Source organism: Pediococcus acidilactici, from assembly GCF_016127815.1.
In the GTDB taxonomy this organism is placed as follows: domain Bacteria; phylum Bacillota; class Bacilli; order Lactobacillales; family Lactobacillaceae; genus Pediococcus; species Pediococcus acidilactici.
Window position 1 is genome coordinate 1435843 of the sequence record NZ_CP066046.1, and the last position, 230686, is coordinate 1666528.

205 protein-coding genes, 1 tRNA gene, 3 rRNA genes, 2 pseudogenes and 1 other annotated feature (1 of these 212 cut by a window edge) are annotated in these 230686 nt (G+C 42.9%); of the genes and pseudogenes, 51 read left to right on the forward strand and 160 right to left on the reverse strand.

The features are described 5' to 3' along the window. On the forward strand, nucleotides 1-162 hold the end of the coding sequence (locus tag I6H64_RS07140; protein ID WP_036685203.1) for a nucleoside hydrolase. The gene continues 795 nt to the left of window position 1, outside the view; 162 of the gene's 957 nt are visible here — the last part of the coding sequence; its start codon lies off the left edge, out of view; the stop codon is at nucleotides 160-162. Nucleotides 163-253: 91 nt separating this feature from the next. Then, nucleotides 254-2230: a cation:proton antiporter gene (locus tag I6H64_RS07145; protein ID WP_008841187.1), complete on the forward strand. Its 1977-nt coding sequence runs from the start codon at nucleotides 254-256 to the stop codon at nucleotides 2228-2230. Between the two features lie 119 nt (nucleotides 2231-2349). On the opposite strand, the gene I6H64_RS07150 is transcribed toward I6H64_RS07145, so the two are convergent. Continuing rightward, nucleotides 2350-3282 (reverse strand): alpha/beta hydrolase, encoded by a 933-nt coding sequence (locus I6H64_RS07150; protein ID WP_008841188.1) that lies wholly within the window; start codon nucleotides 3280-3282, stop codon nucleotides 2350-2352. A gap of 173 nt (nucleotides 3283-3455) precedes the next feature. Here I6H64_RS07150 and I6H64_RS07155 point away from each other — a divergent pair, with 173 nt between their 5' ends. The 3 genes from I6H64_RS07155 to I6H64_RS07165 all read left to right on the forward strand — a co-directional run bounded on the left by I6H64_RS07155 (nucleotide 3456) and on the right by I6H64_RS07165 (nucleotide 5713). Then, the gene (locus I6H64_RS07155) at nucleotides 3456-3875 is read left to right on the forward strand and encodes a helix-turn-helix domain-containing protein (RefSeq protein WP_002830039.1); all 420 of its coding nucleotides are present in this window, start codon (nucleotides 3456-3458) and stop codon (nucleotides 3873-3875) included. A gap of 3 nt (nucleotides 3876-3878) precedes the next feature. Then, entirely contained in the window at nucleotides 3879-4730 is an 852-nt protein-coding gene (locus I6H64_RS07160; protein ID WP_008841189.1) for a hypothetical protein, read from the forward strand. 338 nt (nucleotides 4731-5068) lie between these two features. Next, the gene (locus tag I6H64_RS07165; RefSeq protein ID WP_008841190.1) at nucleotides 5069-5713 is read left to right on the forward strand and encodes a DedA family protein; all 645 of its coding nucleotides are present in this window, start codon (nucleotides 5069-5071) and stop codon (nucleotides 5711-5713) included. Nucleotides 5714-5747: 34 nt separating this feature from the next. Here the strand turns inward: I6H64_RS07165 and I6H64_RS07170 are convergent, their stop codons facing one another. Genes I6H64_RS07170 through I6H64_RS07180 form a run of 3 tightly spaced genes read right to left on the reverse strand, consistent with a single transcriptional unit; the run spans nucleotide 5748 to nucleotide 7117 of the window. Next, nucleotides 5748-5978: a hypothetical protein gene (locus I6H64_RS07170; protein ID WP_002831060.1), complete on the reverse strand. Its 231-nt coding sequence runs from the start codon at nucleotides 5976-5978 to the stop codon at nucleotides 5748-5750. Beyond that, the gene (locus I6H64_RS07175) at nucleotides 5965-6639 is read right to left on the reverse strand and encodes a L,D-transpeptidase (RefSeq protein ID WP_005919621.1); all 675 of its coding nucleotides are present in this window, start codon (nucleotides 6637-6639) and stop codon (nucleotides 5965-5967) included. Before I6H64_RS07175 ends, I6H64_RS07170 begins: the two co-directional genes overlap by 14 nt. Before the next feature lie 13 nt (nucleotides 6640-6652). Continuing rightward, nucleotides 6653-7117: a hypothetical protein gene (locus I6H64_RS07180; RefSeq protein WP_002831057.1), complete on the reverse strand. Its 465-nt coding sequence runs from the start codon at nucleotides 7115-7117 to the stop codon at nucleotides 6653-6655. Between the two features lie 125 nt (nucleotides 7118-7242). Here I6H64_RS07180 and I6H64_RS07185 point away from each other — a divergent pair, with 125 nt between their 5' ends. Further along, complete coding sequence (locus tag I6H64_RS07185) at nucleotides 7243-8106, forward strand: NAD(P)-dependent oxidoreductase (protein ID WP_008841192.1); 864 nt, start codon at nucleotides 7243-7245, stop codon at nucleotides 8104-8106. 72 nt (nucleotides 8107-8178) lie between these two features. On the opposite strand, the gene I6H64_RS07190 is transcribed toward I6H64_RS07185, so the two are convergent. Then, nucleotides 8179-9069: a LysR family transcriptional regulator gene (locus I6H64_RS07190; RefSeq protein WP_008841193.1), complete on the reverse strand. Its 891-nt coding sequence runs from the start codon at nucleotides 9067-9069 to the stop codon at nucleotides 8179-8181. A gap of 117 nt (nucleotides 9070-9186) precedes the next feature. Here I6H64_RS07190 and I6H64_RS07195 point away from each other — a divergent pair, with 117 nt between their 5' ends. Next, nucleotides 9187-9924, forward strand: a complete 738-nt coding sequence (locus I6H64_RS07195) for a DUF554 domain-containing protein (RefSeq protein ID WP_008841194.1) — start codon at nucleotides 9187-9189, stop codon at nucleotides 9922-9924. Nucleotides 9925-10089: 165 nt separating this feature from the next. Here the strand turns inward: I6H64_RS07195 and scrK are convergent, their stop codons facing one another. Next, complete coding sequence (scrK, locus tag I6H64_RS07200; protein WP_008841195.1) at nucleotides 10090-10962, reverse strand: fructokinase ScrK; 873 nt, start codon at nucleotides 10960-10962, stop codon at nucleotides 10090-10092. Between the two features lie 223 nt (nucleotides 10963-11185). Here scrK and I6H64_RS07205 point away from each other — a divergent pair, with 223 nt between their 5' ends. From I6H64_RS07205 to I6H64_RS07215, 3 genes are all read left to right on the forward strand, one after another. Then, complete coding sequence (locus I6H64_RS07205; protein WP_002830051.1) at nucleotides 11186-11647, forward strand: universal stress protein; 462 nt, start codon at nucleotides 11186-11188, stop codon at nucleotides 11645-11647. A 64-nt stretch (nucleotides 11648-11711) separates the two neighbouring features. Next, nucleotides 11712-12626, forward strand: coding sequence for an RluA family pseudouridine synthase (locus I6H64_RS07210; RefSeq protein ID WP_036685206.1), 915 nt, complete (start codon nucleotides 11712-11714; stop codon nucleotides 12624-12626). 25 nt (nucleotides 12627-12651) lie between these two features. Beyond that, nucleotides 12652-13245, forward strand: coding sequence for an NUDIX hydrolase N-terminal domain-containing protein (locus tag I6H64_RS07215; protein WP_036685208.1), 594 nt, complete (start codon nucleotides 12652-12654; stop codon nucleotides 13243-13245). 121 nt (nucleotides 13246-13366) lie between these two features. Here the strand turns inward: I6H64_RS07215 and I6H64_RS07220 are convergent, their stop codons facing one another. Then, nucleotides 13367-15730 carry a phosphoketolase family protein gene (locus tag I6H64_RS07220; RefSeq protein WP_002830055.1) on the reverse strand — a complete coding sequence of 788 codons (2364 nt, stop codon included), beginning with the start codon at nucleotides 15728-15730 and terminating at the stop codon, nucleotides 13367-13369. A gap of 237 nt (nucleotides 15731-15967) precedes the next feature. Continuing rightward, nucleotides 15968-16690: a GntR family transcriptional regulator gene (locus tag I6H64_RS07225; RefSeq protein ID WP_002830056.1), complete on the reverse strand. Its 723-nt coding sequence runs from the start codon at nucleotides 16688-16690 to the stop codon at nucleotides 15968-15970. A gap of 108 nt (nucleotides 16691-16798) precedes the next feature. Between I6H64_RS07225 and ybaK the strand changes: the two genes are divergently transcribed. After that, on the forward strand, nucleotides 16799-17302 hold the full coding sequence (gene ybaK, locus I6H64_RS07230) for a Cys-tRNA(Pro) deacylase (RefSeq protein ID WP_005919644.1): 504 nt from the start codon (nucleotides 16799-16801) through the stop codon (nucleotides 17300-17302). A gap of 53 nt (nucleotides 17303-17355) precedes the next feature. Here the strand turns inward: ybaK and I6H64_RS07235 are convergent, their stop codons facing one another. The 4 genes from I6H64_RS07235 to I6H64_RS07250 form a co-directional block, all read right to left on the reverse strand. Then, complete coding sequence (locus I6H64_RS07235) at nucleotides 17356-18531, reverse strand: MalY/PatB family protein (protein WP_036685211.1); 1176 nt, start codon at nucleotides 18529-18531, stop codon at nucleotides 17356-17358. 40 nt (nucleotides 18532-18571) lie between these two features. Beyond that, a complete protein-coding gene (gene malX, locus I6H64_RS07240) occupies nucleotides 18572-20614 on the reverse strand; it encodes a maltose/glucose-specific PTS transporter subunit IIBC (protein WP_056985045.1) in 2043 nt (680 codons plus the stop codon). Nucleotides 20615-20703: 89 nt separating this feature from the next. Beyond that, nucleotides 20704-21453, reverse strand: coding sequence for a MurR/RpiR family transcriptional regulator (locus I6H64_RS07245; protein WP_036685215.1), 750 nt, complete (start codon nucleotides 21451-21453; stop codon nucleotides 20704-20706). A 298-nt stretch (nucleotides 21454-21751) separates the two neighbouring features. Next, nucleotides 21752-22282, reverse strand: coding sequence for a DUF1836 domain-containing protein (locus I6H64_RS07250; protein ID WP_002830062.1), 531 nt, complete (start codon nucleotides 22280-22282; stop codon nucleotides 21752-21754). A gap of 158 nt (nucleotides 22283-22440) precedes the next feature. Between I6H64_RS07250 and I6H64_RS07255 the strand changes: the two genes are divergently transcribed. Next, nucleotides 22441-22767 carry a hypothetical protein gene (locus I6H64_RS07255; protein ID WP_024862611.1) on the forward strand — a complete coding sequence of 109 codons (327 nt, stop codon included), beginning with the start codon at nucleotides 22441-22443 and terminating at the stop codon, nucleotides 22765-22767. A gap of 177 nt (nucleotides 22768-22944) precedes the next feature. Here the strand turns inward: I6H64_RS07255 and I6H64_RS07260 are convergent, their stop codons facing one another. After that, nucleotides 22945-23883: an aldo/keto reductase gene (locus I6H64_RS07260; RefSeq protein ID WP_036685216.1), complete on the reverse strand. Its 939-nt coding sequence runs from the start codon at nucleotides 23881-23883 to the stop codon at nucleotides 22945-22947. A gap of 221 nt (nucleotides 23884-24104) precedes the next feature. On the opposite strand from I6H64_RS07260, the gene I6H64_RS07265 reads away from it, so the two are divergent. Continuing rightward, nucleotides 24105-25490: a hemolysin family protein gene (locus I6H64_RS07265; protein ID WP_005919661.1), complete on the forward strand. Its 1386-nt coding sequence runs from the start codon at nucleotides 24105-24107 to the stop codon at nucleotides 25488-25490. 60 nt (nucleotides 25491-25550) lie between these two features. Here the strand turns inward: I6H64_RS07265 and I6H64_RS07270 are convergent, their stop codons facing one another. The 3 genes from I6H64_RS07270 to I6H64_RS07280 all read right to left on the reverse strand — a co-directional run bounded on the left by I6H64_RS07270 (nucleotide 25551) and on the right by I6H64_RS07280 (nucleotide 29383). Next, entirely contained in the window at nucleotides 25551-27161 is a 1611-nt protein-coding gene (locus tag I6H64_RS07270) for an ABC transporter permease (RefSeq protein ID WP_056985042.1), read from the reverse strand. Beyond that, complete coding sequence (locus I6H64_RS07275; protein ID WP_008841209.1) at nucleotides 27151-28086, reverse strand: ABC transporter ATP-binding protein; 936 nt, start codon at nucleotides 28084-28086, stop codon at nucleotides 27151-27153. The genes I6H64_RS07270 and I6H64_RS07275 overlap by 11 nt, the downstream gene beginning before the upstream one ends. A 445-nt stretch (nucleotides 28087-28531) precedes the next feature. Continuing rightward, nucleotides 28532-29383: a Cof-type HAD-IIB family hydrolase gene (locus tag I6H64_RS07280; protein ID WP_052017558.1), complete on the reverse strand. Its 852-nt coding sequence runs from the start codon at nucleotides 29381-29383 to the stop codon at nucleotides 28532-28534. Between the two features lie 163 nt (nucleotides 29384-29546). Between I6H64_RS07280 and nrdI the strand changes: the two genes are divergently transcribed. The 4 genes from nrdI to I6H64_RS07300 all read left to right on the forward strand — a co-directional run bounded on the left by nrdI (nucleotide 29547) and on the right by I6H64_RS07300 (nucleotide 32429). After that, nucleotides 29547-30020, forward strand: coding sequence for a class Ib ribonucleoside-diphosphate reductase assembly flavoprotein NrdI (nrdI, locus tag I6H64_RS07285; protein WP_002830072.1), 474 nt, complete (start codon nucleotides 29547-29549; stop codon nucleotides 30018-30020). A gap of 14 nt (nucleotides 30021-30034) precedes the next feature. Then, nucleotides 30035-30826 carry a tyrosine-protein phosphatase gene (locus I6H64_RS07290; protein WP_002830073.1) on the forward strand — a complete coding sequence of 264 codons (792 nt, stop codon included), beginning with the start codon at nucleotides 30035-30037 and terminating at the stop codon, nucleotides 30824-30826. 282 nt (nucleotides 30827-31108) lie between these two features. Beyond that, nucleotides 31109-31888: a tyrosine-protein phosphatase gene (locus I6H64_RS07295; RefSeq protein ID WP_008841211.1), complete on the forward strand. Its 780-nt coding sequence runs from the start codon at nucleotides 31109-31111 to the stop codon at nucleotides 31886-31888. Nucleotides 31889-31967: 79 nt separating this feature from the next. Next, nucleotides 31968-32429: an ASCH domain-containing protein gene (locus I6H64_RS07300; protein WP_008841212.1), complete on the forward strand. Its 462-nt coding sequence runs from the start codon at nucleotides 31968-31970 to the stop codon at nucleotides 32427-32429. 72 nt (nucleotides 32430-32501) lie between these two features. Here I6H64_RS07300 and I6H64_RS07305 read toward each other — a convergent pair whose 3' ends face one another. Together I6H64_RS07305 and I6H64_RS07310 are read right to left on the reverse strand one after the other, a co-directional pair. Then, a complete protein-coding gene (locus I6H64_RS07305; RefSeq protein ID WP_002830078.1) occupies nucleotides 32502-33404 on the reverse strand; it encodes a YihY/virulence factor BrkB family protein in 903 nt (300 codons plus the stop codon). A 12-nt stretch (nucleotides 33405-33416) separates the two neighbouring features. Continuing rightward, complete coding sequence (locus I6H64_RS07310) at nucleotides 33417-34853, reverse strand: MFS transporter (protein ID WP_008841213.1); 1437 nt, start codon at nucleotides 34851-34853, stop codon at nucleotides 33417-33419. Nucleotides 34854-35009: 156 nt separating this feature from the next. Between I6H64_RS07310 and I6H64_RS07315 the strand changes: the two genes are divergently transcribed. After that, a complete protein-coding gene (locus I6H64_RS07315; protein WP_005919685.1) occupies nucleotides 35010-35468 on the forward strand; it encodes a Fur family transcriptional regulator in 459 nt (152 codons plus the stop codon). 152 nt (nucleotides 35469-35620) lie between these two features. Here the strand turns inward: I6H64_RS07315 and pta are convergent, their stop codons facing one another. The 3 genes from pta to I6H64_RS07330 all read right to left on the reverse strand — a co-directional run bounded on the left by pta (nucleotide 35621) and on the right by I6H64_RS07330 (nucleotide 38902). Continuing rightward, nucleotides 35621-36592 carry a phosphate acetyltransferase gene (pta, locus tag I6H64_RS07320; RefSeq protein WP_005919688.1) on the reverse strand — a complete coding sequence of 324 codons (972 nt, stop codon included), beginning with the start codon at nucleotides 36590-36592 and terminating at the stop codon, nucleotides 35621-35623. Nucleotides 36593-36595: 3 nt separating this feature from the next. Next, nucleotides 36596-37795 (reverse strand): acetate/propionate family kinase, encoded by a 1200-nt coding sequence (locus tag I6H64_RS07325; protein WP_002831028.1) that lies wholly within the window; start codon nucleotides 37793-37795, stop codon nucleotides 36596-36598. A gap of 393 nt (nucleotides 37796-38188) precedes the next feature. Next, entirely contained in the window at nucleotides 38189-38902 is a 714-nt protein-coding gene (locus I6H64_RS07330; protein WP_002830086.1) for a glucosamine-6-phosphate deaminase, read from the reverse strand. Between the two features lie 218 nt (nucleotides 38903-39120). Between I6H64_RS07330 and I6H64_RS07335 the strand changes: the two genes are divergently transcribed. Further along, complete coding sequence (locus I6H64_RS07335) at nucleotides 39121-39351, forward strand: hypothetical protein (protein WP_005919692.1); 231 nt, start codon at nucleotides 39121-39123, stop codon at nucleotides 39349-39351. A 508-nt stretch (nucleotides 39352-39859) separates the two neighbouring features. On the opposite strand, the gene gloA2 is transcribed toward I6H64_RS07335, so the two are convergent. Then, nucleotides 39860-40240, reverse strand: coding sequence for an SMU1112c/YaeR family gloxylase I-like metalloprotein (gloA2, locus tag I6H64_RS07340; protein ID WP_008841216.1), 381 nt, complete (start codon nucleotides 40238-40240; stop codon nucleotides 39860-39862). A 152-nt stretch (nucleotides 40241-40392) separates the two neighbouring features. Here gloA2 and I6H64_RS07345 point away from each other — a divergent pair, with 152 nt between their 5' ends. Together I6H64_RS07345 and I6H64_RS07350 are read left to right on the forward strand one after the other, a co-directional pair. Continuing rightward, the gene (locus I6H64_RS07345) at nucleotides 40393-41829 is read left to right on the forward strand and encodes an MFS transporter (RefSeq protein WP_056985040.1); all 1437 of its coding nucleotides are present in this window, start codon (nucleotides 40393-40395) and stop codon (nucleotides 41827-41829) included. Between the two features lie 93 nt (nucleotides 41830-41922). Beyond that, the gene (locus I6H64_RS07350) at nucleotides 41923-42330 is read left to right on the forward strand and encodes an iron-sulfur cluster biosynthesis family protein (RefSeq protein ID WP_005919696.1); all 408 of its coding nucleotides are present in this window, start codon (nucleotides 41923-41925) and stop codon (nucleotides 42328-42330) included. A gap of 108 nt (nucleotides 42331-42438) precedes the next feature. On the opposite strand, the gene I6H64_RS07355 is transcribed toward I6H64_RS07350, so the two are convergent. From I6H64_RS07355 to I6H64_RS07395, 9 genes are all read right to left on the reverse strand, one after another. After that, nucleotides 42439-43821, reverse strand: coding sequence for a flavocytochrome c (locus I6H64_RS07355; RefSeq protein ID WP_008841220.1), 1383 nt, complete (start codon nucleotides 43819-43821; stop codon nucleotides 42439-42441). Between the two features lie 13 nt (nucleotides 43822-43834). Further along, nucleotides 43835-44746: a dihydroorotate dehydrogenase gene (locus tag I6H64_RS07360; RefSeq protein ID WP_008841221.1), complete on the reverse strand. Its 912-nt coding sequence runs from the start codon at nucleotides 44744-44746 to the stop codon at nucleotides 43835-43837. Nucleotides 44747-44757: 11 nt separating this feature from the next. Continuing rightward, nucleotides 44758-47931 carry a carbamoyl-phosphate synthase large subunit gene (gene carB / locus I6H64_RS07365; protein WP_008841222.1) on the reverse strand — a complete coding sequence of 1058 codons (3174 nt, stop codon included), beginning with the start codon at nucleotides 47929-47931 and terminating at the stop codon, nucleotides 44758-44760. 2 nt (nucleotides 47932-47933) lie between these two features. Then, a complete protein-coding gene (locus I6H64_RS07370) occupies nucleotides 47934-49019 on the reverse strand; it encodes a carbamoyl phosphate synthase small subunit (RefSeq protein ID WP_002830099.1) in 1086 nt (361 codons plus the stop codon). Then, complete coding sequence (locus I6H64_RS07375; protein ID WP_008841223.1) at nucleotides 49016-50308, reverse strand: dihydroorotase; 1293 nt, start codon at nucleotides 50306-50308, stop codon at nucleotides 49016-49018. The genes I6H64_RS07370 and I6H64_RS07375 overlap by 4 nt, the downstream gene beginning before the upstream one ends. Before the next feature lie 4 nt (nucleotides 50309-50312). Next, on the reverse strand, nucleotides 50313-51233 hold the full coding sequence (locus tag I6H64_RS07380; RefSeq protein WP_002830102.1) for an aspartate carbamoyltransferase catalytic subunit: 921 nt from the start codon (nucleotides 51231-51233) through the stop codon (nucleotides 50313-50315). Nucleotides 51234-51355: 122 nt separating this feature from the next. Further along, nucleotides 51356-52009, reverse strand: coding sequence for an orotate phosphoribosyltransferase (gene pyrE / locus I6H64_RS07385; protein WP_008841224.1), 654 nt, complete (start codon nucleotides 52007-52009; stop codon nucleotides 51356-51358). 425 nt (nucleotides 52010-52434) lie between these two features. Continuing rightward, on the reverse strand, nucleotides 52435-53259 hold the full coding sequence (locus I6H64_RS07390) for a Cof-type HAD-IIB family hydrolase (protein WP_008841225.1): 825 nt from the start codon (nucleotides 53257-53259) through the stop codon (nucleotides 52435-52437). A 21-nt stretch (nucleotides 53260-53280) separates the two neighbouring features. Continuing rightward, entirely contained in the window at nucleotides 53281-53610 is a 330-nt protein-coding gene (locus tag I6H64_RS07395) for a hypothetical protein (protein WP_036685217.1), read from the reverse strand. 134 nt (nucleotides 53611-53744) lie between these two features. Between I6H64_RS07395 and I6H64_RS07400 the strand changes: the two genes are divergently transcribed. Further along, nucleotides 53745-54635, forward strand: coding sequence for an AEC family transporter (locus I6H64_RS07400; RefSeq protein WP_051462093.1), 891 nt, complete (start codon nucleotides 53745-53747; stop codon nucleotides 54633-54635). 380 nt (nucleotides 54636-55015) lie between these two features. On the opposite strand, the gene I6H64_RS07405 is transcribed toward I6H64_RS07400, so the two are convergent. After that, complete coding sequence (locus tag I6H64_RS07405; RefSeq protein ID WP_056985038.1) at nucleotides 55016-56041, reverse strand: YeiH family protein; 1026 nt, start codon at nucleotides 56039-56041, stop codon at nucleotides 55016-55018. A 160-nt stretch (nucleotides 56042-56201) separates the two neighbouring features. On the opposite strand from I6H64_RS07405, the gene I6H64_RS07410 reads away from it, so the two are divergent. The 3 genes from I6H64_RS07410 (at nucleotide 56202) to I6H64_RS07420 (ending at nucleotide 58013) form a co-directional block, all read left to right on the forward strand. Next, nucleotides 56202-57056 (forward strand): LysR family transcriptional regulator, encoded by an 855-nt coding sequence (locus tag I6H64_RS07410; protein ID WP_056985036.1) that lies wholly within the window; start codon nucleotides 56202-56204, stop codon nucleotides 57054-57056. Nucleotides 57057-57194: 138 nt separating this feature from the next. Beyond that, the gene (locus I6H64_RS07415; RefSeq protein WP_002830110.1) at nucleotides 57195-57380 is read left to right on the forward strand and encodes an LBP_cg2779 family protein; all 186 of its coding nucleotides are present in this window, start codon (nucleotides 57195-57197) and stop codon (nucleotides 57378-57380) included. 111 nt (nucleotides 57381-57491) lie between these two features. Further along, the gene (locus I6H64_RS07420; protein ID WP_008841233.1) at nucleotides 57492-58013 is read left to right on the forward strand and encodes a GNAT family N-acetyltransferase; all 522 of its coding nucleotides are present in this window, start codon (nucleotides 57492-57494) and stop codon (nucleotides 58011-58013) included. 78 nt (nucleotides 58014-58091) lie between these two features. Here the strand turns inward: I6H64_RS07420 and I6H64_RS07425 are convergent, their stop codons facing one another. The 5 genes from I6H64_RS07425 to I6H64_RS07445 all read right to left on the reverse strand — a co-directional run bounded on the left by I6H64_RS07425 (nucleotide 58092) and on the right by I6H64_RS07445 (nucleotide 65282). Then, nucleotides 58092-58850, reverse strand: coding sequence for a ribonuclease H family protein (locus I6H64_RS07425; protein WP_008841234.1), 759 nt, complete (start codon nucleotides 58848-58850; stop codon nucleotides 58092-58094). Nucleotides 58851-59166: 316 nt separating this feature from the next. Beyond that, nucleotides 59167-60474, reverse strand: coding sequence for an NCS2 family permease (locus I6H64_RS07430; protein WP_002830113.1), 1308 nt, complete (start codon nucleotides 60472-60474; stop codon nucleotides 59167-59169). A 283-nt stretch (nucleotides 60475-60757) separates the two neighbouring features. Beyond that, nucleotides 60758-61765 (reverse strand): aspartate--ammonia ligase, encoded by a 1008-nt coding sequence (gene asnA, locus I6H64_RS07435; protein WP_002830114.1) that lies wholly within the window; start codon nucleotides 61763-61765, stop codon nucleotides 60758-60760. A 580-nt stretch (nucleotides 61766-62345) separates the two neighbouring features. Further along, entirely contained in the window at nucleotides 62346-64259 is a 1914-nt protein-coding gene (locus tag I6H64_RS07440) for a M13 family metallopeptidase (protein ID WP_036685220.1), read from the reverse strand. A gap of 51 nt (nucleotides 64260-64310) precedes the next feature. Beyond that, nucleotides 64311-65282, reverse strand: coding sequence for an asparaginase (locus tag I6H64_RS07445; protein ID WP_008841237.1), 972 nt, complete (start codon nucleotides 65280-65282; stop codon nucleotides 64311-64313). A gap of 108 nt (nucleotides 65283-65390) precedes the next feature. Here I6H64_RS07445 and I6H64_RS07450 point away from each other — a divergent pair, with 108 nt between their 5' ends. Continuing rightward, nucleotides 65391-66149, forward strand: a complete 759-nt coding sequence (locus tag I6H64_RS07450) for a potassium channel family protein (RefSeq protein WP_002830117.1) — start codon at nucleotides 65391-65393, stop codon at nucleotides 66147-66149. Nucleotides 66150-66203: 54 nt separating this feature from the next. On the opposite strand, the gene I6H64_RS07455 is transcribed toward I6H64_RS07450, so the two are convergent. Next, entirely contained in the window at nucleotides 66204-66857 is a 654-nt protein-coding gene (locus I6H64_RS07455; RefSeq protein WP_002830992.1) for an MIP/aquaporin family protein, read from the reverse strand. Between the two features lie 171 nt (nucleotides 66858-67028). Between I6H64_RS07455 and I6H64_RS07460 the strand changes: the two genes are divergently transcribed. Both I6H64_RS07460 and I6H64_RS07465 read left to right on the forward strand, forming a co-directional pair. After that, complete coding sequence (locus tag I6H64_RS07460) at nucleotides 67029-67451, forward strand: hypothetical protein (protein WP_002830120.1); 423 nt, start codon at nucleotides 67029-67031, stop codon at nucleotides 67449-67451. Nucleotides 67452-67682: 231 nt separating this feature from the next. After that, nucleotides 67683-68021: a hypothetical protein gene (locus I6H64_RS07465; RefSeq protein ID WP_002830991.1), complete on the forward strand. Its 339-nt coding sequence runs from the start codon at nucleotides 67683-67685 to the stop codon at nucleotides 68019-68021. 979 nt (nucleotides 68022-69000) lie between these two features. Here I6H64_RS07465 and I6H64_RS07470 read toward each other — a convergent pair. Both I6H64_RS07470 and I6H64_RS07475 read right to left on the reverse strand, forming a co-directional pair. After that, on the reverse strand, nucleotides 69001-70095 hold the full coding sequence (locus I6H64_RS07470; protein ID WP_008841238.1) for a zinc ribbon domain-containing protein: 1095 nt from the start codon (nucleotides 70093-70095) through the stop codon (nucleotides 69001-69003). A gap of 194 nt (nucleotides 70096-70289) precedes the next feature. After that, nucleotides 70290-71267 carry a ribose-phosphate diphosphokinase gene (locus I6H64_RS07475; protein ID WP_002830125.1) on the reverse strand — a complete coding sequence of 326 codons (978 nt, stop codon included), beginning with the start codon at nucleotides 71265-71267 and terminating at the stop codon, nucleotides 70290-70292. A 294-nt stretch (nucleotides 71268-71561) separates the two neighbouring features. Here I6H64_RS07475 and glpK point away from each other — a divergent pair, with 294 nt between their 5' ends. Further along, a complete protein-coding gene (gene glpK / locus I6H64_RS07480; RefSeq protein WP_008841239.1) occupies nucleotides 71562-73064 on the forward strand; it encodes a glycerol kinase GlpK in 1503 nt (500 codons plus the stop codon). Between the two features lie 65 nt (nucleotides 73065-73129). Here the strand turns inward: glpK and I6H64_RS07485 are convergent, their stop codons facing one another. The 3 genes from I6H64_RS07485 to I6H64_RS07495 are packed head-to-tail and all read right to left on the reverse strand — an operon-like array spanning nucleotide 73130 to nucleotide 76363. Continuing rightward, on the reverse strand, nucleotides 73130-73819 hold the full coding sequence (locus tag I6H64_RS07485; RefSeq protein WP_008841240.1) for an ECF transporter S component: 690 nt from the start codon (nucleotides 73817-73819) through the stop codon (nucleotides 73130-73132). Further along, on the reverse strand, nucleotides 73812-75458 hold the full coding sequence (locus I6H64_RS07490; protein WP_008841241.1) for an ABC transporter ATP-binding protein: 1647 nt from the start codon (nucleotides 75456-75458) through the stop codon (nucleotides 73812-73814). The genes I6H64_RS07485 and I6H64_RS07490 overlap by 8 nt, the downstream gene beginning before the upstream one ends. Further along, complete coding sequence (locus I6H64_RS07495; protein ID WP_008841242.1) at nucleotides 75440-76363, reverse strand: energy-coupling factor transporter transmembrane component T; 924 nt, start codon at nucleotides 76361-76363, stop codon at nucleotides 75440-75442. The genes I6H64_RS07490 and I6H64_RS07495 overlap by 19 nt, the downstream gene beginning before the upstream one ends. Before the next feature lie 268 nt (nucleotides 76364-76631). On the opposite strand from I6H64_RS07495, the gene I6H64_RS07500 reads away from it, so the two are divergent. Next, on the forward strand, nucleotides 76632-77738 hold the full coding sequence (locus I6H64_RS07500; RefSeq protein ID WP_008841243.1) for a helix-turn-helix domain-containing protein: 1107 nt from the start codon (nucleotides 76632-76634) through the stop codon (nucleotides 77736-77738). 102 nt (nucleotides 77739-77840) lie between these two features. Here I6H64_RS07500 and fabV read toward each other — a convergent pair whose 3' ends face one another. The 32 genes from fabV to I6H64_RS07660 form a co-directional block, all read right to left on the reverse strand. Then, nucleotides 77841-79034, reverse strand: coding sequence for an enoyl-ACP reductase FabV (gene fabV / locus I6H64_RS07505; RefSeq protein WP_008841244.1), 1194 nt, complete (start codon nucleotides 79032-79034; stop codon nucleotides 77841-77843). A gap of 185 nt (nucleotides 79035-79219) precedes the next feature. Further along, on the reverse strand, nucleotides 79220-80008 hold the full coding sequence (locus tag I6H64_RS07510) for a tyrosine-protein phosphatase (protein ID WP_008841245.1): 789 nt from the start codon (nucleotides 80006-80008) through the stop codon (nucleotides 79220-79222). 26 nt (nucleotides 80009-80034) lie between these two features. Continuing rightward, nucleotides 80035-81060 carry an oxidoreductase gene (locus I6H64_RS07515; RefSeq protein ID WP_008841246.1) on the reverse strand — a complete coding sequence of 342 codons (1026 nt, stop codon included), beginning with the start codon at nucleotides 81058-81060 and terminating at the stop codon, nucleotides 80035-80037. Between the two features lie 13 nt (nucleotides 81061-81073). Beyond that, nucleotides 81074-81418 (reverse strand): BMC domain-containing protein, encoded by a 345-nt coding sequence (locus tag I6H64_RS07520; RefSeq protein WP_002830138.1) that lies wholly within the window; start codon nucleotides 81416-81418, stop codon nucleotides 81074-81076. Between the two features lie 15 nt (nucleotides 81419-81433). Beyond that, nucleotides 81434-82621 (reverse strand): acetate/propionate family kinase, encoded by a 1188-nt coding sequence (locus tag I6H64_RS07525; protein WP_056985034.1) that lies wholly within the window; start codon nucleotides 82619-82621, stop codon nucleotides 81434-81436. 23 nt (nucleotides 82622-82644) lie between these two features. Then, nucleotides 82645-83766, reverse strand: a complete 1122-nt coding sequence (locus I6H64_RS07530; RefSeq protein WP_008841251.1) for a 1-propanol dehydrogenase PduQ — start codon at nucleotides 83764-83766, stop codon at nucleotides 82645-82647. A gap of 3 nt (nucleotides 83767-83769) precedes the next feature. After that, nucleotides 83770-85203 (reverse strand): aldehyde dehydrogenase family protein, encoded by a 1434-nt coding sequence (locus I6H64_RS07535; RefSeq protein ID WP_056985032.1) that lies wholly within the window; start codon nucleotides 85201-85203, stop codon nucleotides 83770-83772. Nucleotide 85204: 1 nt separating this feature from the next. Continuing rightward, complete coding sequence (locus I6H64_RS07540; protein ID WP_024862645.1) at nucleotides 85205-85684, reverse strand: GlcG/HbpS family heme-binding protein; 480 nt, start codon at nucleotides 85682-85684, stop codon at nucleotides 85205-85207. A 154-nt stretch (nucleotides 85685-85838) separates the two neighbouring features. After that, nucleotides 85839-86417, reverse strand: coding sequence for a cob(I)yrinic acid a,c-diamide adenosyltransferase (locus I6H64_RS07545; protein WP_008841254.1), 579 nt, complete (start codon nucleotides 86415-86417; stop codon nucleotides 85839-85841). Nucleotides 86418-86431: 14 nt separating this feature from the next. Then, a complete protein-coding gene (locus I6H64_RS07550; protein ID WP_171030839.1) occupies nucleotides 86432-86698 on the reverse strand; it encodes a EutN/CcmL family microcompartment protein in 267 nt (88 codons plus the stop codon). Next, nucleotides 86683-87189 (reverse strand): PduM family microcompartment protein, encoded by a 507-nt coding sequence (gene pduM, locus I6H64_RS07555; RefSeq protein WP_002830148.1) that lies wholly within the window; start codon nucleotides 87187-87189, stop codon nucleotides 86683-86685. The genes I6H64_RS07550 and pduM overlap by 16 nt, the downstream gene beginning before the upstream one ends. Nucleotides 87190-87211: 22 nt before the next feature. Further along, the gene (gene pduL / locus I6H64_RS07560; RefSeq protein WP_002830149.1) at nucleotides 87212-87838 is read right to left on the reverse strand and encodes a phosphate propanoyltransferase; all 627 of its coding nucleotides are present in this window, start codon (nucleotides 87836-87838) and stop codon (nucleotides 87212-87214) included. A 31-nt stretch (nucleotides 87839-87869) separates the two neighbouring features. Continuing rightward, nucleotides 87870-88145: a BMC domain-containing protein gene (locus I6H64_RS07565; RefSeq protein ID WP_002830150.1), complete on the reverse strand. Its 276-nt coding sequence runs from the start codon at nucleotides 88143-88145 to the stop codon at nucleotides 87870-87872. 27 nt (nucleotides 88146-88172) lie between these two features. Further along, nucleotides 88173-88646, reverse strand: a complete 474-nt coding sequence (locus I6H64_RS07570) for a BMC domain-containing protein (protein ID WP_008841256.1) — start codon at nucleotides 88644-88646, stop codon at nucleotides 88173-88175. After that, nucleotides 88647-89003, reverse strand: a complete 357-nt coding sequence (locus I6H64_RS07575; RefSeq protein WP_036685223.1) for a glycerol dehydratase reactivase beta/small subunit family protein — start codon at nucleotides 89001-89003, stop codon at nucleotides 88647-88649. Then, complete coding sequence (locus I6H64_RS07580) at nucleotides 89004-90839, reverse strand: diol dehydratase reactivase subunit alpha (RefSeq protein WP_056985030.1); 1836 nt, start codon at nucleotides 90837-90839, stop codon at nucleotides 89004-89006. An 11-nt stretch (nucleotides 90840-90850) separates the two neighbouring features. Next, nucleotides 90851-91381 carry a diol dehydratase small subunit gene (locus I6H64_RS07585; protein WP_008841260.1) on the reverse strand — a complete coding sequence of 177 codons (531 nt, stop codon included), beginning with the start codon at nucleotides 91379-91381 and terminating at the stop codon, nucleotides 90851-90853. Between the two features lie 11 nt (nucleotides 91382-91392). Next, complete coding sequence (locus I6H64_RS07590; protein ID WP_008841261.1) at nucleotides 91393-92121, reverse strand: propanediol/glycerol family dehydratase medium subunit; 729 nt, start codon at nucleotides 92119-92121, stop codon at nucleotides 91393-91395. 18 nt (nucleotides 92122-92139) lie between these two features. Next, the gene (locus I6H64_RS07595) at nucleotides 92140-93816 is read right to left on the reverse strand and encodes a propanediol/glycerol family dehydratase large subunit (RefSeq protein ID WP_024862652.1); all 1677 of its coding nucleotides are present in this window, start codon (nucleotides 93814-93816) and stop codon (nucleotides 92140-92142) included. A gap of 21 nt (nucleotides 93817-93837) precedes the next feature. Then, complete coding sequence (pduB, locus tag I6H64_RS07600; protein WP_024862653.1) at nucleotides 93838-94560, reverse strand: propanediol utilization microcompartment protein PduB; 723 nt, start codon at nucleotides 94558-94560, stop codon at nucleotides 93838-93840. Nucleotides 94561-94616: 56 nt separating this feature from the next. After that, nucleotides 94617-94895: a BMC domain-containing protein gene (locus I6H64_RS07605; protein WP_002830161.1), complete on the reverse strand. Its 279-nt coding sequence runs from the start codon at nucleotides 94893-94895 to the stop codon at nucleotides 94617-94619. 318 nt (nucleotides 94896-95213) lie between these two features. After that, on the reverse strand, nucleotides 95214-95696 hold the full coding sequence (locus I6H64_RS07610) for a EutP/PduV family microcompartment system protein (protein ID WP_002830162.1): 483 nt from the start codon (nucleotides 95694-95696) through the stop codon (nucleotides 95214-95216). Further along, the gene (locus I6H64_RS07615; protein ID WP_008841266.1) at nucleotides 95683-96141 is read right to left on the reverse strand and encodes a DUF4430 domain-containing protein; all 459 of its coding nucleotides are present in this window, start codon (nucleotides 96139-96141) and stop codon (nucleotides 95683-95685) included. The genes I6H64_RS07610 and I6H64_RS07615 overlap by 14 nt, the downstream gene beginning before the upstream one ends. Before the next feature lie 16 nt (nucleotides 96142-96157). Next, entirely contained in the window at nucleotides 96158-97249 is a 1092-nt protein-coding gene (locus I6H64_RS07620) for a prenyltransferase/squalene oxidase repeat-containing protein (protein ID WP_008841267.1), read from the reverse strand. 671 nt (nucleotides 97250-97920) lie between these two features. After that, nucleotides 97921-98607 (reverse strand): ABC transporter ATP-binding protein, encoded by a 687-nt coding sequence (locus I6H64_RS07625; protein WP_008841268.1) that lies wholly within the window; start codon nucleotides 98605-98607, stop codon nucleotides 97921-97923. Nucleotides 98608-98610: 3 nt separating this feature from the next. Further along, the gene (locus I6H64_RS07630; protein ID WP_008841269.1) at nucleotides 98611-99666 is read right to left on the reverse strand and encodes an ABC transporter permease; all 1056 of its coding nucleotides are present in this window, start codon (nucleotides 99664-99666) and stop codon (nucleotides 98611-98613) included. Nucleotides 99667-99671: 5 nt separating this feature from the next. Then, nucleotides 99672-100316 (reverse strand): TetR/AcrR family transcriptional regulator, encoded by a 645-nt coding sequence (locus I6H64_RS07635; RefSeq protein WP_005919761.1) that lies wholly within the window; start codon nucleotides 100314-100316, stop codon nucleotides 99672-99674. 626 nt (nucleotides 100317-100942) lie between these two features. Beyond that, a complete protein-coding gene (glmU, locus tag I6H64_RS07640) occupies nucleotides 100943-102349 on the reverse strand; it encodes a bifunctional UDP-N-acetylglucosamine diphosphorylase/glucosamine-1-phosphate N-acetyltransferase GlmU (protein WP_008841270.1) in 1407 nt (468 codons plus the stop codon). Nucleotides 102350-102357: 8 nt separating this feature from the next. After that, nucleotides 102358-103194, reverse strand: coding sequence for a pur operon repressor (gene purR / locus I6H64_RS07645; RefSeq protein ID WP_002830171.1), 837 nt, complete (start codon nucleotides 103192-103194; stop codon nucleotides 102358-102360). Between the two features lie 332 nt (nucleotides 103195-103526). After that, on the reverse strand, nucleotides 103527-104315 hold the full coding sequence (locus I6H64_RS07650) for a metal ABC transporter permease (protein ID WP_008841273.1): 789 nt from the start codon (nucleotides 104313-104315) through the stop codon (nucleotides 103527-103529). Next, entirely contained in the window at nucleotides 104308-104988 is a 681-nt protein-coding gene (locus I6H64_RS07655) for a metal ABC transporter ATP-binding protein (protein ID WP_002830173.1), read from the reverse strand. The genes I6H64_RS07650 and I6H64_RS07655 overlap by 8 nt, the downstream gene beginning before the upstream one ends. Beyond that, on the reverse strand, nucleotides 104988-105881 hold the full coding sequence (locus I6H64_RS07660) for a metal ABC transporter solute-binding protein, Zn/Mn family (protein WP_008841274.1): 894 nt from the start codon (nucleotides 105879-105881) through the stop codon (nucleotides 104988-104990). Before I6H64_RS07660 ends, I6H64_RS07655 begins: the two co-directional genes overlap by 1 nt. A 141-nt stretch (nucleotides 105882-106022) precedes the next feature. Between I6H64_RS07660 and I6H64_RS07665 the strand changes: the two genes are divergently transcribed. Next, nucleotides 106023-106610, forward strand: coding sequence for a uracil-DNA glycosylase family protein (locus I6H64_RS07665; protein WP_008841275.1), 588 nt, complete (start codon nucleotides 106023-106025; stop codon nucleotides 106608-106610). A 141-nt stretch (nucleotides 106611-106751) separates the two neighbouring features. On the opposite strand, the gene I6H64_RS07670 is transcribed toward I6H64_RS07665, so the two are convergent. From I6H64_RS07670 to I6H64_RS07710, 9 genes are all read right to left on the reverse strand, one after another. Next, nucleotides 106752-108293, reverse strand: a complete 1542-nt coding sequence (locus I6H64_RS07670; RefSeq protein WP_008841276.1) for a YfcC family protein — start codon at nucleotides 108291-108293, stop codon at nucleotides 106752-106754. A 119-nt stretch (nucleotides 108294-108412) separates the two neighbouring features. Further along, the gene (locus I6H64_RS07675; protein ID WP_008841277.1) at nucleotides 108413-109123 is read right to left on the reverse strand and encodes a Crp/Fnr family transcriptional regulator; all 711 of its coding nucleotides are present in this window, start codon (nucleotides 109121-109123) and stop codon (nucleotides 108413-108415) included. A 68-nt stretch (nucleotides 109124-109191) separates the two neighbouring features. Next, on the reverse strand, nucleotides 109192-110619 hold the full coding sequence (gene arcD / locus I6H64_RS07680) for an arginine-ornithine antiporter (RefSeq protein ID WP_002830179.1): 1428 nt from the start codon (nucleotides 110617-110619) through the stop codon (nucleotides 109192-109194). Between the two features lie 806 nt (nucleotides 110620-111425). Further along, nucleotides 111426-112202: a (S)-acetoin forming diacetyl reductase gene (locus I6H64_RS07685; protein ID WP_008841281.1), complete on the reverse strand. Its 777-nt coding sequence runs from the start codon at nucleotides 112200-112202 to the stop codon at nucleotides 111426-111428. A 33-nt stretch (nucleotides 112203-112235) separates the two neighbouring features. Then, a complete protein-coding gene (locus tag I6H64_RS07690) occupies nucleotides 112236-113579 on the reverse strand; it encodes an FAD-dependent oxidoreductase (RefSeq protein WP_056985028.1) in 1344 nt (447 codons plus the stop codon). A gap of 250 nt (nucleotides 113580-113829) precedes the next feature. After that, nucleotides 113830-114585 (reverse strand): MurR/RpiR family transcriptional regulator, encoded by a 756-nt coding sequence (locus tag I6H64_RS07695; RefSeq protein ID WP_005919782.1) that lies wholly within the window; start codon nucleotides 114583-114585, stop codon nucleotides 113830-113832. 60 nt (nucleotides 114586-114645) lie between these two features. Then, nucleotides 114646-116100: a 6-phospho-beta-glucosidase gene (locus I6H64_RS07700; RefSeq protein ID WP_008842087.1), complete on the reverse strand. Its 1455-nt coding sequence runs from the start codon at nucleotides 116098-116100 to the stop codon at nucleotides 114646-114648. A gap of 12 nt (nucleotides 116101-116112) precedes the next feature. Then, nucleotides 116113-116436 (reverse strand): PTS lactose/cellobiose transporter subunit IIA, encoded by a 324-nt coding sequence (locus I6H64_RS07705; protein ID WP_002830184.1) that lies wholly within the window; start codon nucleotides 116434-116436, stop codon nucleotides 116113-116115. 73 nt (nucleotides 116437-116509) lie between these two features. Beyond that, entirely contained in the window at nucleotides 116510-116821 is a 312-nt protein-coding gene (locus I6H64_RS07710; protein ID WP_002830186.1) for a PTS sugar transporter subunit IIB, read from the reverse strand. A gap of 155 nt (nucleotides 116822-116976) precedes the next feature. On the opposite strand from I6H64_RS07710, the gene I6H64_RS10230 reads away from it, so the two are divergent. The 5 genes from I6H64_RS10230 (at nucleotide 116977) to I6H64_RS07735 (ending at nucleotide 121663) form a co-directional block, all read left to right on the forward strand. Then, on the forward strand, nucleotides 116977-117672 hold the full coding sequence (locus tag I6H64_RS10230; protein ID WP_036685705.1) for a GntR family transcriptional regulator: 696 nt from the start codon (nucleotides 116977-116979) through the stop codon (nucleotides 117670-117672). Between the two features lie 317 nt (nucleotides 117673-117989). Continuing rightward, nucleotides 117990-118985 carry a tryptophan ABC transporter substrate-binding protein gene (gene trpX / locus I6H64_RS07720; protein WP_036685708.1) on the forward strand — a complete coding sequence of 332 codons (996 nt, stop codon included), beginning with the start codon at nucleotides 117990-117992 and terminating at the stop codon, nucleotides 118983-118985. Beyond that, a complete protein-coding gene (locus tag I6H64_RS07725; RefSeq protein WP_005919792.1) occupies nucleotides 118982-119902 on the forward strand; it encodes an ABC transporter permease in 921 nt (306 codons plus the stop codon). The genes trpX and I6H64_RS07725 overlap by 4 nt, the downstream gene beginning before the upstream one ends. Next, nucleotides 119895-120653, forward strand: coding sequence for an ABC transporter ATP-binding protein (locus tag I6H64_RS07730; RefSeq protein ID WP_024862667.1), 759 nt, complete (start codon nucleotides 119895-119897; stop codon nucleotides 120651-120653). The genes I6H64_RS07725 and I6H64_RS07730 overlap by 8 nt, the downstream gene beginning before the upstream one ends. 134 nt (nucleotides 120654-120787) lie before the next feature. Continuing rightward, a complete protein-coding gene (locus I6H64_RS07735) occupies nucleotides 120788-121663 on the forward strand; it encodes an alpha/beta hydrolase (RefSeq protein ID WP_036685711.1) in 876 nt (291 codons plus the stop codon). A 107-nt stretch (nucleotides 121664-121770) separates the two neighbouring features. Here I6H64_RS07735 and I6H64_RS07740 read toward each other — a convergent pair whose 3' ends face one another. From I6H64_RS07740 to I6H64_RS07795, 12 genes are all read right to left on the reverse strand, one after another. After that, the gene (locus I6H64_RS07740) at nucleotides 121771-123207 is read right to left on the reverse strand and encodes a DHA2 family efflux MFS transporter permease subunit (protein WP_056985026.1); all 1437 of its coding nucleotides are present in this window, start codon (nucleotides 123205-123207) and stop codon (nucleotides 121771-121773) included. Between the two features lie 255 nt (nucleotides 123208-123462). Continuing rightward, nucleotides 123463-123915: a universal stress protein gene (locus tag I6H64_RS07745; protein ID WP_002830968.1), complete on the reverse strand. Its 453-nt coding sequence runs from the start codon at nucleotides 123913-123915 to the stop codon at nucleotides 123463-123465. Nucleotides 123916-123929: 14 nt separating this feature from the next. Beyond that, nucleotides 123930-124409 (reverse strand): universal stress protein, encoded by a 480-nt coding sequence (locus I6H64_RS07750; protein ID WP_005919802.1) that lies wholly within the window; start codon nucleotides 124407-124409, stop codon nucleotides 123930-123932. Between the two features lie 138 nt (nucleotides 124410-124547). After that, a complete protein-coding gene (locus I6H64_RS07755) occupies nucleotides 124548-125060 on the reverse strand; it encodes a TetR/AcrR family transcriptional regulator (protein ID WP_002830194.1) in 513 nt (170 codons plus the stop codon). A 9-nt stretch (nucleotides 125061-125069) separates the two neighbouring features. Continuing rightward, nucleotides 125070-125921, reverse strand: a complete 852-nt coding sequence (ispE, locus tag I6H64_RS07760; RefSeq protein ID WP_002830195.1) for a 4-(cytidine 5'-diphospho)-2-C-methyl-D-erythritol kinase — start codon at nucleotides 125919-125921, stop codon at nucleotides 125070-125072. A 347-nt stretch (nucleotides 125922-126268) separates the two neighbouring features. Next, the gene (locus I6H64_RS07765) at nucleotides 126269-126574 is read right to left on the reverse strand and encodes a Veg family protein (RefSeq protein ID WP_002830196.1); all 306 of its coding nucleotides are present in this window, start codon (nucleotides 126572-126574) and stop codon (nucleotides 126269-126271) included. Nucleotides 126575-126700: 126 nt separating this feature from the next. Then, nucleotides 126701-127594 (reverse strand): 16S rRNA (adenine(1518)-N(6)/adenine(1519)-N(6))-dimethyltransferase RsmA, encoded by an 894-nt coding sequence (rsmA, locus tag I6H64_RS07770; protein WP_002830198.1) that lies wholly within the window; start codon nucleotides 127592-127594, stop codon nucleotides 126701-126703. Further along, nucleotides 127578-128147: a ribonuclease M5 gene (gene rnmV, locus I6H64_RS07775; RefSeq protein WP_008842097.1), complete on the reverse strand. Its 570-nt coding sequence runs from the start codon at nucleotides 128145-128147 to the stop codon at nucleotides 127578-127580. The genes rsmA and rnmV overlap by 17 nt, the downstream gene beginning before the upstream one ends. Continuing rightward, nucleotides 128134-128916, reverse strand: a complete 783-nt coding sequence (locus I6H64_RS07780; RefSeq protein WP_008842098.1) for a TatD family hydrolase — start codon at nucleotides 128914-128916, stop codon at nucleotides 128134-128136. The genes rnmV and I6H64_RS07780 overlap by 14 nt, the downstream gene beginning before the upstream one ends. A gap of 279 nt (nucleotides 128917-129195) precedes the next feature. Then, nucleotides 129196-131220, reverse strand: a complete 2025-nt coding sequence (metG, locus tag I6H64_RS07785; protein ID WP_036672267.1) for a methionine--tRNA ligase — start codon at nucleotides 131218-131220, stop codon at nucleotides 129196-129198. A gap of 79 nt (nucleotides 131221-131299) precedes the next feature. After that, nucleotides 131300-132148, reverse strand: coding sequence for a DUF72 domain-containing protein (locus I6H64_RS07790; RefSeq protein WP_005919819.1), 849 nt, complete (start codon nucleotides 132146-132148; stop codon nucleotides 131300-131302). A 78-nt stretch (nucleotides 132149-132226) separates the two neighbouring features. After that, nucleotides 132227-132892, reverse strand: a complete 666-nt coding sequence (locus I6H64_RS07795) for a hypothetical protein (protein ID WP_005919823.1) — start codon at nucleotides 132890-132892, stop codon at nucleotides 132227-132229. 144 nt (nucleotides 132893-133036) lie between these two features. Between I6H64_RS07795 and I6H64_RS07800 the strand changes: the two genes are divergently transcribed. Beyond that, nucleotides 133037-133228, forward strand: a complete 192-nt coding sequence (locus tag I6H64_RS07800) for a PspC domain-containing protein (RefSeq protein ID WP_002830204.1) — start codon at nucleotides 133037-133039, stop codon at nucleotides 133226-133228. A 163-nt stretch (nucleotides 133229-133391) separates the two neighbouring features. Here the strand turns inward: I6H64_RS07800 and I6H64_RS07805 are convergent, their stop codons facing one another. The 4 genes from I6H64_RS07805 to trpS all read right to left on the reverse strand — a co-directional run bounded on the left by I6H64_RS07805 (nucleotide 133392) and on the right by trpS (nucleotide 138071). Beyond that, complete coding sequence (locus I6H64_RS07805) at nucleotides 133392-134348, reverse strand: hypothetical protein (protein ID WP_056985024.1); 957 nt, start codon at nucleotides 134346-134348, stop codon at nucleotides 133392-133394. Then, nucleotides 134341-135567: a hydroxymethylglutaryl-CoA reductase, degradative gene (locus I6H64_RS07810; protein WP_008842101.1), complete on the reverse strand. Its 1227-nt coding sequence runs from the start codon at nucleotides 135565-135567 to the stop codon at nucleotides 134341-134343. Before I6H64_RS07810 ends, I6H64_RS07805 begins: the two co-directional genes overlap by 8 nt. Beyond that, nucleotides 135564-136502, reverse strand: a complete 939-nt coding sequence (locus tag I6H64_RS07815; protein WP_002830210.1) for a Ppx/GppA family phosphatase — start codon at nucleotides 136500-136502, stop codon at nucleotides 135564-135566. Before I6H64_RS07815 ends, I6H64_RS07810 begins: the two co-directional genes overlap by 4 nt. Nucleotides 136503-137048: 546 nt before the next feature. Then, complete coding sequence (trpS, locus tag I6H64_RS07820) at nucleotides 137049-138071, reverse strand: tryptophan--tRNA ligase (RefSeq protein ID WP_008842103.1); 1023 nt, start codon at nucleotides 138069-138071, stop codon at nucleotides 137049-137051. A gap of 347 nt (nucleotides 138072-138418) precedes the next feature. Between trpS and helD the strand changes: the two are divergent. Then, nucleotides 138419-140706, forward strand: a pseudogene (helD, locus tag I6H64_RS10270) (RNA polymerase recycling motor HelD). A 181-nt stretch (nucleotides 140707-140887) separates the two neighbouring features. Here helD and I6H64_RS07830 read toward each other — a convergent pair. From I6H64_RS07830 to I6H64_RS07875, 10 genes are all read right to left on the reverse strand, one after another. Next, nucleotides 140888-142048, reverse strand: a complete 1161-nt coding sequence (locus tag I6H64_RS07830; RefSeq protein WP_005919839.1) for a cation:proton antiporter — start codon at nucleotides 142046-142048, stop codon at nucleotides 140888-140890. Between the two features lie 29 nt (nucleotides 142049-142077). Continuing rightward, nucleotides 142078-143415, reverse strand: coding sequence for a dihydrolipoyl dehydrogenase family protein (locus tag I6H64_RS07835; protein ID WP_008842106.1), 1338 nt, complete (start codon nucleotides 143413-143415; stop codon nucleotides 142078-142080). A 23-nt stretch (nucleotides 143416-143438) separates the two neighbouring features. Then, nucleotides 143439-144404, reverse strand: a complete 966-nt coding sequence (locus I6H64_RS07840; protein ID WP_036685715.1) for an ABC transporter ATP-binding protein — start codon at nucleotides 144402-144404, stop codon at nucleotides 143439-143441. Further along, nucleotides 144401-145933, reverse strand: a complete 1533-nt coding sequence (locus I6H64_RS07845) for an ABC transporter permease/substrate-binding protein (RefSeq protein ID WP_008842108.1) — start codon at nucleotides 145931-145933, stop codon at nucleotides 144401-144403. The genes I6H64_RS07840 and I6H64_RS07845 overlap by 4 nt, the downstream gene beginning before the upstream one ends. Nucleotides 145934-146024: 91 nt before the next feature. Beyond that, nucleotides 146025-147260, reverse strand: a complete 1236-nt coding sequence (codA, locus tag I6H64_RS07850; protein ID WP_008842109.1) for a cytosine deaminase — start codon at nucleotides 147258-147260, stop codon at nucleotides 146025-146027. Then, nucleotides 147250-148614 carry a cytosine permease gene (locus tag I6H64_RS07855; protein ID WP_008842110.1) on the reverse strand — a complete coding sequence of 455 codons (1365 nt, stop codon included), beginning with the start codon at nucleotides 148612-148614 and terminating at the stop codon, nucleotides 147250-147252. The genes codA and I6H64_RS07855 overlap by 11 nt, the downstream gene beginning before the upstream one ends. 166 nt (nucleotides 148615-148780) lie before the next feature. Then, a tRNA-Thr gene (locus I6H64_RS07860) sits at nucleotides 148781-148854 on the reverse strand. Between the two features lie 331 nt (nucleotides 148855-149185). Next, nucleotides 149186-149302: ribosomal RNA gene (gene rrf / locus I6H64_RS07865) — 5S ribosomal RNA — on the reverse strand. Between the two features lie 95 nt (nucleotides 149303-149397). Beyond that, nucleotides 149398-152320 (reverse strand): 23S ribosomal RNA (locus I6H64_RS07870). Between the two features lie 221 nt (nucleotides 152321-152541). After that, nucleotides 152542-154118: ribosomal RNA gene (locus I6H64_RS07875) — 16S ribosomal RNA — on the reverse strand. The 16S, 23S and 5S rRNA genes sit together here with 1 tRNA gene alongside, the layout of an rRNA operon. A 466-nt stretch (nucleotides 154119-154584) precedes the next feature. Here I6H64_RS07875 and I6H64_RS07880 point away from each other — a divergent pair. Continuing rightward, nucleotides 154585-155919: a DHA2 family efflux MFS transporter permease subunit gene (locus I6H64_RS07880; RefSeq protein ID WP_036685940.1), complete on the forward strand. Its 1335-nt coding sequence runs from the start codon at nucleotides 154585-154587 to the stop codon at nucleotides 155917-155919. Nucleotides 155920-155988: 69 nt separating this feature from the next. Here I6H64_RS07880 and tyrS read toward each other — a convergent pair whose 3' ends face one another. The 3 genes from tyrS to I6H64_RS07895 form a co-directional block, all read right to left on the reverse strand. Beyond that, on the reverse strand, nucleotides 155989-157242 hold the full coding sequence (gene tyrS / locus I6H64_RS07885; protein ID WP_005919459.1) for a tyrosine--tRNA ligase: 1254 nt from the start codon (nucleotides 157240-157242) through the stop codon (nucleotides 155989-155991). Nucleotides 157243-157305: 63 nt separating this feature from the next. Beyond that, nucleotides 157306-157509, reverse strand: a binding site (T-box leader). 41 nt (nucleotides 157510-157550) lie between these two features. Then, nucleotides 157551-158951, reverse strand: a complete 1401-nt coding sequence (pepV, locus tag I6H64_RS07890; protein ID WP_008842426.1) for a dipeptidase PepV — start codon at nucleotides 158949-158951, stop codon at nucleotides 157551-157553. Between the two features lie 167 nt (nucleotides 158952-159118). Beyond that, complete coding sequence (locus I6H64_RS07895; RefSeq protein WP_008842427.1) at nucleotides 159119-159715, reverse strand: NAD(P)H-dependent oxidoreductase; 597 nt, start codon at nucleotides 159713-159715, stop codon at nucleotides 159119-159121. Nucleotides 159716-159813: 98 nt separating this feature from the next. Here I6H64_RS07895 and I6H64_RS07900 point away from each other — a divergent pair, with 98 nt between their 5' ends. Further along, complete coding sequence (locus I6H64_RS07900) at nucleotides 159814-160266, forward strand: MarR family winged helix-turn-helix transcriptional regulator (RefSeq protein ID WP_005919451.1); 453 nt, start codon at nucleotides 159814-159816, stop codon at nucleotides 160264-160266. Between the two features lie 218 nt (nucleotides 160267-160484). Here I6H64_RS07900 and I6H64_RS07905 read toward each other — a convergent pair whose 3' ends face one another. The 4 genes from I6H64_RS07905 to I6H64_RS07920 all read right to left on the reverse strand — a co-directional run bounded on the left by I6H64_RS07905 (nucleotide 160485) and on the right by I6H64_RS07920 (nucleotide 164866). Further along, nucleotides 160485-161123 carry an SDR family oxidoreductase gene (locus I6H64_RS07905; protein WP_005919448.1) on the reverse strand — a complete coding sequence of 213 codons (639 nt, stop codon included), beginning with the start codon at nucleotides 161121-161123 and terminating at the stop codon, nucleotides 160485-160487. A 109-nt stretch (nucleotides 161124-161232) separates the two neighbouring features. After that, the gene (locus I6H64_RS07910) at nucleotides 161233-161700 is read right to left on the reverse strand and encodes a hypothetical protein (protein WP_056985169.1); all 468 of its coding nucleotides are present in this window, start codon (nucleotides 161698-161700) and stop codon (nucleotides 161233-161235) included. Nucleotides 161701-161929: 229 nt separating this feature from the next. Continuing rightward, nucleotides 161930-163237, reverse strand: coding sequence for a PTS cellobiose transporter subunit IIC (gene celB / locus I6H64_RS07915; protein WP_002830555.1), 1308 nt, complete (start codon nucleotides 163235-163237; stop codon nucleotides 161930-161932). 513 nt (nucleotides 163238-163750) lie between these two features. Continuing rightward, nucleotides 163751-164866, reverse strand: a complete 1116-nt coding sequence (locus I6H64_RS07920) for a DUF871 domain-containing protein (protein ID WP_005919440.1) — start codon at nucleotides 164864-164866, stop codon at nucleotides 163751-163753. Between the two features lie 154 nt (nucleotides 164867-165020). On the opposite strand from I6H64_RS07920, the gene I6H64_RS07925 reads away from it, so the two are divergent. Both I6H64_RS07925 and thiD read left to right on the forward strand, forming a co-directional pair. Further along, entirely contained in the window at nucleotides 165021-166073 is a 1053-nt protein-coding gene (locus I6H64_RS07925) for an Mbeg1-like protein (protein WP_008841652.1), read from the forward strand. Between the two features lie 139 nt (nucleotides 166074-166212). Next, on the forward strand, nucleotides 166213-167022 hold the full coding sequence (gene thiD, locus I6H64_RS07930) for a bifunctional hydroxymethylpyrimidine kinase/phosphomethylpyrimidine kinase (RefSeq protein WP_008841653.1): 810 nt from the start codon (nucleotides 166213-166215) through the stop codon (nucleotides 167020-167022). Nucleotides 167023-167114: 92 nt separating this feature from the next. Here thiD and I6H64_RS07935 read toward each other — a convergent pair whose 3' ends face one another. Then, nucleotides 167115-167936: an LptM family lipoprotein gene (locus I6H64_RS07935; RefSeq protein WP_008841654.1), complete on the reverse strand. Its 822-nt coding sequence runs from the start codon at nucleotides 167934-167936 to the stop codon at nucleotides 167115-167117. Nucleotides 167937-168100: 164 nt separating this feature from the next. On the opposite strand from I6H64_RS07935, the gene I6H64_RS07940 reads away from it, so the two are divergent. Beyond that, nucleotides 168101-168706: a nitroreductase family protein gene (locus I6H64_RS07940; RefSeq protein ID WP_002830941.1), complete on the forward strand. Its 606-nt coding sequence runs from the start codon at nucleotides 168101-168103 to the stop codon at nucleotides 168704-168706. Nucleotides 168707-168896: 190 nt separating this feature from the next. On the opposite strand, the gene I6H64_RS07945 is transcribed toward I6H64_RS07940, so the two are convergent. From I6H64_RS07945 to I6H64_RS07965, 5 genes are all read right to left on the reverse strand, one after another. After that, the gene (locus I6H64_RS07945; RefSeq protein WP_056985167.1) at nucleotides 168897-170393 is read right to left on the reverse strand and encodes a glycosyltransferase; all 1497 of its coding nucleotides are present in this window, start codon (nucleotides 170391-170393) and stop codon (nucleotides 168897-168899) included. Further along, nucleotides 170393-171991, reverse strand: coding sequence for a glycosyltransferase family 4 protein (locus I6H64_RS07950; RefSeq protein ID WP_008841659.1), 1599 nt, complete (start codon nucleotides 171989-171991; stop codon nucleotides 170393-170395). Before I6H64_RS07950 ends, I6H64_RS07945 begins: the two co-directional genes overlap by 1 nt. Nucleotides 171992-172462: 471 nt before the next feature. Beyond that, nucleotides 172463-173437 carry a DMT family transporter gene (locus I6H64_RS07955; RefSeq protein WP_036685420.1) on the reverse strand — a complete coding sequence of 325 codons (975 nt, stop codon included), beginning with the start codon at nucleotides 173435-173437 and terminating at the stop codon, nucleotides 172463-172465. A gap of 164 nt (nucleotides 173438-173601) precedes the next feature. After that, entirely contained in the window at nucleotides 173602-173871 is a 270-nt protein-coding gene (gene rpsN, locus I6H64_RS07960; RefSeq protein ID WP_002830934.1) for a 30S ribosomal protein S14, read from the reverse strand. 166 nt (nucleotides 173872-174037) lie between these two features. Next, on the reverse strand, nucleotides 174038-175195 hold the full coding sequence (locus I6H64_RS07965; RefSeq protein WP_008841661.1) for a glycerate kinase: 1158 nt from the start codon (nucleotides 175193-175195) through the stop codon (nucleotides 174038-174040). A gap of 506 nt (nucleotides 175196-175701) precedes the next feature. On the opposite strand from I6H64_RS07965, the gene I6H64_RS07970 reads away from it, so the two are divergent. Continuing rightward, nucleotides 175702-176622 carry an L-lactate dehydrogenase gene (locus I6H64_RS07970; protein ID WP_005919421.1) on the forward strand — a complete coding sequence of 307 codons (921 nt, stop codon included), beginning with the start codon at nucleotides 175702-175704 and terminating at the stop codon, nucleotides 176620-176622. Between the two features lie 194 nt (nucleotides 176623-176816). On the opposite strand, the gene I6H64_RS07975 is transcribed toward I6H64_RS07970, so the two are convergent. Further along, the gene (locus tag I6H64_RS07975; RefSeq protein WP_002830575.1) at nucleotides 176817-177122 is read right to left on the reverse strand and encodes a hypothetical protein; all 306 of its coding nucleotides are present in this window, start codon (nucleotides 177120-177122) and stop codon (nucleotides 176817-176819) included. A 174-nt stretch (nucleotides 177123-177296) separates the two neighbouring features. Here I6H64_RS07975 and I6H64_RS07980 point away from each other — a divergent pair, with 174 nt between their 5' ends. Continuing rightward, nucleotides 177297-178961: a glycosyltransferase family 8 protein gene (locus I6H64_RS07980; protein ID WP_008841664.1), complete on the forward strand. Its 1665-nt coding sequence runs from the start codon at nucleotides 177297-177299 to the stop codon at nucleotides 178959-178961. A 318-nt stretch (nucleotides 178962-179279) separates the two neighbouring features. Here I6H64_RS07980 and I6H64_RS07985 read toward each other — a convergent pair whose 3' ends face one another. After that, nucleotides 179280-179444 (reverse strand): hypothetical protein, encoded by a 165-nt coding sequence (locus I6H64_RS07985; protein WP_002830928.1) that lies wholly within the window; start codon nucleotides 179442-179444, stop codon nucleotides 179280-179282. A gap of 191 nt (nucleotides 179445-179635) precedes the next feature. Between I6H64_RS07985 and I6H64_RS07990 the strand changes: the two genes are divergently transcribed. Continuing rightward, nucleotides 179636-180490: a patatin-like phospholipase family protein gene (locus tag I6H64_RS07990; protein WP_002830577.1), complete on the forward strand. Its 855-nt coding sequence runs from the start codon at nucleotides 179636-179638 to the stop codon at nucleotides 180488-180490. Nucleotides 180491-180539: 49 nt separating this feature from the next. On the opposite strand, the gene I6H64_RS07995 is transcribed toward I6H64_RS07990, so the two are convergent. Beyond that, nucleotides 180540-181430, reverse strand: coding sequence for an ArsR/SmtB family transcription factor (locus I6H64_RS07995; RefSeq protein ID WP_002830578.1), 891 nt, complete (start codon nucleotides 181428-181430; stop codon nucleotides 180540-180542). Between the two features lie 259 nt (nucleotides 181431-181689). Here I6H64_RS07995 and I6H64_RS08000 point away from each other — a divergent pair, with 259 nt between their 5' ends. Both I6H64_RS08000 and I6H64_RS08005 read left to right on the forward strand, forming a co-directional pair. Beyond that, nucleotides 181690-182670 carry a glycoside hydrolase family 43 protein gene (locus I6H64_RS08000; RefSeq protein ID WP_008841665.1) on the forward strand — a complete coding sequence of 327 codons (981 nt, stop codon included), beginning with the start codon at nucleotides 181690-181692 and terminating at the stop codon, nucleotides 182668-182670. 11 nt (nucleotides 182671-182681) lie between these two features. Beyond that, on the forward strand, nucleotides 182682-183932 hold the full coding sequence (locus I6H64_RS08005) for an oligosaccharide MFS transporter (RefSeq protein ID WP_024862690.1): 1251 nt from the start codon (nucleotides 182682-182684) through the stop codon (nucleotides 183930-183932). Between the two features lie 303 nt (nucleotides 183933-184235). Here the strand turns inward: I6H64_RS08005 and I6H64_RS08010 are convergent, their stop codons facing one another. The 18 genes and pseudogenes from I6H64_RS08010 to I6H64_RS08095 form a co-directional block, all read right to left on the reverse strand. Next, nucleotides 184236-185534, reverse strand: a complete 1299-nt coding sequence (locus I6H64_RS08010) for a pyrimidine-nucleoside phosphorylase (RefSeq protein ID WP_056985164.1) — start codon at nucleotides 185532-185534, stop codon at nucleotides 184236-184238. A 22-nt stretch (nucleotides 185535-185556) separates the two neighbouring features. Continuing rightward, entirely contained in the window at nucleotides 185557-186507 is a 951-nt protein-coding gene (locus I6H64_RS08015; RefSeq protein WP_036685423.1) for a sugar-binding transcriptional regulator, read from the reverse strand. A gap of 12 nt (nucleotides 186508-186519) precedes the next feature. Then, on the reverse strand, nucleotides 186520-187785 hold the full coding sequence (locus tag I6H64_RS08020; protein ID WP_002830917.1) for an NCS2 family permease: 1266 nt from the start codon (nucleotides 187783-187785) through the stop codon (nucleotides 186520-186522). 34 nt (nucleotides 187786-187819) lie between these two features. Further along, nucleotides 187820-189094, reverse strand: a complete 1275-nt coding sequence (locus I6H64_RS08025) for a NupC/NupG family nucleoside CNT transporter (protein WP_008841670.1) — start codon at nucleotides 189092-189094, stop codon at nucleotides 187820-187822. A gap of 13 nt (nucleotides 189095-189107) precedes the next feature. Further along, nucleotides 189108-189812 carry a purine-nucleoside phosphorylase gene (deoD, locus tag I6H64_RS08030; RefSeq protein ID WP_056985162.1) on the reverse strand — a complete coding sequence of 235 codons (705 nt, stop codon included), beginning with the start codon at nucleotides 189810-189812 and terminating at the stop codon, nucleotides 189108-189110. A 12-nt stretch (nucleotides 189813-189824) separates the two neighbouring features. Further along, a complete protein-coding gene (locus I6H64_RS08035) occupies nucleotides 189825-191015 on the reverse strand; it encodes a phosphopentomutase (protein ID WP_008841673.1) in 1191 nt (396 codons plus the stop codon). Nucleotides 191016-191053: 38 nt separating this feature from the next. Then, nucleotides 191054-191458: pseudogene (gene deoC, locus I6H64_RS08040) on the reverse strand (deoxyribose-phosphate aldolase); the annotation flags it as partial. Between the two features lie 366 nt (nucleotides 191459-191824). Further along, nucleotides 191825-192412 carry a peptidylprolyl isomerase gene (locus tag I6H64_RS08045; protein ID WP_002830590.1) on the reverse strand — a complete coding sequence of 196 codons (588 nt, stop codon included), beginning with the start codon at nucleotides 192410-192412 and terminating at the stop codon, nucleotides 191825-191827. 114 nt (nucleotides 192413-192526) lie between these two features. Next, nucleotides 192527-193141: an HAD family hydrolase gene (locus I6H64_RS08050; protein WP_008841676.1), complete on the reverse strand. Its 615-nt coding sequence runs from the start codon at nucleotides 193139-193141 to the stop codon at nucleotides 192527-192529. Nucleotides 193142-193198: 57 nt separating this feature from the next. Further along, nucleotides 193199-194170 (reverse strand): SIS domain-containing protein, encoded by a 972-nt coding sequence (locus tag I6H64_RS08055; RefSeq protein WP_008841677.1) that lies wholly within the window; start codon nucleotides 194168-194170, stop codon nucleotides 193199-193201. Between the two features lie 59 nt (nucleotides 194171-194229). Continuing rightward, nucleotides 194230-195063, reverse strand: coding sequence for a PTS system mannose/fructose/sorbose family transporter subunit IID (locus I6H64_RS08060; protein WP_056985160.1), 834 nt, complete (start codon nucleotides 195061-195063; stop codon nucleotides 194230-194232). 11 nt (nucleotides 195064-195074) lie between these two features. After that, on the reverse strand, nucleotides 195075-195857 hold the full coding sequence (locus I6H64_RS08065; RefSeq protein WP_002830594.1) for a PTS mannose/fructose/sorbose/N-acetylgalactosamine transporter subunit IIC: 783 nt from the start codon (nucleotides 195855-195857) through the stop codon (nucleotides 195075-195077). A 12-nt stretch (nucleotides 195858-195869) separates the two neighbouring features. Beyond that, the gene (locus I6H64_RS08070) at nucleotides 195870-196340 is read right to left on the reverse strand and encodes a PTS sugar transporter subunit IIB (protein WP_002830908.1); all 471 of its coding nucleotides are present in this window, start codon (nucleotides 196338-196340) and stop codon (nucleotides 195870-195872) included. 2 nt (nucleotides 196341-196342) lie between these two features. After that, the gene (locus I6H64_RS08075) at nucleotides 196343-196744 is read right to left on the reverse strand and encodes a PTS sugar transporter subunit IIA (protein WP_008841679.1); all 402 of its coding nucleotides are present in this window, start codon (nucleotides 196742-196744) and stop codon (nucleotides 196343-196345) included. Between the two features lie 95 nt (nucleotides 196745-196839). Further along, complete coding sequence (locus I6H64_RS08080) at nucleotides 196840-199578, reverse strand: sigma 54-interacting transcriptional regulator (RefSeq protein ID WP_008841680.1); 2739 nt, start codon at nucleotides 199576-199578, stop codon at nucleotides 196840-196842. Nucleotides 199579-199895: 317 nt separating this feature from the next. After that, the gene (locus I6H64_RS08085) at nucleotides 199896-200738 is read right to left on the reverse strand and encodes an aldo/keto reductase (RefSeq protein ID WP_008841681.1); all 843 of its coding nucleotides are present in this window, start codon (nucleotides 200736-200738) and stop codon (nucleotides 199896-199898) included. A gap of 77 nt (nucleotides 200739-200815) precedes the next feature. Beyond that, on the reverse strand, nucleotides 200816-203191 hold the full coding sequence (locus tag I6H64_RS08090; protein ID WP_008841682.1) for a hypothetical protein: 2376 nt from the start codon (nucleotides 203189-203191) through the stop codon (nucleotides 200816-200818). A gap of 113 nt (nucleotides 203192-203304) precedes the next feature. Further along, a complete protein-coding gene (locus tag I6H64_RS08095; RefSeq protein ID WP_036685430.1) occupies nucleotides 203305-204165 on the reverse strand; it encodes an AraC family transcriptional regulator in 861 nt (286 codons plus the stop codon). Between the two features lie 237 nt (nucleotides 204166-204402). Between I6H64_RS08095 and I6H64_RS08100 the strand changes: the two genes are divergently transcribed. Further along, complete coding sequence (locus tag I6H64_RS08100; RefSeq protein ID WP_008841684.1) at nucleotides 204403-205782, forward strand: MFS transporter; 1380 nt, start codon at nucleotides 204403-204405, stop codon at nucleotides 205780-205782. A 127-nt stretch (nucleotides 205783-205909) separates the two neighbouring features. Here I6H64_RS08100 and I6H64_RS08105 read toward each other — a convergent pair whose 3' ends face one another. The 5 genes from I6H64_RS08105 to ptcA form a co-directional block, all read right to left on the reverse strand. After that, nucleotides 205910-206713, reverse strand: a complete 804-nt coding sequence (locus tag I6H64_RS08105) for a MurR/RpiR family transcriptional regulator (protein WP_008841685.1) — start codon at nucleotides 206711-206713, stop codon at nucleotides 205910-205912. Between the two features lie 13 nt (nucleotides 206714-206726). Continuing rightward, nucleotides 206727-207818 (reverse strand): agmatine deiminase, encoded by a 1092-nt coding sequence (gene aguA / locus I6H64_RS08110; RefSeq protein WP_008841686.1) that lies wholly within the window; start codon nucleotides 207816-207818, stop codon nucleotides 206727-206729. A 193-nt stretch (nucleotides 207819-208011) separates the two neighbouring features. Continuing rightward, entirely contained in the window at nucleotides 208012-209106 is a 1095-nt protein-coding gene (gene aguA, locus I6H64_RS08115; RefSeq protein WP_004166520.1) for an agmatine deiminase, read from the reverse strand. Beyond that, nucleotides 209103-210494 carry an APC family permease gene (locus I6H64_RS08120; protein WP_008841687.1) on the reverse strand — a complete coding sequence of 464 codons (1392 nt, stop codon included), beginning with the start codon at nucleotides 210492-210494 and terminating at the stop codon, nucleotides 209103-209105. Before I6H64_RS08120 ends, aguA (I6H64_RS08115) begins: the two co-directional genes overlap by 4 nt. Before the next feature lie 44 nt (nucleotides 210495-210538). Continuing rightward, a complete protein-coding gene (ptcA, locus tag I6H64_RS08125) occupies nucleotides 210539-211570 on the reverse strand; it encodes a putrescine carbamoyltransferase (protein ID WP_008841688.1) in 1032 nt (343 codons plus the stop codon). A gap of 226 nt (nucleotides 211571-211796) precedes the next feature. Here ptcA and I6H64_RS08130 point away from each other — a divergent pair, with 226 nt between their 5' ends. Next, the gene (locus tag I6H64_RS08130) at nucleotides 211797-212963 is read left to right on the forward strand and encodes an AraC family transcriptional regulator (protein WP_036685433.1); all 1167 of its coding nucleotides are present in this window, start codon (nucleotides 211797-211799) and stop codon (nucleotides 212961-212963) included. A 43-nt stretch (nucleotides 212964-213006) separates the two neighbouring features. On the opposite strand, the gene xylB is transcribed toward I6H64_RS08130, so the two are convergent. The 4 genes from xylB to I6H64_RS08150 all read right to left on the reverse strand — a co-directional run bounded on the left by xylB (nucleotide 213007) and on the right by I6H64_RS08150 (nucleotide 218675). Further along, on the reverse strand, nucleotides 213007-214503 hold the full coding sequence (gene xylB, locus I6H64_RS08135) for a xylulokinase (RefSeq protein ID WP_036685435.1): 1497 nt from the start codon (nucleotides 214501-214503) through the stop codon (nucleotides 213007-213009). A gap of 247 nt (nucleotides 214504-214750) precedes the next feature. Beyond that, nucleotides 214751-216094 carry a xylose isomerase gene (gene xylA / locus I6H64_RS08140; protein ID WP_008841691.1) on the reverse strand — a complete coding sequence of 448 codons (1344 nt, stop codon included), beginning with the start codon at nucleotides 216092-216094 and terminating at the stop codon, nucleotides 214751-214753. 5 nt (nucleotides 216095-216099) lie between these two features. After that, a complete protein-coding gene (locus I6H64_RS08145) occupies nucleotides 216100-217257 on the reverse strand; it encodes an ROK family transcriptional regulator (protein ID WP_008841692.1) in 1158 nt (385 codons plus the stop codon). Nucleotides 217258-217295: 38 nt separating this feature from the next. After that, nucleotides 217296-218675, reverse strand: coding sequence for an MFS transporter (locus I6H64_RS08150; protein ID WP_036685438.1), 1380 nt, complete (start codon nucleotides 218673-218675; stop codon nucleotides 217296-217298). Between the two features lie 237 nt (nucleotides 218676-218912). On the opposite strand from I6H64_RS08150, the gene yicI reads away from it, so the two are divergent. Next, nucleotides 218913-221192: an alpha-xylosidase gene (yicI, locus tag I6H64_RS08155; RefSeq protein WP_008841694.1), complete on the forward strand. Its 2280-nt coding sequence runs from the start codon at nucleotides 218913-218915 to the stop codon at nucleotides 221190-221192. Between the two features lie 75 nt (nucleotides 221193-221267). On the opposite strand, the gene I6H64_RS08160 is transcribed toward yicI, so the two are convergent. The 7 genes from I6H64_RS08160 to I6H64_RS08190 all read right to left on the reverse strand — a co-directional run bounded on the left by I6H64_RS08160 (nucleotide 221268) and on the right by I6H64_RS08190 (nucleotide 230354). Further along, nucleotides 221268-221912, reverse strand: coding sequence for an NAD(P)H-binding protein (locus I6H64_RS08160; RefSeq protein ID WP_008841695.1), 645 nt, complete (start codon nucleotides 221910-221912; stop codon nucleotides 221268-221270). 144 nt (nucleotides 221913-222056) lie between these two features. Continuing rightward, on the reverse strand, nucleotides 222057-223808 hold the full coding sequence (gene spxB, locus I6H64_RS08165) for a pyruvate oxidase (protein ID WP_008841696.1): 1752 nt from the start codon (nucleotides 223806-223808) through the stop codon (nucleotides 222057-222059). Nucleotides 223809-224037: 229 nt separating this feature from the next. Continuing rightward, nucleotides 224038-224388, reverse strand: a complete 351-nt coding sequence (locus I6H64_RS08170) for a type II toxin-antitoxin system PemK/MazF family toxin (protein WP_008841697.1) — start codon at nucleotides 224386-224388, stop codon at nucleotides 224038-224040. Further along, nucleotides 224369-224536 (reverse strand): hypothetical protein, encoded by a 168-nt coding sequence (locus tag I6H64_RS10165; RefSeq protein WP_008841698.1) that lies wholly within the window; start codon nucleotides 224534-224536, stop codon nucleotides 224369-224371. The genes I6H64_RS08170 and I6H64_RS10165 overlap by 20 nt, the downstream gene beginning before the upstream one ends. 338 nt (nucleotides 224537-224874) lie before the next feature. Beyond that, nucleotides 224875-226401, reverse strand: coding sequence for an MFS transporter (locus tag I6H64_RS08180; RefSeq protein WP_008841699.1), 1527 nt, complete (start codon nucleotides 226399-226401; stop codon nucleotides 224875-224877). 26 nt (nucleotides 226402-226427) lie between these two features. Next, the gene (locus I6H64_RS08185) at nucleotides 226428-228311 is read right to left on the reverse strand and encodes a sialate O-acetylesterase (RefSeq protein WP_052017563.1); all 1884 of its coding nucleotides are present in this window, start codon (nucleotides 228309-228311) and stop codon (nucleotides 226428-226430) included. A 15-nt stretch (nucleotides 228312-228326) separates the two neighbouring features. Next, nucleotides 228327-230354 carry an alpha-glucuronidase gene (locus tag I6H64_RS08190; protein ID WP_008841701.1) on the reverse strand — a complete coding sequence of 676 codons (2028 nt, stop codon included), beginning with the start codon at nucleotides 230352-230354 and terminating at the stop codon, nucleotides 228327-228329. Between the last annotated feature and the right edge of the window lie 332 nt (nucleotides 230355-230686).

Below are 230686 nucleotides of genomic sequence, written 5' to 3' on the forward strand. Positions count from 1 at the left end.
AACATGTTTGTAGATACTACTGACGCCATGTGGGGCCGTACCATTGGTGATCCTGCTCGTTTAACCGATCCAGAACCCAACATCAACGTAGCAATTAACGTAGACGCCGACCGTTATCTACAACGTTTCATGGAATATTTAACTAACTTATTCAGTAAATAACTAAATTACTATTAATAAAAACGCGAAAATCGATTTTTCCGCGTTTTTTTGTTACGCTAATTAACATAAAACAAAGAAAGGAGGACCCGTATTGAACGTTTTATTTTTCATTTTAACTTTAATGTTGGCAGTTATTGTTGCTAACATTTTGGATTCTCGAATTAAGTTCCTACCTCGAGCAATTGTGCAAATCTTAGTGGGTTTGCTGCTATCATTTGTCCCAAACTTTAATCACTTTGTTCTGGAACCCGAAATATTCATGCTGGCAATCATTGCACCGCTGATGTTTCATGACGGTGCCAATACCGATATTAACAAATTAAAGCTAACCCTCGGAAACACGTTCTCGTTAGCCGTCGGTTTAGCCTTAACCACCATCTTAGGTGTGGGTTACCTAAGTTACTTAATGCTTCCCCACATCCCGCTCGCACTAGCATTTGCTTTGGCAGCAATCATCACCCCAACTGATGCGGTTGCCGTTTCATCCGTAACCGACAACTTAGAAATCCCCCCGGACGCAATGCTTAACCTAAAAAATGAATCTCTTTTTAACGACGCTAGCGGAATCGTGGCCTTTGACTTAGCACTCACCGCTTTTCAAACTGGGCACTTTTCACCTTTAATAAGCATTTTCGACTACTTATACGTATTCTTAGGCGGATTGATAATTGGTTGGATAATTGGCTGGGCATTTCTGCGACTTCAATTTTTACTGATTGAATCTAATATTGACGACGCTAACATTGTCGTCCCCATTAACTTGATCAAGCCCTTCGCCATCTATTTAGCTGCCGAACTTTGTGGTACTTCAGGAATTTTAGCCGCGGTTGCCGCCGGGTTAGTCCAAAGTACGCAAACCCCATTTTTACGCTTAACTTCCACTAAGATTCAAATCGTTTCTAAGACCACTACCGAAAATCTAAACGAACTATTAAATGGTTTTGTTTTTATCCTTTTAGGAGTTTCGCTACCTACCGTAATTTACGACATTGTTAATAACAGTCGTCAGGTGGCCTCGTTAACGGATTTAGTATTGATCGGTATCGTGCTGTACGTCACCATGATCGTGATTCGTTACGTTTGGGTGAGCTTGCGACTTGCTAGCATCCGGATTCGTCCCCAAGAACGACTTCTCAACCGTTTCTTAATCGCCATTAATGGCATTCACGGGACGATTACCCTAGCAATGGCCTTCTCAATCCCTTTGGTCTTCAAAAAGGCCGCTTTTCCGTTTCGTAACGACCTAATTTTTATCGCCGCTACGGTAATTGTCCTCAGTCTATGCGTGCCTAGCATTATTTTGCCGCTCGTCTTACCTAAAAAAACAGTTTCGTATAGCGCCGACGACATTAGCAAATACCGGCAGCAAATGATTAATTACGCTATTCAACAGGTTAAGGACGCTAACGAAGATCCGATTGAAACCCAAGCGGTCATTGCAACCTTGCAAAGCCAAGAATCGATGTTCCAGCGTCCAAAGAGACGAACCATTTTTAAACTGTTGCAAAAGTGCTTCAGCTTAGAAGAACAACTGCTACAAGAAATGGTGGACCAGGGCGAAATTAGCTCCAAGTTGCAAACTTTGTACGAACGAATGACCTTTTTCCAAAGCTACCAGCTGCGTCAATCGCTGTTCTACCAAATTTTATACCGAATTAAGTATTCCTTAATTCGTTTGAAACACCGGCTCCGACATAAGGCGGTCCACGTTAATAATCAAGCCATTAAACGCAAAATCAAAATTGCGCGGGATGACATTGCGAACGTGGAAGCTAAAATCATCCCCCGGATCCTAGAAGAATTGCACAACCAAATTACCAAAGAAAATCAAGCTGAAGTTCATTGGATTGAAAGCTATTACCGCGAACGTCACCGCCGTTTGCAGAATAATAAACAGGCTAACCGGATTCAAGACGAACTCTTCATTAGCGCGTTTCAAAATGAATACAATTTTATTCAAAACCAATTAAGTAAGCAAAATATTTCTCGTGAGCTAGCTAACCTGCTATATGAACAGGTAGCTAACGACGAATGGATTTACATGCAAAACGATTACATTTACGCGTAAAAAAAGTCTTAAAAGGATTGTCGTTTAAAACGATTCTTTTAAGACTTTTTTTCTTTTTACAAATTTATTCACACTTTGTCTGGGTGCGCAGTTTTCAACATCCCTTGTTGAAAAATCTGCTAAACGTTCTTTTCTAAAAATTTCTTAACTCGGTCGCGGTATTGCTGATAGTCCGTTTGCATAGCCTTCGCGTGCCCCGCGTCCTTCACCACGTACTTTTCTTTAGGCCCCTTCGTGGCAGCGTACAGCTGGTCAATCATTTTGGTAGGAACAAAGTCATCTTTTCCACCGTGAATGAACATCATCGGTTGATGATTTTTTGCCAACTGCTTCATGGCACTAGCTTCGCCATAACTGTAGCCCGCCCGAATCTTCGAAATTAAACTAACCGTCGGTACCAGTGGCCACTTCGGGAGGTGGTACATTGATTTGGCTTGGTAAGTAATTTCATCTTCCACGCTCGTATAACCACAATCCTCGATGTACGCCTTCACCTGGTGCGGAACGTCAGGCTCCCCACTGATCATCATCGTGGTTGCACCGCCCATGCTAACCCCGTACATCACCAGCTTTTGATGTTCGCCCTTCTCACGCAATAGTTTGTTCATCCATTTGATATAGTCACGCCGGTCTAACCAACCGTATCCAATTAGCTTCCCCTCGCTATTACCGTGAGCCCGGTCATCCGGAGCCAGTACGTTATAGCCTAAATCATGAAACATGGCTGCCGGGGCGCCTTCACCGTCTTTATTTTGTAGAAAACCATGCGCTAAAATGACCGTTTTATTTGTGGGATGGGCCGCTGGAATGTAATAAGCTTCCAGCTTCAAGTTACCGGACGCCGATTTCATCGTCCACTTTTCCTTTTTTACCCGTTGATACCATAATTTTTGGGTCCGCAACGGATCGTTTTTAGTGATTTTTCCGTCGTTCTTAATAAAACTTTTGGTACCGCGAACTTCCGCAACGTGGAAAAAATAAATCCCCGCGCCTAAGTCCACCACGAGCAAAACCGCTAGTACCACCAAAAGCCATTTCCAAAATTTTTTCATCGTATTCCTCCTAAACCAACTTTTTAGTATAGCGTTTTTTTACTGCCCTTGGCGGAAAATTACGCTAATCCCGAATTTGGCCCCAATTTGCTTGTGACATTTACTTTAATTTGTCGCATACCCTCGAACTGTATTAAAATAGGTCTAGAATATTATTCACAGGAGGACGGTCTATGTTTCCAGAACGTTTGCGCGCTTTACGCCACGGTAAGCACATCACTTTGGAGGTGCTTGCTCAAGAATTAAATGAATTATTTCCGGATGAAAATCCAAACACCGCTAATCAAATTGGGAATTGGGAACGGGGAATCCGCACCCCATCCTATCTGGAAGTGAAAAAATTAGCCGAATATTTCGACGTAAGCATGGACTATCTGTGTGGTCGCTCCGCGCTTAACGCCTATGATTTAAGCAAACTATTCCTATCTGGCCGTCAATTAAGCTTTGATCATAAAACGTTGAGTAGTGACGACCGCTACGAAGTTTTTCAATTAATCAACGGCTATTTCCACGGTAAGAAACGACGCCCAATTAACTCTTCCACGGAACAAGAAGAGCTTGATTTAAATTGGCAGAAAAGGAACGATGACTAAGTAATGAACCCGAAAAAATTGAAAAAGCTTCGGCGACAATTAAAAAAGGCGCAAACAACGCAATCGTCTGATCGTTACCTTCGCCAATTAACCAATTATCGCAATTTATTTAAAGATTATGGTTCAATTGTTTTTTTGATTAACCAAGTATTGGAAAGCGAGCGTTTAATTCGACAAAATCTATTGCCCCAGCAATTGCCGCTTTTAGAATTGCCCGACGACGTTCAAGAACAAATTTTTAACCGCCTCAAAGAACGCTTTCCGTTAGGTGATCCGCGGGGAGATCGGCTTTGGGAAAAATTAACTCGCGAACTACCCAAGTTAGATAAACTTTTGCGTTCGTACCGGGATTTCTTGGAAGAACGATACGGCATGTGGGCTTACATTTCCGCACCGTTAATTAACGATCTAACCGCCTATTTAGCCGGACGTCCCACCCTAGAAATCATGGCTGGCAACGGCTATATTAGTCACGGATTGCGGATGAAAGACCAGCCCGTAATTGCTACAGACTCGCTTGCTTGGCAATCCGAAAATGAAACTGGTCGACATTTGGTGACCGAAGTGGAGCCTTTGGATGCCCTCGCTGCCATCGAAAAGTATGGCCCGCAAGTTGATTACGTAATTATGGCTTGGGCTCCCGATGGGCTGGACATTGATGTCCAAGTTTTGAAAAAACTGCGCAGTTTGCCTAACCAGCCCCTATTAATCTGCATTGGCGAACAAAACGGCGCCACCAACAGTAACGAGTTTTGGCAAATTGCTCAATTGGTTGAACCAGAAGCCGCTGCTAAATTAAACCAACATTTTCAGCCGTTTGATTTAATTCATGACCAAGTATACCTAATCAAATAAACTAAAAAAGCGGACAAAAAAAGACCATGACGTAACCGAAATTACGTCATGGTCTTTTATAAACCGGTCATCAGCAAAATTGCTGAATTGGTCGTTGAGTGGCTCACACACCCAAATTGACCCGCACCTACAAAATCCGGTAGTTAATGTGTGCCGGTGAAATGGTCACTAGTCGCCGCAGCGAAACAGCCGAAGCTGCCTGACCCATCTCGACTCATCGCATGTAACTAATGTATCACAAAAATGGTTGCACAACAACCAGCTTGGACCTAAAAATTGCAATCTCGCCCAAAAAACTCTATCATGAGACTACCATAAAAACGATAAGGAGGTGTACGATGCTAAATTTAATTTGGGGATTTCTAGTTCATCCGTTATCCTACCTAACCCCCTTAACAACCCAATTAAATCAGTGGGTTTACTTGATCTTGTTTATCTGGATATTCTTGGAAACTGCCTTTATTTTCTTCTCTTTTTTGCCAGGGCAATCCGTTTTATTCTTAACTGGAACGATTGCTTCTACGGCCCCAGCACATTTAAATATTTTTCTACTGCTGCTAACTTTCATCGCTGCCGCAACTACCGGAGCCATGGTTAAGTATTGGTACGGTGTGAATTTGGAATCGAAAAATAAAATCGCTCAAAAAATCAGCGATTCTCCGCAGTTAGATCAAACCCAAAAGCTGTTTGATAAGAACACTAAAAAATCGCTGGTCTTTTCCCGGTTCATCCCCTTCGTGGGATTGTTCGTTCCCATTATTGCGGGAACGACCCAGATGGATTGGCGCCGTTTCAATAAGCTCAACTTTGCTGGCGTGTTACTGTGGGTATTGACTTGCTGCTTTGCCGGCTACTTCTTCGGCCGCACCGCTTTTGTTCGCCAATACTTCACCTTAATTTTCCTAATGCTAATTTTCGTTCCGTTCATGATCGAATTAGTTTGGCGCAAAATAAAAGGACGGGTTCAAACCGATGCCACCTAACAATTACTCAGGTGGTTCCGGGAACCCGTCTTTTTTATTTGCGTAATTTAATTTCTAAAGCACGTAAGCCAAAAATAATTACTAGGTAAAGTACCATCACGCCAAGGATGGTACCAAAGCCAATGAAGGTAGTGTGCAAAACTAAACGACCAATGATTTTCACCACTAACAGCAGTCCTAACAAAAGTCCTAGGCCCCACCCTACTTCTACAATAAAATGTCGGGGCCGGTGTAGCCATTCTTGAATCATCTTAATGTATTTCAACTTTCATACCCTCCGGAACGTTCTTATAAATCCATTTTGCATCTGGAACCGATAACCTTACACAGCCATGTGATTGGGCTTCCTTACCCAGTTGTTGCGCTTCTTTAGGGATAAATTTACCGTTCTTATCTGTAGGAACGGTGTGGAAAAGGTAAATCCCGTGATCCTTAAACGATACCCAGTACTTAGCCCCTTCCTTAGAAGCCGCGTTATAGAAGAAGTCGCCCCGTTCTTTTTGGATGTGGAAAGTTCCGGTTGGTGTCGGACTATCCTTGGATCCGGTGGATGCATACATGGTGTATAAGACCTTTTTTCCGTCCATCACGTAAACCCGTTGCTTGGCAATGGAAACCTTCAAGTAAGCCTGGGGATGCTTATCTAAATCAGGGTATTCATTTTTTTGCGAGGACTTTTTCCAATTTACGGGGTTCATTTTCGTCTTGGTAGAAGCTTTCGCCGTTTCTGCCGTGGGGGCTTCATCCCCAGCTAGTCCGGTATCCTTGGCCGAACTTTTGGGTAAAGCCTTTTGCTTAGCTGATTTTTGTAGTTCAACTTTAGCATCGTGACGAACTTGTTTTTGGTATGCTCGTGCACTAGTAAAAACCGCCCCCACAAATAAGACGATTGCCAAACCAATAATCAATTCAAATCTTCTTTTCATAATCTCCCTCCTGCTATTCGGTAGTCGATTTTGCAGCTGGTTGATCTAAGCGTTCAAACTGTTCTTTAACCCAGTCCCGAAAATTTAAACGTAAGTCCGGGTTGTCATTTAGCAGATCATCCGCCGTTCCAATTTGATCAATTCGTAAATGTGAAGAATTAATCTTCTCAGCTTCGATGACTGCATATACGTTCAAATCGTATTCTTGGTCAGCCTCGGTTAATTTTTCGACGGCTGCGGGGTATAATAGCGGTAGGTTAATTACGTTTGATTGTAACTTAATCACCACGTCTTTGTTAACGTTGATGACCGCTTCGGCAATTCCGTGCTGGTTAACCGCCGTTTTTAAGTAGTTAAACGCCTCATCTGCGCCGGTCCCGTCAGCTTTTTTAAGCGTTGCTTTTCCGATTTTAAACGTTTGACTGGCAAAGTCGCCCGCTTTTAAGGTTTGAATCACGTCGTTGGCTAGAATTTTCATTTTATCCCTCACTAGTTAAGTTTCTAAATAAAAGTTTAACATTCATAACTCTTTTTTTACATACATACATTGTTTTCCCATTGCGCTGATTTAATGCGCTTGATTTAAGACAGGAGGAAGTTCACATGAAAATTGGATTTATCGGTACTGGAGTAATGGGTACGGGAATTATTAATAATTTGTTAAAGCACCATCATCAGGTATTTGTCTACAACCGGACTAAGGCCCACGCCCAAGAAGTAATTGACCACGGGGCGATTTGGGTTGACTCGCCCGCTCAGTTGACCACCCAAGCACCCATCATCATTACCATGGTTGGTTTCCCGCAAGACGTTAAGGAAATTTACTTTGGGGAAAACGGTATTTTTACAACGTTGAAAGCTGACCAGTTAGTTGTTGATATGACCACCAGTTCACCAACCCTCGCTGAAGAAATTGGTCACCGGGCTGAAGAAATCGGGGCGTTGGCACTCGATGCTCCCGTTTCTGGTGGTGACATTGGTGCTAAAAACGCTACCTTAACCGTCATGGCTGGCGGGCACCAGGAGGCGTTTAAAAAAATGGAACCCCTCTTCCCCGAAATTTCACAAGCGGCGAATTACTTTGGGGACTTTGGTACCGGACAACACGCTAAGATGGCTAACCAAATCATGATTGCCGGCACGATGACCGGCTTAACTGAAATGCTGGTTTACGCGAAGGCCGCTAATTTAGATTTACAAAAAGTCTTAGATACCGTTTCCCACGGAAGCGCCAATAACTGGAGCCTGGATAATTACGTACCGCGGATTCTGAAAGATGATTACACGCCGGGATTCTTTGCTAAACACTTTTTAAAGGACCTCAACATCACCTTAACTGAAGCTAAGCGAATGCACATTGATTTGCCAGCCACTCGCTTAGCCACCCAGCTTTACGACAATTTAGTTAATGCTCAAGGTCTTGGCGACGACGGTACCCAAGCTTTAATCAAACTATGGTGGAAATAACCCGGAGCTTCTTAAATTAAACAACCCTCACAACTAGGTGGACACCTTGCTGTGAGGGTTATTTTTTACCTGCTATTCTTTTGCTTGCTCAATTTCCCGTTTTGCAAAGTCCCAAAACAGATTAACCACTGGTGCAGTCCGGTCCCTTCTTTTTAAGAAGACTAGGCGACTACAGATTTCAGGAACCAGTGGTACGGCCTTGACGTTATCAAATCCCGTCAAATCAAACGACTTGTTCATCACTACCGAAACGCCCATCCCTTGGTTTAACATTTCTAAAATCAAATCAATTCGCTGTCCTTCATAAACAATCCGCGGAGTAACTAACGAACGTTTCAAAACTTCGTTTAAGGGGTTCGCAACGGTAATTGTGTTCCGGAGTAAAAGGAGTTGTTGGTCCTTGATCATCTCAATGCTTAGTTGTTTAGCTTGCGCCAATGGACTATTCTTCGGCACCAACACCACGTAATGGTCCGTTTCGTTAACGATTGTGTCATAACGCGGATCGTGATCCTCGTAAATTCGAGTAAAAATCACGTCAACGTCCTGCCGTTTTAAATCCTCATTTAGGTCCGGCACCTCGGCTTCACTGAACTTCAGCTTTACGTTCGGATACTGGCTAGTAAATTTAGTAATGATGTTAAAAGCTTGGTACTGAGCAATGGAAGCAATTCCGTGAATAACTAGCGTCTGGGCGTGGTTGGCGTTTGCGATTGCCACCGTGGTTTGTAATTCTTTTTCCTGCCGCAATAATTGTTGAACCGCGGGCAAAATCTTTTGTCCTGCCGCGGTTAACTGTACTTGCCGGTGAGCGCGCGAAAAAAGCTTAACGTCCCATTCCTTTTCTAAAGCCATAATGTGTTTTGACACGGTCGATTGCGACAAAAATAACCTTTCCGCAGTCTCGCTGTAACTTTGGGTTTCTGCCAAGTCAACCAACGTCGTTAATTTTTTTGTATCCATTGCTTTCTCCCGACCTATTCCTATTTGGAATATTTTAGCACATAAAAAGGAATTGCGCTTTTCCGAGTCAATGACTAAACTAATCTTTTGTGAGTAAAAAAAGAGGGAGGATTTAATTTGCCAATTGGAATCATAGTTAACGTTTCAGCAATTTTCTTTGGGGGAATCATTGGGGCCTTAAGTGGCGGCGCGATGTCCGAACGGTTCAAAGAAGGTCTAAACATGGCCTTTGGGATTTGTTCCATGACCATGGGAATTTACGCAATTGCCCCCATGAAAAACTTAGCCGCGGTAATTTTCGCGGTAATCATCGGAACTGGATTGGGTCTCCTATTCCGACTCGGCGTGTTAATTAACCGGGGTGCAGAAAATATGCAACGTCTCATTTCACGCTTGCTCCCCTCCAATAAAACGGGTAACGGTAGTTTGGACAAGATCACTTACGACGCTAATTTAGTTACAGTAATCGTCCTTTTCTGTGCGAGCGGAACCGGTATTTACGGTTCTTTGATTGAAGGAATGAGTGGTGATCCGTCGATTTTAATTTCCAAAGCAATTTTGGATTTCTTTACGGCATTGATTTTTGCGGCCAATTTAGGATACGTGGTTTCCTTAATTGCGGTCCCGCTTTTAATCATTCTAACCGCCCTATTCCTCGCTGCTCACGTGATTTTCCCCCTCACCACCCCAGATATGATTCTGGACTTTAAAGCTGGAGGCGGAGTTTTAATGTTAGCGAGCGGTTTCCGAATTATCCAAGTCAAGATGTTCCCAACTGCCGACATGATCCCGATTATGATCGTTATCATGCCAATTTCTTGGTTATGGACCAACGTGATTTTACCGCTGCTATAGGAATTTTTTGAACGATATCCCACACTCAGTACTAAAAAATAATAGTCGCCTAGCTACTGCACAATCAAGCGGTAGCTAAGCGACTATTTTTATTTCAAGTCGTTACGATGCGTTGTTTAAGTCGTAAAACCAATTTGATCAGTCTGTCCCTAGCAAAAAAGCTTATTAAACTTCTAATAATTTTTCAGCTAACGCAAAGTTACCCAGGGTGGCTGAACCATTATTGGCAACTTCCGGCATCACGAGGTACTTATCAAGATCCGGAACTTGTACGTAGCCGTTCAAGAGTTCTTTAAATGATTTGCGAACCTTCTCCAAGAAATCCGGGTTGGTTACCCCGCCACCAAAAACGATCTTTCCCGGACGTAGCGTAAGGGTCGTTTGAATAGCAGCTTGTGCCGTATAGTAAGCCATAATGTCCCAGACGGGATCTGAATGCGGAACTTCTGCGCCCTTAACGCCTAAGCGAGCCTCAAACGTTGGCCCAGCAACCAATCCTTCTAAACAGTCCCCATGGTACGGGCAAACACCCTTAAAATCTAGATCGTCAGGGTGCCGCTTTACTAAAACGTGGCCCATTTCAGGATGACCGATTCCCCCGATCAAGTGGCCGTTCACGATTGCTCCCGCACCCACACCGGTACCAATTGTATAATACGTTAACGAATTGATTTTTTCGTTAGCGAGAGTGGCCATTACGTATTCCCCGTACGCCGAACCATTGACGTCGGTAGTCCAAAAAATCGGAATATCAAATTCCTTTTTAATGTACCCTACAAAATCCGTATCCGCCCAACCTGGCTTTGGCGTAGTGGTTACATAGCCATACTTTGGCGAACTGTGCCGAATTTCAATTGGTCCAAACGACGCAATGCTTAACGCCGCAATGTCAAATTTTTTAAAGTAACCGACCGTTCGTTGTAAGGTTTCCTCCGGAGTAGTCGTTGGAAATTGCGTTTGATCCTGTACTTGATAATTTTCGTTTCCCACGGCACACACAAATTTGGTACCGCCGGCTTCAATACTACCCAATAACATTATGTATCGCTCCTAATTTAAATTAACATGGGGAACCATTCCCCGTTGCCCGTTTACCATACCAATATACCACTGTTTCGGGCGTTATAATAAACCGATTTCATTTTTTATTTTTTAGCCTCTGATAAAGCGAAAATATCCAGAATTTAAAGGTAAAAAGGCTTACAATTCATTTTGAAAATGATATTATTAGTATAAGAAATGATGATTGGATGGTGGGAACATGCTACAACAATACAAAAATATCTTGGCACCTGTTGACGGTTCAAAAATGACAGAGGTTGTCGTGGACCGGGCAATTGAAGTTGCTAAACGGAATAACACTCATCTAGATATCCTAAATGTCTTAGAAGTTAACCAATTTAGTGACACCTATGGTGGAGCGGTTAGTGGAGATGTAATCTACAAGCTTTCTGAAGACGTCCAACATCGCTTAGAAGAACTAAAGAAAAGAGCTGAAGATGCTGGGGTTACCGACGTTAGCATTCATATCCGCTTTGGTAATCCTAAGCCGGTAATTGCTCGTGAATTTCCAAAGGATCACAAAAACGAATTGATTATGATTGGTTCTACTGGTTTAAACGCGCTAGAACGCTTAATGGTTGGTTCAGTTGCTACTTACGTAAGTCGGAACGCGGTTTGTGACGTGTTAGTAGTTAAACCTGAAAAGAAGGCCAAAAAATAATTAAGTATGTAAAAAAGCGGTCCATAATTTTATGGATCGTTTTTTTATGGCAAAAGGAGTGCTTATGACCTGGACGTACCATATTAAACTAGACCAATCTTACCCTCCCCAAACTTTACGAGAACTACTGCAAAAAACTTGGTGGCTTTCTCGGAAGGTCGTCCATTTTTTACGCACGGAACGCCGAGTTTTGGTAAACCAGCGGTACCAACCGGTTAGCACCGTTGTCCGTAGCGGAGACTTGATTTCGTTAACCTTCAAAGAAAGCGACTTTGCTACCCCGCTTCCGCCATTTGACCCGGATTCTTCCCAAAGTCCTGACGTTTTGTTTGAAAATGACGACCTTCTTGTGGTTAATAAACCCGCGGGGATTAAAACGCACGCTAACCAACCACACGAGTTGGGAAGCATGATTAACTTCTTGCAGGCGTACTTTGCCAAGAAAGATGCCAACGCATATAACGTTCATCGTTTAGATCAATGGACCAGTGGTGCCCTTTTGGTAGCCAAAAATCCGGTTGTTGTCCCAGTGCTTAGTCGGCAAATCAGTCAAAAATTAATTCAACGGACGTACTTGTGCATGGTAGAAGGTCACTTGAAAAGCCGTAGCGGAACCATCACGCTTCCCATTGGACTTGACCCTCACGACCAGCGTAAACGACAAATCAACGGTCCGGAAGCGCAACCGGCCACTACTCACTACCAAGTGGTTCGTGAATTTGCTGAACGGAGCCTACTACTCGTTCAGTTAGCAACCGGCCGTACCCACCAAATTCGGGTTCACCTTGCAGCCTTAGGGCATCCTATCGTGGGAGACCCTTTGTATAATTCACTTGCTGACGGAGCTCCCATGCGGCTGCACTCTTGGCAAGTCAAATTTCCCTTGCCCTTTAGCCAAAGCTGGCAAACGGTAACTGCACCGGTACCCGATTACTTTGGAATTTCGTTGGCTGAGCCAGCTTTTGATGTTGGAGATTAATTTGTAAGTAAAGGTGGCATCTATTTTGGAAGAACTTTTTTTCATTCATCGAATATTAGCAATTAGCGAAGCTGGATTAGCTTATGCAAGCGATCGCTTTGATATCGAACGTTATCAAGATCTCCGTCAGCTTGCGATGCAACGTTTGAGTGAGCTTGGAAATGTGCAAGTAACCACCGTGGCAGAACTCTTTAAGGACGAGGCGGGATATCCAACTCCCAAAGTGGACGTGCGAGCCTTTATTCGCCAAAAAAATCAGGTATTGCTCGTGGAAAACTCCCACGGTGAATGGGCTCTCCCCGGCGGTTTTGCAGAAATTGGCTGGACCCTAAAAGAAAACGTCATTAAAGAAGTGCACGAAGAAACTGGGCTGACCGTAAACACGGCTACCCTTCGCGCTGTCTATGACACCTCCCTAAGAAAAGACGTCCCGCAAACTTTTCAGTATTATAAATTTATTTTCGCTTGTACAGTGGAAAGTGGTGAATTCGTTAAGAACAGTGAAACGGTTGCGATGCAATGGTTTGATAAAGACCAGCTTCCACCGCTTTCCATGAAGCGAACCACTCCTGAACAAATTGCACAATTATTTGACTCTGTAGATTTACACGTGGATTAACTTCTCTAAGCTCTTGTTTGCAATAGTTACTTCCATTATTACTACAACGCAAAAAAGCTGAAAGCAGCCGCCCGTAAGGGCCTTTGCTTTCAGCTTTTATTGTTTAATCTTTAAGCTTTAATTATTTAACGTCTTTCCATACCCAGTCTTTAACTTCTGGAAGGTCGTCACCATGGTCACGAATGTATTCGTGATGGCGAGCAAGGATATTGTCCATTTCTTGGGCAAAGTCTGCACCCTTTTCGTTAAATTCTGGAATTGAGTTGATTACGTCTTGAGCCAAGTGGAAGCGGTCAAGTTCGTTAAGCACTCGCATATCAAATGGAGTAGTAATGTCCCCTTCTTCACGGTAACCATGAACGTGTAAGTTATGGTTGTGACGGTCAAAGAAGATTGAACGAATCAAGTCTTCGAAACCATGGAAGGCGAAGATTACTGGTTTGTCCTTAGTGAAGTAGCGGTCGAATTCTTCGTCGCTCAAGCCGTTAGGGTTAACCTTTGGACTTTGTAACTTCAATAGGTCAATAACGTTGATAAAGCGAATCTTCAATTCTGGGAAACGGTCGTGCAAGATGTTAATTGCAGCCAAGCTTTCCATGTTTGGTTCAGTACCAGCAGCAGCGATAACTACGTCTGGTTCTTCACCATTCGTGGTGCTTGCCCAGTCGATGATTCCCAAACCGTTGTTAGCAAGCATTTCTGCTTCAGCCATTGAGTAGAATTGTGGACGTGGTTGCTTAGATGCAATGATCAAGTTAACTTTACCACGATCATTCATTACTAATGGGCTGATTGCTAACAATGAGTTTGCGTCAGCTGGCAAGTATTCGCGAATGAATTCTGGTTTCTTTTCAGCTAAGTGAGTTAAGATACCTGGGTCTTGGTGAGTGTAACCATTATGATCTTGTTGGAAACTTGTTGAAGTTGAAACAATGTTCAATGATGGGTAATCACGACGCCAGTCTAATTCAGAAGCCTTCCGTAACCACTTGAAGTGTTGGGTAAGCATTGAGTCAACTACCCGAAGGAATGCTTCATAACTAGTGAAGATTCCGTGACGACCAGTTAAGGTGTATGCTTCAAGCCAGCCTTCTGCAGAGTGTTCGGAAAGTTGTGCATCAAGAATGCGACCTTCTGGAGCAACTGCTTCATCCCAGTCCTTCTTGACTGAATCCATCCATTGACGGTTAGTTACTTCAAATAGGCCATAGAGACGGTTTGACATCGTTTCGTCAGGACCAAACATTCTGAAGTTCTTTGGATTCTTAGTAACCACGTCACGCAAGTAGTCGGACCATACCAACATATCTTGCTTCATGTTGAGACCACGCTTGCTTGTGTCAACCGCGTATTGACGGAAGTCAGGCAAGTTCAAGTCAGTTGGGTGAACCCCGCCATTAGTGATTGGGTTAGCAGCCATCCGCTTGTCACCCTTTGGCACGAAGTCAAGGATGTCTTGGTCGATGTGACCATCTTCGTCAAACAATTCTTCTGGTTTGTATGACTTCATCCAGTCAACTAGTGCATCAACGTGTTCCATGTTGTTTTGGTCAACAGGAATTGGAATTTGGTGAGCACGGAAAGTACCTTCGATAACCTTACCGTCCCAAGTCTTTGGACCAGTCCAGCCCTTTGGTGAACGGAAGACGATTACTGGCCAGTATGGCAATGATTCGTCATGGTTTTCACGAGCATTCTTTTGAATTTCTTGGATCTTTTCGATTGCCTTGTCCATTACTTCAGCCATCTTAGGATCCATTGCTTCGGAATCGTCGCCTTCAACGAAGTATGGGTCCCAATGTTGACTGTGGAAGAATTCAGCTAATTCTTCGTCCGTCATCCGGGAAGTAAGGGTTGGGTTACTCAACTTGTAACCGTTGATGTCCAAGATTGGCAATACCGCACCGTCAGTAATTGGGTTGATGAAACGGTTGTGGTTCCATGATGTTGCCAAAGGACCAGTTTCAGCTTCCCCATCACCAATTACTACTGCAGCAATTTGGTCTGGGTTATCTAAAATAGCACCCACACCGTGAGAAAGTGAGTAACCAAGTTCGCCACCTTCGTGGATTGAACCTGGTGTTACAGGAGCGGCATGAGAAGCAACCCCACCTGGCCAAGAGAATTGTTTGAAGAGTTTCTTCATTCCTTCTTCGTCTTGGGTAATTGCTGGGTAAGCTTCGGTGTAAGAACCGTCAAGGTATGAAGTAGAAACCATTACTTGTCCACCATGACCTGGTCCTTCAATATAGAACATGTTAACGCCGTACTTGTTAATAACCCGGTTCAAGTGAGCGTAAATGTAGTTTTGACCAGGAATCGTTCCCCAGTGTCCGATTGGGTGAACCTTAACGTCGGAGGCCTTAACGTCACGCTTCAATAATGGGTTGTCTTTTAAATACAATTGACCAACTGAGAGGTAGTTAGCTGCGCGCCAAAACTTTTCAAGTTTGTCAAAGTAAGCTTTAGATGAATAGTCTGTCATCGTAATCTTCCTTTCGTGAGCGAAAAACTGATTAATTAATTTACGAGATAAGTATAACCGCTTTCTCGAAAAAGGTCAATCATTTTATAAATTGATACGGTCCAATTTTTTAAAAATAAAAATAGCCGCGTACAAACAGCGCCGTTACAACGATTGTGGAGGTTCTAAAAACCTCCTTTGTGCTGCATACTCGGTTAAAAATGGTAATTTACCGTTATTTATTTTTAAAAATTAAACCTAATCTACTGATACAAACGTGCTGTAATTCATATGCCGGTAATGAATTCGCATATTTGAAATTTCAAAGGGGGTTCCGTCATCCATGAAAAAAATTCCGGACATAATGCCGACCGGTTCGTTAGCAGTTAATCCTAGTAATTCTTGGTCCTCTTGGTTAGAAGGAGCTACTTGAATCGACATATATGAACGGGTTACTTGTTGTCCCTTCGCGTCTTCCAAGTAATTAAAAATTGATTTTTCCACAATGGCCTTGGATAATTCTGGCGCGATTTTAATGGGGATGTAGCCCGTTTCAATCATGATCGGCTCCTCATCTAATAAGCGCAGGCGCCGAATTTTATAGACAAAATCCCCGTCATTTAAGAACAGGTCGGTCTTCATGCTTTTGGTGGCTGGAATCACGGAAAAATCTAGCACCTTAATCCCCTGCTTTTTTCCGTTGGATTTCAAACTGTCGGTAATTCCGATGTTGGAACCTTCGTAATTAAACGATGACTGGCTCTTTAAGTACAGCGGGTTGATAAAGGTTCCCGATCCCCGTTTTTTAAACACAATCCCCTCTTGCGCCATCGAGCTAAGCGCCCGTTTTACGGAACTGCGGCTAACGTTATATTCTGCCGTTAGAGAGCGTTCGTCCGGCAAACGCATTGACGGAAATTCATTATTAAAGATACGTTTTTTCAAATCATGGATGATTTTTCGGTAAATCAGATCTTTCATTAAATTATCTCCTGTAGATTAGTTGCTATATCATTATAGCAAACTTACCACTTTCATTTTGTGAGGGATTCGCTCAATGTGCTAAAATACATTGCTGGGTGATAGATTATGTCGAAGAAAAAGAAAAAAGGAAAACTTTCCAAAACCTTAGTAGAACAAATTTTAGATAAGCATAAAATTGAGTACCAACAATTCGTTTTTCCAACGTACCAAGATGGGGACGTTAAGCAACTCAACGTCGACCACATCGGAATCGACGACCACGTCATTTATAAAACCCTCGCTTTAACCGGCAGCCAAACCGGTCCGCTGGTTGGGGTAATTCCCGTGGACGAACACCTTAGCTATAAAAAATTAGCGAAGCTATCCGGAAATAAAAAAGTCGGGATGATTCCGCTAAAGAACTTGGTAGCAACGACTGGGTACGAACACGGCGCCAACACCCCGATTGGCATTTACGAAACCAAGGGATTCCCAATTTACATTTCAGAAATCGCTAAGGAACAAGGAACTATTATCGTTTCTTCGGGTAAAATTGGCCGTTCCGTTCAGTTAAAAGCTACGGACCTCGCTGACTTGGTTCATGGTACCTTTGGTGATATTACTGAATAAAATAATCCCCCGAACCGTTGGCAAATTGCCGGTTGGTCCGGGGGATTATTTTTTTATTGGAGGGCCGCAGTAATGCTTTGTTGCAAGCGTTCCAAGCCATCTTGAACCTTCGTCTTCGGGCATCCGACGTTAAGCCGTAAAAACTGCTTACCATTTCCGCCATAAATGCCACCACCCATAATGGCAACCTTTCCTACTTCTACACAATACTTTTGAATAGTTTCCATGGAAAGCGGCAGGTCGGTTACGTCTAACCACAACAGATACGTTGCTTCCGATTCTACCAGCTTAACTTGGGGCAAGTGCTGTTTTAAATACGTACGAACCAGTTCCACGTTAGCTTCCACGTACTCATTTAACTCGTCCACCCACGCTGATCCATTTTTGTACGCAGCCATCGTAGCTTCCATTCCTAAAATACTACATGAAGACAGGCCGTCCTTATTCTTTAAGGCGTAGTTAAACTGGGTTCTTAATTCTGGATCTGGGATTAACAAATATGAAAAAATCAATCCTGGAAAGTTAAAAGTTTTAGTTCCCGAAGTAAGTAACGCGGCGTTTTGCTCCACATACTTTAGAATATTTTGGTGACGCACATTTTTTCGCACGACGTCCATGTGAATTTCATCCGCGATGATAAAAACGTGGTACTTTTCGCATAGTTGAACCATTTTTTGTAATTCTGTCGTGGTCCAGACGCGACCAGTGGGATTATGTGGCGAACAGAGCAACATAATTTGATTATTAGGATCGGCTAGCTTTTCTTCCAAATCCGCAAAATCAATCGTGTACTGCCCATTTTGATACCGCAACGGATTCTCAACTAATTTTCGTTGGTTAGCACGAATAGTCTTAAAAAAGGCATCGTAGGCAGGAGTTTGCATTACCACTCCCTCACCTGGTTTTGACTTTATTTGTAATAGTTGGGAAATTGAATAGATTACCGACGGGCTGTACACAATCCACTCGCCGTTCACCCGCAATCCAAAGCGCTTTTGAAACCAATGCTGCGTGGCTTGCTTAAAATCAGCGTGGTTCCACCGGGTGTAACCATAAATTGGGTGTTGAATCCTCTTTTGAATCGCCTCATTTACGCTAGGTGGCACCGCAAAGTCGGTATCTGAAATGGTAAACGGCAATAAGTCTGCCTTGCCAAATCGGTCCTGCACATAATCCCATTGCGTGCAATAAGTACCTTTTCGATTAATCACTTCATCAAAATTTATCAAAATTTCACGACCTTCTCTTTTCAATCTCTGCTTTTACAACTTAGGCACTTTCAACCTCAATGATTGGCGTGTTTTTCTCTACCATTCCCTTAGCAATCATCCCGACGTTAGTGTACTCAGCAAAATTAGTAACCACCACTGGCGTAACCGTAGCTAGCCCCGCATCCGCTACCATTTGCCAGTCTGCCGTAGCTAATAGATCACCGGCCTTAACCTGTTCGTCAACGGCAACCTTGGTCTCAAACGGCTTTCCGTCTAGTTTGACGGTATCAATTCCCAAATGAATTAAAATTTCCATTCCGTTAGTTGCTTTAATTCCAATTGCGTGTTTAGTAGGAAAGACCGTCGTGACCACCCCGTCTACTGGGGCAACCACTTGGCCGTCAGTAGGCTGGATTGCCGCACCCTGCCCAATCATGCCGGTTGAAAAAACCGCATCCGGAACTTCCGTTAATGGCACCGCTTTGCCAGCTAATGGCGCTCCAATTTGGAACTTTTTAGCTTCGGGTTCGCCACCTTCTAAAAGGGCGTCTAATCCGTTACGTACGGTAGTAACCTTAGTTCCAATGATTACTTGGACACTTGTATCATCTAAATGAACTACTCCTAAAGCTCCTAATTTTTGAAGTTCCTCGTCATTGATGATTGAGCCGTCCTTAACAATCAATCTCAAACGGGTGATGCAGTTATCCAAGGTGACAATATTGCTTTTTCCACCAAGCGCTTTGAGAATTCCCGGAATGTCGTATCCACCAGCGTTACCACTCGTCCGAATTTCAGCATCCGTATATTCTGGTTCCGTAGCAACTTCCCGACCCGGCGTTTTTAAATCGCGCCAGAGGATAAATTTCTTGAAAGTGAAATAGTATGCCAAAAACCAAAAGATCCCCACAATTGGAATTAAGTACCACTTAGTTTGGGTGCCTTGCATAACCCCAAAAATCAAGAAGTCGAGGACTCCACCGTCAGTATTACCAATGTTAACCCCTAACAAGCTAACCACTAAGGCTCCAAATCCAGTCATAAAGACGTGGAAAAGCCAGAGGAACGGACTGATGAAGAGGAACAAAAATTCAATTGGTTCCGTAATTCCAGTAATAAAGGTCGCAATGAACCCGGAAATTAATAGCCCCTTAATTTTGGCCCGATTTTCAGGTTTGGCAGTATGGTACATCGCTAAGGCTGCGCCAGGGAGCCCAAACATAAAGGTCGGCATCTTTCCTTGAGATAAAAATTGGGTCGCACTATGCGAAATTGGCAAATGATTTTGTAATTCCGAGTAGAAAATGTTGAGGGCCCCCGAAACTTGGTGACCATCGATCAACATGGTGCCACCTGCTTGGGTAAACCGGATGGTGGCAACGAGAATGTGATGTAGTCCAAATGGTAACAGCAATCGTTCACCCGAGAAGAACAACATTGGTCCAAATGGTCCGGCACCGTGAATCAAGGCCCCTACTCCGTTAATTAAAAAGGCGAATACCGGCCAGATAATTGGCAAAATGATCCCCACGACGGCCATCACTAACGACGTAATGATCGGTACGAAACGCGCACCGCCAAAGAAAGCGAAACTATCCGGCAATTGAATCGTGCAATATTTTTTATTCAAGTTATACACAATTATTCCGGTTATAATTCCGCCCAGCACGCCCATTTCGATGGTTTGAACACCTAAAACTAGCGATTGCCCCGCCTTTTGCATTGCGTCTGCGTCGGCAAGTTGGTTAGTTAAACCTAAATAAAAATTAATTGCTAAATTCATTACCATGTAACCAACGAACCCGGAAAATGCAGCAACTCCCTTTTCCTTTTTGGCAAGTCCCAGAGGAATCGCCATCGCAAACATTACCGCTAAGTTATTAAAAGCAAAACCGCCGATGGCCGACATGTATTTAAAAACCACTTGGAGAATGCTATTTCCTAAAAATGGAAATGCATCAATAGTGGTTGGACTAGAAAAAGAACTTCCAAGCCCTAATAACAACCCCATAAATGCCATTAAAGCAACTGGTAGCATAAATGTTTTTCCTAGTTCTTGAAAAAATCCTCCTAAAGCGATTCTTTTCTTTCCCTTTGACATAAAGGTAACCTCCTATGTAATCGTTTTATTGATCTAAGGTTACCATCGAAAGGACAGTTAGACGGTAAAACTAGAAAAAAAGACCGAAACTATAACGTTTCGGTCTTTTTTGGTGTAATTTTACACAATTTTAAGTAACGCTGAAACAGGGCTTGCAAAATCACAAACATCGGAGTTTTATCAGTAACTTCGATTCCTGCAATATAAGTGACCTCTGTCAAGCAATAAATGGCAACGTCCGCGATTGCCGCTAACGAATTATTCGACAGATTAGTTAAGCTAACCACCTGATGTCCCCGCTCCTTGGCTTTTTTTGCTAAATTAACAATCGCAGGTGTTTCACCTGAAATTGAAATGAAGAAGAAGACGTCCCCCGCTCCATTGTTAATTCGGCTCAACACCTCTTTTTCATAACCTAAGAGCTGAAATTTGCTGTCTAAAACTTGAAAACATTCTACCCCTAATTCAGCAATTAAATGGGTTTGATCTTGCGCATAAAAGTTAACTAACCGTGCTTTTTGAAGTAATTTAGCTAATTTTATTTCCCGCTTTTCATCAACTAATCCGAAATTTTCCTCAATTAAGGCCAGTTGTTGATTGCTGGTTTGCTTTTCGAGGAGTTCGTGGCGCAGTTCCACTTTTAATTCGGTAAATCCGCCATAACCTAACTTACGGCAAAATCTGGTAATGGTATTGGGCACGGTAAAAAAGTGTTCCGCCAAGGTAACGATTTTCATGTTAACTACCTCAGCTTGGTGTACCAAAATATACTCGACAATATTTTCTTCAGTTTCCGTGAGCTTATATTCGAGATTTTGCGCGCGAATGGCAAACTTCATTTCTTTAAACTTCCTTTGGGTAGACATTATTTATGGCAAAAAAAATTAATAGCCTATTATTTTCAAAACTAATTTTACATGCTTTGGCTACTTTAACAAGGTTCCACACAAACATCCGCCCTAAAAAAGAAAAGTTATCCAGCTAATTGACGGGTTTTAACCGTTTCTATGCTGCACAGTCGAAACGCGTTATGGACCCCAGCTCTCTGCGACTAACCAAATTAGGAACCAATCGCCTAACCCGCGATCAGTCCCTAATTCTGTTAGTCCTCAAGAGCTACCCGGGCTCCAGAACGCTCTATTTTATTTTCGTTGGTTCGTGCGACTTTGAATTCTTTACTATTTTTACTAGTTGGTTGGTTTCCAACTGGTCCACCACCATATCTGATGCTGCTTCCAGTAGTTGGTCCGTTAGGTTTTCTGCATGGCGATCTGGTCTTGATTTACCAATCAAACTAATTTTCTTATTTAGTAAATCAATAAATCGGTCGTACGCCTGCTTTGGATACTCACTTGCAGTTACCCGGTCAATTCCCGAACGAATCTCTTGAATCGAAAAGGATTGCTTTAGCAACGTCAACAAGAGGATGTCCGCGATTTGCATTACCTGATACTTCTTCTTCGCTGGTGCGACAATCACTTTATTTTTCACGTAGTTGTTGATCATTGCCGGCGTCACTGCTTCCAGGCCTAAAGGTCCCGTGTATTCCGTCATCAACGCCACTACTTGGTCCATATACAAATCAAAATTTGGCAAATCATCCCAGTGTGGTAATTCCACCCGGCTGACTAGTTCCAACCACCGTTGATATTCTTTATAATTACTCATTGCTAAAACCTCCTTATTTGTATTTGTTTTCTTTTCTTTTATTGTAACATCATTACCTAGTTTTATAAACTAGATTACCTCGTGTAATAAACAATAATTATCAAAAGTCATCTTTTATAGTAATCTATTCATATTATTCACAGGTGGAGGAAAGTAAAATGTTTGATCCAACTAAAAAAAGAAAAGTTGCTGAAGAAGTTAAGGAACAGTTCCCAAGCGAAGTAATTAAAGGCTTGTGGGATACGTTGAAACAAATGAAAAAGGACCAAATTGTGGTTACTCCCGTAATTGCGTTTGCCTTTAGTGATGATTTTACCGATGACGAAATTTACGTTATGGGCCTGCAAAATTCAGGTGCTGTTGCTAAGGAATACACTATCAAATACAGCGGTTCGAAGGACTTTCTTGGCAAGGGAACCATCGTGGTCGTCCAAGACAAACCTAAAAACATTACCATGAAGATTAGTGACGTCAATAAGCAATAGTTGCTAAAAAAGAGTGTGGGACCAAAGTCGAGTAGTTTGTGAGCACTAACTAAAAAGCGATCATTATGCCTAAATTGGGCATGATGGTCGCTTTTGGGTTAAGCAGAACAAACTGACTTTTGACTTCATTTAAAAGACAAAATCCTAAAATGATTTTTTAGCTGCTTTTTTCATCGCCTACGGTAAATCGTTGCCCGCAGCGTAATAAATGTCGTACCATTCTTGTCCGGTAAGCTCCACGTCGCCACCCGCTGCCGATTCTTTAATCCGTTGCGGATTCATGGTCCCTAATAATACTTGGAATTGAGCAGGATGACGTAAAATCCATGCCGTGGCAATGGCATTCTTGGTTACCCCATAAATATCCGCAATTTCTTGCATTTTCTTATTCAATTCGGGGAACTTCGGATTATCAATGAAGACTCCTTCAAAGAACCCATATTGGTAAGGTGACCACGCTTGAATCGTCATGTCATGAATCCGGGAATATTCAAGAATCTGACCATCGTGGTTGACACTCCGGTCGTCAGTCATGTTGGTGTGCATGCCAAAGTCAATCATCCCCGTATGCATAATGCCAAATTGGAGCTGGTTAATGATTAGCTTTTGTTGCAAATATTTTTGTAATAGTTCTACTTGCATCGGGTTAAAGTTGGACACCCCGAAATGCCGTACTTTGCCCGCCGTTTGTAATTCATCAAAAGCTTCCGCGATTTCTGCAGGTTCCATTAACGGATCTGGTCGGTGAAGTAAAAATGAATCTAAGTAATCCACTCCCAAGCGCTGTAGTTCACCATCTACCGCGGCAATCAAATGTTGCTTGCTAAAGTTGTAGCGGTTGCCGTACGGAATGTCCCCATCATTTTCGCTGACAATGCCACCCTTGGATTGGATGTACAGTTCATCGCGACTAGCCTTAGCTAGCTTAAGACCAGCCTTAAATTTTGCACTTGATGCTCCATGCCCGTATAAATCTGCCGAGTCAATATAGTTAATCCCCGCATCTACAGCCGCATCAATTACTTCCGCGGCCTTTTCGTCGGAGAGCGCATCCATCCGCATGATTCCTAACGCTACGTTGGAAGCGTGCATGCCGCCCACGTTAATTTGCTTCATTTCCATACCTCCAGATAAATCTAAAGTTTCTTAAACAACATCATCATACCACCAATAAAAGCGATTACAATTATCACATTTTTCAAATCGTTTTAATTTTTATTAATGATTCCTTGAAATATCCCGTTAGTTTCGGTAAAGTACGGTTCTTGGCATACTAATTTGAATTTTAACGTTGTATAATATAACAATAACGAGAAAAAAGAAATGGGGAATTATTTTTGGATAGCGGTCAGATAGTCTCTAACCTGATTGTGATACTTATCACTTTTATATTAGCTTACTTCTTCGTTGCCGCCGAATTTGCCCTTGTGCAAACCCGGCCTAGTGCCTTAGAAGAAGCCGAAAAAGAAGCAACTAGCGCACGCAAGCAAAAGAAATATCGATTGGCAATGCGGATGGTTAGTCGCCTAAACGAATATCTTTCAACTACTCAGGTTGGTACCTCAATCTGTGGGATCATCCTCGGTTGGATTGGTGAGTCAACGGTTGAATATTTCGTGGTCGAACTATTTGGGGCTACACACATGATTAACAGTGCCTCGCTGCACATTGTGGGGGCAGTAATCGGGGTTCTACTACTAACTTACTTAGAAGTGGTAATCACCGAAATCGTTCCCAAGAACATCAGTATCGACATTCCGTTGAAGGTTTTGATGTGGGTGGTAACTCCGCTTCACTATTTCCACACTGCTTTTTATCCATTCGTGTGGTTACTGAACGCTTCGGCAAACGGAATTGTCCGGTTAATGGGAATGCAGCCTGCCGACGAGAACTCAGAAATCTTCTCCCAAGCAGAAATTTTAAACCTTTCTAAAAACGCGGTTAGCGGCGGAGAATTAGACAAAAACGACTACGTTTATATGCAACGAGCCTTTGATTTTAATGATAAGGTCGCCAAAGACATCATGATCGACCGAACTCAATTAGTAGTTTTAGATGTCGACAGCACGGTAGACGATGCGTTACGCCAATACTTACAAAGTCGCTTTAGCCGTTTCCCAGTAGTTGCTAATAACGATAAGGATAAAATCCTCGGTTACATCTACAACTACGACATTATTCGGCAAAGCCAAGTGGACGGTAATATTAAGGTCAGCAAGTTATTACGTAACATCATTACCGTGCCTGAAACGCTGGCGTTGCAAGATGTCCTAGAACAAATGATTAAAAAACAAGTTCCGATTTCCGTAGTGGTTGACGAATACGGCGGAACAAGTGGAATCATCACCGATAAGGATATCTACGAAGAAGTTTTCGGCAACATCAATGACGAAATTGACGACGTTTCTGGAGACTACATTCATAAAGAAGCTGACGGTTACTTCAAGGTTAGTGGAAAAATGACGGTGTACGATTTTGAACGGTACTTTGGCATTGACGTACCCGACTTTGAAGAAGAAGACGTGGTTACCCTTGGTGGTTACGTCATCGATCACAACCCGGAAATCAAGGTGCATGAACACGTTCGAATTCAAAACTATGATTTCGAAGTGCTTGATAACGAAAACGCCCATATCGACTGGTTCTTGGTCCACAAACTAAAACCTGAAGAGCTCGCCGATGTGCCGCCGGTCGTTCCGGAAGTAGATCACTTTACCGATTAAGCTAGGTACACAAAAAGCAGGGGTTATCTCCCTGCTTTTTATTTTGGCTAAAAATCGCTTTTAAGCGAGGTCGCGCCGGTTAAATCCCCAATAACCAATGATCATTAAAAGTAACCCGAGCGCTATCAAAACAAACACATAACTGTAATTAACCTTGTCTAAAGGAACCATCTTGGTCCATCCTAATCCGGTAAGTTGCTTAGTCCAGGCTGGTAGTTTAAGTAGACCGCCAAGATAACTAGTAAAGAATGCGTACCCCAGATACAACCAGGTAATTCCGTTTAACTTCGGCGCAATTCCGTTAAAACAGACTGCCAGGCCAACGGTCAAAATAATTGTGGGAGCAAAGGCAATGAAAGTTTTTACGTATGCTGCAAAGCTAATGTCACCCTGGGTCAGCACCCAATTTCCCGCAACGTCAACTCCCAACAGTCCTACCGCAAAACCTAGAACACCAATTCCCACTCCGTTGGCCACGTACCCAGTCAACAAGCGGTTGCGCGAAACCGCCTTAGCATACACGTTTTCAAGATAACCGCGTTGTTGGTCACCATGGAGTTTATTAACGCTCATCACTGCTGGAATCGTTCCTAAAACAGCCATAATCATGCCAATAATTGAAATGAAATTAAGTAAAATTTGGTGACTAGCACTGTGGATTGCCGATTTTTGCATAACGAGTTGCATGGTCGGGTTAGATTTTAAAATATCTCCCACCGTATCAAAAATTGAACCGAGCATTCCGCCTAGGATAAATAGTGAAAATAACCAAATCCAATTACTATGACGTTGTAATTTTTCGATTAACGTAATGGGTCCTTGTAAGGTACGTGCTGCGCGGGCCCGTCCCGCAGATCCCTGAAACATGCCCGCGCCCACGTCTCGGCTTTGGTTAACCGCCCAGACTGCTAAACCAATCAGCATCCCTAAGCTGAACGTTAGAAAAACGGGCGTCCAGTTATTGTCATGAAAAGCTTCAATTTTTTCAATCCATCCTAAGGGAACCCACCAAGTCTGGGCAGGATTTTTAAGGTCAGTAAACATCCGGGCAACGTACATCACCCCCAAAATCATGTAACTAGCAATCGTCGCCGAACGAGCGTTATCAAAAACTTGAGCCATTAATAAACCAACCATGCCAAACAGTAATCCTCCGGCTGCTAAACTCAAGCCAATTAACCACGCCCCATTCGCGTCAACCCCCGCCATAGAACTAAATTGGATTGCCAAACTATATAGCACTCCCGTGACCGCATTGATTGTGAATAGTTCCGTGAGCGCCGCCATAATTATCGACCAGTTACCAACGTCGTGAGCGACCACCAATTCCGTAAGACCTTGATCCTCCTCGCCACGAGTAGCACGAATTGCAAAATAAATGTTCATCGCAATCATCGCAATTGCCATAAATACCAACATCTCGGTTGCAAACAGGTCTCCGCTAGTTTTTAACGGGGTATCAAACGTCCCGAAAAAGGCTTGCATTGCCGGTGTGTTGAGGGTCGCTTTGATGGACGCAATTGCTTGGCGAGTTCCGTACAGCGTTTCAAACTTGAACGCCACGCTAGCCATCAGCCCTGCTAATACTAAGACCCAAACGCCAATGTTTAAACGATCACGACGTAAATTTAACGCAGTCAACAGTCCGTAACCCTTCATTTTATTTTTCATGATCAATCACCTTACGTTGGTTTGCGTCCTGTTTGTAGTATCTGAGAAATAGATCTTCTAAAGTTGGCGGAGTGCTTTGGATCGCTAAAATATTTTTCTCCGTCAAAATTTTCATCACTTCGCTAATCGCGTCCGTATCGACAGAAAAACTAATTTTTTTCGGGTTCCGTTGATCAACCTCAAATGCGTGCACCCCAGGTATATTTTTAACCGTTTCAGCATCGTCTTTAGTAGTCACGGTAATTTGTGTGCGGGTTAAGTGCCGCATTTCATCTAACGTTCCCTGCTCAATAATGATTCCTTCACGAATAATGGCAATTCGATCACACATCCGCTCCACTTCAGATAATATGTGGCTAGACAATAGAATTGCCCTTCCTTCGTTCTTAAGTTTTAACACTTCCTCCTGAAAAACCTCTTCCATCAGGGGATCTAGCCCCGAAGTGGGTTCATCAAAAATGTAACACTCCGCATTTTGGGAAAAAGCCGCAATTAGCGCCACTTTTTGCCGATTTCCTTTTGAATAAGTTCGCGCCTTTTTCTTCGGGTCCAAATCAAAACGTTCAATTAATTCATCAGTCCGCTTAGAATGCTTTTCTCCGTTCATTTTTAGGAATAAATCAATAATTTCGCCACCAGTCAGATTAGGCCACAAATATACATCACCTGGTACGTAAGCAAGTCTGCGATGGATTGCCACCCGATTTTGCCAAACATCTTGATCAAACATAGTGGCTTTTCCTGCACTTGCTTTAATAATCCCCAGTATCACCCGAATTGTCGTCGTTTTTCCCGCACCATTGGGCCCAATAAATCCAAAAACTTCACCACGGTTTACTTGAAAAGTAACGTTTCGCAATGCCTGAACTTTACCAAAGTTCTTTTGGATTTGTTGCACGTCTAATACCTTTTTTGGATTCATCATCAGCGCCTCCCTGCTAGGACCTCTTTAATTCCAACATAGAATACGCTCTGCGGGTATATAAGTCAACGTAAATATATGGGGATTTTTCCTTTGAAAATCCCTTATTTTTGGGGTTCTTTGTTGCATAGTCAAAACGTGCTATCAGGACCAGCTTCTTCCGGTTAACCAAATCTAAAGACCAATCGCCCAACCCGCGATTAGTCCTTGTATTTTATTAATCCTTGAGGGTTCTTTGCTGCATAGTCAAAACGTGCTATCAGGACCAGCTTCTTCCGGTTAACCAAATAGAAAAGACCAATCGCCTAAAACCGCGATTAGTCTTTAGATTCCGTTAATCCTCGAGGGTTCTCTGCTGCCTAGTCAAAACGAGTTCCAGCCCTAACTTCTTCCGGTTAACTAAATATAAGGACTAATCACCTAACCCGTGATTAGTCCTTATATTTTATTAATCCTCAGAAGTTGCCCAGGGGCTTCCACTCTCTAAATTAAAATACCTCTCCAAAAATTTTCCGATCCCATTTTCCAAATTACTTTCCGTCACCGCATCCGCTTCCTTTTTTAGCAGTTCCGGGCTATTTCCCATTGCCACCCCGGTCCCTACCGCGCGGATCATTTCCAAATCATTCATATCGTTACCGAATGCCAACGTTCTTTCCACCGGGATTTGGTACTTATCCATAATCGCGCGAACCGCCGTAGCCTTCGAAATTCTTCTTGGAATCAATTCCAGATTGTTTGGCGACGATGATGATACCGCTAGCAATTTGGTTGCCATCAAACGTTCCTTCGCCTCTTGCAAACGTGCGGAAGGCTCATCATCAATTGTGATCCCATTAATAATTTGGCTGCTCAATTGCTGGAGATGGTCCAAATCTTGAATCTTTTCAAATCCCCGATTTCCCATTTTATCCGCCATCACGCGAACCCGTGCTAAGCGACTTAGGCGCCACGGCTTTTTGTTAGTATAGTAGGTCATCTCGGTGGTGAAAAAGTTCGTCGAAAGTCCTAAGTCCATCGTAATTTGATAAATTTCCTTCAACGCGTTCCATCCTAGATGCTCCTGATGAATATGGTTTCCTTTTTGGTATACCGATCCGTTTGACGCAATGATTTCAACCTCATCGTTGATTTTTTTCTGAATTAACTTCGCTAGCGACAGCATACGCCCCGTGGCAATGTAAAAAATTACACCTTCTCGTTGGAGTCGTTCAATTGCCTGTTTGGTTGCTGGTAAAACATTTTGGTGATTATCAATTAACGTTCCGTCAATGTCCATGAATACTAAATGTGGTTTCACTACCTTCACCCCTTACATTACTGCCTATTATTGTACTACATTCTGATAGCGTTTCCATCTTTATCGGCAGTTTAAGTGAGTTTGTTATTAACCCGTGGTATCATTTTATTTAAGAGGAGCGTAAAATTAACTGTAACAGCAAATATAGTAAGGAGTTCTAACCATGAAAAATGAAATTCACCTTTTGTACATCTCGATTGCGGGTAATACGCAATCTTTCGTCGACGATTTAAGTGACTACGCCGAAAAAATGCACCAACAAGACCCGAAAAATCCTTTAATTTTCGCCAAGGAAATCACGGACGAAACGGAATTTGCTGATGAAGAGATTCCTTATTTTGCCTTCGTTCCCACCTACTTGGACGGCGGTAACGGCATTGACAACGGTGTTAAGGAACTAATGACTAACGTGTTGGGTGAATACATTGCCTACCACCACAACCGCGAATTATGCCTCGGCGTGGTGGGGAGTGGCAACCGCAACTTTAACGAACAGTATTGTCTAACTGCGCGCCGCTACGCTCGGGATTATGGTTTTGAAATGATCGACGATTATGAACTCCGCGGAACCACCAAAGACTGTGAACGTATTTACGCTAACATGGCAGAACGTGTCGAAGAAGAAATTAACGTATAAAGAGAGGAATTAAGATGGAACGTGCAAGACTCTTACCAATCGCAACTGGATTAAACTTCCGCGAACTTGGCGGCTATAAAACCCTTGATGGCAAAACGATTAAGTGGAATAAAATCGTTCGTTCGGGACGTCTATCCGGTTTATCCCAAACGGACCTAGATTTTTTAGCTAACTATCCCATCAAATACGACGTGGACTTCCGCTCCCCGGAAGAAAAAAGTCAGGCACCTGACCAAGTCCCTGCTGGTGCAAAATACACTTTTGATCCGGTATTCCCGGTCGACGAAACCCAAAGTACTAAGCAAACTAGTGATCTACAGCGTAAAATGAATTACGATCCCACCAGCGGACTAGTTGAAATGCGCCGAGTTTATCGCGACGTGATCAACCAATCCCACGCACAAAAGGCGTACCGGAAATTTTTTGATGTTTTACTAGCTAATAGCGACGAAGACTCCGCTTTACTTTTCCATTGTACGGCAGGAAAAGACCGGACCGGCATGGGCGCCATTTTCTTCCTTTCCGCTCTGAATGTTGACGAAGATACGATCCGGGCCGATTATTTACTTACTAATCGAGCAATTAAGCCTCGAATTGACAACCTAGTAATGGACTTGAAGTTACAAAATAAAAATTCGGCCTTCATTCAAAGTGCCAAGGCGCTCCAATCTGTGAACATCTCGTACTATAATTCCGCAATGGAAGCTATTAAGAAACTTTCTGGTTCCACCCAGAATTACCTTAAAGAATACCTTCATTTAACGGATCACGACTTAGCAGACCTTAGAAAAATTTATTTAGAGTAATTAACAAATCTTAATAAACTTTGATATTTTTAAAAGACTAAGTTAACAAAAAATTCACATTTACCATTTATGATATAGAATGTGGATGAGGAGGTAGGGATTACCATTTCTCATCCGAAAATTTATTCTGATTACTCCTCCAAAAAGTACAGAATGTAGTTTTCAATAACCTACTCCCCAAAGGGCGCCCTAAACGGCGTCCTTTTTTGTTGATCCGGTAAATGTTTTCCCTTAGCTGCGTTATAATAGGCTTAAAACCACAGTTAGGAGTGCCCTCGAATTATGAAGCCTGAACGAATTTTAGACCTTCCCCACGCCGTGAACCTGCGGGAGCTCGGCGGTTACCAAAACATTAATAATCAAACTATCAAATGGCGAAAACTTTTGCGCTCTGGGGAGTTATCCCGCCTCAACGAGCACGATGGCGCTGTTTTAGCAGATTACGGGTTAAAGTATGATATTGATTTACGCTCGCCGTCCGAAGTGACCTGGAGCCCAGACCGCGTTCCTACAGATATCATCGTCCGTTCATACCCGGTTTATCCGATTCATGATGGTGAAACCTCGGATATCCCAGTTAACCAGCATTTACAATACCAATCCCACGTAGAAGCCATGTACGATCCCTACTTGGTGATGGTACTTAACGAACACGCACGTCTAGCGTTCCGCCAAATGTTTATTGATTTATTAGCTAACGACCAAGAAAATGAATCGCTCCTATTTCACTGTGCAGCCGGCAAGGACCGTACTGGGGTGGCCGGAATGCTAATTATGGCCGCACTCCAAGTGCCATATAGTACCATCCGGGAAGATTATTTATTGACTAACTTAGTCTATAGCCGGCGCGACCCTGACGAATTGCGCAAACAAATTGCCAACCGGCACGCTAACCAACTAATCCAAAGGATGAACAGCGTCTTTTCCGTTGCCGCCTCTAGTTTGGACCGGGCTCATCAGTTAATTATTGACCGATTTGGCAATTGGGACCACTATTTTAAGGAAGCCTTAGAGTTGAGTGAAACCGACTTACAGGATCTTCGACGGCTTTATCTCGAGTAAACTAATTCAGTTGCGGAAACGTTTCCAAGATGGTAGGATATGGGCAACAACGATAAGATAACGGGAAGGACCTGATACAATGGCAACACCAGTTGAAGCAATTTGGCAAGCATTTACCGAACAAAGCGGCGTTAAGGGGGATCGTTTTCAAACACGATGGTTTGGTCCCCAAGACCAGCCCGCAGAGATCGACCGCCTAAATAATTTGATTCTCAAAGGGCAAAAACGCGCAACCACTAAACCGTTAGCTTATTATTCCGCTGAACAGGAAGCCATTCCTCAAGCAGGAGACTATTTCGTACTGCTAGACGGTCAGATGAAACCCGTCGCGGTAATTCAGACCGTGGTTTCGGAACTGATTCCCTTCTTACGGGTTTCTGCTGAACACGCTTATAACGAAGGCGAAGGAGATCGCAGCCTCGAAGACTGGCGCGAGCGTAGTTTGCACAAATTTGAAAGATTAATGGCTAATTACGATAATCAATTTTCAACCGACGATCCGGTTGTAACCGAATTGTTCGAAGTGGTTTATCGTCGTTAAAGCATAATTAAAAACAGTGTGGCAAGGGACAACTTTTACTCAAGTTGTTAACCTACTTTTCCACACTGTTTTTTATTTATGAATGTTAATTTTATATTTTCCAACCACTTTACGCAGACTTCCGGCGGTTTCGATGATTTTACCTTCGCGCAATTCTTGCCAGGTAGCATTTAGCACCCCGCCAAACATGATGATCATTGCCGAAAAATTAAGCCAGAACATGATGGCAATAAAGGTACCCAAAGTCTTGTAACTTGTAACGGATCGCGCGAAAATCCTTAAATAAAAGGAAAAGACTTGGGACAACACCATCGTGCCAATCGTTGCAAACACCGTCCCGGGGATTACGTACTTGAACCGGATTTTAGCGTTAGGCACTAGGTAATAAAGCAATGATAGCCCCACGAACAGGCCCACAATGGTAACTGGCCACTTTAATTGACCGACCAACGCAAATAAATGGGTTGGTAAATTTAGAATAGGGGTTAGATAACTGACCAACGTTTGCCCAAAACTAAACAAGAAAACCAGCACCGCCATAATCGCAATAATCACCACCGTAAGGAAAAAGGAAACTACCCGGTTAATGATTGGATTTTGGTATTTGGCGACTCCATAAGCGCGGTTAACGGTTCGTTGAAACGCCGCGACCGCTTGACTAGCTGAAAAGACCGTCATTACCAAACTAAATGAAAACAGTTCGCCATTTCCAGAACCTAAAAAGTCCTTAACGATTGGCTCGGTAATGTTATAAATGGTCTCAGGCACGGCGGTTTCTATGTACTCTAAAACGGTATTTACCCGGATTTGAAACAGTGGTAATAAAGTTCCTAACAGCATTACTAAAGGGAAAAATGAAAGCAGTAAATAATACGCTAACACGATCGAATTATTTACCACTTCCGCTTCATTGAATCGCTTCAGTAACGCTTTTAAGAAGGTTTCGCTTTTTCTTAAAAACACCTTAAAAGTCATTATTTTCTCCAACTACTTCACAATATGTTTACTTAAGTTATAATTCCGGCCCGCAATCATCGTGACCAGCCAACTCAAGATAGTAATGATAAAAAAGACTAAAAATGCTGCCCGGTATCCCGCTAACGAAGATAACTGCCCCGGGAGGCCTGAAAATGACCAACTTTCGGTCACGTTTTGTAAAACCACGGATAGCACCGTCAAAATCAAACTGGTTGCCATCAGTTTAAACTGTCCGGCAAAAATATCCGCCATGTTAATTAACCTCCGGGACCGCGGCCGTTGGTTAAGTTGCTTACCAACTTGAATCAATAAACCGTGTCCTGCCTCAATCAACATGGTTAAAATCACAAACAATAGCAGGTTGAGATACGTTGAAAAAATTGTCAAACATCCCCAACCTAACATCATGATGCCCGTGGCCATTCGAATCCGTTTTATTGTAGAAACGTTTTTCAACAATGGAATGGTCCCGTGATGAACTAGCAACCGCACCATGATTCCTGGAATCAACGATACCCCAATGGCCCACGTTGCGTAGTGCAGGCCTTGTCGTAAGTATAGCACTCCAATTACCAATAAACTTGCAAAGGAAGCTGCTCCAATCCCCTGTAAAAGAACTGCTCGCAGATAACGTACGTCTAGTAGCCCTCTAAAATCAATTAACGGGTTCTTAACTTGCCACTCTCGCCGCACGTAAAGCGCTAAACAAATCAACGCGCTAAGCAAAAAGAACCAGCGCCACCAGCTTGCCAAAGCTAGACCGGTTTTCGTAAGTAAAACCATCCCGCCAATCAGTAATAAAAAGCCCCCAGAAAGGCCGAAATTAACCCACTCTATGCTATACTTTTGTGCTTCTAGATCAATTTCAATTTCGTTTGCCATGCCGTAGACAATTAAGCTGCCTAAGATTACTAATAAATTAGCCCATTGCCAAGCGTGTAAAATTAAAAAGCTCGTCCCCGTTAACAGCAACGCCGTTATCGTCGCCACTCCGGTAATAATATCTTCGAGTTGATTAAAATCACTAAAACGACTATCCTCAGGGAGGAGGGCGCTAATCAAGGTGGCAAACATCGGTAGTATCATTCCGCAACCGACCGCCTGAATAATTCTGCCCACTAACATGAGGGGCAACGTGTAAGCCAGCCCAATGATGACCGTTCCAATAATAAAAACCTTTAGTGAATCTCTAAATAACGTGGTCACCGTTCGCTTCTGCAACCATACCGGCCCTAACGGATACATTAATGCTAAGATTGCTAAAGGCAAGATGTTCACTAGTTGCACGGTGGTACCGCCGTTATTAAAATTGCGTAAAATTTCCGCAATTGGCAAAGCAGTACTAAACTCCCCCACTAACATGATTAGCATCCCTAAAATCAGGACGGTAACGTGGTGATAGTCCGCACTGCTCAGCTGACTACGTAAACGTTGCAGTTCTTTCATAAGTGCACCTCTTTAAGCCAACTTAACTTTAATTTTATTAATTTAAAAACCTAAAGTAAAGCTTCCAAGCAAACTTTATTCAATCCTGTTTGAAACTAAGTAAAAAACGTGCTTCAATTAATTTAGTGACTCGATTATGACATAGGAGAAAATACGATGGCCAAAAATACAATCGATGAAGCAATTGAACATTTGAGAAAAAAGCATATTCGCATCACTCCTCAGCGTCGACTTGTTTTGGAATACCTAATCCAAAAAAGAAACCATCCGACTGTGGAAACCATTTTTCACGCATTAAATTCAAAAACCCCTAACTTAAGCTTAGCAACCATCTACAATACCCTGAAGTTGCTTGTTGACCAGGGATTAGTGATTGAATTGACCAGTGGAGAAGATGGTATTCATTATGATTATTATGGGCACCCCCATTTCCACGTAATATGTACTAATTGTGGAAAAATTATTGACGTCGATTATCCTGATTACGCCGCTGATTTGGCTAAGATCGACCGGGTCGCCGCTACTAAGACCGGGTTTGATATTATCGCTAATCACGTCGAAGTCGAGGGGCTGTGTCCCGATTGTAAAAAGCAAGGGACTACGGGTACCAAATAGCTTAACGCTTTCCGCAAATTAAGATTGCATAACTAAAAAAGTGCTTTTCAAGAATTTTTAAACTCATTCTTGAAAAGCACTTTTAATTTGTTTTAAGAAAACCAAGCTATAGGAAAAATCCAATTAGCCAACTCTGGTTTTACATATTTACTTTATGCTTGGGCCAAAGTTACGATAGAGACTTTATAAACGTCTTCTTCGCTAGCACCCCGGGAAAGGTCCGAGATTGGTGCATTCAAACCTTGGAGTACTGGTCCTAAGGCTTCAAAGCCACCTAACCGTTGGGCAATTTTGTAGCCAATGTTTCCTGATTGAAGTTCAGGGAAAATAAAGACGTTGGCGTGACCTGCTACATCGGATTCTGGTGCCTTCGTGGTTCCTACTTCCGGAACGAAAGCTGCGTCAAATTGGAGCTCCCCGTCAATTGGGGTTCTAGGATCGCGTTCCTTAGCCAACTTGGTTGCTTCCACAACCTTATCAACCATTTCACCAGCGGCCGAACCCTTTGTGGAAAAGCTTAGTAAAGCAACCTTAGGGTCAATTCCAATTGAACGTGCGGTTTCCGCACTTTGAATGGCAATTTCTGCCAATGTGTCCGCATCCGGATCGATGTTAATCGCAGAGTCCCCAAAGACGTAGCGTTCATCACCACGTTGCATGAGGAAGGCTCCACTGATCCGCCGCATGCCCGGTTTAGTTTTGATAATTTGCAACGCTGGTCGTACCGTATCACTAGTTGCGTGAGCTGCCCCAGAAACCATTGCGTCTGCCTTACCAAGGTAAACCAACATGGTACCAAAGTAATTAACGTCTTCTAGCATTTTAACCGCTTGTTCCGGCGTATTTTTACCCTTCCGACGTTCAACTAGTTTATCTACCATTACTTGCTTTTCATCAGCAGGATATTCGGCAGGATCAATAATTTGCAGGTTAGCTAAGTCAAGATTATCTTTTTGGGCTAAAGCTTGGATGTTTTCTTTTGAGCCTAATACGATTACTTTAGCCAATTCTTCATTAGCTAAACGAACTGCCGCACCAAGCACCCGTTGGTCTTCACCTTCGGGCAAAACTAGCGTCCGTTTTTGTTCTTTAACTTTATTTTTAAATGTTTCAAATAATTTCACAACTTAATCCTCCATCTTCTTAAAGCGTTCCACTTCACGTGCAATCGCTAATTCTTCATTGGTCGGGATTACCATGATTTTAATTGCTGAATCTGCTTGGTTGATAAAACGTTCGCCGCGTTGTTGATTAAGCTCATCATCTAGTTTGGCGTTAAAAATACCTAACCGGTTCACGACTTTTTGCCGAATTGGCACACTGTTTTCACCAATTCCGGCAGTAAAGACAATCCCATCAAGGCCGCCCATTTCCGTTGCGTATGACCCAATGTACTTAACAATGTCGTTAACCAAAATGTCAACCGCCACTTCAGCACGGTGATTACCATCATCCGCAGCATCTAAAATGTCGCGTAAATCAGGCGATAATTGTGACAAACCTAATAATCCTGACTTCTCGTTGAGGATTTCTAGCATCTTTCGTGGATCCTTAATGTTAAGTTTTTCCATTAAATAAACTACCAAAGAAACGTCGATATCTCCCGAACGGGTAGCCATCGTGATTCCAGCTAACGGAGTGAAACCCATCGATGTATCAAAAGACTTTCCATCCTTAATCGCCGTAATTGAACTTCCCGCACCTAAGTGCAACGTGATTAATTTCAAGTCTTCCAATGGCTTTTGCATTAATTTGGCTGCTTGTCCCGCAACGTACCGGTGGCTCGTTCCATGTGCCCCATATTTGCGAGCCCCGTATTTTTCATAGTATTCGTAAGGAATACTATATAGATAATTTTTCTCGGGTAACGTACCGTGGAAAGACGTGTCAAAAACTGCCACACTGGTAATGTCTGGCAAAATTTTCTTGAATGCGCGAATTCCCGTAGCATTAGCTGGATTATGCAATGGCGCATATTCCTTTAGGTCCTCGATATCTTTTAAAACTTGATCATTAATTAACGCGGAATCTTGGAAAATTTCTCCTCCCGCAACCACTCGATGACCCACTCCGGTAATTTCGTGGTAATCCTTAATAATGTCTAGCTTTAGAAGTTGTTGTAACAATAAGTCAACGGCTTCTTCATGATTCTTAATTGGTTGTTCAATTTTAGTTTTGTGTCCATCGGCCGTCTTGATTGTAAAATTAGAACCCGGAATACCGATTCGATCTACCGCTCCAGATGAAATCACCTTTTCTTCAGGCATTTCGAAAAGCTTAAACTTCAATGTTGAACTACCAGCATTGATTGCAATTATTTTTTCCACTTTGTGATTGCTCCCTTACAATAAGACTTATTTTATCAGAATCAGCCCGTATTTTCCCATTAAAGTTATTGTTTAGATAACTAATAACTATTAAATCGGCGTGCTACCCCACTTTACGGCAAATTCTTTATATTAAAAATAACAAAATTAGTGACGTTTGGGGACTATTTATCCCAATACCTATAAAAACATCTTATTCCAAATAGGAAACGTTTTCAATCCTTTGAGGCTTTTTTGTTCGAAAACAGCGGGAAATAAAAAGGAGATTAAGGAAAAAGCTCCTTAATCTCCTGATTAGAGTTAACATTTTACATTTCTTCGGCAAACTCGTCTAAAAAAGTACCCTTTTTAGTTTTTACATTCACAAAGTTTTCGGTAACTTCCGTTCGTTTTTTAGTACTTACCACTCAATTTGCTTGCAGCTGCTTCATCAACGATTACGGTAACATTATCATGGTTTTGCAGTAAGCTTGCTGGTAAATCAGTGGTTACTGGTCCTTCAATCATTCCCTTAATTGCATCAGCCTTGTCTTCACCGTATGCTTCCATCAAAATGTGCTTGCTTTGCATAATTGAAGCCAATCCCATTGAAATCGCAAAACGCGGAACGTCTTCTTCATGTTCAAAGAAACGAGCGTTAGCATCAATAGTTGATTGAGTTAATGCTACCTTATGAGTAGTGCTATCTGCAGGAGTTCCTGGTTCGTTGAAACCAATGTGTCCGTTACGTCCAATTCCTAAGATTTGTAAATCAATTGGGTTTTCCGCAATAATCTCATCATAATGTTTTGCTTCTGCTTCAATATCTTTTGCGCGACCATTTGGTAAATATGAATGCTTGAATGGCTTTGCATCAAATAAGTTCTTGTGCATGAAGTAGTTGTAGCTTTGATCGCTATCGGCAGGAAGTCCCACGTATTCGTCCAAGTTAATTGAAATTGAGTCTGAGAAATCTAAATCACTTTTAATAATTTCTTGATAAGTGGTAATTGGAGTACTTCCGGTAGCTAAACCGAACGTTTTTGCTCCGTTCTTCTTTGCGTCAGCAAAAACTTTGTAACCTTCTTTTCCGCCTTCAACATCATTTTTTACGATAATTACCTTCATAGTCAGCGCTCCTTTTTTCTTTTTGGTATAGTCCAATTATAAAATGGTCTAAACCAAAATGCAATAGATAAGCCAATAAAACACAAAAAAATACCAAATTTGGTTTTAATTGTCCAACTTTAAGCTACGCCAGCCCGTCTAATTTGGGATTATGGCGTAATTGTTGAAAACGTATACATTTTCAATTATAGTTAGGGTAATCGTAGGAGGTGGATACCATGAGTGAAACAATTTTCTTTAATCCCGGTGATTCAATCGGTAATTTTCACGACTATAACGAAGCGGTGCGTAAGGGACACCTCTATAAGCAAAAACAGCGGCTAGATGATGAACTAGTAGTCGTTAATAATAAGGATAAAAATGAGGAATACGCCATTTTTTACGTAAGGGATCGCCAACCTAATCAAGATAAAAATAATGCGTCGTATGATGTGCGGAGAAAAATTTAGAGTGTGGAAGCCCTCGGGCAGAGTTTGAGGATTAATTAGATTTTAGCCTTAATTGCGGAGTTAGCGATTAAGGCTAAAATTTTATTAACCGCAGAACTTTGAGGGCTGGAACACGTTTTGACTTTATCGCAGTAAAACTCTAGAACGGCAGAATATCGGTCTTAATCACTTTAGCGATTAAGGCCGATATTTGGTTAGCCGGAAGAAACTGGGGCTGGGTGCACGTTTTGACTTTATTGCGTAATTCTCCACATCCTTAATCACCAAGCAAAAAAAACGAGACTGGGAAAAAATAACTTTTCAAGGATGAAAAGGTCCTTAAAAAGTTATTTTGGTGTTTTGACTTCAACAAAGCCCAAACGTGTACCAAAAGTCAGTTGGTTTCGCTTAATCAAAAATTGCCCATCATGCCCAATTCAGGCATGATGGGCAATTTTCAGTTAATGCTCGCAAACTACCCGACTTTTGTCCCACTCTCATTTTTATTCCACTAACACTGTGGAGAAGTTTATTCGTGTAACTCAATTGGCAAACCGTCCGGATCAAAGAAAAAGGTCATTTTACGCTGATTGAGCTCATCTTCTCGGATCGGTTCCACCCGAATCCCCTTTGCCTTTAACTCGGCAACGTCGGCAGCAATATCCTCCGTTTTAAAGCATAGGTGGCGTAATCCTGCTGCTTCAGGATACGTCAGGCGTTTAGGCGCCGTTGGTTTAATGAATAATTCGACCATTAAATCCCCAAAACGCAGATCTAACTTAACGTCTTGCTTATCGCTTCGTTTGGTTTCTTGCACTACTTGCATTCCCAACTGCTCCACGTAAAAATTCCGCGCAGCTTCGTAATCAGTACAAATAATCGCAATATGGTCAATTTTTTTTGGTGACATTAATTTACCTGCTTTCCATGTTTTTCCTATATTTTATCGGGAAAATCGTTTTTTTAACAGCCTAGATAGTTTATGGCTCGAAAAGATTGACATTTCGCATGATAACGGGAAAATATGTAGTTGTACAAATTATTTACAGGAGGAAGAATTGAATGAAGCAGTCACAAGCGCCTTCAAAAACAAATAAAACGCTGATCTTAATTGCGTTGGGTATTTTTACCTTTATGTCCACCCTTGATGGCTCGATTGTCAACATTGCCATGCCAATCATGTCAAAGGAGATGAACATCAGTTTAAGTCGCATTGAATGGGTTGTTTCCATTTACTTAATCGTCATCAGCGCCCTCTTAATGTTTTTTGGTCGTTTGGGAGACGTAATTGGTAAATCAAAGGTATTTCGGATTGGGACGGCCATATTTATCTTAGGGTCCCTCCTTGCCGGAATCAATCTAGGTCTGGCATTTTTACTATTTGCGCGTGCCGTTCAGGCTATCGGAGCCGCGATGACCATGTCTAACAGCTTTGGGATTACCACGAGTACCTTTCCCATTGAACAACGTGGACGTGCAATGGGGGTCATCGGAACCTTCGTTGCTTTGGGCGCCGTTGCCGGACCCGCTATTGGGGGACTTATCTTAAATTATTTAACTTGGAATTACATTTTCTGGATTAACGTTCCCATTGGAATTATAGCCGTTTTAATTGGCGTAAAGAGTTTGCCTCACGACCAGCCCCTCGCAGCCAACGCCCCAATTGACTGGACTGGAGCAATTGAATTTGCAATATGCATTATCACCTTTTTCTTCGCAATTCTTCGCGGACAAGAACGGGGTTATCTAAATCCGTTAATTCTTGGAGCCTTATTAATTGCCATAATTTCATTTATTTTGTTTATTCATACCGAAAATCACCGGCGCCATCCGTTGTTGGACTTATCGATTTTTCAATACGCTGACTTCACGTTAGGGCTCATTGCCGCACTCCTCGTGTTCATCAATGGTTTCTTCTACAACGTTTTAATGCCCTATTATCTAGTTAACGCCCGCGGTTTGTCTTCGGGAGTGGCCGGGACCCTCTTGTCGATCATTCCGTTGACCATGGTGATTTTCGGACCGGTAGGAGGCTTTTTATCTGACAAATTTGGTGGCGCTAAAATCACCGTAATCGGTGTAACTCTGCTGTTGATTTCTCAATTTTTAATTATGGGATTCAACTTACAAACGCCGTACTGGTTCTTCATTTTTGCATCCATCGTTACTGGAATGGGAACCGGATTATTTCAATCACCTAACAACGCTTCCGTAATGTCGGCGGTGCCGCATAACCGCTTGGGAATTGCTGGTAGCGTCAACGCCCTAGCGCGGAACCTTGGAATGATTTTAGGGGTAACGATATCCACATCCGCATTGTTCTTGTTAATGAGTGCCAAGGCCCACACTAGTTTAACCACCTATCCACACGGAAATGACCAACTGTTCATTTTCGGAATGCATTTTTCATTCGCGATTTCTGCGGGATTACTCGCAATTGCCGACATTATTGTAATTCGGCGGTGGTTGATTACCCGGCGAAAAACTTTAGAAGCATAATCACAAGCATAATTTTTAACTTCCGCTCCTTCTTGCGCTAGGATTAGCTCGTAGGTAAGAGACATGCAGTCAATTTTATTGGGAGGCCACACTATGGAAATCAACATTACTCAATCAGCACAAGAATATTTAAATACTAAAAACATTGGTCAACGCCACGTCTTCTTGGCGTTAGACGACGGCTCAAGTAAATTCTCTAAGTTAGGCGGTTCGTGTTCAATTGGCAACAAGTTCCAACTAGTGGTTGCGGACAACGAAGACGCTGACTATGCTGAACCAGTTGAAAACAATGCCGGGTTGCAACTTACTACCGGACATGACGAGCCCACTTATTTAGGCGAAGGCCTTACCCTTGATTACAAGATGGGGCTGCTTTCACTTCGCGACAATAGTGGAATTATTGACAACGCCGTTACGGTAACGAACTTTGTTCCCCAAGACGACGGAGACGGTAAGCAACTTAAGAAAGATATGCAAGAATTAGGCAACCGAATTTGCTAATTAAACATAGTTAAGAAAAAGCAAACGGGACAAAAGTCAGATAGTTTGCAAGTACTAACCAAAAATCGACTGTCATACCAAATTTAGGTATAACAGTCGATTTTTTAATTAAGCTTGGTAATTTTCAATCTGACGAGCGGCCGCTAGTCCAAAGACTACCGTTTCCGCAATCGAGTTACCCCCGAGCCGGTTATTGCCATGTAAGCCGCCCACGGTTTCTCCAGCCGCATAAAGCCCTGCGATGGGCTGTTGTTGGTCATCTAAAACTTGGGTTTCTACGTTAACTTTTACGCCGCCCATTGTATAGTGCACAGCTGGAGCTACCGGAATTGCTGCAAAAGGTCCGGTTGCAAAGTCATCTACCAAGCCGGTGGTGCGGCCAAATTCTGCATCATGCTGTTGGTGAACCACCGTTTGCCAAGTTGCCATCGTAGTATCCAATGCAGCTTTGGGAATTTTCAATTGATTGGCTAATTCTGCAAAGGTTGCGCCATGGGTGACCAAACCAATTTGGTCGTAAAATTGGACGGCAACCACCCGGTTAATCAACGATTGATTAAAAATTAGAAAAGCGTTGGCCGGACTTTGCGCGTTAATTGCCGCCGTGACTTCTTTGCGGGTGGCCAGTTCATTAACGAACCTGCTTCCTTGATGATTAACGAGAATCGCGCCCTCGCCACGAACCGTTTCGCCAATTAAAAAGGTTCTTGCTGAATCTTGATAGACGGTGGGATGCACTTGAACTTCCGCCATATCGATTAATTGGGCCCCTAATTGTTGTGCTAACCGCAGGCCATCACCGGTCGCTCCCGGTTGGTTCGTAGTGCGGTAATGCAGCAAATCAGGTCGGTAATGACCAATTAAATCTTGGCTAGCCGAAAAGCCTCCGGTTGCCAAAATTACCGTCGCACTCCGTAACGTTTGTCGGTCACCAGCTTGGTTTTCAGCAATTAACTGAAAATCTCCAGATTCCATTCGCATAATATTCACTACCTTAGTTTGACAAAGGATCGGAACTTGTTTTTGGGCCAAATCATCTACTAAGTGATGAATCAAGTATCCCCCAATTGCCGGAGTGCTACTTGGTCGGTGGGCTCGTTTAACTGACATCCCACCAGTTAAGGTCAAATCGTCTAAAACAATCCCATGTTCTTTCAGCCAGTCCACTGCTTCAGCTGCGTGACTAGTAAAGTAGCGTAACATGTCCACGTCATTTTTCCGCCCGCCGCCCCGGTAGGTATCTTCAAAAAAGGATTCGTAAGTATCCTTAATCCCCGCGTGCTCCTGAACAACCGTCTTAGCAGCGTTCATCCCTGAAGAAGCCCGAATAGAATTCCCTCCAGGCTTAGCCATTTTTTCTAAAACAATTACCCGTTTTCCCGCTTCGGCCAACGCGAGCGCACTTACTAAACCAGCGCTGCCAGCACCTACAATCACGGTATCAAATTGCTTTTCAGCGGCTATCGATTGAATTGATTGGGATTGTGTCATTACTCCGCCTCCGTTAATTTTTCACCTTAAAATCTGCAACCCGTTCAAACCCGTATCGATCCATTGCGGCAGGCAATTCCGTGATGACGTCGTGACACGCCTGCGGATTGCCGTAGCTTGCGGATCCAATTTGAATTGCTTGGGCTCCTGCTACCATCAATTCTAACGCATCTGCGGGAGTAAAAACGCCCCCCACGCCAATAATTGGTAAATCGGTTACTTGGCGTGCTTGGTGAACCATTCGCACGGCTAGGGGATGAATCGCCTTGCCAGAAAGCCCCCCAGTACCGTTTGATAAGTGCGGTTTGCGGGTGTGTAGATCAATCTCCATTCCCATCAACGTATTAATCATGACCAGTCCATCCGCTCCGCCCGCTTCGGCAGCAAGTACGAGGGGTTCGATGGCGGTCACCGCAGGAGTTAGTTTAACTAACACCGGACAGTCCACCTGGGCCTTAATTGCTTGGGTTAGTTCTCGCACCATTTGCGGTTCCGTTCCAAAGGCGATTCCGCCTTCCTTTACGTTCGGGCAGGAGACGTTTACTTCAATTAATTTAACGTTTGGTGCACTAGCCATGCGGTGTGCGACCGTTACGTACTCTTCAAAAGTACTTCCCGCGACGCTCCCCACAATCGGTAGTGTTGGAAAATTATTGGCTAACCAGGGAAGTTCTTCACTTAATACGTGGTCGATTCCCGGATTCTTTAACCCAACCGCGTTCAGCCAGCCCGCGCTGGTTTCCGCCGTTGTGGGCCATGGATTGCCCGCTCGGGGGGTTTGGGTGGTCGATTTAATCACTAAGGCCCCCAATTCGTTTAAATCCATTTTCTCCGCCAGGGACTGACCATACGCGGCAGTACCACTCGCATTCATAACTGGATTTTTTAACGTTACTCCCGCAATTTCCGTTTCTAAGCGTTGCATAATCTTCCTCCTTATAGGTGAACCGTAGTAAAGGCTTGGGCTTCTAACACTTGTAAAATGGCATCCACCGTATCTAAGGCGGTAAACAATGGCACTCCGTAGGTTAGCGCAGTTTGCCGGATTTTAATTCCGTCGTTGGCGCTATCCGGATCGTCAGCAATGGTGTTAATCACCGTTCTAATTTCATGTTGTTTGATTTCGTTTAAAATTTGGGTCGATTCCGTCAGTTTTTCCACCGTTTCCACAGGTAAACCGTTTTGTTTCAAGACTGCCGCAGTCCCTTCAGTAGCCACTAGTTGATAACCCAGATCCCAGAAGCGTTTAGCTAAACCAACCACTTCTTCCTTATCCGTGTTGCGGACCGTTAACAAAACTTTGCCGTGGTCTGGTAAATGAAGTTTTGCGCCCTCCAACGCTTTATACAGTGCCTTAGCTAAAGTACGGTCGCTTCCCATCACTTCGCCAGTGGATTTCATTTCTGGTCCTAACAAACTATCCACATCGTTTAGTTTGGTGAAGGAGAAGACCGGCGCCTTCACGTGAATTAACTTACCCGGTCGGTGAAGGCCCGGAGTTAGCCCTTGTTCCCGAATACTTTGACCAAGGATGGCCTTCGTTGCAATCCGAGCCAGTGGTAAATCCGTGACCTTGCTAATCAATGGAATCGTCCGACTAGCGCGTGGGTTAACTTCAATCACGTAAACCTGTTCGTCGTGGACGATAAATTGAACGTTCATTAGCCCAACGCACCGTAGACAACGGGCCAATTTAGTCGCGATTTCCACAATTTGGTTCTGTACGGTTGTTGAAAGGGTTTGAGCCGGATAAACCGCCATTGAATCTCCCGAATGCACACCCGAACGTTCAATATGTTCCATAATGCCCGGGATCACTACGTCATGTCCGTCGCTGACCACGTCAACTTCACATTCCGTCCCCACTAGGTACTGGTCGATCAAAACCGGATGCTGGTGGGAAACCTGAACCGCGGTGTGCATGTAGTTTTCCAATTCAGCCTGGTTGTGGACAATTTCCATCGCCCGGCCCCCTAAAACGTAACTTGGACGAACGACCACCGGATAGCCGATTTGATTAGCCGCCGTAATTGCCGCTGGAACCGTGGTAGCGGTTCGTCCTTCGGGTTGCCGGAACTGGTTTTCCGTGATTAACTGATTAAACTCGTCCCGATCTTCGGCACGGTTTACGTCTTCCACCGCGGTGCCTAAAACGGGAACTCCGTGGTCCGCTAAGGCTTCGGCTAAATTAATCGCGGTTTGGCCGCCAAATTGGACGATTACGCCCTTAGGTTGCTCTAACTCGATTACGTTAAGCACCTCTTCGACAGTTAACGGCTCAAAATATAGTTTGTCAGACATTGAAAAGTCGGTCGAAACGGTTTCCGGGTTGTTATTTACCACGATGGCTTCGTAACCCATTTGACGAATTGCCTGAATCGAGTGGACCGTGGCGTAGTCAAATTCAACCCCTTGCCCAATCCGAATCGGACCCGACCCCAACACTAGGATGGAGGGCTTTTCTGAAACCTGACTTTCGTTTTCAAATTCGTAGGTGCTGTAATAATACGGCGTACTGGAAGCAAACTCCCCTGCGCAAGTGTCAATCATCTTGTACACTGGCTGAATTCCAGTTTGTTGCCGAAATTCGCGCACCCGGTCCGCAGTAGTTTGCCAAAGCCGGGCAATCGTAGTATCCGCAAAACCGTAATGTTTAGCATCGGTTAGCCATTCGGTTGCAAAGGGATGGTCCTGCAGCGCCGTTTCAATTTCATAAATATGTAGTAATTTATCCAAAAAATAAACGCTAATCTTAGTTAATTGCGCTAATTTAGTCAACGATTCGCCGCGGCGCAACGCTTCGTAAAGGTAGAATAGTCGGTCGTCTCGGGCTACTTTGATTCCAGCAAGTAACTCTGTGTCACTTAAGTTAGCTAAGCGTTCATCATGGAGCTCCGCCACGTCAATGTCGAGGGAGCGCACCGCCTTTTGGGTGGCTTCTTCAACAGTGCGACCAACCGCCATTACTTCTCCAGTTGCCTTCATTTGGGTACCCAAACGGCGATCGGCGTTGGCAAATTTATCGAACGGCCACCGGGGAATTTTGCAAACCACGTAATCTAGCGCTGGTTCAAATTCCGCGTAAGTCGAGCCGGTCACCGGATTTAAAATTTCGTCAAGTTGTAATCCAACGGCGATTTTCGCCGCCACCTTGGCAATTGGATAGCCGGTTGCCTTAGAAGCTAGCGCGCTTGATCGACTTACCCGCGGATTGACTTCAATCACGTAGTACCGATTCTGGACTGGGTCAAGGGCAAACTGAACGTTGCAACCTCCTTCAATTTTTAGCGCCCGAATAATTCGCAGCGCCGCGTCCCGCAACTCCTGAACTTCCCGGTCGCTTAAGGTTTGAACCGGTGCGTAAACAATTGAATCTCCGGTATGGATTCCAACCGGGTCAAAGTTTTCCATGTTGCAGACCACAATCGCGTTATCGGCGTGGTCCCGCATTACTTCAAACTCAATTTCCTTCATTCCGGCAATGCTTTGTTCGATCAACACTTGGGTCACTGGCGAAAAGGTGAGTCCGTTGGCGGCAATTTTCCGAAGTTCCGTTTCGTCATTAGCGATTCCGCCGCCGGTACCGCCCATTGTAAACGCAGGCCGGACAATTACGGGGAAGCCACTTTGTTTAGCGAAGTCGACCGCCTCGGCAACCGTGGTCGCAATTGCGGAGTCAGGAACTGGTTCACCAAGTTCCTTCATTAACGATCGGAACCGTTCCCGGTCTTCTGCTTGGTCGATTGCATCCAATTTAGTTCCTAATAGTTCAATATTTAGTTCCTTTAAAATTCCTGATTCGGCTAATTCCATCGCCATGTTAAGCCCTTGCTGACCTCCAAGAGTTGGCAAAATGGCATCCGGACGCTCTTTGCGAATGATTTGGGATACGAATTGCCGGGTGAGTGGTTCAATATAGACCTTATCCGCCACGTCCGTATCGGTCATGATGGTCGCTGGATTTGAGTTGACCAACACCGTTTGGTAGCCGAGTTCTTTTAACGACAGGCACGCTTGGGTACCGGAGTAATCAAATTCGGCCGCCTGACCAATAATGATCGGTCCTGATCCAATCACCAAAATTTTATTTAAATCCGTTCGCTTAGGCATGATTAGCGCACCTCCATTATTTTTTTCCGTTGGTCAATTAACCGCATAAATTGGTCGAAAAGACCGACCGCATCGTGTGGCCCAGGTGCCGCGTCTGGGTGAAATTGTACTGAAAAAGCCGGGTACTTTTCATGACGTAAACCCTCCACCGATTCATCGTTAATTTCTTCGTGGGTAATCGTCAAATCGGTCGCGGCAACCGAAGCGCGGTCCACCGCGTAGCCGTGGTTTTGCGAAGTTAAGTCGATTCGCCCAGTAGCTAAATTGCGCACCGGATGGTTAAATCCCCGATGACCAAACTTTAATTTCATCGTCCGGGCGCCGTTCGCCCGGGCAAAGAGCTGGTGTCCCATACAGATGCCAAACACGGGCACTTGTTTTTCCACCGTGCGAATCATTTGTAACACGCCGTCTGGAACTGCTTCGGGGTCCCCCGGTCCGTTGCTTAAAAGCACCCCGTCCGGATTATTTGCTAAGACCGTTTGGGCGTCCGCATCGTAGGGCAGCACCATTACATTGCAATTCCGCCGCGCAAGTTCCCTTAAGATGGAATACTTGAGGCCAAAGTCCACCACGACCACCTTCCGACCCGTTGCTGGATTAGGGTACGGCCGGGGCGTCGCGCTTTGTTCGATTGGGTGCGCGTTCGATTTGAATTGCTGAATTTGTTCCACCAAGCCATCGCGGACTTCGTTGACTAACGCCGCCTTCATCGCCCCGTGCTCGCGAATGTGCCGGGTTACCGCCCGGGTATCAATTCCGCTGATTCCGGGGAGTTCCTGTTGAATTAAAAACTCCTCAAAAGTCATTTTCATTTGCCAGTGACTAGCCCGTCGCGCAACTTCGTGAACCACCACTCCCGCGCAACTAGAACGGATTGATTCCCAATCGTCGCGGTTAATTCCGTAATTGCCAATCAACGGGTACGTAAACATTAAAATTTCTCCGTTATAGGATTGGTCGGTTAAGGACTCTTGGTATCCGCTCATTCCGGTATTAAAAACCAGTTCGCCGATGCGTTCCTGATTGGCGCCGATTGCCGTGCCCGGATAAACCGTGCCGTCTTCTAAAACTAAATAACGCTTCATTTTAAAATGCCCCTTCGTTCAAACTTGATTTGTCCCGCAACCATGGTGAGCTGGGGTTGACCATAAACTCGTTGGCCAATCAATGGACTGTTGTGCCCCTTCGATGCCATCGCCGCAGCGTCAATTTCATATTCGTGATCCACGTCCACAATCGTTAAATCCGCCACCGCGCCTACCGTTAAATTGCCTGCCTTCCTTAACTGAAAGGCTTGGGCGGGATTGGTACTCATCCAGTTGACCAATTGGCCGACCGAACAAATTCCTGGTTTAACTAGCTTGGTGTAAAGCAAGGCAAAGGCGGTTTCCAATCCGGTAATTCCAAAGGCCGCCGTTTTCATCGAACCCGCCTTATCCGCGTCCGTATGGGGGGCGTGGTCGGTAGCCACCATGCTAATCGTGCCGTCCAGCAATCCCGCAAGTAACGCTTGGCGGTCCGCTAACCGGCGCAACGGGGGGTTCATCTTTAACATGGGGTTGTCCTTAGTGATCATCTGTTCATCCAAGAAGAGGTGGTGCGGGGCGACTTCGGCAGTCACCCACACTCCGTCACGTTGGGCTCGCCGAATCAGCTCCACGCTCCGTGCCGTAGAAACGTGGCAAACGTGGTAGTGTACGCCCGTTTTTCGCGCGATTTCTAAATCCCGGGCTAATTGTGCCGTTTCTGCCAGCTCATCAATGCCGGGTAAACCTAGCTCTTGGGCACACGCCCCGGCATTCATCACCCCGTGCTGCATAAGCGATTCGTCTTCCACGTGGGCCGCAAGCGGCAAATCAATTTTTTGTAAAGCTTGCATGGCCCGGTACATCGTTTGTGCGCTTTGGACCCCGTTGCCATCGTTACTGAAGGCCACCGCCCCCGCTTCTTTAAGAGCTGCAAAGTCTACCAATTGATCGCTGGTCCGGTTCTTAGTTACCGCTGCGTATTGCCCAATGTGCACGCGGCCGACTTGTTGATTATGCGCAATCATTTTAGCTAACCGGGTCGGGTCATCGGGAACCGGATTTACGTTGGGCATCGTCAGCACGGTGGTGTATCCGCCCCGTAACGCCGCTTGGCTACCGGTAGTTACGTCTTCTTTTTCGGTTAATCCGGGGTCCCGGAAATGAACGTGCACGTCCACCAATCCCGGAAGTACCAGTTGATTTTGGGCATCAATGACCCGTTCAGCAACCGTCGTCTCCGCAAGTTGGGGAGCAATTGCGCTAATTTGTTGATCTTCCACTAGGACGTCCGCCTTTTGTAGATGGCCGTTAGAGACTACCCGGCCGTTTTTAATCAAGGTTCGCATTTATTTACGCCCCCATCACCAAGTTTTTCGCGTTTAGCACGTCGGTCAAAATTGCCATCCGCATATACATCCCGTTGGTCATTTGTTTAAAGATCCGTGAACGTTGACATTCCACCAGTTTGCTTTCAATTTCAATTCCGCGGTTAACCGGAGCGGGGTGCATGATAATCGCGTGTGGTTGCATCCGTTCTGCCCGTTGCTTAGTCAAACCGTAGTTGGTCAAGTAATCCTGAACTTCCATCCGTAAATTATCGCGATCCTGGATCCGTTCTTTTTGAATTCGCAGCAACATCATGACGTCGACTTGGTCAACCAGTTCGTCAATCGGCCGATAAGTACCGTAGTCAGCTAGGTCTTCAGCCATCCATTCTTCAGGACCCGCAAAGTAGACTTGTGCGCCCAGCTTATTTAGTAGCATTGCGTTAGAACGCGCGACCCGGGAATGGGCGATATCGCCGGTAATGGCCACCTTCAAGCCCGCAAAACGACCGAATTCTTCGTAAATCGTCATCATGTCTAGTAACGATTGAGATGGGTGTTGTCCGCTACCGTCGCCCGCGTTGACGATGCTAATGTCTAAATTCTCGTCCAAAATTGGTTCGTAGTAATCGTTTTGGGGATGCCGAATTACCGCCACGTCCGTTCGAATCGCATCAATGGTTTTCACCGTATCTAACAGTGTTTCACCTTTGGAAACCGAACTAGTTTGTACCTCAAATTCCAACATTTTCATACCTAAGCGTTGTTCAGCCATTTCAAAGCTGGTGTGGGTCCGGGTGCTATTTTCGAAGAAGAGGTTCATCGCGTAAACCGGGCGCTTTAATTGTACCTTCTTACCCTTCTTGAATTCTTCTGCTAATTTAATTTTGTGTAATACGTCCGCTTCGTTAAAGTTTTCTACCGTAGTCAAGTCATGCATATTCATTATTTTTTCCTCCTTAAGTTATCAAAAAAGGCTACCTGCCAATTGAATTTGCTTGGAAGGTAGCCTAAAAAAGCCGATTCAATTGGTTCCTCTCGGGAAACCGATTTAATTGAAACTAAATCTTATTTAATTGTTGTAGTTGCGCCCCATTGCCAGGGATCCTGATGCCAGGTGCGGGCCGAATCTAGCTGGGCAGGAGTTAGTTGTTGTTGCGTAGCTAAATGATCAATTAATTGGTGATAATCGATCAGACTATGTAACTGGGTTTCCTCAGCCGCAAAGTTTTGGCGTGCGTCCGGAAGCTGGTAACTAAAGATACTCGCGACCCCCAGCAGTTGAGCGGGAGTTTGGCGAACCGCCTTACCAGCCTTAAGCACGCTGCCGCCGGTTGAAATCAAATCGTCAATCAACACCACCTGGTCAGCGGCTTGTAAAGCCCCCTCAATCTGCTTACCCGCTCCGTGATCCTTGGGTTTAGAACGGACGTAGACCAATGGTAATTCGAGTTTCGCGGCAACCCACGCTGCGTGCGGTATCCCAGCCGTTGCCACCCCGCCGATCACCGTTGCCGTCGGATAAAATTGGCGAATTAGTTCGCTGAGCCCTGTGGCAATTTGTTTACGTAACGCGGGTTTGCTAATTGTCATTCGCAAGTCGGTATAGATTGGCGACTTGATTCCACTGGCGTACGTAAACGGTGCGTCAGGCTTTACCTGAATTGCTTGCAATTCCAGTAACTGCTGAATAATTGCTGCTTGAGTTTGTGTTTCCGTCATGTTTGAACCCCTTTATTTGGATTTCGAAATCGCTATTTTGGGTACAAAAAAACCACCAGTAAGTAAAATGGCCGGCGCTAACCGCGTCCATTCCACCTACCGATGGCGACTCCGTTAGCTTGTTGACCTCTCGGGATCAACTTAAAGCGACTCGATTAATTTTTACCAATGATACACCCCTGAAATTAAATGTCAAGCCACGATATGGTAAAAAATAGGGTTTGGAACAAAAGTCGAGTAGTTTGTGAGCATTAACTAAAAAACGACCATCGTGTTTGTATTTAGCATAATAGTCGTTTTGGGATTAAACGAAACAGACTGAATTTTGGCGCAGGTGTGGCTCTATTAAAGTCAATATACCAAAATAATTTCAGTTCCTTCTCAGCTTCCATTTCCCTTGTATTTTAAAGGATCCGCGTAGTTACCTACTTAATCTCCCCGGCCAACAACCGCTCAATCATGTCTAAAACGCCGCTGTGGTTGTTGTCCAATTTTGTGATTAGCTTCGTTGCTTTTTTAGCTTCTGGTTCCGCGTTTTTCATTGCATAACCTAGTCGCGCGTGCTGTAACATTGCTTCGTCATTTTGTGTGTCGCCGAAGGCCATGGTCTCGTCCATGGAAATCTGCCACAAGTTCTGCAATTGGGTCAGTCCATAAGCCTTAGTCACGTGTGGCATGGTGACGTCCATGCCACCCAGTCCACTCATCACGCAACCAAGGTCATCCCCCAGCGCGTTTTGTAACTGCTCAGCTTGGGGGCGCACATCCGTTAGCCCACTCCAATGAATGTCAATCTTGTAAATCGGCTCGTTTACCGCCGTTAGTTTTGCTACCGGCGTAAGGTGTTGATAAAAATATGCACTGTCTTTCCAATCGGCGTCACTAGGCACCATGTTGGTGAACGCTTGTTGACGGGTCGACAAAATTAGTTTTGCTTCGGCAAACCCCGGAGTGCTCATTAAATAATCCAACGCATCTCGCAGTAAGGCCGGTTTAAGGGGATTTTCATCCAAAACTTTCCCTTGCTCAACGGTCAGGGCGCCGTCTTCAGCAACAAAAGTCAAGTCGCCTTCAATTCCTGCAAAAACTTCTTGGCAGTGAGCCAGTTGATTTCCACTAGCAACCACAAATTTAATTTGTCGGCGACTAAGTTCGTCTAGTTGGGCCTGAAAACGTGAACGGTCAAACTCCCGTTGGTCATTTAAAAAAGTTCCGTCAATGTCACTTGCAATTAATCGAATCTCCGTCATAACATCCTCCTTGTTGAGTTACTAACGTCCGCCAGCGATTTTACTTAGCTGTTTATCCAAGTAGTCCCAGAGACTATCCGCATCTTGTGTAAAATCCTCAGTAAAGCTAGTTCCGCGAGGTGCAACTTTACCAGTGGGCGCGTTAATCACGTCATAGACTACCAACTCGTCATTTTCTAATTTACAAGTAAAGTAGTGCCCGTCCAAAATGTCGTCTAATAAGTGTTGAGCATTATCCTGGATTGCTTGTTCAATTAATTGTTCTTCAACAACCGCTTGACCCTGTTCTTTTAATTGTTCTTTTTTAACCCTTACTTCGGTCAAATCGTGTGGTACTTGAATAATTGCCATGCGCTTTTCCCCCATTTAATTACTAATTAAATTCAATTTTACCATGGATATTGCGCTAAAATAGACTAGAAAACAAATTAGGGGTGAGCGAAATTTTATTACAAAGTATTCAAGGGGTACTGGTAATCATTATTATGGTTGCCGTGGGGTACTATTTAGCCTCTCGACACTGGTTTAACGAGGATTCTAAAAAGTTGCTTGCTAAGCTTGTTACCCAAGTGGCCCTGCCGCCTTACATGATCACTTCAATTACCAAAGATTTTACTAAAGCTGAACTTTTCAAGTTACTGCCCAACCTTTGGTACCCGGTTTTATCAATGTTCATTTTAATGGGGCTTGCTTGGTTAATTGTGCGCTTAATTCACGTTGACCCGCGCCATCAAGGCTTGTTTACTTCCATGTTTTTTAACTCCAACACCGTTTTTGTCGGGTTGCCCATTAACCTAGCAATCTTCGGAGAACGCAGCTTGCCGTACGTGTTGGTTTATTACATGGCTAATACGACCATTTTTTGGACGTTAGGGGTTTACTTCATCCAACGTGACCAACAACGCCAAACCAAAATCAGTCTAAAAAGCACTTTGCAAAAGATCTTCTCAGCCCCGCTTTTAGGATTTATGATTGGAATCGTCCTGATCATCCTAAACATTCATCTACCTAGTTTCTTATCGTCTAGCTTCACTTACTTAGGGGGACTGACCATCCCATTGTCCATGCTGTTTATTGGGGTTTCCGTTTACGATGCAGGTTTGCGCAATATGCGTTTTCAAAAAGACAATTTGGGAGTTTTACTTGGCCGGTTTGTTTTTGCGCCAAGCTTAATGGCTCTGTTAGTAATGCCAAGCTCCATGCCCCTAATCATGAAGCAGGTCTTCATTTTACAATCATGCATGCCGGTAATGACGAATGCGCCGGTAGTCGCCAAGCTATACGATGCGGATGCCGATTTTGCTTCAATTATGGTGACGGAATCCACGTTATTATCACTAATAATGGTGCCGGTGATGATGGGGATAATGGTGTAGAGTGCTCTTGGCCCCGGTCAGCTTTTGAGGATTAATGGAATAAGGGATTTAATCGTGGCTTTGGCGATTGAGTCCCTTATTTGATTAACCGGAAAAAGTTGGGGCCAAAAGCACGTTTCGGCTCAGCCGCAAAAAAACATTCCTAACAAAGATTGAGACTTAGAAGAAAATAAAAAATGTTTTTCAAGAATGGAAAATTCTCGAAAAACATTTTTTGCGTGGACCTTAATAAAACCAAATGTGTGCCAAAAGCCATTTTCCCGCTTAACCAAAAATGACTATTATACCCAATCCAAGCATAAGTCGATTTTCAGTTAATGCTCACAAACTTCCTGGCTTTTGTCCGACGCTCATTTTTTAATAACTGATGTCTTTAAATTCTAGAAGAACCACTTGCTTGCCATAATTACGAAAATTAATAACAATACCGAGCCGATCGTCGCTGCCGCAAACGGTCCCTTACCGCGTTTTAAGATTACCCGGAAGTTTACTGACATACCTAAAGCAGCCATTGCCATGCCCAAGAAAATGTAAGCCAGTTTAACTAATCCTGCCAAAACGCCTGCACCTAATGGTAAGAAAGTTCCGACAACACTAGCAAGGATAAAGCCGCCCATAAACCAAGGAATTGGGAGCTTGCCCTTCACTTGATTAGCAACGTTAACTTCATTCCGCCGCCGGTGCCAGAAACCGATAATCAAGGCTACCGGAGCCAACAAAAGCACCCGGGAAAGCTTGGTAATGATGGCCGTATCCAAACTAACCGGACCACCCGCACCACCGGTTGCCACCGCGTGGGCAATTTCATGGAGTGACCCGCCAGCAACGACTCCAAATTGGGTCGGCGTTAAATGCAACCATGATTTCAAACCAATTTCGATAAACGTAAAGACCGTTCCTAAAATCGCCACCACGGCAATTGCCATAACTTCGTCTTCCCGCTTTTGTTCCTCTTGGTCAGCCGGCACCTGGATTTGTGGGGAAATCCCCATTACTGCGGCTGCCCCGCAAATCCCAGTACCACTTGCCACGAGCATTGCTAAATTAGATTCCACGTTAAATTTTCGTGCTAAGTTGTAAACCACTAAAATTGTCAGACCAACTATTAAAACCGCCAACAAAATCGTCTTTACTCCCGCATGCGCCAAATCAATTAAGTTCAACTTAAATCCCAAAAGGATGATTCCTAAACGTAAAAATTTGTTAGAAATAAATCCGGTACCCTTTTTGGATTTTTCCACGACCCGTGGACTAAACTGTACTAACATTCCTAAAACTAATGAAATTACTAAGGCGCCAATTAAACTAAAATATGGTAATTGGGCCAACAAGCTACCGGCTAACGCGCAGAGTAACGTTACTCCAATAGCTGTCCAAAAGCTTTTTTCTTTCACCAACTTTGCCATAATAATTCTCCTTTTCTCTTTGTTTATTTTGTAAACCCCTAGCGAATACTTTTGGGGTTACTCGTTTTCTAGCACATTAATTATCCTATCAAAGTTAGTGAATAAAATATAATTATAATATATAATCAGTCTATAGATATTACTTATAGGGAGAATTACGATGATTGATAACCGCTACGCCACGTTTGCTTTATTGTCGAAAAATAAATCCTACACGAAAACCGTTAAGGAATTATTTATTACCCAGCCTGCAGTTTCCCAACAGGTTAAGAGTTTAGAAAACGAACTCCAGCTAAAATTGGTGGAATACCGGCACCCGCATTTGAGCGTCACCCCTGCCGGACAAGTTCTAGCGCGATTCATCGAAACTACCCAACATCAAGAAAACCAACTGGTACAACGGCTGCAACATCCTGCCAAAGCAACCACGCTTCGAGTGGGAGTAACTCATTCAGTAAGTATTTTTATGGCTCCGCAACTGTTGCGAAAGTGGCACGATCGCTACACCCATATTCAGTGCACGGTTGCTAATACCCGTACCATTTTGTCTCAGATCGATACCGGAAAGCTAAATATCGGAATTTTGGAAGGTAACTTTGACAAGTCCTTATACAGCAGTCAAACCATTACTACCGAAGACTTTGTGGCGGTTACCCGTGCTTCCTCGCCACTCGCCCAACGTTCTTCGCTTACGCTAACCGATTTATTGGACGAACCGCTATTGCTTCGGGAAAACGGTTCAGGAACCCGGAAAGTTTTCGAAGATTGGGCGAGTGCATTTAACGTCAAAAAAGACGACTTCGCTCAAGTAATTGAATTTGGAAGTTCCGGTGGGATCGTTAACTTGCTTCAAAGCTTGGGCGTGAGCTTTATGTACCGTTCCTTAGTTAATCCTCAACTTGCAGATCAATCCCTAGTGACGCTGCCCATTAAAGGACTTGATATTAGTCGGCCGATTGCCATGGTATACGCCAAAAATAGTTTCTTCGAAAACGAATACCGGCAACTCCTCTAAGCATTTATGGCGAAGAGCGTTATAATAAAGTTAGTCTTGATAAAAATCATCAGCTATTGATTTAGTTTGCTAGGTTTAACCCGGCAATTATGATAGGATTTATCATACATAGATGGAAACTTTATGGAGGGATTCTTTATGAATGGCGTAACAGAATTTGCGGAAAAAATTATCAATTTCCAAAAGAAAAATAACCTTACGGATGCTGACGTTGCCTTTGGAACACATCTATCCGTAGAAAAGATTCACCGAATCAAGGAAAACTCGTACACGCCGACCGACGATGACTTAAAGCGCATCACCGATTTTATGAAAACCAAGTAAGCTCGGCGGCCCGTTTCATAATTCAAAAAAGAACCCGCGTAACTTCTAGCAATTATTTACTAATCGCTAAAAACTACCGGGTTCTTTCGTACTATTTTGCAGGAGGGTACCATGAAAAAATTTGAATTTTATCACCCAATTTTGACTAACCAATACAGTCTGGATTGGCTTACCAAAACTAAGGTAAAGGACATTTTTGCCCTCCGAAGCCATCCCCAAATTGCACAGCAAGAGCACCGCTCGGCCGATCAGGAACTCACCGACACGGTTGCCTACGTTAACCAAGTAATGCGGCAAGTAATGAATAACCGCGCCTTGGTTTGGGGAATCACCCGCCGCGCCGACCAACAATTTATTGGCATCGCGGGATTAACTGAGTTTGTCGACCATCCTCAACAAGCCACCATCCAATTCACCCTGCCCGATGAAGCGTTGCAGGTTGCCGCAATGACAGAGGTTTTAAAACGGCTAATTATTTTTGCATTTCAAGAATTAGAACTATCGCAAATTAACGGGGCGATTGATCAGGAAAACGTCTCGCAAATTCAAGTGTTGAAAGAAGCTGGTTTTTCCCTTGTTAAAACGACCGGAACCATCCAGCACTACCAGTTATCTAGCACTGATAAATTCTAAACACCCTAATTACCAAAGTGCCCCGTCGCCGTTAGATTAACGTCTAACAACGACGGGACATTTTTAAATTAATTGCAATTATTTTGGAAGCTTATCATCTATGGGGACCATTCCCTTTTCTTCCATATAATCCATCATTTTATTTAATTTATGGTCAACAAAAATATTTCCTTGATTAGTGGCGTGACCTTTTGTCCATAAAAATTGTAAATCAGTGAATTGGGGTAGCAGCTTAGCAATCTGTTGCCACAGTTCCTGGTTAGCTACCGGGTCGCCGGTGGATTTTTTCCAGCCGCGGCGTTGCCATCCCGCAAGCCATTTCTTAGTGATGGCGTTTAAAATATACTTAGAATCAGAAATCACCGTGATTGGTGCGTCCTTACCGACTTTAGCCAACGCCGTTTCCAACCCGCGCCAAAGGGCCGTTAACTCCATTCGGTTATTAGTGGCACCAAACTCACCACCCGATTGAGAATATTCTTGGTCATCTTTTTTCAACAAGTACGCCCACGCTGCTAAATCCGCTTGCCGCACGTGACCACCTTTTACGGTACCTGTATTGCGGGATCCGCCGTCCGTATATAAAAGGATCCGATCGGTTGGAACCTGAGGATCTTTTTGGGGGATTTGCGGCTGCTTTTGCGGGGTAGCTTTCTTAGCTGATTTAGCCTCCGTAACTTCCTTACCAGCTTGCCACTGTTCAGCTTCTTCTAACGTTCCAAAGCTTTTATAGCTTGCCCCAGAAAATCCCTTAACCTGCGCTTCAGTTTCGGCCCAAGTCCGGTAAATTCCGGGCTGTTTACCAATTTTTACTACGTAATACTTCTGTTTTGCCATTTGCCACCTCAAAAATTAATTTTCAATAAAACCGAGTGCTCAGCACTATTGACGAATCTCCAATACCGGATTCTAATCTACCAAAATTTTTTCAATAATCCGTTATTAATTATGACTTTTTAACTTATGTTAGTCAAAAACGTTTTGCCATTTGATTAAAAAGGAGAGTGGGGCAAAAGTCGCTAAACAAAAAACGATCCATGAGGTGAAGCTTCCTCATGAATCGTTTTTATTTTTGTTTTTTGACTTTAGTAGCACCAAAACGTGTGCCAAAAGTCAGTTTGTTCCACTTTCCAAAACTGATTAATTCATTTTTTTAAACGTTAAGAATTGCGATGAACCCAATAAAAACGAAGAACAATCCGTACATCAACGGATGCACTTCTTTACCGCGCTTAGCAGCAATCATGGCAATTGGGTAACTGATAATCCCTAAGGCCATCCCATCTGAAATACTGTACGTCAACGGCATTCCAATAATAATTAAAAATGCAGGAATGGCAATTTCTAGACGATCCCAGTTAATTTCACGTGTCTGCTGTGCCATTAAAACTCCAACAATAATGAGCGCCGGCGCCGTTACTTGGGAAGTGACCACCGTTAGCAACGGGGAGAAGAAGATTCCCAAGATGAACATAATTCCGGTAATTACCACCGTGAAACCTGACCGGCCGCCTACCGCGATCCCCGCTGAGGATTCCACAAACGCACCCACGGGCGAAGTTCCTAATAACGAACCCGTTAGCATGGCGGTCGAATCCGACATCAAAGCCTTACCGACCCGAGGCATTTTATTGTCCTTCATGAATCCTGCCTGAGTAGCCAGTCCTACTAAAGTTCCCGCCGTGTCAAAGAAAGTTACCAATAAGAAGGTAAGGACTACCACCCAGAGTTGGAGGGTGTTAATGTCACCAACGTGTGAAACCGCGGTTAGAAAAGTTGGCTTTAAACTTGGTGCGGCAGCTAGCAGGTGGGTCGGCGCGTGAATTACTCCAGTTACCATGCCGAATAGCGTGGTCAGAACCATCCCGAAGAAAATTGCCCCTGGGACCCGGCGAACCATTAGGATAATGGTAATCACCAAGCCAAACACGGTGATCCAGGTGGTTGGCGTGGTGAAGGACCCTAAGCCAACCATGGTGTCTGGATTAGCAACCACCAGACCACCTTGGCTCAAACCTAGAAAGGCAACGAACATCCCGATCCCCGCTGAAATGGCATGTTTTAAATCAGCTGGAATGGCGTTGATAATTAATTCCCGTAATTTAAAAATTGTAATTAACAAGAAAATCAGTGAAGCCACGAATACTCCAGCCAAAGCGGTTTGCCAAGGCACCTTCATCCCAATAACTACTGAGTAAGCAAAAAAGGCGTTGATTCCTAGAGCCGGTGCGGAGGCAATCGGATAGTTTGCCAAAATTCCCATTAAGAAACATCCAATTGCACTAGCCAAGGCCGTGGCGGTAAAAATAGCTCCCTTATCCATCCCCGAAGCGCCTAAAACGTTTGGATTAACAAACATAATGTAGACCATCGAGATGTAAGTAGTGATTCCCGCAATAATCTCGGTTTTAAAATTCGTCTTCAATTGTTCAAATTGAAAATACTTAGCGATATTCTTCAAAACTCTTTCTCCTTTTAGTTCGATTTAAACAAAAAAGCACGTTGATATAGTCTACTCTAATCCTTAAAATAAGTAAAGTACGATATAGCATAAAATTAGTTGCAGATAAAGTTCGTGTTTTGCCAAAAATGTGCCAATTGCTAATCACCTTACTAATCCCCTCAGCAAATAATTCCTACACAAAAAGCACTCTTCCAAGTTTTAAGTCTTGGAAAAGTGCCCTTGTTTTGCAGCCTATAATCTCTGTTTCGCTACTTTAATAAAGCTACGCCCTTCGCCGCATTTATAAAAGTTGAATTCCCGCATTTTTGCATTGTTCAACCATTGCTTGCGGCCAAATGCTGGCTTGTACTTCGCCAACGTGCGCCTTCCCCAACAGCAACAAACATAGTCGCGATTGACCGATTCCGCCGCCAATTGTGTACGGTAGTTCTTCGTTCAACAACGCCTTATGAAAAGGCAATTGACTACGGTCTTCGGCGTTAGCCATTTTTAATTGTCTGCGGAGCGCGTCTTCGTCAACCCTAATTCCCATACTAGAAAGTTCCAAAACACACTGCAAAGGAGCGTACCAAAACAAAATATCACCGTTTAAGTTCCAATCGTCGTAATCGGGAGCCCGCCCATCATGTCTTTTTCCAGACTTAAGGGGTCCGCCGATTTTCATCAAAAAAACGCATCCTAACTCCTGCGTAATCGCCTTTTCCCGTTCTTCAGGACTTTTTTCAGGCCAACGATCTTCCAACTCCTGCGTCGTGACAAAATGGATTTTATCGGGCAAATGATAAACAGCCTGGGGATATTTATACCAAACTTCATGCTCCATATGCTTAATCACTTTAAAAATTTTACGGACGTGCTCCTTTAAAACTGCCGTAGTCCGTTCTTCTTTGGCAATAATTTTTTCCCAATCCCATTGGTCAACGTAGATGGAATGCAAATTATCTAAATCTTCGTCTTTACGAATGGCGTTCATATTGGTATAAATGCCCTCATGTAAGTCAAAATCGTTGCGCGATAAAGTCATTCTTTTCCATTTGGCTAGTGAATGAACAATTTCAATTTTATGGTTTGGCAAGTCTTGCATTGTAAAAGAAACCGGACTCTCCGTTCCGTTAAGATCATCATTAAGCCCCGTGGAGTGGTCGACAAACATTGGTGCCGAAACTCTTGATAAGTTCATCTCCTTACCAAATTCGTCTTGAAAGGTTTCGCGGATAAATCTAATCGCCCTTTGAGTTTCGCGTACGGACAATTTTGGTTCATATTTTTCTGGAATTATTAAATGCATCTTCCTCACTCCTTTTGAGATTAATTACAAAATAAAAAGCCTTCCGCCCCTAGAATACTAGGGACGAAAGACTTTCGCGGTACCACCCAAGTTACCCATTCATCAGAACGGATCACCTCAAAACACGTACTAACATACGCTCCGGTGGTAACGGACCGGCAACGTCCAAGCTTAATCTGTGCGCGCTACATTTCAGCCTGGAGCTTACAGGAGTGTTATTCAACTAAATTGCCACTAATCAAGTTTCCACTATTTCTTGACTCACTGTTAGCGCAAAATAATTTACTCGTCTCCCACGCTTTTTTATTTTGTGGCACAATGATAACACAATTAGAAATCTAATCAAACATTTAGTTTTAAAATAGCTAAATTTTACTTAGTCGCAGTTTTTTGCTGGCCTTCCTAAGCTAACCCAACCATTCGCCAATAATATTGCTATCGTTAGTCCCACTAATGCAGTATTCAAGCCTATTTTCCCAAGCCGCTAGCCTAAAAAGCCGCTTAGCGAAGTTAACACTTCACCAAACGGCTTTTTAATCAACTAAATTATTCAGTAGTTTTCCTGCACTAAGTCCTGAAATTACCAGATTTGCACCCGTTTTTCTGGGGCCATGTACATTCCATCACCGGGTTCTACGTCAAAGGTGTCGTAGAATTCTTGGAAATTTTGCACTTGAACGTTTGCCCGCAGTTTGGATGGGGCGTGAACGTCAATGGCTAACAGTAATTGTTCTCGTTCTGGAGTTGCCTTAGTCCGCCAAATCCGCGCCCAATTTGTAAAGAATTCCTTCAAGTTAGGGTCGTCGGTTGCTTTTGTCGCCTCCAATGCTGCACTAAGCCCGCCATCATCAGCAACGTTTTCCGTTACCACCAACTTACCGTTAACTTTGCCGCCCGCAAATGGCAGTCCATCAAATTCTTGAACCATGGCTTCGGATAGTTTGTGGAAGTGATCTAAGTCAGCTTGCGTCCACCAGTTGTCCATGTTGCCATATTCGTCAAAGAGGGCCCCGTTAGGATCAAAGGCATGCGATATTTCGTGAGCCATTACCGCACCAATTCCACCGTAATTTTGGCTAGCAGTTTGTTTCAAGCTATAGAACGGTGCTTGCAAAATCGCTGCTGGGAAACAGATTAAGTTGCCTTCCGGAGAGTAATAAGCATTCACCGTATCCGCACTCATGTGCCATTCACTGCGGTCAACCTTTTTACCGTACTTTGCTAACTGGTCTTCAAGGAAAATCCGCGAGAAGTTTTGTACGTTTTCAACTAAACTGCCACCCTGAGCTGCAGTTTTCGTTTTTAATTTCTTATAAACCGGTTTCAGTTCATCTGGATAACCCACCAAGATCTTCAAAGAACGTAACTTAGTAATCGCCTTTTGTTTGGTGGCTTCCCCTAGCCAGTCGTTGTTTGCCAAGCGCTTTTCGTAAACGTTAATCATGGCAACTACCATTTCGTGAACGTCTTTTTTAGCTGCTTCCCCGAAGTAACGGTGACCATAGTATTCGCCTACCACTTGACTAAACGTCCGGCGTGCTAGATAAAAGGCACTCTTTTCTTGCGGCATGGAAACTTTCTGTCCGGACAACGCCCGTCCGTACATTCCGCCAATTTGTCGGAACTCTTCGCTAAGGTAACCCGTCAACGAACGGACCATGTTAACGTACGCCCAGCTCTTAAAGTCGGCAAAAGTCTCGTCATTAGCCACTTGGTTGAGGTTTTCATAGAAACGAGGTTCGGTAACAATAATTTGTTCTGGTTGCGTACCTAACAATTCTTGAACTAATTTTTTAACGTCAATACTTTGAACTTGGTCCGCAAACTGCGTAAATTCCATTGGATTATAGAGTTTCGCAACGTCACTAAGTTCTTCCGAGTTTTTACGGTATGGTGCTAAGCTAGCGTCAAACCGTTTGGCTTGTTCAACAATCTCATGCGCCTCTTCAGGTGACTTACCGATCTTTACCAAGAGTTGGTTCATCATTTCGGTAAAGATTTTCATTAGTTGTGGTCCATTGGGGTTATCGGCGTCGTAATAAGTTTTATCTGGCAAAATCAAGCTAACGCCCCCAGCCCACAAAACGTTACGTTTGTCGGCACCGTCACCCTTTAAATCGGGTTCAATTCCGATATCCACTGGTAAATCAACCCCGTTATAGAATAATTCCTTTAGGTTAGCGTTGACGTCATCCCAATTTTGCAGTTTTTCAATTTGTGCAAGGTATGGCAATAACGGAGCCACTCCATCCGCATCCCGTTGTTGAAAGTCCGCCGCCATTTCATAAAACTTAATAAATTCGGCCAACTCGGGAGTATCTGGTTCAACTTCGTGATTCCGCATTGCGGCAAAATCCTTCATTAACTGTTTATCAACTCCGTCAACGAGGTCCATAAAACCTCCGGTCGAGGAATGGTCGTCTGGAATTTTAGCCGTTTTTAGCCATTCTCCGTTGACTGCATCATAAAAATCTTCTTTAACTGAACTTGTCATTTTCTTTCCTCCCATTCTGTTTTTCCACAGTTCTATTATACACGGGCTTCATTAAGAAACGGCGTCATGCATGTAGCGGGCAATTTCTTTGCCGTCCATGTGATTGCTTAACCCCACTTGGAGTTTGATCCGCGCCTTTTGTCCGTTAAGTCCCTGGCAGAAGATCACTCCCATCCGTTCTAAGTCAATGCCGCCGCCAACGTAATCGTAAATTGGTTCAGCAAGCCCGTTGTAGCATCGGGAAACCATTACTACTGGAATTCCCTTTTTAATCAATTTTTGAATGGGTTCTACCACTTCAACTGGCAAATTTCCCGCACCAAGTCCTTCAATAACGATCCCCTTAGTTTCTGGGCGATCTAGCGTCTCAAAAATGGCTCCTGGAATTCCTGCGTAAGCCTTAACTAAGTAAACACCAGAAACTAGCTCGTCAATATCACAAACTTGTTGGCTAATTAAGGCTTGGAAGAAACGAATATCCCGTTTGTATACAATTCCTAACGGCCCAAACGTTGGCGTTCGGAAAGTATCTACGTTAGTTGTGTGGGTTTTAGTAACAAACCGGGCGGTGTGAATTTCATCATTCATGACTACTAACACGCCCTTGCCCGTAGCTTCGTCGGAAGCCGCCGTTAAAATCGCACTTTGGAAATTATAAACACCATCAGAACCAAGCTCGTTAGAAGAACGCATTGCGCCCGTTAAAACAATTGGAATCACGCTTGGAATCGTAAGATCAAGGAAATAAGCCGTTTCTTCGAGCGTATCGGTACCGTGGGTAATCACGATTCCATCACATTCATCGTTGTCGATTGCCTTTTTGACCCGTTTTTTAATTACCAACATATCTTCTGGGGTAATGTGTTCTGAAGGCTTATTTAATACGACTTCGTTTGCCAAATCAATATTTTCGTTAATAAATTGGGTATCCAATAACGGATTTTCTTCGTTAGTCTTTACCTTATCATTACTAGCCGACATCGAAATTGTTCCGCCAGTGTGTAATGCCAATATTTTTTTCATCTGCTTTACCTCTTCTAGGATTAATTAGTCCTATCATATCATTTCTAAACTATTTACACCGGTCAGAAATGCGTTAAAATAATTCTATTAATTTAGGAGATTTTACTCATGACGAAAACAAAAATCAATTGGCAGCTAAGCTACGACATTGGAATTGCGGGCATCGCCCTCTTTTCATTCCTAATCGTCGTGGGCTCGTTTTTGGATCCCCATGCCATCCGTTTAAGCGCTCCACCATTAGCCCATTTATTAAATGTTTTACTGCTCCTTTATACGATCGATTTTTTCTATCGCCTAGCCAGCAGTAGGCACTGGCAAAGATTTCTCTTTGATAACACTTTTGATTTATTATCGTTAATTCCGCTGCATCCGGCCTTCGCCATTTTTCGAATCGGCCGGGTTTGGCGACTAATTCGGCACCACCATTTACTCTGGCGATTTGGTTTGGATGGTAAACTTTCCAAAACTGTGCACCGCTTTGTTTACTCATCAGGATTTTTGAACCTTTTTACCGCTAGTATGTTCATCTTAGTATTGAGCTCCTTGATGTATTCTATAGTGGAGAAGGTCCCGTACCCATCCGCGCTTTGGTGGGCAATTACCACGGCAACGACGGTTGGATATGGCGATATTTCTCCCGCCACCAACGTCGGCAAGTTTATCGCCGCCTTCTTAATGATCGCCGGGGTCGGTTTTATCGGTTTGTTAACCAGTACGATTACGGGATTTTTCACGAGTCAAACTACCGACGCTAACAAAGATGATTTTAGTCGGCTATTTGAAAAAATCGACCAGTTGGATCATAAAGTCGACCACTTGCAGCGCGAACTTAATTTAGAACGTAAAAAAAATCGGCATAAAAAATAGGCTGAGGAAATTGGGCATTATCCCAATCCTCAGCCTATTTTATTACTCAGCTAATTATTCAGCTTCACTACCTAGAGCCTTAGCTACAACGGCAGCAACTGCACCACCAACTAGTGGAGCAACCACGTAAACCCAGAAGTGGGATAACGCACTGCCACCCACTAAAATAGCAGGTCCAAAACTCCGTGCGGGGTTCAATGAACCACCAGTTAAGTTTAAGGTTGCGATGATCATCAATGCCAAAGTTAGGCCAATAATCAATCCAGCAAAGCTGGCATTGCCGTATTGCTTGCTAGTAACGAACAGAATTACTAATACAAACAAGAACGTAACCAACGCTTCGGTAACTAATGCAGGGAACGCCGAAATCTTAGTGAAATCAGTTTGACCCAAGTTAGCTGTGGAAGCACCCATTGCGGAAAGGAAGTACTTCACCATTCCGGAAGCCAAAACCGCTCCGATAAATTGGGAAATCACGTAATAAACGGCATCTGCACCGCTAATCCGTTTGTTAATCCACATTCCAAGAGTAACTGCGGGGTTAAAGTGTCCCCCTGAAATTGCTCCTACTGAATAAGCCATAATGGTTACGGCTAACCCAAAGGCTAATCCAATTCCAACTACGTTTGCATGAGCAATCGTTACTGCTGCCGTTCCTACAAAGACCAATACAAAAGTACCAATAAGTTCTGAAATATACTTACGCATATAAATGGTCTCCTTTCTATATAGTAAATAATAAAAAATAATGCAAATAGCATTGTATACCAATTTAGAAGCATTCTCAAATTAAGAGATTTATAAAGTAGGGGTTTGTTAGAACGGTTGGTTAATATTTATGCTAAAATATTACTAGAAATATAATCAGGAGGAGTTTACATGGCAAATTTTGACGTAAATATTATCGACCAACCCACCGCGAAGGCAATGCTTGTAGAATTTAAGAGCCAACGGCAGGATAACGTCCCCGTTTTAAAGCACCCTGGGCACTATATTCTTCCTGATTACAAGCTAACTCGGCAACGAAAAGCCTTCAAGATTCGCAAACATACTTACCTGACTAAAAAGTTTCGTTCTTACGTCGCTTTAGATTCCGCAAATGGACACACCCTTTGGATGCGCAACTTTGGTAGTTTATCGGAAGCAGTTTTCTGGCTTGAAACCGGAATGAAAATTGGGGATACGGATACCGATGCTCGCTTTTCATACAAGAAATGGAAAGCTGCTCACGAAGAAGATATTGAAAAGCTAAAGGATGAATTACGAGCTAAAAGTAAGGCTAAGGAAGCCAAAAAAGGGTAATTACTTAACGATGTTTTAAGCAATTTTTAAACGGTATTGCACTTTTATTTGGTAATTTATATACTATCGGGGCGAGAATTTTTTCGAGCCCCTATTTTTATCAATTAATAATCTTACAAAGATAAAACAATTTTTACCGCAGAATTTAACGACTTACAAAAACAACCTTTTTGTCACCTTTTCAATTGAAAACTGATCTATTGCCTAAACTAATTTAAGGAGAGCAGATTGATGTCTACCGAAAATAAATTTTTAAGTTCACTTTCATATTTCAGCATCTTTTTTCTACCAATTATTTTTCCAATTATCGTGATGGTACTTACCAGTAATGTCCAGTATGCACCTGCTCATCGGCACGCAATTACGGCGTTTTGGCTTCACCTCATTCCCGTCATTTTGTTGCCGTTAGGTTTTGGGTTGGGAATTCTCGCTACTGCGCACAGCTTTACGGGAAATCATTTTCCAACCACCTCTTTGGTACTGTTCTTAATTGTGGGATTAATGGGAATTGTGGCTTTGGCCCTCTTCATTTACAACATCTATAAGGGTGTGAAGATTTGGGTGGAATAGTTTAGAGCGCTCCAGAACCCGGGTAAATCTTGAGGCTTAACAGAATTAAGGTATTAATCGTGAATTGCGATTAATACCTTAATTTAGTTAACCGGAGAGATTTGGGTTCTGGAATGCATTTCGCCTATACTACATTAACGTGTTGAAATTAAATATAACTATCAAAACTCGCTAATCGCCTCCACGACACTTAGTAAGTTCGAATTTAGCATTGAAATTTACTACCAAAAAATATTTTTTGGTAGTTTCGAGTCTTTATATTGCAACCGCTTACAAGTTGTGATAGTATTCTAATTGAGGAAAGGAAATAGTTCCTCTTCAATCAAAAACTTCTCAGATGGCCTTGGTTCTCAGATTGCCAGAACCGACGAAAAGGCAAGAATATTAGCTCTATTCGCTAATCAATTGCATCATGAGCGTACCGTGAAAAAGTTTTGACGTTTAGAGACGTCGTAATGATTAAGTGTTTACGCACGATGGATTGATGAATGGAGTGGCAATCATCTTTTTAAAGAGTAATGTTCAACGTCATCTCCAAGCATTGAATCAAGTAGGTGTGTCCAATGACATAAATACTTCGCTTAGGTAATTATCCTAGGCACTGTTCCAAATAAAAACCCAATAGTTCACTGGAGGTCTATCGTTTCGAAGAATATCTTAATGAAACTCCAAGACCGTCTATTTCACCGTTAGCCTGAACGAGTGTATCCTTCGTCAAACCCTTTGTTTGATTAGACATGCAGCAGCAGACGTAATAACAAAACCTCAGGTAGGTTAGAAGCACGACGGCTGAACAATTGAATATGTAATTGAAGTTGAAGGTGTAAAGATCGATAAATTTTCCAATAAAGAGATCACGATTGATTGGGAACGCCTTTCCTCTTAGTGGGATTCTAGTGTGAGAAGTCTAGAATCCTTTTTTGTTGCACAAAAAAGCATATTACCATCGACCTAGACTAGGTAGCGGTGATAATATGCTTTATTTTCGAGTACGCGTTCTTGAATGCATTAATAATAAGATAATACTGCAAGCTACAATTAAATAGCCGCCCCATCCCCAACGAACTCCGTTGAACATGTTACCTAGGCCAACTAATTGGGCTTCATTTTGGTAAATCAAAAAGAACATCATTCCGTACCACAGCAAGTTTAGGTAACTCGCCCATTTGGTCAGCCAATGGAATTGCAAAAGCGCTCCAAATAAGAGCAATGCGGGAATCACCCATAAAAAGTGAGCAAGCTGATCGTCTCCTAACGTCTTCAAAATACTCATAAGGGAAGTTTTAACGTTATACCCAGCAGTGGGTGCCGAAGCAAACGGTGCCCAGTAAGCAGCCATTCCGGTAATAATGGCAATTCCCATAATGAACTTATTTTTCAACGTCCAGCGTTGCTTCCCTTTACGTACGTCAGTGCCAGTAGTTGGTTTAGGATCATTTACCCCTGATGAAGCCCCTTCTTTCATAGATTTCGGCTCCGCAGTCGCTTCCGCTTCCGCTGCCGCTGCTTCCGTTGAATCGGAATTTTGTTCGGTAGTTGGAGTGGTGAAATCCTTTTTACCACGTTTCTTTAGTAACGCCGTTTGCAATTTTTGCCAAACCTGACGACCTGCTTCGCCCCCCTTTTGAAGGGCTGCTTTCACAGCCTGGTCTGCACTACGGTCACCAGCGCCCACTCGTTGAGCGTAGAAAAATGCGGCAGCAACCGCCACCACCAGTAAAACTACCCCAACCATTTTACTTAGCCAGTAAAAAATTGCTCCAATTACTAACAAAACTAGCAGAGCCGTTAACCAATTGCCTCCGATCCATTGCAACGTAGTTAACGCACCCTCCTTGAGGTCCGTAGAAGCACTGCTTTTTCTGCGAGTGCGACTAATCGTTGGTTCTTCTTCCGGTTTGGTATCCGCGCTTTCTTTCAAATCTTCTAATGGTGTTTCTTGCCGATTTTTATGCAATTCTGCACGAGAAAGCCGGGAGCTTTCACTTGATGCTGTTTCGATTTTAGCCCCGCAATTAGGGCAAAAATGTGCCTTTTCAGGTAATTCTTCGCCACAGTTCAAACAAAATTTCATAATTCACTTCTCCAATTAAAATTATTAATTCTATTGTAAATGATTTAGGGTCCAAAAATCGGCTTGTTTACCAAGTTTTAAAAATTGAATGAGTTTTATCTTTCAAAGTAGCCGGTACATAAAAAAAGAGGCTAAGAAATTCATTCTTGCCTCTGCATTCATTTATTCTTTTGCTATCGGTACGCCAACCCGTATTAGTGTTCTGTACTAAAACGATTGTTAAATAATGGACTAACCGGTTTGTCTTCGTGAATTAAACGAATTGCTTCCCCGATCAAAGGTCCTACCGAAATGCTTGTGATCTTATCAATTTTCTTTTCTTCTGGAAGTTGAATAGAATCCGTCACAATCAATTCCTTGATTGGCGAGTTTTGAATTCTTTCGATCGCTGGACCCGATAAAACTGGGTGTGTACAGCTAGCATATACTTCAGTTGCGCCCGCATCGATCAAAGCTTGTGCTCCCAAAGTAATCGTTCCGGCCGTATCAATCATATCGTCAATCATGATACAACGTTTGCCCTTAACTTCACCAATAATGTTCATTACTTCCGCAACGTTTGCGCGTGGACGACGTTTGTCAATAATTGCGATTGGTGCTTTCAAAAATTCTGCCAACTTACGTGCGCGCGTAACTCCACCGTGGTCAGGAGAAACTACTACCGCATTTTCATTCAAGCCCCGTTCAATGAAATGATCAGCTAACAATGGTGCACCCATCAAGTGATCGAGCGGAATATCAAAGAAACCTTGGATTTGTGCTGCGTGCAAGTCAAGTGCGATAATCCGGGTTGCACCCGCACGTTCAATCATGTTTGCTACTAACTTAGCAGTAATCGGTTCCCGCGAACGGGCCTTACGATCTTGCCGAGCATATCCATAATATGGAATTACGATGTTGATTGTCTTGGCACTAGCACGTTTCAAAGCATCAATCATGATCAACATTTCCATCAAATTATCATTAACCGGCGCAGAGGTGGATTGAATAATGTAAACTTCATCCCCACGAATACTTTCTTCAATATTAATACGAATCTCACCATCACGGAAACGATCAACCGATGTTTTCCCGAGTTCTACACCAACTGCCTTGGCGATTTTTTCCGCTAAGGGCTTGTTCGAATTCAAAGCGAAAATTTTAAGCTTTGGATCGGAATAATGTTCAGACATGTTTGCCTCCAAAAGATTATAAGATATTGAGTTTATTCAATTTTTCCATATAATATCATAATTCATTTACGACTATAAAAGCAAGTTACTTCCGGGGAGTTTCTAAGTTTTCTTCCTTAAAAAAACGTTTTTTTCTTTGTTGCAGGGTGTTTTTTGCAATTATCTTAAAAAGTTTCCTGAAAGGTCCGTGAAACAAATTATTTGTTTCACCGAATCGTGTTATACTTAAATCTACAATCGCCGTTGTCTTTCAAAAAGTTCGTTTATTGCGTTGTTACAGGGGGATGCAGAAACTTGAAACAAAAATACATCTTATCAATTGACGCTGGTACTTCGGTAGTTAAGACCGTGATTTTTAACCATGCTAGCTCTGAGGTGGTTAGCTTTTCTAGAGAGTTGTCCCAAGAAAGTCCCCATCAGGGCTGGTACGAACAATCTCCCGAAGATATTTGGGAAAAAGTTTATTCATCGATGGCTAACGCATTGATTGTTTCGGGAATTAGCCCTAAGCAAATCGCTGGAATTGGGATTACTAATCAACGAGAAACCACCATCATCTGGAATAAAAGGACTGGCAAACCCATCTACAATGCCATTATGTGGCGCTCACGCCAGACCAACGAAACCACCGACTCTTGGAACCTTTCCAACTATAAAGACCTAGTCAAAAACAGTACGGGACTAGTATTAGACTCGTACTTTTCTGCTTCTAAAATTCGGTGGATTTTAGACCACGTTCCCCATGCCCAGCAGCAGGCCGAAAACGGCGAACTGCTCTTTGGCACGGTCGAGACCTGGTTACTTTGGAAGTTAACCAATGGTCATGCTCACGTCACCGATTACACAAACACCAGTCGAACGATGTTTTTTAACATTCGTACTCTAGACTGGGACGAAGAGTTATTGAAAGCACTGAACATTCCCATTCAACTGATGCCAGAAGTACGTTCTAACTCGGAAATCTTTGGCTACACGATTGGATCCGCGTTTTTTAACTGTTCCGTACCTATCGCCGGGATGATTGGTGATCAACAGAGCTCTTTGGTAGGCCAGCTGGCTTTCCACCGCGGAGCAATTAGCGCTACATACGGCACTGGCGCCTTCATTACCGTAAACACCGGTGAAAACATGGTTCATTCCGAAAATAATTTACTTACCACGGTTTCCTTTGGACTTGATAAAAAAATTTATTACGGATTAGAAGGCAATATTTTTGTTGCCGGAACTGCGGTTACCTGGTTACAAGATAGTCTGGAAATGATTAAAGATCCTTTGCATTCGGCAGCAGTTGCTAGTCAATCTACCAACAATAACCTATACGTAGTAACCTCGTTTAACGGGATGGGGGCACCCTACTGGGACGAAAAGGTACAGGGCGCGGTTTTCGGGATGACCGATAAAACCACCAAAGCAGATTTTGTGCGTGCCACCCTGCAGTCAATTGCCTACCGTTCTAAAGACGTTATTTTGGCTATGCAAGAGGACATGCAGGCAGAACTTCAGACCGTCTACACCGACGGTAGCATGGCTAAAAATGATTTCTTAATGCAGTTTGAAGCAGATATCTTAGGGGTGGACGTAAATCGTTCAGAAACTACCGACATCAAAGCCTTAGGAGTGGCCTTCTTAGCTGGACTAGCCGTTGGTTTTTGGGAAGATCTCACTGAAATTAAAAAACTTCGACATCCCATCACTAAATTTCAACCCGTTTATACCGCTAAAAAACGTGAACGTCTTTATCGAGGGTGGCAAAGGGCCGTTTTAGCGTCCCAAATTTTTTCCAAAGAAAATGAATAATCATTAAAACACGCCTTGCTTCTGTACCGAACGCATTGGCGTGTTTATTTTTGGGCAAATCATTCTTAATCTAGCAGTCCATACTTGATTTTGAAACGAGTAATGGTCTTTTTCCATGAGTTGTAAAAAATCAGTAAGAAAAAAACGTTTGATAAAGCGTGTAGTAAATCAAAGTATCCGGTTCCTAGAAAAGTTAGTAGCATCGCCTTGAAATTCAGCGGGTTGATGTAAGCTACCAAATACCACAAATCCATGATCCACCCGAAAACAAACCCCCAGGCAAAACCGAAAAGCACCATTGCATATTTGTGATTAACTAACGGGGTGTTTTTCAACAATCCGGCCGTCATCCCCATCATCCCCCACGCAAACATTTGCCATGGGGTCCACGGCCCTTGTCCAAGAAACATATTCGACGTTAACGCCACTGTCGAGCCAATAATAAATCCCGATTCTGGACCTAGCACTGCTCCTGCAGTGATAATCACAAAACTAGTCGGTTGTACGTTGGGAATGATTGCAAATGGTACCCGACTAACTGCAGCGATTGCAATTAGTACCGCTAAAAAGACCACCTCACGAGCTTTTAGAGCACTGCTTTCGAATTTCCAATAAAAGGGAATTACGCTCGCGATTAAACAAATAAAACTAAATAAAAGAAAGTGCTGGCCTTGTAGTGCAGTTACGAAGGTTAAAAAAACCAAGAAAATTACAATGGCAATTAAGAAAGTAATTCCCGTCATTTGCTTATTCATGGCTAAGCTCCCTCCATACTAAAGCAGTTGGCAATTGGTCCCGCACCATCCGATTAATGGGGGTGGTGTAAAAGAAATTTTTAGCGAAAAAGGAGTACGGGTCTGCTGTAGAAGTAATTTTACCGTCAAACAACATGGCACAGCGGGTAGCATAGGTAGCACTAAAACTCATATCGTGACTAGTAGTGATGATTGTCATTCCTGCTTTTTGTAGCTTTTGCAATAGCTTTCCTAAACTCCTTTTACGTAATGGGTCTAGTCCCTTAGTAGGTTCATCTAAAAGTAAAATTTGGGGTTGAGCAATTAAAATAATTCCTAAGGCGATCAACTGTTGCTCACCACCACTGGTATCGTGTGGATTTTTATTTTTCAAGGAGTTAATTTTTAAACGCGTTAGCATTGACTCAGCAATTTCTTGGGGTTCCGCTAATCCTAATTGTTGGGCTCGGTTAACCAATTCCTCAAGCACCGTATCATAGCTAAAGTGATCGGCAGGATTTTGCGATAAATACCCCACCATTCGGTACAACTGACCGCTTTCCCATTTAGCAAGTTTACGATTGAACACGGTAATTTTACCTCGTCGCGCTTTTTCCATTCCCATTAGACATTTTAGTAAGGTTGACTTTCCAGTACCATTTCGCCCCACAATTGATAACCATTCACCGCGTTGTACAGTTAGCCCTAAGTCATTTAAGATCAGTGGACTATTCCGCCCGTATTTAAAATCGACATGCTCAATCTTTAAAGCTGGGTCACCACTCAGTGAAGGGATGATCCGCTTTCGTTGCTGAAATTTAATCCCATGACGATCGATAAAACGCTTACCAGCGACCACCGTTAGTGGTACGGTATCCTTAGAAGACGTGGCGATTAAATTTTCTGCCAAAAAAAGACGAGGAACTTCAGGGATGAACTCAGCCATTTTCTGATCTTGAACGGCATGTTGCACCCCTTCTTCCACGTTACCAGTAAAAGTTAGTTTACCTTCCTCCATAATGCATAATCGATTAGCCAAGGGCAATAATTCGTCGAGTTGGTGTTCACTGATCATAATGGTTACCCCTAGTTCATCATGAACCCGTTGTAAAAGACTGATGAATTCCTTAGTTGCGATAGGGTCTAACTGCGCGGTGGGTTCATCTAAAAGTAATAATTCAGGCTGCAAAATTAATACCGCCGCCAAATTAACCAACTGCTTTTGTCCACCGGAAAGTTCGTTTACTGATGCGTATAAAATATCTTGAAAGCCAAAAAAGCTAACCATTTCAGCAATTTTACGCTGGATGTTTTCACTATCTTCCCCAACATTTTCAAGGGAAAAGGCGAGCTCTTGGATTACCGTATCCATCACAATTTGATCATCCGGATTTTGAAAAACCATCCCTATTCTCCGGGCACTTTCAATTGGCGATAGTGTTCTCAGGGACTGGTGTTTAAACTTTACTGCTCCCCGACGTTCGCCAACTGGCCATAACTCCTTTTTTAATTGTTTTAGTAAGGTAGTTTTTCCACTTCCTGAATCACCAATGATCAGCATAAAGTCACCTTGATTGACGTTTAAATTAATATTTTCCAAATTATCCCTCTTAGCGAGAGCGTATTTAAAAAATAAATCTTTTACTTGTAAAATTTCCACCAAAGTTCCTCCTTCAACTCTACAACCATTGGTAATCCACAAATCAAAGCCACCGTGCCAATGAGGAGCCCTTCTTCTTGCCAAGTCCCCCAATTCATTTGCAAACTAGGATAAATCTGAATTACACCTATTCGACGAATCGCTTCCCCAATTAAAACTATTCCGCCGCTAGCTAAGATTCCCGCGTATGTTATATCACGGCGGGTCATCCGATAACGCTGGTAATTGGACCTTTTGGTGCTGCCAAAACCGCGGGCAGTCATTGAATCCGCAGTTTGAAAGGCGTTATAACAAGCGTCCACCAGCAATACTTGCATTAGTTGCATTAAAGCCTTAGTTCGTTGCCGTACGCTACCTTGATCAATATTAATTCCTCGCATCTTTTGAATTTGGCTAATATTTTTGAAGCGCTTTAGAAATAAAGGTATAAATCGCATTACGATCATCGTTAGCAACGACAGGCGGGGCAAAATTTTACCAAACAAAAACATAAATTTATTGTTAGTCATCAGCTTGTTATACGAAGCAAACAGTAAAATTACGTTAGTTAAAGACAAAGCCATTAAAATTCCGTACAATAACGCTTCTTTAGTAATCGTCAATCCGTGAAAAGACGTCAGTAAGTGTGCGCCGTTATGGTTGGTCAGCGGATTAATAATGATAATAAAAAGTGCCATTATTCCCGTCGCCTTAAGCGTTTTAAGTGCCGACATCATATCAGAAACTTGAATTAACAATCCCAAAACCGCGATAAATTCAATCATTAAAATGATGGGGGAATTAAATAAAACGGTAATCATGATTAAAAGTAAATAGTACGCAAAGATAATGCTTGGATTTAGGCGTTCAAACTCAAGTGTCGAATTCCGTTGATTAGTGTTCGACTTTAACGGTTGCTCTTTCATCTGTAACCACTTTCTTTAAAAGGTTACTTTAACGGTACCATTCCTAAAACTTTGAAAGTGATACTTTTTCCACAAAAAGTGGTAATAATTTGTCCTTTCCTATCAACGTGTACTATTTTGTCGTGGTGACAATATTTTACAATCATCGCTAAAAATATTGTTATTTTAGCAATAAATTGACATTATATTGCATTGTGAATAGTATTTTTTTGCTCCATAATTAACGAAAGAAATCGTTTTCACATATTTTTTCATTAGGAGGTTGATCATGTTAAGTGCATTAAATCAAACGCATGACGATCGTTATACGCCGGACTCTTACACTAAACTTGCCAATTCGTTAAACGCTTTTTACGAAATCACCCAAATCGACGTGCTTTTCTATAGCTTTACTGGCGTGTTAGTTTACCGTGGCGACATTATCACCGATAATAAAGTTGTTCAAAAAACACTCGATCCTGAACACTTTGGTAAGTCGATCATCTTCCCAATCATTCTCAATAACCAGGTTTGGGGATTCACCATGTGCAGCTCTGCAAAGTCTTCTAACCATCGGATCCAAGTATCTAAGGAATATCTTTCTAATTTATTTAACAGCCATTTTGCTAATCGGCAAGATTTGACTGCCCAAGTTTTAGAACCGCTGACCGATGAACAGTTGACCAAAATAAATTATTTAAGTACGCTACTGCAGCTAAAAAGCTCTGCTAACAACGTTTTACCAATTGCTACTGCCGAAGATCCACAAGTTCGAACTAGTACTGAAAAGTTTGAAGCCATTCGGAGTATTAAAGAAGCTACTAACTACATTTGTGAAAATTTAACTAGTCAATTAACCCTTAGTACGGTAGCCGAACACGTATTTTTGTCACCATCGTATTTAAGTCGCATTTTTAAGAAATACATGGATATTAATTTTATTAATTACATCAATCAGCAAAAAATTGCTCACGCCCAACGGGAACTAATTTTAAGTCGGAAACCGATTAATTTAATTTCTAACATTGCGGGGTTCTCACAAACCAGCTATTTTACTAAGATTTTCAAAAAAATAACTGGAACAACGCCGTCTAAATATCGGAAAGAAAATGCAGCCATCAGCAGGATATACACGATTCATCACACTTTGGACTGGCCAGAGAATGCCTCCGTTTTTGACGTTTCTAAAACGTTCTTTACGAAGCAAAACCTAGATTACTATTATGAGTCTGCCAATGGTTATCTATACGTTAATAGCATTGGTGACCTAACTGACGCAAATGAAAAAAGCGGTTGGATTTTTACCGTTGATGGACGGCAACCAACTAATTCAGCTGACTTAATTTCCACAAAGGGCGTTTCCGTAGTCCAGTGGATGTACGTGGACTTCCGGTAAACTTAGTAGCTACGAAAAAACTGTTCAAATGAATTTCTAGCTTATGCTAGTTTTCATTTGAACAGTTTTTTGATTTCTTCGTTATCCCCAGTAAGCCATTTATTATGGTTTTAGATTTAATAAGTCAGAGAATTCAAACTCATCATTCTCTAAACCATCAACCGCAAATCCCGCCGTATTAAGAAATTCTTTTCTAAATTGAGCATAACCCGTCATCGGACTTTTAAAATTATCTGCATTAATTTGTTGGTATAGGGCTGCCGTTTTTGCCTGCGTCGAAGGCCGTAATTCATAATGGTCTGCGCGTAGTCGTCCTTTTGGATCGTAAATTGGATGCTTCCCGTAGATCATTTCCCGGTAAACCCGATCTTTATGCATAATTGGTGTTTCATGCGTAGCCTCATCGGTCATCACTTTGTACAAAGCAATCATGTACTTTGGCATGATTGGAATGACTACGCTTGCCTTAGTAGTCACTACGGTTGATACGCAAACTAGCGCTCGACCTTGGAGTGGCTTCAATTCCTGATTAATCCGCTCGGCGGATCTTTCAGCTTGCGTTTTTGCCACCCCTAAGGTTCCTTCATGATAAAACGGATACGTCATTTGTGGACCAATGTAAGAATACAGCACCGTTTTAAAGTTATCTGCTAATACATGGGCTTCCTTTAATGCTTGGATCCACCATTCCCAGTCTTCACCGCCCATTACTTTAGCAGTTCCTTGAATTTCTTCCGGAGTCGCCGGTGCAATCGTTTCGGTGAATAACCGTTCGTGTTCTAAATCAATATTTTCGCCAGTCACGCTTTGGTCGATTGGTTTTAAAACCGACCGCCATGCTTTCTCGGATCGGGAGTCGTTGCGCTTCGGCGCTGCTAAACTATATACAAGCAGATCAATTTTTCCGCCAAATTCATTTTTAATGTACTCAATCACCCGTTGTTTCATGGTGTCACTGTACGCATCGCCGATAAAGTTTTGCGCAATCAACTCAGCTTGCTCAGCAAATTGTTTGAAAAAGATACTATTATACCACCCCGCAGAACCTAATTGTTCAGGACTTTTTGGCCCCCGTTCATAAGCTACGTTAATGGTATCTGCACCGCTGCCAAACGCCGTGGTAATTCGGGTAGCTAGGCCATAACTTGATGAACCGCCCAAAATTAACACCTTTTTAGGTCCCGCATATTTTCCCTTAGACTTTACGTAATTAATTTGATTTAAAACTGCTTGCCGGCAACCATAAGGATTAACCGATTTGATAACGTTTCCAACGATTTTTGGCTTCACTTTCATTTTGATTTCCTTCTTTAGTTTTTTCCACTGCCTTAGCTACTTAAATTATAGAAAACTTTTTCTAAAATAAAACTATTAACTCTGAATTCACTTCATAAGAATGCTAAAAATGAGGTTAGAATTGCTATTTTCTAACCTCTTTAGCATGGCTTGTTTTGTAATTTATCTACCTATCAAAAACTTATTTAGTCGAGATAAATTTTTCGTAGGTTTTGCTTTTGTGCCTTAGTCAATTGGATTTCATTTTTTAAATACTGGGGAATACCACCATACTGATAATTAAGCATCCCTACCAGTTGGTCATAATATTCGTCCCTCACAGAAGCTAAATCTTCAACAGATTGTACAAAGTTTCTTCCTAGGTGCATCTTTTTTGCTTCGTTGCGCCGCCACTCAATGCGTGCTTTAGAAGCTGGGTTCGTTAACAAGTAATCTTCTCGAATCACTTTATCATCGACCCCCAAAGCAGCTAATAACAGCATTGTACACATCCCTGTTCGGTCCTTTCCAGCCGAGCAGTGAAAAAGAATTCCACCGTCCCTACCGTACTTTTCCAATAATTCAAAGAAGTGATGATAGGCCTGTTGGGCGTGTGGATCCGTAATCAGTTTACGGTAAGATCGCATCATCTTCTGAAAGCCACCTTGGTCGCTACGTGCATAAAGCTGATAAATCCGTTTCAAAGACGCACCGCTTTCAGTTTGATCATCTTGAAAGATTGGTAAGTTAATATATTTAATATGGGAGTTTAATCTATCCGGAAAACTTTGTACTTCTGACTTTGAACGTAAATCAATCACTAAATTGATCCCGTAATCTACCAGTTTTTGAAGATCTTGGTCTGTCAAATCCGATAAGTATCCTGACCGAACTAGCTTACACCACTTTACTTGGCGCGCGTTAGCTGCCGGATAACCTCCTAAGTCACGAAAGTTAAATCCACCGGATAAATTCAAAATTCTTTTACTGCACATTGAGTTCTCCTCGTGGATTATTATTTTTAAAGCACTTGATAAACTGACTGGGCAACCCCGATTTCACTAGCAGTTAGGGCCAAACCATTGGCTGTGGATTTTCCCGAGTTTATCTTAGTCAACCAATTAGGATCCTTAATTAAGGGTCGACCGATTCCAATTAGCGAGCTGAGTTCTTGGGCTTGTTTTAGCTTATTAGCGTCATTAATTTGCCCAGCTACCATTATTGGTAGATCTACCGCCGCATTGAAGAGTTTCACAATTGGCACTTGGGTATCAAAAGTCCGGGGAGTTACCATAAAATCACGTAAGGAGAGACTTAAGTAGTCGATCCCTAACTGCTCTAAAAGTTGCGCTAATTGTAAGGTTTCCCCTAATTTTAAGCCACCGTCTTCGTACTCTTCAGGTGAAAGTCGGTATCCCAAAACAAATGTTTGATTACCAAATTGGCTAACCGTTGCTTGCAATCGTTGGATTAATAACTTCACGAACCGGAATCGATTCGCTAAAGAACCGCCAAACTGGTCTTGACGATGATTAGCATTAGATGAAAGAAATTGTTGCGGTAAAAAGCCGTTTGCTCCATGAATTTCCACACCATCAAATCCCGCAGCCATTGCTCGTTTTAATGCGTTTGCGTATTGGTCAATAATTTTATAAATAGCATCACGAGTTAATTCTTGCGGAACTAGCTGGGACCAGGGAGCTGCAATCGCGCTGGGAGCAAATGCTTTTTTCCCAAAGATTGCCTGGGGGCTAGCTAAGCGTCCTGCATGCACTAGCTGAATAATCGCTTTAGCATGATTTCGCTGGATTACTTTTGCTAACTTGCTTAATCCCTCAACATCTTCATCTCGGCTAATACTAATTGATCCTAAAGCAGTGTTCCCCTCTGTGGAAATAAAAGCCGAGCCGACCACATCCATTCCTACCGCTTGGGAACGTTGCCGATGGAATTCAAGGTCATTTAAACTAACCGTACCATCAAATAGCGCCATTCGCATATCTAACGGCGGCAAAACAAAACGATTTTTTAAATTCAGCTTATCCATCTTCGCACCAGCCTTACGTACGCGTAATCGTCGGAATATCGAAACCTAGAAGTTCGTGCAGCGTTTTAATCACTTTTCGCAAGGCCGACTCTACTTCCGAGACTTCCCCTACGACCACTACCGAGCCACTAAACCGGTCGATAAAGCCAAGCGTTACGTTACTTGACTTAGTCGCTACGTCACCGGCAATAATTGAAGCTTCACTAGGGGTGATTGTTAAAATTCCTAAAGCATTTTTAGGAGTTTGAATTCCAAGCTTTTCGTAAATATCTTCCGTTGGGTTAGCCACAATGTGTGCCAAAGTTACTTGCTTTCCCGGAACGTATTCTTGAATCATTCTCGCTTTATCTTCAATCATCGTTATCATCCCCATTTAATTAAATTCAGCAACTCGCATAACGTCCCGAGCAATGATGATTTCCTCATCAGTTGGAATTACCGCAACTTTTACTTTACTATCTGCTGCTTCAATCGATAATTCACCATTTTGATTTTTATGGTCATCAATTTTGACACCGAGGTAACCTAATTTTTCACAAATTGCTTTACGCATGGTAATCGAGTGTTCACCAATACCTGCAGTAAAGACTAACGTATCTAACCCGTTCAAATCTGCAGCATACGCGCCAATGTAATGTTGAATTTGGTGAACAAAAACCTTAATCGCCAATTGAGCACGCCGGTTACCTTCGTTAGCTGCCTTTTCGACATCACGAACATCACTAGAAACCCCAGATAAGCCTAATAATCCAGAGCGCTTATTTAACATTTCGCGCACTTCTTCTGAGTCCAAATGGAACTCTTCTTCAATGAAAGGTAAAATTTCTGGATCGACATCCCCAGAACGGCTGCCCATCACTAAACCAGCTAATGGTGTAAATCCCATCGAAGTGTTAATTGATTTACCATCCTTAATCGCACACAAACTGCTGCCATTTCCAAGATGGCAAGTAATCATCTTACTAGTCCGTTCTTCACCAAATAATTCCGTGGCTCGTTCAGACACGTATTCATGAGAAGGACCATGAAAACCGTAACGACGAATCCCATACTTCTCATAGTATTCGTACGGTAAAGCATACATATATGCTTCTTCAGGCATCGTATGGTGGAAAGAGGTGTCAAACACCGCCACTTCTTGGGCTGCTGGTAATAATTTTTCAAAATCTTTAATTCCAATTAAGTTAACCGGATTATGCAATGGAGACAGGACACTTAATTCTGCAATTCGTTTTTTTACATCTTCATTAACCAAAACTGGACGATCGTAATACCGGCCACCGTGAGACACTCGATGCCCAACTCCTACGATTTCTGACTTATCTTCAATGACCCCGCTGGTTAAAAGCATGTTAATAACCGCTTTAATCGCTTCATCATGGTTCTTCATCGGCACTCTATTTTGGGTAGCCTTCCCATGAACAGTGTAATCAAACGTACTATTTGCAATCCCAATTCGATCAACCTGACCGCTGGCCAATACTTCTTCTTCTGGCATTTGATAAAGTTTGAATTTTAATGATGAACTTCCTGAGTTAATTGACAATATCTTTTTGGACATCCTAATTACCTTCCTGAAAATCTTTATTTGATGATTTTTTTATAAATCTCTGCTAAATCTTCATCAGTTGGTACGACTGGATTCCCTGGGAAAGTACCGTCCAACTTAGCGCTAGCAACGATTTGGTCCGTTGCTTCCAACGCTGCTTTAGTATCTATTCCAAAAGCAGTCAACGTTGCTGGGCAATTCATCTTTCTTGCCATTTGCTTGATTTGGGATTGTAATTTACGCACGGCAACCCGATCACCCATTCCAGAGCTTGCTAATCCAGCCTTACGAGCAACCACTGCATATTTGTGTAATGCTAATTGACTGTGAATTGCGTTATATTCCACTACGTATGGCAACAACATTGCGTTGGCTAAGCCATGTGGAATATGGAAATTTGCTCCTAACTGATGTGCAATCGAGTGGCAAATTCCCAACCCTGCGTTGTTAAAGGCCGCTCCTGCTGCACAAGATGCCTCATGAACAATTTTACGGGCCGCTTCATTGTCACCGTGTTGGTAACATTCAACTAAATTATTGATAATTACCGAGGCACTCTTTTCTGCCAAGGCATCGGTAATAGTATTGGCATCCTGAGCCACCACCGCTTCTAAAGCATGGGTTAAAACATCCAGCCCCGAAAAAGCGGTTACACTATTAGGAGCGGTCATTACTAATTGCGGATCTAAAAGTGCAACGTCTGGGATTAGGTAATCCTCCATAATTGGGAATTTTTGATGATTTTCCGGATCTGAAATTACCGCTGTATTGGTTACTTCTGAACCAGTCCCGCTGGTAGTTGGAATGGCAATAAATTCTTTAATACATTTTCCCGAAAGTTTTTCACCAAAGAAGCGAATTGCCTTTCCTGTATCAATCGCTGAACCGCCTCCAATTCCAATCATTACCGTGGGTACATTTTTTAAATATTCGTTAACCCCTTGCATAATGTTCTTCAATGGCGGGTCCGGCTTAACATCTGAAAAAATAGTTACCTGATTACTCGAATTTATGTTTCCCTTAATTTCATCTAAGGTTGGCGTCCCCGGCAAAAAAGCGTCGCATACCATTAAAATATGTTCTTGGTTTAGCTTTCCCAATTGCTTTAAGCTATCGGTACCAGAATAAATTTGAGTTGGAATTGCAATTCTTTCCATAAATTATGCCTCCCATGAACGTAACGAAAATGCTTCTGGCGAATTTAGCCGACGACGGCGAGTGAAGGTCTTAGCTGTTGCGGTTCCTTCTCCAGTTGGGGTTGCAATCGTTAATGCTGACGCACCTGCATGAGCACCGTTAGCTCCTACCCCGGTTCCCACATACGTTGCACCGTTAACTACGAAAATGGAAGTGTTCATTCGGTGTGCCGCACGGTTAATATTTGGTAAGTTTTCAGAATGAATTGAAGCCGTGTGATGCAATCCTTGTTCAACTTCTACCGCAGTCGCTAAAACTTGATCAAACGTTGGGCAAGAAACTACTGGTACAATTGGCATCAACATTTCGGTAGTGACCAATGGATGGTCCTTTTGGGCTTCCATAATAATTAATTTTGGTGTGCCCGTGTATGCAATTCCTGCCTTATCTAAAATGTAGGTTGCATCTTTACCGACGAATTGGCGGTCAGGTGCACCATTTTTGCCAATGGTCATTTCTGCTAACTTATCGATATCACTAGCGTTAGTTACCAAAAATGCTCCTTCTTCTTGCATCTTTTTAATAAGTTCATCCTTCACGCTAGATTCAACCACTACTTCTTTTTCTGCGGTACAAAGGATGTTGTTATCAAAAGATGCGGAATCCACAATGTTGTGTGCAGCTAACGCAACGTTAGCAGTGGCATCAACAATTGCAGGAGGGTTACCTGCACCAGCACCCACGGCTTTTTTGCCACTGACTAATGCTTGGTGAACCACTGCTGGACCGCCCGTGATGGACAGCATTGCAATGTCAGGATGTTGCATCATTTCTTGAACAGATTCAATTGACGGTTCTTCAATTGATACAACTAAATTCTTCATCCCGGTAGCTTCATAAACTAACTCGTTTAACTTTTCAATTGTCCAACGGGTAATTTTTTTAGCACCTGGATGGGCGCCGAAGTACAACGTATTTCCACCAGCTAACATCATAATGGCGTTAGCAATTACCGTTTCAGAAGGGTTAGTACTTGGGCCAACTGCCCCAATCACTCCAAACGGAGCGTATTCGTACATCACTAAACCACCGTCGCCAGTTTCAGCTTCAGGTTGCAAAATTTCAGTTCCAGGAGTGTTATATAAAGCATTGTTTAGCTTAGCAATTTTAGCTTCAACCGTTCCCATTCCTGTTTCATCTTTAATGTCCTTAGCCATTTTTTCGATGTATGGACGGAATCCTTCACGAATTGCTGTTAAAACCTTTTCCCGAAAGGCTAAAGGTTTATCAATATAAACATCTTCAGCTGCCTTAGCTGCCGCGATTGCTTCATCCACGGTCTTAAAAATCCCGTTTTGGCCCGCATCACTAGTTGACGCAGTTTGGCTAGTGCCACTTTTCTTTAGTTCTTCACTTAAAATGCGTCGAATATCTTCTTCAAGATTTTGAATTTCCATTTCACTTACTCTCCTTCATAAATTCTTCCACAGCAGCCTCACAAATTGCTTGGTCTTCTTCAACCAATCCGCCGCTAATCCCAATCGCTCCGACAATTTTTCCGCCGATTTCTAACGGAATTCCGCCCGGGAAGGACACTAATTTTCCATTCAACATGGTTTCCATTTGGTAAAGCGGTGCGCCAGGTTGAATATCTTTACTAATATCTTTAGTAGGTTCTTTCATTGCGATTGCTGACCAAGCCTTCTTAGGAGCTAATTCTGAGCTAACTAGATTAGCATTCGGCATGTGGTAAAGCATTTGAACAACCGTTGCTGCGTCCATGATGCACATGGTAACTCCCACATTTAATTCGTTAGCTTTAGCTACGGCCGCGTCAAACACCCTTTGCATTTTTTGGCGATCAAATAGGTTTCCTAATTGATCCCCCTGTTTGGTAATTATTTCTTTAACAATGTTATTAATTTGCTCTTCATTCATACCATTCGTCCTCAACAAATCATTTAAGAAGTTGGAAAATTTTCCCTTCTTTTTTAAATTGACAACCACCAGCCATCACGAAATCAACTAAATTTCGTCACCAACAATGTTGCTGATTTATCACGAAATTTAGTTAATCCCTAGGCCGTTCCCCTTAATTTTCAGTAAAATACGCACGGTATCTTTTAATTACTTCCTCCGTCACCTTGGCTAGATAATCTTCGTAATCTTCGGATCGGGCTAAAATATAAAAGAAATCAGATAATCGATTAACGTATTTTTCAAGTACTGGTCGTACGGTGGTTTCACTAGCAAATTGAACAAAGCGACGCTCTGCTCTCCGACAAACTGTCCGACACACGTGTAACTGAGCACCGGCCAAGCTTGAACCAGGCAATATAAAAGACTTTACGGGTGGCAACTTGACTGTGTATTCATCAATAACCTTTTCCAAATCGAGTACGTCTTGTTCTTCAATGGTCACGCTATTTTTTAAAAATTTTTGGGTATCTAAAGTAGCAATCTCTCCTTGTAAAAAGAACATCTTGTACTCAACTTTTTTCAAGATTTCTTGATTTTTTTTGCTTAAACAAAGTTTATCCGCCACGCTAATGTTGGCGTTTAGTTCGTCAAACGTTCCGTAAGTTTCCACTCGTAGAGAGTCCTTATGCACTCGTTTGCCGTCGTAAAGGCTCGTTGATCCCTTATCTCCACCTTTGGTATAGATTGGCATCTTGCTACATCTCCTTACTTGTCGAAACTGTCAATAATACCGACAATTGCGCAATCGCTCACGTCACGAAAATTTTTATCCGCATGGTTAGCAATCCGAGCACCCGCTCCCCGCACAAGCAGTACGTATTCTCCGATACCAGCACCGACTGAATCTACGGCAACTTCTTCCGGGCGAACGGGTTGGCCTTGCGAATCAATCGCTCTTACAATCATTAATTTACGACCAACTAATGACTTATCTTTTTGGGTAGACACCACGCTGCCTACAACTTTTGCCATATACAATTTTCATCAGTCCTTACTTGTATTTTTAAATCCTTTTGGCTGCTTATTTCTTCAGCACCCGCGGTAATATTTTGAACATTCGTTACCACTACCACCGCTTTATCCGGAATGCCTGCTAACATTTCTCGTGTGATTATAGTTGGATAAAAGGCATAAACTGGATGTTCACCGTTAACGACAAACATAATTGGCCAGTCCCTAATCATCACTAACGGGATAAAATTAAGTGCGTGATAGCTCACGTTTAACTGAAAATTCACGTCGTAATCGAGTCCTTGTAAAATCCAGGTTACCCAACGATTACTTTGGTCGAGGTGAAACAGATCCGCAATCAGCTCAATTGAAACTTGCTTTAAAACCAGATTGGCGTTATCAACAAATATTCCCGTTGAGGGAACGTCATTACTTTTGGAGTAGGTAATTTCGGCGGATTGTGCATTTCTCTGTTTTAATTTTTCAATTACTTGAGCAACAATCGGATCCATTCAATTCACCCTCCAATTTCGTTTATTTTTTGATGATTCTACCGAACGTATTCGCATTTACGTTAGCAGCGTTAGCTTCATCAGTATCGATGTGCATTTCTAATAAGAAGTCTTTCCGTGGTCTGCAAATCACGTCATCAAAGATGGTTCTGCGTTCGTCGGAATTGATTTCTACACTGACCGTATCACCTAACTTAACACCAAAACGAGCAGCATCTTCCAGGCTCATATGAATATGCCGTTTAGCAACGATGACACCTTGGACTTCTACTTCTCCATCTTTAGTAACTAACTTAACGGAAGGAGCCCCTTCTAAATGACCAGATAATCTAATAGGAGCGTCGATTCCCAATTCAAAAGTTTCTGAACGGGCAATTTCTACTTGAGAATGTGCCCGGTTAGGACCTAAGATCCGCACGTGTTTAATAGTTCCTTGAGGACCAACAATGTCTGCAAATTGATTTGAAGCAAATTCTTCATGTTGGTATAACGGCTTGTACACTGTCATTTCTTGGCCAGGAAATAGAGTTGCAAAGTCTTCATCAGTCAAATGAATGTGATGATTTGAAACTCCAATACGAATCCGGTTTGGGTCAGTTTCTTCCTTTATAATCTTGCGAATTAACTGTCGTAACTGTTCTTCATCCATAATTCTCGTCCACCCTTATTAAAGCTATTTTTTATTTTGTTGAAGGTAAAATGCGTTCAACTTCAGCATGCGGGCGAGGAATTACGTATGAACTAACTACTTCACCAATGTTTTCAGCCGCAGCAACTCCTGCATCAACTGATGCTTTAACAGCGCCAACGTCTCCACGGACCATGATTGTAACTAAACCGCTACCAATTTTTTCTTGACCGATCATTTGTACGTTAGCTGCCTTAACCATGGCATCTGCAGCTTCGATAGATGCAACTAAACCTTTTGTTTCGATTAATCCTAATGCGTTATTCATAATATGTTCCTCCTGAAATTTCAAAAATTATTTTTTAGATTGTTTTTTACGTTTCTTAGTACTTGAATTAGCTTCTTTTTTACTATTTAATTCTTTTTTAGTCTTTGAGGTTGCCTTAGATTTCTCGGACTTGGCTGGTTTTTGAGGTTCCAGTTTTTCCGTTGGCCGTGTCGGTTCAACGTTCAGCGGCTCTGAATTAGCTTCGTTAGCCTTCCGTACCGTTGGTTCAAGTAATAAATCAGTTCGGTTAAGCTTTTCAATTCCTTCCGCAGGGTTAGCTAATACCGTTGAGCTAACGTAGTTTTCGCCCATCATTTCTTTTGCCATAGCGATTGCCACGCTCACTGCCGCAACGTCACCAACAATCGCAGCTGTGACCCAACCACTACCTCGCGTATTGGAAATATTTTTTAATTCCACGTCGGCAGTTTTTAACATTTTATCGGCCGATACGATTGCGTTGGTAAGGCCTTTAACTTCTAAATAACCTAATGTTTTCAATCAGTTCACCACCTTATTTAATCTTTTAAACGGTACGCCCTTTACTAAGCGCGCCGCGTTGGCTCCTAAAATCCGTAAATTTACGGAATTGTCTTTTTCCACCTTAAATAGTGGCTCTGATTTAGGTAAATTTTTATAGTGTACAATTACTGATTTATCGTCAAAGGCAATTCCCACTGATAATCGCGAAAATAACGCCCCTTGGTACGCACGTTCAACCAGGTTGTCGAACGCCATGGTCTTGAAAGAAAATGGAATCTCCTCTTCTTCAATTCCGTATAAAAGCTGCGTTAATTCAGTGGTATCTTCGTTATCCTCACGCATGGCAATTACAATCGAAGGTTTTTCCATACTCATTTACATCACCGACCTTAACTGGTTTGCGTACGATAAAATCAAGCCGGTTGCCACCGCGTTTCGGGGGCCCTCGATCGACCGGATATTCCCGCGTCCAGCCACCAAATTGTAGTGTGACAAAGCGTCGGTAACTAATTGTGGGATTTCAAAATCAAGTGCTGATCCACCCACAATCACTACAAATGGAATATCCCGAATATTGCCAGTTGGACTAACATGTCGCAACGCGCGTTGTGCATTAGTTACAAAAACCTTTCTTTTAGCGCTTTGCCGAACATGCTTAATTTTTTCGATGCTGAGATTCCCTGGCACCGGTATATATCCGTTAGGCTTAATAACCACCACTCGAGCAAAAATATCTGCTGGAAGGGGCTCGTCAAAAAACTGCACCGTGCCATCTTCATGCCGAATTTGGAATAAGTTTTCTACTTTTGCGAGGGGGTATTTTTTAATATCCTCTGCTAAATAGGTGTCATTAATACCTAATTCCGAGTTGATCATCATCGTGGTCATGTCACCAGCACCAGCTAAATGAATTGCGGTAATCTGGTTATTTTGATCAATAATTGACGCATCGGTAGAACCTGCTCCCAAATCAAGGATAGCAATTGGTTTGGTTGTTCCTGGAGTAGTTAAGGCCCCTAAAATGGCGGCTTCCGCTTCGGCACCACCAATTTCGACTGGAACGTGCAAATCATTTTGAATCAAATCCGCAATTCTTTGCATTTGTAGTCGATCAGATTTAACCATCGCGGCAATTCCAACAGCTTGTTCCGTTGAAAATTCACCAGCTAAGCCACCTTGAACCTTAATTGGTACTGATGTATCAACAGCTAGCAAGTCTTGAATGGCAATTTCTTTATTCTGCTTTCCGGTCAAATCGGCCATTGTCTGCCGAACTTTTTCTAACATTCCGCCAACGTTGGTTCCAGCTTCACCCGTGATGTTCGTAATTCGATCAAAGCTAGTAATTTTATCCATGATGGCATCTGCTCCGGCAGAAACGCCTACGGATTCGCTACCGTGATCACCCTGAATGTTAATTCGACCTGCTGGAATTACCCGCGCCTTAACATCACCTGCCGGAGTCTTAATAACTACGGCGGAACGATTGCCAATCAGCGCTCGTGAAACGGGAACGATGTTTTTAGTTTCATCTGAATCTAAACCAAACAACGTCGCAATTCCGTACGGATTAGATAGTTGAGAAATCACCTTACCCTTATCCGCAACTTCAACAGCTGCTAACATTCCTAAAGGTACCTTTTCAATTAAAGCCACTTCATCCACAATCGGAATTTTATGGTCGAGCCGATTATCAATTAAAACACCGTCATCATTCTGCAAAATTGCGGCCGTAATTTGGTAACCAGCCTTGCTATATAAATTGATTAACCGAGCTGCATCAGCAAAATCAACTTCTTTAGGAACTACCACGATATACTTTTTTTGCCGATCCTTTTCTTGCAAAAGTTGTAAAAGATTGACCGTATATCCAGAACCAATCCCCACCCCTCCAGGAGTGTTGGGATTATGCCCAATCATGGTTGATTCGGTGATAATAGTTTCCGAAATAGTTTCCATTGCTACATCACCAATTACGGGAGTAGCTTCGTTAATCCTGATTAAATCAATATCTTCAAGTGTTAGTTGCGTCTTAGCTAAAACCTGCGCAACTGATTTTTTAATTCCAATTAAATTTTGCTTAGTTCCCTTAATTCCAGTTGTCGCTGAAATTCCAGAGTCAATAAATTTAACGTCTCCACGGTCAGATACTTCAGCAAGTGCAACTTCGGTTGAAGAATTTCCTATATCAACTCCAATTACACGTTTCATAAAAATGCTCCTTAATTGTCACCTTTTAATTTTTTACGGGTTTCATAAAATTCAGCTGCTTCTTCAAACCAGTCCGCACAAATTTTAGCGTTGTACTGGTCGCGTAACTCTTTAGCAATATCAAGCAGCTCTTGTTTAGTGGAGCGATACGGCCGTAAAGCGTTGTACATTTCCAATAGTCGTTCATCGGGAATTGCGGTTAGCTCAGCAGCTCTTTGAAAATTTTTCTGAATCGCATCGCGTCCAGAATCTACAGCGACTTGCCCTTGCAAACGCAACGTTTCTGCCGTAATTCGTAAGTCTTTAGGCTTAACTGCGCCGTTTAAAACGTTATCAATATTGAGATCATCTAAATTACTTCCCGAAGGTGAATGAACTAGTTCCGGATGTTTTGAATAAAGCGGGTAGTCCTTCGTCGTCAACGGTGTTTCATGAGTCGCCGTTTGCGAAGGAATGGGCGTTGCTGTTTTAGATTCATCTTTAGGAGCTTGATCGCCCATCTGGCTCATAATCTTGGCCACTAAATCATCGATTTCACTCATTACTTTCCCTCCTAATCAAAATTTACTTCAATTTCTTCAGCCGGACGTCCAGGTTCAACTTGCTTCGTTTCTTTAATGTGCATCAGGGCTGAGATCGCTTGATAAGCTACCCGAGCCATTTGATCATTTACGGTTGGGACTGGATTGGGCGACATCCCCTTTGCATATTCGGCTGCATTTTTACCAATCGCCCGATAAGTATCCAAATCCAGCACTGGAGCTTGGGGGAATAACTCTAAATTAGAGAGCGGTTCCTGATCCTTTTGATGGATAATTGCCGTCCCCTTCGACTGAATCGCTACCGCAATTCCTGAACCTGACAATTTATCGGCTTCGGCACCACAGAACGAAACATCTGAAGTTCGGTAAATTTTTACCACCCGAGCTTTTAAGCCTTCTTCTTCAATACCCGCAATTACTTGACGTAAAATATCCTTATGCGGTAATCCCGTCATGTTTTTTTCCAAAACTTCCGCAAAAGCAGGTGCTACCCCGATGACTACTTCATCTTTAGAAAAACCGGGCTTTGCTTTACCCACGTGTTTAAACCAATCCAGCTTTTTTTCGGTAACTGGTCGTGAAATTGTGGACCGATCCTCACTTTCAGCCTTTGGTTGCGAATTGGGAGTGGAAGAAGTTGACTCATCTTTAAAAGAAATTGGCGTATCCATATTTTGGTTTTCAGCCAAAACTTCTCGTATGATTTTTCTTAGTATGTTTTCATCAATTGTTTGAGACATTTACGCTTCCTCCTTTGATTAAAACTTCATATTTCCAGGATCAATGGCAAACGGAACGTTCTTAATGCGTTCCCATTCTTCCTTATCTTCGTCCAACCGGTATCCGGTACCCGGACCTTGATAATCATTTGCGTCGTTGACTGCTGAAATAATGTTCCAGTCTTTATCAAAGATTGAAGACGTTTGTAAGAAGTCACCACAGACTTTTTGCTTTTGAAGATTTAATACCGCTTCAGCGACATCCTTAAATCCGCGGGTATAAAGCGCTTTAATAATGTCCACTGCGGTTACTCCTCTGTCTAAAAGTTCTTGAGCCGCCTTCATATCTTCAACCATGTTACGTTCTGGCATATCTTTAGAGGTGTTTGCGTAAGTTGCTGCTTCAACTTCTTCATCAGTAATCTTCGGTAATCCTAATTCATCAAATACCGCTTGTAATGCCCGAGCCGCCTTATTCCGACCCTTAATGACCTCTTCTTCTGATACCGGATGAATTCCGCCATTAATCATCAAGTCACGTTCCATGATGTAATAGTCGTCATAATCCATGGCATCGGTATTCGAACCTGCAAAGGTGTTGTCGTAATTAGGTGTTGAAGAATATCCGGAAGAAACGTAATCCGTTCCCGCGATAAACTGACCTAATAACCGTTCTGTACGTCGCATATCTGAATGGGAGAATGCTTGGTCATTTCCGGAAGCGCATTCCAAATCAAGCATCATGCATAACAAGTTTTCGCCCATCACTGAACGAATTCCTGAAGGTACTGCACCAGGAATTCCAATACAGCTAACGCCACCATTTTGTAGTCCTTGTACCCCAGAAGCTTTGGTGATGAAAATGCACCGAGCCTCTAGGTAAAGCATTGATTTGCCTTCGGTATAACCCATCATGGCTTCAGATCCCGAACCAGATGTGAAACGCATCTTCAAACCGCGGGATGCGTAACAAGATGCCAAAAATCCTTTTGACCAAGGAGTATCGTCACCGTCAGTGAAAACTCGGTCAGTACCATATACTGAAATAGTTTCTGCATAACCAGTGAATCCTCGCATCCCTAAGTTGAGTTCGGTTGCTTCTTCAACTGAACATTGCGTTAAAACTCCCGGACGTCCAGTTTGTGCACCAACCATCAGTGAGATAGCGTTAAGTGGTGCATAGCGTGCTACCGCCGTGGTTGTCTCTTGTTCCGGGAAGCCACGTAAAGCTGCATCTGCCGCATCTGCCGCGATTAATACCGGGTTATCCCGAATATTAGTAACGTGACTTTGGGTGGCAGGAGTCCGCCGCGGACGCATTTTCTGGGTTGCCATAATCATTTCGCCAAAGTTTAATTTACTAATAACTTCTTCAGCCTTTGCCGGTGTCATTGCGGTAGTAATCGCAATGATATCTTTGCGGGATACGTTAGGGTCAACCAACATATGGGCAATTTGAGTAGAATCCATTGCCATTACTTTTTCGGCATTTTCTAATTTAATCCCATACTTTGCAATGTATAGGTCGATTAAATCAAAATCTGCCCGCTTTTTTCCGTCTAATTCCGTAACCACGCCGTTTTCGATCTTAATACTTGGCTTTGGATCGTTAGGACCCATCATCGCCACTAGTCCTTCATCGGGCCATTCTTTAATAAAACCGTCCTCATGGATCGGACGTTTTTCAAGTTCTTCGAATCGTTTTTGCCGTTTCAAAATACTACTCCTTTCCATTTGCTACTTAATATAGGATGGAAAATCATTCTTTGGTTCAGTGCCGGCTAGTTGTCCAAGAAGCTTTAATCCGACTGCCCGTCCAGCCATCACAGCCTGACGTACCGCACCCGAATCACCGCTAATATGGACGATTCCTTCGTTAGAAAAACTAGTCCCGTGACCAGGAGAAGCAAAACTTAGGACATCAACCCCCGCAGTTTTAATTGCGGTATCAGCCATTACCACACCGATTCCAGACGGAGCACCACAAATTAAACCATAGGCTTTACCTAGGGGAGCTCCGAAGGCGGTATGCACCGCACCGGAAGCACTCGCTGTAAACTGTAGTTCTAGATGTCCAGCTGGGGTGTTGTATACATCACCAAATGTCCGTGACAAATTATCCAACGCAACGTTAATTGCTTGGCGAACGTCTGAAGGATCGCTACCACCAATTAAAATCAAAACGCCGTGTCCTGCACCGCCCTTTGTATCGCGTGGCAATTCAATGTCCAAAACCTCTGTATTGGTCGCCTTTACCGCTTCGTCCATCGCCATAATCTGCGGACCAGCTCCTGTTCGAGAACTTAAAATCCCGATAACTGAATATTCTCTAGTACTCACGTGTAGTTCGTCTAATAACATCGCGTCTACACTAGGGATACACATTCCGATCGTGTCGCCAATCTCACTAGAACCAACGTATTCGGGAACCGTACTAGTTGAATTAAAAAAATTATTCATATTCATCCCTCCAGATGAAAACTGCTTAAAAATGAATTGTTTATTTCAACAACCAATTACTCTTTCTTAGGCAAAATGTTTTCAACATCTGCATGTGGACGAGGGATGACGTAGCTTGAAAGGACTTCGCCAATTTCTTCAGCTGCCGTTACTCCAGCATCTACCGAAGCCTTAACCGCGCCAACATCTCCGCGAACCATTACCGTTACCAAACCGTGACCAATTTTTTCTTGGCCAATCAAATCAACATTAGCTGCCTTAACCATTGCATCCGCTGCTTCAATTGATGCAACTAAACCTTTTGTTTCGATTAAACCTAATGCTTCATGTTCCATGAGATAATTCCTCCGATTTTTTATTTTCCAATCGCTACGGCACGACCGGATCCAAGTTCAGTATAATTGAAACCGTTTGCATTTTTTAAAGGCATTAATTTAGGAATCTGGTTGATTAAGACTGTTCAAAGTAAAATATTTTCCATAATGACAAAATTAAACCATTGCATTTTAGATTTTTAGAATAAAAGTGATTATTAAATTCGAAGATCACAATAATTTATTAATTTTTTGAACAAATAACTGCGTTGTTGCCAATAATTCATAAAAAAGAGGAATTAGAATAGTTTAACTATCCCAATTCCTCTTAACATAAAACTAATCTGGTTTGTTGGCTTCCATTTCTTGTTCGCGTGTTTTGCGCAAAAAGTCAACCAAATCGTTAACGTTTTGGTTAGCCACCGCAGACAACGTAAACACCCGTTTTGCTCCAGCACTTTTAAGCCGCTGCTTCACTAAGTTGATCTGCGCGTCGTCTTCTGCCAAATCAATTTTAGTAACCACGCCCACTAACGGTCGGGCAAACATGGTTCCAAACGCTTCTGGGAAAACAATCCGACTGTCTACCGCACTTTGCATAAGAACGATTACCCCCGCGTCCATCGCGGTGGTTGCCAAGTTAGTATACATGCGGCGGTGTTCAATGTACTCACCAGGAGTATCAATAATGTTGTTATAAAACTCAATTGACTGCGTTTTATTGTAATGCATTTCTAAATGATTGATTCGCTGTAACAGGGTGGTTTTCCCACAACCAATCGGTCCAATAAACATTGGACGTCTCACTTTATTTGTATCCATCAACAAATCTCCAATACAAATGGTCTCCGGCCTTTAACGTTTTTAAATTGGCTGCTTTAGCAATATCTTTGCCATTGTTAACGTAATATTTCCAACCCGTCCCCGAGTGGACGTCATTTTCAGTGTATTTACCAATCCGATTGACGTATACGGTTGCCCCGTTCTGATAGCCCACTTGTTTGCCGGCAACTTTTTTGAGGGCGCTAAACGCCGTCATCCCTTTTTGATACTTAATTTGCTTATCAAAGAGAATTTGCTGGTTCTTTTTAGGCCGTTTTAAATCCGTTTCAACCGTGACTTGCACCTTATCTGGGTCAACTTTAGCATTGCTAAAACCTAAATCATCATTACTGGAACTTTTAGAATGTAAAATTCCACCAAAGCCAATTGCCACACCGATAATTAGGAATACCGCCACTAAAAGCGAAAACCATTTTCGTTTCATTAGCCTTCCTCAGTCCTTACTTAAATTGATAAACCCCATTGTTAGCATATTTTCCGTTGTGGTATGCACTAAGCGCAACGAGGGCTTGTCCCACACCCATAGTTTGGTCGTATGCATCCTTAATAGAACCGTCTTCTTTAACAAATGACAAGGTGTTCTTCAACGTGGAGTTTTCTTGTTTGTCATTCAACTTAACTTGGTTAATTTTCTTGAAAGACTTCTTGTTCATTGATAATGCTGTAATAACTTCAGCATTGGAGTTAGCGTTGGACTTGCCATCCATACCAAAACCACCGTCTTTATTAACGTTAACTTTCAAGTAATGACGACCCTTAGTAATTGCTTTTTTAACGGTCTTGTTTTTGCTCTTACTCATTTCTAGAGCGTTTAAAGTCATGGCGGTAGTGTCCGCGTCTACGCTAGCAGCATCATCGTTATATGCCCAACCACCATCATTTTTATAGTTCTTACTCTTATGGTTAGTGACCTTAATTTGCTTTTTAGCCAGCTTGTTGCTTAATTTCTTTACCGTAAATTTAGCTTTCTTAGGAGCCTTGAATTTCTTATTTGACTTCAGTGCTACTAAAACTTGAGCTTGTTCATTAGTAGTTGTCTTTTTATTCAATACTTTCTTATTTTGGTAAAGCATTTTTACTAAGTTTAGCTTTTCACCATTAGTTTTATATGCTTTGGGATTGAAGCCCACAGCTTGAAGTCCAATAATGGCATTTGCTAATTGCTTAGGCGTACTCTTTTTTGAAACAATCAAGTTTTTCTTAACCAATTGTTTGTCATGACCAGTAAACTTATATCCTTGACGTTTCAATCCAACTAACAGATCTTGGTAACCATCACTAGCTCCTACTCCTGGGTAAGCCTTCTTATCAAACAATTTAGCCTTGGTAGTTTTACCAGAATCCATATCTTTAGCAAGATCTTGGTTCTTCTTTAAAAGGTCATTTTTGGCATATGTAAAGACTTTTTCGGTCTGATCCTTTTGCTCCGTCTTGCTTGCCGTAGTAAAACTTGCCGCGCTAGCGGATACCGTACCACCTAATAACAATGTAACTGCAGCAACCGCTGCGCTATACTTTATACTTTTTAACATTCTATCCCCTCCGAATAATTAAAGAAATCGTTTCCACTTTTTCAATATACCATTTCATTAAAGTTAAAAAATGCTTGGCATGGGAACCCGCAAAAAATTGTTATGCCTTATCAAAATAGTTCTTAAAATTATTACAATCTTGCGCAAAATAGTGCATTTTTTACCGCTTAAAATTCCCATCCACACAAAAAATCCCTCAAGCAACCTGCGTGCTTGAGGGATCAATTTAGTAATGATTAGTCACGTTGATTTTCTTTTTCAGCTTCTAAAGCTGCTTCGTAAACCGGAAGTTTTTTTGAAGTAATCTTCCTTAATCACCAAAAAATAGTTTTATCTATATAAGTTAATTGAATATGGATTTTGGTAAAGATTAATAAACATGAAAAAACCATTCTAATTAAAAAATAAAGCGTCTTTCAGTATAGAAACGAAATAATCAGTATCAAGCAAATAAATACAAGAATATGCTGTATTTATTCCTTACCGCTTCTATATTTACTAGGCGATCTTACAATAGAGTTTAAGAGCACCTTCTTCACTTCTAGAAGATGAAAGCATGTACAACTAAATACCCCCAATATATGCTGCTAGGTTAGGGAATCTTATATCTATTTCATAGGTGTTAGTTGCTTAACGTGATTTTACTTTTATGCGGACGTCGTACATTATTATCAATCATATTCTAAAGCATTTCCACGTGACAATTTTCCATCCTGCATAGTGTAAACTTGGTCGACTTTATCTAATAAACGCATGTCGTGAGTAATCATGATTACACCCCGATTATATTCGTGAGCAATTCGTGCAAGTAGATCAACAACTTGATGGGCACGTTCTGTATCAAGGCTAGCTGTGGGTTCATCAGCTAATATGATGCTTGGGTTATTGTATAAAGCACGTGCAATTGCTGCTCTCTGTCGCTCCCCACCGGATAAATCTTTTGGATAAGATTTTAATACCTTTTTTAGGTCTAACAAATCTAATAATTCTTCTCGATTCATTTTTTTTGAATTTGACTTGTCCAAACGATCTATTAAATCTAACTGTTCTCGAATATTCAAAAATGGAATCAGGTTCGACGCTTGCAAAATAAAGCCAAACTCCTTAAAACGTAAGGTTGTTTTTTCTTTTTCATTCATCTGTGTTGTATCTTTATTTTTTATGATTATTTGTCCACTAGTTGGCGTTTGCAAGTTTCCCAGTGTGGTTAAGAAAGTTGTTTTTCCTGATCCTGAGGGCCCGATGATAGCAGCAAACTCTCCTTCCTGTAATTCAAAATTAGTAGGAAATAGAGCTTGTGTTAGCGTATGTCCGCTCCCATATTTCTTAGTGACATTCTTCATTTTTACTAAATTCATAATTTAATCTCCAATCGCTTCTATAGGATCAATTTTCAAAATTTTAGGCAACGAGAATAGTCCCCCTAAGAGAGCCATTATAATAATTGCTAAACTTAGAAGAGAATAGGCTTGCCAGCTAGGATAGAAGAAAAGTGTTGATGGTAAAACAAATTTTACTGCCCATACACCAACAAGCGCTAGTAAGACGCCCATACCTGATAAGACGAATATTTGACAAAATAGAGACCAGATAATTGTTTTGGCTTGAATACCTTGTGCACGCATAATGCCATAAAGTCCCAATTTCTGAATCACGATAATGTAAATGAAAATACCGACCACTAAACAAGTAATTACTACTAAAGCAATAATCATCCCCATAAACACATTTACTTCTGGTGTGTAGCCAGGAATATTACTTATCATATCTTGTGCAGTTACTGTCACTAATCCTTTCCCAGAAATATTAACATTATTTTTTTGAACAATGGCTGAGATGGTTTTTGTGGTTGTTTCAGTATGTTGTAGTTTCCAATAGGTGGATAAATCAGTATAGATGACGGGTATGGTAAAAAATTTACTATTATTGGTTAGACCAACAACTTTATATTCACCTGTACTTCCATTTAACTGTATATGATCACCTATTCCGATATTATAATTTTTCATTGATTGATCAATAACCACTTCATTTTTAGTTCTAGGATAGTGACCCTTAATTAATTTAGGAGCAATAAAGCTGTTCCAATTTTGAGCAAAAATTGAAGCATTCACTGTCGTGTTATCATTTTTTTTATTTGTTACAGCGAACATATATCCTAGGGGAACCGCGTCATCGGACAGTTTATCTTTATATTTATTCTCAGTGATAAAAGAGGCTGTTAAATTCTTATTTGAATATTTTGAAAGTGTTACTCGTGTTGAATCCCAGTTATCCACTGCGGTTCGATTATCTCGTACCAAACCAATTGCTAGACTTGTCATAAAGTAGACCATAAAAGATATAAGAAAAATTGTAACTAGGACCAGACTGTAGCGAAGTTTGTTGTGTAAAATTTCTTTTATTGCAAGATACATAGCTGTTATTCCTTTCTATTTTTAACCCCATTGTAAATTAAGGTAACGATCTCTTCTAAGCGTTGATTTTGTTGTTGTTTAGTCATTTCTTTATTAAAAATCGTACATTGAACAAACAGCATAAGAATCTGACTAGCAATTGCCAAAAACAAACTCGATAACGTGATTTGTTCATTAATCTTCAAAAAATGGGGCTTTTCTTTTAACCACATAATTTTGTTGTTGGAATCAATATACGAAAAAAATTTTTGTTGTAACTCTTCGTTTACCATTATTTCGGACAAAAAAATTAAGACAATGTCTTTATTTTCTATGAGGAATTGATAACGATTAAAAACAATGTAACGGATAATCTCTTTTACTTCTGTGTTTTTTTCAAGATCTCCAAAAAAATCGGAAGTAAAAACTGGTAGTATATGATCCAAGACAGGAGTAATTAAGTTCATCGTTAAATCATGTTTATTAGTAAAGAACTTAAAAATTAGAGCTTTTGATAAACCAGCTTCTTTTGCTATTTGACTGGTCGAAGTGTTGGATATCCCCTGTTTTGAATAAAGTTTAATAGTGGCTTCCAGAATTTTTCGCTTATTCTCAGGCATTTCTGCTAAGTTTAACCACTGTTCATAATTAGACACAATCGACTCTGACATTTTATACCTACTTTCTGAAATGTTTTCCGTGACCAATCGGTCACAAAAGCATGGTCATAATATCATTTAAAAATAAATTAGTCAAAACTTTAATGAAATTTATGCTGATAAACACCTAAAATCTATCTACAAATTAATAACAACTTACTTCTAATGGGATAAGAAGCTCCGATTTTATCTAATTGTCTTCTTAATTACATTATTCAAATTGCGAAAGGAACAATTTAGAAATAATTTTTTATTTACATTCTCAATAAATAGATACCCCTTTAAAAATTTATTATTGCAAAGAAAAAGGCATCATCAGAACATGTCCCCAAAAGGAAACATCTGCTGATAATGCCCTATAGATACGTTTTTCCACACAAAGGTTTGAAAAGTTCTATAATCAAATAGAATTTAAAAGCCCTAAGCCTAAAGTAATTAAAGCTGTGCAAAACTCCATTAGCCCTTGAAATAATACATATATTAACAAAATTAGGCAATCGATTTCCAATATTGGAAATTGATTGCCTAATATAAATAAACAAACTTTTTAAACCTGCTTTTATTTAATTATTTCAGAAAATAATTGTAGTTCTAAGAAAAGTAACCTCAGCGTGCTTGAGGGATCAAATTAGTAATGATTAATCACGTTGATTTTCTTTTTCAGCTTCTAAGGCTGCTTCGTAAACCGGAAGTTTTTTGAAGTAACCTTCCTTGTTAACTTGCCGGCCCCGGGCAATTCCCATTTCGTATTGGTTAACGTCGCCAGTAATGGTTGAACCAGCAGCTACGTAGCTGTGGTCCGCTAATTTAACTGGGGCCACAATGTTGGCGTTGCTACCAATGAACGAGTAGTCACCCACCGTAGTGTGATGCTTGTTGATGCCATCGTAATTAACGAATACCACGCCACAACCAATGTTGATATCCGTACCTACATCTGCATCCCCAACGTAGCTTAAGTGACCCATCTTAGTCCGGGCCCCCAATTTAGCATTCTTAACTTCACAGTAATTACCGACGTGGACAAATTCGCCAATTTCAGCTTTCGGGCGCAAATGGCTATTTGGTCCAATATTGCTATCGTGGTGCATGATGGCCTGTTCAATTTGCGAAGAGGTAACCGTAACCCGGTCTTCAATAGTCGAATCCACAATCTTAGAATGCGCGCCAATCACGCAGTCCGAACCAATCTTGGTTTGACCTTGTAATTGAACTCCTGGTTCAATTACGGTGTCAGCGCCAATTTCAATCCCGTAATCAATGTATGTATTTTCTGGGTCCACAATGGTTACTCCATTACGCATGTGCACTTCGTTGATGCGTTGTTGCATTACCTTGGTTGCCTTAGAAAGGGCCACCCGGTCGTTAACTCCCATTGATTCGCTAAAGTCATCCATTTCGTAAGCTGCGACAATTTCGCCAGCCGCCTTCATAATTCCAATTACGTCAGGAAGGTAGTATTCTCCTTGAGCATTGTCATTTTTAACTTGGTGCAAAGCCTTGAACAATTTCTGATTGTCAAAACAGTAAACTCCGGTATTAATTTCCGTGATTTCTGCTTCTTCACGAGTGGCATCCTTTTGTTCAACAATCTTATCCACCACCCCAAGGTCGTTACGCACAATCCGGCCGTAGGAGAACGGATTATCGGTCCGCGCAGTGAGAATTGTAGCCGCAGCGCCCTTTTGACGATGATATTCAAATAAGTTTTCAAAAGTTTTAGCGGTAAACAACGGAGTGTCGCCACTAACAATCATCGTAATCCCGTCTTTGTCGCCTAAAATGTCTTCGGCTTGTAAAACGGCGTGCCCCGTACCAAGTTGTTCCTTTTGAACCACGTATTCCGTCCGGTCCCCAAGCAATTCCCGAACCTTTTCTGCACCGTGACCAATTACGGTAACCACGTGGTCCATATCCGTTTTTTCAACTTGGGTTAAAACATGATCCACCATCGCTTTACCGCAAACGGGATGTAATACCTTATATAATTTTGACTTCATCCGGGTTCCTTGACCCGCTGCTAAAATAATCGTACTTTTCACCATTGCTACAATTACTCCTTAGTGTCTTCTTTAAAATTTCTTTCAAAATAGTTTCCGGCCTTGATTTGAACTTGTCCGGCTTGGGAAGTGTCCACGTTCAACAACGAAGTGAAGTCCTCAATTGCCCGTTGTCCTTTGTAAGTTCCTTCAGCTAGTACCGAAATTCCAATCAATTCTGCTTCAAATTCTTTCAGCAGATCGACCATTGCATGAACGGTGCCGCCACCCTTCATGAAGTCATCCACAATCAAAACCTTCATTCCGCGCTGTAAACTGCGTTTAGAAAGCTCCATTTTTTGGATACGTTCCGAAGAGCGGGATACGTAATTGACCGAAATTGTCGAACCTTCCGTAATCACCGATTCGTGCCGCACAATGATGAACGGAACGTTTAAATAGTTGGCTACTGCTTGGGCTAGCGGGATTCCTTTAGTTTCCACGGTCATTACCGCATCGACGTCGGAAAATACGTACTCACTAGCTAGCATCCGTCCAATTGCACGCAAGGTGTCTGGGTGCCCCAATAAATCGGACATATACAGATACCCACCAGGCAGCTTACGATCCGGATCCGAAAGTTGTTCCGTGAGATCCTGAATAACCTTTTGGGCTTCTGCTTTCCCAATTCCCGGTAAATATTTAATTCCACCAGCCGCTCCATTAGTAATTTCAATGGTTCCTAACTGTCTTTTTGCTAAAGTTGATTTCATAATTGATAAATCTTCACTAATCGAAGATTTAGCGGATGAATATCGCTTAACGAAAAATCCAGAAGTTATTAGTGTGCGGGGATGATTAATAAGGTAGTTAGTCATATCAATCAGCCGTTCACTACGCTTCAGTTTCATTGCTTTCACTCCACTTCGTTTGTCTATTAGATATTTGTTCTCATTAACCAATATCATACCACAGTTCAAGGATAATGTTCGGGTTTAGGCGAAAACCTTAATATAATTTATTGCAAAAATTCATAAATGTAAAAAGAACCGGAAAACAGTCCTTTTCAATCGTTAAGTTGCTATGTATTGGGTGGAAACTGCCATTTACTGCTTGCGTAGCCCCATCACACTTAGGCACCCCAATTCCTCCATCCAATTAAATAAGGGAATCAATCGCTAAACTTGCGACCAATCCCCTTAGCTGGTTAATTTTTAAATTTCGTCCCCAATTTTGAGGTATTCTAATCTTTTCTCCCCAGCAACATCGCTGAAAAGTACACTATGCATTCAATTAAGGCGATGAAGAAACTTACCGGCCAACTCGTTACGTAGCCCAAGTACAGTCCTAACCAAACGCCTACCAAGGCAGCGCCTACCGCAAACAGCATCATACCACTCACCGTTTTAGCCACAATCTTTGCGGCGGCTGCCGGTAACGTTAGCAACACGAAAATTAACAGTGAACCCACAATTTGGGCTGCCGTACTAACGCTCAACGCTAACACTACTAAAAAGATAATTGAAATAAAATTCGTGTGAATCCCCTTTACCGAAGCACCCACGTGATCAAACGAATCAAACTTAAGCGGTCGGTACATCAACAAGATGAAGGCTAAGGCCACGATGGTGAGCAGCAATACTTGGCGAACTTCTGACCGGCCAATCCCAATTACGCTCCCAAACAAAATGTTAGTAGCGTAACTAACGTTTTTGTTAGAAATTGAAAGAAATAAGATTCCAAGCCCCAAAAACAAACTTGAAACTGCCGAAATTGCCGATTCTCGTCGTGAAGCTTGCACACTCATTTTACCAATCAAAATTGAGCTGACAATGGTAAACAGCAACATCCCCGTTAAGGCTTGCCATCCCATAAAAATTCCGAACGCCGCCCCAGAAAAGCCAATTTCTGAAAGCATGTGGGACAAGAACGACATGTTGCGTCCCACTACGTAGACTCCCATAATCCCACAAATAATGGCGATAAAAGTTCCGGCGATGTAGGCATTTTGCATAAATTCAAAACTAAACATTGGGCAAATCCTCCTCACTGTGAATATCGCTGACTTCGCCCAACGCGTACCGGTCTTCTTTCAACAATAAGTACTTGTCGGAATATTTTTTCATTAAATCGAAATCGTGCGTAATTGATAATACCGTTAATCCGTGCCGCCGATTAAAATGTTGCACCAAGTCGAAAAGTTCGTATTTACGAACACTATCCAAACTTGCAGTCGACTCGTCCAAGATTAACAAATCCGGCTGATCGACCAGTGCCTGAGCTAAATACGCCCTTTGTTTTTGTCCACCGGACGCCCGACCCATCCGGGTATTTTGAATTTCTACCAAACCCGTTTCTTGCAAAATTTTGTCTAGTTGTTGGCGTTCTTTCTTGGATAACCACGGTAACCGACTTTCTTGCAAATTTAGGGCTACAAAGTCCCGAATGGATAATGGGTAATCCCGGTCAATATTTCTAAATTGAGGCACGTAACCAATGTTCACTGCCGACCGAAATTTAATCTCCCCGTGAGTCGGTTTAACTTGGTGTAACAACGTCCTAATTAAAGTGGTCTTTCCCACCCCGTTTTCACCAATTACACTTAAAAATTCGCCCCGGTCAATGTTGAAGCTTAAATGATTGAAAAGTTTTTGCCCCGGGAACTCGACCGTTAAGTCGTGTACTTGTACCAATGTCTCCGTCATTAATCTTTCCCTCTTATTATTTTACTGATTTGATTTAGTTGGCCAACCATCCACTCTTGATACGACTTACCGTCCGGCATCGTCTCCGTAACGTTGATAACGGGAACGTGATGTTTTTTAGCCATTTTTAAAACTTCATCGATTACCTTATTACCAGTCTGTTGGTTATTAACGATGAATTCCACTCGACGCTGCCTAAGATCTTGTTGCAGGTTTTCGACCGTTTTTGGTGAAGGATCGGTCTCGTTTTCGATTGCAAGCGCAAATTTCCGATCGCTAATTTGGTAACCTAACTCCCGCAAGGTGTAATCATAAACCGGTTCGGTTACCGCAACTTTTTTCCCCGAACTTTGTTGTTTAATTTCGTCAATCTTCTTCTGGATTGGCTGCAGCGATTTAACGTATTTTTGAGCGTTCCGCTGGTAAAATTCGCGATGTTGCGGGTCTTTCTTACTCAACTGTTTAGCCACCTGGTTTGCTAGACGTTCCATAGTTGCCAAATCGTACCATAAATGAGGGTTCTCGCCATTCTTTTTGTTCATCAAATGTCCGAGATTAATCACCTGAAGTCCCTTTTTATGCGGGGTGATCCGTTGCATCCAGGCGTCCGTTCCCATCCCATTTTCAATTACTAAATCAGCATCCACCATAAGTTTAGCCGTCTTGGTCGTTGGCTCAAAATCATGCGGATCAGTCGCCGCATTTTGAATAATATTCGTCACCTTGACGTACTTACCGCCAACTTTCTTGGCCACGTCTCCATAAAAATTAAGTGAACTAACTACTTGAACCTTATCCGAATGTTTTGGCTTGGTTGCCGTACATCCCCCAAGCAAAAATACTCCCGCTAGTAACAAAACTAACCCTGCTAACCAACTTCGCCTTCCGCGCATCTTCTTCCTCCTAAAGAGTAATCATTACTATTTACTCTGACAATTATAACAAAGAACGCGCTAGTTGCTAGCGTTATTCTCAAGATAACGTTTTCAATGATGTATACTGGAGGTAGTTTCCTAATAGAAAGGAGAATTTGTTTGGATTATCAAATGCCGTTTTTTAAAGAAATCATGCAGGATCCGCAGAATGCCGTCTTTACTGAAAAAGGTTGGCACCCCATTTACATGCTCAATCCCCAGGCGCGAATTCTCATCGTCGGCCAAGCACCCGGCAAACGCGTGCAAGATACAGAAATTATCTGGAATGATAAAAGCGGCGATCGACTTCGGGATTGGATGGGCATTTCACGCGATACCTTTTACAATTCTGGAAAAATTGCCGTTCTACCAATGGACTTTTACTATCCCGGAAAGGGTAAAAGCGGGGATATTCCTCCCCGTAAGGCCGTTGCTGAAAAATGGCATCCCCAAATGGTGGCTGCCATGCCTAATATCCAATTAACCTTGCTGATTGGCGCTTACTCGCAACGTTATTACTTAAAGACCACTCCGAAGACGACCACCACGGAGTTGGTAAAAAATTACCAATCGTTCTTACCAAAGTATTTTCCGCTAGTCCACCCTTCACCCAGAAATAATATCTGGCTGGTAAGAAATCCGTGGTTTGAAGAACAAGTGGTTCCCGATTTAAAACGCCGGGTCGCGGCTATTTTACAGGATTCTTAACGTCTGACCACCCTTTACTAATTTTTGCTGTAAAACAACCTTTGCACCTAAAATAGGCATTCTCAACCCAAACGCCATTATCCTTACAAAGCGTTAAAAAACAGGAGCTAACTAAGCTCCTGTTTTTATATCGATACGTTTTTAATACATCAAGACTTGGGCCACTAAAATTCCCCCACCGAAGACGAGTAAGAAAACCACTACCGGCCAAACAAACTTGAACCAGTGGGAATATTTCATGTCGAGCATTTGGAGGGTAGCCATTACCAACCCAGTTGGGGCAAGGAACAACATTGCGTATTGCCCAAATTGATAGGCCGTAACCACGACAAAACGTGGAATCTGTACCGTATCTGCTAACGGCGCCAAAATCGGCATTGAAAGTACCGCTAAACCAGAAGATGATGGCACAATGAAGCCCAGGACGAAGTAAATAAGTAACATCACGATAATAAATACCGGCCCGCTCATGTGGGCAACTAACGACGAGGAAAAGTCCAGGATTGTATCGGAAATCATTCCTTGGTTTAAAATCAAGTTAATTCCTCGAGCTAAACCAATAATCAACGATACCCCGACTAAGCTCGAAGCACCGTTGACAAACGCGTCAACGACACCTTTTTCCCCAATTCCATTTTTACCAGTCGCTGTTAAAATCATGATCAAAATGGCAAAGGCCAAGAACGAAGCCGCCATCTTAGGGAACCACCAGCCCTGGGGCATTACTCCCCAAACCATCAAAGGAAAACCAGCTACGAATAGCGCTAACACAATTTTCTTTCGTAAGGTAAACGCTGCTTGTTGTTCATCATTATTTATTACCGACCATTTTTGGTTAAATTCATCCCGGTCTTCGTAAGAGTACGAAGTTGCCGGATTTTGTTTAACCTTCTTACTGTACCAGTAGAGGTAGCCAATTACGAACAACGCCGCCACTACACAACCAAAGGCCCGCCATGGTAAACCTTCCGTGAAGCTAATCCCCGCCGCGTTGGAGGCAATTACTACGGAAAACGGGTTAATTGTTGAAAAGGCCGTCCCGATTGAACTAGCTAAGAAAATGGCTCCCACACAGACAATCGAATCGTAGCCCATCGCAATGAAGACGGGCACGAGGATTGGATAAAAAGCCACCGCTTCTTCTTCAATTCCGCATAACGTTCCGCCTAGAACCATTAACGTCGCTACTAAGAAAATTAACAGGAACTCGTGCCCCTTCGTTTTCTTCGTCAGCGCTAGCAAACCGGATTCAAAGGCCCCGCTTGCCCTTACCACACCAATCAAACCGCCTAACACAAAGATAAACACCATAATGTCGACAGCTTCGATAGTTCCGTTAACCATGCTCGAAGTAATTTGATCAACTCCTGCTGGATGCTGCTTCAAGCGTTCGTAAGTGTTGGGAATTGAAATTTCTTGGTTAATGCTTCCCGACGTGAACTTCTGAATGTTAATCTTAACACCCAGTTTATCCAATTCTTTTTGGGTAGCTGGTACCTTTTCAACCTGTCCGTTAGGCTGTTTTACCTGTAGAGACGAGTTTGCTTGGTTGTACGCCAATTTTGCGTAACTCCCTGAAGGAACTACCCACGTAGCGATTACCGCCACAATCGTCAAAATGAATAAAATTACAAACGCTCCCGGCATTTTAAGCTTAAAACGCCGTTTTCCCTTTGTTAACATAATGGCACACTCCCTTACCAAAAGACGGTCAACCTTGCAGAAGCTCTTTAAAAATAAGCCCCACGCCAGTTGACCATCTTTTTTAGTTTTATTTAATTGTGTGCCTTCAATTTTGTTAGTTATTCGTCATTTTCATCCTGAAAAAATTCAGGTTTAAAAACAAACCGTTTATGTTCATAATCAATTAAGTTTTGTTCCACCAAGTATTTGACAATCTGTCCGGCAGTCTCCCGGCTGGTTCCGCTCATCACCGCTAATTCCTTAATGCGGAGGGGATACGGAATTTTAGAACTACCATCCGGCTGGAGCTGTCCTAAATCAGCTTCAAAAGTTTTCAACGCTTGGACAATTCGTTGTCGTGCACTTGGGGTAACTAACTGCTGAATCTGATCTTCTGATTCGCTAATGATTGAACTCATTTCCTTAACCACCTTGACCAACGCCGCGTTGTTTTGTCGTAACAACGATTCAAAAACTGACATTGGAAAATAGACAATTTCAATATCGGTCATTGCCTGGGCCGTGTACGGATAATAACACTCCGTAAACATTCCCCGGTAAGGAAAAGCAAGGTCGGCCTTAATGTATGTATAAAAAGTGAATTTATCGTTTGCATCGGTTCGCTCCGCTCGTACCAAACCTTTAATCACAAAGTACAAATTTTCTCGATCATCGCTTTGATCAAATAAAACCTGTCCCTTGGGAAATTGCTTTACGTGCATTTGGTTAATAAGCTGTTGCAACTCTGCATCGGTAAAATCACTAAATTCCGGTTTAGCTTTTAAATACTTTTTCGGATTATCCCGAATGGAATCCTGCTCGTTTGTCATATCATTACTCCTAGCTGATGATTCTTAGCTCTTAAATCAAGTAACCAAAGTTCTAATATAACACATTCCTAAAGCGAGATTCCGCCCGTAAACATTAGACCCACACTCAATAGCGCACCCGCGGTAAGCAATCCGGTCACTAATTTTTCTTTGTGCGACAAGCGGACTGCGCAGCCATTTTCCTGACGAGCCTTCCCGTAGAAGTAAATACCTGGTAAGTAGGCAATTAAACAGAGTAATAAGTACTCAATTCCTGCCATCCAAATCCCCACGACTTCAAATACTAACGCGAAAACTCCAATCATTAGTTGCGCCCGATTCCCCTTTACGTTTAGGTGTTGATAGGAATACTTGATTTGGTACGCTGCTACTAGGATATAACAGACGATAATCGAAGCCGTACAAAGCGAATAAGCAAAATTATACGCACGCGAGGTAAACAACAAGGTAAACAGAAAGCCCTGTACTAAAAACGCAGTCATTACTAACGCAAATGTTGGTGCATTATGCCGGTTGACCTTACCAAAATACTTTGGCAATAGCTTTTGCTTAGCCATTAGCAAAATGGTTTCTGCTGGTAGCATTGTCCACGACAACCACGCACCCAAGATGGAAACGATTAGACCGATGCCAATCAGGTAACCGCCCCAAGGACCTACCATCTGGGCAAAGACGTATAATAGCGCTGGCTGATGAAGGTCCGCCAACTGCGTCCGGGTTAGGTAGCCATATGGCAAGATTGAGATTAGCATGTAAATTGCTAATAGACTAATCAAACCAAACATGGTTGCCTTTCCGGCAGTTGACTTCTTCTGCGCCCGTGCGGAGAGGGTGGAAGCCCCTTCGATCCCAACGAAGACCCACATCATCACCATCGTGCAGTTTTTAATTTGCTGCATTACGTCACTGACTACAAAGTGGCTTCCTACGTTATCCCAAAAAGCTTGGGTAAAAAGATGCCCATCAAATAAAATAATTGCAGTTACGATAAAAACGAACAACGGGACTAGCTTACCAATGGTAACCACCATGTTAATAATCGCAGCGCCTTCAATTCCCTGACTGACAAAGTAGGTTAAACACCACAGCAAGACGCTTGCTAACAAAATTGAAGGTAAGTTTTGTCCTGATTTAAAGACGGGGAAGAAATACCCCAAAGCACTCATCATCATGGTTGCAAACGCCACGTTGCCAAGCCAGGCGGACAACCAGTATCCCCAGCCACTAATAAAACCTGCAAACGGTCCGAATCCCTTTTGTGCATAGGAAAACATGCCTTCCAGCTTCGGTTCCTTAAGCAGTAAGTTATTTAATGACAAAGCTAACATTAAAATTCCAAAACCGACAATTAACCATGCGATTATCACCGGTCCCGGAGCCGCTGCACGTGCTAGATCGGATGGTAGGCCAAACACCCCACCTCCGATCGATGAACTAATCACTAGCGCACATAATGGCAATAAACCAATTTTTTTGGGCGGCTTTTTTTCTGACAAGTTGATCACCTCTAAAAAGTTTGTGTCCGTGAGCAGAACAATCAGCTCACTTAATAATTTGACTGTTTACTTAAAATTTAGTTGTTTAGCGGCGATCATTAATCACGATTGATGAAGCAATCCGAATCGATCTCACTAGTAGCAACGTTTTAGCTAGTACTCTTAAATACGCGTAAAAATATCTAACTAGTTAAATACGACAAATGCTTTTGGTAACCCCTCAATCAGGACACTGAGCAAATTTTTTATTGTTTTAAACTAACCGTATCGAAATAATTGGCGTGATAATTCATCCGAGCCCGGGCTACGATACATAGTTAAAACAATAAAAATAGTTTCACTCCATGGGTCTATTTTACCGATTAATAAAACCGCTTTCAGTGGAGATTTAACGTTCTAAATGTTAGCAATTTATCATTTTTATTAAAGTAATTGTACAAAACAAAGGAAAAAAAGGCGAGGATGGTGCTCAATTGAGAGAGTGCGGAAGCCTCCGGGTAATCTTTGAGGATTAGTTTAATTATGTAATTAATCGCAGGTTTGGCGATTGATTGCATAATTTTATTAACCGGAAAAGATTGGAGGCTGGAGCACGTTTAGTCTGTATTGCAAATTAAACTTTTGTTCAACCGGAAAGTTTGGGTTTGGGAACGCATTTTGACTATCTCGCAAGCCCACCATTAATTAAATAACAATCGCTAAAATTTCATCCGTCACCATTTTTTTACAATTCTCCGTCACAACAAAAAAGCTCAGAACGATGTAATTCTCGTTCTGAACTAGTTCAAAGCTAAATTAAAACTGACTTATTGAAACTGCATTCCGCCATCCACAATGATGGTTTGTCCGGTAACGTAATTAGAATCTGGACCAGCTAAGAACGCAACGGCTGCAGCTACGTCTTCCGGTTCCGAAAGTCGTTTTAAGGTGATGTCCTTTGCGAACTGTTGCATCCCCCACTCGTCATCTTTGCCAGCGTTTTGACCGACTTGATGAGCGATGTCCATCATCATTGGGGTTTTTACAATTCCAGGTGCGTAAGCATTCACGGTAATTCCCTTGTCTGCCAAATCTCGCGCAGCCACTTGCGTAATTCCCCGGACCGCGAATTTAGTACCCGAGTAGAGTGCTAAATTAGGATTTCCCACTACTCCGGCCTGCGAAGTCGCGTTAATAATCTTGCCACCGTGGTTTAACTTTTCAAACTGTGCAACTGCAGCTTGAATGCCCCACAATGGGCCAGCAACGTTAACATGATATACCTTATCAAATTGCTCAGGAGTGATGGTTTCAATTGGTGTTGTGGGACCTAACCCAGCGTTGTTAACTAACACGTCAAACCCGCCTAGTTGGTCACTAACCTGAGAAACCGCCTTAAACATGTCATCTCGATTAGCAACGTCAACTTCAACAGCAATGGCGGTTTGTCCGCGGTCGTTGATCTCGTCCGCTACTTGTTGGGCGGCTGCGGCCTTTAAATCCGCAACTCCCACTGCGAAACCATCCTGTGCTAAACGCAACGCAATCGCTTTACCGATCCCTTGCGCAGCTCCCGTAACCATCGCTACTTTTGATTTGTTCATGCTCAGGATTCCCTTCTGCTTAAAATCAGTTTACTATTTCTTAGAATCTGCCTTGGCAACCGCCGCCATCGCTAACGCATTAATGTAGTTAAGCGGTTGGTCGTAATTTGGTTGGAAGAACATGTCCACCATCGACAAGTCATCAATGGTCATCTTGTTTTGAATTGCCAACGAAACGGTGTTTGCAGATTGTGCACAGTCATAATCACTGTAGAACGCACCCCCAAGCACTACCCGGGTCTTTGGATCCCAAACCAAGCGCATTAAAATTGGGGTAGTGGTAAGCATGAATTCTGGACGATAATCTTGTTCAAGAGTTACCGAATCAACTTCCACGCCCCGCGCTTGTGCGCCACCTTCGGTCAAACCGGTACTTGCCAAAGTTTTACCAAAAAGTGCTACCGCAGAACTTGCTTGGGTACCCAAGTATTTTACGGTTGGTTTTTCAATGTTATGCCCAATTAGAATTCCTTGACGAACCGCGTTAGTTGCCAACGGAATGTAATCGTCTTTGCCAGTAGGATTGTAGTGCACTACTGAAGCATCACCTGCGGCAAAAATGTCCGGGTTCGAAGTTTGCATATATTCATCAGTGATGATTGCACCGTTTTTGAGCATATCAACCTTGTTCTTTAGCAAACTAGTATGTGGCCGGAAACCAACGCAGAGAATTGCGTAATCTGCTGTATAACTACCCTTATCAGTCTTAACGGTAATTTGATCAGTTCCGCTAAAGCCTTGAACCATTTCGTTCATTGCTAATTTAACACCGTGGTCAGTGTAGTCTTTGGCAACCCGGTCAGAAATTTCAGGGTCAAAGTTCTTTGCCAATACGTTTGGTAAACCATCAATCAAGGTAACTTCACGGCCAGTGATTGCATATTGTTCAGCCAATTCAGCGCCAATGTAGCCTGCACCAATTACCACTACGGACTTAACGTCGTCGTCAATCCGTTTTAATTCTGCCGCGTCGTTCCAGTTCTTGCAAAGCTTGATTCGTTCGTTATCAATTCCATCAATTGGCGGAATTACAGGCGATGAACCCGTCGTCATAACTAGCTTATCGTATGTATCGGTAAACTCTTCATTTGTTGCGAGATTTTTAACTTTCAAAGTCTTTGTATCGGGGTCGATATCTAAAACATCATGCTTCATTTTCATGGTTGCACCAAGTTCAGTCAACGCTTCTGGCGATGAATAGAACATTTTCTTTGGATCAGAAACGTGGTTCCCTACCCAAAGTGCAATCCCACATGATAAGAATGACAAATTATCATTACGTTCGTAAACCGTCACGTCGTAATCGGGATGTTCTGTTAAGATTTGTTGTGCTGCAAAGGTTCCAGCGTGTGTACAACCAACTATAGCAATTTTCATAAGTAACCAACCTCCTAGTTGTTTATAACTAAATAGTAACCGTTTTCAACCGTTTGTCAACTACTACACAAGTCTTGGAAACGCTCGCTTTATCCCGGCTATTGAACCTAATAGTTAACACTGTTGATTTATTGGGAATAAATTAGCACATTGGCTTTTGGAAGCATAAAAAAGTTGGGACTAAAATTCACGAAAAAATTTTTATTCCCAACTTTTTTGCTTAAAATTAACCGTCCTCATAACACTATTTTTAACCTTGGTGACTCACCTTAGTATCTTTCATTAGCTCGCCACACCGCTGACCAATTTGCTCTAAAACGTAAACTACCGGTACTTGAGAAGTGAAGTCTAGCGTCCCCACTTTCTTTTCCGGAATGTCGTATGCCAAACAATGGTCGCAAACCTGCGCAAGTGTTGAAAGGTGGTTGGCCGTTACCGCAACGGTAGTCGCCCCATTTTGTCGGTAATAATTGGCTTGTCGCAAAATTGCATCGGACTCGCCTGAAACGGACAAAAACATGATCAAAGTTTTAGTATAGTCCCGGCCCTCAATCGGCTGCGGCTGATACGGATCCATAATTGCCAAAGAAAACAATCCATAATTAGATAACACTCGGGCACCGTACTGTGCTAGACTGCTACTCGATCCCATCCCTAAAAAGAGGCGGGTGTGCGCCTTTAAAAATAACTGCGCTACCGTGGAAATTTTTTGCCGATACTTAGGCAAATTAGCTTGCGTTAAAAATTGGGCAATTGGTCCCCACTCTTGTTCTACCTGTCCGAACCGATCGGGTTCATCATGATGTCGCAACGCATATTTGAAATCGGAAAATCCTTCGTAACCCATTTTCTTCAAAAAACGCAAAACCGTAGTGGATGACACGTGACTTTTAGCTGATAAATCTCGAATCGTCATTGTTTTGCATTCTTCAAGATGACCGGCAACGTACTTATAAACAAACATTTCTAATTGATTGAGGGTCTGAATTCGTTCGTAACTAAACACCTTGATCACCTCCTTAAAACGGCATTAACCTTGTGACCTGCAGGACGTCAGCGGTTTTAATTAATTAGTAGTTAAATCCGCCCCGTTTGAAGCAATTACCTTTTGGTACCAAGCAAATGAATCCTTCTTAGAACGCGCTAGACTTCCATGACCTGCGTCATCTTGGTCGACATAAATAAAGCCATAACGCTTGGCCATTTCACCCGTGCTAGCTGAGATTAAATCGATGCAGCCCCACGGAGTGTAGCCAATCAAATCAACTCCGTCTAACACGACGGCCTTTTCCATCTCGAGAATGTGGTCATGGAAATACTTAATCCGGTAGTCGTCATGAACCTGGCCATCGGCGGTCTTTTGATCGTAAGCGCCAAAACCGTTTTCCACGATGAATTGTGGTTTATGCCAACGGTCTTGCATCCAATTCATGGAATAACGCAAACCGATTGGATCAATTTGCCAGCCCCAATCTGATTTTGCTACGTACGGATTATCCACTAAATCAGTAGACTCCCGGTAGGCGTAGTCGGGATCGTCGTCATTAGCCTTTGTCGTAAAGGACATGTAGTAACTAAAGCCAATGTAATCTACCGTGCCCTGCGCTAAAATTTCGCGGTCTTCATCGCTGATGTCCACGGAAATATTACGCCGTTGCCAGTACTTCAACAGCCATGCGGGATATTCACCATTCGCCTGAACATCACCATAGTAATAGCGGGTCTGCATTGCCCGTTCAGCCTTCATAATATCCGCTGGTTTAGCAGTAAGCGGGTAGATCGGACACATGGCAATCATTGCCCCGACTTGATAATCTGGGTCAATTTCGTGAGCCAATTTGACCACCTTCGCGCTTGCAACCATTTCGTTATGGGCCGCCTGGTACATTAACGCTTCTTTATCTGGCGTAGTTTTCGTAACTAGCAACCCCGAGTTTTGGAGCAGCGGGTGCGGATCGTCATAATCAGCTTGATTATTAATTTCATTAAAAGTCATCCAATATTTAACTTTACCGCGATAACGTTCCATTACCGTCTTGGCAAACCGGACGAAAAAGTCGATTAGTTTTCGATTAGTCCAACCGCCATATTCCTTTACTAGGTGATAAGGCATTTCAAAATGGGACAGGGTGATAATTGGCTGAATATCATGTTTTAAAAGTTCATCAAAAACGTCATCGTAAAACTTTAATCCGGCCTCGTTGGGTTCCGTTTCGTCGCCGTTAGGGAAAATCCGTGTCCAAGCGATCGAAGTCCGAAAGCACTTAAAGCCCATCTCAGCAAAAAGAGCGATATCTTCGCGATAGTGATGGTAAAAATCAATTCCCCAATGGTTAGGGTAAATCTCACCATCCACCACTCCGTCCGTAACTTTACGCGGAGTGTCTTTATTGCCTGCCGTCATGACGTCCGCAATGCTAACGCCCTTCCCGTCGGCTTGCCATCCGCCTTCAAACTGATGGGCTGCAACTGCGCCGCCCCATAAGAAACCAGCGGGCATCCGATAATTTTCTTCCGTCATCAAATCTCCACCTTACTTTTCAGCTAATTTCTTATATAAGTCCACAATTTCTCCGGCTAAATCCCGGAAAGTGATGGCATTCATGATGTGATCTTGGGAATGAACCGTTAATAAAGTTACCTTGGCATGGTTGCCGTTGGCTTCTTCAGTCAGCATCCCGGTTTGGGCGTTATGTGCTTCAGTCAAAAAGCCGTCAGATTCCTTCAATTTTTCATCGGCACGCTTAAAGTCACCTTCCTTAGCAGCGTTAATTGCTTCAAAAGCAGAACTCTTTGCGTTCCCTCCGTTAATAATTAATCCCATAATTGCTTGCATATCTTGTTCTTGTTCAGCCATTTAATTTACCCCTTTCGATACAAAAAAGCGCTCCAGTTAAGTGAAAGCGCTTTTAAAAAATTCACAACGTTACTTAATTTCCCATTGCTGATAAAGCTTCTTTGAGAACTTTTTCGCCGTTCATCATGCCGTAGTCTTGCATATCAATAACTTCTACTGGAATATCTAATTTCTTTTTGAAGTTGTCTTCTAGATAACGAACTTGCGGTCCAAGCATCAAAATATCTGGTGATTTTTCGGATAATTTGTTATCCGCATCGGATGCCGCCGTTGCAAAGATTTCCGCGTCAACGCCTTCAGCTTCCGCAGCTTTTTGCATCTTGGAAACTAGTAAACTAGTCGACATTCCTGCCGCACATACTAACATAATTGTTTTTTCAGCCATATGAATCACTCCTGTAATAAATTTAATTTAGGCGGTTGACTATGAAACCGCTTACGTTACAATTGAATTATAAAACGTAGGTACAAATTTTACAAGTGCCAAACATTTAAATTTGTCACCAGGTTATTAAAACCAGATAAAGAAGGTGTCACTAATTGTATACATTTATCGCAAATGATTTGATTTATAAAATAAATCACCAGCAGTTCAAGGTAAAATTGCCTACCGAATACGAATTAATGCAAAAGTATAACGTTAGCCGGAACACAATTCGTAAGGCCATCGACATCATTAGCCAAAAGGGACTCGTCCGTCGGGTTCAAGGCAGCGGATACTACATTAATAATATTGGCGCGGACACCGATCGGATCGTTAACCTCACCATGGGGGTTTCCGAGGGGTTTAACCACCAAAAGCTAACTTCTCGGGTAGTTACTTTCGACCGGATGATTGCCGACCGGGCCATGGCGAATGAGTTTGGTTGTGAAGATGGCGATGAACTATACCGAATCATCCGGTACCGTTACCGTAAAAATCAGCCTTATATATTGGAATACGCTTATTACGAGCGCAATGAAGTTCCCTTTCTACCAGTCGACGTCCTGCACGAATCAATCCTCGAGTTTATTAAAACCGAATACGATGTCACCGTTGATTCGAGCGACCAATACGTTGGCATTGAACCGTTATCGCCAGAAGCTGCGTCCATTACCGGCTTTCCTCAAGGCGATCGCTATATCACCCTTTACCAGTCGCATTACCGGAAGAATAACGTCTTATTCAACTTCTCGAAAGCTTATTACTTAGATCGCAGCACCCGTTTCTACTTCCATGCCATTAACCAGAGCTAGGTAATTTTTAAATCGTCGTTGACAAACTAAAAAGTCTTCCGTTATACTCATGGAAGATTAACTTGTAAGGTAGGAATAAGCAAATGAGCATTTTAAAACGAAAAAATGTCAATAATGGTTGGCAAAGCCGGTAACTAGGTTGTGTTTTGCAAAGGCAAGATACGACCTGTATACAGATCGTATCTGTGCCGGCTCATTTGTGTTGAATAACGCTGATAATCGCCCGCATGGATCATTAACCGCCATGCGGGCCTTTTTTGGACAGGCCCTCTGGGTTTGTCCTTTTTTATTACTTTATTTTAAGGAGCTTTGCTTGTATGAAAAGAATGTTAAGTTTTATCGTCATCATTTTTGCGTTTCTAGGATTTGCCTTTTTCAAAGAAGGAAATTCTACCAACCAGGCTAGCCAAACCACCAAAAAGATTGGCATCCTGCAACTGATGGACCAACCAGCTTTAAAACAAATTCAACGCGGGGTTTACGCTGGCTTAAAGCAAACCGGGTTTACCGAAGGAAAGAATCTAAAGGTGGACTACCAAAATGCTCAGGGAAATCAGAGTAACCTCAAAACCATGAGCGAGAAGTTTGAAAACGAAGGGGTCGACCTATCGATTGGGATTACCACCCCAGCCGCCCTTGCTTTAGCAAATACTACTAGCACAACGCCGGTCATTATGAGCGGGATTACCGATCCCAAAGGTGCTCGTTTAATGACCAATCTAAAGCATCCGACTACGAACGTTACCGGCGTCTCCGACCAGGCGCCGTTAGCCCAACAATTGCAATTAATTCAGCAGCTCATGCCGGATTTGCACACTTTGGGAATCATTTATACTTCTAGTGACAACTCGGCCGTGACCCAGTACCACCAGTTTAAAAAACTGGCCCAGAAGGCGGGCATTAATCTTAAGGCGTATTCCATCGCGAACTCCAACGACCTTAACCAGGTTTCGCAATCCATGGCCCAGGCGGTGGACGCAGTTTACGTTCCAACCGACAACACCATTGCCGGAGCGATGTCAACGTTGGTCAAAAACACCAACGCGGCTAACGTGCCCGTTTTCCCAGCAGTCGATTCCATGGTCAAAAATGGCGGAATTGCCACTTACAGCGTGAACCAGTATAAACTCGGCGTGTTGACTGGAAAAATGGCCGGGCGGATTTTAAAGGGTGAAAAAGTTCGGGAAAATCCGGTCGAATATCTTAAACGCGGCGACCTAACCATTAACTTAAAACAAGCGCAACAAATGGGAATTAAAATTCCTAATAACTTACTACAAAAAGCACAAAAGGAAGGGGTTATTTACAAATGAATCTAATTACTTCTGCTATCGGTCAGGGGTTGCTGTGGGGGCTCCTTGGCGTAGGATTATTTTTAACTTTTCGGATTTTAGACTTTCCTGACATGACCGTGGAAGGGACCTTTCCGTTAGGAGCAGCCGTGAGCGTGACCGCAATTACTCACGGAGTAGACCCGCTTTTGGCAACCGTACTAGCATTTGGCGTAGGTATGTTAGCAGGTCTGACCACCGGTTTACTGTACACTAAGGGTAAAATCCCAATTTTATTGGCCGGAATCTTAGTGATGACCGCCTGCTACTCCATCAACTTACGAATTATGGGGACTTCGAACGTATCCTTATTAGGACATCACACCTTGTTTAGCGGTGCGTTCCTAACTTCATTACCGCCCTTCTTCGATAGCGTACTGTTAGGCTTGTTAATTATCACCGTGGTGGTTGCCCTTCTAGCGCTTTTCTTGCAAACTGAGCTTGGCCAAGCCTTCATTGCAACCGGGGACAACGAAAAAATGGCAAAATCTTTAGGAATTCACACCGACCAAATGAAAAATTTAGGCCTCATGGTTTCCAACGGTTTAATTGCCGTCTCTGGTGCCTTGATCGCCCAAAGTGACGGTTATTCCGACGTTAACATGGGAATTGGAATCATCGTAATCGGTCTTGCTTCAATCATTATCGGCGAAGTAGTTTTTGGCGAGCTGACCATGAACCAGCGTCTCGTTGCCGTGGTTTGCGGTAGCATCATCTACCGGTTCGTACTTCTCTTAGTCCTCAAGGCCGGCTTTAACACCAATGATTTAAACTTAATTTCTTCATTAGTACTGGCCCTTTGCCTAATGTTGCCAACCTTACGCCAAAAGTTGCGTTTATCCAACATTGTCCGCCGCGGCCTTTCACCAATTAGTCAGGAGCGTGATTCAAATGAATAACCAAGTAATTTTAGAATTAAAAAACGTGTCCGTCTACGCCAACCGGCACACTAGCGAAGAAATCCAAATTTTAAAAAACATTAACTTAAAGGTCTACCAAAACGACTTTATCACCTTGTTAGGTTCTAACGGAGCTGGTAAATCAACCCTTTTTAACGTGATCGCTGGAAACTTAGCCGTTGACGAAGGCCAGATTTTGCTTGCGGGAAAAGACATTACCCACCTTTCCGAAGAAAAACGGACTCGCTACATTAGTCGGGTTTTCCAAGACCCTAAGTTGGGAACCGCCCCCCGCATGACCGTTGCGGAAAACCTATTATTAGCTACGAAACGCGGACAACGTCGCGGATTGCGTCCCCGTCGCTTAAACCAACATACTGCCGAATTCAAACAGATTACCGCAAGCATGCCTAACCAACTTAGCGACCGGCTTAAAACCCCAACCGGAAGCCTATCTGGTGGACAGCGCCAGGCTTTAAGCTTCTTGATGGCAACCATCAAACGGCCGGAAATCCTTTTGTTAGATGAGCACACGGCGGCCCTCGACCCCAAAACCAGCACCGAGTTAATGGTGGCTACCCAAGAACGGATTACTGCGGATCATTTAACCGCCCTGATGATCACCCACCAACTTAGCGACGCGGTCAAGTACGGTAACCGGCTTTTAGTCTTGCGAAACGGGCAAATCACCCAAGATTTAAACGCCGAAGAAAAGGCCCGGGCGGATTTACGAGAACTTTCAATTTATTAAGATTACACTGCCTTATATAACGAATCATTATCCTTAACGATTAAAAATAAATATTTTTCATTATCCATAATTGCGGATATAATGTGAACAATTCCAAAGCCATCGGGAATTTCACCAATGTTAAGGAGGATTTGATGAAAAAAATATTATTAGTTTTAATAGGGTTGTTGATTATCGCAACTGGAATAGTCTACTTGACGGGTCCGCATCGTTCATCAACCACCGCAAAATACGTTCAGTCCACCACTCCAACGTTATTTGTCCATGGCTGGGGGAGCAGCTTTCACGCCGAAGAAAAAATGGTGGACGCAGCTCGCCAAGCCGGGGTAACTAATACCGTAGTCCGCGCGGACGTTGCTAAAAATGGTAAAGTTACGTTTAACCACTCCATCCCCGCGGACGCAATTAACCCCATTGTGGAAGTTAACTTAGCGGATAATAAATTGACGGCAAATAATGACCACGAAGATTACGTTAGCGGATATCATCGTGGTGGCGAATACATTAAACAAGTTGTCGTCGCTTTAGAAAAACAGCATCATTATCACTCAATCAACCTAGTTGGTCATTCGATGGGAAATCTTGAAATTATCAATTATCTCAATGATAATTTGCACAATGCCAAGCTTCCTCAGGTGGCTCACTTGGTAGCAATTGCGGGGCATTACAACGGGCTGATGGGTGAAAAGAAGAGTGAGCAAGCCACCGTTAATCAGGCTACTGGTAAACCAAGCTGGATGGCCCCTGCTTACCGAGAATTGCTTAACCTGCGCAAAAATTTTCCTACTTCAACTGCCGTACTTAATATTTATGGCGATTTAGACGATGGGAGTCATTCTGACGAAGCCGTGCCGGTAAATTCTGCCAAGTCGCTAAAATATTTAGTAAGTCCGCGAGCCAAGTCGTACACGGAGCTTGAAATCCAGGGGAAAAACGCGCAACACAGCAAGTTGCATAACAATGCCCGGGTTAACCGTGCGTTGATTAAGTTTTTATGGCAAAAGAAGTAGCAGTCACTTTTAAGCACTTCCGCCCACTAATCTAAGAAATCAGCTAACACAAAAATAGCCTTACTGAAAAATCTATTTCAGTAAGGCTATTTTAGTGGCTTAATCGCTTATTTTTCAGCATCCTTAGCCGTAGTAATTCTCAATGAAGCTAATAAACCAACCACGATTAACGCAATTGTGAAGTAAAATCCGTAATGCGTTCCGTTCGTAAATGCTGCACTCAAGTGGCCACTGCCATGGTGATTTTGATATGCCGCTTGGCCAATTCCCAACAAACTAGTTGCCAAGGCCGTCGCAATCGCACCTACAATTTGTTGCATAGTGTTCATGATGGTACTTCCATCACCAGATTGTGCTCCCTGTAATGAATTCAACGCGTACGTTTGCGCTGGAGACATTGCTAACGGAGCGCCGACCATCAAAATTACGTGTGCCGCAATTAAGTAAGCAATCGACGTATGGGTGGTGGTGAATACTAGCATCAATGCACCTACCAAGGCAATGATTAAGCCTAAGCGTACCGGAGTCTTTGCGCCCACCTTATCATAAAGCCGGCCAGCAACTGCAGATACCAACGCGTTAATAATACCACCAGGCAACATGATAATCCCTGTTAAGGCAACTGGTAGTAACAACCCCCGTTGAATGTACATTGGCAACAAGTACATTGCCGACAAAATAATGCCGAAATCTAACATTACTAAGACCGCGCCGGTTCGAAAAGCCGGAATGGCAAAAATCTTTAAGTTAAGGACTGGTTCAGCAAGGGCAAGTTGCCGCTTAACGTAAAGTGCTAAGACGACGATTCCAACAATCAACGAACCCAGCACTAGCGGGGAAGCCCAACCTTGTTCACTGGCAAAGCTGACGCCCATTACGATTCCAGAAAAACCAATAATTGATTCTAGTAGGGAAAGGACGTCCACCTTAGGCTTCGTCAATTCACCGACGTTCTTCAAACCAAAAATCGCAAATAATAGCGCAATTACTAAGAATGGCACAAACGCCCAGAAAATCCAATTCCAAGATAACTTAGCTAAAATTAAACCGGTCAACGTTGGACCAATTGCTGGTGCAAACATAATTACCAAGGCACACATTCCCATTGCCGCACCCAGTTTGTAAGGCGGGAAAACTTGCATTGCCACGGTAAACATCATTGGCAAGATCAAACCGGTCGCGATTCCTTGAATCATGCGCCCAGCCAATAACATTGGAAAGGCTGTTGATAACGCAGAAACTACCGCTCCGACGATAAACGCCAACAACCCAAATATAATAATTTGACGGGTAGTAAACCATTTCGAAATTAAACTCGAAAATGGTAATACGATTCCGATTACCAACATGTAACCCGTTACTAACCACTGAATCGTACCAGCGGCGACGTTTAAATGGCTCATTAATTGTGGTAAAGCAATGTTTAACGAAGTTTCGCTAAACATTCCTACGAACGCGCCAATCATCATGCTTGCCATGACTATCATGGGATGAACAACTGGAACTCTAGCTTGCATCATGCCATTGTTTTCATTTTGTTTCATTTAAAATCAAACCCTCTTTCTTTCACGTACTCTAGTTGTTTTAAGTACCCTATCTAATGACGCAACTAGATTACTATAGCAGAAAGAAAATTTTTTCGTAAGTTTTTTCTTGAAACTTCGTGAAAACCACGTCCCCATTGTTCTTAAAATGCAAAAAGAGTCTACAGAGAACATCTCGCAGACCCTTTATTTACTCATTTAATTAGTTATTCATCGGTTTCAGAAATCGGCTAGTACCTTATTGAAAATAATGGTTTAACGGACCACCAGTACTGAAATCGGCGCGTGTTTAGCCATGTATGACGCTTGCGAACCAAAATATTTGGCCATGCCCGTCTTAGAAGAGGATCCAATCACTAATAAATCCGGGTTAACTCGCGGAATTACGTTTTTGACAATCGTTTCGCCGGCTTCCCCTTCGGCAATGTAAGTTTGGACCTTCTTGATTCCAAATTCAAGCGCAATTTTTCGGTAGTCTTGCAAATGTTTTTCTAGCTCAGCCCGTTTTTGGGTAATAAAGTTTTTATCCAACGCCTGGTAAATATTAATGTCGTTTTCTTCAATAACCGTTACCAAGTCCAATTCAGCATCATCTTGTTTAGCCCGGTTCATTGCAAACCGAAAAGCTAATTGCGCGTCCGGGGAATCGTCTACCCCGACTAAAATTTGACTGAATCTTCTTGGGTTCAATTCCCGCGTACTACTCATCTCAATTCCTCCTGTTATACTTCCTTAGCAATCGTGAAATTATCCATTTTGGTGCGAACCAGCAAAACGTCAACTGGCGCAATGCGAACTACGTAATCAGCTACCGAACCGAGCAGCGTTCGTTGCAAAGCGTTCAGGCCGGTCGACCCCATCATAATCAGGTCGGTTCCTAACTTCTCTGGCAAATTAGTGGCCACCACGGTTTTCGGATCGCCGGCTTCCACGTATACGTCAATATCAGTAAAGTGATACTTTTGCTGAATTTGTTCCTTAATGTTATCGACATATTCCTTAGCTCGGAGGAGGGATACTTCGACGTAATTCATGTTAGTACCCATATGCCCATAAATATCCATAAAACGTGAGGACTGAATAACGGTAACCACGTCTAAATGTCCATGGTTCCGCTGAGCCACCGAAATTGCTTTTTTCAGCGCCCATTCACTATTAGCAGAGCCATCAATTGGTACTAAGATCTTTTTATACTCGAGCATGTCCATCACTCCCATAATTTATGCTTCTATTATAGTAAATTTCCTACGAGAGCGCTACCAATCCCCCATAGCAGAACGGTTTCCGCCCATTATACCGTTGCCACGTTCTTTAACCAGTTTGGCAACTATGTAAATATGCTACCTTAAGAAGCGATGTGCAACCATTACCATTTCTTGGTTTGTCTGCACGAGTCCATCCTTCACCCATTGCACAACCATTTGACTTAAGCCGCCAGCCGCAAAATTAACCCACATTACGGGGATGTCCGTCCGTAATTTGAAAATTCCTTTTTCAATTAGATCGGTTAGGTAAAAATGCAATTTATTATACAAGCGGTCGTTTAAATCAGCGTCGATTAAAATTCCAATGTAATAAGCATTTTTCCGACAAACCGCAAAGTAAGCCTCCAAGAAGGCACTAATATCGTGATTAGGACGAGTCATTAAGTAGTTAAAAAATTCCGTAAATATCTGGTCAATTTTATAGTCAATGATTTGGTCCTTAGATTTAAAACTTCGGTAGTACGACATCCGCGAAACTGACGCAGTCTGGCAAATGTTACTAACTGATATGCTGGCTAACTCATTATCCTTTAACAACTCAAATAACCCGTCGACAATTTTCTTTTTTGTTGCTTCATGATTAGCCATTTCTATCCCTCACAAAATTCTCACTAAATATACTTCATGACAAAAACCCTTTAAACTGTTAACAATATGTTTAGCCCGGGTCGACTTGGAACAAATTCCAAACACGGTCGGGCCGGTACCGCTCATTTGCGCTGCGTCCGCCCCGAATTGTTTAATTTTATCCTTAATTTTTAGTACTTCCGGATGTTCTTTTCCGGTTACTTGTTCTAAAACGTTCCCCATATAACGACAAATACTATCATAATCCTCGTGTTCAATCGCGTCGAGCATTAATTTAATATTTGAGTGTTGTAAAGTTTGGTGTTCAATTTTACTAATAATATGGGGCGTAGAAACGCTAAGCTTGGGCTTGGCAATTACCACCCACATTGGGGGCAGCTTTTTTAAGGGAATCACCTTTTCACCCTTTCCCAAAACGTGTGCCGTATGCCCATAGACGCAAAACGGAACGTCCGAATCGATGGTCAACCCAATTTTAGCCAATTCTTCGTTATTTAATTTTAAATCCCACAGCTGGTTTAAACCGCGCAATACCGCTGCTGCGTCTGAAGAACCGCCACCTAAACCGGCCGCTACCGGAATGTGTTTTCGAATCTCAATGTTCACTCGCGCGCGGATTTGGTACTTTTCTTGCAAAACTCGGGCTGCTTGATACGCTAAGTTCCGACTATCGTTAGGTAAAAAACCAGTATTCGTCCGCACCTTAATTCCCGTGCGTCCTGGAATACTTTCAATCTTGACATAGTCCGCTAAATCAACCGACGTCATAATCATGTTCCATTCTGGTAAACCATCGGGATGATTGAATGGCGTGTCTAAAAAAAGGTTCAATTTAGCAGGAGCTTTCTCGGTGATTTCCATTTACTCCACCCGCTTTGTTTACTTTTAATACTGATTATACTAGAAAATTAAACAAAATAAAAAAGGGTGTTTAACACAAAGTGAAACTTTACCCTAATTATTAGCAAAACAAGATAATTAAAATAGTTACAAACCAAGCCACCAAGTGTAACTTGGAAAAGCCGCGCCCCAAAGTTCCGGGAAGTAATTTATCCTCTAATATCTATTACACAAAAAACCGCAAAGTCATTAATGACTTTGCGGCCTCTACTGTTTTGGTTAACAGCCCGTTTCCATGCTTAAGAACCGCGTGATTTAGCTTTAATTAGCCTCTCCACCACGGTTCTCCAAGTTTTATTAGCTAGAACTTACTCTGCATCAAATTCTGCTTCGTCTTCTTCATCCTCGATGTCTTCGGCGGCTTCTTCACCATCAGTTTCATCGTCAAAGTTTAGTTTGATGTTTCTAGTTAAAATGTCTGTGTAACTGTACGACACACGTTCGAAGGAGTTCTCGTCTTGATCCAAATCAACTACGAAAACGGCTGGGTATGTCATGTGCAATCGTCCACGCCGTTTAGTTACTTTTTTGCGGCCAGCCTGAGCGACTACCAATAATTCTTCCCCGATACGATTATCGAGTTTATCTTTTATTGTAGCTAGTGTGATTGGCATTAACTTCACCTTCCCATGTGAAACATTCTATCATAGTTTCACAAAAGATGCAATTTTACCACACCAACAATTGAATATCAACGCTTTACATTTAGTTTTTTTGTGCTTTATTTCAATTAAAACGGTTTATTTACGCTTTAGTCCGACAGTTTGGATTTGATTGTGCAAGTTGATGAAATCAACCACCGTTAACCGTTCTGGCCGAATATGCGGGTCAATTTCCAACTCGTCTAATACCGACTGAATTTTTTCTTTAGTTTCCGGTGCCTTACCGTACAATCCCTGCATGTTATTCCACAAGTTCTTTCGCCGGTGCATAAAGCATCCGTGCACCGTTTTGAAGAAGTCGCGGTCGTCTGCAGGATAAACTGGCCAATCTTTGCGCGGCGTTAAACTAACAATCGCAGAATCCACTTTTGGTTGTGGGACAAACACCCGGGCAGGAACCGTGAACTCTACCTGAGTTTGCATGCGGTACTGCACCACGACGGATAACGAACCGTATTCCTTGTCACCAGGTTGCGCAGTAAGCCGGTCGGCAACTTCTTTTTGCATCATCACTACCATTTTCGCGATTGGCAATGAGCTTGCCATGAACGATTTTAAGATAGGAGTGGTGATGTAATACGGCAAATTAGCCACTAACTTAATCGGATGCTGTCCGTCGAAATGTTCCGCGACCACTTCGTTAACGTTAACTTTAAGTACGTCTTCGTTGATAATCGTAATGTTATCGTACGGAGCCAGCGTTTCATCTAGAACCGGAATTAAATTTTGGTCAATTTCAAAGGCTAAAACTTGGTGGGCCCGTTTCGCAATTTGCTCCGTAAGGCTCCCAATTCCCGGCCCTACTTCAATCACGTCGTCGCCATCGTTAATTTCGGCTGCGTCCACAATGTTAACCAACACGTTGGGATCGGTTAAAAAGTTTTGACCTAAGCTTTTTTTAGCGGATAGGCCATATTTTTCTAAAATCGCCCGGGTTCGCGTGGGATTCCCAATCTCAATCTGATTCTTCATACTTTCCTCCGTCAATTTGTTGAACTGCTTGTTCAAAATCACTTTTAGCTACCTGAAATAATTGCAACCTTTTTGGTAGTTGCTTTGCGTTTACGTAGCCAATTCCTAATATTTCGCCTAACTTAATTCGGCGTTGTTTAGCCTCTTTTCCCACAATTAATCCAGCTTCCATTAAGTCGTCCTGAGAAATTTGGGGCAACGCTTCGTCATCTTCCGTATAAAGATGCTCTAATGCATGCCGAATTGCTTCTGGACTAGCATGTTCGACCCCTAGACTACCCTTGTGGTCGGGAACGGCATCACTACGCTTTAAGAAAGCATGTTTAACGTTAGGTACTTCGGCCGCGATAGTTTTACGAATTTTTTCACCTGAAAAATCAGGGTCGGTAAACACAATTACTCCCCGTGTTTCTTGCAACTGCTGAATTTGTTCAATCGTTTCCTCAGACAGCGCCGAACCCCGGGTTTCCAAAGTATCCGCATTGACCGCTAAATTAATTCGTTTGGTATCGTCTTTTCCTTCAACTACAATTACTTCTTTAATTTTCTTCATTTTCAATCCCATAAAGTTTACTTGTATTTTCAAAAGTTGCCTTTGCTAATTCGTCTGGATCCATGTCCCGATGGCGGGCCAAAGCTTCTAGGACGTATAGTGCGTAGGCCGGTTCGTTTTGCTTGCCGCGTAAAGGCTCCGGAGCTAAGTATGGTGCGTCGGTTTCCACCATGATCCGATCCAACGGTACTTGGCGAACGGCTTCGTGCACTTCCTTAGTCTTCTTAAAACTCGCCACTCCGCTAAACGAGATGTTTAATCCGAGTTCCAAAAATTTTTCCATCCAAGCAACATCCCCATTGAAACTGTGCATCACGCCCTTGATTGGGTGCGTGCTGGCATTCTTTAAAATTTCGTAGGTATCTTCCATCGCATCCCGGTTATGAATGGCAATCGGTAAATTACGTTCTTGGGCGATTTGGATTTGTTCCGCAAAAACCCGCCGTTGTGTTTTTTGGGGCGACGTATCCCAATGATAGTCTAATCCAATCTCTCCTAAAGCCACTACCTTAGGATTTTTCAACTGTTCCAATAACGTTGCTCGCTCGGATTCATGGAAATCTTTTGCGTCTTCCGGATGCCATCCCACAATCGCGCAGGTGTGGGGGTATTTTTCGGCTAATTCCAGAGCCCGTTGGTTTAAAACGGTGTTGGACCCGACTTGGGCCGTGGCTTTAACCCCTAACTTGCGCGCGTGATCCAGGTACGTTTGCTCGTTTCCCCAAAAAGCTTCGTCATTTAAATGAGTATGTGAATCAAAAATTTTCATCTTGATTGCCTCCCCAACTTATCAAATCGGGCTTAACGCCCCGTTACTTAATAGCAAAAAAGCTGGGGTGAACAACGTTTTTCCCAGCTTCTTCGCATTTCACTTATCAATTCCAGATTCTTAGGATAAACACAGTGGGAGTGGCTGCCTTGCCGAAATCGGCTCCGTAACCCAGCTCTCTCCGGTTAACCAAATTATCTAATCAATCGCCTAACCCGCGATTAATTAAATAATTCCGTTAATCCTCACAAGCTACCCAGGGGACCTCCGCCTCTAGTTTTATCCCAACACATCTCCATTTTCGTGTTTTTCGTCCACCATTACCACGTTTACTTGGCCATCGCGTTCCGTCGACAAAATCATTCCTTGACTAATTTCGCCGCGCATCTTTCTTGGCTTCAAGTTGGCAACGATCACTACCTTCTTACCCACTAATTCTTCTGGGTTTGGATACCACTGTGCAATTCCGGACAAAATTTGGCGTGGTTCTTCATCGCCCGCATCTAATTTGAACTTCAATAACCTGTCAGCGCCCTCTACGTGGCCCGCTTCCAGAATTTCTGCTACCCGTAGTTCAACCTTATCGAATGCTTCAATGCGAATTTCTTTTTTAGCTTCGTTTACGTTTTCTTCCGTAGCCTTTGCTTGATTTGCTTCTGCCATTGCTGCCCGTCCCTTCTTTTTGTCTGATTGAGTCATTTGACCCTTCAAAAATGCCGCTTCTTTTTCAATATCTAACCGAGGGAAAATTGGCGTTCCCTTTTCTACCACCTTAGTGCCGGCTGGAATTTCGCCAAAGTGTAAACCTTGAAGTTCCATCGTTGCCGGATCCAAACCTAGTTGGCCGAAAATCTTCGCTGGTGATTGCGTCATCACCGGTTGAATCAAAATTGCGATAATCCGTAAGCTTTCCGCAAGGTGGTTCATTACGCTAGCTAATTTTTGTTTTGATTCTTCATCATCGTTACGCGCTAGAATCCATGGCGTAGTTTCATCAATGTACTTGTTTGAACGAGAAACTAACTTCCAAACTTCAGCCAATGCGTCACTAAAGTGCATGCTTTCCATTAACTCTTGATAATTTTTAATGGTTTCTGCAGCAACCTTTTCAAGGTCCGCATCGACTTCGTTAACCCCGCTTTGGAACGTAGGAATTACGCCGCCTTCGTACTTGTTAATCATGGCAACGGTCCGGTTCAATAAGTTCCCCAGGTCGTTTGCCAAATCAAAATTAATCTTAGAAACAAAGTCTTCTGGCGTGAAGTTTCCGTCGTTACTGTAAGGCATTGCCTTCAATAGATAATAGCGAAGTGCGTCTAACCCGTATTTTTCCACGATGGTTTCGGGATAAATTACGTTTCCCTTTGACTTGGACATCTTGTCATCCTTCATCAATAACCAACCGTGGCCGTAAATTTGTTTTGGCATTTCTAAGCCCAACGCGTGCAACATGATTGGCCAGTAAATAGTGTGGAACCGTACGATTTCCTTACCAACCATGTGTACGTTAGCCGGCCAGTAACGTTTAAACAAGCTGTCATCGTCACTACCGTAACCTAACGCGGTGATATAGTTAGAAAGTGCGTCGATCCAAACGTAAATTACGTGTTTAGGATCATTTTTAACGGGAACTCCCCACTTGAAGCTCGTCCGGGTCACCGCTAAATCTTCAAGACCTGGCTTAATGAAGTTGTTGATCATTTCGTGCATCCGGCTAGCTGGTTGAATGAAGTCGGGATGTTTTTCGTAATAATCTAGCAGCCAGTCCGCGTACTTACTCATCTTGAAAAAGTACGATTCTTCCTTAACTAATTCAACTTCGTTACCAGAAGGTGCTTTACCACCAATTACCTTGCCGTTTTCATCACGGTAAACCTCAGCTAATTGGGATTCAGTGAAGTATTCTTCGTCAGAAACGGAGTACCAGCCTTCGTACTCGCCGAGGTAAATGTCGCCTTGGTCAAGCAGCTTCTGGAAGATGTATTGAACGGACTTTTCGTGAGCTTCATCGGTAGTCCGAATGAACTTGTCGTTGGAAATTTCGAGTAATTTCCAAAGTTCTTTAATCCCTTTGGCCATGTCGTCTACATAAGCTTGGGGGGTGGTGTGTAGAGCTTCCGCCTTTTGTTCAATCTTCAAGCCGTGTTCATCAGTACCGGTTAAAAAGAAGACGTCCTTGCCTTGTAACCGTTGAAAACGGGCTTCCGCATCGCAAGCAATCGTGGTATAGGAATTACCAATGTGCAATTTGCCGGATGGATAATAAATCGGTGTTGTAATGTAATAAGTATTATTTTCTGCCATCATGGTTCCTCAATTCTAGTCTAAAGATAATTACTGTTATTGTACCATATAGCACGCGGAAAAACGGGCGCTTCCCGGGCTAAAATAAGTCTAACTGCATCGGGCCCAGTCCCGTAAAATGAATTCCTAGGAGTTCTTGCAATTCTTTAGCGTTGGCTACCGCATCGTGATTCCCATTGTTGTTAAAAATCACCATGACGTCTTGGACTGATTCCGCGACCGCCTTGATGGATTCTGCCAACTCTTTCAGTTCTGCAGACGAGTACCGGTAGTTGGTCCGTTCGCGCCGCCAGTTCTTGCCGCTACTGAACCAGCCGCTGGCATTGCGCCCGTGTAGCCGGAAAAACGCCTGTTTTGCGCTGGTGACTTGTAAAACAAACGGCATCCCTTGGTTCCCATCAAAGGGTTCATCCACCGTCACGTTAATCATTTTTAAGCGTTGTAAATAAGATAAGGTATCTTCAGTCACCGCATCGGTAAACCAACTAGCGTTACGGAATTCCACGGCAATTGGCAGTTTCCCCATCATTTGACGAACCTCGAATAAGTAGCGAATATTTTTCAGTTCGCAACGAAACGACGGTGGGAACTGAAAGAGTACCGCAGCTAATTGATTAGTTTTCACTAAGGGTTGCATGACCTTATAAAAGTCGGTGAACACCATCCGCCGCTCGGTAGTTAAGTAGTCTTCGTCAACTACCCCATCATGAAGCGTCATCGCTTGGTTAGCTTTAAAAATGAACCGAAACTGTTCTGGAACCTGATGCTGCCAGTTAACCACGTTGGATAAGGAAGGGGTCGCGTAAAAGGAGCTGTCCACTTCCACCAATGGAAAGTGACCCGCATATTCCGTTAACGTGGCTTTGTCCTTTCCTTCCGTTGACAACGCCGGATGGTCCGTCCACGTACTTAAACCAATTTCTATCATTTGAATTCCTTTCTAAATAAAAAACTGAAATTCAAATCCAAAAGTTCACGGTTAGTTTGATTTCAGTTTTATTAATATTTATTTAAAAACCACCAAAAGTGTCGATAAAAGCACCATCACTAAATTAATTGTCATTAAAAGCACGTCCAGCCACCGGCCTTCCACGCGGTGACGAATTGGCTTGATCAAAAAAATTAATAGTCCGGCGTAACTAATCGCTAATAATGGGGCCCACAGCCACATCCCCAAAATACCAATTAAGAAAAGACCGCACCCAATTTTTTCAGCTTGTGACAGGGGCCAAATTGGATCGTGTCCAACCATTTGCCGCCCTTGTGTTTTTGCGTTCGTTAATCGCCAGATGTCATAAATCTTGGCAACGATCGTAATTAAAGTTGCCCCAAACAAAATCGTTCCCGCTGCTTCACCAGCTGCCGTTTTACTAAAAAAACTAAAGCCGATCGCACAAGCAAAAACTACTAAAATGCTCATAAAGAGTCCCACGAATTCCCTAGTCTCCGAAACCTGCTCGGTAACCGATTCTTTGCTTGGGGTTAACCGCCGAATTTTTAAAATCATATGGATCAATGCGTACGCGACCGCTCCGACCACAATTAACGAAAAAAACAGGATGGTCCAAAAATCAATCTTACCTACTAACATGCGAAACATGAACAAGAATACCGCCACTAGCGAAAGTATTCCAGCAATGTTTGCCGTAATTCTCCAACCTTTTTCACTCATTTTTAAATGTCTCCAATTTTACACATGGAATCAGTACCTAATAATTCTACCATTTAATTTTCTGCCTAGCTATCGGGATTCGTCTTTCGCGTTTTTCTTACCTAAATGTTATATAATGTAAGAAACGAAATGAGGTGAGCACATATGAATAAACGGCTGTATAAATCATCCACCGATCGGGTAATCAGCGGCGTAATTGGTGGCTTTGCGGAAACATATAACGTGGATGCCAACCTATTACGGATTATTTACACTGCAATCACCGTCTTTTCCGGATTCTTCCCGGGCCTCATCATCTACCTGGTGGCTATGGTAGTAGTTCCCGAAAAATCATAATTTATTAACTTGAAGTAAACCCAGAAAAACTTAAAAGTTTTTCTGGGTTTTTATTATGCCGCTATTCTTGCGTTGCACTGCGTGACGTTTAACAACGGCTCCCCACTTAAAAACTCTGGTTAACGTCAACGACCGCAACCAGAGTTTTGAGTTAATGATTAAATTAGCGAGTGGTGTACGGCATCTTAATTTCGTCAAAGAAGTCCTTAACGTTTTTTGCGTACAGTTCCCGGAAATATTCGTCACTAGGCTTATCCTTTGGCGTAGGAACTACGAAGGCGTTTTGTTGGTCGCCAATTCCTAATCCTACAAAGGCCCGGGTGTCCTGAGCTTTTTCGTGCAATTCCGAATGGTAAATTTGGAATAATTGTTTAATGGATAACCGTAATTGCCGTTCGCTAAACACGCTGCCCAACGTAGCAAACTCTAGTGCATGAAGTTCTGGCAAGTCCCATTTTTGAAGCTGTTGATCCACCATCGTAAACGCCTTAACTACTTTTCGGTGCAAGTCAAACGGGCTAGTGATGCTGCGTTGGTTTAGTTCCGCCATCATTTTTTGGGCCGTTGCAAACGTGGTTGGATAATCCGCGGTTAACTGTGCTTCATAATCGCTAAGATGGTCGCCATAAAAATTAATTGCGTCCATCATCATGATCAAGCGAATGGCGCTAAAGCCATCTACTTTGCCATCCGTTTCGGGTTCCACCGCGTCTTGAATTCCCTTCAAGAATTCAGCTTCCACTTGTTCATCAATCAAGTCGTGACGCCGTTGCTCATCAACCACCACTTCGTGGGCAATTACGTCGTAAAGCTCCGTAATTAAAAACATTAATTGCTGGTCGGTTTCCTTTTCCCCAGTCGTTAAACCAAAGTACAGTTGCGGAAATCCTTTTAGTACCATCAATAAGTGAATTAGTTCGTGAGAAGCCGTGTAGTTAGGCGCGGTAATATCGTCTACCTTAATTAACATTTTTCCCGGCTCGTGGAATTGTTGGGCTTGGTCGTGCCGAACGAATCCGGCCTGTTGGTCACCAAAACTTAAGCGGACCTCCCCCGGGAAGGTTGCGTTAACGGCTTCTAATAGTGATTTTACTTGGTCATTAACCTCTACGTTACTCATCAAGATCCTTCTTTCTCATTTGTTCAATAATTTTTTGAGCGTGGGCGGCATCAATCCGCGGCTCTTTTAATAACCGGGGCACCGCCTCGTTTAATTTAGTTGCGGGCAATCCGTGTTCTAATAACAATGATTTTGCCTGTAGCCGCATGTGTCCGTGCTGAATTCCTTCGGTCACGATGGCTTTGAGCGCCGCTAAATTTTGGGCGAGCCCAACTGCCCCAATCACTTCTGCAAGTTGGTTAGCACTATCAACTTGAAGCAATTCGAGGTTTAGTTGAGCTTGTTCATTAATTCCAATCGACCCGCCGACCGTAGCAACCGGCAATGGCACTACTAGTTGGCCTTGTAACTGGTGATCAACAATTTGCCAGGTGCTTAGTCCCCGGTACTGCCCATCACGAGCTGCAAATGCGTGGGCACCACTTTCAATAGCCCGCCAGTCGTTCCCGGTAGCCATCACCACGGCGTCAATTCCGTTCATAATTCCCTTGTTATGGGTAGCTGCCCGGTACGGATCAATCTGGGCAAATTCACTTGCATCAGCAATCTTTTGGGCTACCGCAGAATCGATAACCGTTTCAGGAATCGTACAAGTAACCGTAGTCAGCGCCTGGTCAGCCAGGTTAGATAAAATTGCCATCTCTACGGTAATCCCTTCCATCTCAAATTCCGTTTTCAAAGCTTCAAGCATGGTGTTAATGGTGTTAGCCCCCATTGCTTCCTTTGTATCGACTAGCAAATCCACGGATAGCTGGGTAGCAGACAGCGGGCGTGGCATGATTTTTAACGCGCCGCCTCCGCGTTTTTGCATCGAAGGGTGGGCAGCATTGGCCACTTCTAACAGGTGCTTTTGGTGGTCAACCACCCATTGGCTAACTTCGATGCTCGTTTTCGTATTCATCAATAATTGGCCGCGCATCAGTCGCTTACTATGTGCTTGAAATCCGCCAGCTTGGCAAACTAACTTGGCTCCGTTGCTGGCTGCCGCAATTACGGAAGGTTCCTCGGTGACCATTGGAACCACGTGTTCACGTCCGTTAACTTTGAAATTCACCGCAATTCCTTCCGGTACTCGGAAATCAGTTAAATAATTTTCGATTTGTTGCTGCCGTACAGCGTCAATTGGCAGTTTTGCTAACGTAGCCACCCCTACGCCAGTCACTTCTGACAATAATTCCAACTGGGCTTGCCGGCTTAACCGATGGTATCCTTCAATCATAAATTAACTCCCTTTACATGTTGGTTAATGTATTCTGAAATAATGCCTTCCCGTACGCCACTTTCCGAAAAGATTACCCGGTCCGAGTCAATCATCTGAAGTAGCATCACCAATGGTAACACCCCGCCCACGATAATGTCGGCCCGAGCCGTTTCCAAACCAGCAATTTTTTTGCGATTTTCCAGATTACGGGTAATCAAAGAACGGAAGGTGCGGTTAATTGCTTCCGTTTTTAGCCGATAGCCGTGAATGTTGTTCACCCGGGCAATTTTTTGCCGACAGCGGTTGATCCGAGCTAACGTCCGGTTCGCGCCCCCTAGCAAGACTACCGGTTTATTAAACGCGTCCATAATCCACCAAACGTCACGGAGCTGCTTGTTAACAAACATTTCGGCGGAAAATAAATTATCCCCACGAATCACGTTGCTTAAGTGGAACCGTTCTGAAAGCGACACCGCCCCAATTGGGATGCTGATCATGTTCCGCGCCTTACCATTGTGCACGTCAATTAACTCACAACTAGCCCCTCCGGTATCTAGTACCAAACAGTCCTTGACCTCTAGTGAATTAATGACCCCCAGATAGTCGTAGTAGGCTTCGTCATCTCCCGATAAAACCTCTAATTTTATTCCCGTTTCGCGTTGAACGCGTTTTAAAAAGTCTTTTTGGTTACGGGCCATCCGTACCGCCGCCGTAGTGATCCCGCGAACTTCAATTCTCGGGTACTCTTCATAAATTGCTTTAAAACGGTGAAGTGCTTCAATCGTCCGGTTGATTGCTTGCGGCCGAAGCAAGCGTTCGCGTCCCATACCTTCAGAAATTCGGGAGTCTTCTTTAACCCGCCTGATTTCCCGGAACGTGCCTTCATCCGTAATCGAGTTAATGGCCATCCGTACCGAATTCGACCCTAAATCGACAATTACTAAATTTTTCATTATGGGATCCTCATTTTAATTGATATATTCATTTTTTATTTTACCATTCCCAATGGTTGAGCGCGTTAAAGAGTTGGCAAAACTAGTAAAACCTTATCAATTAGCGTTCCTTAAGTACTATTTAAAATTAGATCCGGCCTTTCGTTAAGAAAAGAAAAAAGGAAGCTCTTCCGGACTTAAAAAACCGAGTCCCCTTTTCAATGGATTGCCTTTAGTAATGTCGAAACGTGCTCCAGAACTCAATTTCTTCCGGTAACCAAATTAGGGTCTCAATCGCTAAAACCGCGATTAAGACCCTAATTCTACGTTTTCTTGCTGCATAGCCGAAACGTGCTCCAGAACTCAATTTCTTCCGGTTAACTAAATCAAGGCCTCAATCACCCAAACCGTGATTAAGGCCTTGATTCTGTGCTTTCCTGCTGCATAGTCGAAACGTGTTTTCTGCCCCAACTTCCTCCGGTAACCAAATTAGGGTCTCAATCGCTAAAACCGCGATTAAGACCCTAATTCTGTTATCCTCGGAAGCTGCCCGGGGCTGAAAACACTCTATTTTTTAAAATAATTCAACCCAATTGCTTCCCGCACCTCGCTCAAGGTTTGGTTCGCAATTGCATTTGCCTTTTGGCTTCCCTCTTCAAGAATTTGGTAAACTCCCGCAAGGTCAGCCGCGTAACTTTCCCGGCGTTCCCGGATTGGTTTCAATTCCGCTTGAAGAACTTCGTTTAAGTAACGCTTAATCTTAACGTCGCCTAACCCACCAGCTTGGTAATGATCCTTCAATTCTTGAACTTTTTCCTTATCTGGATCAAAAATGTCGAGGTAGGTAAAGACCGTATTACCTTCAATGTGTCCAGGATCCTCTACGCGAATGTGTTGTGGATCGGTGTACATTGACATTACTTTCTTTTGAATCGTGTCCGCGTCGTCTGCCAAATAAATGGCGTTGTTCAACGACTTAGACATCTTAGCATTTCCATCTAAACCAGGGATCCGGCCCATTCCCTTTGGTGGGAAGTAGCCTTCTGGTTCCACAAGAACGTTTTTACCATAGATATTGTTAAAACTCCGCACAATTTCGCGAGTTTGTTCCAACATTGGTTCTTGGTCATCCCCAACCGGCACCGTATCCGCCTTAAACGCAGTAATGTCGGCCGCTTGACTAACTGGGTAAGTCAAGAAACCAGCTGGGATGCTTTGGCCAAACGCCTTTTGTTTAATTTCAGTTTTAACGGTCGGGTTGCGTTCCAAACGCGAAACACTAACCAAGTTCATGTAGTGTTGGGTAAGCTCACTAAGCGCTGGAATTTGTGATTGGACAAAAATGGTCGATTTCGCTGGATCGATTCCTACCGCCAAATAATCGAGAGCCACTTGGATAAGGCTATTGCGAATCTTTTCAGGGTCCCGAGCGTTATCCGTGAGCGCCTGCATATCAGCGATCATGATGAAGGTATCGTAATCCCCCGTGTTTTGAAGTTGGACCCGATTTTTTAGCGAACCCACATAGTGACCGATATGTAACTTTCCGGTTGGCCGGTCACCGGTCAAAATAACTTTTTTGGCTGTCATTTCTTTTCCTCCAATAACTTAATTTAATAAATAAAAAAACCTATCATTCAAAATTTGAATAATAGGACGAAATCTCGCGGTACCACCTAAATTGTGACTTTTCTATAAAGTCACCGCTCACTTGAAAGATAAGGGATTTCGCCCTACGTAACGTAACTAATCCATTTCGCTTGCCGTGGGATTTTTCAGCAATCCTCCCTCTCTGTGCTTGGCTTACTACTTCTCTTCCATTCTATAGGAATTTCACTAACCTTGTCAAAAAAATCTCCCTTAATATCCTTTAGTTTGACTTTCCAGGAAATGGCCCCTAAAATGGTTCAAGCACTAAAAGGACGGAGGTAATTCAGGTGGACGAGCAACAGCAAGAACAACAACGCGTCGATTTCGTAGTTGACCAGATTGGCGCCCAGAAAAAGCGGACGGAAGACCTGTACGAAAAGGCCCATCACGAAACTAGCAAGGTAGAAAAGAACTATTCGCAAAACGCTAAGGTCAACTTGATTGAAGCCGACGACCGGATTGAAACGGAAGCGGAAATCCAGCAGCAAAAAGGTTTGGTTGCCCGGGCAGTGGAAAACGAAGCCATTTTAAAACGACAAATCAACTCCTTAACTGAATTACAGGATTCGCCTTACTTTGGACGCATTGACATTCAAGACCCTGACGAAACCGCGCCGGAATCACTATACATCGGCGTGGCCTCCTTTGCCGACCAAGACGGCGACTTTTTAATTTACGACTGGCGGGCGCCCATTTCCAGTATTTATTACAACGGGACCCTTGGAAAGGTCAAATACGAAACTCCCGCGGGCCCCATGGAAACCGAATTAACTAAGAAACGACAGTTTACCATCAGCCACGGCGAAATCACCCACATGTTCGATACTAACGAAACGGTCGGTGACGAACTATTGCAGCAGGCGCTCGGTGAGCAAAATGACGAATACATGCGCAACATCGTGGCCACCATCCAAAAGGAACAAAACGACATCATTCGGGACGTTCACAGCGACCTGCTCGTTGTTCAAGGGGTCGCCGGTAGCGGGAAGACTTCCGCGATCCTGCAACGCATTGCCTTTTTGCTTTATCATAGCCGGGCTTCCCTTGACGCAGACGAAATTGTTCTGTTCTCGCCTAACAAACTGTACAGTCGTTACATCTCCGACGTGTTGCCTAGCTTAGGGGAACGTAACATGCGCCAGCTTACCCTGGCCGAATTTCTTAACCGGCGTTTGGAAGGACTCAACGTCCAAAGCCTGTTTGACCGTTTCGAAAATCAGGTTAGCCAAACCGCGGAAGAACAGCGGATTATTTCATTTAAGGAAAGCCAACGGTACATTGAGTTAATTCAGCAATATGAAGCCCAACTCACCCCGGAAAATATTAAATTCACCGACATCAATTATCAAGGAGCGCCTTTCTTTAAAAAGGAGCAGATTCGCGAAATTTTTGCGAGTTTCCCTGCATCCATGAGCAACCGCGAACGGATTTTACGAACTAAAAACCAACTAGTTAAGTTATTAAAGGCCCGGATTGATCAAGAGGTTTCTGCGGACTGGGTGCAAACCCAGCTCGACCAAATTAGTGACGAAAAATACCACGAAATTGTGGGACGTCGCCACTTTAACTCCTTTGATGAAGAAAATTATTTCATTGGCCGTCACTTAGTTACTAAGGCTTTTGAAATTATCGACGATGCCATTTTTAATAACTACTTTATTGATATTTACGCCCAGTACGCGGATTTCTTAAGGCAACTCCCATCTTCGGAAATTGATGGCGCCGCGGCAGCCACCACCTCTTCAATAACGACATTGAATTGCACCACGTGCGTTTAGAAGATGCCGCTCCGTTAATGATGTTGCGGGACTTGATCACCGGAAGCGGCATCAATCGCAAGTTTCAGTACGTCTTCATCGATGAAATGCAGGACTATTCGGTTGCCCAGTTAATGTACCTCAAGCACGCCTTTCCGAAGGCCAAGTTTACGTTGTTGGGCGATAGTGAACAAGCTTTGTTCAAGGACGTTACCGAACCGGCCGTGTTACTTGAAAAACTTAAGGACGCGTTTGCCGTTCACCGGGCCAACCTGATCACCCTTAACCGCAGCTACCGATCCACCGCGGAAATCACTAAATTTGTGGCGGCTCTACTACCCGACGGTGATAAGATTCAACCCTTTAGTCGGCACGGTAAGTTACCCGAAATTACGGTTACGGATACCCCTTCCGAGGCCATTACCGCAGTGAAACAAATTTGCCAAGCCGAATTGCAAGATTACGGGACCGTCGCCATCCTGACCAAAAACATGCAGGAAAGTACTCAAGTTGCAGAATGGTTGCATGACTTAAAACCTAGCCTGCTAACCGACGGTGACCGCTCGTTGCCTAAGGGAATCGTTGTATTACCCATTTACTTGGCGAAGGGGTTGGAATTTGATTCGGTAATTGCCTACGACGTTTCAGAACAGAATTATCCCGAAAAATTGTGGCGGGGCACCCTGTACACGATTGCTTCCAGAGCCATGCACCACCTCAATTTGATAAGTATTGGTAAGGTTAGCGAAATCATCACCCAAATGAAGGAAGAAGGCTTTAGCATAAAAAGAGTGTGGAAATCTTCGGGAAAGCTCTAAAAATTAAAAAGACAAAGCTGAGAAAAACGAAAAATCACTGGGGGTTTTGACTTCAATAAAATCAAAACGTGCGCCAGAAGTCAGTTTGTTCCGCCTAATCAAAAAGACCGTTATGCCAAATTAAGGTATAACGGTCTTTTTTCAGTTAATGCTCGTCTTTTTGTTCCACTCTCAATTATATTTACCGTGCCATCGCGCGCTTATTGTACTTGATTGCATCTTTTAAAATGAACGGTGCAATCAACGTTACCAGCACGATTACCAACACAATTGCGGAATAGTATGTTTCACTCATTAAGTGTTCTCCATACCCAATTTGCAAGGTAATCAGCGCCATTTCGCCCCGGGAAATCATCCCGGCACCAATCACTCCGCTACTGGTTACGTCAAAGCCGGACAGGTACGCACCGGCGCCGCAACCTAGTAACTTGGTCAAGGTCGCTAAGACCGTCAGGGTGACAATCAACCCGATTACCGACTGCAATCCCGCAAACGACATCGAAAGCCCGACGCTAACGAAGAATACTGGAATAAAAACGGCGTAGCCAATTGGCTCAATGCTTTCATTTAACTCGTCATTTTCGTCAGTCAACGAAACGGCAACGCCCGCAAAAAACGCCCCGATGGCGCCGCTCAAACCAGCTACGTCCGCTAACCAAGCCAGTCCCAGACAAATAATGATCGACATTACTGGTCGGGCAGCGGTAATGTAAAGATGGTCCGCTGCTCGCATTAGCATCGGCACCAGCCATTTCCCAATTACGTACACGGCAATGAAAAATAGCACTTGGTAAAAAAGCGCGCCGCCCAAACTAGTCCGTGAGCCGCCGCTCGAACTAGTTAAGGCAATCATTACCCCTAATAACAATACGCCAAGGATGTCATCAGCCACTGCTGCGCCCAAAATCGTCGCTCCCTCTTTGGTATTTAGGGTTTGGTATTCCTTCAACACCTCTACTGAAATACTTACCGAAGTAGCCGAAAAAATCACCCCAATAAAGAGGGCTTCCATTGGGCTAACCCCGAAGATCAAACTCGCGCCGCCTACCAGCGCAATTGGCAAAATTACCCCCATGACGGCAACGACCAGCGCCGGTTTAATATAACGCTTCAGCATCTTCAGGTCGCTTTCTAAGCCAGCTAAAAACATCAGAATAATGACTCCGATTTCGGAAAACACCGCGGTGATTTCGTTACTGTGAATTACCCCTAAAACTCCCGGTCCTAAAACAATTCCCACCAGTAATTGGCCAACTACGGCAGGAATGCCAATCCGTTGTGCAAAGTGGCCCGCTAACAGCGTCAATCCTAAGATTAAAACGAGGACGCCCACGAACTCCATTAAATCACGATCCTTTTCTTAAATTTTAACTACCGCAAGTACTCTAAGTCACTAGCTTCAGTGGGGTACGCGAAAATTTGCCGTTGTAACTCGCTAAGACTACCGCCATGGTTGATCAGCCACGTAAGGTCGTTAATCACGTGTTCCGCCTCACTACTCATGGTAACCACGCCCACTACTTGTTGAGACTGGCGGTCAACCACGACCGTCGCCCGCGCGTCTGGATCTTGGATCCGCCGATAGGTAAACCAATTAGTTAAATCCAAGTCCTTAACTTCATAGCGTTGCGAATCTTTTTGTGCAGTTGCAACTTCCACTCCGGCCTTCGCTAATTGGGGAACCCCATACACGACCGTCGGAATCACTGGATACGCAATGGCTGCCGAACTTTGGTGGGTCAACAATTGCGCCAAATATTGTGCTTCAAAGCCTGCCACCGGAGTTAATTTCGGTTGCGCTTTAGCCACCACGTCGCCCATTGCATAGATGTTGCTTGCCGTAGTTTTCAAATGGTCATCTACCATGATACCATTTTTCGCGGTCTCTACCCCAGCCTGTTCAAGGTTCAGGGTATCCATGTTAGGCACTCGGCCGGCAGTAACGAAAACCTGGTCCACTGGCAAACTAAATTGCTGATCATCCCGCAAGGTCATCCCCTCCGCGCTTTTTTCGATCGCGGTAACGTCAATGTTTAAGTGGAATTGAACCCCTTGTTTAGTCAGTTGTTCCATAAATTGCTTAACGCTTTCGGCTGGAAACTGCTTCAGGGGCCGATCGTTGTGATGAATCACGTGCACTTCCGCACCGGCTGCGTTCGCGATGGCTGCCAATTCAAAAGCAATGTAGCCGCCCCCTACTAAGGCAATTCGCTTAGGCAGTTCCGACATTGCCAAAAAGTCTGTACTAGTTTGCATCAATGCTTCATTTTCAATTTTGCTTAGGCGTCCCGGACGTTGGCCAGTGGCGATTACGAATTGGCTGCTTTCCACCCGCTGTTCGCCTACTTTTAGCGTGTGTTGATCTACAAATTCAGCGTGCCCGTCTAAAACCATAATCCCGGCGTCGACTAATCCCTGGCGGCTGCTTGAAGAAACTGGTTCCGTGAACGTTTCCTTAAAACGCATTAGGGAAGCCCAGTCGATTTCCGGTTCGTTTTCTAAGCCCTTCCCAACGAGGTAGCGGCTACGTAACTTGACTTCCACTGCCGCCATTAAAACTTTTTTCGGATCACACCCGCGGTTGGGGCAAGTACCGCCCCAGCGATTTTCTTCCACTACCGCCACGGTTTGACCAGCTTGTTTTAAATCATACGCTAACCCTAAGCCCGCAGGTCCTGCACCAATAATAACTACGTCAAATTTTTCCATAATGCTCCCCCTCATTAACTAAATTAATGGACTGTCTCACTCAAATACTTAAACAAGGACGGCCGGTCCACCCAGCCGGTAGTCTGTCCATGTTCATCCACCACCTGTAAAATTGGGTGCTCAGCTAACTGTTGGAACACCTCGTCTAAACTGGCCGTTCTTGGGATGACAGGTAATTTTTCTGTCGCGGACGGCGCCGACACCCCAAAACCCGTGCGCACCACCTTTTCCACTTCGGTTTGGTATAGGTTCTTTCCCACGGTGGCTGAAAAGAAATTTTCCACAAATTCGTTGGCGGGATGTTGGGCAATTTCTTTCGGGGTGGCTACTTGCAACAACTTTCCGTCCTTCATCACCCCAATGCGGTCCCCTAATTTCAGGGCTTCGTCCATATCGTGGGTGACAAAAACGATCGTGTTCTTAAATTTCTGGTGCAACTTTAAAACTAAGTCCTGTAACTGCGCTCGCACCAAAGGGTCTAACGCGCTGAAAGGTTCGTCAAACAATACCACCGGTGGTTGCGCAGCCAATGCACGAAGAATTCCGATCCGTTGTTGCTCGCCTCCCGAAAGTTCCCGCGGGTACCGTTTGCGGTAGCGCTCTGGATCTAAATCAACATCTTCTAACAGCTGGGTGACCCGCCGTTTAACCTCTTCTTTATCGACCCGTTTCATTTCTGGAATCAAACTGATGTTTTGCTCCACGGTCATCGTTGGAAATAGGGCAATCTGTTGGAGCACGTACCCAATCTCCAAACGTAAATTACGCAAATCATAATCCTCTATTCTCTGCCCGTTGAATAAAATGTCGCCGGCGGTTTGTACAAACAACTGGTTAATCATTTTTAAAGTGGTCGTCTTCCCGCTTCCAGAAGTTCCGACCAGGACGAAAATTTCGCCCTCCTTGACCGTAAAACTTAGGTCATCAATTACTGTTCGACCACCAAAAATCTTTTTCACGTGCCGAAATTCAATCATTGTCTTACTCATTTACGTTCGGCTCCTTTCAACAAACCCTTGTTGACCAAATAGTCGTGGGCCACCTGTTGGGCGGAACGTTTTTGGACGTTCACTTGATAATTCATCTCTTGCATTTCTGCTTCCGTAATTTTGCCTGCTAAGCGGTTTAACGCCCGGACCACTTGCGGATGTTTTTTAGCAAAGCTCTTCTTCATTAACGGCGCGCCTTGGTACGGTGGGAAAACGTGTTGGTCATCCTTGAGAACTTGCAACCCGAGCTGTCGAATCTGACTATCCGTGGAGTAGGCGTCGGCAACGTTAATTTGCCCATTTTTAATTGCCGAATAGCGCAACGAAGCCTGCATTGACTTGACCGGAAACTCTAAGCCGTACACTTTTTGAATTCCTTTCCACCCGTCCTTGCGGTTAATGAACTCGAGCGTCATCCCCCCGTGTAGCTGGTTTTCAATCCGGCTTAAATCCGAAATGTTTTCTAGATGATGTTGTTTGGCAAAATCTTTTTTCACCACTAGAGCGTAGGTGTTTTGATAACGCATCGGTTTCAAATAGTCCATTTGATATTGCTGAGCTAACAATTTACGACCGGTCGCGTAAGTTTGTGCCGCACTTAGGCGCTGGGAAGGGGCGTCCTTCACCAAAGTTTCTAATACGGTACCGCTAAATTCCGGGTAAATATCGATTTTGTCAGCCTTCAACGCGTTAAATAAGAAGCTCGTTTCCCCAAAGTTTTGCTTTAAGGTCACTTTAGTATGGGGAGCTTCCTCTTCAATTAAATCCTTGTACATATTGATTAAGATGTCCGGCTCCGAACCTAATTTTCCCGCAATCGTAATCGTTTCGGTCGGCGGAGTTAATATTTTAGCAACCGTGGCGCCGGTAACCGCCACCACGAGAATTGCCAAACTGATGGTGATTTTTTTCACCGACCACCGTTGTAAAACGTTTAATAACGCGCTCAACCCAATTGCTAATAGAGCGGAGCTGATGGCCCCCACCAAAATTAACGCAGGGTCGTTACGGTTAATTCCTAAAAGGATGAAATTTCCGAGCCCTCCAGCGCCAATTAACGCGGCCAACGTCGCCGTTCCGATGATTAAAACCAGTCCCGTCCGAATTCCCGAAATAATTACCGGCATGGCGGTGGGTAATTCCACCCGAAATAGCTTTTGTAACGGTCGCATTCCAAAAGCGTCCGCCGCCTCTTCTAACGATGGGTCAATCTCGGTGATCCCCACGTATGTATTTTGAAATATTGGTAACAGGGCGTACACTACCAAGGCAATGATGGCTGGCACGCTGCCAATCCCCACTAATGGAATTAGCAATCCCAATAAGGCTAAGGACGGAATCGTTTGCAAAACTCCCGTTATCTGCAACAAAATTTCCGCAATTTTGCGGTGTCGCGTCGCCCAAATTGCTAAAGGCATTGCAATTACAATCGCCAGTACCAACGCAACCAGTGAAATCCCCAAATGTTGGAGTAGGGCTTGCCACAGGTCGCTTTTCTGTTCGGCGAAGGTCTGAACTAAATCTTTCATGCGCTCAACTTCCTTGTTTGTATTTGAATTAAATTATCGCACAAAAAAATTGGCAACCCTAACGAAATGCCCGTTGAGTTGCCAATTAGTTTTAGAAATTAGTTTTAATTTGTGCTGGTTGAGTTTGGACAATCACTTTACCTTGGTGAATGGAGTAAAGCAATTCTTTACGCTCGTTTAACTCGTCATAAAAATTATCCGCGTTAAAAATCAAACAGTTGGCTGGTTTGCCGACCGCGATTCCGTAATGATCCTCAACGTTAAGCGTCTTGGCTCCGTTATTAGTAGTCAGATTGTAAGAATCCATAATTTGTGAATACCCCATCAGCTGTGCCGCGTGAATGCCCATGTGAACTGAATCCAACATGTTGCCATCGCCCATTGGGTACCACGGATCCTTCACATCGTCTTCACCAAACGAGACGTTGACGTGGTGTTCTAGCAACTCCTTCACCCGGGTTAATCCGCGCCGCTTCGGATACGTATCGAATCGCCCACCTAGGTGAATGTTGATTAACGGGTTGGAAACCATGTTAATTTCCGACATTTCCAAGAGTCGCATCAACTTGTAGACGTAGGCGTCGTTGTACGACCCCATTGCGGTAGTGTGGCTAGCCGTGACCCGATTTTTCAGGCCGCTTTCGTAAGCCAAGGTTGCCAACACTTCCAAGTGTCGTGAATTTGGATCGTCAATTTCATCACAATGGACGTCCACTAATTTATCGTACTTTTCCGCCAGTTCAACGATGTACTTCAAAGAAGCAACTCCATAGTCCCGGTTAAATTCAAAATGCGGAATGCCGCCAATTACGTCAACTCCCATCGCGGCCGCTTGTTTCAGTAACTGCTTACCGTTAGGAAACGACCAAATTCCTTCTTGTGGAAAGGCAACTAACTGCAATTCCATAAAGTCCTTTACTTCGTCCTTAACTTCTAGTAGGGCTTCTAAAGCCGTAAAGTTAGGATCGGTAGTGTCAACGTGGCTTCGTACGTATTGAATCCCATGTTGCGCTTGCCGTTTCAACGTTTGCAGGGCCCGGGTTTTAACGTCCTTTTTTGTAAGGCTCTTTTTGCGTTCCGCCCAAATCCGAATTCCATCAAACAAAGTGCCCGACTCGTTCCATTCGGGATCACCCGCCGTCAGCGTTGCGTCTAAATGAACGTGTGAATCAACAAACGGCGGCAACAACAGTTTGCCCTGTGCCTCAATTATCTCTTCACTTTCATGAGGGGTTAAATTAAGCGCAATTTCTTGAAAAACTCCTCCTTCAACCCGGACATCCTTTGGTTCCTTTGCGTTTTCAATATACACACCTTTAATTAGCATTGTGCTTCCCCTTTTCTAGTTGCATAATTCCCCAATATAGACAACCAATCAAAATCATCACCAAAAAGGTTGCTCCCGTATATTTTTGAACAAAACTTACCCTTTGTAAAGCACTATAAATTAATACACCAAAAATCCACAGTCCAAAGGCCGTCCAGTGAATTCCCTTATGGTACCAATATGGTCCGTGGGGATCACCTAAATCTTTCGCCGCGTAACGTTGTTTGGCAATCAAGAAGTAGTCCACCACCATGATGCTGATAATCGGGCCAAGAACCATGCCAACGTAGTCTAGGAAGGCTGTAAAGGTGGTTAAGAAACTACCGTAGAAAACGGGGATAAACGTGACCACCGTAGCAATTATGGTAGTAATCAGTAACGATTGTTTTAAAGATAATTTGCTAAACATGTTATTCAAGGCCGAGCCCGCAGCCTGAATATTAACCGCGTTTGCCGTCATACTAGTTAGCATAATGACGATCATGGCAATTACGCCTAGTCCCAGCCGGTTAGCAATCGTACTAGGATCCGAGTTGTTAGGGTCGTAAACGCCCGAACTAACTGCGATACTAATCGTGGCGCTTAATCCAATAAACGCAAACCCAAAGACTCCTAAATTAGCGCCTAGGAACGGAGCGGTAGTGGCGGTATTTACCTTTTTAGTGAACCGAGTAAAGTCTGCACCGGCCGTAACCCACGCAAGGTTAAACGCTGCTAGCGTATCCATCGCGGTCCCTTGATCCATTTTTAAGTGATGTGGTACCTGCCAGTGGGCAATTTGACTAAAGGAAACGTCGTGAAATACCACCACCGACTCCCAAATCACAAAGATAATCACTAAAATAATCCCAATCCGTTCGATAATTTGAATTGAACGTTGCCCAGCAACGATGCTAAGTAAATGGAGGATGCTCATTACCACAATCCCGACAATTAAACCTAAATTACCACCAGGTTGTCCGTAAACGGGCCAGCCCCAAAAACTATGTAAGATATAAGATACGGAAGTAGCCGCAATGAAGGTGTTCACCGCCGTCCAACCCACAAACTGGGTTAAATTTACTAAGGATGGAATGATGCTCCCCCGGATCCCAAACGAAGCCCGCGAAAGTGCCATCGTGGAAACGCCTGTTTTAGTTCCCATATAGCCAACCATCATCAAGAATATGTACGAAATACTGGAGGCAATCAAGAGCGCCTTGATTCCGCCCCAGAAACCACACGCCGCAATAATCCCTCCAATAAACCAGGTCCCGTTATTGGCGTTAGCCCCAATCCAAGTCGCAAACATATCCCAATAGGTCATATGCCGATACTGCTTTTTGATACTTTCAACCCGATATTTCGAATCCATCCATCAATTTCCCCCTTGTCGAAATTTGACACATTTTTAAAATTATACTAAATCTCATAAAGACAAGCAAAAGGAATCTTGATGACGGACCCCCATTTTTAAATCCCGACGTAAAAAAGGACTTACCCGATAATCGGGTAAGTCCTCATGAAGAAGATAACTATTAAGCCACTAGTCGGGTTTGAACCGACGACCCCTTCCTTACCATGGAAGTGCTCTACCTAGCTGAGCTATAGTGGCAACTTTTACTAGAATAGTATACCATATTTATTCTTGCTGTAAAACGTTTATTCACAACAAATAGCTAAAAATTATCGTAAAAAAAGTGGCCTAGTGATGATTAATTTTTTTGATAATCAATGAGCCCTAACCACCTGTTAAAAATGATTTAGTTAATCGTAATTGACCCGAGAACAGAAACCTAGTTTTAGTTATTCACCACTGTTTAAAGCTTAACGAACTGTGGATTCCTTTTATTGGATAGCTTTCATTACTCCTAGTCTTGCGATTTCCTAAATTACTTTACTAGAACACAAAAAAAGAGCCTTCCTTTCGGAAGACCCTTGAGTTTGCATGGCAACGTCCTACCCTCGCAGGGGGCGATCCCCCAACTACTCTTGGCGTTAAGAAGCTTGACTTCTGTGTTCGACATGGGAACAGGTATATCCTTCTCACTATCGTCACCACACTCTGTGCTAACTTGCGTTATCACTTGAGAAAACTTTTGTCCCCTCAAAACTGAATAATATCTACATTTCTTTCGAGTTACTTGCCACGTTCTACTTGGTTAAGTCCTCGACCGATTAGTACTAGTCCGCTCCATGTATCGCTACACTTCCACTTCTAGCCTATCTACCTGATCATCTCTCAGGGGTCTTACTTGCCCGAAGGCAATGGGAAATCTCATCTTGAGGCGAGTTTCACACTTAGATGCTTTCAGCGTTTATCTCATCCACACATAGCTACCCAGCGATGCTCCTGGCGGAACAACTGGTACACCAGCGGTGTGTCCATCCCGGTCCTCTCGTACTAAGGACAGCTCCTCTCAAATTTCCTACGCCCGCGACGGATAGGGACCGAACTGTCTCACGACGTTCTGAACCCAGCTCGCGTACCGCTTTAATGGGCGAACAGCCCAACCCTTGGGACCGACTACAGCCCCAGGATGCGATGAGCCGACATCGAGGTGCCAAACCTCCCCGTCGATGTGAACTCTTGGGGGAGATAAGCCTGTTATCCCCAGGGTAGCTTTTATCCGTTGAGCGATGGCCCTTCCATACGGAACCACCGGATCACTAAGCCCGACTTTCGTCCCTGCTCGACCTGTCTGTCTCGCAGTCAAGCTCCCTTCTGCCTTTACACTCTGCGAATGATTTCCAACCATTCTGAGGGAACCTTTGGGCGCCTCCGTTACCTTTTAGGAGGCGACCGCCCCAGTCAAACTGCCCACCAGACACTGTCTCCCGCCACGATTAGTGGCGCGGGTTAGAGGGTTCATACAACGAGGGTAGTATCCCACTTGCGCCTCCTCCGAAACTAGCGTTCCGGATTCTACGGCTCCTACCTATTCTGTACAAGCTGTACAAACACTCAATATCAAGTTACAGTAAAGCTCCATGGGGTCTTTCCGTCCTGTCGCGGGTAACCCGCATCTTCACGGGTATTATAATTTCACCGAGTCTCTCGTTGAGACAGTGCCCAGATCGTTACGCCTTTCGTGCGGGTCGGAACTTACCCGACAAGGAATTTCGCTACCTTAGGACCGTTATAGTTACGGCCGCCGTTTACTGGGGCTTCAGTTCAAAGCTTCGCTTACGCTAACTCATCCCCTTAACCTTCCAGCACCGGGCAGGCGTCAGCCCCTATACGTCATCTTACGATTTTGCAGAAACCTGTGTTTTTGATAAACAGTCGCCTGGGCCTTTTCACTGCGGCTGATCTTGCGATCAGCACCCCTTCTCCCGAAGTTACGGGGTCATTTTGCCGAGTTCCTTAACGAGAGTTCTCTCGCTCACCTTAGGATACTCTCCTCGACTACCTGTGTCGGTTTGCGGTACGGGTAGTTAAACTCTAACTAGAAGCTTTTCTCGGCAGCGTGACGTCAGGAACTTCGTTACTTAAATTTCACTCCCCATCACCGCTTGTCCTTAAGAAATCAAGCATTTGACTCGACTTCAGACTTACGGCTTGGACACCCACTTCCAATCGGGTGCATTCCTTAGCCTCCTGCGTCCCTCCATTGTTCAAACAAGTTTAACTAGTACAGGAATCTCAACCTGTTATCCATCGCCTACGCCTCTCGGCCTCGGCTTAGGTCCCGACTAACCCTGGGAGGACGAGCCTTCCCCAGGAAACCTTAGTCATACGGTGGATAGGATTCTCACCTATCTTTCGCTACTCATACCGGCATTCTCACTTCTAAGCGCTCCAACAGTCCTCACGGTCTGCCTTCGTCGCCCTTAGAACGCTCTCCTATCACGCCACCTAATGGTGGCATCCACAGTCTCGGTAATATGTTTAAGCCCCGGTACATTTTCGGCGCAGGATCACTCGACTAGTGAGCTATTACGCACTCTTTAAATGGTGGCTGCTTCTGAGCCAACATCCTAGTTGTCTATGCAACTCCACATCCTTTTCCACTTAACATATATTTAGGGACCTTAACTGGTGGTCTGGGCTGTTCCCCTTTCGACGATGGATCTTATCACTCACCGTCTGACTCCCGGACATAAATCGATGGCATTCGGAGTTTATCTGAATTCGGTAACCCATGACGGGCCCCTAGTCCAAACAGTGGCTCTACCTCCACGATCCTAATTCCGAGGCTAGCCCTAAAGCTATTTCGGAGAGAACCAGCTATCTCCAAGTTCGTTTGGAATTTCACCGCTACCCACACCTCATCTCAGCACTTTTCAACGTACACGAGTTCGGTCCTCCAGTGCGTTTTACCGCACCTTCAACCTGGACATGGGTAGGTCACTTGGTTTCGGGTCTACATCCGCATACTAATTCGCCCTCTTCAGACTCGCTTTCGCTTCGGCTCCGTCTCTTCAACTTAACCTGGCATACGAACGTAACTCGCCGGTTCATTCTACAAAAGGCACGCCATCACCCATTAACGGGCTCTGACTTCTTGTAGGCACATGGTTTCAAGAACTATTTCACTCCCCTTCCGGGGTGCTTTTCACCTTTCCCTCACGGTACTGGTTCACTATCGGTCACTAGGTAGTATTTAGCCTTGGGAGATGGTCCTCCCGGATTCCAACGGAATTTCACGTGCTCCGCCGTACTCAGGATCCTGAACTGAGGGAGCTTGATTTAACTTACGGGGCTGTCACCCTCTCTGGCTGGCCTTCCCAGGCCCTTCAGCTATCAAGCTCTTTGGTAACTCAAATGTTCAGTCCTACAACCCCAAGAAGCAAGCTTCTTGGTTTGGGCTGTTCCCGTTTCGCTCGCCGCTACTCAGGGAATCGAATTTTCTTTCTGTTCCTGTGGGTACTGAGATGTTTCAGTTCCCCACGTTTACCTTCACACATCCTATGAATTCAGATGCGGATAATAGTCGATTAAAACTATTGGGTTGCCCCATTCGGAAATCCCCGGATCAAAGCTTACTTACAGCTCCCCGAGGCATATCGGTGTTAGTCCCGTCCTTCATCGGCTCCTAGTACCAAGGCATCCACCATGCGCCCTTCCTAACTTAACCTAACTTTACCTACGGTAAAGCGATTAATTGAGTATTGCGATTATTTTGAACTAATCTTGTTTAACTCTTTAAAATTACGCGGTTTTCTCTCGGTTTAATTATGATTAATTAAAATTAGAAAATTATAGATATTATTCAGTTTTCAAAGAACAAAAGTGAGAGTAGACCTCTCAAAACTAAACAAAACTTTGACTCGTGTGCGGTTCCGTATTATTCCTTAGAAAGGAGGTGATCCAGCCGCAGGTTCTCCTACGGCTACCTTGTTACGACTTCACCCTAATCATCTGTCCCACCTTAGACGGCTAGCTCCTAAAAGGTTACCCCACCGGCTTTGGGTGTTACAAACTCTCATGGTGTGACGGGCGGTGTGTACAAGGCCCGGGAACGTATTCACCGCGGCATGCTGATCCGCGATTACTAGCGATTCCGACTTCGTGTAGGCGAGTTGCAGCCTACAGTCCGAACTGAGAATGGTTTTAAGAGATTAGCTAAACCTCGCGGTTTCGCGACTCGTTGTACCATCCATTGTAGCACGTGTGTAGCCCAGGTCATAAGGGGCATGATGATTTGACGTCGTCCCCACCTTCCTCCGGTTTGTCACCGGCAGTCTCACTAGAGTGCCCAACTGAATGCTGGCAACTAGTAATAAGGGTTGCGCTCGTTGCGGGACTTAACCCAACATCTCACGACACGAGCTGACGACAACCATGCACCACCTGTCATTCTGTCCCCGAAGGGAACGCCTAATCTCTTAGGTTGGCAGAAGATGTCAAGACCTGGTAAGGTTCTTCGCGTAGCTTCGAATTAAACCACATGCTCCACCGCTTGTGCGGGCCCCCGTCAATTCTTTTGAGTTTCAACCTTGCGGTCGTACTCCCCAGGCGGATTACTTAATGCGTTAGCTGCAGCACTGAAGGGCGGAAACCCTCCAACACTTAGTAATCATCGTTTACGGCATGGACTACCAGGGTATCTAATCCTGTTCGCTACCCATGCTTTCGAGCCTCAGCGTCAGTTACAGACCAGACAGCCGCCTTCGCCACTGGTGTTCTTCCATATATCTACGCATTTCACCGCTACACATGGAGTTCCACTGTCCTCTTCTGCACTCAAGTCTCCCAGTTTCCAATGCACTTCTTCGGTTGAGCCGAAGGCTTTCACATTAGACTTAAAAGACCGCCTGCGCTCGCTTTACGCCCAATAAATCCGGATAACGCTTGCCACCTACGTATTACCGCGGCTGCTGGCACGTAGTTAGCCGTGGCTTTCTGGTTAAATACCGTCACTGGGTGAACAGTTACTCTCACCCACGTTCTTCTTTAACAACAGAGCTTTACGAGCCGAAACCCTTCTTCACTCACGCGGCGTTGCTCCATCAGACTTGCGTCCATTGTGGAAGATTCCCTACTGCTGCCTCCCGTAGGAGTCTGGGCCGTGTCTCAGTCCCAATGTGGCCGATTACCCTCTCAGGTCGGCTACGCATCATCGCCTTGGTGAGCCGTTACCTCACCAACTAGCTAATGCGCCGCGGGTCCATCCAGAAGTGATAGCAGAGCCATCTTTTAAAAGAAAACCAGGCGGTTTTCTCTGTTATACGGTATTAGCATCTGTTTCCAGGTGTTATCCCCTGCTTCTGGGCAGGTTACCCACGTGTTACTCACCCGTCCGCCACTCACTTCGTGTTAAAATCTCATTCAGTGCAAGCACGTCATAATCAATTAACGGAAGTTCGTTCGACTTGCATGTATTAGGCACGCCGCCAGCGTTCATCCTGAGCCAAGATCAAACTCTCATATTAAAATGATGAGTCTTTTTCAAGCTCATTAATTGTTTGTTTTTGCGAATTGACTTCGCATGTTTGTTCTCACTAAATCAATTTGATTTGCGAGTCCTCACACGATCGTTTGTCAAAATTTTGTTCAGTTTTCAAAGGTCTACCATCGTTGTGTTAACAACGTTTATGTCGTTTAACACAACTTTTTAAGTATATCGTGAGGAGCAATTTATGTCAAGGATTAATTTCAATCAATTTGAAGAATCAATGACGTTGTCCCTCGCGACAACAGAAATATACTATACACTCATCTCCGGCACCCGTCAACACTTTTATGACATTTATTTTAATTTTTGTGCAAAAAGTTGGATAAAGCTGCACCAACCCCCGAATATGCTTCCTTAACCGTTGATAATCCACCTTTACAGTCCGTCATTCGTGTTGTACTTTAGAACTGTTATAAACAAAAGCAAAGGAAGCGACTTATTTTATGACTCCATTATCTAAAAAAGCTTACCGTTGGTTCGTCGCCACGCTACTGCTTGGTACGTTTACCATGTCGATAAGTCAATCATCCCTGTCAACCGCTTATCCCACCTTCATGCATTACTTTAACCTACCGGCTAGCACGGTTGCCTGGCTCACTACCGGCTTTATGTTAATCATGTCGGTAGTGATGCCCCTTTCGCCGTGGATGCTAAATAACCTTAATTTCAAACGAATGTACATTAGCTTATTGCTAATTTTCATTATCGGAACCTTCATCATTATTTTTGCGCCAAATTTCGCAATGATGATGGTCGGGCGGTTAATGGAAGGTTTCTCCGTTGGGGTACTATTTCCCACATACCAGTCGGTAATTTTGCAGATCACTCCCGAAGAACAACGGGGAGCCACCATGGGAACCGTTGGCCTAGTTATGGGTTCGGCCCTTGCAGTGGGACCGATTCTTTCCGGAGTAATTCTACAAATCTTTAATTGGCAGTCAATCTTCATCTTCTTTAACTGTCTATTAATCCTAGTCACCCTGCTAGCGTTCAAAACCATCGTTAGTCCCGTACAGCAAAGCCATTCCGAGTTAGATTTTGTTTCGGTGCTGCTTTCTTTAGGAATTATCGGCTTGCTATATTTTATCAATGAGATTAACCACCAGGGTTGGAACCTTTCACTCGCCATCATTTTAGTAGTCTCGTTAGGAATGTTAGCCTGGTTCGTTATTCGTCAGTTCCACTTAACTAACCCACTGCTTCACCTAGAAATTATGCGCATTAAAAATTTTGACCTTGGGGTTTTACTAACGGCGCTTGCGTACATGTCGTTGATTACCGTCACCATCGTCATGCCACTTTATTTCCAACAAGTTTTACACCTTTCGCCGTTTTGGTCGGGACTCGCACTAGTTCCCGCCGCGGCCCTTTTATCCTGGCTCAACCGGCAAAGTGGTAAATTAGCTGACCGGATCGGTTTTAAACCCGTTATGATCATCGGAATCACCATCTTCATCACGGGCTGGTCGTTAATGATCCTCAACGTCTTTTTAGAAAGTCTGGCAATTGCCATTCTGGCTACGATGGTAGTGGAGGCCGGAAACGCCTTTGTAATGATGCCTGCCACCACGCTCGGCGCCAATTCATTGCCTGACCATTTAATTCCGCACGGTTCGTCCATCATTGCCACCGTTCGCCAGGTCCTGGGTTCAACGGCCGTGGTAATTGCCACCGTCATTTTAGGTACCGACAATTTCTTGGGCGTTTTTAGTTGTTTTCTACTATTAGAAATCTGCGCCCTCTTCTTAGCCTTTAAAATTAAAGATGTTCACAAGTAATGTCATACTTAACAAAAAAAGGTTCGCAACAACCTAACTTGGTTTGTTGCGAACCCTTTTTATCGTTAATTATTTTACCCGTGCTAAGAAATACTTCTTCTTACCGCGCCGAACGATCACGAATTTGCCATCAAAATGACTAGCTGGATCAATTTCAGCGTCCACATCCGTAATCTTTTCTCCGTTAATCCGGATGGCACCGTTCTTAATGTCTTCCCGGGCTTGACGCCGAGATGGTTCAATTTTCGTGGTGTCGACCAACCACAAAACAATGTTTTCCTTCTTGTTTTCGACTTCCACACTTGGCATGTTCTTGAAACCTTGTTCGATTTCGCTTGCCGTGAGGTCCTTCACATCCCCAGAGAAGAGGGCTGCCGAAATATGTTGTGCTTCCTCTACCGCAGCCTTGCCGTGGACGAATTCCGTAACTTCTTCTGCCAAACGCCGTTGTGCTTCGCGTTTTTCAGGAGCTGTTTTAACCGTTTCTGCTAACCGTTCAATTTCTTCATGGCTAAGGAAAGTAAAGTACTTCAAGAACTTAACCACGTCACGGTCGTCTTGGTTTAACCAGAATTGGTAGAATTCGTAAGGGGTTGTCTTTTCAGGATCAAGCCAAACGTTGCCGCCTTCTGATTTACCAAATTTCGTTCCGTCCGCCTTTAGCAATAGCGGAATTGTCAAACCATAAACCTTGGCGTCCTGGCCTTCCATCCGGTGGATTAAATCGGTACCAGCTGTGATGTTTCCCCATTGGTCACCACCACCAATTTGCAATTGCACGTCTTCGTGCTTATATAAATGCAAGAAATCGACCGATTGCAAAATTTGGTACGTGAATTCGGTAAAGGAAATTCCGACTTCTAGACGACTAGCTACGATATCCTTAGCTAACATTGTATTAACGTTGAATAATTTTCCGTAGTCGCGCAAGAAATCCAGCAAGGACATTTTTGAAAGCCAGTCGTAATTGTTCACAATCCGGAAATTATCCGTCCCAAAGAATTTAACCAATTGTTTCTTCAAGGCTTCTTCATTGTGGTGAACTTGTTCCATGGATTGGAGAACCCGTTCGGATTTCTTACCTGACGGATCCCCAATTGAACCCGTTCCGCCACCGATTAAGATTACCGGTTTGTGTCCGGCTTGTTGGAATCGTTTCAAAACCATGAACGGGATCAAGTGCCCAATGTGCATACTGTCCCCAGTCGGGTCAATTCCCGCATATAAACCGATTGATTTTTCTTCGGTTAATTTCTTAAGACCTTCTTCGTCGGTTTGCTGGTTGATTGCGCCCCGCCAATCTAATTCGTCAATAATGTTCATCAGTTAGTACCCTCCATTCTGTTATTAATCATCAATGGAATAAAAAACGCCCCCAATCAACTGATCAGGGACGAAAAATTCCGCGTTACCACCTTGAATTGAGTTATTACATTACACTCCGCTCAACATCGATAACGAGATGATCCGTTCTTTTAAGCAGAAAGCTCCATAGTGTAATTCACCGAATGGGTCAGTCTGGTTTGCAGCTCCCACCAGATTTCTAATTGCTGAACCCATCCCGCTACTAGGCTACTTCATTGCTTCAATATCGCTGTTAATTTTACGGATAATTCAAACTAGTGTCAACCTTATTTAGCTAATTCATAAATTGCGTGAGCGTAGATTGCAGCTGCGTTGACAATGTCTTCAATTGCCATGTATTCGTTAGCTTGGTGCATAACGTTTTCCCGGCCAGGGAACTGCGCTCCAAAGGCAACCCCGCGCTCTAAAATCCGGCCATAGGTTCCCCCGCCGATTACCATTTCTTGTCCTGCTTCTCCGGTGTGTTCCGTGTAAATTTGAAGCAAAGTCTTTACCAACGGATCGTCAGCAGGAACGTAATGTGGTTCTTGTGCGTGACCATGTAAAGCAACTTTAGCCTCGAAATCAGCCAACGCTGCCGTCGCGTTCTTAATGATTTCATCCGTAGAGATGGATTGTGGGTAACGAATATTGATAATTACCGTACCAGCTTGTCCTGCTTGGTAGTCAAACAAGTCTGGCGAAACCGTTAAATCGCCCATTTGAGGGTCCACGGTATTAATCTTCAATTGGTGTCCCCGTGAATCTAGGTGCATTTTTTCTGCAATTAATTTAAGGTAATCGTTAGCCACTTTACGGTTCAAGAAGTCGGCTAAGAAAGTGGCCGCGTTCAAGCCTGCCTTGGGTTCCAAGGCGTGTGCGGACTTACCTACTAAGTCAAAGGTGATTTGTTGTCCGGCAACATTCATTGCCCCGGTAAGGCCGTTTTCACTTAGGTAGTCTTGGTATTCAGCTTGCCAAGCAGCTTCGTCAACGTCTGCTTTTGCTAAGACAACTGCCTTAGCTTCGCGAGGAATCATGTTGTCCTTGATTCCGCCCTTGAAAGATTGTAATTCAAAATCCCCAGTTGCTGATTGTGCGGGCACTTCAACTTCGAAAGAAGCAATCCCCTTTTCCCCGTTAATAATTGGGAATTCAGCATCTGGCGAAAAACCGAAGTCGGGTGTTTGTTCAGTTACCAAATAGCGATCCATTCCGTACCAGTCAGACTCTTCGTCAGTTCCTAAAATCAAACGCACCTTCTTAGAAACTGGCAACTTAAGGTCCTTAATGATTTGTAACCCTAGGTAAGCAGCCAAAACGGGACCCTTATCATCGCTAACTCCCCGAGCATAAATCCGGCCATCTTTGACCACTGGCGCAAATGGGTCGGTATCCCAACCTTCACCAGCGGGAACTTCGTCAAGGTGTCCTAAAATACCTAAAATTTCTTTGCCGTCGCCATATTCGACGTGGCCTGCCACATTTTCAACGTTTTTGGTTGTAAATCCGTCTGCTTCGGCGAATTCTAACATCTTCAAAAGGGCTGCCTTAGGTCCCGGACCAAGTGGCGCATCCTTTTCGGCATGTTCTACATCACGGGAACTGTCAATTTTCAACAATTCCATTAGACGTTCTAACATTTGATCTTTACGTTGCTCAACTTCTGCTTTCCAATCAATATTCATGGGCTAATACCACCTTTATATTTTTCATCAAAACTTGTCGTAACTATAGTATGAATTATACAGAATAACGTTCATCCGAAGCAAGAATTCCGCGAAACTTACCAATTAATATCTTTTACAAAAATTGCAACGGCTAATCATTAATCAAATCATCCCACGTTTTAAAACTAAATATATTTTTTTACAGATTTTAGCATTTTCACCCTACCTCTAGGTGATGTATCTTCCGCATTAAAATTATGCCATTTAAAATCCTTAATACCAGCCTTCTTAAACACACCTCTTTTTAGCATTCTGATTACTGGGTTTCCAAACACAATTCTATATATCCATGTGGGAGCGCCCGAAACGGTTAAAACCCGCACCTTAGTACTTGATGCAAATAATCTTCTAGTTGCCCCCGCTTGCTTAATTTGTCCCTTTGCTAAAACTTTGTCTAAAAAGCCCTTTGTCATTGCAGGCATAACTTCCCACCATATTGGAAATAGCATAATGATTTCATCAGCCATTTGTAGGCGTTCAAAATAATCCTGACTTTGTGGATCAACAAAAGATTTAGTCCGCCAATTTATTAAGTCTTGCTTGCTCATCACAGGATTAAAATTATCCTTATGCAAATCGATCAAATCCACTTCTGTTCCGTCGTCTTCCATCGCTTTGAGTAAAGCGACCAACAATGCTGATGTGAAGGATCTTTTATGCGGCTCGTTGTATCCAGCTTCCATACCGTAAGGGTGGTCAAAAACAATCGCAACTTTTTTCATATTCTCTAGCTCTTTTCTTGTTAAAATATATTCCTGGGAATATATTGTATAATAACACCATAAGAACAAAATTTAAATATACATGCCGAGGAATATAAATGAACAACGAACTATTTGCCGAATTAAAAAAATATAGAGAACACTCCAACAAAACTACAATCAAAAAAATGTTGAGCAACCCTAATCTTTCAAACGTATTTCAAAAACTTTCTATTACTGAGTTAGATGTTATTGCTCTGATTGCAGACACCAATCCCAAAATTAGCGATTTACTGCCTCACGTAAATATGACTCAAGGCGCGGTTTCTAAGCTTGTTAATCGACTAGTTAAAAACTCTTTTGTTGAAAAATATCATAAGGAGAACAACCAAAAAGATACTTATCTAAGACTTACCGCCTTAGGAAAACAGGCTGAAAAAGCGCACCAACAATTTCATGTAGAGCTGAATAAACAGTTAAACCAAGCCGTAAAAAATTTTTCAGAAAAAGAAATTGAAACTGCCACTAAAGTTTTGAAACAAATAAATAAGGTGCGCGACACGCTGGACTAATCTAGACTAATTAAAAAGTTAAGCAAAAAAGAGCTTCTCAAGAAAATTCTAATTCCTGAAAAGCTCTTTAATTTGGCAATTTTGCGCACCCAAGTATATTCAAATTTAGTTTATGCTACTTAATCTAAAAACGACATCATAATTGTTGCAACATATTCTTTACGTATCGAATCCATAGTCTACCAAGTCTTGTGCACTTGACTTATAAACCTAAGCTACTAATACCAGCTTGGTTTGTCTCCATCGGTATTAGGTTTATTGACCCCGATGGAATGCTTAATTTCCGTATTGTTTTGAATTAAATCAACTACTACGTGTGCGATACTCTTCCGTGAAACTTCCGTTCCCTTGAAGTCTTCGCCCTTTTGAGTAAATTCGTATTCAATTTCATCGTGGTTAGTTAACCATGCTGGCCGAACCACCGTATAATCTAGGTCACTAGCTTCGATAATGTCCGCTGCTGACCGATAACGCGTGAGGTAGCTACCTAGCGTGGAGTTGTTCCATTCCCCAAACTTGCCCGGTACTTCGTCATAAATTCCTAACGTAGAAATCCAAACGAGGCGCTTAACGCCGGTCGCGTCCATTGCTTCAACGACCGCTTTTGCTTGATCGGCGATGTTATTGCCTGCAAGGTTAGCGTAAACCGCATCAACTCCTTGCATGGCATCCTTTAATTGGTCAACGTTAGCCGCATCCCCGTCAATTACCGTTTCCCGGTCAGGGTTAGATGGAGTGAGCCGCTTAGCATTCCGTAAGAAAAGTTTCAGCTCATCGTCGGTCTCTTCCATAAATTCCTTTTCTGCTAATTGAGCAATTTGCCCGTGTGCTCCTAAAACTAATACTTTTTTTGTCATTTTTATCAACCTCCACTATCGATTTTAACCGCTTACAAAAAATCAGCAAGTATTAACACTTTTCGGTATAGGGTGCAAACCTTCAGCATTATATACATTTTATAGTGTTCTAGTGAAAGGCCATAAAGACTTGCCAAATGGAAATGACGGTACAAATCAGTATTACCAGCAGGTCCCCGATGATGGTTTCCATTTCCATCAATGCAAACCGGTTTACGTCTCCATCTACGTGATCAGCACGCCGCCGGGATTTAATCGCAATCCAGCAGCCGTATGCGCCCAGTAAGCAAGCAAACGGCACCAAAAATAACGCATTTTTGTTAATCATCCCACCATCAGCCTTTAACGTAGCCGGAACTTCGTTTTGTAGCATTGGCGCTGTGAGAATCACAATCAACAGTGGGATAAAGGGCAACCAGCGCAACCAGTTGAATCGGTTTAACGCTGCATTTTGCATCCATCCGGGCAAGTCTTTAATCATTAGCCGAGGCTTACGCGCGTTGGCAATCACTTTCTGAGCATTTTGGGCGTGTTGCGTTCGTTGCTCAGAAGTCATTTTTTGCTTATGTTTACTCATTAAAATCAATCTCCCATCCCTAAATGAGGCGCTTTATCGCCTTCTTCACCATCATAAACCATTACATAATTTCATGCAGGCGGTTTCTAATTTACGAACTAACCAGCACCCTCATTACGTTAGTTAGCTTGGTTATTCGTAATAACATTTTTTGACCAGCCTTTGACATTGCCGTTTCTTATCAAAAAAATGCGACTAAACTTTACTCGTTTAGCCACATTTTTATTTTCTAAGCGTTCATTTCTGCGCGTTTTGCTTCTTCTTGTTGAAGAGCTTGACGGTCAGCAATCTTGAAGAATGGGTAGTAAACTAGTCCACCAATTGCTAGGTTAACTAATTGAATTACCGCACCCGAAATCTTACCAGTTGCCAAGTAACCAGAAATCAGTGGCGGAGTGGTCCATGGAACCGCAATTCCAAGTGGCTTAGCAACCAACCCGAACTTCATTGCGTAGTAAGTGGTTACTACTGAAATCAATGGAACAATAACGAACGGAATCGCCATTACCGGATTCAATACCATTGGAACCCCGAAGATAATTGGTTCGTTAATGTTAAACAAGCCCGGAATCGCAGTTAGCTTACCAATGGCCCGGAAGTTTTCTGACTTCGCCAAGAACATTAGCATAAAGGCCAATGCTAAGGTTTCACCAGCACCACCAAAGTGAATGAAGTTATCCACGAATTGTTGGGTAACGATGTTTGGTAACGCCTTGTGTGCCTTCGCAGCGTCAGCGTTTTCCGCCATCTTACCTAACCAAACCGGCGCCATGATCCCACCAACTACGTTAGAACCATGAATACCGAATAGCCATAGGAAGACAACGAAGAATTCAGCAACTAACATCCCGAAGATTGATCCGCCAACTGCGTTCAATGGTTGCGAAACGATTACCGTGATTACGTTTGGAATCGTCTTAAAGTCGGTAAAGCTAACCAAAAGCCGTAACAACCACATTCCTAAAATAATTACAAATCCAGGAATCAATGATGAAAAGGCGTGACCAACAGCAGGTGGAACCGTGTCTGGCATCTTAAATTGCCAATCCTTATGAATCATCCAAACGAAGGCGTCGGTTACGAATAGGCCAATCAGCAAAGCTTCAAACAAGCCCATCGAACCTAATTGAGTTAACGGAACCCAAACCGCTCCCGCTTTATCGACATTTAATGGAATCGTTAACATAAATGCCGCTAAGGAAACCATACTTGCCGAAATGGCGTCGATTCCATCGTAAGACTTCGCTAATTCAAACGAAATCCCGATTACCGCTACCATCCCGATAATACTAAACGTTGCGTTGGTAGCCCAGCCGACCGTATCTTGCCAACCGGCACCAAACAAACTCGTCATCATGTTCAAATAAGCTGGAATTGGAAATTGACTAATAATCATAAACACTGAACCAATAATGATCAGTGGCATAACTAAGGCAAATCCATCCCGCAATGCTACCAAGTGACGAGAAGATGCTACTTTACTTGCCAAAGGCATTAGCTTTTCAGCAAATCCATTGGTTTTATTGTTGTCACCCATTACAACAACCTCCTTATAAATAAATTTGCCGGCATCCCAATAATCAAACGTGCAAAATAAGTGATATACCCTTGTAATACCGGCCAAAGCGTTGAAATCGCTTTCACAAGTTCATATTAACATTTGTACCTACAAATTAAAACCAATATGCACAAATATGTAATTTGTTTTTTTAGTAACCCTTTTGAGTCAAATAATTTGTCAAAATTAGTTAACTACGGTAGGAAATCCACTTTTTTGCTTGAATGACCATTTTAGAAGTAGTACAGAGCATTAGCTTAACTTTTCGTGCCGGATTAAAAATCATGGTCGCACTTTTCTGCTGCCTGGTCGAAACGGGCTCTTAGCCCCAGTTTCTTCCGGTTAACTAAATTAAGGCATCAATCGCACAATCCGCGATTAATGTCTATGCGTTCCTCTGCTGCCTAGTTAAAACGGGCTCTGGAACTCAACTCTCTCCGGTTAACGAAAAATAGGCCTAGTCGCTTAAACCGCGACTAGGCCTATTTTTCGTTAATCCTCAAGAGCTGCCCGGGTTCCAGAGCCCTCTATCATCCTAAAATCACTCCACGGCTGCAACGTTTCCAACAGCATCATATCAGTTGGTGCCACGTGGCCCACCACGTTCACTCGGCCGTTGTTTTCTAAATCTTGCAACGCAATTTGGGTTTCCGCCTTATATTGTGCGTATTCGTTATTCATTACTAACACGTCGCCCTTATGAATTGGGACCGTATGGCGCGCCGGAACATCTTCATCCTTATACCAAACCCGTGTCATGGTGCTCCGCAGTACATAATCGGAATGATCCCCCCGGTACGTGTGTTGGCTATCGAAAATAATTTTCCGTTCAGTATCGGTCAAGCCGGCATCCGCAATCACCCGCACGGTTGGTTGCGAAGCGTTGAAGGCTGCGGCCGCTTCTTTAAGATCCGCCTCGCTCACACCAGCATTTGAAATTAGAATATCGTCAATTAAGCCTAACATTTTCAAATGCATTATTTGAGTAAACAATGATTGGCCGCGATGCATTTCTAACGAGACCATTCCCTCTTGCAACGGCCAAGGCCCCACTGAACCAGACGGCGCGTTCACAAAGGCCGCCGTATTAATATTATGCCGCCGGTATTGTTGGGAAGTTTGCTTAAAGTAGTCCAAACCTAATCCGGTGTAGCGCTGCGGATAAAAGTTATGCGATCCGATTAGATTTTGCCGATCGGGAGCATAATCCATAATTTGGTCAATATAATGGGTACCGCGACTCATGTTGACCTCGACCTTCAATCCGTACGGATTATGCGTCATCCGCGCTTCTTCCATCCCTGTGAAACCTTCGTCTAACCGTACTGCCCACGCGCCAATGTCGTGGAAAAATTTAAGGTTATCGTATGACACGCCCAATTGTTTAAACAACTTCGGGTTCATGTCCACCATGGTGTCCATTCCTAACGACTTGCCGTATTCAATTAAGTCTTTGAAACGGGCCACCACCTGATCTTGGTCCCCCTTAATTTGCAAGAACGACGTGAAGATCCGTTGAAAACCATATTTACTTGCCAATTTAATGTATTCTTTGGTTTCCTCAATCCCCATTCGGTCGGGATAAATCGAAATACCTAGTCTACCCATTATTTTTCCTCCTTATTCACACTGGTCTAAACCAATATTGTATTCGCTTTCAGTATATCATAGATAGCTAATTGACGTGAAAGCACCGTTTGACTGAAAAACTAGTCGCGTGCTACCCTTTTTCATATAGATAAAGAGATCGGGGCAAATTTAAATGACTAAATTAACCAATTTTCTAAGCGAGTACCAGCGACCAATCCACGATCCGCTAGAACTAGACCTAGCCTTATTTAGCCGGTTGGTTGAATTGCCATTAACCATGGCCACTAGTGAATTAGCGTTGCCGGCGTTACTGCCGGATTTTTGTGCTACGCTTCTCGCCCAGATCCAGGCCAAGGATTATTTAACCCTTCCGGCCGATCGGCAACTATTAGAACAGATTGCCCACAGCAATCGTTACCAGAAGGTTACTTTAGAAAAGCTCAGTCCGAATAACGAGCATTTTTTAGCAATCACTTTAGGAGTCACCAAAACACTAAAAGTGCTCGCCTTTCGGGGACCTAACGGAACGCTGCTTAGTTGGCGAAAGGACCTGCACTTTGCGCTAACGGACCCCGAGGCTTTGCAAAACGCTGCCCAAGCATATTTACAACGCAGTTTACAAGCTGACGATCGCCAAATCATTTGCGTGGGCTTTTCTCGCGGCGCTGCAATTGCCGCCCTAGCTTGTGATCATCTGACAACCCCGGCAACTCAACGCATCCAACAGGTTTTACTGTTTGAAAGTCCGGGCTTACCCGTAGGCAAATACCATTTTGACGTACCTGTTTTAGAATTGATGGCGCCGCTTTCGGTATTTTCCTTAGTGGGGATACATCCCTTTCCCCAGCGAACCGTTAATAGTTTAAACGCGGGGATTTGGCAGCATGACCTTACTTCATGGACCGCGGACCGGACGGGGAGTTTTGCAAGCGCCGTGGGAATCGCGGCCCCAGCAGGTTTTGATCAATCCCCCTTCTTCAAACAGCTGTCTCCTAGCATTACCGAAGAAGACGCTAATCGAATCGTTGACGTTTTATTCGCGGTATTTCGAGAAGCTAACTACCCGTCAATTCCAGAATTAATTAAGCATTGGAACCAATTTACCGGTCTAATCCACCAACAAGTTCACAATGAAAATTCGGTAGTTCAACTTTCAGTTAATCGGATTCAACAAATTATTTTCCAAAATGCCGCCACTAATTTACAAACGGCGTCTCGTCGATAACTTTTTTAAATTTTTTTGAGGAGTTTTCCCGCTCAACACTGGGCTGAGGGGAAACTCCCTTTTTCTTTCTCCAACTTACTGATCTACCAATTTTTAAATATGTTATCCTTAAACCAGTAAAGAATAAGGAGTGAGTTTAATGTCAAATGAATTTCCACAAGCTTTAACAATCGCCGGTTCTGATTCCGATGGTAGCGCAGGAATGGAGGCTGATTTAAACACCTTCCAACGTCGCGATGTCCACGGAATGTGCGTGATGACCGCTTGCGTTGCCGGGAACTCTTACGGTATTCAAGCTAGTCATCCGCTTCCTACTGATTTCGTTGACCAAGAATTTCAATCCCTAGCCGACGATTTCAAAATCCGGGCTAGCAAAACCGGAATGTTAGCTGATGCACCAATGATTGAAACCGTTGTCAAAAATTATCAAATATTCGACTTTGGTCCTTTAGTTTTGGATCCGGTCATTATTACCAAACACGGTGCCTTACTATTGGAGGAAGACGCGTTTGAAACTTTGAAGGCGAAGTTGATTCCGTTAGCTACCGTGATTACCCCTAATTTTTATGAGGCAATCAAGTTAACCGGCATTGACATTCAAAATGACGATGACATGGAACGCGCTGCAAAGATGTTGCAGGAAATGGGCGCTAAAAACGTGGTCCTTAAGGGTTCGCATAAACCAGGTGCTCAAAGCGAAGTACGCGATTTCGTTCTTCTAGAAAATGGTGAAAGCTTCTGGATGAGCGCCCCATACGTCGAAACGGACCGGGTTAACGGTACGGGTGACGTACTTTCAGCTTGCATCACTGCTGAAATTGCTAAGGGAACTGACATTGCCACTGCTATTCGAATCGGCAAACGCTTCGTTACCGCCGCAATTAGCAATTCCATTGCTGTAGGCCACAAATATGGTCCGGTAAATCACTTAGCACCGTTTGAGGACTAAGTTAAGCCGGTAAATGTAGAAAATAAAAATAATATTGATGAAATTAAAAAAGTTGAGGTAAGAATTTTAATTCTAACCCCAACTTTTTTATTTTAATCCGCACTTTCCGTTACTTCTTCCGTAGTTGCTTCAACTTTATCAGTACCCGCGTTATTTGCCGCGGCATCCGTGTCCGATTCGTCAGCTTGATCGCTTACCGTATCGTTAGAACTTGGCGCTGAACTAGCACTCCCGCCGCTGGTGCTTGAATGATAATGGTTGCCTCCGCCTTGGTAGGTTGGATAGCTGTAACTTGGCGCACTATAGCTTGGAGCCACGTAACCACCGCCCGCGGTTCCCGTAGTATTCGTTCCAGTATTCGAATCGCTGGAACTAGCCGCGCTGGATACATCATCGCCAGCCGTAATATCTACTTCTGCACTGCTGTCATCTGCAGACGAAGATTGTTCGTCCACCGATGAAGATTCTTCAGCAGAAGAAGAGGATTCCGCCGCGCTACTTTGATTTTGTTCCCACTCGTGGTAAGCAGCCGAATCATTATATACTTTAAACTTTTGCGTTCCACTAGCTTGATGATGTTTAGCCGTAGCGGTAATCATAAATTCGGCTTCCTTAGTGTGTTCGCCTAAATGTGCGTTAAAGATTAACTTTCCATCCGCATCCGCCGTTAAATTTGCTACCTTCTTAGTTTTAGTGTTGGTTATCTTAACTTTAGCTTTTGAGTTAGTCTTGATCGTGATCAAAACGTTTCCCAAATTATTAGTCTTCTTTTTATTAGTAACCACTTGCAGCTTGGTCGGCGACTGGGTCGTTTTTTCTGAGGAAACCGTCCCGCTCGACGCCGCTTTCTTACCGCAAGCTCCCAAGGTGACTGCCATCGTTAAAGCTGCCATCACCGTGATAATTTTCTTCATCTTCCATCCTCCGCCACATCGTTTATTAACCATATTATTACAATTGATTGGCAATCGGTCAATTTATTTTCTAAAAAACTTGCAATCCCCTCAACTTTTTTATATACTCAATATACTTACTAAAAGTAAGCCGGACAATTATAGTTACAGAAGGGATGTTCAATATGTCAAATTCATTTTTAGAAAACTTAAAAAAACGTCGTTCAATCTACGCACTAGGTAAAAACGTAAAGCTTAGCGAAGACGAAATTACCGAAATCATCGAAGAAGCAATTCGCCAATCACCAAGCGCATTTAATAGCCAATCAATCCGCGCGGTTATCCTTTACGGTAAGGCTCACGATGAACTTTGGGATGGAATTTTAGATATTTTACACGGCGAAGTTCCTAACGAAGAAGCCTTTAAAGCTACCAAGGCAAAGGTCGAAGGCGCATTTAAGGCTGGACTCGGAACCGTCCTCTTCTACACCGATGAAGACGTCATCGCTGACTTGAAGAAGAATTTCCCACTATACAAAGATGCATTTGACATGTTTGGTGAACACGGAATGGGAATTGCTAACGTGGACGTTTGGACTGCATTAGCTAACGAAGGCATTGGCGCTTCTCTTCAACACTACAACCCAATTGCTGACAAATTCATCGCAGAAAAATTCGATATTCCAGCTAACTGGACTTTAAAGGCACAAATGCCATTCGGTTCAATTGAACAACCAGCTGGCGATAAGGAATTTATGCCAGATGACGAACGCTTCCGCGTTATTAAATAATTTTTTCATTAAAAACAAATAGCAGCTGAGCAAAACTAAAAATTTTTGGTGCGTTGCCTTCAACAGCGTCAAAAGTCAGTTTGTTCCGCTTAATCCCAAAATGACCATTACGCCAAATTCAGGCATAATGGTCATTTTTAGTTGATGTTCATCAATTATTCAATTGCTGTCCTGCGCTGTTTTTATTTACTCATCCTAGAATATTTTTCCACTGTTGATAAACCGTTCTTGCTTGATAAGCCTGGGCCGTTTGTTGAGCTCCCCGGCTTAATTTTTGCCACAAATCTGGGTCCTGTAGAATTTGTTTTACTCGTCGGGCCATCTGCGCCTGATCACCATTTGTGACGACAAACCCGTTGACATTATTTTCCACTAAATTTTCAATGCCGTAGTCGGTATAGTAAGCAACCACCGGAACCCCATGCGCCATGGCTTCAATGACGCTAATCCCGCCAGCTTCGTCGTAAGCCGTATTAATGAGTACCTGTGCCTGATTATAGAAATTGTCCATTGCTGTATCCGGCAAGTAATCGCCAAAAATAACGTGCTCGGCAATTCCCATGTGTTGGGCCATCTGTTTCAAACGACCTAATAGTTGGTGATCATTTGTGTAGCCCCGGTATTCTAATGTCGCGTCGGGAAGCTGATCAAACAACCGCAAAAAAGCTGCCAACGCTTCGTCGGGGCGCCGATCACTTTCTAAACGTCCACTGAAAATAACGTGGTCGGGAGTACGCTTGTTTTTAGAAACGGTATTAGACAAAATCTTAGCATCAACTACCGTATCAGCCGCCACGTAAACTGGTGTCTCGGGAAATTGCCCTTGAATAGCCGTCTGCTGTTGAACAGTAGGCACGATGATTCCATCAATTTCTCCCGGTTCTGCTTGAAATGCGGGTGTATAGGCTGCATAAACATTGCCGTGATGGTCCGCGTGCGCTCCATGAAAAGCTAACCATCGGGATTGGGCCTTTTCAACTTGCATAACAATCAAATCCACGTCGCGGTGGTCGGCAACCATGACCGCTTTGTCGTCTTGTTCAGCAATTTCGTTTAAGAAGAATAAAAACAAGTCCTCTTGCGAGTCAAACCGGTAATCCTGCCCGTGATAACCAATCAGTTTCCACATGGTGGGCTGTAATTGATCCGCAACGTTCATATAAACATTTTCTAAAACTACTTCTCCTGCTAAATTCAAAAAGCGGCGCACTCCTAAGCTGCCATCGGGGTGGAAGTAATCAATTGACGATTTGAAACCGCGCCAATCGTAATTATCCCGGGAAACTAGGTTATCAAAGCGGTCGTAATATTCCACGTCCCCCACCAAGCCGACCGTCCCTGGTAAAATATTGATCCGTGCAAGCTGTCGGCCCGCGTGATCAACCGTATAATAATCGGGACCATGATCAACCAGTTGGTATTCATCAAACGGCAACTGCTTAAATTCCCGTACCGGTACCGCCACGGTTGGCGTTTGCGTAGTTCCTTGAAAATAATCGTACATGTTTAATACTTGATCGCCGGCCAATCCAACGCGCTGGGCATCCCGCAACCAAAAGCGGTTATAATCCATCGTTACGTACCGTGCGGGATCATTTTGTTGGTTAAAAAGACGGGTTCGTTGGGCTTGAGCATGCTCAGTTCCCGAATTAAAGGTGTAAATTCCTCGGCTAACAAAATACTTCATTATTCAACATCCTCCCGAAATTCTGGCATTGCCCGAAGCTTTGCTGGCCAGCTTGCTTGTGCGTCATCTAGTAGCGCCTGCCAAGCTTGCCAAACTTGTTTTTCCGAATAACGTTCGGCCGAAGTGTATGCTCCGGTGGAGTAACGTTGCGCTAATTGCTGATCTTGTAAAACCTTGATGATTGCTTGCGCCATCGCTTTATAATCACCGTAAGGTACCACGTTACCATTCACGTCATTTTCCACAATCTCATTGGGCCCGTAATTAACATCGTAAGTAAAGGAAATTAATCCGTGCGCAATTCCTTCCATTACGGCTAAGTTGAAGCCTTCCATCCGCGAAGTCAATCCAAACATCATCGCCTGATTTTCAACTTCATCAACCGCGGTGGTATATCCCTTAAAACTAACCACCTTTTCTAAATGGTTTTCCTGAATAACCTCTTCCACTTTCCGTTTAGCTTCGTAATTATTCGCAGGGTCCGCATAACCATAAAGATCGAGCGTCACCTCCGGAATCGTCTGGTGGACGATGGCAATCGCCCGCACTAGGTCATCAAGGTGCTTCTCCCACGCAATCCGAGCAAAAGCCACCATTTTTCCAAACTGCCGCTTAGCAACTGGAATTTGAGGGGCTTGTCGTAACTGCCCGGGCACAATGCCTACCGGGATGGTAAATAACCGGGTATGGGGGTGAAAACGCTCTTGAACGTCTGCAGTTTGCTTTTGGGTCGCACTGATAAAAGCGTCATAGCGATCCATCGACCGCAACGCAAATTCATAATGCTGGTTCAACGTAGAATCCATGGGCGCTTGTGCATCACTAGCGTGCGAGTTGTGCAAATGAATCACTCGATAAGCTGGTTTTTCCATGTTTAAAAAGGCCCAGTCAGCTAAATGATTACGATCCAACACAAAAATATTAGGTTGCTTGGTCGACCAGAAGTCGTCATTCAACTCATCTAGAAAATGCTTCGTAAAGGTTTCAATCGTGTCGAATTGATAAACTTTTCCGTGACGGTCCGTTAATTTCCATCCTGAAGGTTTAAGTTCACCAGCCCGGTTCTGCTTGGTAAAAGCTTCGATAACTGTTTTACCTTCCGGAGTTTTCCATTCTTCATTTTCAATCTGATTATCGGGAGTGTACCATTGCGAAAGGGAGACAAAGCCTCGGTAATCGTAGTTGTCCACTCGATAAAGATTACCAAAGCCGTCAAAAAGTTCGGTAGAGACTACCCGCTCCTCGTCGCCCGCCACATTAATCCGAGCGACCAGTTCCTGAGCAGGCGTTACCGCTAAATACCGCTGATTTTCCGGTTCATATTGGAGTTCAACGTCCGCGACCCCAAAATCTAAATCAGTGGGGTGAACTATGTGACGTTGCACTTGTAAAGCTTGCTGGTAGTAGTCAAACATGTTGATCAATTGCTGGTCGTCAATCCCAGCAGCCTGCGTAAGGCGGTGGGTGTCCGTGCTCCAATCCCGCAAAATCAGCCGACAATCTACCTTCATCTTGTTAAAAAGCTCCAGTCGTTTTAACTCCGCATGTTCAATCCCTGATTTCTGCTCCGGCATTTGTGCATTAATAAAAAAGATCATTGATATTACGCTTTTCCTTCCTTTAATCGCGATTACTTATCTATGTATTATAGTACATACGCTAAATTAAAGTGTGAACGACCTATAAAGTTTCTTATAAATTCGTTAACGGGTTAGGGGGAACCATACTTTGCCTCCCCAACCCTTCCGGCTAACTAAATTACGGGGCCAATCGCAAAAACCGCGATCAGCCCCGTAATTCTGTTAGTCCTCATGTTACCTTGGCTACTGAGTCAAAATAAGCTCCAGCCACCAATTTCTTCCGGTTAACCTGATTTCGAAATCAATCGTTAAACCGCGATTAATTTCGAAACCTTGTTAATCTCTGCCTACTCTGCAACTGTGTCGAAACGTGCTTTGTCACCCAAACCCTTCTGGCTAACTAAATTACGGGGCCAATCGCAAAAAACACGATTAGCCCCGTAATTCTGTTAGTCCTCACGGTTTACCCGGGTGCCAAAGCACTCTTATTTATTTGCTCATCCTCATCGCAATCTTTTCGCCTACTAGCGTAACTACTGATCCAATCAGGATAATTATAATTCCCACAATGGTATTCAAGTGGATCGGATCCCCTAAAATCAACAACGACAAAATTGGTGCTAACGCCGGTTTAATAAAGAAAATCAACGAAGCAATCGGTACTCCAGCTTCACCCATTACTACGAAGTACAACCCAAAACCGACCCCCGTAACCAAGAAACTTATGTATGCTAATAACAAAATATTTGAAAGGGTAATCCCTTGGAAGAACGGAATATCGCTAAATCCTTCTAGCCCACTAAAAGCCCTACTGACTACCGGAATATGGGTAATTGCCATAAAAATCGCTAACTCGATTGCTCCAGCAATAAACGAAAAACACGTCATGGTCATTCCGCCAAATCCCAGCTTATTCGAGCTAAGTCGGGTTAAAATCCCATAAATTGCAAAAGTGATGGAACTTAGCAAGCCCAACGTAATTCCTAAGGGATTGGTCAAGTTAAACGGATTAATAATTATCAACAATCCCGCTAGCGTTAGAATTACGGCCAGTGTATTGGTTCGCGACATCTTTTCCTTCAGCAAAACTAGGCCAATCAACATCCCAAATGCAGGGTTAGCACTTAGTAAAATTGCAATTGTGGCGGGCAGTGATAACTGAATAGCTAGTTGATACAACGTCATGCTGACTAACACGCATGAAAATCCAGTCATTGAAAATGCCGCAATGTCCCGTCCTTTCAATCGACGTCCCTGTTTTTTCAACGTTTTCATTGTGAAGGGTAATAATAGCAATCCCCCGAATAAGAAGCGGATAAAATTCAACTGAATCGGGTTAAACGTCCCTCCAGCAACCTTCAGCGCAATCTCCATTGAACTAAACAAAAAAGTAGAAATGACGACATAAAGCAAGGTCCTTAACTTCACTAAAAAAACTTCTTTCTCTAATATAATTATGTACATATACCATCTTACCACTTTATTTTCAGGGGATTTTCAAATAAAAAGTCGTATTTCTTTGTAAATTTAATGCTCAGTCTTCTACTATTTATTTTTCTAAAAAAGGTACAAAAAAAGCGCAGACCTAATTGTCTTCGCTAATTTATGGAACTTTTCAGCTCTCATCCCTACCAAGAAGCCTTTTTAACTCCTGGAATTTGACCTTCGTGCGCCAATCTTCTAAAGTTCAACCGAGACAGCTGAAATTTGCGCATGTAAGCATGCGGCCGACCATCTAGCGCGTCGCGTCGGTGAATTCTAGTTGGTGAAGCATTCCGCGGCAACTTACTAAGTCCTTGGTAATCCTTTTGTGCCTTCAACTTTTCGCGCAATGCGGCATAGCGCATTACCGTTTCTTCTATTTTCTTTTCCTTTGCAATTTTAGACTTTTTTGCCAAACGAGCACTCCCTTACTAAAAATAATTGTGCAAACAGTATACTGCCTCACTTACTAAAAGTAAACCATTTTGCTTTCCACTTTACCGGAATCGCTTACATTTTATCCTTAACTAAGCCAGCCTGTTTTTCAACAATTTCCAGCTTGGATTGTGTCATTTTCAAAAATTATTTTTCAGCGCGGGCCATGTTCATCAATCGAATTATATTACGAGTGACAATCTTAATATTTACGATAGCGTACCGCGTTTCCATCGAACGCCTTAACGAGCTTGGCCTTCTTTGAATAGAGAAAACCGCTACCTTTTCGTTCGGATAATGGCGCATTGAATTGTCTACTTGTCCACAGATGGCTACGGCTGGCACGGACATCTTCGTCGCTAAATCTAGTACTTGATTAATTACGTGCGGAGTTTGCGGATGGTGGGAAATTTTCCCGGTCCCGGTAATAAACAAGTCCGCATCTTCTAACTTTTGTGGTAAACCGACTAAGTTAGCCATTATGTCACCGGTTGGAACGATTTGTCCGCCTAGAACTGCCAACGCTCCCCCGATTCCACCATCTACACCTAAACCAGCAACGTCTCGCAAATCCAAGTTTAGTTCCTTAATAACCGTCATGAAAAAGCCGTCCATTCGCTTATCAAAAACTTCGATTTGCTTTTTGGTACCGCCCTTATCCATTCCCCAGGTCCGCTGTGCGCCGCGATAGCCTGCATAAGGCCGGTCAGTATTAGTGGCAATCATAATTTCAACGTGATTAAATTGTTGGACTACGCTTTCTAAATTGCGTACTTCTTTAAAATTGGTTGCTAATAAGTTCTTGTCGCGCCCAATTAAATGTCCCTCTTCATCATAAAAGTTAACGCCCAAAGCTTGAAGTAAACCTAATCCTCCATCACTAACTCCCGTTTCTCCGGTAAGAATGAGGATTCGTTTTGCACCGCGCCCTAACGCATCCCGGATTTGAGTTCCTAACCCGAAACTGGTTGCTCGGATGAATGATCCTGGTGATGGCAAAATCCGGTGTTTTCCAGCCGTGCTAGCGGTTGCAATAATGGCTAACGGAGCTTTTTTATAGTTAGTAGTTAAATATGGTGCGTCTACTGGTCGACCCATTAAATCGGTAGTTTTAAAAGGGATTTCCTCGATTTCTCGTCCCCACCGTTTTAAAACATCTAAACCGTCTAATGCACCATCGGAAATTCCAGCAGTTACTACTTCAACTTCTGGATCGATTTTAAAGATACTTTCGCGAACTGCTTCGTTAACTTCCTCGCTACTTAAGCAATCTTTGAAAGCATCCGCTGCAATTACAACTTTCATTTTTTCACCTCTCGAATCAAATGCTCAGTATGTACAATTTATAACATTCATAATCTTATCATCTTATTATCTGAAAAACAGCTACTTTATATTACTTTTAAAAGGAAATGTGGAGTGCTGTTTCACCCACTAACTAATGACGCTTTAAACCATATTTTGGAACCTATTTAAAATGAAATCAAACCACATTAGTTTTCTTAAACTATTCATTAAAAACCAATCACACCAGAAAATGATTATAATCTCATCTATTCAGTATTGAAACGGCTTTCTACTGGTCATTCTAACATGTACTTTACCATCTGCGTATCAATTAACTATAAAATGTGAAAAAATTTGGAATTTATTCACATTATGCCCTTTTATTAAAAAACATCTCCTAAAGATGGTGATCACGTAATTTTGAGTTAATTCGATCCCTTTTTTGAAAACGATACCAATTTACCAAACCCGGCTGGTAGCTTTTTTTAACATCGTAGCTTAAAATGACAGTGGAGGTGGTAGCAGTGACAAGAAAAATTGGAATTATCGGAATGGGGCACGTTGGCCAAGCCGTTGCCCAACAAATAATTACTAACGGTTATACAGATGATTTAGTATTGATTGACCAAAATGAAGCCAAAGTTGGTGCAGACGCTTTAGATTTTGAAGATGCCATGGCTAACCTGACTTACCATACCAATATTGTTGTTAACGATTACGCCGCTCTTAAAGATGCGGATATTATCATTTCAGCACTCGGAAAAATTTCACTCAGTGACAACCCTAACGTTGATCGTTTTGCGGAATTACCACATAATCGCAAACAAGTGCGGGAAGTTGCTGAAAAAATTAAGGAAAGCGGTTTTGACGGGATTATTATTGCCATTACTAATCCGGTAGACGTAATCACTTCGCTCTATCAAGAAGTTACCGGACTGCCAAAGGAACACGTGATTGGCACCGGTACTCTATTAGATTCGGCTCGGATGCAACGCGCGGTTGCTAAGGGACTCAACATCGACCCTCGCTCCGTATCCGGATATAACCTTGGTGAACACGGCAACTCTCAATTCACCGCATGGTCAACGGTTCGCGTTCTCGATCGGCCCATCAAAGAGATTGCTAATGATCGGGGCTTAGACTTACACGAAATCAATGAAGAAGCTCGGATTGGCGCTGGTGACGTAATGAAGGGTAAACACTACACCAACTATGGAGTGGCTGCCGCGGCCGTTCGCTTAGCTAACGTAGTGCTAAACGACGCGCGAGAAGTTTTACCAGTTTCTAACTTCCGGGAAGAATATGGTACCTACTTATCTTACCCAGCCGTAATTGGTCGTGACGGGATTGTTGAACAGCTTCAATTGCAATTAACTGACGAAGAACTTTATAAGTTACGCAAATCAGCACATTTCATTATGCAAAAAATTGCCGAAGCAGAATAAATTTTAACTTAAAAACACAAAAATTTGAGACCAAGCCCATAAGCGGCTGGTCTCATTTTTTATTCGTTCTATCGTAACGAATAAATATCCATTATCGAAAAGACTGGAAATATTTTCAGTCTTTTTATTTTTAATGAAACGATTAGTTTAACGTTATACACTTTTTAAAGATTTTCTATCAATAATTAACACGTTTAAACGTAACTACGAGACATGTTTTGCAGTAGCGCGAAAATATCTGTAATTTTAATCGTTTCGTCACACCGCACTTCAACTTGGTTTCCTAGATCGCGGATTTCAAACTTAATCCATTGGTCGCCAATGTTAGCTTTACCATTTTGCGCCTTTAATACGGAAATAATCAGATCATCCCCGCCATCTAAGAAGCCAAGCACGGCGTTTTCTCCCCGTAACACGTTGGTGACCTTCAATGTCAAACCGGGAGTTTCCACTTCACTGTTTCCCAACCTAATTCTTTCAATCGGCACTATTACACTCATTTGCGTGACCTCCTATCATTCAAACAACTAACAATCTCGTTACTTGCCCTGAATTATACATACGGGAAATTACGTTTGCAAATATTTTGATTTCCTTATCAAAACTATTGCATATTACTTTACTTAATTTCGAATAAATTTATATAATGGGCACACAAATCAAAAAAGGGGTGGATGAATTTGAAAAAAATTAATATCTTATTGGCAGCGGATCGCAATTACGCTGACCAGCTATGCATTACCATTAAAACTGCTTTAGAAACTTTAAATTCAGCAACCCGGGCCCACTTCATCGTTTTAACCAACAACCTTGGTGACCAAACCCGGGCACTGCTAGACAAATTGATGCATAACTTTCATACGATTGAGTATTTAAATCTCGACGACGAACGTTTCGATTTTTGCCCAACAAACCAACACATCAATAAAACTGCATATTTTCGAATCATCGCCCCTAAGCTTTTAGCTTCGCGGCAGATTGACCGACTAATTTACTTAGACGTCGACGTTTTAATTCGAAAAGACCTAACTGAACTTGCCGAAAGCAATTTAAACCAAAACACAGTAGGCGCGGTAATTGATACAGGACAAGCATTCGCGTTGCACCGTTTAGGCGTCGATCCCGTAATTGCCGCAAGTAACCTCTACTTTAATTCTGGCATTATGGTAATTGACGTAGCCCAGTGGAACGCTCATCGAATTACGGAAAAAACCTTGGCATTCATCAGAAACCATGCCGACCGAATTATTTTCCACGACCAGGATGCGCTTAACGCCGTGTTAGCTGGTGAAGTACAATTTCTTCATCCAAAGTGGAATTTACAAAACTCGATTATTTTCAGAAAACACCGGCCAATTAACCAGGGGTATGCTGAACTAATCGACGAAGCCATTAAGGAACCTAGCATTGTCCATTTCACTACTCATGAGAAGCCTTGGAAGGACCTCACCGTTCATCCATATTTAGATGAATATCATGAAGAACTTGGCGAGTTAGAAATGCACCGCGGAGTGATTAACGTTATCTCGGCAGCCAACTCGGCCTTTACTCAAGCGCTCGCCACTTCTTACGTTTCAATTTTGGAAAATGATCCGGATCACCAATACAATTTCTTCTTGTTACCTGATCATCTCACGGATCGCGATATGATGTTATTAGGCAGCATCATTGCCCGCTATGACAACGCCACGATTAAAATTGTGGAAGTTAACGAAGAATTGTTAGCTAACGCAGTAGAAAGTGACCGGATTGTTAAAACGGCTTACTACCGCATCTTAGCTCCGGCACTGTTGCCATCCATCAACCGGGCAATTTATCTGGACTGCGACATCATCGCTAACACAAGCTTGCATGAATTATGGCAAACTAACCTAGAAGGCAACGTAATTGCTGCCGTAGAGGATGCTGGATTCCACGACCGGTTAGAAAAGATGGGAATCACTAAAGAAAACGAAAAGTACTTTAACTCAGGAATGATGTTAATTGACCTTGTGCGTTGGCGGGCGCGGTCGACAACCCAAAAAGTTTTGGATTACATTAACCAAAATCCGGAAAAGTTGCGTTTCCACGACCAAGACGCTTTAAACGCCAACCTTTATGATGACTGGCTCCACTTGCATCCGCAATGGAATGCCCAATCTAACATCATAATGGAAACCATTTTCCCACCGCGGACCGAGCTGCTGGAGCCCTACGCGGAAACTCGTGAGGATCCTAAGCTAATTCACTTCTGCGGTCACGTAAAACCATGGCACGAAGGTTGCGAGCATCCGTATGCCGATGTGTACCTGAAGTACCACGAAATGGCTAGCAACCAAGGTGTTAGAGTTAGCGGTTAGCTCTAAATCAACTACTAAACTAATCGAAGAATCCCCTCATTTTTCAGAAATTAGTTAGTTGCTAATCCGCTAAACTCGCTTAGAAAAATGAAGCTGGAAAAAACTAGAAAAATACTTTTCAAGGATGAAAAGGTCCTCAAAAAGTTGTTTTGGTGTTTTGACTTCAATAGAGCCAAAATGTGTGCCAAAAGTCAGTTTGTTCCGCTCAACCAAAAATAGGGACTAGAGAAAAATTTCTCCGGTCCCTATTTGGTGCGTTAATCGCGCTACCGATTACTCATACATACCTATAGTAATATTAATTCCACTTCTTTTACGTTAACGATGATCCCGTTTCTTTTGTTCTTCCATTATTTTTTGGTTCTGTCGTTCACCGTCTTTAATTTTTTGCTGGTATTTACGCCTGCCCCAATACGCTTTAATAATAAAGGGAATTTGAATAATCCCGTAGATTATCAAAGCGATAATTATAATTCTTATCATCAAATTCACTCCCTGCTTTGCCACGTATTTTATTTACCTTGATTATCCACCATCTTACTATTTTTCCTTAAGAAAGTCGTCTTTTAAAAACTTCCGTTAAAAATCACTTACCTTCCCAAAACTCGTTTGCCAGTGACCCACTAAAAGCGCTAAAATAGCGTCTGTAGATTCTACAGGAAGAAGGGATTCCATTGGAAAAAGCAGCTTTAATTTTAGAAGGCGGCGCACTGCGGTCATTTTTCACCAGTGCGGTATTAGATTATTTCATTGATCAAGAGATGGAATTCGAGTATATTCACGGCGTTTCAGCCGGCACGATGTGTGCAATGAATTATATTTCCAAGCAAAAGGGACGCTCTAAAGACGTTAATTTACATTTCTTACATGACAAACGTTACATTGGTTTCAATAATTTAGTCCGTAATGGTGGTATTTTCAACCTGGACTTCCTATTTTCTCCAGAATGTTATGCTTACAGTCCGTTTGATTACATGGCTTACAAAGATAGCCAGCAAATTTTTGAAATTACCGCAACTAACCTGTTGACTGGGAAGGCTGACGTTTTCCGAAAAACCGATACTGAAGGCCAGGAAGAAGCCATCAAAGCTTCCGCTAGCATGCCGCTGCTATCCAGCATCCGGGTTGTTAATCACCAACCATACCTAGATGGTGGAATTGCGGATTCAATTCCTTTCAAACGTGCTCAAGAACTGGGCTACGAGAAACTAGTCATCGTTTTAACGCGCGACATCACCTACCGAAAAGCCGAGAATAGCCGAGCAATGAACCGGCTAGTGCGGATGAAGTATCGGGACTTTCCTCAATTTGTTTCTGCTTTTGAAAGCCGTCCGCGGCGTTACAACGAAAGCCTTGAGGAAATTGAACGTTTAGAACGGGAAGGAAAAGCCTTTGTAATTCGGCCCCAACAACCGGTCACCGTTTCCCGCGTAGAACGGGACAACAATAAGCTCATGGATCTATACCATCAAGGAACGGCAGTAATCGAAAGTCAAATGGCGGATTTACGCGCATTCTTGAAAAATTAAACCTCCTAAATTAAAAAAGATCGCTAACCCCGAGGGCTGGCGGTCTTTTTTAGCTATAAAAAGCGGATAACTCGATATTTTGGTCGTAATTACCAAAGCCTTCCCCAAAAATAGTACAGCCTCCTGACTTCTTGGCATCGGGCTTAATTTCAAAACGAATCGTCCAAACGTCTTTATTAACGGGCAAATCCGCTAAGCAGACTTCCGTGAACGGTTGCCCATCTAAATAAGTGCCGTGGTCGGTAATTCGCAACGTCTTTAGAATTCCATATTGGTTAACGTTATCCGGAACCCAGTCCGGAGTGTACTTCCCACGAACATCAGAAAAGTCGCCTGGTGAACGCCACGTTCCAATTTCCTTGCCATTAATGGAAAAGGTGATATCTGATGGCCAAGTATTGTTGGAAAACGGAAATTCCGATCCCAGTTCCATAGATAAATCAAGCATTTCCAAGTGTTCATCAATATTGATAAAGTTGGGAGTCTGATATTCCACGTAACCGTCGTTAAACCAAATCATCCCGGCGTTCATCCGCTCGGGCAGCATAAAGTACTTAGGGTTATCGACGTTGCCGATGTACCCGTCTGGACCCGCTAACCCGCAGGATGGTTTTACACTAAATTCAGTGTAGTGCCCAATCGGAATTCCAGTTTTGTGGACGCTAAACGTCGGATAAATTTGCCGCGGAAACTTAATATCAATTGTATCCACTCGTAAGGAAGAAACCTTTTGGTGCCCCTGCCGTTTACTATGAATAATTTCTGCTTCCGCCAGTTTATTCAAGTGCTTAGTGACGATTGGGCTACTCAAATTTAACGCTTCGGCTAATTCTTGAACACTCATCGGTTGATCCGACAGCAAACGAATAATTTGAAGTCGTACCGAACTTGCCAGTGCTTCATAAACTTTTAACGATGCATCCGAGATATCTAATTGCATATGTCCTCCATTATCAAACCGTTTACATTTCCTTTTCAATTAATTATATGCCAATAAAAAACCGGTTACAAGCGCTTAATTTAATAATAAAGTTAACGCAAAGAGATTTTTTTGCAGATTCCTTTCAAAGATTAACAAAAAGGGTTGACAACGCTTTCAAGCGGTCATATATTGCTCGTGTAATAAATGCTTCACGAACCTTTCGAAAGTTTCCACACCATTTTTTTACAATTCATTTTCATAAAAGGAGTATCTCACTATGATATCCGCAACTGATTACGTTAATCCGCTCATTGTACAACGGGCGGATCCCTATATTTATAAGCACACCGATGGTTATTACTATTTTACTGCTTCGGTTCCAGCCTATAATCTGATTGAAATTCGGCGCGCAAAAACCTTGAATGGACTAGCCCATGCGGCTCCCCGTACGATTTGGCGTAAACATCCCGATGGTAGCGGTCCAATGAGCCAGCTCATATGGGCTCCCGAATTACATTACATCGATGGAAAATGGTTCATTTACTTTGCTGCTGCCCACACTAAAGAATTCGACCACAACGGCATGTTTCAACACCGGATGTATTGCTTAGAATGCGATAATCCTAACCCCATGCGCGGCGAAAGTGATTGGGTTGAACGCGGTCAGGTAAAAACGCCGCTAGATACCTTCGCCCTCGACGCCACCGTTTTTAAGGCGCACGACCGTCTTTACTACGTTTGGGCGCAGAAGGATCCGGCCATCAAAGGAAATTCCAACATTTACATCGCTGAAATGGAAAATCCGTGGACCCTTAAGGGTGAACCAGTAATGTTAACCAAGCCTGAATACGATTGGGAAACTAAAATTTTCTGGGTTAACGAAGGTCCCGCGATCTTGCACCGTAACGGTAAGTACTTCTTAACCTACTCGGCAAGTGCTACTGACGAAAATTATGCCATGGGAATGCTAACTATCGACGAAGACGCCGATTTATTAGACGCCCGTAATTGGGCTAAGTCGCCTACTCCAGTTTTCCAAAGCAATTTGGCCATTCAACAATACGGTCCGGGACACAATTCCTTCACCGTGGCCGAAGACGGTAAAACTGATTTATTAGTTTACCATTGTCGTAACTATACCGACATCAAGGGCGATCCGCTTTATGATCCCAATCGTCACACCATGGTTCAACCATTTGGCTGGACGGCGGACGGTCGCCCTGATTTTGGCAAACCCGTACCTTATAACTATGAATAGGGGTGTACAACATGAACAATACTAAACCACAATCTAAACATTTCTGGGGGTTTCCCCTCACGCATTTTAGTTACTTCTTCATCTGGGCAATCATTAACGGATATCTCACCCTCTGGATGGAACAAGTCGCTCATTTAAACGGTACCGAATCAGGAGCCGTTTTCTCCATGATGGCTGGAATTTCGTTAATTTTCCAACCGATTTTCGGGGTAGTTTCGGATAAGCTATTATTTAAAAAGACCTTAATTTTAACCATCTCGATCGTCGCTATTTTTATCGGCCCTTATTTCCAGTGGGTTTTCATGCCGATTTTACACATTAACGCCTTCCTCGTGGCTTTTGTAACCGGGACTTTTCTCAGCTTCGTACTCAATGGCGGGGTTTCCGTAATCGAACAGTACGTTCAACGGGCAAGTTTGGCAAACGGCTTTGAATACGCCCACTCCCGCGTTGGAGGCTCCGTTGCGGGAGTTGCTGCTTCACTAATTGCCGGTCCCATCTTTCTCTGGTCTCCAAACTCCATCTTTTGGGCTTGTACGGTAGCCGCAATTATCCTAACCGGATTGCTACTCTTCAGTGATAAAATCGATCTCGAAAATGCCCAAGCTGCTGGCGACACATCCAACTCATTGAATTTAAAAACCGTTATGTCGGTCTTTAAATTGAAAAACTTATGGATCCTCGCGATTTTTTACATGGGTGCTTCAGCACTTTATGACGTTTTTGATCAACAATTCATCATCTTCTTCAAAATGTTCTTCCATACTGCTGCTCAAGGAACTTTAGTTTATAGCTACATGACTTCAGCTCAAATTGCGATTGAATTTTGCCTGATGTTCCCGATGCCTTGGATCATTAATAAGATTGGTTCTCGGAACGGCTTAATTATTTACGGGTTTATTACTGCCCTTCGGATTTTAGGTTCTGCACTTGCGCCAAACTGGATCTGGCTGGTTGGATTCCGCTTATTAGCCGGTTTGGAAATGCCATTGTTACTAACTTCAATCATGAAGTATATTGCTGGAGCGTTTGACATTCGCCTTTATGCAACCGTTTACGCGCTTGCTTCTAACTTTGCCAAACAAGTTTCCGTCTTCATTTTCTCTTCGGTTGCGGGAAAAATGTACGACGTGATTGGCTACCAACACACTTACCTAATCATGGGACTATTCGTTTTTGCCATCACCCTGTTTGCTACCTTCACCCTTAAAAAGGAAGATCCGATTCAAGCTGGTGAAGTAGACGCTAAGAATCCCGATTAACCCTCATATAAAATTTAATTAAAAAACCGTAATTAACCTGCTTTTCAAGCTAGTTAATTACGGTTTTGTGCGTAAAAAGAGGATGGAAAAAATACTTTTCCAGGATGAAAAGGTCCTTAAAAAGTTGTTTTGGTGTTTTGACTTCGATAGCGCCAAAGTCAGTTCGTTCCGCGTAACCTAAAATTGACCATCATGCCCAATTCAGGCATGATGGTCAATTTTCAGTTAATGCTCGCAAACTACCCTACTTTTGTTCCACTCTCTTTTTGTTAGCTATTTGTTATTAAATAAATTCAAACACAACTACTTAATAATTTTATGCACTAGTTGAATCGGTTGAGCATCCGTGCCGATTTCAATGTTGTTATATAGTAGCTCCTTAATGTTGGCTACGTCCTCCGTATTGCTATGAATGGTCAACAAGCTTTCACCTTCCGCAACGGCGTCGCCAACTTTTTTGTGTAATTCAATTCCCACCGCGTAATCAATCACGTCAGTTTTGGCCTGACGACCACCACCAAGTAACATGGCCGCAATCCCAATTTCGTCAGCCGTCATTTTCGTTACGTAACCTGCTTGGGGTGCGGGAAGTTCAAAATGATATTTTGCCTGGGGCATTAACGTCGGATCTTCGATAACCCGCGGATCGCCTCCTTGGGCAATGATCATCTGCCGGAATACTTCTAAAGCGCTCCCGTTTGCAACAACTTCTTCAAGCTTAGTCCGGGCTTCTGCCAACGTGGCCGCCTTTTTGGCAAGTACCACCATTTGACTACCTAACGTCATTACTAATTCCGTGATGTCTTCGGGACCTTCACCTTTAAGGATTGCAATCGACTCTTGAATTTCTAGGGCATTGCCCACCATGTTACCGAGGGGTTGATTCATATCTGAAATTAGCGCCATGCAGTTCATGCCAACACTCTTACCAATTTTCACTAAGGCATTCGCTAGTTTGACGGCGTCCGCCTCTTCCTTCATGAAGGCGCCAGTCCCAGTTTTTACGTCTAAAACTAAGGCATCCGTCCCCGAAGCGATCTTCTTACTCATAATCGAGCCGGCAATTAGCGGGATTGAGTCGACCGTGTCGGTAACGTCGCGCAACGCATAAATTTTTTTATCTGCTGGAGCAACGTTGCCGGTTGCACCAACGATGGCGACTTTAATGTCACGAACCTGTTTTTTAAACTCTGCTTCCGAGCGTTCCACCTCAAAACCTGGAATCGCTTCCAATTTATCTAAAGTTCCACCAGTATGGCCAAGTCCGCGACCTGAAATCATCGGTACCGGAATTCCTAACGCGGCAACCATCGGAGCTAACGGGATGCTAGTTTTATCTCCCACGCCACCGGTAGAATGCTTATCCACCTTAATTCCCGGAATGTCGGAGAGGTCCAACCGGTCACCCGAATTCAACATTTGCATGGTTAAATTAGCCTGTTCTTCGTCAGTCATTCCGTTAAAGTAAATGGCCATCAATAGTGCACTTGCTTGGTAGTCTGGAATTTCTCCATTTGTATAACCTTCTACGAAAGCACTGATTTCCTCTTTAGTTAAAGCGCTTCCATTTCGCTTGTGGTCGATCACGTCAACCATTCTCATCACAAGTCCTCCTTCAAATTAATTATTCGTCAACCAATCGTTGGGCGGTTGCTACGTCGGTAATTAAACAGTTCGCGTATTGTCCAGCTAACGCGCCCTTGATTGCTTCATACTTCCATTTTCCACCGGCCACTAGCACCGCGCGTTCTTTGTTACGCAATTCGGCTAGGTCAATTCCAACGGTGCGATTATTCACTTCAGGAACCGCGATTTGACCATCCTGGTCATAAAACCGGGAGCAGATGTCGCCTACCGCCGTTTTTTGGATACGCGCGATGTCGCCTTGGTCAAAATAGCCCGTTTGAAATAGCAACGCATCGTCCCGGATGGTCCCAGCGGTAAAAATTGCAATATTTGCCTTTTTTCCTAAATCAATTAATCGCTTGATGTAGCGGTCCTGCATCACCACGTCATGGGTGGTTTGATTTTCAAAAACGACTGGTAAAGGAAATTCGTGTGGGGTGGTGTGAAAAGCATTGCCAAATTTCATCAAGACTTCCTCGTCAAAAACTGGCGTAGGTGAATAGGTAACGCTACCCTTCAGTTCCACCACTTGAACGTCTTCGACGGGCTGGGGCGTCAGTGCCTTCGCCACTTCGTTTAAAGTCTTTCCCCAACTAACTCCGATTAAGTCGCCGTCCTTAACCACTTTAGCTAAGTACTTAGCCGTATACATTCCGAGCTGTTGGGTCACGTTTTGATAATTTTCATATTCAGCGTATACCACGTGAGCCTCGTTTAGCTGATACTTTTCGCACAACATTTTTTCTAACTCTTGGGTACTGGAAAAGGGATCGATAATTTTAATCTGCACAATGCCGTTGTCTTGAGCAAACTGAAGCAGTCGGGAAACTGTCGGCCGGGAAAGTCCCAGCTGTTTGGCGATTTCTACTTGGCCCATCCCGGCTTCGTAATGCATCCGGGCAACTTCCAAGCTTTTTTTAATTTTTGTTTTATCAGTCATCCTGCTCATGGCAACCTTCTCCTAAACCAAAATTGAGTTAAAACCTAGTTGGGCTAAGAATAACAATCCCAACACGTACATAATCGGGTGAACTTCACTCTGCTTACCCATCGCTAATTTCAAAATTGGGTAGGCCACAAAGCCAAACGCTAACCCCGTCGAAATTGAGCCAGTCAAGGGGATCAGCACAATAATTAAGAACGCCGGGAACCAATCGGTAAAATCCGCAAAGTTAATGGTGGCCAACTGTTCCATCATTACCGCTCCCGTAATGATGATTACTGGCGCGATTGCTGCTTGAGGCACGTAGCTTAACAATGGAATAAAGAACAGCGAAAGCAAGAATAAAATTCCCGAAACAAGGGATACGATCCCGGTCCGTCCGCCACTTTCAATTCCCGAAGCACTTTCGGCAGCCGCAACCGTTGGACTCGTGCCCAAGAAACCTGAAATAAAGGTCGTCACCGAGCTCGCTTGAAATGCCTTCCGAAATTGCGATGGGTCCTGTAAAATTCCTTCCAGAATCCCCATCGATTCAAAGACTAAGATCATCGTCATCGAAAATACGGCCAGTAAAAATTTGATGGAAAACATTTGGCTGAAATCGCCTTTAAAAAGGATTTCTGAATATTTTGGCAGTTGACTTAAACTAATGGAAGTTGCCTGCGTACCACCGATGTGAAAAAGGACGCCCACTAGACTAGTTACGATAATCCCAATTACAAAGCCACCGGGAACCCGGCGCAAAAAGAGGATTAGGGAGAGTAAGAGACCGAACAGCGCTAATAACGTCGCCGGATTGCTTAAAGAACCGGCTGCCAATAGTGCTCGTTTTCCGCCAGATTGGATCAATTCCGCTTTTTCCAACCCTAAGGTCACCAAAAACAACCCAATCCCTACCGTAATCCCTTTTTTCAGCACGGCGGGAATCGCATTAGCCAGAAACTCACTCGCTCTGGTAAAAGCAATTACCATGTAAATCAAACTACTAAAAATCGAAATGGCGACGGCTTGTTGCCAGGATAGATGCATTCCAACTACCACCGTGTAGGTAAAAAATGCATTTACTCCCATCCCCGGAGTAAGAATTACCGGTGCTTTCGCCCACAACGCCATAATTAAACAGCCAATTGCCGAAGAAAAAACAGTGGCAAATACACTAAGTCCTGCCGGAATTCCCGCATCGCTTAAAATCATTGGATTAACAATGATGATGTAGGAGATTGCAAAAAAACTAGTAATTCCTGCTAAAATTTCGGTTTTTAATCTTGTTTTACTTATTCCCATCAAAATTTGATTTTCCTTTACCAACAATATTTTTTTACCAGACAAAGAGTCCGACCGTTGCTGCCGAAACTAAGGATACCAAAATTCCGGATAGGAGCAGGTAACCCACGTTTTTAGCAACCACGTCGTTTTTCTGCCGGTTAACTAAGCCTTTGAAACATCCGATAATCATCCCCACGGTTGAAAAATTAGCAAACGAGGTCAAAAATACCGTTAACACTGCTTTATAATGGGGCGCAAATTGGTTAATCGTGCCCGTCACCTTGCCCATTACGACAAACTCGTTGGTAACTAACTTAGTTCCCATGTATTGCGCAAATTCGAAGGCATCGTGGACGTTTAGCCCGGTTAACCACGCAAACGGGAACATCACGATTCCCAAAATGTGCTCTAGGGTAAGCCAAGGATTAATGATTCCTAGTAGTTTATCCACTAACGCTACTAAGGCAACGAACGCGATTACGTTGGCGGTAATGATTAACACCAGTTTACCCGCGTTTAAGATTGAATCACCCAGAAACGAGAAAAATGGTTCCCGCGTTGGCACTTCATCTTCAGCTACCGTCGCTTCGGCCAGCGTTTCCGAGCCCGAACCCACGTCTTGTGCGCTTGCTGAACTTCCGGAACCCGCCATTGTGGCAATCGTATCCTCTTCAGGCGTTACCGTGACCGGATTCAACATGTTCGTGATGATAATTGCGTTAATTACGTTAATCGGAATCGCCGTGAGGATGAACTGTCCGGGCATTAAACTCGTATAGGCACCGATAATCGAAGCCGTTACGCAACTCATTGACATCATTGCCAAGGTTAGGTTGCGTTCCGCCTTCATTTGTTGGAGTTGCAGGGAGGAAACCGCGAGTGCCTCCGTATTTCCCAGAAACATCATCTCCACCGCAAAGAACGACTCGAATTTCGGCTGTCCAGTTAATTTAGACAATCCGCGACCAATCCACTTGATAATCCACGGTAAAATTCCCACGTACGTTAAAATATCGAACAGCGGGATGATCATCAAAATCGGTAATAACGAACTGGTCACGAAGTTCATTGACTTCACGTCCACCCAATCGGCAAGCGCAAAGGCGATCCCTTGATAAGCAACTTGGACTAATTGGTTAAATCCTGCCGAAGCTCCCGCAACAATGCTGCGGCCAATCGGGAAACTGGTTAAAAACCACGCTAAAACGAGGTTAAATACCACCATGATACCGACCGATTTCCACTTGATTTGCTGCCGGTTTTGGGAAAAAAGTACTCCTAAACTCAGGAAAACCACTAATCCAATAATGTTAACGATTAAATACATTAAATTCCGCTCCTTAGCTAATTGCCGTTTCTAACGCAACTTTGATCATGTCATCAAACGATTTTTCCCGTTCTTCCGCGGTAGTTTCTTCGCCAGTGATGATATGGTTACTGATGGTCAATACTGCAAGCGCGCGTACGCCATACTTCGCTGCTAATAAGTACAACGCGGCCGCTTCCATTTCTGCACCCTTGACGCCGTATTGAACTAGTTTTTGACGGTCAATTTCGTCGTTGTAAAAACGGTCTTCAGACAAAACGTTGCCTACGTGCACTGGAATTTGGTTAGCTTGCGCAACTTGGTGCGCCTTTTCAACCATTGTAAAGTCTGCTAACGGAGCGTAATAAATATCCCGACCAAACGTATTTCTAATAATGGAAGAATCCGTACTTGCTCCTTGGGCAATGAGGACGTCCCGAACGTGAATATCAGGGCTCATTCCACCACAGGTTCCCACACGAATCAAGGTTTTAACCCCGTATTCGTTAATTAATTCATTTGTATAAATGGAGATTGATGGAATGCCCATGCCAGTTGCTTGAACGGATACCCGTTTACCTTTATACGTACCGGTATATCCAAAAGCGTTTCGAATGGTATTATAACATTCCGCATTCTCTAAGAAAGTTTCGGCAATGTATTTTGCTCGAAGTGGGTCCCCTGGTAGTAAAACGGTATCCGCAATTTCGCCTTTTTGTGCCGCAATGTGTGTACTCATGGTATTTCCTCCTTATTGCAATTCGCTTAAGAAACTAGTTCCAACTTCGTTACCAGCAACGTTAAAGTTGTCCAAAATGGTTGCCCCTAAATCAGCGTAAGTATCCCGCACACCCAGTGATTTACCTTCGGCAACGCTAGGAGTGTAGACCAATAGTGGGACGTATTCCCGGGTGTGATCCGTCCCCTTAAATCCGGGATCATTTCCGTGATCCGCCGTAATAACCAGCAGGTCGTTATCCTTTAGGAGTGGCAATAGTTCACCCAGTTGTTGGTCAAATTCCATCAAGGCCTTTCCATATCCTTCGGGGTTCCGCCGGTGACCATACATGGCGTCAAAATCAACTAGGTTGGTAAAACTAAATCCGGTAAAGTCCTTTTGGGCGTTTTCAATCGTCCGCACCATTCCGTCGTGGTTACTTTCCGTGTGAACCCCATCCGTAATCCCTTGGCCTGAAAAAATGTCGTTAATTTTACCAACCGCTAAAACGGAGAACCCGGCTGCTTTGAGTCGATCCATGTCCGTTTCACTAGTTGGCGCTAAAGTATAATCGTGGCGATCCGAAGTTCGTTTGAAATTGTCCTTATTCGTCCCAACGTACGGGCGGGCAATGATGCGGCCAATCCGGTAAGGTTTATCAATGGTAATTGAGCGCGCGTATTCACAAATTTTGTACAACTCTTCTAGCGGAATTACCGCAGTATTAGCCGCAATTTGCAAAACTGAATCACCAGAGGTATAAACGATCAACGCTCCCGTCTTTAGCTGTTCTTCTCCGTAATCATGGATAACTTCGGTCCCCGAGTACGGTTTGTTTACAATTACCGAGCGACCGCTAAACTTAGCGATTTTATCAATTAATTCCTGCGGAAAGCCGTTAGGGAAAAAGCCTAGGGGTTCTTTAACCGGCACCCCCATCATTTCCCAATGACCGTCCATACTATCTTTTCCAACAGAGACTTCGTGCATTTTACCGAAGAACCCTTGCGGATGGTCCGCCACCGGAACTCCTTCAATTGGGTGATCAGGTCGGATATTGCTTAAACCTAATTTTTGTAAATTAGGAACTTGGAAGTTGCCCTTCCAAAACTCACCGATGTGTCCTAAAGTATCTGCACCAACATCGTCAAAATCAGCGACATCACTAGCTTCACCGATGCCGACCGAATCCGTGACAATTGTAAAAACTCGTTTGAACTTCATTTAAACCCCTCCTAAAACTAAACTGCCTCACTTTATTTTTAGCTATTCATAATCTTGACGCCGGAACTTGCTCCTAAACGAGTTGCCCCGGCTTCGATCATGGCTTCAGCTTCTGCCTTAGTGTGAATTCCGCCGGATGCCTTTACGCCTAACCGGTCGTCAACCGTTTGCTTCATTAATTTCACGTCCGCTACCTTCGCACCAGCCGTTGAAAAACCTGTCGAAGTTTTTACGAAATCGGCCCCCGCTTTTTCGGAAAGTTCACAAGCCCGAACCTTTTCTTCGTCAGTTAATAAAGCGGTTTCAATAATGACCTTAACGTGCCGGTTTTCAGCATGCCCAGCTTCGACTACGGCTTTAATATCATTGAGAACCGCGTCGTCATGGCCAGCTTTAAGTTCACCGATATTAATTACCATGTCTAATTCCGTAGCGCCATTTTTATCATTTGTAAACTTAATTATTGAAAATATGTTAAGTTAAAACGTTTTACCTTAGTGAAAACGGGGCATTTTGCTTTATAGATTAAGGTTTATCCCACAAAATTTTTTATACGACTCTTATTTAAATACGCCAACCACAAAAAAATTCGTTGTTAATAATCGGGTTTCGATTATTAACAACGAATTTTTACTTAGATACAAATTGAGGATTTATTGGAAAGTTTGGATGCTCTAGGCTCCCTAATTTCACTTGGTTACGGAAACCGGATGCCTTATTAACTAAACTTCCACTCCAATTGCGAAAGTCGCATTCAACTTTCCATTTTCGTTAAATCCTTAAAACTGTTCAAAAAATTATTTGAGCGTTTATTCTTCCACCAGTACTTTTTCCATCACGACATCTTCTGTAGGACGGTCTTCGTAATTGCGGTCCACTTTACTAATTGCTTCGGCCACGTCCATTCCTTCAATCACCTGACCAAATACCGTATGATGGCCATCCAACCATGGTGTGCCACCCTTTCGGTAAGCTTCTACAATTTCCTCTGGAAATTCAGCCGCCTTTAGTTGCCGGATCATTTTCTTGGGCACGTTGGTATTAGTAACGATGAAAAACTGGCTGCCGTTCGTGTTAGGACCCGCGTTAGCCATCGATAGCGCGCCATTTAAATTGTAAAGCTGGTTGGAAAACTCATCTTCAAAGGTTTTACCATAAATGCTTTCGCCACCCATTCCAGTACCAGTCGGGTCGCCACCTTGAATCATGAAATCCGGAATCACGCGGTGAAAAATCACCCCGTCATAGTAACCTTGCTTAGCCAATTCAACGAAATTTTTGACCGTCTTGGGCACCAACTCGTCAAAAAGCTGCACTTTAATGTCACCATGGTTAGTTTGAATCGTTATCTTAGTTCCTTTTACGTTTGCTAAATCTAATTGTGGGTATGTCATCATTTTCTCCTACTTCTCTTTTGATTGCTTGGACCGTTCTATTATACTGGAAAAATGGAGAAGTAAAATCAAATTTTAATTTATTGAAAACTTTTTATCCAATTATCGATGCCAATTTTATTTTTCAATAATACTCCCAAAATCTTCTAAAACCACGTCAGCCAACTTTTGATCTACTGGCGCTGGGACCGCCCACACTTCCAATCCTGCTCGCTTAGCTGCTAAAATTCCTGTAGGACTATCTTCTACCACCACACAATCATCTTTAGAAATATGCAAGGCTTTGATTGTTTCTAGATAGACGTCTGGTGCTGGTTTATTTTTCTTTACCTTTTCACCACTAATCACTACGTTAAAATATTGCGCCAAATCACATTCACGTAGCATCCGATTTATTTCCTTTTCTTCTCCAGCTGATGCTAATGCCAGCATTTTCCCTTGTTTTTGCAACGTTGCAAGAGCTTTGGGGACTTGTTTGTCCAAGTATTCTTGATAATTAATTTTATTCTTTTCCAAAAAGGGCTGATACTTTCTTCTAATTTGTTCGCGCTCACTTGGTTCTGGTACTAAATTTTCCCAAACCTTTTCATTTGACACTCCAATATAATCATCTATATCTGAAGAACCCGGGGTCAAATTATTTTCTTTAAAGAAACGCATTCGCCTTTCAAAATAAAATTCTTCAGACCTAATTAAAACGCCATCCATATCAAAAATAAAAGCTTTTTTCACGCAATCACCTCTTAAAAAAGGGGACCGCCAGCAAACGCAGTCCCACTTTTAAAATTTTTAGTAGTTTTCTAATTTCCACATGTAGCGCCGTTTAGTTAGCGGATGTTGCCGTGCAGCCGCAAGTTTTTCTGCGTAAACCCGCATAACTCCTGTAAGTAACATTGGATTAAAGTAATCAATTACATTCTTAGAAGCAATTGATGCTAGTCCATGGTCTTTAGCGTCAATAATTGTTAATTTAGTGTCAAAGCGTTGTAGGAATGCCATTGCCCGTGCGTCTAGGTGGCGCGTCTTACCGTCATTCATAAATAGTAAGTATGGTGTGTCTTTCAAAGCCATTTCAAATGGGCCGTGGAAAAGTTCGCCTGAATGAATGGTTGGAGCACTAATCCATTGCATTTCCATAAATAAGAATGAAGCAGTAGAGTAGGCTACATCCGCACTTGCACCACTACCAATCACGTAGATATTCTTCTCATCTTTATAGCGTGTAGCAAATTCTTCTGCAGCTGGATCGACCATCGCAGCTTCTTGGTTAATTAAATCGAATAATCCATCAAATGCTTTTTGTGCGTCTTCATAAAATTCATAACCTTCAAACTGATTTACAATTTCTATTGCTAACTTAAGTGCTAAGGTCATTTTTTCTGTCTTATGTGCGTAGTCTTCTTCAAAACCATGTACTAAACCATATTCAGCTGCATTAATGATTGGTGAATTTGGCATGTGCGATAGTGTAATAACGTGAGCACCTAATTCACGGGCATGTTTGGTAGCTTCAATCGATTCTGGAGTAGTTCCTCCAAGTGAGGCTGTAATGACAATTGTGTTTTCACCAACATCCTGTGGAGTGTCATAATTGAATTCATTTGCTTGCATAAAAGCCGATAAGAAGCGCTTACTTTCGTGCGAAATAAAGTAGTATCCTGGATATAGGTCCGCCATCGACGCCCCACAGCCGGTAAAGATCACTCGGTTAATTTTGCTATTTTTCTTCTTGATATCCGCAATAATTGATTTAGGTGACATGTTCATAATAAAAATTCCTCCTAATATAATTAAAATATTTTATTAACTGATTACTATGTTTAAGCTAAAATCCCTAAAACGCTGAATAATAAACCACTTAAAATACAAATTGTAAGGATCCATCCCGTTTTAACTTTTTTATGCAACAACCAATACATAAAGAAAGTAACCAATAACGGAATCATCTGAGGGAAGATGGTGTCCAACGTCTTTTGGAGATTAAACGTCTTACCCATGTGAATTGGCGTGGTAATTCCAATCATACTTGCAATCATTGATCCGATTACCATTAGTCCAACGATTGTTACCAAATACATTGCTCGGTCCATAATCCCTTGACTAGTAAGTTTCTTCAAAAAGCTATTTCCAGCTGTGTAGCCTAACTTTCCACCGTAGTATGTAACTAACGCTGCCGGAACAAATGAAATTAAGATTGCTAAAATTGGTCCCAGGATACTGCCTTGTCTAGCAAAGTTAACTCCTAAACCAAACGCTAAAACTTTAATAGTTCCTTGGAAAAATGAATCACCAACTCCAGATAGTGGTCCCATCAACGATGCTTTAACCGCGTTGATCGAATCCGGGTTGAACGAAGTGGGTTCACGAGCATACTCTTCTTCCATCGAAGAAGCCAGCCCTAGAACAAATGCACTAGTTTGAGGAGTGCAATTGTAAAAAGCTAAGTGCCGCTTGTAAGCCTCTTTCTTACGTTGCAAGTCTTCTTCATTTTTAGAGCTATATAAACTATCAATAGTCGGTGCAATTCCGTACAGAAAGCCCAAATTCATTTGTCCTTCATAGTTCCAAGAGGCTTGGATTGCATAAGAACGCCAGAAGAAGGACCAATACTTTTTTCTTAACTTTTTTGAATCTATTTGTGTATTTTCAGCCATCATCTCACCTCCTAAAGCTCCTCTAAATCATCGTCTTCATCACTAGTTAGTCCCTGATCGACGCTATTTTTAGGCAATATTTCGTTTAAAATAATTACAAGTAAAGCCGCAAAGATTGCTACACCGGTAACTGACAAGCCTGCGTAAGCGGTGATAAAAAATCCTAATAACAAGTATGCAACTGTCTTTTTCGACAGCATCGTTTGCATTAGTAGTGCAAACCCATACGCAGGCAAGATCTTACTTGCTAAATTCAATCCATTAGTAAGCCAAGCAGGAATCGATTGAACAATTTCCTTAACTACATCAGCTCCAAAATAAATGGCAACAAATACGGGTACGAAATACATCAATGAATATAAAATGGGACCCCATAGAATGTGAAACCTTCTAGCTTTGGCAAACTCACCTTTTTCTATGTCGCTTTCCGCTTTGTGAACAAAAGTAGACATAAACATCCGTAAAAGAATTCCCACCATTTGGCCTAGGATTGCAACCGGAAGGGCAATAGTTAAAGCAGTTTGAGCATTTGTATCCGATAAGATTGCAAAAGCAGTTGCCATTACCGAGCCCAAAACTAGATCCGGCGGAGCTGCTGCCCCAATATTTACTATCCCCATGAATATTAATTCTAGAGATGCCCCAACAATTAACCCCTTTGTTAAATCGCCCAAAGCAACTCCTACTAGGGCCGCCATTACTAGTGGTTGCTCAAAGTTAGTCCGCCCCAGCATTCTGGAATCCATCGTCCCAAATACGGCAATGATTCCAAGTAAAATGGCATTTAAAAGCATATATCTAACCTCCTAAATTAGTTCATTTAAACTTTCTCTCTTAGAGGTTGGTACTTGTTGCATATACAAATCAAAACCTAGATTCTTTAATTCCTGACTACACTTAACTTCTTCTTCCGTTAGAAAAACTGCATTACTGAATCGCTTCGTGTCTGGCCGATTTTTAACACCTCCATAGTTAATTTCTTTAACCCCTTCCAAAAGTGGGACAATCTGTCCAGCTTGCAAAACATCTCCAAAAATAATCATGGTATTACTCTTCAAATTATTTATTTTGGCGATTCGTTCCTTAGCTTGATCAACACTAAACACACTCAATTTAATGTCTGCTGGCTTGGATAATTTCAATGACATTTTCTTGAAATCATCACCAGCCGCAACGTTATCAATTACCACAATTCGTTCAATTCCCTGCGACTTGGTCCAAGCAAAAATCACCTGTCCATGTAATAAACGATGATCAATTCTGATTACTTTAATCATTTTTATTCCTCCTTTGCAGATTCAACCATTTTATTTACGTTAATCAATCCTCGCTTTCCTTCTTGAACTAGTTCATCAAGCGCCTTCAAATCTATGTCTCCTGAATAGGTTGCTAATGATAGTACTAGAGGCAAATTCATCCCCGTTATCAAAAAAACATTTTTATAACGTAGCACTAATTCAGTCATTGCATTATTAACCGAACCGCCCATCACATCAGTCACGATAATGAATTGCTCATTTACTTCTCGCGTGATCTGTTGGCTAATATCCGAAGCAAAATCGACATTTTCCTCATCATAAGCAGAATATGCCTGAATACTTACCTGATTTCCCACAATCATATCTAACGTATCTTTCATCCCTTTTGCGAGGGCGCCATGACTTGCTAATATAATTTTCAAACCTTATCACCTACCATTTCCTTACACCCTTATAAAAGCAAAAGGCGTGCCAACTTCTGGCACGCCCTTCCTTTATTCAGTCAAGTCACTGATTTTTAGGCATCTGCTTGGATAATGTCGAAAATATAGCCGTATTCGGAGGCTGGGATTTCGACACTATAAATTTTTTCAATCACACTAAAAGACTCTTTTATCCATTTAAAAAGCCGTTGGTCTTCAGTGTCGGAAAGCTGTTCTAAATCATAGCTGGTAATCGGTTCGTTTCGGATTAATCGCTCAATTAGGCAGCTCACATGCACGTATAACGACATTTTTGTGATGTTGCCTAACTGGTGCCCGCTTAACTGGTTAAATTTATTAATGGCGCGGTCAATATTATCCATCACCAAATGCGCATCCAGAATGGTAATGGAATTAATTACCCGCTCTAATGAAAAACTGTGAATCAGTTGTTCTTTAAACTGTTGGAGCTGCTCCGTAGTCATGCATACTTGCAAAGCCTTATCCAACTTCTCCATCTCGCTTCCGGAAATAATGCTTTCCAAGGAAATGTATGGGGCGTCGGGAAGTCCGGGGTCGATCGTCCCCACTACCGCCACCACGTTGTACAACTTATTGAAAATGGCGATTTGTTCTTCAGCCTTTAACCGGTCAACCTCGTAGGCCTGAATTTGACAGTCCACTTCTGCCGGCATGCTATCTAACAACAGTTTTTTGACACTATTAGCCGTGCCAATCCCGGTAAAGCAGCAGGTTACGATTAGATTGCGCTTAATTTCTTTTGGATAGATAATTTGCGTTTTAGGCACCATCGCCTGCCGAACGTTTCGCATGATTTGCTCAATATCTTTATGATGCCGAATATCATCGGCCACTAGCAACGCTGACTGAGTTGAGACATTGTTAACAATGGCAATCGGAAAATCAATCTCACTGCTAATGAACTTTTGAATGCCCTCCAAGGAGCCCATATCAACCATTAAAATTAGTCCCCGGTTAATTTGGCGATTTTTCACGTAACTGCTGACCTTTTCGCCAATCTCCGCCACGTCAATATCCAACGGCATATCGATCGCGTCCATTACGTGTTCGTTAAATAAATTATTGATCACGCTGGCAATGCTGCTGGCGGTCGAATAACCGTGGGAGAGGATAATACAACGAATGTTTTGGCTATTGGTTTCCTTCTTCACGCTCCGTAGGTACAGATGGATAAATAGCTCATCCACGTCGTCAAGATGCAAGTTCATGGTCTTTGCGGTAATTAAACGCAGATCCCCAACAATTTGATCGATTTCCGCATCCTCACCATGAAAAGTGGCGTTAATTTGCTGAATGCACTGTTCGTCGCGTTGTACCAAATGCCAGTTAGCACGGTTACGGTTGTAAAAGTAGTACGCTAAAACTAACGCGACGTTGCCCATAAACTGGGTGTCACTATTGTTTTCGACGTTAGCAATTCGATCGGCAAACATCTTTTTCAAAAAGCCCACCGACATGTCGCTTTTTTCCGTATCCTTCTTAAAAATTAAGTAGTCACACAGTTGGTTAATTTCGTCGATGGCATTGTCAATGAAGGCGTTCCGTTTGGCCGTTTGCTGGAATTGCTGAATAATTTTTAACATAACCCGTTTAATTTCATCGGTATACGCCTGGGATTCGGAGATTAAATCATCAATTTTCATGGTTGGCAGCACGCTGATGAACTGGTCGCTAAACGATAGCAAACTCGCGTCTTGAATATTATGGTCAATTACCGTTTTGGGAACGTCTGCTAATAAGATTTCAATATTCGAACTTTGCGCCGCCCGTTGTAAACTATTGGCCACCGAAATTAAGATGGTGTTCTTTAATTGACCTACGTTACCAAGGTAACTGCTGGAACTTAAAATATTCAGCACCGAGGTATTTACTAACACTTTGCGTTGAATTTTCTGGGATTGGCGGAGGTAAAATAACTTAACCAAGTTTTCGCGCTCCTGACGTGGTCGGTCGTTTAGTTCTGGGATTTCAATTTGAATGGGGATTCGGCGAATAAAGGTGTCTAAGAAATGGCTTTGAATATCTTCGGTAGTCGCAAAAACTAGCCGAACTTGTACATGATGCCCCTCTTTAGTTGCACCCAACGGCGTGATTATCCCGTTGTCCAAGTAATTAAACAATTTTTCCTGTCCCTTAGCATCAAGCCGGTGAATTTCATCAAGAAATAACATTCCGCCATCTGCTTCATCAAATAGTCCCGTACTATCTTGGTTCGCGCCCGTAAAGGCCCCCTTTTTATAACCAAATAAATTACTTGCTAAAAGTTCCGGATTGTCAGCATATTCCGCACAGTTTAGGTGTACAAAGCGGGATTCTGGTGCTAAATACCCCTTATCCACGCAATATTGGTAATAAACTTGCGCTAAATAAGTTTTTCCTGCTCCCGTAGGCCCGGTAATTAACACGGGTAACCCGGTGCCTGGGTAGCCAGCGGCCGCTTTCAGTCTTTCAATTGGGGTGTATAGCGAACCGTGTCCGCCAATTACTTCGTCAAAGGCTGTCCGTTTAGGCTGAGATACAATGTTTTCCAACGCCGCTTGACTTTCAAACTCTGTATTTTCTAAAACGATGCCGTATCGTTGTTCTAAAGTTGCCCTATCCCAAAATTTAACCGGACGTGAATTAAGTTTGATTGCAACCTTCTCTTTATAAAGATCATTTAAGTACGCACTAATTGTGTTCCGCCGCACTCCCAACCGTTGGCTAAAGTCCTCCGCGGTGGCGCCGTGTTCTTGCCAATCTTCTCTTTCCGTTACCGATTGCAGCATTGCTGCTACTTGATCCTTCACCATAAAAAACTCTCCTAACCACTATGAAAACGTTATCAATTTACGGATAGTGTATCCCAGGGGAGAAAAGTGCGCAAGGTGGGGTTGGTAACCCTAGATTTTTATAGCTAGCAAAAAAATATGGGGACCAATCGACAAAATTCGATTAGTCCCCATATTTTTTAATGACTTGGACTTGCGCCCCCTGTTGCCTTGTCGAAACGCGTTCCAGCCACCAATTTTTTCCGGTTAACCAAATTTTAAGTCTAACCGCTCAAACCGCGATTAAACCTAAAATCCAGTTAATCCTCGAAAATTACCCGGTGGCTTCCACGCTCTTTTTAATACATCCGCCCATATTCATACGTCAATTCTGGTTCGCGGCCCGTTCTTGCGAACTTATTTAGCTTGTCGACTTGCTTCATTTCTTCATCCGACAGTTCAAAGTCATAGATGTCGGCATTTTGAGCAATTCGTTCTTCATGCACCGACTTCGGGATGAACGCCACCCCGTTTTGCAAGTGCCACCGCAAAACCACTTGAGCAGACGATTTTTGGTACTTATCCGCAATCTCCTTAAGCACTTTTTGGTCAAGCACCGTTCCGCGTCCTAATGGGCTCCACGCCTGGGTAACGATGTCGTGTTGCTTATTAAATTCAATCACTGGTTTAAGGGTTAAGAAGGGATGCATTTCCACCTGATCAACCACCGGCATTTCGTGCGCCTTAGTTGCCAAATATTCCAAATGAATAGTTTGGTAGTTGCTGACCCCGATTGACTTGGTCAAGCCCGCCTTCTTCAGATCCTCAAACGCGCGCCACGTTTCAAAAAAGTGTTGACGAACTGGCCAATGGATCAATAACAGGTCGACGTAGTCCATTTGCAACTTCTGCAGGGATTCTTTTACCGAGGCAATCGCTTCATCATAGCCTTGCCGTGCCTCCGTCACTTTGGTAGTCACGAAAATATCTTCCCGAGGAATCGCAAACTTTTTAAACGCATTTCCCACTTCTTGTTCATTTTCGTAGAGTTGTGCCGTATCAAACAACCGGTAGCCATTTTCGTAGGCTGCTTTCACCGCCGTGTCAACCGCTGCTTGTCCACGAACTTTATATAATCCAAAGCCTTCTTGTGGCATCTGATTGCCATCTGCCAACGTAATCAAATTATTTTGAATATCCATTTGAATGAGCTCCTTTCAATGAACCTTCTTGTTACGTTAAGCATAGCACTTGCTGGATGAAATGCGAGTAATTATGGTCATTCTTTTTCAGATTCAAAACAATGCTGTTGGGTGTTATAAGTAACTTCATCTACATCCTTTCGCAATACATTGCCATTATCTAGGTCAATATAACGCGTAGGGTATGGTGCGTGACTTCTAATTACAATCTTCAAACCTTTTTTGGCGATAATTTGTCCATTAATGACCTCCATATCACCATTTTTATTCTGAAATACGTAAGTTTCTTGTCCTAAACCATTTAAATATGCTACAAGTTCTTCACCCATATCCCAGTCGTCTTCCCCAGTATAGCCATTAGGGAATAGCTTAGAAAAAATACCACCATTTGTATAAAACACTGATTGACCAAACCGATCTCGGGATAGATCAGGTCGGTTAAGATTTGGTCCAGCGATACTGTACGTAGACGCTGCTTCACCAGTTTTGAGTTTTCTTTTAGTAGTTGTCGCATTGGCATCATACATATAGAGCACTGCCGCCGTTGCCCGATTTCCAGCTTTAATCAATGCCGGATCATTAAGCTCTCTACCAGTAATTACTGCTGAGGCAGCTGTCACACCACCCCACAAAGAGTGAATCATATATGATAAAGCTTCCCACCACCGGTCTGGACTTTGAGCGCGAAAATCATTGCTATAGCCAATATTAGCTTTCAATAGTTCACCGTAAATTTGCGAAGCGTGTGAATAACCAGCTAATGCCAAGGCACCGGCAGCTGGACCGAAGCCCGCATTATCATAAAAGTGTTCGGTTACTGCCGCAGACAATTGGTTGCTAGTTTTTGCAATTCTTTCCGTGGCATTTTGCCAAGCTATTTCTATTTCACGTTCTTCTTTATCCAACCCTTTTGCTTTTAACGCTTTAAGTAGGTCCTCAACGTATAAGAAATACTGTCCTAACATTTGCGCTTCCGCCTTACCACGTGGATCCTCATGAAGGTTAGGATTAACTCGCACGTTTAAGACTTCCGCTGCCCACTTTAAATAGTCTTTAGCCGTGTGAAGTCGTAAAAACTGGTCACTACATTGAGATAGTAAGAAGTACAAGTGTGCAATGTATTCTAAATCCATTACTCGGTAAAAATCGCCATATAATTTCCGAGGTCTTCTAAAGTCACCATTTTCAAACCATTTTTCACGCACATACTTAACTGCACTTTCTTCAACTAACTGTATTTTCTGGGCACGATTTTTAACCGTTGGATCCAGCAAACACTCTTGAATTACGAAATTCATTTTACCTATAGATTCACCTTGATTAGAAATTGGTGCAAAACCATATGCTGGCGTACCTTCAGGACCTAAATAAGCGTGTTCAATAATATAGTCAGCTCGCTGTCGCAGTAACTGCTTGATAGAATTCATTTTATTAAAAACTATCATGTCAGTTTTTCCGTTATCAAATTCAATTATTATTTGGTGCTCGCCCACTCCACTGACCGCATATTCTAAATATCTTCCTTCTAATTTTGCGGTTAAATCTTGGTACTCTAAGTTCTTTTTAGTTTGATAACAATCCGTGATTTTACTAACGTGTTGCGTCGAATTTTCATCAAGAACCAATTTCTGCATTGCGTTGGTTACAAGCGGCGCAAATTGGATATATGGATGTTCGTATCGTTGAGCCACCTCATAAAAATTATCCTGGTTAGTAAAGGAAGCTAACCTAAATTCCCAATTTTTTTCTTGACGTCCGCTTAAATCTAATGACTTTCGGGAGTAAATCCAATCATCAGTAGGCGCTTGCTTCGCATTAGGATAACCTCCGGCCAGCACTAGTTGATGGAATAGCATTCCATCTAGTGAAGGTGATACATTATCGAAAAAGCGGTTACAGTATTCGTTATAAGTTCCGACAGATTGCATACTTCCGGTCGTCTGGTATAGTCCTAAATTAGGAAATGTATTGTCCCGGCGAACAACGGCTAATTTAGTATAATTTGGTGAAATTGAAGGAAAAACTGCTGCCGATTGATTTGCATTTCGTTGAACCTTTAAATCACGAAACATTATGTATGCAAAACTTGCCCATACGCCAAAATTTTCAATTTTAATTGGTCGATTAGTCATGTTTTCTAAAGCTATGTTCCATTGCAAATCATGAGCATGTAACTTATAAGTATTACTAACTCGTACATCACCAATTTTAAAAGTCACCTGACAAGCATCCGCTCCTTGTTTAATTTCTGGAAGATAATCAATACTGTTATAATTCTTTTCATTAAATCTTAGGGTGAATTCCCCAAACAATTTATCTTCATCATGATAACCTGTTTCAGCCAAGTATGCAGGATCAATAACCCAGTTCATAGCAGAAGAATCACTTTTTAGTTGTAATTTAGTTACTGCTCCACGATGACTTTGTTGCACCAAGAATTCTTTATTATCCATTTTGCTACCTTCTTACCGGCTAAATGCCTTATATTATCTTAATTATCATGATAACCGCTTTCATTTTAGGATAAATGCAATTTTGTAACTTATTTTTATAAAAACTAACCCTTTCAAACCTGTTTTTCGCTCCGATATTTTTGCGGTGCCATTCCAGTATACTTTTTAAATGATGTGGAGAAGTAATAAACATTTTGAAAACCCAAACTTTCAGCAATTTCAGAAATAGTCATTTCTGTATTTAATAACCGTTTTTCAGCTTCTTCCATCCGATACTGCACTAAAAATTCTGCCGGCGTCAGTCCAACAGTTTGTTTCAAAGCTCGCGAAATATAATTAGGATGGAAATGAAATTGTGCGCTTAAACTCTCATTAGTAATTTTTTGTGCATAATTATCCCGTAAGTACCGTTGAACCTGATCTGCAAGCTCGTTAAGCTTACTTTCTTCTTTGGAGTGCACTTGAATAAATTGTAAAACGTCAATAAAAAGCTGTTGAGCTCGCCAAAAACCAAAACTTTGTGATTTGGTACTCTCATCAAACAATTTTTTTACCGTATCTAAAACTTTATCAAACTCAGGAATCCGGGAATGTTTACCCAGATGAAGCGTTAATATTGGCGTATTATAATGCAAAGTTGGTACCTCAATTGTTGGCCTCATAGACGTAGGCGAATTAGCTTGCGTCCAGTGCCCCGAAACATAAAAATGTACCCAATAATAATGGGTTTCCTCGTCAATTGCTTTCCACGAGTAATGATGATGCTTAGGTAGAAGAATCATCATTTCTCCAGCCGAGACTGTGTAATCTTTTCCATTTTCAGCAATGTATAAAGTTCCCTTGGTCATAAATATCAAAACAAAGTATTGTAAATCAGTTCGGTTGGGGTGTCGATCACCAGGATAAAAAGTTGCTTCGTTGCCCTCAATAAAAGTTGGCAACGGTAAACAAGAAATTGAAATATATTGCTTCATTGGCGCGCCTCCTTTATTTTCTACCACCATCTTCAGAATAACTTATTCACCAAGTTTAGATGTTATGAAGTGTGATATTTTATAAATTTTCTGTCATCTATTAGATTTTCAAATTGGAATAATTGAACTAAATTTGGTTTTGAAAGCGCATTACTAAACTAATCTTAATTAAGAGTACTAAATCGTAATTCGCTCCTAAATGAAATCGCTTTCGATTATTGAAATGGAGGTTCTATCGTGACTAATAAAGTTGCTGAAGCTATGAAAAACAATGCCAAGGTTCCTTTCCATCGGATGCTTGCCTATGCTAGTACCGATGCAGCAGGTAACATACTGTATACAACGGTTACTACATTTATCCTGTATTATTATACTGACATTTTTGGTCTATCAGTAGCCGCTGCAGGCACCATTTTACTTGCTGCACGGATTCTTGACGCTTTTGACGCTCCCGTTTGGGGATTTATCATTGATCACACTCATACTAAATGGGGCAAAAGTCGACCCTACTTTTTGTGGATGGCCTTTCCCTTTGCCATCCTGTTCGTTCTAATGTTTTGGTCACCGCAATTAACTACAAACGCTAAATTTTGGTGGGCAATGATTACATACCTATTGTTTGGAATCTCATATACAGGGATGTCCACTCCGATCACATCGATTTTACCTAATCTCTCTAATGATTCTGACGAACGAATTAAATTAAACAGTACTCGAATGATTGGAGGAAACATCGGTTACTTTATCACCGCAACTTTTACTCTAGGAATCGCCGCATTTTTAGGTAAAGGTAACGACCTACTAGGTTGGCGATACACAGCCATTGTTTTTGGAATTTTAGGATTTATCTTACTGTTATTTGCGTTCTTTGACACCCGAGAAATCAATCAATCGACGCAAAAATCACTCCCTATTTTACAATCAATTAAGGCCGCTAAGAATAACTGGCCATGGGTGATTTTAGTCGTTGTATTTATCTTTTACTGGTTAGGTAATGCCTCAAGAACTTCCGTTGTGGTTTACTACACACAATACAATCTTGGTATAAAAGGATTTGCCTCTATTCTCAACGGGTTGGTAATGTTCCAGATGGTCGGAATGCTATTGATCCCACTATTGGTCAAAAAATTTAAAAAATCACACGTTTTAATTTTAGGCATGTTAATTGCTGCAATAGGACAGCTTTTAATCCCTCTTGCAGGTCATTCTTTAATTTTGTTATCAGTAGTATGGAGTATTGCTTCAATCGGTACTGGGATTTCCGTTTCTATGCCATTTGCTATGCTTTCAGACACGGTTGACTACGGCGAGTGGAAAAACGGTATTCGTGCAAGCGGATTTTTAACTGCTATTGGCAGCTCATTCGCGATTAAAATTGGCTCAGGTCTTGGGGGATGGGCGCCTTCAATGATTCTGAATCATGTTGGATATCACGCTGGAAGTGCTCAAAGCAGCGCAACTTTATCTGCAATCAGATTCTGTATTAGTTATTTACCTGCCATTTTCTTTATTATCGGTGCATTAATCATGGTACTTTACATTCGCTACGAAGCTAAAGAAACTCGTATTAAAGCTGAATTACAAGAACGCCGTGCGACCATTCTAAATAACAATTAGCCCCAAAACGTGGGACAAAAGTCAGTTGGTTCCGCTTAACCAAAAATTGACCATTATGCCAAACTCAGGCATAATGGTCAATTTTCAGTTAATGCTCGCAAACTACCCCACTTTTGTCCCACTCTCTTTATTTTTTCATAAAGTTAAAATCTTGACCGCCATAATCTTCAATATATTGGTACAAAATCAATTCCATCAACGCAATTGTAGAAACTCGTGAACTGATTTCAACGTCGTTAACTTCGATTACGTCTGCAAAAATATATAAATTAATATCGCTCAAATTCTGGATCGTGTTGTTATCCGGCTCAGTGATTGAAATTAAAAAAGGTGTTTGCGCCGTTCCTTTTAACTGTTTAATCATTTCTAAAAACTCGCGATTACGGCCATTATACGTAAGCATGAAAACTAAATCATCCGATTTAACTTGTTTAATGGCCATTCGCCGAAAATCGCGATCCCGGGGATACTTCACCGTAAACCCCGCCATCGTATAAACGTAATATACGTAATCTGCCGCATACTTACTAATTCCTTTAGCAAACAGGTAAATGGTGGGATGATTAGCCAGTTGTTTAGTAATCTCGTGTAATTTCTTAGGTGGGATCACCCGGACTGATTCAGTAATATTTTTTAGGTATTCTTCTCGATAATCAACCTGGCTAACTTCGAACGGCATCTCTTTTTCTTGCTCGTTTTTTTCGTTAAGGACGGTATATTTAATTACCGTGGTGAATTCGCTAAACCCCACAAACCCAATTTTCTTGACGAAACGTAAGAATGTTGCCGTTGATACGTAAGTTTCACTAGCAACTTCGCGAATACTTTGGTTTTTAATTTTATCCATGTTGGAAACTACGTAGTCAAATAGTGCTTGTTCATTTTTGGTTAACGTACTGAGATGTGACTCTACAATGTCAAAAAAATTCATAAGCCACCCTCCATTAATGTCCCGGCATGTTAAGCACGACTGTATGTAATCCACCCCCACCCGTTAATATTTCGGTAGCGGGAAAACCAATTATTTCCCGGTCGGGATAATAATTAGCTAACTCTTGGCGGGCTTTTTGATCGTTAGGATCGTTAAATTCCGGAAAAATAATCGCCTGGTCAAGCGTAATATAATTAACATAAGTAGCGGTTAACCGTTGCCCTTCCGTGCGGGGTAACATTCCGTTAATTGGATCAACCCCTTCTGCTTCCAGTGCCGTCAATTTTACCGGACGCTGTGGCAAATCCATTTTATGAATTATTAAATTTCGTCCACGGGCATCTGTTGTCTGACTTAAAATGTCGTAAGCACGCTGACTAATCCGGTGCTGCGGATCGCCCGGATTATCGGTCCACGACAAAACAATTTCGCCTGGTCGAATAAAATTAACCATGTTATCCACGTCACCCCCAGCTTCATCTAAGAAAAATCCTTCCGGAAGCCAAATTACCTTTTGGGCACCCAAATAGTTTTGGAAAACCTCTTCGGCTTGAGCCTTAGTAATTCCCTTGTTGCGCCCTTCCGAAAGTACCACTTCTTCAGTAGTAATCAAGGTACCTTCCCCATCGGTCACTACCGAACATCCTTCTAAAATAAAGTCCGACTGGTAACGGTCCCAGCCAAATAAGTCAGCTAACTTTCCGGTTACCTCCTGGTCCTTATCCCAAGGAAAATAAAGACCATCGAGCAATCCGCCCCAGGCATTAAACCCAAAGTCCATACAACGCACCACTCCATCAGCATTAACCAATTCAATCGGTCCCGTATCTTTAATAAAAACGTCATTATTGCTCATTTCTAAAACCCGAATCTGGGTGGGTAACATCGCTCGCGCATTTTTATATTGATTTTCGTCTACAAACACCGTTACTGGCTGATACTTTGTTATTAATGTTGCTAACTGTACAAAAGATTTTTGTGCTGGTTTACCACCGTTACGCCAATTATCGGGGCGTTGCGGCCACATCATTAAACTTTGTCCCTTGGATTCGAATTCGGCTGGCATCCAAAAACCATCCTGTTGGGGAATTGTTGTTAACTTCATTGCCAATTAATCCCTTCTGACTTTTTTTCGTAATTCTCCTTCTTTATTCGAAAAATTGCTGAATTACGAATAGTTAATTTTACTCTCAAAACATGGAGCACACGCTAATTTCATTCAATTAGTTTTCCATATTTGAAAATAAAAATTGAGGTAGGATTATGCTTTTCTTCCCACCTCAATTATTTTCCTCATCTTAGCGTTGAGGAACCTGCTGAGTAATACAGTGGATATTTCCTCCACCAAGTAAAATTTCTCGTGCGGGAACACCTACCACTTTGCGATCAGGATATAATTCGCTCAACACTTTTTGAGCTTCCTTATCCATAGGGTCGTTAAATAGTGGGAAAATAATCCCGCCATTTGCGGTGTAGTAGTTGATATAACTAGCTGCTAGACGCTCGCCTTCCGTTCTTGGTAGCGTGCCATCAACCGCGTCCACCCCTTCACTTTCTGCTTTAGTGATCAGTACTGGTTTAGGAACTCTTAACTTAACCACCTTAAGTTTGCGACCTTGGGCATCCGTTGCATTTTCCAAAATCGCCAAGTTTTCTTTAGAAATCTCGTATTGGGGATCATTTTGATCATCCGTCCAAGCAAGGGCGACTACCCCAGGTTTAACAAAATTAGCAATGTTATCCACGTGTCCGTTTGTTTCGTCTTGGTAGATTCCCTTCTTCAACCAGATGATTTTTTCCAAGTTAAGGTGTTCTTTAAGCACTTCTTCGATTTGAGCCTTAGAGAGTTGCGGATTGCGTCCTTCCGATAATAGGCATTCTTCCGTAGTAATTAAAGTACCTTGTCCATCCACATGGATTGATCCACCTTCTAACACAAAATCATCCAGCCGGTACCGATCTGTTTGTTCCAATTCTGCCATTTTCTGAGCAACACGATCGTCCTTATCCCATGGGAAATAAAGTCCGTCTACCAAACCTCCCCAGGCATTAAACGTCCAATCTACAGCGCGTAATTCTCCGTGATCATTTTTCACGAAGGTCGCGCCACAGTCTCGAATCCAGGAATCGTTATTAGAAATTTCGATTACTTTCACCTGGTCAGGTAACATATTCCGGGCGTTTTCGTATTGATCATCATTCACGCCCACCGTCACTGGTTCAAATTCGGCGATTGCCTCGGCTACCTGCGCAAAAGTTTTTTGGGCGGGCTTACCGCCGTTTCGCCAATTATCGGGGCGTTGGGGCCATAACATGTAGGCACCCGCATGCTCTTCAAATTCTCCTGGCATTCTAAATCCATCTTTTTTAGGGGTACTATCTAAGGTCTTCATTTTTGCGTCTCCTTTATTTTTAAACGTTGGTTAACTTCTCGACGTTCAGCAATTCTAACAACTAATTCACCAACTACTAGGGTAACAATAACCCCAATTAAAATTGGCACCTTGGCAGATAATTCTGCAGCAGTAGTATTCAAGGGTACTGCAGTAAAGATTACCGTCAGTAAAAGTAAAAACTCGGGAATCCACGTCATGCACCACAGTAACCCCTTCCCACCGGGAACCTTAAACGGGCGGTCTCGTTGAGGATCAATTTTGCGGAGCTTTAAAAAGGCTGGAAACATCATTGTATACGAAAGCAGCAGGGCAATTACGTTTAAAGAGAAAAATGCCCAAAAAATGTCTTGATTAGGAATCAGGGGGGCAACCACGATTAAGATGGTAGCTACCACACCGTTTAAATACCCTGTTCCAACCGGCATGTGCTGCTTATTTTCAATCCCAAATACGTTTGGTAAAACATGATCTTTCGCTGCGTAATCCGCCACGTAATTAACTCCTAGTGCCCAAGATACCATTTCAGAAACTAAAATGTACAAGAATAAAACTCCGATAACAACGACAAACCAGTTCATTTTACCAATCAAGAGGATAAAACTGTCTAGTAGCCCGCTCGATGCTGACAACTCGTTGGTAGGAATTGCTGCACTCATGCCAAAGGCCGACATCAAGTAGAAAACTGCAATTAAAACTCCCCCATAAATAATTGCTTGTGGGATTTGCTTGCGGGGGTTGTCCATATCATCCGCCATGGTAGCAACCACTTCAAAACCTAGGAAATTAAAAATAATAATCGATAAATTACTTAGACTGTTAATGTTCATTTGGGGTAAAAATTCCCGCGGCGCAAAACTATTTGCCACTCCCCTAGTTACCGCTACGTAAATTCCTAATCCCGTTAACGAAAGAATGGTAAAAATTTTCGCGAATGCTGCTAAATTCATAATCCATTTACTTTCGGAGGCCGGTTGGTTACCAACGATTACCACGAACCACACGAAAATTAATTGAATACCAACCGCAAGCCACGTTCCTAGTTTTAAGTTAAAAATGGTTTCCGCCACCTGGGTGAAAAGCACTGCCAAGCTCGCCATCCAAATCGGATAGTTAATCCAATATAGCCACGCTAGCCGGCCGCCCCATCGAGAACCGAAGGCTTGTTTCACCCAGTCGTATAAACCGCCGTCTCCCGTATAAGTCGTTCCTAATTCGGAGGAAATTAAACCGTAAGGCAAGAAAAATAACCCTAAGAGAAAAATCCACCAAAAGAATTGTGAAGTGCCAATTGCAGCAGCCGGAGCGGCTGATTCAACTACCAAAATTACCACTACCGACATCAATACTGCATCAAATAGTTTGAATTTCTTTTTTCCCGTTTCCATAATATAATCTCCAATCTATCACGCACCATGCGCTTAAAACGGGGTTAGCCTTGCCGTCTTTCAGGAGCATTCCGTAGCATTAATTCTAATTCAGCATCATAATGCGCTGCCACTGCCGGCGAAGCATATTCTAAAGTGGGATTCAGTAAATAAACAAAAATCGCTCGCATCGCCGTTTTCCGATTTTCCGCTTCATCCCAAACAATCGAATAATCGGAATCCAAAACTTCATCAGTTACTTCTTCCCCTCGAGTAGCTGGTAGACAATGCATAAATTTAACGTGACTGCTTGCCTTTGCCATCAATTCGGCGTTCACCTGATACTTAGGGTAGAAAATTTTCATTCGTTCTTCCTTTGGCATTTCATCATCATACAAACCGTACCAAACGTCCGTGTAAACAAAATCTGCATCTTGTAAAGCTTCGTCAGCATTTTCAGTAATTGTGACACTCCCGCCATATTTTTTGGCGTTTTGTTTGCCCACTTTAACCACGTCGTCTTTCATTTGGAACCCCTTTGGTCCGTATTGTACAAAGTCCATCCCCATCTTAGTTGCCATAAACATTGTGGACACGCAGACTTGTGTGGCATCTCCCACAAACACAATCTTGCAATCACTCAATTGTTTGCCTTCTGGAAGGTGCTCTTGCATGGTAATAATGTCTCCCAATTCTTGAGTAGGGTGGTTATAATCACTCATAAAATTAACCACCGGAACTTTGGCGTATTTACCAACTTCCGCAACCGTCTTGTGCCGATCAACCCGAGCGCCAATAATATCCAAAATTCGGCCAAGTACTTGAGATGTATCTTCAATGGTTTCATGTCCACCAAGTTGAATTTGCCCAGGTGCTAAATATTGCGCATGTCCGCCTAATTCCGTCATTGCAGCTTCCGCAGACGTCCTGGTTCTAGTAGAACTTTGCTCAAAAATCATTCCTAACGTCTTGTTTTTCAACAATGGCGGGTAATATCCGTTTTTGATGGCTTCCTTTAATTTCAGCCCGAGGTGAATCATGAACCTAATTTCTTCCTGGGTGTAAGTATTTGTATCGATATAGTCGCGTTTTGCCATTTCCAAAACTTCCTTTCATGTAACTTAGCTTGTTTACATTTACATCATAGTGGGCGGCTTTTGTTTATTAAAGCGTTTTCAATGGTCTTGCAACTCGCATTCACGACTTGTAACGCGTGTCATTTTATGAAACATGTCCCACTTTTCAAAAATCCCTTTCTAATTGCTTTTCCCCCTACAACCAGCTAGGATAAAGTTAATAGCTAAGCCAAAGGACGGGATGATCATGGATAACGCAACTTTAAAATATGTTTTAGATCAGTTATACAAGGAATATTTAATTCCTTTATTCCTAGTTAATGATCAATACGAAATCGTGATTCCCAAAACTAACTGGAGTTCGCGGAACTTTAAAGAACAAGTCCTAGAAGAAACCCACCCTAACGAGATTCGTTATTTTAAGAAGGGCGCTTTCTTTTATAGTAATTTTGCTTTTGAACTTCCCGAATACGGGACTGGAACCGTAATGATTGGGCCGTGTGGTGCTTTAGAAGCTGGATCAGATTCAATCCATTTTCAGGGACATACTTATTTTGCTGGAATCCATTACAGTAAATCTTCTCGGGAAGGATTTGAGCAATTTACTAACTTAATTTTTGCAATCATCCGTGGAACTTTGGGCCAAAACCAAAAGCAGCACTGGTATTATGATCGAGTCTATAAATCCACCAATTATCACTTAGCCCAAAACCTTTCGAGTCGCCGCGATCAGAAAAACACCCTTGACTCCTACGAATTTGAACGGCGTTACATTGAAGCAATTCGGCGAAACGAGCCGGATAAGATAAAGTGGTTGTTCAAAAAGATGGCGGATACCTACAAAGTCAAACTATCGGACAGTGACTTGGAGGGTTTGAAATATAAATATGCGGGATTAATCACGATCTTAACCCGGGTCAGCATCGAAGACGGCGTCCCAGCCGAGCAAGCGTTCAGCCTTTCTGACGCCCTATTACAACGTTTGCAAAGCATTTATACTTACGCGGAATGTCTGGTTTCCGTCCAGGAAGCCTCCTACAAATTTATGGACATGATCCATTCCTACCAATACGCAACCAAAAACCAATTAGTGCAAAAAATACTAAATTATATCGATGAGCATATTTACGATCGGATTACCCTCGCTGATTTGGCTGATTTCACTAACCGGCATAAAACTTCAATCTCTACCCAGTTTAAAAAAGAAGTTGGCCAGCCGATTCACGTGTACATTAACCACAAGAAAATTCAGGAATCCAAGCATTTATTGCTATTTACCGAACTTTCATTAAAAGAAATCAGTGGCCTATTGCATTATTCTAGTCAAAGTCACTTTGTGCACACGTTTAAACAATTTATGGGGATCACCCCTGGCGAATTTCGCAATGAAAATTTAACTTATCATTTTGAATAATAAAAAGACCCAGAAAATTTCTGAGTCTTTGTCAAATAGTAGCCTAATTATCAATTTTTAATAAATCACCGGTCATCGGTCGGGTGGCTGAGTATGCTTGTTGGTAAATTCGGTAGATTCGGTCGTATTTCGCAACGTTATTAGCTTTAGGACGGTAAACTTTTCCATACTTCACAAACGTTTCCGAACATTCTGCCAAATCTTTAAACCAACCAACTCCAACAGCCGCAAGCATTGCTGCACCTAGCCCAGGACCCTGTTCGTTTTCAAGACTAACTACGTTCATATTAAAAACGTCCGCCTGAATTTGCATCCATAACGCACTCTTGGCGCCACCACCCGTAGCTACCGCAGTTACAAAATGCTTGCCTTCAGACCGGTAAATCGACAACAAGTCACGAAAAGAGAAGGTAATTCCTTCAATTACCGCTCGAGTAAAGTCGTGAAGTTGCTGGCGACTATCCATGCCAATAAAACTTCCCCGAATCTGAGCGTCTGCATACGGCGTCCGTTCTCCCACAATGTAGGGGGTAAATAGCAGCCCCTTAGCACCAATCGGCGATTTTTTAGCATCTTCCACTAGGTCGGTAAACTTTTGCTGACCTGCAAAAGTTTGTTTAAACCAACTTAAGCTGTAACCCGCCGCTAACGTCACTCCCATGGAATAATAACTGTCCGGAATTGCGTGATTAAAGAAATGCAATCGTCCGGCGTAATCCGTTTTACGATCTTTTTCGTAAGCCAAAACTACGCCTGAGGTACCAATACTGGATAAAATTTTATCTTCACTGATAATCCCCGCACCAATTGCACCAGCCGCATTGTCCGCTGCGCCAGCAATCACCTTAGTTTCAGCAGGCAAACCGGAAATTGCACTGTAAGCTACGGTTATATTTCCCACGACGGCAGTGGATTCTAATAATGGGGGACAGATTTCCAACGGTAACGCCAATTTATCCGCAATTTCTTTGCTCCAAGTTTTATGAATTTCGTCTAGCCACACCGTCCCGGCAGCATCGGAATATTCCATCCCGATTTTGCCGGTCATGCGGAACCGTACGTAATCTTTGGGCAGTAAGAAGACTTCAGTTTGCGCAAAAATTTCTGGTTCATTTTCCTTTACCCATAAAATTTTAGGCAAGGTAAAGCCTTCTAACGGACGGTTGCGGGTGATTTTTAAAAAATCTCCCCTTAATTTATCCGTAATTTCTTCGCATTGGGCAGTGGTTCGGGTGTCGTTCCATAAAATTGCTGGCCGTAACACCCGGTAGTTTTTGTCCATCAGTACCAATCCGTGCATTTGCCCCGAATAACTGATTCCTTCAACTTTAGACAAATCTAAATGTTCCACCGCTGCCAAATTTTGAATTGCTAGCGTAGTTTTTTGTACCCAATCTTCCGGGTTTTGTTCACTATACCCCGCTTGCGGATTGCTAATTGCGTATTCTTGACTACTTTGCGCCACAATCTGCCCAGCACGGTTTACGGCCGTTACCTTTACCGCGCTGGTTCCTAAATCAATTCCTAATACATATGCCATTTCCTTCACCCACCTATTATATTAAAAGAGGACCAAGAAAAATCTTTTTTCTTAGTCCCCCCAAACATTCAATGCTTTCAACGCACGCGCATCGCATGATTGCATCGTCACCTGCTGCATAACTGCAATGTGCTCCGAACCCCTAGCTTCTGCAGTTAACCAAATTACATAACTAATCGCATAAACCACGATTAATTACGTGAACCAGTTAATCCTCGCTGTTTATTCGGGTTTCTCCGTACCTTATTTACTTCGCCAGTACTTCAATCATATAGTGATTGATCGTATCCTTAATTTGTTCTAAATGACCTGAATGCGTCGCGGCCAATAAATCCTTTTGGGGTTTATCAATGACGTAATCTTCCATTTCTTCGATGGTCGCCTTACCGTCGTCGATTTGCTTGCCGATGCCACTATTAAACGAACCATAGCGCTCATTCAAAATGTTTTCGATTACGCCATCTTCCTTCATCTTAGCTGCTACTCGTAAACCAGCCGCAAAGCTATCCATCCCGACCATGTGGCCCGTTAATAAGTCTTTAGCAGCAAATGACTGCCGCCGTGGTTTGGCATCAAAGTTCAAACCACCCCTTGGACCAATGGAGCCATTTTCAACAACTTCAAACATCGCTGCAATGGTTTCTGATAGTGTAGATGGGTATTCATCAATGTCCCAGCCAATCAACTTGTCCCCTTGGTTAGCATCCAACGAACCCAGCATTCCAGCTTCCCGAGCAACCCGGATTTCGTGTTGGTAAGTATGTCCGGCCAAGTTAGCGTGGTTACCTTCCAAATTCAATTTGAAATCTTTGTCTAGACCATAAGTCTTCATGAACGCAATTGTAGTTGCTGCATCAAAATCATATTGGTGGGTTGATGGTTCCTTTGGCTTAGGTTCAAGCAAGAATTGGGCATCAAAACCAATCTTATTCGCGTAATCCTTTGCCATGTGGAAGAATTGCGCTGCGTGTTCTTGTTCCTTCAACATGTTAGTATTCCAAAGTGATTCGTATCCTTCACGACCACCCCAGAAAACATAATTTTCTGCACCAACTCGTTTACCAATTTCTAAACTATGCTTAATTTGAGCTGCACAGTAAGCGTAAATATCAGCGAACGGCGTTGTAGCTGCTCCGACAACGAAACGGGGGTTGGTGAACATGTTCGCCGTGTTCCAAAGCACTTTCTTACCAGTTGTTTTTTGGTATTCCACGATTTTGTCAACAATCTTGTCTAGGTTCCGGTTAGTTTCCCGTAATGTATCACCTTCTGGGGCGAGGTCCCGATCGTGGAAACAGAAGTAGTCCACGCCTAACTTATCGTAAAATTCAAACGATGCTTCCACCTTAGCCATCGCGTTATCCATTGGATCAGTGTACTTATCGTACGGACGAATTGCGGTCCCGTCCCCAAACGGATCCACTAATCGTTGATCAAAAGTGTGCCAGTAGGCAACGGAAAAGCGGAGCCAGTCCTTCATTTTTTTGCCTAAAATCACTTCTTCTGGGTTATAAAAATGAAATCCATCACCCGACGTTAAAGTTTTGTTACCGACGTAACCAACTTTTTTAAAATCCCAATATTCACTCATTATTGTTACTCCTTTGATTTAAAATCTAATTTCAACTTCGAAAATCCTAAAATTTCTTGAATCATTTGTGCACAACCCCCGTAAAGGCTGGCAGTTTCCACATTTTTACTCAATACAATCGGGGTATCCCGAACGGAAATTTTGGCAAACTTTGTTTGAATCCGTTCTAATAATTCGGGAAATTCTTTAAAAATATACGCATTAATAAACAATACGTCTGGATCAAAGGACACAATCACGTTATTAATTAACTTGATAATGTTATTTTCGAACCTTTGTAAAATTTCTAAAGTCTCCGGATCGTGGTCATCGTACATTTGGCGAATCAACGGTAAATTGATGTAGTCTAAATTTTTAGCCTGTTTGATTTGGTCTAAAACGGCTTCTTGAGAGGCAACGTCTTCAATTTTTTGGTTTTCCGCTAACGATTTATCTTTGGTTTCAAACGCGATGGTTTGTCCAATTTCGCCCGCTTCACCTTTACGTCCCCGATACAATTCGCCGTCCATAATGATTCCAGCACCAATCCCCTTATGCATACTGATGCTTACCGCATTCCGAATTCCTTCTGAACTAAAATCTCTTTCAAAAATCGCCGTGAGGTTAGCTTCATTTTCCAACAAAACTGTAATTCCTAGTGATTTGGTTAATACAGCGGCAATATCGACATCATGCATATTCCAAAATGGCGAGTAAATCACCTGATTTTGATAAACAATTCCATGTACTGAAATTAATATTCCTAAATTCTTTTCCCCATACTCGGACTTTAATTCCGCAATCAGCTCTTTAATTTTGCTGATTGCATTGGCAATATCGTTATCAGTGAAAGTAGTGTGCCGAATTTCTAGCTTCCGTCCACTAATGGTCATTGCCAGCGCTGATAATTCATGATATCCGAGGTCAATGCAAACCACATAGCCGTACCGGGCGTTGATTTGCAGTAAGTTAGGCTTCCGCCCGCCTTGTTGCGTACTATCTCCTGCGCCTGCTTCCACTACCAATCCGCTCTCAATGAAGCGGTTAACAATTTGGGAAACGGTCACCTTATTCAACTTCACGTCTCGTGCGATTTGACTTTTCGAAATCGGACTTTCCGTAAAAATTCGTTGTAGTACTGAACGCTCGTTAGCGGTTCGCATCGTCTCTTTATGAATTACCATTCTTTCTTGCTCCCTTAAACTACGCTGAATTAACCTACTTAATCAGCGTTTTTATTTTCTTCTGCGTGTTTTGCCGACAAGTCCGCTTGCATCTTGTCTTCAACACCGTCTACTTTATAGAATAATAAAGCAATTGCGGATAAACCAAAACCAATAATTGGTACCCAAATGTAATTTTGTTCAATCGCGCGAAGAGCCGTTGCGGTTTGAGCTGTGTTAGCAACGTAGCCGCCTGCACTTAAAATCAGCCCGGTTACGGCACCACCAATACCCATTCCTAACTTAGCTGAAAAACTAGAAAACGAGGTAACGATTCCTTCAGCCCGCACGCCGTTTTTCCATTCGCCGTAGTCAACAGAATCCGCCAACATTACCGCAATTAAGCCAGAAACAAACCCAGTTCCTAAGTAGCCAATTACCGTTGCAATAATGATAATCGAAACACTTAGTTGACTAGCACCGATACTCAAAACTAATTGACCCACAATTGCCAAAAGCATTCCTAACAACATCGTGTTACGCTTACCAATTTTTCTAGCGCAAGCAGGCGTGAGGATTACAGCCACTAACGCAACTACTTGAATTCCTAATACTAGGGAGGCTAATCCCGCGTTATGCATATTGTATTTGAAGAAGTACACGGTTACTTGACTCTTGGTCTGCATACCTAACCAGTAAACAAAGTTAATGAAAATTACGATTGCCCAAGGCCAATTATTTTTAAGCGCTTTCAAAGATTGTTTAATTGGAATTGCCTTTCTTGAATTCTTGGTCTGAATGCGTTCCCGCGTGTTCGCAAAAGTTACCAACAATAGTGCTGCCGAAATAATAGCTAAAATCAAAACACTAATAAAGAATCCCTTTTGTTGGTTGCCTCCACCAAAGAAGTTAACCATTGGCAACGCAGCTACCGTAACGATGGTTGCGCCGGCAGTCCCGAAGAATTGGCGAATCGTACTTAGGGTAACCCGCTCGTCCGTGTCATCCGTAAGGTTAGGTAAAATTGAGGTAATTGGGATGTTAACTGCCGAATATAAAATATCAACCCCAATATAAGTGATGTAAGCCCATACAATTTTACCACCCATACTTAGATTTGGGGTGGTAAAACAAAGTACACAGAAAATTGCAAATGGAATTGAGAACCATAAGAAGAACGGTCGACTCTTGCCCCACCGTGTGTGAGTATGGTCAATCAATAATCCCCAAATTGGTCCGTCAATCGCGTCAACGATCCGCGCAACTAAGAATAAAGTTCCAACGGCCGCTGCGGTAATGCCAAAAACGTCCGTATAGAAAAACATTAAGTAGGTTCCGATCATCTGAAACGATAAATTACACGCAAAATCACTTACTGCGTAGCTAATCCGTTCCTTCCAAGATACTAAGCTATGTGTATGTCGATGTGGTACTTCCATAAATTAAACACCCTTTTCTTTTAAAATTTTGGTTCGCGAAAAAAGTTAGTTAGTTTTGTTTACGAACCTCATTATACATGCCGGGTATTTTTTGTAAAGCGTTTTCAATAAATATTTTTGATCCTTGACACTCCGTTTGTATTCGCTTACAATTCAATTCGAAAAGAGTTTGTTAGTTTTATTTATTTACTCCAGTCACTGTTATGCTTTTAATTAGAAAGGAAGTTAATCCAACTCATGAAATTTACAAACGGTTATTGGTTAACTAAGGAAGGTTTCTCGGTTAACAACCCCAAACAAGTTTACGATTATAAAATCAATGATGATAACGTCCAAATTTACGCCCCGTACAAAAAAATTAACGAACGTGGGGACACTCTTAATATTGGAATGACCACCGTTTCGGTCACTTCCCCTCTAAAGAACGTAATTGGCATCAAGTTGACCCATTTTGACCAATTACCTAAGGATCCAAGCTTTGATTTAAATGACCAGCATGTAAAGCTAGCAACCACCACTGATGACAATACGTTGCGCATCCAATCTGGAGATTTATCAGCAAACTTCCCCATTGATGGCAGCGATTTTGAAATCGATTTCGAAGCAAATGGCCAAGTAATCACTAAATCGGAACCGAACGCAGAAGGTGAAATTACTAAAACTGACGATCAAACTCACTATATGCGCGAACAACTTTCTATCGGGATTGACGAATTAGTCTACGGACTTGGTGAACGATTTACTTCCTTCGTTAAAAACGGCCAAGTCGTCGATATTGTCCAAAAGGATGGCGGTACTGGAAGTGAACAAGCTTATAAAAACATCCCCTTCTATATCACTAATAAAGGCTATGGTGTTTTCGTTAACCAGCCCGAAACGGTTTCGTTTGAAGTGGCTTCTGAAAATACATCGCGCGTTCAATTTAGTATTGAAGGCGAATCACTTGAGTACTACGTGATTTACGGTCCGACACCAAAAGAAATTTTATCTAACTACACTTCGTTAACCGGAAAACCTGCTTTGCCACCGGCATGGTCGTTTGGACTTTGGCTATCAACCTCCTTTACCACCGATTACAGCGAAAAAACCGTTATGAAGTTTATCGACGGAATGAAGGAACGTAACATTCCATTAGACGTTTTTCATTTTGACTGTTTCTGGATGAAGGGCTTTGAATGGACCAGTTTCGAATGGGATAAGGACGCTTTTCCAGACCCTGAAGGCTTAATTTCACGGATTCATGATAAAGGTCTAAAAGTCTGCGTTTGGTTAAATCCGTATATCAGTCAAAAGTCCCGGCTCTTTAAGGTTGGTAAAGAAAAGGGCTACTTCATTAAACATAGCGATGGTAACGTTTGGCAATGGGACCTCTGGCAAGCTGGCCAAGGAGTCGTAGACTTTACTAATCCTGAAGCTACCAAATGGTACAAAGATTATCTACGTGAATTAATGGATATGGGCGTGGACGCCTTTAAGACCGACTTCGGTGAACGAATTCCGGTCGAAGACGCCGTTTACTACGACGGTTCAGATCCTAAACGGATGCATAACTACTACACTTACCTTTACAACAAGGCCGTGTTTGACGTCTTGTTAGAAAAGAAGGGCGAGGGCCAAGCTGCTGTATTTGCTCGTTCAGCTACCGTAGGATCCCAGAAGTTCCCTGTTCACTGGGGCGGGGACAACTTATCCCGCTACGTTTCAATGGCCGATTCACTACGCGGCGGGCTCTCCTTCCTTCTTTCTGGCTTTGGTTTCTGGAGTCATGACATCGGTGGGTTTGAAGACAACGCCTCTGCTGATATCTACAAGCGTTGGACCCAATTTGGCTTACTATCTTCGCATAGTCGTTACCATGGCAACATTGAATATCGAGTACCATGGAACTACGATGAAGAAGCCGTTGACGTCACCCGTAAATTCGTAAAGAACAAACTCGCCTTGATGCCGTACCTCTACGACGAAGCCGTTCGTACTCACGAAACTGGGGTTCCGTTAATGCGGCCAATGTTCCTAGAATTTGGTGAAGATCAAAACACCTATCATCTAGACACGCAGTACATGCTGGGCGCCGACCTCTTAGTTGCCCCAATCTTTAACGATCAGGGAACCGTTAAGTACTACATTCCCGGTGGCAAGTGGACAAACATCCTAACTAACCAGGTTTACGACGTTGCAAAGAACGGTGAATGGATTACTGAAAAGTATGACTATCTTAATTTACCGCTGTTGGCTCGGCAAAATAGTATTTTGCTAATGAACCCCGACGCTGAACATGCGGACTACGATTATGCAAAAGCTCCTGAATTGCATCTCTACCAAATGACTGAAGGAACCCATACGCAACGCGTGGTGGATCATCTCGGTAAGGTTTTAGGTGAAATTAAAGTAACCGTGGCAGACGGTAAAATCACCCTCGACGTATCAGCTTTAGCTGCTTTGCCAAAGGTTTACGTTCACCAAGATAACCAAGTTAAGGAATTTACACTTGAGAACGCTAAAAGCACCCTTAACTAAAATTCTTTAGAAATTGCTTATTAAAAAAGCTAGGAAAAACGAAATATCGTTTTTCCTAGTTTTTTTCAGCTAATCTTACATCCAAGCCGGACGATCACCCGCTGTATCAGGTTTATTTATTCCAATACTTTCATGCGCGTAACGTGTTGGGTCCTTAATAATCTTGACCACCACGTCTGCCACACTTTTACGTGAAACTTCCGTCCCCTTAAAATTTTCATCTTTTTTAGTAATTTCATAGTTTACTTCGTCTTGATCAGTCAACCAAGCGGGACGGAGTTCGGTAGTATCAATACCTTGATGTTTGTCAATTAACGCTGCTGATTTACGGAAGCCAGGTAAATAACTGGAAATTGCTTTTTCGTTCCATTCCCCAAATTTTCCCTTAACCTCATGACGGGCGCCTAATGCACTATAGAAAATTAGTCGTTTAACCCCTGTTGTTTCCATCGCAGTAAAAATTGCTTGGGTTGTTTGCGCTAAGTCAACTCCGCCAACGTTAGAATATACGATTTCAACATCTTGCATCGCTGCTTCAAGCTGAAGAACATCTGTAGCATCTCCTTCTATCAATTCGATTCGTGGATTATCCTCCAAGTCAGCAAGTCGGTTAGCGTTTCTTAAAAAGAGTTTCAGTTTTAAACTGGTTTCTGCCAAAAGACGTTCAGTTACAATTTGAGCGGTTTTGCCGTATGCACCTAAGATCAAAATTTTTTCCATTAAAGATCCCTTCTTTTCATTTGATGACCTTATAATATTCCCGCCCTTTAGTGATGTCTAATGCTTATATTTAATAATAATCAATGAATTTTATGCATAAAAATACCGTCTGGTCAAAATGGCCAAACGGTTTTTTTACTACAATTATTCCCCAAGTTCATTCAAAATTTCACTGAGTGCTGGTTGACCATCCGTCAATTCGTATTGTTCCCGGAAAGCTTTGATGGTTGCTTCATCGAAGATTTGGGGATCCAACGGCATGAACGAGGTGTCTACGGGGTCGTTATTTACAATTTTAGCATCTAAAACAATCGGCTTCGTATTTCCTGCCTTTTGAAGTTCGTCAATTTTATCAAAGGCTTGCGCTAACGAAGGCAAATCCGTAGCCGTCAAACCAATTGCGCCCATATTTTCGGCTACCCCAGCCCAGTTTGCGCCTTGCAAATCAATCCCGTACGGTGCTTGGTTTGCAACTAACTTTTCGTGTTGGATAAAACCAAAGGACTTGTTTTCCAAAACTACGTTAACAATTGGCATTTCGTATTTGACTTCCGTAAGCAGGTCTTGCATTACCATTGCAAAGCCACCGTCACCAGAAATGGTGACCACCGGACGATCAGGGTAACTTAACTTAGCAGCCATTCCAGCTGGCAAACCGTAACCCATTGTGGCAAACCAACCGGACAACGTAAATTTCTGATCATGGTTCAACGGAATTTGGCGAATTGCCCATTCCGTATTATTACCAACGTCGAGCCCGAAGATTGTGTTATCTGCTGCGTGATCCTTGATCGCTGCCATTACGCTTTCAGCACGCAATCCTTGGTGGTCATCCTTGGATAACTTTTCAAGCCATGCATCCCAGTTTGCCTTATCCTTTTGCGCGGCTTGGAGCCATTTACTTGCTGGAAGCTTGACGTTTTGCGCCAATACCGCATCCAAAAATTCCTTAGCGTCAGCCAAAATCGCCATGTCCGCATCGCGTTGCTTACCCAAATCTTCCGGATTGTTATTAACCTGGATAACCTTAACGTTGTCCGGCCAGAAGCGGGCAAATGGGAAGTTGGTTCCCACAAACAAGATTAAGTCTGCTTTTTGAGCAACCTCAAAGGCTGGCTTAGTTCCCAAGCGGCCCATAGAGCCCATAAAACTAGGATGGTCTGACGGCATAATTCCCGTTCCCGGAACAGCCGTAACCACCGGTGTCTGAAAGTCTTCAGAGAATTGAATAACTTGTTGGCGTGCTCCAGCAACACCACGTCCAATCCAAAGCACCGGATGCTTAGCCGTCTTCAACGCTGCAATGGTGTCGTTAATCGCTGAATCATCAATTGCCGAATGAACCGGTTGTTGGTAAATCTTCGGTGTCTTAATTGGCGTGTAGTCGATTTCTTGTCCTGATAAATTATCCGGAATAATTACTACAGCCGGTCCCTTTTGTGCGTAGGCCGCCCGAATCGCTTCGTCGACCACGTATGGGATTTGCGCGGCGCTAACCACTTGCTTATGGAAAACCGCCACGTCCACAAACATTGGATCTTGGTTCATTTCTTGGAAGAAGTTAGTGTTCATCACTTCCGTACTAGATTGCCCGATTAGTGCCAACACCGGAGCGTGATCCATTTTTGCATCATATAGCCCATTAAACATGTGCGTAGCACCCGGACCAGCTGACCCAAAACTAACCCCGATTTTACCAGTTAATTTTGCATCCGCCGTTGCTGCTAAAGAACCAACCTCTTCGTGACGAACTTGAATGTATTTCAAGCCATCCCGTTCCTGGTAAAGTCCGTCCACCGTATTATTAATGGAATCGGCCGTAATCCCGTAAATGTGATCAACGTCCCAACTTTTTAATACTTGAGCCAACGCTTGGCCCGCCTTCATTTTTGCCATGTTGAATCCCCCCGTTCAGTAAGCTTTAATTTCACTTACTTTTTGTAAGTATGTGATTAGGATATATCGAATAAAGCAGGTTGTCAAGAAATAGTTATATTTTATTTTTCAATCGGTCATGGTTTACTGTTAAATTTAGCGACGGACATTTTCTTAAAAAGAGTCACTTTTCTGGCAGTAAAAAAACAGATTGCTATTTTTTAAATAACAACCTGTTTACCACAATTAACTAATCCATGATGTTTAAAATGCATTGCCGAACTTCGACAAAGGCGGGCGTCGGAAGCAAATCAAGCTTACGTGCATGCCGTTTTCTAAAATCGTACGTAAAAAATTGTAACGGATTCACGTACCCGCTAACTTTCGCACTCACCACTGGTACGAAAAAATCTTTTAGCCGATTATTATTAGCGTGAGTAATGGGGGCAATTACCACTAAGCCCGTAACTTGACTATATCCCCGATTACTAATTACTAGCGCTAGACGACGTTTCTTAATTTCCTTTCCCACTGCCGGATCAAAATCAATTTCAATTAAATCTTGCTTGTCAGGAATGTACTCATTGTTCTGCGAGTTCATTGTTAAAAAGCTGCCCCCCACCTGCTTCTTTTTTAATGCTATTTTCATGCTCAGCAATAAAATCTGCATTTTTAAATGGGTTATCTTTTTCAGGAACGTACACAATCATCCCGTCTCGTCCTTGATAAACACGATATGACGTTGCCATTGGGGTAATTGATTTTGGAACGGTTAAAATACTGGAGTTGCCAGATTTTCTAATTTTTACGCTGTCATTTGCCAATGTATTCAGCCCCTTTGTCTTGTATATCTTCAGTATATACATGCCGCCTTAAAATGCAATTACTTTATCGCCTATTTTTATATACGCAAACCAGCATCTTTTCCTGTATTCTACTTAAAAGTGAGCCTATCAAAGCCATTAACGGACAGCATTCTATTGAGCGCTTTTATCCGTAATCCAGCTTTTAATAGGCCCACCTAGGGAAGCTACTTTTTCTATACCGTAGTAAGCGATTACATTCCAAAAGTTAAAACATCCGTCATTTATGATTTAGCCGCTGGCCATAATTTTTCATATTTAACTCCCGTCAAGGACTCTACAGTAGCTTTCACCTCTGGCTTAACATCTGCCTTTTTGCCACCTGCTTTCAGACGGTTAATTTCATCAATTAAGATTTTGTGCGTCTTTGCATCCAAGTTAAAAGTGAATGCAAGTAAAATTGCTAAGAGGGTTAACCCGCCTACTCCAAAGACAATCGTGTACACAATGGCGTGAATTGCTTGCGGAGTTTGGACCGTTGCCCCAGATTTAAACCCGTTGCTCGCCAAAATCCATCCTAAAATAACCGAAGCAATTCCAGAAGTAACTTTGCGGATGAAATTCATCATTGCAGCAAATTCGCCTTCACGACGTTCGCTAGTAATAATTTCATCAACATCGGGAATGAAGGGAAAGACGTTCCAAGGAATCGAATATGCACCACCCTTAAAAAACAGGTACACTGCCGAAAGTACACCAAGTAAAGCAATCGTCATTCCTTGTGATAAGTCGATTAAGAACATCCAGTAGTACATTCCTAAACAGCCCACTACTAACGTGAAGTAGAAAATATAACAACGCCGGGCACCTAGTCGCGTAAATAACCAGTAGTTGACTGGCGTTAATGGCAAACCGAGGATTCCTAAGGAAAGTAACCAGGAAGCCGTTGAGGTTGACAACCCATACCCAAACACAATGAAGTAAACAAAGGCTCCGCTAAATAAATCTTGCGCGGTAACTCCGAGTAAGTAAATGTACATATGTTGCCGAAAAGCCTTTACTTTCAACGTTGAGAAATATGAACTAATCGCGCCCCAAACAGATTGCAAAATCCCTAGATGTTCGGTTTCGCCATTTTCTGCAGGATTAGCTGCTTGAATTTCTGAAATCGGGCGTTCCCAAGTGAATTTATAAGTAATTAAAACTGCTATCGCAAAAATAATTGCAAACGTAACGCCAATTACCGTATAAGCCCACGGATTGTGTTCCCCCATCAGACTGATCACTAATCCACCAACCAAAGTTACGATCGAGGTAATGCTTCCAGAGAAAAACATCCGGGTCGTAGACATTTTTGACCGAGCATTGTAGTCGGTTGTCATTTCTGATGGTAAAGTTTCGTATGGTATTAAAACCATCGTGACCACAATTTCTACTAAACAATAAACTAACAGATAGTACCAAAAACCAATTCCTGGAATCCATAACAGACTATAGACTACTAATATTAACGGAGAACCGATCAGCAAGAAGAAGTGCCGTCGGCCGTACTTTTTACCTAAGTTAGTTTTCCAAAAACTATCCGAAACCTTCCCCATGACGATTGCCGTAATGGAATCGACAATCTTAGCAAGGCCAATAATGGTCCCCGCCTCTAAAGGATTCAGGTTACAAAAGGTGGTGAAAAAGAACATTAGGTACGCCGAAACTAATGCTCCGTACCCTCCACCCATCAAATCCGTTACCCCAAAGGCGATACTTTGCCACATTCCAACTGGTTTTCCTTGTACTTTAACATTTTCATTATTCATTTTTTCACTCTCCAGAGTCGTTAACTTTAATAAAGCTCGCTGAAAATTTGATCCATATTCTCGAATTTACTGATTGGTAATTCAAACGGCGCAGCAGGCTTGCCCAAGTCGTTGTTAATAAAAATTGACGGAGTGTTATCCCAAGCGTACCGAATCGACGCTCCGTGGTGGATGGTAATTGATTTAGGTAAAGCAATTTTTAAAACATTTCTTCGGGCAAAAAAGCTACCTAGTTTAATAACTTCGGTTCGATTATCTAATTCAAATGTACCGACTTTTAGCACCAATTTATTGGCATCAAATAAGTTAAAACGCACTACAATGCTGCCATCTGCGATAAATGCTTTTGTAGCTACTGGGCCATTAGCATATCCGTTACGATATTTAACCATTGCCATACGTGCCGCCACTAACTTATTAGCGATTTGGTGCTTATTTAACGGATGCAAATCGTTATCTTCACCAAGGCCTAAAGTAATAATCATTGCAGTATTATCTAGCAATAACCCGTCCATTTGTTCATTTCTTAAAGTTGGCCAGCAATTCTGTTCAACTCCACAATTTGGTAATTGCACAAAAAGAAATGGAAGCTGGGGAGCATTAAATAAGCGTCGCCATTCTTGAATTAGCTTGACAAAGGCCTTGCCATAATTGGTCGGATTTTTAGTGTCACTTTCACCTTGGTACCATAGAATTCCGTTAAAAACCGTGTTTCTAATGGGGTAAATCATGCCGTTGAATAACCCGCTAGGTAGGTATTGGGGAAAGATCGATTCCCTTTTTATCGGTAAAAAGCACCCCCGCCGAAAGTACCAAGCTCCCTCTTCGTCTAAGTTAAAATCGACATTTCCAATTGTTAGAACGTGCTTTTTACCTTGCCGGGGACCGCCTGCATGCCCAAAAATGTGCAAGCGAATGGTAATTTCAAATTCTTTTTTTACTTTTTGAATTGCATAATTTCGTGGCGGATACTGATACTCGGTTTGACCGATCAATTTACCGTCAATATACGTTTCGTCTGCATCCATAAAGGTCCCTAGTTTTAACCATCCCGCCTTTCCGACTAGTTTGTCAGGCACCCTAACCCGTTTTTTAAGCCAGACGATTCCTGGCAACCGATCTTCCAATGCCCAACGCTCGTCCAGCTGAACCTTATGCCACTGCGTTCTTTCGCTAGCTGGGCGCTGCCAATATTCGCGGTATCCCATATCCGTAGCGTCTGCCATCAAAGCAAACTGTTTCTGATAATTTTCGTTTTCCGCAACCCGACTTTGTAAAATCTTTTCACTAATCCCTGCAAAATCGAATGGAAGCTCACCCATCAAATTTAAAGTGTCTTCACTTAACCACGCTCGAATAGGTGTACCTCCGATTGCTGTTTGTACAAGACCAATCGGCACTTTTGCTTTGGCAAACTCTCTTTTAGCAAAGAAATATCCTATTCCCGATAAGTTAACTAAATTTTCACCGACCGCTGCTTGCCAGGCTCCCCCAGTTAATTCCGTTGCTTTTTCGTGGAACTGGTATTTTTCAGGAACCATAAAAAATCTGATTTGCGAATTATCCGCGGTCGCTAATTCATCTGCGTACTTTTCCTTTAGCCGTCCCATCCAAAGCTGCATATTACTTTGTCCCGCCAGCAAGTAAACGTCGCCAAAGAGCACATTTTGAAATTGAACTCGTTCTTCAGGAGTAAAAATTTCAATAGTCACGGGGCCTCCTGCTTTATGAGGAGGAATTGCAAACTCGAAATAACCATCTTCGTGGTTTGAATAGGTCTCTAGCTGCACTTCTTCGTACCGCAAGCTAACTGGGCTATCCATAGGGGCATATCCCCAGAACTTAATCGTCTGATTTCTTTGTAAAATGCAATTGTCCCGTAACAAATACGGTACAAATAGTTTCTTCATGACCCTCACCCCTTGCTATTGGTAAATCTGCCGACCTCGCTCGTCGGGAACACCTGACATCCGATAGAAATAAGTGTTTACTTGGTCACGCCATTCCAATGCGTTTTGAGATTGCTGCGACAATCTTTTGAGGACTTCCTGATATACGTCTTCGTCAATATCTCCTGCCACCTTGCGCCATTTAACAAGGTAATCTTGAACAGCGGTGTACCCCGCAAAATGATTATCATAAATGGTTTGAATTAACGTATTCCCATCAGGCAGCTTAAAGTCATAGGGTAAGTGGTGGAAAAAGAGCAACAAATCTTTTGGCGTACTTTCTGGATCCTCATACCGTGCTGCAACTTTAGGGGCGTACATTTTTGTAAACCCAGTTCCAGTTTTCGCAGTCCGATCAACGCCAACGCCGTTTCGGTCGGCAAAATGGTAGGTCCCCCACCGATCATATTCATAACCGTTAATTGAAACACCGTAGTGGTAGTGTGGAACCACCATGAAACCTACTCCCAACGGAGCTGTATAATTTTTGTAGGTTTCGTTAGAAGTTGCCAAAATATCAAAAATAATTTCTTTAGTTTGTTTTGAAGAAGTGCTAAAACTTTGTTCAATCCACTCGGTCAAAATTTCGTGAACGTCTTTAAAGTTATCCCAGCAAAGTCTGCCGTAACCATACAAATTAGCGAGAGCAAGCGGGTTCCCCGCCCAAAATGGACTCATTCCAACATTAGCCACCGCAGCAAACCCAGTGTTCTTCTGGTCGATAGCTGTTTCCGCCAATGCTTCTGCAACTACCGGCTTTTTTAGATCCGCAAACTGCGTATTCGTTCTAATCATGTGTGCCCATTGAGGAACTGCGTAATTAACGTCAATTTGATGACCCAAATATTCCGCACTTAACTCAAATTCCATCATCTGATTAGTTTTTCTTAACGCACCAAACAGTGGCTGCAATGGTTCTGACGTTTGAAAATCAATCGGTCCGAATTTAATTTGTAATATTACATTCTTTTCAAATTTTCCATCGAGGGGCATAAAGTTTTCATAAGCAGCTTTTGCACGATCAGTCGAACGATCTCGCCAATCTTGCTTAGAATTGTAGACAAAGGCCCGCCAAATTACCTTTCCACCGTACGGAGCTAGCGCTTTAGCCAACATATTGGCGCCTTCAGCATGGTTACGTCCGTATTTGTACGGACCGGGCTCGCCCTCACTGTCTGCCTTTACCAAGAATCCCCCAAAATCAGGAATTGCTTTATAAATTTCTTCACAGGTTCGTTTCCAAAATGTTTGTACTTTCTTATCTAGTGGATCAGACGTCTTTAAGCCTGCAATATGCTTAGGAGCTTCCCAATTAATCGCTAAATACGTTTTAATGCCAAATCCCCGAAATATTTCTGCTAGCTCTTGGACCCCTTTTAAGTACGGATACGTAATTAACCGCGTACCGAGGCCTCGGACGTTAACATTATTCAACGAGATTGCGTTGATCCCCACGGAAGCTAGCATACGCGCATACATTTCTACTCGTTGGTTATCGTGGCGGAACGGATCACTATTTTCATCGCGTACGGCAAAGTCACCATAATCTGGATTTTCTAACTTGTACGTATCACCAAACAAAATGGAAGCTCCTGCGTACCCACGTTCGATTGAACCATCCGTTTGGTCCCACTGATTAATCATGCGAATGGGCTGGTCAGGAGCAGCAACCGTCGCCACGTTAGATATTCCCAACATTCTTTTACGGATTAACTCGTAAAAACCGTAGAGATGCCCTGCAGAACCGCTAGCCCAAATCATTACTGTTGAGTCCTTTTGTTCAATTTCAAACGACTCACAATTAGGCAAGCCAATCTTGCGTAATTTAAATTGCACGGAAGCTTGGGATGCTTCGGTGATTGGTCGATCTAACCACTCCGTAATTTCCCGTACTAAACGAATCTGAATACTATCGTTTGCTTGAATCTGATTTTTAGGTAACCCAAACGTGTCTGTCTTAAATTTTTTTCTAACTTGCTCAATATCTAACCATGCACCATTCATATTAGAAGCATCCTCTTTTACTTAATTAGTTTCTCCTGGAATCCTTTCCAGACGGTCTTTCTTAGTTTTATAATGAAAAAAATATCTTTTTCACAAACAAATTGTATCCGCTTACATATATGCAAACAATTAGGATTCCTGACCATTTTTTGTCATTACCTAACCTGCCAAGTCGCTTTTTTAATTATTGAAAGCTGGTAATTTTACTTTCCTAAGTGATCCTTTTTCTCTTATCAATTATTGAATAGCCCAATTTTTACAAAATAAAAAAGCCCCGGACCGTTTGGTGGTCTGGAGCTCGTAATGAAATAATTTAGTTATGCAGATAAAAA

Bases quoted from the DNA above. Each gene is read 5' to 3' on its own strand.
- I6H64_RS07150 (WP_008841188.1), bottom strand. From the start codon at position 3,282: ATGAAAAAATTTTGGAAATGGCTTTTGGTGGTACTAGCGGTTTTGCTC.
- I6H64_RS07155 (WP_002830039.1), top strand. From the start codon at position 3,456: ATGTTTCCAGAACGTTTGCGCGCTTTACGCCACGGTAAGCACATCACT.
- I6H64_RS07160 (WP_008841189.1), top strand. From the start codon at position 3,879: ATGAACCCGAAAAAATTGAAAAAGCTTCGGCGACAATTAAAAAAGGCG.
- I6H64_RS07165 (WP_008841190.1), top strand. From the start codon at position 5,069: ATGCTAAATTTAATTTGGGGATTTCTAGTTCATCCGTTATCCTACCTA.
- I6H64_RS07175 (WP_005919621.1), bottom strand. From the start codon at position 6,639: ATGAAAAGAAGATTTGAATTGATTATTGGTTTGGCAATCGTCTTATTT.
- I6H64_RS07180 (WP_002831057.1), bottom strand. From the start codon at position 7,117: ATGAAAATTCTAGCCAACGACGTGATTCAAACCTTAAAAGCGGGCGAC.
- I6H64_RS07185 (WP_008841192.1), top strand. From the start codon at position 7,243: ATGAAAATTGGATTTATCGGTACTGGAGTAATGGGTACGGGAATTATT.
- I6H64_RS07190 (WP_008841193.1), bottom strand. From the start codon at position 9,069: ATGGATACAAAAAAATTAACGACGTTGGTTGACTTGGCAGAAACCCAA.
- scrK (WP_008841195.1), bottom strand. From the start codon at position 10,962: ATGTTATTGGGTAGTATTGAAGCCGGCGGTACCAAATTTGTGTGTGCC.
- I6H64_RS07205 (WP_002830051.1), top strand. From the start codon at position 11,186: ATGCTACAACAATACAAAAATATCTTGGCACCTGTTGACGGTTCAAAA.
- I6H64_RS07210 (WP_036685206.1), top strand. From the start codon at position 11,712: ATGACCTGGACGTACCATATTAAACTAGACCAATCTTACCCTCCCCAA.
- I6H64_RS07220 (WP_002830055.1), bottom strand. From the start codon at position 15,730: ATGACAGACTATTCATCTAAAGCTTACTTTGACAAACTTGAAAAGTTT.
- I6H64_RS07225 (WP_002830056.1), bottom strand. From the start codon at position 16,690: ATGAAAGATCTGATTTACCGAAAAATCATCCATGATTTGAAAAAACGT.
- ybaK (WP_005919644.1), top strand. From the start codon at position 16,799: ATGTCGAAGAAAAAGAAAAAAGGAAAACTTTCCAAAACCTTAGTAGAA.
- malX (WP_056985045.1), bottom strand. From the start codon at position 20,614: ATGTCAAAGGGAAAGAAAAGAATCGCTTTAGGAGGATTTTTTCAAGAA.
- I6H64_RS07245 (WP_036685215.1), bottom strand. From the start codon at position 21,453: ATGAAGTTTGCCATTCGCGCGCAAAATCTCGAATATAAGCTCACGGAA.
- I6H64_RS07250 (WP_002830062.1), bottom strand. From the start codon at position 22,282: ATGAGTAATTATAAAGAATATCAACGGTGGTTGGAACTAGTCAGCCGG.
- I6H64_RS07255 (WP_024862611.1), top strand. From the start codon at position 22,441: ATGTTTGATCCAACTAAAAAAAGAAAAGTTGCTGAAGAAGTTAAGGAA.
- I6H64_RS07260 (WP_036685216.1), bottom strand. From the start codon at position 23,883: ATGAAGCAAATTAACGTGGGCGGCATGCACGCTTCCAACGTAGCGTTA.
- I6H64_RS07270 (WP_056985042.1), bottom strand. From the start codon at position 27,161: ATGAAAAATAAAATGAAGGGTTACGGACTGTTGACTGCGTTAAATTTA.
- I6H64_RS07275 (WP_008841209.1), bottom strand. From the start codon at position 28,086: ATGATGAATCCAAAAAAGGTATTAGACGTGCAACAAATCCAAAAGAAC.
- nrdI (WP_002830072.1), top strand. From the start codon at position 29,547: ATGAAAAATGAAATTCACCTTTTGTACATCTCGATTGCGGGTAATACG.
- I6H64_RS07290 (WP_002830073.1), top strand. From the start codon at position 30,035: ATGGAACGTGCAAGACTCTTACCAATCGCAACTGGATTAAACTTCCGC.
- I6H64_RS07295 (WP_008841211.1), top strand. From the start codon at position 31,109: ATGAAGCCTGAACGAATTTTAGACCTTCCCCACGCCGTGAACCTGCGG.
- I6H64_RS07300 (WP_008841212.1), top strand. From the start codon at position 31,968: ATGGCAACACCAGTTGAAGCAATTTGGCAAGCATTTACCGAACAAAGC.
- I6H64_RS07305 (WP_002830078.1), bottom strand. From the start codon at position 33,404: ATGACTTTTAAGGTGTTTTTAAGAAAAAGCGAAACCTTCTTAAAAGCG.
- I6H64_RS07310 (WP_008841213.1), bottom strand. From the start codon at position 34,853: ATGAAAGAACTGCAACGTTTACGTAGTCAGCTGAGCAGTGCGGACTAT.
- I6H64_RS07315 (WP_005919685.1), top strand. From the start codon at position 35,010: ATGGCCAAAAATACAATCGATGAAGCAATTGAACATTTGAGAAAAAAG.
- I6H64_RS07330 (WP_002830086.1), bottom strand. From the start codon at position 38,902: ATGAAGGTAATTATCGTAAAAAATGATGTTGAAGGCGGAAAAGAAGGT.
- I6H64_RS07335 (WP_005919692.1), top strand. From the start codon at position 39,121: ATGAGTGAAACAATTTTCTTTAATCCCGGTGATTCAATCGGTAATTTT.
- gloA2 (WP_008841216.1), bottom strand. From the start codon at position 40,240: ATGTCACCAAAAAAAATTGACCATATTGCGATTATTTGTACTGATTAC.
- I6H64_RS07345 (WP_056985040.1), top strand. From the start codon at position 40,393: ATGAAGCAGTCACAAGCGCCTTCAAAAACAAATAAAACGCTGATCTTA.
- I6H64_RS07350 (WP_005919696.1), top strand. From the start codon at position 41,923: ATGGAAATCAACATTACTCAATCAGCACAAGAATATTTAAATACTAAA.
- I6H64_RS07355 (WP_008841220.1), bottom strand. From the start codon at position 43,821: ATGACACAATCCCAATCAATTCAATCGATAGCCGCTGAAAAGCAATTT.
- I6H64_RS07360 (WP_008841221.1), bottom strand. From the start codon at position 44,746: ATGCAACGCTTAGAAACGGAAATTGCGGGAGTAACGTTAAAAAATCCA.
- carB (WP_008841222.1), bottom strand. From the start codon at position 47,931: ATGCCTAAGCGAACGGATTTAAATAAAATTTTGGTGATTGGATCAGGA.
- I6H64_RS07370 (WP_002830099.1), bottom strand. From the start codon at position 49,019: ATGAAGCGTTATTTAGTTTTAGAAGACGGCACGGTTTATCCGGGCACG.
- I6H64_RS07375 (WP_008841223.1), bottom strand. From the start codon at position 50,308: ATGCGAACCTTGATTAAAAACGGCCGGGTAGTCTCTAACGGCCATCTA.
- I6H64_RS07380 (WP_002830102.1), bottom strand. From the start codon at position 51,233: ATGAATATGCATGACTTGACTACGGTAGAAAACTTTAACGAAGCGGAC.
- pyrE (WP_008841224.1), bottom strand. From the start codon at position 52,009: ATGACGGAAACACAAACTCAAGCAGCAATTATTCAGCAGTTACTGGAA.
- I6H64_RS07390 (WP_008841225.1), bottom strand. From the start codon at position 53,259: ATGACGGAGATTCGATTAATTGCAAGTGACATTGACGGAACTTTTTTA.
- I6H64_RS07395 (WP_036685217.1), bottom strand. From the start codon at position 53,610: ATGGCAATTATTCAAGTACCACACGATTTGACCGAAGTAAGGGTTAAA.
- I6H64_RS07400 (WP_051462093.1), top strand. From the start codon at position 53,745: ATGGTTGCCGTGGGGTACTATTTAGCCTCTCGACACTGGTTTAACGAG.
- I6H64_RS07405 (WP_056985038.1), bottom strand. From the start codon at position 56,041: ATGGCAAAGTTGGTGAAAGAAAAAAGCTTTTGGACAGCTATTGGAGTA.
- I6H64_RS07410 (WP_056985036.1), top strand. From the start codon at position 56,202: ATGATTGATAACCGCTACGCCACGTTTGCTTTATTGTCGAAAAATAAA.
- I6H64_RS07415 (WP_002830110.1), top strand. From the start codon at position 57,195: ATGAATGGCGTAACAGAATTTGCGGAAAAAATTATCAATTTCCAAAAG.
- I6H64_RS07420 (WP_008841233.1), top strand. From the start codon at position 57,492: ATGAAAAAATTTGAATTTTATCACCCAATTTTGACTAACCAATACAGT.
- I6H64_RS07425 (WP_008841234.1), bottom strand. From the start codon at position 58,850: ATGGCAAAACAGAAGTATTACGTAGTAAAAATTGGTAAACAGCCCGGA.
- asnA (WP_002830114.1), bottom strand. From the start codon at position 61,765: ATGCATTTAATAATTCCAGAAAAATATGAACCAAAATTGTCCGTACGC.
- I6H64_RS07440 (WP_036685220.1), bottom strand. From the start codon at position 64,259: ATGACAAGTTCAGTTAAAGAAGATTTTTATGATGCAGTCAACGGAGAA.
- I6H64_RS07445 (WP_008841237.1), bottom strand. From the start codon at position 65,282: ATGAAAAAAATATTGGCATTACACACTGGCGGAACAATTTCGATGTCG.
- I6H64_RS07450 (WP_002830117.1), top strand. From the start codon at position 65,391: ATGACGAAAACAAAAATCAATTGGCAGCTAAGCTACGACATTGGAATT.
- I6H64_RS07455 (WP_002830992.1), bottom strand. From the start codon at position 66,857: ATGCGTAAGTATATTTCAGAACTTATTGGTACTTTTGTATTGGTCTTT.
- I6H64_RS07460 (WP_002830120.1), top strand. From the start codon at position 67,029: ATGGCAAATTTTGACGTAAATATTATCGACCAACCCACCGCGAAGGCA.
- I6H64_RS07465 (WP_002830991.1), top strand. From the start codon at position 67,683: ATGTCTACCGAAAATAAATTTTTAAGTTCACTTTCATATTTCAGCATC.
- I6H64_RS07470 (WP_008841238.1), bottom strand. From the start codon at position 70,095: ATGAAATTTTGTTTGAACTGTGGCGAAGAATTACCTGAAAAGGCACAT.
- I6H64_RS07475 (WP_002830125.1), bottom strand. From the start codon at position 71,267: ATGTCTGAACATTATTCCGATCCAAAGCTTAAAATTTTCGCTTTGAAT.
- I6H64_RS07485 (WP_008841240.1), bottom strand. From the start codon at position 73,819: ATGAATAAGCAAATGACGGGAATTACTTTCTTAATTGCCATTGTAATT.
- I6H64_RS07495 (WP_008841242.1), bottom strand. From the start codon at position 76,363: ATGAAAGAGCAACCGTTAAAGTCGAACACTAATCAACGGAATTCGACA.
- I6H64_RS07500 (WP_008841243.1), top strand. From the start codon at position 76,632: ATGTTAAGTGCATTAAATCAAACGCATGACGATCGTTATACGCCGGAC.
- fabV (WP_008841244.1), bottom strand. From the start codon at position 79,034: ATGAAAGTGAAGCCAAAAATCGTTGGAAACGTTATCAAATCGGTTAAT.
- I6H64_RS07510 (WP_008841245.1), bottom strand. From the start codon at position 80,008: ATGTGCAGTAAAAGAATTTTGAATTTATCCGGTGGATTTAACTTTCGT.
- I6H64_RS07515 (WP_008841246.1), bottom strand. From the start codon at position 81,060: ATGGATAAGCTGAATTTAAAAAATCGTTTTGTTTTGCCGCCGTTAGAT.
- I6H64_RS07520 (WP_002830138.1), bottom strand. From the start codon at position 81,418: ATGATTGAAGATAAAGCGAGAATGATTCAAGAATACGTTCCGGGAAAG.
- I6H64_RS07525 (WP_056985034.1), bottom strand. From the start codon at position 82,621: ATGTCCAAAAAGATATTGTCAATTAACTCAGGAAGTTCATCATTAAAA.
- I6H64_RS07530 (WP_008841251.1), bottom strand. From the start codon at position 83,766: ATGGAAAGAATTGCAATTCCAACTCAAATTTATTCTGGTACCGATAGC.
- I6H64_RS07535 (WP_056985032.1), bottom strand. From the start codon at position 85,203: ATGGAAATTCAAAATCTTGAAGAAGATATTCGACGCATTTTAAGTGAA.
- I6H64_RS07540 (WP_024862645.1), bottom strand. From the start codon at position 85,684: ATGAATGAAGAGCAAATTAATAACATTGTTAAAGAAATAATTACCAAA.
- I6H64_RS07545 (WP_008841254.1), bottom strand. From the start codon at position 86,417: ATGCCAATCTATACCAAAGGTGGAGATAAGGGATCAACGAGCCTTTAC.
- I6H64_RS07550 (WP_171030839.1), bottom strand. From the start codon at position 86,698: ATGGCAAAAGTTGTAGGCAGCGTGGTGTCTACCCAAAAAGATAAGTCA.
- pduM (WP_002830148.1), bottom strand. From the start codon at position 87,189: ATGGATCCGATTGTTGCTCAAGTAATTGAAAAATTAAAACAGAGAAAT.
- pduL (WP_002830149.1), bottom strand. From the start codon at position 87,838: ATGGATGAAGAACAGTTACGACAGTTAATTCGCAAGATTATAAAGGAA.
- I6H64_RS07565 (WP_002830150.1), bottom strand. From the start codon at position 88,145: ATGAATAACGCATTAGGATTAATCGAAACAAAAGGTTTAGTTGCATCT.
- I6H64_RS07575 (WP_036685223.1), bottom strand. From the start codon at position 89,003: ATGAGTATGGAAAAACCTTCGATTGTAATTGCCATGCGTGAGGATAAC.
- I6H64_RS07580 (WP_056985030.1), bottom strand. From the start codon at position 90,839: ATGAAACGTGTAATTGGAGTTGATATAGGAAATTCTTCAACCGAAGTT.
- I6H64_RS07585 (WP_008841260.1), bottom strand. From the start codon at position 91,381: ATGAGTGAAATCGATGATTTAGTGGCCAAGATTATGAGCCAGATGGGC.
- I6H64_RS07590 (WP_008841261.1), bottom strand. From the start codon at position 92,121: ATGTCTCAAACAATTGATGAAAACATACTAAGAAAAATCATACGAGAA.
- pduB (WP_024862653.1), bottom strand. From the start codon at position 94,560: ATGAATAATTTTTTTAATTCAACTAGTACGGTTCCCGAATACGTTGGT.
- I6H64_RS07605 (WP_002830161.1), bottom strand. From the start codon at position 94,895: ATGGAACATGAAGCATTAGGTTTAATCGAAACAAAAGGTTTAGTTGCA.
- I6H64_RS07610 (WP_002830162.1), bottom strand. From the start codon at position 95,696: ATGGATACAAATAAAGTGAGACGTCCAATGTTTATTGGACCGATTGGT.
- I6H64_RS07615 (WP_008841266.1), bottom strand. From the start codon at position 96,141: ATGAAACGAAAATGGTTTTCGCTTTTAGTGGCGGTATTCCTAATTATC.
- I6H64_RS07620 (WP_008841267.1), bottom strand. From the start codon at position 97,249: ATGTTAAAAAGTATAAAGTATAGCGCAGCGGTTGCTGCAGTTACATTG.
- I6H64_RS07625 (WP_008841268.1), bottom strand. From the start codon at position 98,607: ATGAATTTAGTAAAAATGAAGAATGTCACTAAGAAATATGGGAGCGGA.
- I6H64_RS07630 (WP_008841269.1), bottom strand. From the start codon at position 99,666: ATGTATCTTGCAATAAAAGAAATTTTACACAACAAACTTCGCTACAGT.
- I6H64_RS07635 (WP_005919761.1), bottom strand. From the start codon at position 100,316: ATGTCAGAGTCGATTGTGTCTAATTATGAACAGTGGTTAAACTTAGCA.
- glmU (WP_008841270.1), bottom strand. From the start codon at position 102,349: ATGGTGAAAAGTACGATTATTTTAGCAGCGGGTCAAGGAACCCGGATG.
- purR (WP_002830171.1), bottom strand. From the start codon at position 103,194: ATGAAACTGAAGCGTAGTGAACGGCTGATTGATATGACTAACTACCTT.
- I6H64_RS07650 (WP_008841273.1), bottom strand. From the start codon at position 104,315: ATGTTTAGTTTTGAATTTATGCAAAATGCCTACATCGCCGGAACTTTT.
- I6H64_RS07655 (WP_002830173.1), bottom strand. From the start codon at position 104,988: ATGACGGAGACATTGGTACAAGTACACGACTTAACGGTCGAGTTCCCG.
- I6H64_RS07660 (WP_008841274.1), bottom strand. From the start codon at position 105,881: ATGCGCGGAAGGCGAAGTTGGTTAGCAGGGTTAGTTTTGTTACTAGCG.
- I6H64_RS07670 (WP_008841276.1), bottom strand. From the start codon at position 108,293: ATGTTAACAAAGGGAAAACGGCGTTTTAAGCTTAAAATGCCGGGAGCG.
- I6H64_RS07675 (WP_008841277.1), bottom strand. From the start codon at position 109,123: ATGACAAACGAGCAGGATTCCATTCGGGATAATCCGAAAAAGTATTTA.
- I6H64_RS07685 (WP_008841281.1), bottom strand. From the start codon at position 112,202: ATGAACAAATCAAAAGTAGCGATGGTTACGGGAGCTGCGCAAGGGATC.
- I6H64_RS07690 (WP_056985028.1), bottom strand. From the start codon at position 113,579: ATGAAAATTGCTATAGTTGGTTGTACACACGCTGGAACCTTTGCAGCA.
- I6H64_RS07700 (WP_008842087.1), bottom strand. From the start codon at position 116,100: ATGACGGAAGAAAATTATCGGATGCCCGCTGGTTTCTTATGGGGCGGC.
- I6H64_RS07705 (WP_002830184.1), bottom strand. From the start codon at position 116,436: ATGGCTGAACAAGAACAAGATATGCAAGCAATTATGGGATTAATTATT.
- I6H64_RS07710 (WP_002830186.1), bottom strand. From the start codon at position 116,821: ATGGCTGAAAAAACAATTATGTTAGTATGTGCGGCAGGAATGTCGACT.
- trpX (WP_036685708.1), top strand. From the start codon at position 117,990: ATGAAAAGAATGTTAAGTTTTATCGTCATCATTTTTGCGTTTCTAGGA.
- I6H64_RS07725 (WP_005919792.1), top strand. From the start codon at position 118,982: ATGAATCTAATTACTTCTGCTATCGGTCAGGGGTTGCTGTGGGGGCTC.
- I6H64_RS07730 (WP_024862667.1), top strand. From the start codon at position 119,895: ATGAATAACCAAGTAATTTTAGAATTAAAAAACGTGTCCGTCTACGCC.
- I6H64_RS07735 (WP_036685711.1), top strand. From the start codon at position 120,788: ATGAAAAAAATATTATTAGTTTTAATAGGGTTGTTGATTATCGCAACT.
- I6H64_RS07740 (WP_056985026.1), bottom strand. From the start codon at position 123,207: ATGAAACAAAATGAAAACAATGGCATGATGCAAGCTAGAGTTCCAGTT.
- I6H64_RS07745 (WP_002830968.1), bottom strand. From the start codon at position 123,915: ATGAGTAGTACGCGGGAATTGAACCCAAGAAGATTCAGTCAAATTTTA.
- I6H64_RS07750 (WP_005919802.1), bottom strand. From the start codon at position 124,409: ATGCTCGAGTATAAAAAGATCTTAGTACCAATTGATGGCTCTGCTAAT.
- I6H64_RS07755 (WP_002830194.1), bottom strand. From the start codon at position 125,060: ATGGCTAATCATGAAGCAACAAAAAAGAAAATTGTCGACGGGTTATTT.
- ispE (WP_002830195.1), bottom strand. From the start codon at position 125,921: ATGGAAATCACCGAGAAAGCTCCTGCTAAATTGAACCTTTTTTTAGAC.
- I6H64_RS07765 (WP_002830196.1), bottom strand. From the start codon at position 126,574: ATGCCAATCACACTAGCTACAATAAAAGATAAACTCGATAATCGTATC.
- rsmA (WP_002830198.1), bottom strand. From the start codon at position 127,594: ATGAAGAATCAGATTGAGATTGGGAATCCCACGCGAACCCGGGCGATT.
- rnmV (WP_008842097.1), bottom strand. From the start codon at position 128,147: ATGAAGAAAATTAAAGAAGTAATTGTAGTTGAAGGAAAAGACGATACC.
- I6H64_RS07780 (WP_008842098.1), bottom strand. From the start codon at position 128,916: ATGAAAATTTTTGATTCACATACTCATTTAAATGACGAAGCTTTTTGG.
- metG (WP_036672267.1), bottom strand. From the start codon at position 131,220: ATGGCAGAAAATAATACTTATTACATTACAACACCGATTTATTATCCA.
- I6H64_RS07790 (WP_005919819.1), bottom strand. From the start codon at position 132,148: ATGATAGAAATTGGTTTAAGTACGTGGACGGACCATCCGGCGTTGTCA.
- I6H64_RS07795 (WP_005919823.1), bottom strand. From the start codon at position 132,892: ATGAGTGAAAAAGGTTGGAGAATTACGGCAAACATTGCTGGAATACTT.
- I6H64_RS07800 (WP_002830204.1), top strand. From the start codon at position 133,037: ATGAATAAACGGCTGTATAAATCATCCACCGATCGGGTAATCAGCGGC.
- I6H64_RS07805 (WP_056985024.1), bottom strand. From the start codon at position 134,348: ATGAGTAACGTAGAGGTTAATGACCAAGTAAAATCACTATTAGAAGCC.
- I6H64_RS07810 (WP_008842101.1), bottom strand. From the start codon at position 135,567: ATGATTGAAGGATACCATCGGTTAAGCCGGCAAGCCCAGTTGGAATTA.
- I6H64_RS07815 (WP_002830210.1), bottom strand. From the start codon at position 136,502: ATGAAAAATTTAGTAATTGTCGATTTAGGGTCGAATTCGGTACGGATG.
- trpS (WP_008842103.1), bottom strand. From the start codon at position 138,071: ATGACAGCCAAAAAAGTTATTTTGACCGGTGACCGGCCAACCGGAAAG.
- I6H64_RS07830 (WP_005919839.1), bottom strand. From the start codon at position 142,048: ATGGAGTTCGTGGGCGTCCTCGTTTTAATCTTAGGATTGACGCTGTTA.
- I6H64_RS07835 (WP_008842106.1), bottom strand. From the start codon at position 143,415: ATGGAAAAATTTGACGTAGTTATTATTGGTGCAGGACCTGCGGGCTTA.
- I6H64_RS07840 (WP_036685715.1), bottom strand. From the start codon at position 144,404: ATGAGTAAGACAATGATTGAATTTCGGCACGTGAAAAAGATTTTTGGT.
- I6H64_RS07845 (WP_008842108.1), bottom strand. From the start codon at position 145,933: ATGAAAGATTTAGTTCAGACCTTCGCCGAACAGAAAAGCGACCTGTGG.
- codA (WP_008842109.1), bottom strand. From the start codon at position 147,260: ATGCTAATTAAAGGTGTGTATATTGAAAACGCAAAGGAACCAAAGGAT.
- I6H64_RS07855 (WP_008842110.1), bottom strand. From the start codon at position 148,614: ATGGATTCGAAATATCGGGTTGAAAGTATCAAAAAGCAGTATCGGCAT.
- I6H64_RS07880 (WP_036685940.1), top strand. From the start codon at position 154,585: ATGACTCCATTATCTAAAAAAGCTTACCGTTGGTTCGTCGCCACGCTA.
- tyrS (WP_005919459.1), bottom strand. From the start codon at position 157,242: ATGAACATTATTGACGAATTAGATTGGCGGGGCGCAATCAACCAGCAA.
- pepV (WP_008842426.1), bottom strand. From the start codon at position 158,951: ATGAATATTGATTGGAAAGCAGAAGTTGAGCAACGTAAAGATCAAATG.
- I6H64_RS07895 (WP_008842427.1), bottom strand. From the start codon at position 159,715: ATGAAAAAAGTTGCGATTGTTTTTGACCACCCTTACGGTATGGAAGCT.
- I6H64_RS07900 (WP_005919451.1), top strand. From the start codon at position 159,814: ATGAACAACGAACTATTTGCCGAATTAAAAAAATATAGAGAACACTCC.
- I6H64_RS07905 (WP_005919448.1), bottom strand. From the start codon at position 161,123: ATGACAAAAAAAGTATTAGTTTTAGGAGCACACGGGCAAATTGCTCAA.
- I6H64_RS07910 (WP_056985169.1), bottom strand. From the start codon at position 161,700: ATGAGTAAACATAAGCAAAAAATGACTTCTGAGCAACGAACGCAACAC.
- celB (WP_002830555.1), bottom strand. From the start codon at position 163,237: ATGGGTGACAACAATAAAACCAATGGATTTGCTGAAAAGCTAATGCCT.
- I6H64_RS07920 (WP_005919440.1), bottom strand. From the start codon at position 164,866: ATGGGTAGACTAGGTATTTCGATTTATCCCGACCGAATGGGGATTGAG.
- I6H64_RS07925 (WP_008841652.1), top strand. From the start codon at position 165,021: ATGACTAAATTAACCAATTTTCTAAGCGAGTACCAGCGACCAATCCAC.
- thiD (WP_008841653.1), top strand. From the start codon at position 166,213: ATGTCAAATGAATTTCCACAAGCTTTAACAATCGCCGGTTCTGATTCC.
- I6H64_RS07935 (WP_008841654.1), bottom strand. From the start codon at position 167,936: ATGAAGAAAATTATCACGGTGATGGCAGCTTTAACGATGGCAGTCACC.
- I6H64_RS07940 (WP_002830941.1), top strand. From the start codon at position 168,101: ATGTCAAATTCATTTTTAGAAAACTTAAAAAAACGTCGTTCAATCTAC.
- I6H64_RS07945 (WP_056985167.1), bottom strand. From the start codon at position 170,393: ATGAAGTATTTTGTTAGCCGAGGAATTTACACCTTTAATTCGGGAACT.
- I6H64_RS07950 (WP_008841659.1), bottom strand. From the start codon at position 171,991: ATGATCTTTTTTATTAATGCACAAATGCCGGAGCAGAAATCAGGGATT.
- I6H64_RS07955 (WP_036685420.1), bottom strand. From the start codon at position 173,437: ATGTACATAATTATATTAGAGAAAGAAGTTTTTTTAGTGAAGTTAAGG.
- I6H64_RS07965 (WP_008841661.1), bottom strand. From the start codon at position 175,195: ATGAAAGTTGTAATTGCAGCGGATGCTTTCAAAGATTGCTTAAGTAGC.
- I6H64_RS07975 (WP_002830575.1), bottom strand. From the start codon at position 177,122: ATGAGTGTAATAGTGCCGATTGAAAGAATTAGGTTGGGAAACAGTGAA.
- I6H64_RS07980 (WP_008841664.1), top strand. From the start codon at position 177,297: ATGAATTTGAAAAAAATTAATATCTTATTGGCAGCGGATCGCAATTAC.
- I6H64_RS07985 (WP_002830928.1), bottom strand. From the start codon at position 179,444: ATGATAAGAATTATAATTATCGCTTTGATAATCTACGGGATTATTCAA.
- I6H64_RS07995 (WP_002830578.1), bottom strand. From the start codon at position 181,430: ATGCAATTAGATATCTCGGATGCATCGTTAAAAGTTTATGAAGCACTG.
- I6H64_RS08000 (WP_008841665.1), top strand. From the start codon at position 181,690: ATGATATCCGCAACTGATTACGTTAATCCGCTCATTGTACAACGGGCG.
- I6H64_RS08005 (WP_024862690.1), top strand. From the start codon at position 182,682: ATGAACAATACTAAACCACAATCTAAACATTTCTGGGGGTTTCCCCTC.
- I6H64_RS08010 (WP_056985164.1), bottom strand. From the start codon at position 185,534: ATGAGAATGGTTGACGTGATCGACCACAAGCGAAATGGAAGCGCTTTA.
- I6H64_RS08015 (WP_036685423.1), bottom strand. From the start codon at position 186,507: ATGAGCAGGATGACTGATAAAACAAAAATTAAAAAAAGCTTGGAAGTT.
- I6H64_RS08020 (WP_002830917.1), bottom strand. From the start codon at position 187,785: ATGGGAATAAGTAAAACAAGATTAAAAACCGAAATTTTAGCAGGAATT.
- I6H64_RS08025 (WP_008841670.1), bottom strand. From the start codon at position 189,094: ATGTATTTAATCGTTAACATTATTGGATTAGTGGTTTTCCTGAGTTTA.
- deoD (WP_056985162.1), bottom strand. From the start codon at position 189,812: ATGAGTACACACATTGCGGCACAAAAAGGCGAAATTGCGGATACCGTT.
- I6H64_RS08035 (WP_008841673.1), bottom strand. From the start codon at position 191,015: ATGAAGTTCAAACGAGTTTTTACAATTGTCACGGATTCGGTCGGCATC.
- I6H64_RS08045 (WP_002830590.1), bottom strand. From the start codon at position 192,412: ATGATGACATACCCACAATTAGATTTAGCAAACGTAAAAGGAACTAAG.
- I6H64_RS08055 (WP_008841677.1), bottom strand. From the start codon at position 194,170: ATGTCACCTAAATCAATTATTGCGGATATCAAGAAGAAAAATAGCAAA.
- I6H64_RS08060 (WP_056985160.1), bottom strand. From the start codon at position 195,063: ATGGCTGAAAATACACAAATAGATTCAAAAAAGTTAAGAAAAAAGTAT.
- I6H64_RS08065 (WP_002830594.1), bottom strand. From the start codon at position 195,857: ATGCTTTTAAATGCCATTTTACTTGGAATCATTGCCGTATTTGGGACG.
- I6H64_RS08070 (WP_002830908.1), bottom strand. From the start codon at position 196,340: ATGATTAAAGTAATCAGAATTGATCATCGTTTATTACATGGACAGGTG.
- I6H64_RS08080 (WP_008841680.1), bottom strand. From the start codon at position 199,578: ATGGTGAAGGATCAAGTAGCAGCAATGCTGCAATCGGTAACGGAAAGA.
- I6H64_RS08085 (WP_008841681.1), bottom strand. From the start codon at position 200,738: ATGGATATTCAAAATAATTTGATTACGTTGGCAGATGGCAATCAGATG.
- I6H64_RS08090 (WP_008841682.1), bottom strand. From the start codon at position 203,191: ATGGATAATAAAGAATTCTTGGTGCAACAAAGTCATCGTGGAGCAGTA.
- I6H64_RS08095 (WP_036685430.1), bottom strand. From the start codon at position 204,165: ATGAAGCAATATATTTCAATTTCTTGTTTACCGTTGCCAACTTTTATT.
- I6H64_RS08105 (WP_008841685.1), bottom strand. From the start codon at position 206,713: ATGAATTTTTTTGACATTGTAGAGTCACATCTCAGTACGTTAACCAAA.
- aguA (WP_008841686.1), bottom strand. From the start codon at position 207,818: ATGAAGTTAACAACAATTCCCCAACAGGATGGTTTTTGGATGCCAGCC.
- aguA (WP_004166520.1), bottom strand. From the start codon at position 209,106: ATGAAGACCTTAGATAGTACCCCTAAAAAAGATGGATTTAGAATGCCA.
- I6H64_RS08120 (WP_008841687.1), bottom strand. From the start codon at position 210,494: ATGGAAACGGGAAAAAAGAAATTCAAACTATTTGATGCAGTATTGATG.
- ptcA (WP_008841688.1), bottom strand. From the start codon at position 211,570: ATGGCAAAACGCGACTATATCGATACAAATACTTACACCCAGGAAGAA.
- I6H64_RS08130 (WP_036685433.1), top strand. From the start codon at position 211,797: ATGGATAACGCAACTTTAAAATATGTTTTAGATCAGTTATACAAGGAA.
- xylB (WP_036685435.1), bottom strand. From the start codon at position 214,503: ATGGCATATGTATTAGGAATTGATTTAGGAACCAGCGCGGTAAAGGTA.
- xylA (WP_008841691.1), bottom strand. From the start codon at position 216,094: ATGAGTGAATATTGGGATTTTAAAAAAGTTGGTTACGTCGGTAACAAA.
- I6H64_RS08145 (WP_008841692.1), bottom strand. From the start codon at position 217,257: ATGGTAATTCATAAAGAGACGATGCGAACCGCTAACGAGCGTTCAGTA.
- I6H64_RS08150 (WP_036685438.1), bottom strand. From the start codon at position 218,675: ATGGAAGTACCACATCGACATACACATAGCTTAGTATCTTGGAAGGAA.
- yicI (WP_008841694.1), top strand. From the start codon at position 218,913: ATGAAATTTACAAACGGTTATTGGTTAACTAAGGAAGGTTTCTCGGTT.
- I6H64_RS08160 (WP_008841695.1), bottom strand. From the start codon at position 221,912: ATGGAAAAAATTTTGATCTTAGGTGCATACGGCAAAACCGCTCAAATT.
- spxB (WP_008841696.1), bottom strand. From the start codon at position 223,808: ATGGCAAAAATGAAGGCGGGCCAAGCGTTGGCTCAAGTATTAAAAAGT.
- I6H64_RS08170 (WP_008841697.1), bottom strand. From the start codon at position 224,388: ATGAACTCGCAGAACAATGAGTACATTCCTGACAAGCAAGATTTAATT.
- I6H64_RS10165 (WP_008841698.1), bottom strand. From the start codon at position 224,536: ATGGCAACGTCATATCGTGTTTATCAAGGACGAGACGGGATGATTGTG.
- I6H64_RS08180 (WP_008841699.1), bottom strand. From the start codon at position 226,401: ATGAATAATGAAAATGTTAAAGTACAAGGAAAACCAGTTGGAATGTGG.
- I6H64_RS08185 (WP_052017563.1), bottom strand. From the start codon at position 228,311: ATGAAGAAACTATTTGTACCGTATTTGTTACGGGACAATTGCATTTTA.
- I6H64_RS08190 (WP_008841701.1), bottom strand. From the start codon at position 230,354: ATGAATGGTGCATGGTTAGATATTGAGCAAGTTAGAAAAAAATTTAAG.